Source organism: Bradyrhizobium sp. USDA 3364 (genome assembly GCF_054056355.1).
In genome coordinates this window covers 5,141,803-5,371,878 of the sequence record NZ_JBSRYG010000002.1, presented here as the reverse complement: position 1 = coordinate 5,371,878, position 230,076 = coordinate 5,141,803, and the positions used below count along the sequence as shown (strand labels likewise).

196 protein-coding genes, 1 tRNA gene and 8 pseudogenes (2 of these 205 cut by a window edge) are annotated in these 230,076 nt (G+C 65.1%); 98 read left to right on the top strand and 107 right to left on the bottom strand.

Features of this window, described 5'->3' with window-relative positions; genetic code table 11:
• Both ACVILL_RS25345 and ACVILL_RS25340 read right to left on the bottom strand, forming a co-directional pair.
• A protein-coding gene (locus ACVILL_RS25345) for an amylo-alpha-1,6-glucosidase (protein WP_456731524.1) crosses the window boundary here: on the bottom strand, window positions 1–1,277 show its 5' portion. Its footprint begins 925 nt before the window's first position; 1,277 of the gene's 2,202 nt are visible here — the first part of the coding sequence; the start codon lies at window positions 1,275–1,277; its stop codon lies beyond the left edge, outside the window.
• 91 nt (window positions 1,278–1,368) lie between these two features.
• Window positions 1,369–3,132: an ABC transporter ATP-binding protein gene (locus tag ACVILL_RS25340; RefSeq protein ID WP_456731523.1), complete on the bottom strand. Its 1,764-nt coding sequence runs from the start codon at window positions 3,130–3,132 to the stop codon at window positions 1,369–1,371.
• Between the two features lie 317 nt (window positions 3,133–3,449).
• Here ACVILL_RS25340 and ACVILL_RS25335 point away from each other — a divergent pair, with 317 nt between their 5' ends.
• The 6 genes from ACVILL_RS25335 to ACVILL_RS25310 all read left to right on the top strand — a co-directional run bounded on the left by ACVILL_RS25335 (window position 3,450) and on the right by ACVILL_RS25310 (window position 9,402).
• Window positions 3,450–4,517 (top strand): glycosyltransferase family 4 protein, encoded by a 1,068-nt coding sequence (locus tag ACVILL_RS25335; protein WP_456731522.1) that lies wholly within the window; start codon window positions 3,450–3,452, stop codon window positions 4,515–4,517.
• A gap of 302 nt (window positions 4,518–4,819) precedes the next feature.
• Window positions 4,820–6,073: an ABC transporter substrate-binding protein gene (locus ACVILL_RS25330; protein ID WP_456731521.1), complete on the top strand. Its 1,254-nt coding sequence runs from the start codon at window positions 4,820–4,822 to the stop codon at window positions 6,071–6,073.
• A gap of 16 nt (window positions 6,074–6,089) precedes the next feature.
• Window positions 6,090–6,959: a branched-chain amino acid ABC transporter permease gene (locus ACVILL_RS25325; protein ID WP_456731520.1), complete on the top strand. Its 870-nt coding sequence runs from the start codon at window positions 6,090–6,092 to the stop codon at window positions 6,957–6,959.
• A complete protein-coding gene (locus tag ACVILL_RS25320) occupies window positions 6,959–7,945 on the top strand; it encodes a branched-chain amino acid ABC transporter permease (RefSeq protein ID WP_456731519.1) in 987 nt (328 codons plus the stop codon). The genes ACVILL_RS25325 and ACVILL_RS25320 overlap by 1 nt, the downstream gene beginning before the upstream one ends.
• Before the next feature lie 10 nt (window positions 7,946–7,955).
• Complete coding sequence (locus ACVILL_RS25315; RefSeq protein WP_456731518.1) at window positions 7,956–8,705, top strand: ABC transporter ATP-binding protein; 750 nt, start codon at window positions 7,956–7,958, stop codon at window positions 8,703–8,705.
• Entirely contained in the window at window positions 8,698–9,402 is a 705-nt protein-coding gene (locus tag ACVILL_RS25310; protein ID WP_456731517.1) for an ABC transporter ATP-binding protein, read from the top strand. Before ACVILL_RS25315 ends, ACVILL_RS25310 begins: the two co-directional genes overlap by 8 nt.
• Before the next feature lie 118 nt (window positions 9,403–9,520).
• On the opposite strand, the gene ACVILL_RS25305 is transcribed toward ACVILL_RS25310, so the two are convergent.
• From ACVILL_RS25305 to ACVILL_RS25290, 4 genes are read right to left on the bottom strand one after another with little or no spacing between them, the layout of a single operon-like run.
• Window positions 9,521–11,464, bottom strand: coding sequence for an alkyl/aryl-sulfatase (locus ACVILL_RS25305; protein ID WP_456731516.1), 1,944 nt, complete (start codon window positions 11,462–11,464; stop codon window positions 9,521–9,523).
• A gap of 42 nt (window positions 11,465–11,506) precedes the next feature.
• Window positions 11,507–13,327 carry a flavin-containing monooxygenase gene (locus ACVILL_RS25300; RefSeq protein WP_456731515.1) on the bottom strand — a complete coding sequence of 607 codons (1,821 nt, stop codon included), beginning with the start codon at window positions 13,325–13,327 and terminating at the stop codon, window positions 11,507–11,509.
• A gap of 45 nt (window positions 13,328–13,372) precedes the next feature.
• Entirely contained in the window at window positions 13,373–13,825 is a 453-nt protein-coding gene (locus ACVILL_RS25295; protein WP_456731514.1) for an acyl-CoA dehydrogenase family protein, read from the bottom strand.
• A 52-nt stretch (window positions 13,826–13,877) separates the two neighbouring features.
• The gene (locus ACVILL_RS25290) at window positions 13,878–14,618 is read right to left on the bottom strand and encodes an acyl-CoA dehydrogenase family protein (RefSeq protein ID WP_456731513.1); all 741 of its coding nucleotides are present in this window, start codon (window positions 14,616–14,618) and stop codon (window positions 13,878–13,880) included.
• Between the two features lie 103 nt (window positions 14,619–14,721).
• Between ACVILL_RS25290 and ACVILL_RS25285 the strand changes: the two genes are divergently transcribed.
• Entirely contained in the window at window positions 14,722–15,510 is a 789-nt protein-coding gene (locus ACVILL_RS25285) for an IclR family transcriptional regulator (protein ID WP_456731512.1), read from the top strand.
• 44 nt (window positions 15,511–15,554) lie between these two features.
• Window positions 15,555–16,535, top strand: coding sequence for a Bug family tripartite tricarboxylate transporter substrate binding protein (locus ACVILL_RS25280; RefSeq protein WP_456731511.1), 981 nt, complete (start codon window positions 15,555–15,557; stop codon window positions 16,533–16,535).
• A gap of 7 nt (window positions 16,536–16,542) precedes the next feature.
• Here the strand turns inward: ACVILL_RS25280 and ACVILL_RS25275 are convergent, their stop codons facing one another.
• The 4 genes from ACVILL_RS25275 to ACVILL_RS25260 form a co-directional block, all read right to left on the bottom strand.
• Entirely contained in the window at window positions 16,543–17,646 is a 1,104-nt protein-coding gene (locus tag ACVILL_RS25275; RefSeq protein ID WP_456731510.1) for an ABC transporter ATP-binding protein, read from the bottom strand.
• 15 nt (window positions 17,647–17,661) lie between these two features.
• Window positions 17,662–18,687: an ABC transporter substrate-binding protein gene (locus tag ACVILL_RS25270; RefSeq protein ID WP_456731509.1), complete on the bottom strand. Its 1,026-nt coding sequence runs from the start codon at window positions 18,685–18,687 to the stop codon at window positions 17,662–17,664.
• 24 nt (window positions 18,688–18,711) lie between these two features.
• Complete coding sequence (locus ACVILL_RS25265; protein ID WP_456731508.1) at window positions 18,712–20,454, bottom strand: ABC transporter permease; 1,743 nt, start codon at window positions 20,452–20,454, stop codon at window positions 18,712–18,714.
• A 453-nt stretch (window positions 20,455–20,907) separates the two neighbouring features.
• A complete protein-coding gene (locus ACVILL_RS25260) occupies window positions 20,908–21,270 on the bottom strand; it encodes a darcynin family protein (protein WP_456731507.1) in 363 nt (120 codons plus the stop codon).
• A gap of 77 nt (window positions 21,271–21,347) precedes the next feature.
• Between ACVILL_RS25260 and ACVILL_RS25255 the strand changes: the two genes are divergently transcribed.
• The 9 genes from ACVILL_RS25255 to soxA all read left to right on the top strand — a co-directional run bounded on the left by ACVILL_RS25255 (window position 21,348) and on the right by soxA (window position 29,639).
• Window positions 21,348–21,971, top strand: coding sequence for a TetR/AcrR family transcriptional regulator (locus ACVILL_RS25255; protein ID WP_456731506.1), 624 nt, complete (start codon window positions 21,348–21,350; stop codon window positions 21,969–21,971).
• A gap of 103 nt (window positions 21,972–22,074) precedes the next feature.
• The gene (locus tag ACVILL_RS25250) at window positions 22,075–23,487 is read left to right on the top strand and encodes an MFS transporter (RefSeq protein WP_456731505.1); all 1,413 of its coding nucleotides are present in this window, start codon (window positions 22,075–22,077) and stop codon (window positions 23,485–23,487) included.
• Window positions 23,488–23,641: 154 nt separating this feature from the next.
• Window positions 23,642–24,091, top strand: a complete 450-nt coding sequence (locus ACVILL_RS25245; protein ID WP_456731504.1) for a (2Fe-2S)-binding protein — start codon at window positions 23,642–23,644, stop codon at window positions 24,089–24,091.
• Window positions 24,092–24,101: 10 nt separating this feature from the next.
• Entirely contained in the window at window positions 24,102–26,300 is a 2,199-nt protein-coding gene (locus ACVILL_RS25240; protein ID WP_456731503.1) for a molybdopterin cofactor-binding domain-containing protein, read from the top strand.
• Window positions 26,301–26,357: 57 nt separating this feature from the next.
• Window positions 26,358–27,629, top strand: coding sequence for an FCSD flavin-binding domain-containing protein (locus ACVILL_RS25235; protein WP_456731502.1), 1,272 nt, complete (start codon window positions 26,358–26,360; stop codon window positions 27,627–27,629).
• Window positions 27,630–27,642: 13 nt separating this feature from the next.
• Entirely contained in the window at window positions 27,643–28,071 is a 429-nt protein-coding gene (gene soxX, locus ACVILL_RS25230; protein ID WP_456734358.1) for a sulfur oxidation c-type cytochrome SoxX, read from the top strand.
• A 13-nt stretch (window positions 28,072–28,084) separates the two neighbouring features.
• Window positions 28,085–28,549, top strand: a complete 465-nt coding sequence (locus ACVILL_RS25225) for a SoxY-related AACIE arm protein (protein ID WP_456731501.1) — start codon at window positions 28,085–28,087, stop codon at window positions 28,547–28,549.
• Entirely contained in the window at window positions 28,549–28,869 is a 321-nt protein-coding gene (soxZ, locus tag ACVILL_RS25220; protein ID WP_050423390.1) for a thiosulfate oxidation carrier complex protein SoxZ, read from the top strand. The genes ACVILL_RS25225 and soxZ overlap by 1 nt, the downstream gene beginning before the upstream one ends.
• Window positions 28,866–29,639, top strand: coding sequence for a sulfur oxidation c-type cytochrome SoxA (gene soxA / locus ACVILL_RS25215; protein WP_456731500.1), 774 nt, complete (start codon window positions 28,866–28,868; stop codon window positions 29,637–29,639). The genes soxZ and soxA overlap by 4 nt, the downstream gene beginning before the upstream one ends.
• A 135-nt stretch (window positions 29,640–29,774) precedes the next feature.
• Here soxA and ACVILL_RS25210 read toward each other — a convergent pair whose 3' ends face one another.
• On the bottom strand, window positions 29,775–30,548 hold the full coding sequence (locus tag ACVILL_RS25210) for a ferredoxin--NADP reductase (RefSeq protein ID WP_456731499.1): 774 nt from the start codon (window positions 30,546–30,548) through the stop codon (window positions 29,775–29,777).
• A gap of 172 nt (window positions 30,549–30,720) precedes the next feature.
• Here ACVILL_RS25210 and ACVILL_RS25205 point away from each other — a divergent pair, with 172 nt between their 5' ends.
• The 3 genes from ACVILL_RS25205 (at window position 30,721) to ACVILL_RS25195 (ending at window position 34,262) form a co-directional block, all read left to right on the top strand.
• Window positions 30,721–31,917, top strand: a complete 1,197-nt coding sequence (locus ACVILL_RS25205) for an amidohydrolase family protein (protein ID WP_456731498.1) — start codon at window positions 30,721–30,723, stop codon at window positions 31,915–31,917.
• Between the two features lie 279 nt (window positions 31,918–32,196).
• Window positions 32,197–33,597, top strand: coding sequence for a selenium-binding protein SBP56-related protein (locus ACVILL_RS25200; RefSeq protein ID WP_456731497.1), 1,401 nt, complete (start codon window positions 32,197–32,199; stop codon window positions 33,595–33,597).
• Window positions 33,598–33,599: 2 nt separating this feature from the next.
• Window positions 33,600–34,262, top strand: a complete 663-nt coding sequence (locus ACVILL_RS25195; protein ID WP_456731496.1) for a hypothetical protein — start codon at window positions 33,600–33,602, stop codon at window positions 34,260–34,262.
• A gap of 51 nt (window positions 34,263–34,313) precedes the next feature.
• Here ACVILL_RS25195 and ACVILL_RS25190 read toward each other — a convergent pair whose 3' ends face one another.
• From ACVILL_RS25190 to ACVILL_RS25155, 8 genes are all read right to left on the bottom strand, one after another.
• Window positions 34,314–34,769: a MarR family winged helix-turn-helix transcriptional regulator gene (locus ACVILL_RS25190; protein WP_016842448.1), complete on the bottom strand. Its 456-nt coding sequence runs from the start codon at window positions 34,767–34,769 to the stop codon at window positions 34,314–34,316.
• 16 nt (window positions 34,770–34,785) lie between these two features.
• The gene (locus tag ACVILL_RS25185) at window positions 34,786–35,490 is read right to left on the bottom strand and encodes an ABC transporter ATP-binding protein (RefSeq protein ID WP_456731495.1); all 705 of its coding nucleotides are present in this window, start codon (window positions 35,488–35,490) and stop codon (window positions 34,786–34,788) included.
• On the bottom strand, window positions 35,487–36,278 hold the full coding sequence (locus ACVILL_RS25180; protein ID WP_456731494.1) for an ABC transporter ATP-binding protein: 792 nt from the start codon (window positions 36,276–36,278) through the stop codon (window positions 35,487–35,489). The genes ACVILL_RS25185 and ACVILL_RS25180 overlap by 4 nt, the downstream gene beginning before the upstream one ends.
• The gene (locus ACVILL_RS25175; protein WP_456731493.1) at window positions 36,275–38,167 is read right to left on the bottom strand and encodes an ABC transporter permease; all 1,893 of its coding nucleotides are present in this window, start codon (window positions 38,165–38,167) and stop codon (window positions 36,275–36,277) included. The genes ACVILL_RS25180 and ACVILL_RS25175 overlap by 4 nt, the downstream gene beginning before the upstream one ends.
• 152 nt (window positions 38,168–38,319) lie before the next feature.
• A complete protein-coding gene (locus ACVILL_RS25170) occupies window positions 38,320–39,534 on the bottom strand; it encodes an ABC transporter substrate-binding protein (RefSeq protein WP_456731492.1) in 1,215 nt (404 codons plus the stop codon).
• Between the two features lie 28 nt (window positions 39,535–39,562).
• Entirely contained in the window at window positions 39,563–40,147 is a 585-nt protein-coding gene (locus tag ACVILL_RS25165; RefSeq protein ID WP_456731491.1) for an amino acid synthesis family protein, read from the bottom strand.
• 16 nt (window positions 40,148–40,163) lie between these two features.
• A complete protein-coding gene (locus tag ACVILL_RS25160; protein WP_456731490.1) occupies window positions 40,164–41,072 on the bottom strand; it encodes a UPF0280 family protein in 909 nt (302 codons plus the stop codon).
• The gene (locus tag ACVILL_RS25155; RefSeq protein WP_456731489.1) at window positions 41,069–42,517 is read right to left on the bottom strand and encodes a 6-hydroxynicotinate reductase; all 1,449 of its coding nucleotides are present in this window, start codon (window positions 42,515–42,517) and stop codon (window positions 41,069–41,071) included. Before ACVILL_RS25155 ends, ACVILL_RS25160 begins: the two co-directional genes overlap by 4 nt.
• A 276-nt stretch (window positions 42,518–42,793) precedes the next feature.
• Between ACVILL_RS25155 and ACVILL_RS25150 the strand changes: the two genes are divergently transcribed.
• The 5 genes from ACVILL_RS25150 (at window position 42,794) to ACVILL_RS25130 (ending at window position 50,284) form a co-directional block, all read left to right on the top strand.
• Window positions 42,794–43,261 (top strand): (2Fe-2S)-binding protein, encoded by a 468-nt coding sequence (locus ACVILL_RS25150; RefSeq protein WP_456731488.1) that lies wholly within the window; start codon window positions 42,794–42,796, stop codon window positions 43,259–43,261.
• A complete protein-coding gene (locus ACVILL_RS25145) occupies window positions 43,261–46,794 on the top strand; it encodes a molybdopterin cofactor-binding domain-containing protein (RefSeq protein ID WP_456731487.1) in 3,534 nt (1,177 codons plus the stop codon). The genes ACVILL_RS25150 and ACVILL_RS25145 overlap by 1 nt, the downstream gene beginning before the upstream one ends.
• 61 nt (window positions 46,795–46,855) lie before the next feature.
• Entirely contained in the window at window positions 46,856–48,160 is a 1,305-nt protein-coding gene (pncB, locus tag ACVILL_RS25140; RefSeq protein ID WP_456731486.1) for a nicotinate phosphoribosyltransferase, read from the top strand.
• Between the two features lie 45 nt (window positions 48,161–48,205).
• Window positions 48,206–49,501 carry an O-acetylhomoserine aminocarboxypropyltransferase gene (locus tag ACVILL_RS25135; protein ID WP_456731485.1) on the top strand — a complete coding sequence of 432 codons (1,296 nt, stop codon included), beginning with the start codon at window positions 48,206–48,208 and terminating at the stop codon, window positions 49,499–49,501.
• 3 nt (window positions 49,502–49,504) lie between these two features.
• Window positions 49,505–50,284, top strand: a complete 780-nt coding sequence (locus tag ACVILL_RS25130; RefSeq protein WP_456731484.1) for an alpha/beta fold hydrolase — start codon at window positions 49,505–49,507, stop codon at window positions 50,282–50,284.
• A 433-nt stretch (window positions 50,285–50,717) separates the two neighbouring features.
• Here the strand turns inward: ACVILL_RS25130 and ACVILL_RS25125 are convergent, their stop codons facing one another.
• Window positions 50,718–51,587, bottom strand: a complete 870-nt coding sequence (locus ACVILL_RS25125; RefSeq protein WP_456731483.1) for a VOC family protein — start codon at window positions 51,585–51,587, stop codon at window positions 50,718–50,720.
• Between the two features lie 962 nt (window positions 51,588–52,549).
• Between ACVILL_RS25125 and ACVILL_RS25120 the strand changes: the two genes are divergently transcribed.
• Both ACVILL_RS25120 and ACVILL_RS25115 read left to right on the top strand, forming a co-directional pair.
• On the top strand, window positions 52,550–54,796 hold the full coding sequence (locus tag ACVILL_RS25120; protein WP_456731482.1) for a TOMM precursor leader peptide-binding protein: 2,247 nt from the start codon (window positions 52,550–52,552) through the stop codon (window positions 54,794–54,796).
• Between the two features lie 93 nt (window positions 54,797–54,889).
• Window positions 54,890–56,266, top strand: a complete 1,377-nt coding sequence (locus ACVILL_RS25115; RefSeq protein WP_456734357.1) for a SagB/ThcOx family dehydrogenase — start codon at window positions 54,890–54,892, stop codon at window positions 56,264–56,266.
• Window positions 56,267–56,521: 255 nt separating this feature from the next.
• Here the strand turns inward: ACVILL_RS25115 and ACVILL_RS25110 are convergent, their stop codons facing one another.
• From ACVILL_RS25110 to ACVILL_RS25095, 4 genes are all read right to left on the bottom strand, one after another.
• Window positions 56,522–57,565: a S1C family serine protease gene (locus ACVILL_RS25110; protein ID WP_456731481.1), complete on the bottom strand. Its 1,044-nt coding sequence runs from the start codon at window positions 57,563–57,565 to the stop codon at window positions 56,522–56,524.
• Between the two features lie 80 nt (window positions 57,566–57,645).
• Window positions 57,646–58,095 (bottom strand): hypothetical protein, encoded by a 450-nt coding sequence (locus tag ACVILL_RS25105; protein ID WP_456731480.1) that lies wholly within the window; start codon window positions 58,093–58,095, stop codon window positions 57,646–57,648.
• 17 nt (window positions 58,096–58,112) lie between these two features.
• A complete protein-coding gene (locus ACVILL_RS25100; protein WP_456731479.1) occupies window positions 58,113–59,714 on the bottom strand; it encodes a GMC family oxidoreductase in 1,602 nt (533 codons plus the stop codon).
• Window positions 59,715–59,836: 122 nt separating this feature from the next.
• Window positions 59,837–61,060 carry a cytochrome P450 gene (locus tag ACVILL_RS25095; RefSeq protein ID WP_456731478.1) on the bottom strand — a complete coding sequence of 408 codons (1,224 nt, stop codon included), beginning with the start codon at window positions 61,058–61,060 and terminating at the stop codon, window positions 59,837–59,839.
• Window positions 61,061–61,292: 232 nt separating this feature from the next.
• Between ACVILL_RS25095 and ACVILL_RS25090 the strand changes: the two genes are divergently transcribed.
• Window positions 61,293–62,930, top strand: a complete 1,638-nt coding sequence (locus ACVILL_RS25090; RefSeq protein WP_456731477.1) for a flavin-containing monooxygenase — start codon at window positions 61,293–61,295, stop codon at window positions 62,928–62,930.
• Between the two features lie 199 nt (window positions 62,931–63,129).
• Here the strand turns inward: ACVILL_RS25090 and ACVILL_RS25085 are convergent, their stop codons facing one another.
• The 11 genes from ACVILL_RS25085 to ACVILL_RS25035 form a co-directional block, all read right to left on the bottom strand.
• Window positions 63,130–66,432, bottom strand: coding sequence for a carboxyl transferase domain-containing protein (locus ACVILL_RS25085; protein ID WP_456731476.1), 3,303 nt, complete (start codon window positions 66,430–66,432; stop codon window positions 63,130–63,132).
• A gap of 82 nt (window positions 66,433–66,514) precedes the next feature.
• The gene (locus ACVILL_RS25080) at window positions 66,515–67,399 is read right to left on the bottom strand and encodes an ABC transporter permease (RefSeq protein ID WP_456731475.1); all 885 of its coding nucleotides are present in this window, start codon (window positions 67,397–67,399) and stop codon (window positions 66,515–66,517) included.
• Window positions 67,396–68,352: an ABC transporter permease gene (locus tag ACVILL_RS25075; RefSeq protein ID WP_456731474.1), complete on the bottom strand. Its 957-nt coding sequence runs from the start codon at window positions 68,350–68,352 to the stop codon at window positions 67,396–67,398. Before ACVILL_RS25075 ends, ACVILL_RS25080 begins: the two co-directional genes overlap by 4 nt.
• Window positions 68,353–68,454: 102 nt before the next feature.
• Complete coding sequence (locus tag ACVILL_RS25070; RefSeq protein ID WP_456731473.1) at window positions 68,455–70,071, bottom strand: ABC transporter substrate-binding protein; 1,617 nt, start codon at window positions 70,069–70,071, stop codon at window positions 68,455–68,457.
• Window positions 70,072–70,074: 3 nt separating this feature from the next.
• Window positions 70,075–71,079 (bottom strand): ABC transporter ATP-binding protein, encoded by a 1,005-nt coding sequence (locus ACVILL_RS25065; RefSeq protein ID WP_456731472.1) that lies wholly within the window; start codon window positions 71,077–71,079, stop codon window positions 70,075–70,077.
• The gene (locus ACVILL_RS25060) at window positions 71,076–72,152 is read right to left on the bottom strand and encodes an ABC transporter ATP-binding protein (protein ID WP_456731471.1); all 1,077 of its coding nucleotides are present in this window, start codon (window positions 72,150–72,152) and stop codon (window positions 71,076–71,078) included. Before ACVILL_RS25060 ends, ACVILL_RS25065 begins: the two co-directional genes overlap by 4 nt.
• Window positions 72,152–74,575: a CaiB/BaiF CoA transferase family protein gene (locus tag ACVILL_RS25055; RefSeq protein WP_456731470.1), complete on the bottom strand. Its 2,424-nt coding sequence runs from the start codon at window positions 74,573–74,575 to the stop codon at window positions 72,152–72,154. The genes ACVILL_RS25060 and ACVILL_RS25055 overlap by 1 nt, the downstream gene beginning before the upstream one ends.
• 175 nt (window positions 74,576–74,750) lie before the next feature.
• On the bottom strand, window positions 74,751–76,187 hold the full coding sequence (locus tag ACVILL_RS25050; protein ID WP_456731469.1) for an amidohydrolase family protein: 1,437 nt from the start codon (window positions 76,185–76,187) through the stop codon (window positions 74,751–74,753).
• A gap of 102 nt (window positions 76,188–76,289) precedes the next feature.
• Window positions 76,290–77,315: an ABC transporter substrate-binding protein gene (locus tag ACVILL_RS25045; protein WP_456731468.1), complete on the bottom strand. Its 1,026-nt coding sequence runs from the start codon at window positions 77,313–77,315 to the stop codon at window positions 76,290–76,292.
• A 44-nt stretch (window positions 77,316–77,359) separates the two neighbouring features.
• Entirely contained in the window at window positions 77,360–78,136 is a 777-nt protein-coding gene (locus ACVILL_RS25040) for an ABC transporter permease (protein ID WP_456731467.1), read from the bottom strand.
• A 2-nt stretch (window positions 78,137–78,138) separates the two neighbouring features.
• On the bottom strand, window positions 78,139–78,993 hold the full coding sequence (locus ACVILL_RS25035) for an ABC transporter ATP-binding protein (protein WP_456731466.1): 855 nt from the start codon (window positions 78,991–78,993) through the stop codon (window positions 78,139–78,141).
• On the opposite strand from ACVILL_RS25035, the gene ACVILL_RS25030 reads away from it, so the two are divergent.
• The gene (locus tag ACVILL_RS25030) at window positions 78,992–79,153 is read left to right on the top strand and encodes a hypothetical protein (protein ID WP_456731465.1); all 162 of its coding nucleotides are present in this window, start codon (window positions 78,992–78,994) and stop codon (window positions 79,151–79,153) included. The genes ACVILL_RS25035 and ACVILL_RS25030 overlap by 2 nt on opposite strands.
• Window positions 79,154–79,195: 42 nt before the next feature.
• The gene (locus ACVILL_RS25025; RefSeq protein WP_456731464.1) at window positions 79,196–79,954 is read left to right on the top strand and encodes a GntR family transcriptional regulator; all 759 of its coding nucleotides are present in this window, start codon (window positions 79,196–79,198) and stop codon (window positions 79,952–79,954) included.
• A gap of 130 nt (window positions 79,955–80,084) precedes the next feature.
• Here the strand turns inward: ACVILL_RS25025 and ACVILL_RS25020 are convergent, their stop codons facing one another.
• Window positions 80,085–80,504, bottom strand: a complete 420-nt coding sequence (locus ACVILL_RS25020) for a nuclear transport factor 2 family protein (protein WP_456731463.1) — start codon at window positions 80,502–80,504, stop codon at window positions 80,085–80,087.
• 155 nt (window positions 80,505–80,659) lie between these two features.
• Here ACVILL_RS25020 and ACVILL_RS25015 point away from each other — a divergent pair, with 155 nt between their 5' ends.
• On the top strand, window positions 80,660–81,895 hold the full coding sequence (locus ACVILL_RS25015) for an amidohydrolase family protein (RefSeq protein ID WP_456731462.1): 1,236 nt from the start codon (window positions 80,660–80,662) through the stop codon (window positions 81,893–81,895).
• A gap of 258 nt (window positions 81,896–82,153) precedes the next feature.
• The gene (locus tag ACVILL_RS25010) at window positions 82,154–83,368 is read left to right on the top strand and encodes a mandelate racemase/muconate lactonizing enzyme family protein (RefSeq protein WP_456731461.1); all 1,215 of its coding nucleotides are present in this window, start codon (window positions 82,154–82,156) and stop codon (window positions 83,366–83,368) included.
• Between the two features lie 177 nt (window positions 83,369–83,545).
• Here the strand turns inward: ACVILL_RS25010 and ACVILL_RS25005 are convergent, their stop codons facing one another.
• From ACVILL_RS25005 to ACVILL_RS24995, 3 genes are all read right to left on the bottom strand, one after another.
• A complete protein-coding gene (locus tag ACVILL_RS25005) occupies window positions 83,546–84,778 on the bottom strand; it encodes an ABC transporter substrate-binding protein (RefSeq protein WP_456734356.1) in 1,233 nt (410 codons plus the stop codon).
• A gap of 102 nt (window positions 84,779–84,880) precedes the next feature.
• Window positions 84,881–86,920, bottom strand: a complete 2,040-nt coding sequence (locus ACVILL_RS25000) for a hydantoinase/oxoprolinase family protein (RefSeq protein ID WP_456731460.1) — start codon at window positions 86,918–86,920, stop codon at window positions 84,881–84,883.
• Window positions 86,901–88,580, bottom strand: a complete 1,680-nt coding sequence (locus ACVILL_RS24995; protein ID WP_456731459.1) for a hydantoinase B/oxoprolinase family protein — start codon at window positions 88,578–88,580, stop codon at window positions 86,901–86,903. The genes ACVILL_RS25000 and ACVILL_RS24995 overlap by 20 nt, the downstream gene beginning before the upstream one ends.
• Before the next feature lie 272 nt (window positions 88,581–88,852).
• Here ACVILL_RS24995 and ACVILL_RS24990 point away from each other — a divergent pair, with 272 nt between their 5' ends.
• The 4 genes from ACVILL_RS24990 to ACVILL_RS24975 are packed head-to-tail and all read left to right on the top strand — an operon-like array spanning window position 88,853 to window position 92,144.
• Window positions 88,853–89,368 carry a DUF305 domain-containing protein gene (locus ACVILL_RS24990; RefSeq protein ID WP_456731458.1) on the top strand — a complete coding sequence of 172 codons (516 nt, stop codon included), beginning with the start codon at window positions 88,853–88,855 and terminating at the stop codon, window positions 89,366–89,368.
• A gap of 12 nt (window positions 89,369–89,380) precedes the next feature.
• On the top strand, window positions 89,381–90,850 hold the full coding sequence (locus ACVILL_RS24985) for a YncE family protein (protein WP_456731457.1): 1,470 nt from the start codon (window positions 89,381–89,383) through the stop codon (window positions 90,848–90,850).
• Window positions 90,847–91,377, top strand: a complete 531-nt coding sequence (locus tag ACVILL_RS24980) for an RNA polymerase sigma factor (protein WP_456731456.1) — start codon at window positions 90,847–90,849, stop codon at window positions 91,375–91,377. The genes ACVILL_RS24985 and ACVILL_RS24980 overlap by 4 nt, the downstream gene beginning before the upstream one ends.
• Window positions 91,374–92,144: an anti-sigma factor family protein gene (locus ACVILL_RS24975; protein ID WP_456731455.1), complete on the top strand. Its 771-nt coding sequence runs from the start codon at window positions 91,374–91,376 to the stop codon at window positions 92,142–92,144. The genes ACVILL_RS24980 and ACVILL_RS24975 overlap by 4 nt, the downstream gene beginning before the upstream one ends.
• 12 nt (window positions 92,145–92,156) lie before the next feature.
• Here ACVILL_RS24975 and ACVILL_RS24970 read toward each other — a convergent pair whose 3' ends face one another.
• From ACVILL_RS24970 to ACVILL_RS24935, 8 genes and pseudogenes are all read right to left on the bottom strand, one after another.
• Entirely contained in the window at window positions 92,157–93,401 is a 1,245-nt protein-coding gene (locus ACVILL_RS24970; RefSeq protein WP_456731454.1) for an MFS transporter, read from the bottom strand.
• Between the two features lie 232 nt (window positions 93,402–93,633).
• Window positions 93,634–94,479, bottom strand: coding sequence for a CmcJ/NvfI family oxidoreductase (locus tag ACVILL_RS24965; RefSeq protein WP_456731453.1), 846 nt, complete (start codon window positions 94,477–94,479; stop codon window positions 93,634–93,636).
• A gap of 463 nt (window positions 94,480–94,942) precedes the next feature.
• Window positions 94,943–95,885 (bottom strand): annotated as a pseudogene (locus ACVILL_RS24960) (ABC transporter substrate-binding protein).
• Window positions 95,882–96,977 (bottom strand): annotated as a pseudogene (locus tag ACVILL_RS24955) (LLM class flavin-dependent oxidoreductase). Before ACVILL_RS24955 ends, ACVILL_RS24960 begins: the two co-directional pseudogenes overlap by 4 nt.
• Before the next feature lie 31 nt (window positions 96,978–97,008).
• Entirely contained in the window at window positions 97,009–98,181 is a 1,173-nt protein-coding gene (locus ACVILL_RS24950; protein WP_456731452.1) for an acyl-CoA dehydrogenase family protein, read from the bottom strand.
• The gene (locus ACVILL_RS24945) at window positions 98,175–98,972 is read right to left on the bottom strand and encodes an ABC transporter ATP-binding protein (protein ID WP_456731451.1); all 798 of its coding nucleotides are present in this window, start codon (window positions 98,970–98,972) and stop codon (window positions 98,175–98,177) included. The genes ACVILL_RS24950 and ACVILL_RS24945 overlap by 7 nt, the downstream gene beginning before the upstream one ends.
• Window positions 98,966–99,982, bottom strand: coding sequence for an ABC transporter permease (locus ACVILL_RS24940; RefSeq protein WP_456731450.1), 1,017 nt, complete (start codon window positions 99,980–99,982; stop codon window positions 98,966–98,968). Before ACVILL_RS24940 ends, ACVILL_RS24945 begins: the two co-directional genes overlap by 7 nt.
• A complete protein-coding gene (locus tag ACVILL_RS24935) occupies window positions 99,960–101,054 on the bottom strand; it encodes an ABC transporter substrate-binding protein (RefSeq protein ID WP_456731449.1) in 1,095 nt (364 codons plus the stop codon). Before ACVILL_RS24935 ends, ACVILL_RS24940 begins: the two co-directional genes overlap by 23 nt.
• A 475-nt stretch (window positions 101,055–101,529) precedes the next feature.
• Here ACVILL_RS24935 and ACVILL_RS24930 point away from each other — a divergent pair, with 475 nt between their 5' ends.
• Window positions 101,530–102,516 carry an ABC transporter substrate-binding protein gene (locus ACVILL_RS24930; protein WP_456731448.1) on the top strand — a complete coding sequence of 329 codons (987 nt, stop codon included), beginning with the start codon at window positions 101,530–101,532 and terminating at the stop codon, window positions 102,514–102,516.
• Window positions 102,517–102,822: 306 nt separating this feature from the next.
• Window positions 102,823–103,083 carry a hypothetical protein gene (locus tag ACVILL_RS24925; protein ID WP_456731447.1) on the top strand — a complete coding sequence of 87 codons (261 nt, stop codon included), beginning with the start codon at window positions 102,823–102,825 and terminating at the stop codon, window positions 103,081–103,083.
• A 47-nt stretch (window positions 103,084–103,130) separates the two neighbouring features.
• Here the strand turns inward: ACVILL_RS24925 and ACVILL_RS24920 are convergent, their stop codons facing one another.
• A complete protein-coding gene (locus ACVILL_RS24920) occupies window positions 103,131–104,084 on the bottom strand; it encodes a sulfonate ABC transporter substrate-binding protein (protein WP_456731446.1) in 954 nt (317 codons plus the stop codon).
• A gap of 164 nt (window positions 104,085–104,248) precedes the next feature.
• On the opposite strand from ACVILL_RS24920, the pseudogene ACVILL_RS24915 reads away from it, so the two are divergent.
• Window positions 104,249–104,779, top strand: a pseudogene (locus tag ACVILL_RS24915) (SDR family NAD(P)-dependent oxidoreductase); the annotation flags it as partial.
• A 372-nt stretch (window positions 104,780–105,151) separates the two neighbouring features.
• On the opposite strand, the gene ACVILL_RS24910 reads toward ACVILL_RS24915, so the two are convergent.
• On the bottom strand, window positions 105,152–105,451 hold the full coding sequence (locus ACVILL_RS24910; RefSeq protein WP_021077434.1) for an HU family DNA-binding protein: 300 nt from the start codon (window positions 105,449–105,451) through the stop codon (window positions 105,152–105,154).
• 451 nt (window positions 105,452–105,902) lie between these two features.
• On the opposite strand from ACVILL_RS24910, the gene ACVILL_RS24905 reads away from it, so the two are divergent.
• From ACVILL_RS24905 to ACVILL_RS24890, 4 genes are all read left to right on the top strand, one after another.
• Window positions 105,903–107,516: an ABC transporter substrate-binding protein gene (locus tag ACVILL_RS24905; protein ID WP_456731445.1), complete on the top strand. Its 1,614-nt coding sequence runs from the start codon at window positions 105,903–105,905 to the stop codon at window positions 107,514–107,516.
• Between the two features lie 219 nt (window positions 107,517–107,735).
• On the top strand, window positions 107,736–108,713 hold the full coding sequence (locus ACVILL_RS24900; RefSeq protein WP_456731444.1) for an ABC transporter permease: 978 nt from the start codon (window positions 107,736–107,738) through the stop codon (window positions 108,711–108,713).
• A gap of 2 nt (window positions 108,714–108,715) precedes the next feature.
• A complete protein-coding gene (locus ACVILL_RS24895; RefSeq protein WP_456731443.1) occupies window positions 108,716–109,546 on the top strand; it encodes an ABC transporter permease in 831 nt (276 codons plus the stop codon).
• Window positions 109,543–111,168, top strand: coding sequence for an ABC transporter ATP-binding protein (locus tag ACVILL_RS24890; protein ID WP_456731442.1), 1,626 nt, complete (start codon window positions 109,543–109,545; stop codon window positions 111,166–111,168). The genes ACVILL_RS24895 and ACVILL_RS24890 overlap by 4 nt, the downstream gene beginning before the upstream one ends.
• Before the next feature lie 9 nt (window positions 111,169–111,177).
• Here ACVILL_RS24890 and ACVILL_RS24885 read toward each other — a convergent pair whose 3' ends face one another.
• Window positions 111,178–112,542 carry an NAD(P)/FAD-dependent oxidoreductase gene (locus ACVILL_RS24885; RefSeq protein WP_456734355.1) on the bottom strand — a complete coding sequence of 455 codons (1,365 nt, stop codon included), beginning with the start codon at window positions 112,540–112,542 and terminating at the stop codon, window positions 111,178–111,180.
• A gap of 129 nt (window positions 112,543–112,671) precedes the next feature.
• On the opposite strand from ACVILL_RS24885, the gene ACVILL_RS24880 reads away from it, so the two are divergent.
• The 4 genes from ACVILL_RS24880 to ACVILL_RS24865 all read left to right on the top strand — a co-directional run bounded on the left by ACVILL_RS24880 (window position 112,672) and on the right by ACVILL_RS24865 (window position 116,791).
• The gene (locus ACVILL_RS24880) at window positions 112,672–113,526 is read left to right on the top strand and encodes a VOC family protein (RefSeq protein WP_456731441.1); all 855 of its coding nucleotides are present in this window, start codon (window positions 112,672–112,674) and stop codon (window positions 113,524–113,526) included.
• A 186-nt stretch (window positions 113,527–113,712) separates the two neighbouring features.
• Window positions 113,713–115,035 carry an ABC transporter substrate-binding protein gene (locus ACVILL_RS24875; RefSeq protein ID WP_456731440.1) on the top strand — a complete coding sequence of 441 codons (1,323 nt, stop codon included), beginning with the start codon at window positions 113,713–113,715 and terminating at the stop codon, window positions 115,033–115,035.
• Window positions 115,032–115,970, top strand: coding sequence for a carbohydrate ABC transporter permease (locus ACVILL_RS24870; protein WP_456731439.1), 939 nt, complete (start codon window positions 115,032–115,034; stop codon window positions 115,968–115,970). The genes ACVILL_RS24875 and ACVILL_RS24870 overlap by 4 nt, the downstream gene beginning before the upstream one ends.
• Window positions 115,967–116,791 (top strand): carbohydrate ABC transporter permease, encoded by an 825-nt coding sequence (locus ACVILL_RS24865; RefSeq protein ID WP_456731438.1) that lies wholly within the window; start codon window positions 115,967–115,969, stop codon window positions 116,789–116,791. Before ACVILL_RS24870 ends, ACVILL_RS24865 begins: the two co-directional genes overlap by 4 nt.
• 304 nt (window positions 116,792–117,095) lie before the next feature.
• Here ACVILL_RS24865 and ACVILL_RS24860 read toward each other — a convergent pair whose 3' ends face one another.
• The gene (locus tag ACVILL_RS24860) at window positions 117,096–118,808 is read right to left on the bottom strand and encodes an arylsulfatase (protein WP_456731437.1); all 1,713 of its coding nucleotides are present in this window, start codon (window positions 118,806–118,808) and stop codon (window positions 117,096–117,098) included.
• Window positions 118,809–119,095: 287 nt separating this feature from the next.
• A complete protein-coding gene (locus ACVILL_RS24855; RefSeq protein WP_456731436.1) occupies window positions 119,096–119,773 on the bottom strand; it encodes a cysteine hydrolase family protein in 678 nt (225 codons plus the stop codon).
• 133 nt (window positions 119,774–119,906) lie between these two features.
• On the opposite strand from ACVILL_RS24855, the gene ACVILL_RS24850 reads away from it, so the two are divergent.
• Entirely contained in the window at window positions 119,907–120,920 is a 1,014-nt protein-coding gene (locus ACVILL_RS24850) for a formamidase (RefSeq protein WP_456731435.1), read from the top strand.
• A 14-nt stretch (window positions 120,921–120,934) separates the two neighbouring features.
• Here the strand turns inward: ACVILL_RS24850 and ACVILL_RS24845 are convergent, their stop codons facing one another.
• The gene (locus tag ACVILL_RS24845) at window positions 120,935–121,990 is read right to left on the bottom strand and encodes a YeiH family protein (protein ID WP_456731434.1); all 1,056 of its coding nucleotides are present in this window, start codon (window positions 121,988–121,990) and stop codon (window positions 120,935–120,937) included.
• An 86-nt stretch (window positions 121,991–122,076) separates the two neighbouring features.
• On the opposite strand from ACVILL_RS24845, the gene ACVILL_RS24840 reads away from it, so the two are divergent.
• A complete protein-coding gene (locus ACVILL_RS24840; protein ID WP_456731433.1) occupies window positions 122,077–123,048 on the top strand; it encodes a LysR substrate-binding domain-containing protein in 972 nt (323 codons plus the stop codon).
• Here ACVILL_RS24840 and ACVILL_RS24835 read toward each other — a convergent pair.
• From ACVILL_RS24835 to ACVILL_RS24825, 3 genes are all read right to left on the bottom strand, one after another.
• Window positions 122,996–123,217: a hypothetical protein gene (locus ACVILL_RS24835; RefSeq protein WP_224942950.1), complete on the bottom strand. Its 222-nt coding sequence runs from the start codon at window positions 123,215–123,217 to the stop codon at window positions 122,996–122,998. The two genes, ACVILL_RS24840 and ACVILL_RS24835, sit on opposite strands and share 53 nt — an antisense overlap.
• Window positions 123,218–123,356: 139 nt before the next feature.
• Window positions 123,357–124,595 carry an ATP-binding protein gene (locus tag ACVILL_RS24830; RefSeq protein WP_456731432.1) on the bottom strand — a complete coding sequence of 413 codons (1,239 nt, stop codon included), beginning with the start codon at window positions 124,593–124,595 and terminating at the stop codon, window positions 123,357–123,359.
• 185 nt (window positions 124,596–124,780) lie between these two features.
• On the bottom strand, window positions 124,781–126,040 hold the full coding sequence (locus ACVILL_RS24825) for an allantoate amidohydrolase (protein ID WP_456731431.1): 1,260 nt from the start codon (window positions 126,038–126,040) through the stop codon (window positions 124,781–124,783).
• A 370-nt stretch (window positions 126,041–126,410) separates the two neighbouring features.
• Here ACVILL_RS24825 and ACVILL_RS24820 point away from each other — a divergent pair, with 370 nt between their 5' ends.
• The 5 genes from ACVILL_RS24820 to ACVILL_RS24800 are packed head-to-tail and all read left to right on the top strand — an operon-like array spanning window position 126,411 to window position 131,783.
• The gene (locus ACVILL_RS24820) at window positions 126,411–127,520 is read left to right on the top strand and encodes a BMP family ABC transporter substrate-binding protein (protein WP_456731430.1); all 1,110 of its coding nucleotides are present in this window, start codon (window positions 126,411–126,413) and stop codon (window positions 127,518–127,520) included.
• Entirely contained in the window at window positions 127,517–128,626 is a 1,110-nt protein-coding gene (locus ACVILL_RS24815; RefSeq protein ID WP_456731429.1) for an ABC transporter permease, read from the top strand. Before ACVILL_RS24820 ends, ACVILL_RS24815 begins: the two co-directional genes overlap by 4 nt.
• 1 nt (window position 128,627) lies before the next feature.
• Entirely contained in the window at window positions 128,628–129,554 is a 927-nt protein-coding gene (locus tag ACVILL_RS24810; RefSeq protein WP_018270387.1) for an ABC transporter permease, read from the top strand.
• A 16-nt stretch (window positions 129,555–129,570) separates the two neighbouring features.
• Window positions 129,571–130,254, top strand: coding sequence for a biuret amidohydrolase (gene biuH, locus ACVILL_RS24805; RefSeq protein ID WP_456731428.1), 684 nt, complete (start codon window positions 129,571–129,573; stop codon window positions 130,252–130,254).
• The gene (locus ACVILL_RS24800) at window positions 130,251–131,783 is read left to right on the top strand and encodes an ABC transporter ATP-binding protein (RefSeq protein WP_456731427.1); all 1,533 of its coding nucleotides are present in this window, start codon (window positions 130,251–130,253) and stop codon (window positions 131,781–131,783) included. Before biuH ends, ACVILL_RS24800 begins: the two co-directional genes overlap by 4 nt.
• 74 nt (window positions 131,784–131,857) lie before the next feature.
• On the opposite strand, the gene puuE is transcribed toward ACVILL_RS24800, so the two are convergent.
• Complete coding sequence (gene puuE / locus ACVILL_RS24795; protein ID WP_456731426.1) at window positions 131,858–132,796, bottom strand: allantoinase PuuE; 939 nt, start codon at window positions 132,794–132,796, stop codon at window positions 131,858–131,860.
• A 1-nt stretch (window position 132,797) separates the two neighbouring features.
• Window positions 132,798–133,211: a DUF3830 family protein gene (locus ACVILL_RS24790; protein WP_456731425.1), complete on the bottom strand. Its 414-nt coding sequence runs from the start codon at window positions 133,209–133,211 to the stop codon at window positions 132,798–132,800.
• A gap of 200 nt (window positions 133,212–133,411) precedes the next feature.
• Here ACVILL_RS24790 and ACVILL_RS24785 point away from each other — a divergent pair, with 200 nt between their 5' ends.
• The 3 genes from ACVILL_RS24785 to ACVILL_RS24775 all read left to right on the top strand — a co-directional run bounded on the left by ACVILL_RS24785 (window position 133,412) and on the right by ACVILL_RS24775 (window position 135,712).
• A complete protein-coding gene (locus ACVILL_RS24785; RefSeq protein WP_456731424.1) occupies window positions 133,412–134,146 on the top strand; it encodes an SDR family NAD(P)-dependent oxidoreductase in 735 nt (244 codons plus the stop codon).
• A gap of 203 nt (window positions 134,147–134,349) precedes the next feature.
• Window positions 134,350–135,351, top strand: a complete 1,002-nt coding sequence (gene trpS / locus ACVILL_RS24780; protein ID WP_456731423.1) for a tryptophan--tRNA ligase — start codon at window positions 134,350–134,352, stop codon at window positions 135,349–135,351.
• Window positions 135,352–135,511: 160 nt separating this feature from the next.
• Window positions 135,512–135,712, top strand: a complete 201-nt coding sequence (locus tag ACVILL_RS24775) for a hypothetical protein (protein WP_456731422.1) — start codon at window positions 135,512–135,514, stop codon at window positions 135,710–135,712.
• Between the two features lie 21 nt (window positions 135,713–135,733).
• Here the strand turns inward: ACVILL_RS24775 and ACVILL_RS24770 are convergent.
• The 3 genes and pseudogenes from ACVILL_RS24770 to ACVILL_RS24760 form a co-directional block, all read right to left on the bottom strand.
• A pseudogene (locus ACVILL_RS24770) lies at window positions 135,734–136,604 on the bottom strand (aldose 1-epimerase family protein).
• A gap of 72 nt (window positions 136,605–136,676) precedes the next feature.
• Window positions 136,677–137,444 (bottom strand): enoyl-CoA hydratase-related protein, encoded by a 768-nt coding sequence (locus ACVILL_RS24765; protein WP_456731421.1) that lies wholly within the window; start codon window positions 137,442–137,444, stop codon window positions 136,677–136,679.
• A gap of 125 nt (window positions 137,445–137,569) precedes the next feature.
• Complete coding sequence (locus tag ACVILL_RS24760) at window positions 137,570–138,004, bottom strand: MarR family winged helix-turn-helix transcriptional regulator (RefSeq protein WP_456731420.1); 435 nt, start codon at window positions 138,002–138,004, stop codon at window positions 137,570–137,572.
• Window positions 138,005–138,250: 246 nt separating this feature from the next.
• On the opposite strand from ACVILL_RS24760, the gene ACVILL_RS24755 reads away from it, so the two are divergent.
• Both ACVILL_RS24755 and ACVILL_RS24750 read left to right on the top strand, forming a co-directional pair.
• Complete coding sequence (locus ACVILL_RS24755) at window positions 138,251–139,150, top strand: CHAD domain-containing protein (protein ID WP_456731419.1); 900 nt, start codon at window positions 138,251–138,253, stop codon at window positions 139,148–139,150.
• 117 nt (window positions 139,151–139,267) lie between these two features.
• Window positions 139,268–140,506 (top strand): annotated as a pseudogene (locus ACVILL_RS24750) (SulP family inorganic anion transporter); the annotation flags it as partial.
• 38 nt (window positions 140,507–140,544) lie between these two features.
• Here the strand turns inward: ACVILL_RS24750 and ACVILL_RS24745 are convergent.
• On the bottom strand, window positions 140,545–141,567 hold the full coding sequence (locus ACVILL_RS24745) for a LacI family DNA-binding transcriptional regulator (RefSeq protein ID WP_456731418.1): 1,023 nt from the start codon (window positions 141,565–141,567) through the stop codon (window positions 140,545–140,547).
• Between the two features lie 97 nt (window positions 141,568–141,664).
• On the opposite strand from ACVILL_RS24745, the gene ACVILL_RS24740 reads away from it, so the two are divergent.
• From ACVILL_RS24740 to ACVILL_RS24725, 4 genes are all read left to right on the top strand, one after another.
• On the top strand, window positions 141,665–142,537 hold the full coding sequence (locus ACVILL_RS24740; RefSeq protein ID WP_456731417.1) for a phytanoyl-CoA dioxygenase family protein: 873 nt from the start codon (window positions 141,665–141,667) through the stop codon (window positions 142,535–142,537).
• Between the two features lie 78 nt (window positions 142,538–142,615).
• Complete coding sequence (locus ACVILL_RS24735; protein ID WP_456731416.1) at window positions 142,616–143,959, top strand: MFS transporter; 1,344 nt, start codon at window positions 142,616–142,618, stop codon at window positions 143,957–143,959.
• Between the two features lie 3 nt (window positions 143,960–143,962).
• Entirely contained in the window at window positions 143,963–144,805 is an 843-nt protein-coding gene (locus ACVILL_RS24730; protein ID WP_456731415.1) for a sugar phosphate isomerase/epimerase family protein, read from the top strand.
• A 129-nt stretch (window positions 144,806–144,934) separates the two neighbouring features.
• Window positions 144,935–146,395, top strand: a complete 1,461-nt coding sequence (locus ACVILL_RS24725; RefSeq protein WP_456731414.1) for a hypothetical protein — start codon at window positions 144,935–144,937, stop codon at window positions 146,393–146,395.
• 15 nt (window positions 146,396–146,410) lie between these two features.
• Here ACVILL_RS24725 and ACVILL_RS24720 read toward each other — a convergent pair whose 3' ends face one another.
• Window positions 146,411–147,193, bottom strand: a complete 783-nt coding sequence (locus tag ACVILL_RS24720) for a division plane positioning ATPase MipZ (RefSeq protein WP_456731413.1) — start codon at window positions 147,191–147,193, stop codon at window positions 146,411–146,413.
• On the opposite strand from ACVILL_RS24720, the gene ACVILL_RS24715 reads away from it, so the two are divergent.
• Entirely contained in the window at window positions 147,192–147,416 is a 225-nt protein-coding gene (locus ACVILL_RS24715) for a hypothetical protein (protein WP_456731412.1), read from the top strand. The two genes, ACVILL_RS24720 and ACVILL_RS24715, sit on opposite strands and share 2 nt — an antisense overlap.
• A gap of 95 nt (window positions 147,417–147,511) precedes the next feature.
• Here the strand turns inward: ACVILL_RS24715 and ACVILL_RS24710 are convergent, their stop codons facing one another.
• On the bottom strand, window positions 147,512–148,300 hold the full coding sequence (locus tag ACVILL_RS24710) for a crotonase/enoyl-CoA hydratase family protein (protein WP_456731411.1): 789 nt from the start codon (window positions 148,298–148,300) through the stop codon (window positions 147,512–147,514).
• Between the two features lie 103 nt (window positions 148,301–148,403).
• Between ACVILL_RS24710 and ACVILL_RS24705 the strand changes: the two genes are divergently transcribed.
• The 4 genes and pseudogenes from ACVILL_RS24705 (at window position 148,404) to ACVILL_RS24690 (ending at window position 152,120) form a co-directional block, all read left to right on the top strand.
• Window positions 148,404–148,973, top strand: a complete 570-nt coding sequence (locus ACVILL_RS24705; protein ID WP_456731410.1) for a TetR/AcrR family transcriptional regulator — start codon at window positions 148,404–148,406, stop codon at window positions 148,971–148,973.
• A gap of 96 nt (window positions 148,974–149,069) precedes the next feature.
• Window positions 149,070–149,828 (top strand): SDR family NAD(P)-dependent oxidoreductase, encoded by a 759-nt coding sequence (locus ACVILL_RS24700; RefSeq protein ID WP_456731409.1) that lies wholly within the window; start codon window positions 149,070–149,072, stop codon window positions 149,826–149,828.
• Window positions 149,829–149,939: 111 nt separating this feature from the next.
• A complete protein-coding gene (locus tag ACVILL_RS24695; RefSeq protein WP_456731408.1) occupies window positions 149,940–150,863 on the top strand; it encodes a glutathione S-transferase family protein in 924 nt (307 codons plus the stop codon).
• 221 nt (window positions 150,864–151,084) lie between these two features.
• Window positions 151,085–152,120, top strand: a pseudogene (locus ACVILL_RS24690) (LLM class flavin-dependent oxidoreductase).
• Between the two features lie 84 nt (window positions 152,121–152,204).
• Here ACVILL_RS24690 and ACVILL_RS24685 read toward each other — a convergent pair.
• Both ACVILL_RS24685 and ACVILL_RS24680 read right to left on the bottom strand, forming a co-directional pair.
• Complete coding sequence (locus tag ACVILL_RS24685) at window positions 152,205–153,776, bottom strand: porin (RefSeq protein ID WP_456731407.1); 1,572 nt, start codon at window positions 153,774–153,776, stop codon at window positions 152,205–152,207.
• Window positions 153,777–154,453: 677 nt separating this feature from the next.
• Window positions 154,454–157,555, bottom strand: coding sequence for a DEAD/DEAH box helicase (locus tag ACVILL_RS24680; RefSeq protein WP_456734354.1), 3,102 nt, complete (start codon window positions 157,553–157,555; stop codon window positions 154,454–154,456).
• Between the two features lie 729 nt (window positions 157,556–158,284).
• Here ACVILL_RS24680 and ACVILL_RS24675 point away from each other — a divergent pair.
• The 3 genes from ACVILL_RS24675 to ACVILL_RS24665 all read left to right on the top strand — a co-directional run bounded on the left by ACVILL_RS24675 (window position 158,285) and on the right by ACVILL_RS24665 (window position 160,657).
• The gene (locus ACVILL_RS24675) at window positions 158,285–158,461 is read left to right on the top strand and encodes a hypothetical protein (protein WP_167351852.1); all 177 of its coding nucleotides are present in this window, start codon (window positions 158,285–158,287) and stop codon (window positions 158,459–158,461) included.
• An 8-nt stretch (window positions 158,462–158,469) separates the two neighbouring features.
• A complete protein-coding gene (locus ACVILL_RS24670; RefSeq protein WP_456731406.1) occupies window positions 158,470–158,826 on the top strand; it encodes a hypothetical protein in 357 nt (118 codons plus the stop codon).
• A 1,180-nt stretch (window positions 158,827–160,006) separates the two neighbouring features.
• Window positions 160,007–160,657 (top strand): class I SAM-dependent methyltransferase, encoded by a 651-nt coding sequence (locus ACVILL_RS24665; RefSeq protein WP_456731405.1) that lies wholly within the window; start codon window positions 160,007–160,009, stop codon window positions 160,655–160,657.
• A 229-nt stretch (window positions 160,658–160,886) separates the two neighbouring features.
• Here ACVILL_RS24665 and ACVILL_RS24660 read toward each other — a convergent pair whose 3' ends face one another.
• Window positions 160,887–162,089 (bottom strand): aspartate kinase, encoded by a 1,203-nt coding sequence (locus ACVILL_RS24660; RefSeq protein WP_456731404.1) that lies wholly within the window; start codon window positions 162,087–162,089, stop codon window positions 160,887–160,889.
• A complete protein-coding gene (nagA, locus tag ACVILL_RS24655) occupies window positions 162,090–163,265 on the bottom strand; it encodes an N-acetylglucosamine-6-phosphate deacetylase (RefSeq protein WP_456734353.1) in 1,176 nt (391 codons plus the stop codon).
• A gap of 120 nt (window positions 163,266–163,385) precedes the next feature.
• On the opposite strand from nagA, the gene ACVILL_RS24650 reads away from it, so the two are divergent.
• From ACVILL_RS24650 to ACVILL_RS24640, 3 genes are read left to right on the top strand one after another with little or no spacing between them, the layout of a single operon-like run.
• Window positions 163,386–164,324, top strand: a complete 939-nt coding sequence (locus ACVILL_RS24650) for a BadF/BadG/BcrA/BcrD ATPase family protein (protein ID WP_456731403.1) — start codon at window positions 163,386–163,388, stop codon at window positions 164,322–164,324.
• A 19-nt stretch (window positions 164,325–164,343) separates the two neighbouring features.
• Entirely contained in the window at window positions 164,344–165,300 is a 957-nt protein-coding gene (locus tag ACVILL_RS24645) for an N-acetylmuramic acid 6-phosphate etherase (RefSeq protein WP_456731402.1), read from the top strand.
• An 11-nt stretch (window positions 165,301–165,311) separates the two neighbouring features.
• A complete protein-coding gene (locus ACVILL_RS24640) occupies window positions 165,312–166,310 on the top strand; it encodes an SIS domain-containing protein (protein WP_456731401.1) in 999 nt (332 codons plus the stop codon).
• A gap of 349 nt (window positions 166,311–166,659) precedes the next feature.
• On the opposite strand, the gene dhaK is transcribed toward ACVILL_RS24640, so the two are convergent.
• From dhaK to ACVILL_RS24570, 14 genes are all read right to left on the bottom strand, one after another.
• Window positions 166,660–167,643 carry a dihydroxyacetone kinase subunit DhaK gene (gene dhaK, locus ACVILL_RS24635; protein WP_456731400.1) on the bottom strand — a complete coding sequence of 328 codons (984 nt, stop codon included), beginning with the start codon at window positions 167,641–167,643 and terminating at the stop codon, window positions 166,660–166,662.
• A gap of 36 nt (window positions 167,644–167,679) precedes the next feature.
• The gene (locus ACVILL_RS24630; RefSeq protein WP_456731399.1) at window positions 167,680–168,102 is read right to left on the bottom strand and encodes a hypothetical protein; all 423 of its coding nucleotides are present in this window, start codon (window positions 168,100–168,102) and stop codon (window positions 167,680–167,682) included.
• Window positions 168,095–169,714 carry a phosphoenolpyruvate--protein phosphotransferase gene (gene ptsP, locus ACVILL_RS24625; RefSeq protein WP_456734352.1) on the bottom strand — a complete coding sequence of 540 codons (1,620 nt, stop codon included), beginning with the start codon at window positions 169,712–169,714 and terminating at the stop codon, window positions 168,095–168,097. Before ptsP ends, ACVILL_RS24630 begins: the two co-directional genes overlap by 8 nt.
• Window position 169,715: 1 nt before the next feature.
• Window positions 169,716–170,018, bottom strand: a complete 303-nt coding sequence (locus tag ACVILL_RS24620) for an HPr family phosphocarrier protein (RefSeq protein ID WP_456731398.1) — start codon at window positions 170,016–170,018, stop codon at window positions 169,716–169,718.
• Between the two features lie 30 nt (window positions 170,019–170,048).
• Complete coding sequence (gene dhaM, locus ACVILL_RS24615) at window positions 170,049–170,441, bottom strand: dihydroxyacetone kinase phosphoryl donor subunit DhaM (protein WP_456731397.1); 393 nt, start codon at window positions 170,439–170,441, stop codon at window positions 170,049–170,051.
• Entirely contained in the window at window positions 170,438–171,061 is a 624-nt protein-coding gene (gene dhaL, locus ACVILL_RS24610; RefSeq protein ID WP_456731396.1) for a dihydroxyacetone kinase subunit DhaL, read from the bottom strand. The genes dhaM and dhaL overlap by 4 nt, the downstream gene beginning before the upstream one ends.
• A 21-nt stretch (window positions 171,062–171,082) precedes the next feature.
• On the bottom strand, window positions 171,083–172,108 hold the full coding sequence (locus tag ACVILL_RS24605) for an ABC transporter ATP-binding protein (protein ID WP_456731395.1): 1,026 nt from the start codon (window positions 172,106–172,108) through the stop codon (window positions 171,083–171,085).
• Window positions 172,101–173,198 carry an ABC transporter ATP-binding protein gene (locus tag ACVILL_RS24600; protein ID WP_456731394.1) on the bottom strand — a complete coding sequence of 366 codons (1,098 nt, stop codon included), beginning with the start codon at window positions 173,196–173,198 and terminating at the stop codon, window positions 172,101–172,103. The genes ACVILL_RS24605 and ACVILL_RS24600 overlap by 8 nt, the downstream gene beginning before the upstream one ends.
• 4 nt (window positions 173,199–173,202) lie before the next feature.
• The gene (locus tag ACVILL_RS24595; protein ID WP_456731393.1) at window positions 173,203–173,421 is read right to left on the bottom strand and encodes a hypothetical protein; all 219 of its coding nucleotides are present in this window, start codon (window positions 173,419–173,421) and stop codon (window positions 173,203–173,205) included.
• Entirely contained in the window at window positions 173,418–174,395 is a 978-nt protein-coding gene (locus ACVILL_RS24590; RefSeq protein ID WP_456731392.1) for a carbohydrate ABC transporter permease, read from the bottom strand. The genes ACVILL_RS24595 and ACVILL_RS24590 overlap by 4 nt, the downstream gene beginning before the upstream one ends.
• Window positions 174,392–175,366: a carbohydrate ABC transporter permease gene (locus tag ACVILL_RS24585; RefSeq protein WP_456731391.1), complete on the bottom strand. Its 975-nt coding sequence runs from the start codon at window positions 175,364–175,366 to the stop codon at window positions 174,392–174,394. The genes ACVILL_RS24590 and ACVILL_RS24585 overlap by 4 nt, the downstream gene beginning before the upstream one ends.
• A gap of 70 nt (window positions 175,367–175,436) precedes the next feature.
• Window positions 175,437–176,795 carry an ABC transporter substrate-binding protein gene (locus tag ACVILL_RS24580; RefSeq protein WP_456731390.1) on the bottom strand — a complete coding sequence of 453 codons (1,359 nt, stop codon included), beginning with the start codon at window positions 176,793–176,795 and terminating at the stop codon, window positions 175,437–175,439.
• Window positions 176,796–177,474: 679 nt separating this feature from the next.
• Window positions 177,475–178,023 (bottom strand): hypothetical protein, encoded by a 549-nt coding sequence (locus ACVILL_RS24575; RefSeq protein ID WP_456731389.1) that lies wholly within the window; start codon window positions 178,021–178,023, stop codon window positions 177,475–177,477.
• A gap of 348 nt (window positions 178,024–178,371) precedes the next feature.
• Window positions 178,372–178,446: transfer RNA gene (locus ACVILL_RS24570), tRNA-Gln, on the bottom strand.
• A gap of 235 nt (window positions 178,447–178,681) precedes the next feature.
• Here ACVILL_RS24570 and ACVILL_RS24565 point away from each other — a divergent pair.
• On the top strand, window positions 178,682–180,460 hold the full coding sequence (locus tag ACVILL_RS24565) for an acyl-CoA dehydrogenase (protein WP_456731388.1): 1,779 nt from the start codon (window positions 178,682–178,684) through the stop codon (window positions 180,458–180,460).
• Between the two features lie 188 nt (window positions 180,461–180,648).
• On the opposite strand, the gene ACVILL_RS24560 is transcribed toward ACVILL_RS24565, so the two are convergent.
• Window positions 180,649–181,623, bottom strand: coding sequence for a helix-turn-helix domain-containing protein (locus ACVILL_RS24560; RefSeq protein ID WP_456731387.1), 975 nt, complete (start codon window positions 181,621–181,623; stop codon window positions 180,649–180,651).
• 57 nt (window positions 181,624–181,680) lie between these two features.
• Entirely contained in the window at window positions 181,681–182,679 is a 999-nt protein-coding gene (locus ACVILL_RS24555) for a helix-turn-helix domain-containing protein (protein ID WP_456731386.1), read from the bottom strand.
• A gap of 483 nt (window positions 182,680–183,162) precedes the next feature.
• Here ACVILL_RS24555 and ACVILL_RS24550 point away from each other — a divergent pair, with 483 nt between their 5' ends.
• Window positions 183,163–183,726, top strand: coding sequence for a DinB family protein (locus tag ACVILL_RS24550; protein ID WP_456731385.1), 564 nt, complete (start codon window positions 183,163–183,165; stop codon window positions 183,724–183,726).
• A 117-nt stretch (window positions 183,727–183,843) separates the two neighbouring features.
• Window positions 183,844–184,572 (top strand): alpha/beta fold hydrolase, encoded by a 729-nt coding sequence (locus ACVILL_RS24545; RefSeq protein ID WP_456731384.1) that lies wholly within the window; start codon window positions 183,844–183,846, stop codon window positions 184,570–184,572.
• On the opposite strand, the gene paoC is transcribed toward ACVILL_RS24545, so the two are convergent.
• Genes paoC through paoA form a run of 3 tightly spaced genes read right to left on the bottom strand, consistent with a single transcriptional unit; the run spans window position 184,569 to window position 188,365 of the window.
• Window positions 184,569–186,770: an aldehyde oxidoreductase molybdenum-binding subunit PaoC gene (gene paoC / locus ACVILL_RS24540; protein WP_456731383.1), complete on the bottom strand. Its 2,202-nt coding sequence runs from the start codon at window positions 186,768–186,770 to the stop codon at window positions 184,569–184,571. The genes ACVILL_RS24545 and paoC overlap by 4 nt on opposite strands.
• A gap of 3 nt (window positions 186,771–186,773) precedes the next feature.
• Window positions 186,774–187,724 carry an FAD binding domain-containing protein gene (locus ACVILL_RS24535; protein WP_456731382.1) on the bottom strand — a complete coding sequence of 317 codons (951 nt, stop codon included), beginning with the start codon at window positions 187,722–187,724 and terminating at the stop codon, window positions 186,774–186,776.
• A complete protein-coding gene (gene paoA, locus ACVILL_RS24530; RefSeq protein ID WP_456731381.1) occupies window positions 187,721–188,365 on the bottom strand; it encodes an aldehyde dehydrogenase iron-sulfur subunit PaoA in 645 nt (214 codons plus the stop codon). Before paoA ends, ACVILL_RS24535 begins: the two co-directional genes overlap by 4 nt.
• Window positions 188,366–188,702: 337 nt before the next feature.
• On the opposite strand from paoA, the gene ACVILL_RS24525 reads away from it, so the two are divergent.
• From ACVILL_RS24525 to ACVILL_RS24490, 8 genes are all read left to right on the top strand, one after another.
• Window positions 188,703–189,464, top strand: coding sequence for an enoyl-CoA hydratase-related protein (locus ACVILL_RS24525; protein WP_456731380.1), 762 nt, complete (start codon window positions 188,703–188,705; stop codon window positions 189,462–189,464).
• An 80-nt stretch (window positions 189,465–189,544) separates the two neighbouring features.
• Entirely contained in the window at window positions 189,545–191,215 is a 1,671-nt protein-coding gene (locus ACVILL_RS24520) for a bifunctional metallophosphatase/5'-nucleotidase (protein WP_456731379.1), read from the top strand.
• A gap of 378 nt (window positions 191,216–191,593) precedes the next feature.
• On the top strand, window positions 191,594–192,520 hold the full coding sequence (locus ACVILL_RS24515; protein ID WP_456731378.1) for a histone deacetylase family protein: 927 nt from the start codon (window positions 191,594–191,596) through the stop codon (window positions 192,518–192,520).
• Window positions 192,521–192,648: 128 nt separating this feature from the next.
• On the top strand, window positions 192,649–192,900 hold the full coding sequence (locus tag ACVILL_RS24510) for an exodeoxyribonuclease VII small subunit (protein WP_076862768.1): 252 nt from the start codon (window positions 192,649–192,651) through the stop codon (window positions 192,898–192,900).
• A 544-nt stretch (window positions 192,901–193,444) separates the two neighbouring features.
• Window positions 193,445–195,373: a 1-deoxy-D-xylulose-5-phosphate synthase gene (dxs, locus tag ACVILL_RS24505; RefSeq protein ID WP_456731377.1), complete on the top strand. Its 1,929-nt coding sequence runs from the start codon at window positions 193,445–193,447 to the stop codon at window positions 195,371–195,373.
• A gap of 98 nt (window positions 195,374–195,471) precedes the next feature.
• Entirely contained in the window at window positions 195,472–196,035 is a 564-nt protein-coding gene (locus ACVILL_RS24500; RefSeq protein WP_456731376.1) for a nucleoside 2-deoxyribosyltransferase, read from the top strand.
• On the top strand, window positions 196,032–196,805 hold the full coding sequence (locus tag ACVILL_RS24495; RefSeq protein ID WP_456731375.1) for a TlyA family RNA methyltransferase: 774 nt from the start codon (window positions 196,032–196,034) through the stop codon (window positions 196,803–196,805). Before ACVILL_RS24500 ends, ACVILL_RS24495 begins: the two co-directional genes overlap by 4 nt.
• A complete protein-coding gene (locus ACVILL_RS24490) occupies window positions 196,798–198,039 on the top strand; it encodes a class I SAM-dependent RNA methyltransferase (RefSeq protein ID WP_456731374.1) in 1,242 nt (413 codons plus the stop codon). The genes ACVILL_RS24495 and ACVILL_RS24490 overlap by 8 nt, the downstream gene beginning before the upstream one ends.
• Here ACVILL_RS24490 and ACVILL_RS24485 read toward each other — a convergent pair.
• Together ACVILL_RS24485 and ACVILL_RS24480 are read right to left on the bottom strand one after the other, a co-directional pair.
• Window positions 198,036–198,425 carry a hypothetical protein gene (locus ACVILL_RS24485; protein ID WP_456731373.1) on the bottom strand — a complete coding sequence of 130 codons (390 nt, stop codon included), beginning with the start codon at window positions 198,423–198,425 and terminating at the stop codon, window positions 198,036–198,038. The genes ACVILL_RS24490 and ACVILL_RS24485 overlap by 4 nt on opposite strands.
• A gap of 98 nt (window positions 198,426–198,523) precedes the next feature.
• On the bottom strand, window positions 198,524–199,375 hold the full coding sequence (locus tag ACVILL_RS24480) for a DUF1194 domain-containing protein (RefSeq protein WP_456731372.1): 852 nt from the start codon (window positions 199,373–199,375) through the stop codon (window positions 198,524–198,526).
• Between the two features lie 244 nt (window positions 199,376–199,619).
• On the opposite strand from ACVILL_RS24480, the gene clpS reads away from it, so the two are divergent.
• On the top strand, window positions 199,620–199,925 hold the full coding sequence (gene clpS, locus ACVILL_RS24475) for an ATP-dependent Clp protease adapter ClpS (protein ID WP_456731371.1): 306 nt from the start codon (window positions 199,620–199,622) through the stop codon (window positions 199,923–199,925).
• A 189-nt stretch (window positions 199,926–200,114) separates the two neighbouring features.
• Window positions 200,115–200,780: a hypothetical protein gene (locus ACVILL_RS24470; protein ID WP_456731370.1), complete on the top strand. Its 666-nt coding sequence runs from the start codon at window positions 200,115–200,117 to the stop codon at window positions 200,778–200,780.
• On the opposite strand, the gene ACVILL_RS24465 is transcribed toward ACVILL_RS24470, so the two are convergent.
• From ACVILL_RS24465 to ACVILL_RS24450, 4 genes are all read right to left on the bottom strand, one after another.
• Entirely contained in the window at window positions 200,777–201,664 is an 888-nt protein-coding gene (locus ACVILL_RS24465) for a DMT family transporter (RefSeq protein WP_456731369.1), read from the bottom strand. The genes ACVILL_RS24470 and ACVILL_RS24465 overlap by 4 nt on opposite strands.
• A 12-nt stretch (window positions 201,665–201,676) precedes the next feature.
• A complete protein-coding gene (locus ACVILL_RS24460) occupies window positions 201,677–202,870 on the bottom strand; it encodes an adenylate/guanylate cyclase domain-containing protein (RefSeq protein ID WP_456731368.1) in 1,194 nt (397 codons plus the stop codon).
• Between the two features lie 50 nt (window positions 202,871–202,920).
• Window positions 202,921–204,009 (bottom strand): chorismate synthase, encoded by a 1,089-nt coding sequence (gene aroC / locus ACVILL_RS24455; protein ID WP_456731367.1) that lies wholly within the window; start codon window positions 204,007–204,009, stop codon window positions 202,921–202,923.
• Between the two features lie 153 nt (window positions 204,010–204,162).
• Window positions 204,163–204,762, bottom strand: coding sequence for a histidine phosphatase family protein (locus ACVILL_RS24450; RefSeq protein ID WP_456731366.1), 600 nt, complete (start codon window positions 204,760–204,762; stop codon window positions 204,163–204,165).
• Between the two features lie 231 nt (window positions 204,763–204,993).
• On the opposite strand from ACVILL_RS24450, the gene ACVILL_RS24445 reads away from it, so the two are divergent.
• Window positions 204,994–205,482 (top strand): sigma-70 family RNA polymerase sigma factor, encoded by a 489-nt coding sequence (locus ACVILL_RS24445; protein ID WP_456731365.1) that lies wholly within the window; start codon window positions 204,994–204,996, stop codon window positions 205,480–205,482.
• A 67-nt stretch (window positions 205,483–205,549) separates the two neighbouring features.
• Window positions 205,550–206,314 carry an anti-sigma factor family protein gene (locus ACVILL_RS24440; protein WP_456731364.1) on the top strand — a complete coding sequence of 255 codons (765 nt, stop codon included), beginning with the start codon at window positions 205,550–205,552 and terminating at the stop codon, window positions 206,312–206,314.
• A gap of 387 nt (window positions 206,315–206,701) precedes the next feature.
• Here the strand turns inward: ACVILL_RS24440 and ACVILL_RS24435 are convergent, their stop codons facing one another.
• Both ACVILL_RS24435 and ACVILL_RS24430 read right to left on the bottom strand, forming a co-directional pair.
• Entirely contained in the window at window positions 206,702–207,664 is a 963-nt protein-coding gene (locus tag ACVILL_RS24435) for a DnaJ C-terminal domain-containing protein (RefSeq protein ID WP_456731363.1), read from the bottom strand.
• Between the two features lie 127 nt (window positions 207,665–207,791).
• Window positions 207,792–208,202 (bottom strand): RT0821/Lpp0805 family surface protein, encoded by a 411-nt coding sequence (locus ACVILL_RS24430; RefSeq protein WP_456731362.1) that lies wholly within the window; start codon window positions 208,200–208,202, stop codon window positions 207,792–207,794.
• Window positions 208,203–208,307: 105 nt separating this feature from the next.
• On the opposite strand from ACVILL_RS24430, the gene pdxH reads away from it, so the two are divergent.
• Entirely contained in the window at window positions 208,308–208,949 is a 642-nt protein-coding gene (gene pdxH / locus ACVILL_RS24425) for a pyridoxamine 5'-phosphate oxidase (protein WP_456731361.1), read from the top strand.
• A gap of 148 nt (window positions 208,950–209,097) precedes the next feature.
• Window positions 209,098–209,850, top strand: coding sequence for an SDR family NAD(P)-dependent oxidoreductase (locus ACVILL_RS24420; protein ID WP_353699412.1), 753 nt, complete (start codon window positions 209,098–209,100; stop codon window positions 209,848–209,850).
• Between the two features lie 135 nt (window positions 209,851–209,985).
• Here the strand turns inward: ACVILL_RS24420 and ACVILL_RS24415 are convergent, their stop codons facing one another.
• From ACVILL_RS24415 to ACVILL_RS24405, 3 genes and pseudogenes are all read right to left on the bottom strand, one after another.
• The gene (locus tag ACVILL_RS24415) at window positions 209,986–210,210 is read right to left on the bottom strand and encodes a hypothetical protein (RefSeq protein WP_229198541.1); all 225 of its coding nucleotides are present in this window, start codon (window positions 210,208–210,210) and stop codon (window positions 209,986–209,988) included.
• 140 nt (window positions 210,211–210,350) lie between these two features.
• Window positions 210,351–211,329, bottom strand: a pseudogene (locus ACVILL_RS24410) (magnesium transporter CorA family protein).
• Window positions 211,330–211,406: 77 nt separating this feature from the next.
• Window positions 211,407–211,613, bottom strand: a complete 207-nt coding sequence (locus ACVILL_RS24405) for a hypothetical protein (RefSeq protein WP_456731360.1) — start codon at window positions 211,611–211,613, stop codon at window positions 211,407–211,409.
• 66 nt (window positions 211,614–211,679) lie between these two features.
• Between ACVILL_RS24405 and ACVILL_RS24400 the strand changes: the two genes are divergently transcribed.
• A complete protein-coding gene (locus tag ACVILL_RS24400) occupies window positions 211,680–212,357 on the top strand; it encodes a L,D-transpeptidase (protein WP_456731359.1) in 678 nt (225 codons plus the stop codon).
• Window positions 212,358–212,380: 23 nt separating this feature from the next.
• Here ACVILL_RS24400 and ACVILL_RS24395 read toward each other — a convergent pair whose 3' ends face one another.
• Entirely contained in the window at window positions 212,381–213,640 is a 1,260-nt protein-coding gene (locus ACVILL_RS24395; RefSeq protein WP_456731358.1) for an extensin family protein, read from the bottom strand.
• Between the two features lie 76 nt (window positions 213,641–213,716).
• Here ACVILL_RS24395 and ACVILL_RS24390 point away from each other — a divergent pair, with 76 nt between their 5' ends.
• The gene (locus tag ACVILL_RS24390) at window positions 213,717–215,345 is read left to right on the top strand and encodes a fatty-acid--CoA ligase (RefSeq protein WP_456731357.1); all 1,629 of its coding nucleotides are present in this window, start codon (window positions 213,717–213,719) and stop codon (window positions 215,343–215,345) included.
• A gap of 241 nt (window positions 215,346–215,586) precedes the next feature.
• Window positions 215,587–216,444 carry a DUF1499 domain-containing protein gene (locus ACVILL_RS24385; RefSeq protein WP_456731356.1) on the top strand — a complete coding sequence of 286 codons (858 nt, stop codon included), beginning with the start codon at window positions 215,587–215,589 and terminating at the stop codon, window positions 216,442–216,444.
• Between the two features lie 129 nt (window positions 216,445–216,573).
• Here the strand turns inward: ACVILL_RS24385 and ACVILL_RS24380 are convergent, their stop codons facing one another.
• The 3 genes from ACVILL_RS24380 to ribB all read right to left on the bottom strand — a co-directional run bounded on the left by ACVILL_RS24380 (window position 216,574) and on the right by ribB (window position 220,021).
• On the bottom strand, window positions 216,574–217,491 hold the full coding sequence (locus ACVILL_RS24380) for an MBL fold metallo-hydrolase (RefSeq protein ID WP_456731355.1): 918 nt from the start codon (window positions 217,489–217,491) through the stop codon (window positions 216,574–216,576).
• A gap of 108 nt (window positions 217,492–217,599) precedes the next feature.
• Window positions 217,600–218,814, bottom strand: a complete 1,215-nt coding sequence (locus ACVILL_RS24375; RefSeq protein ID WP_456731354.1) for an acyl-CoA dehydrogenase — start codon at window positions 218,812–218,814, stop codon at window positions 217,600–217,602.
• 130 nt (window positions 218,815–218,944) lie between these two features.
• Window positions 218,945–220,021 (bottom strand): 3,4-dihydroxy-2-butanone-4-phosphate synthase, encoded by a 1,077-nt coding sequence (ribB, locus tag ACVILL_RS24370; protein WP_456731353.1) that lies wholly within the window; start codon window positions 220,019–220,021, stop codon window positions 218,945–218,947.
• A 234-nt stretch (window positions 220,022–220,255) separates the two neighbouring features.
• On the opposite strand from ribB, the pseudogene ACVILL_RS24365 reads away from it, so the two are divergent.
• Window positions 220,256–221,368: pseudogene (locus tag ACVILL_RS24365) on the top strand (integrase core domain-containing protein); the annotation flags it as partial.
• A gap of 188 nt (window positions 221,369–221,556) precedes the next feature.
• On the opposite strand, the gene ACVILL_RS24360 reads toward ACVILL_RS24365, so the two are convergent.
• Window positions 221,557–223,290: a cation:proton antiporter domain-containing protein gene (locus tag ACVILL_RS24360; RefSeq protein WP_456731352.1), complete on the bottom strand. Its 1,734-nt coding sequence runs from the start codon at window positions 223,288–223,290 to the stop codon at window positions 221,557–221,559.
• Between the two features lie 59 nt (window positions 223,291–223,349).
• Here ACVILL_RS24360 and ACVILL_RS24355 point away from each other — a divergent pair, with 59 nt between their 5' ends.
• Window positions 223,350–223,892, top strand: coding sequence for a DUF3124 domain-containing protein (locus ACVILL_RS24355; RefSeq protein ID WP_456731351.1), 543 nt, complete (start codon window positions 223,350–223,352; stop codon window positions 223,890–223,892).
• 56 nt (window positions 223,893–223,948) lie between these two features.
• Window positions 223,949–225,187, top strand: coding sequence for an aminotransferase-like domain-containing protein (locus ACVILL_RS24350; protein WP_456731350.1), 1,239 nt, complete (start codon window positions 223,949–223,951; stop codon window positions 225,185–225,187).
• Window positions 225,188–225,200: 13 nt separating this feature from the next.
• Here ACVILL_RS24350 and ACVILL_RS24345 read toward each other — a convergent pair whose 3' ends face one another.
• Complete coding sequence (locus ACVILL_RS24345) at window positions 225,201–226,481, bottom strand: amidohydrolase family protein (RefSeq protein ID WP_456731349.1); 1,281 nt, start codon at window positions 226,479–226,481, stop codon at window positions 225,201–225,203.
• A 160-nt stretch (window positions 226,482–226,641) separates the two neighbouring features.
• Between ACVILL_RS24345 and ACVILL_RS24340 the strand changes: the two genes are divergently transcribed.
• Window positions 226,642–226,860: a hypothetical protein gene (locus ACVILL_RS24340; protein ID WP_050423087.1), complete on the top strand. Its 219-nt coding sequence runs from the start codon at window positions 226,642–226,644 to the stop codon at window positions 226,858–226,860.
• A 107-nt stretch (window positions 226,861–226,967) separates the two neighbouring features.
• Here ACVILL_RS24340 and ACVILL_RS24335 read toward each other — a convergent pair whose 3' ends face one another.
• The 3 genes from ACVILL_RS24335 to ACVILL_RS24325 all read right to left on the bottom strand — a co-directional run.
• Window positions 226,968–227,786 carry an aldo/keto reductase gene (locus tag ACVILL_RS24335; protein ID WP_456731348.1) on the bottom strand — a complete coding sequence of 273 codons (819 nt, stop codon included), beginning with the start codon at window positions 227,784–227,786 and terminating at the stop codon, window positions 226,968–226,970.
• A 168-nt stretch (window positions 227,787–227,954) separates the two neighbouring features.
• Window positions 227,955–229,535, bottom strand: coding sequence for an alkaline phosphatase D family protein (locus ACVILL_RS24330; RefSeq protein ID WP_456731347.1), 1,581 nt, complete (start codon window positions 229,533–229,535; stop codon window positions 227,955–227,957).
• A gap of 458 nt (window positions 229,536–229,993) precedes the next feature.
• Window positions 229,994–230,076 carry the 3' end of a hypothetical protein gene (locus tag ACVILL_RS24325; RefSeq protein ID WP_456731346.1) on the bottom strand. Its footprint extends 301 nt past the window's final position, so the window shows 83 of its 384 coding nt (coding positions 302–384); its start codon lies off the right edge, out of view; the stop codon is at window positions 229,994–229,996.

The following is a 230,076-nucleotide window of genomic DNA, read 5'->3' as shown; positions in this document are numbered from 1 at the left end:
AAACCGTCGCGGTCGGGATCGCCCGGGCCGTCGATCCATTGCAATCCGGCCTCGACCGCGGGCCACAGCTCGCGCAGCGTCTCGATGTCGCCGGTGCGCTCCAGATAGAGCCCGGCGAGCAGCACGAACAGCGGGGTCGAATCGACGCTGCCGTAATAATGCGCGAACGGCACCTCGCGGAGCGCTGCCATCTCGCCGCCGCGCATCTCGTGCAGGATCTTGCCCGGCGCGGCATCGGCCAGCGGATCGACCGCCTTGGCCTGGAACAGAGCAAGCCGCTTCAGCACGCCCTTGGCGATCCGCGGATCGACCCACAGCATCTGCAACGCGGTGATCAGCCCGTCGCGGCCGAATGTCGTCGAGTACCAGGGAATGCCGGCATAGGGGTAACGGCCCTGCGGCGTCTCGGTCATCAGCATGTTGAGGTCGGCCATCGCCTGGCACAGCACCTCGTTGAAGATGTTGTTCGAGGTCTCGATAGTGGCTGCGCCGGCCGACGAATTCCGCATCTCGCGGCGATGCGCCAGCAGCCCGCGGAAGAACGGCACCGGCTTCTGCATGATCGGCTTGTTGCAGGAGACCGCGACGAACAGCGACGTCACCTGCGCCGGCTCGAGGTCGAAATGGTAGGTCGCCGCGTTGACCGACAGCCGCGTCGGCCGCGGATCGAAATGCAGTGCGGTGATCCGCGCCTGCTCGTCGAGACCGCAATATTCCAGCACGACGTCGGTCGGGCCCAATAGCTTGCTCGAGCCGATGCCGCGCCGCGGCCGGCGCTCGCCGCGCACCTCGAACAGATCGGCGAAATCATTGTCGAACAGCAGCGTGAGATCGAAGCTCGCGGCATGATCGCCGTGGTTCTGCAGGCCGATGCGCTGATAGGCCGTGCCGCGCCACAGGAAGATCGAGCGCACGATGTGCAGCGTATCCTTCTGCAGCGTCAGGCGGCCGTCGCGATAGACATCGGAATTGGTGAGATCGACCGTCAGTGCCGAATTGTCGTCGCGCATGTTGGAGCCGAGCAGCAGCGGCTGCACGTCCTCCAGCACCATTTCCAGCCGCGCCAGGTAGCGCGTGTCGGCGTTGAACAGGCCGTCCGGCCCGCCGGCCGAGGCGCCGATATCGCCATGGCTGTCGAGCACGATGAAGGTGTCGTCATGCTTGAGCGAGCGCCGCGGCCGGGCCGCGGGCCCGGTCATCGGAATGTAGAACGGCGATTCGGCGACGTGCTCAGTGATGCGAGCAGTGATGATCTGCGTAACGACGTCAGCTGCCATCTGAACCTCTGGCGACCTTGCCTAGCTCAAATCTCGACTCTCGGCCCGAACAAACGCACCGGAACGCAATAACACGCTTGATGACGCGGGGTCAGGCCGCGCTGGTGGAGAGGCGGCCCATTTCGCGCGCCACGAGGTCGCGGTAGGGGCCCCTTCCCTTCACCAGGATATCGGGCGGACCGTCCTCGACGATCCGGCCGCCCTGCAGCACGACCACGCGGTCGAAGCTGCGCAGCGTCGCAAGGCGATGCGCGATCGCCACCACCGTACGCCCGCGCATCAGCCGGGACAACGCCTCGCGGATCGCCTCCTCGGATTCCGCATCGAGCGCCGCGGTGGCCTCGTCGAGCAGCAGGATCGGCGCGTCCTTCAGGAACGCGCGCGCGATCGCAATGCGCTGGCGCTGGCCGCCGGAGACCTTGACGCCGCGATCGCCGACAATGGTGTTCATGCCCTCGGGCAAGGTTTCGATGAAGTCGCAGCGCGCAGCGATCGCCGCCCGCAGCACCTCGTCGTCGGTGGCGTCCGGCCGGCCGTAGCGGATGTTCTCCAGGATCGAGCGGTGGAACAGCGAGATATCCTGCGGAACCACCGAGATCGCCGCACGCAGGCTCTGCTGGGTGACGCGCGAGATGTCCTGGCCGTCGACCGTGATGTTGCCCTGCTCGACGTCGTAGAAGCGCTGCAGAAGGGTAAACAGTGTTGACTTGCCGCCGCCGGACTGGCCGACCAGGCCGACCCGCTGGCCAGGCTGGATGCGCAGGCTGAAGCGCTCGAACACCTGCAAGCCACCGGGGTAGCGGAACGAGACATTGTTGAAGGCGATCGCCGCGCCGCTCTTCACCAGCGCTTCGGCTTCCGGATGGTCCTTCAGTTCGTGAGGCTGCAGCAGTGTCGCCAGCGCCTCGGTGAGCCGGGCGACATGCTGGGTGACGTCGACCAGCGCAACGGCGAGATCGCGGGTAGCAGAAAGGATCGAGATGCCGAGCGTACAGACCAGCACGACGTCGCCGGTGGTCGCCGCGCCCTGCTGCCAGAGGCTGAGGGCCCAGGCCAGCATCGCGATCGTCAGGAGCACGGTCACGCCGGCGTGAATGAAACGGAGCTTTTCGAGATAGCGCAGGGAACGGCCGCGGGCGACGAGTTCCCGGTTGACGGTCGCGTCGAAGCGTTCGTGCTCGTAGCCGAGGCCGCAGAACGCGCGCACGAGCGGCAGGTTGTTGATCACGTCGACCATTTCGCCGTCCACGGCGGCCGCCCGGTTGGCGAAATCGTCATGCAGCGGCCGGCCGGCGGCGGCTATGCGGAACATGGCCACCACCATGGTTCCCGCGATCAGGATCAGCACTGCTGACATTGTCACGCTGACGGTTCCAACCAGGGCGATCGCCGCGAAGGTGGCGATGCATGGCGGCAACACGTTCCATACGAACATGTTCTCGACCGTGAACACCGCGTTCGACGTGGCCGTGATCCGGCTGGTCAGCATGCCCGGCAGCCGGTCCGTGAAATAACTCGGCGCATGACCGGTGAGATGGCGGAACATGTCGCGGCGAAGGTCGCCGGTGACGCTGACAAAGGTGTAACTCGCGGTCCAGCTCGCGATCCGCCACAGGAAGTTGTCGGCCGCGATCAGCGACATGAGCAGAGCGAATGCCAGCCATACGCCATTCGCAGCTGACGGTCCGGCTGACAAGGCGTCGACCAGATTCTTGACGCCATATTGCGTGCCCACCGAGCAGGCAACCGCGGCAACAACGGCCGACAAGATCACAATGTGCGACGGAAGCCGCCGGCGGAGATAGCGCAGCACGAAGGGAAAGGGGCGGTGCGCATATCCTGACAGATGATCCATGACGTCCTGCAAAACCTGTTGAAGGTGAACGAGAAAATTTTAGTCGAAGCTCTCGTGCACGATGACGTGAAGGGCGGCGGTGGGATTCCTCGGTGCAGCCATTACTGCGCAACAATTTTGCAACGCTGGCGTCGGCAAAAGCGTGTTGGAGCGTGATGGCATCACCAAGACCACAGTGTGATGGAAGAAAGAAGCGGCAGATCTCCCACCCATAAGGAACCTCGCACGTGCGAGAACGTTCCCGTCTTCGGCATGTTGATGCCATCAGAGGGCTGAGGGTCTGACTTTTACTCACCTTACAAACAGGAGACGGAGAGATGCGCATCGCGCAGGTTGCCCCGCTGACAGAGGCTGTTCCCCCGAAGCTCTACGGCGGCACCGAACGGGTCGTGCACTGGCTGACCGAAGAACTTGTAACACTTGGACATGACGTAACGTTGTTCGCCAGCGGCGATTCACAGACCTCCGCGAAGCTCGATGCAACCTGGCCGAAGGCACTGCGCCTCGATGGCTCCGTCCGCGATCCCAATGCGCTGCATATGGTGATGCTGGAACGCGTTCGGCAGAAGGCCGACGACGAGGAGTTCGATTTCCTGCACTGTCATCTCGACTATTATCCATGGTCACTGTTCGCGCGGCAGCCGACGCCGTTCGTCACCACGCTGCACGGACGGCTCGACCTGCCGGAGCACCAGCCGGTCTTCGACACCTTCTCCAAGATTCCGGTGATCTCGATCTCCAATGCACAGCGCCGGCCGGTGCCGCAGGCGAACTGGGTGCGCACCATCCATCACGGCCTGCCGGAGAATTTGCTGACGCCGCAACCGGCCAAGCAATCCTATCTCGCCGTGCTCGGGCGCATCGCGCCGGAGAAAGGCGTCGATCGCGCGATCAAGATCGCAACCCGCTGCGGCATTCCGCTGAAGATCGCAGCCAAGGTCGACCGCGCCGACCAGGAATATTACGATGAGTTGATCAAGCCGCTGATCACCAGCAATCCGCTGGTCGAGTTCATCGGCGAGATCAGCGACCGCGAGAAGCCGGATTTTCTCAGCGGCGCGATCGGGCTCCTGGTTCCGATCGATTGGCCGGAGCCGTTCGGCCTTGTGATGATCGAAGCGATGGCCTGCGGCACGCCTGTCATCGCCTATAACCGCGGCTCGGTGCCCGAGATCATCGAGCATGGCCTGACCGGCTTCATCGTCGAGGACGAGATCAGCGCGGTCTCCTCCGTCGGCCGGCTCGCGACGCTCAATCGCGACGCGATCCGCCAGCGGTTCGAGACCCGCTTCACCGCGCGGCGGATGGCGCTCGACTATCTGGCCGCCTATCGCAGCCTGATGGAAGCCGAGCCGCGCTTCAAGCTGGTAGCGAGCGCGGAGTAGCCGTTGCAGCGGCCGATCGAATGATCCGGCGGGCCGGCCGGCGCTATCAGTGCCGGTCCGTCGGGTCATTCGATTGTCAATAATACCGTCATCTCCGGCGGCAACACCCACGCAGCGAAGCTGCTCACATGCGCGCGTCGCGCGATTGCTGCGACGCACCCGTCGTCACACGTTTCCCCGTGAGCGCGGCCGATATCGCCTTTGCGATTGGCTAATTACGTGCTCTTATGCGCCGCACTTGAGCAAAAAATAATAAGCGAGCGGGCGGAGCAACCGTGCCGTGGTCGCGCAGGGGGAACGCCATGACAGGGGATCGCAAGCCATCGGCCATTAATAATGCCGCGCCGATCAAAGCCTCACAGAAAGAGCTGAACCGCCGCAAATTCCTGGTCAAAGCCGGCGGCGCGCTCGCGGCGGGTGCGTTCGGCGCCGTCCCGCTGCGCGGCTGGGCTGCCGATCCGATCAACATCGGCGCGCTCTATCCGACCACCGGCAGCATGGCGCAGATCGGCACCGGCTGTGTGGCCGCGGCGAAGCTCGCGGTCGACATGGTCAACGAGGCCGGCGGCATCAAATCGCTCGGCGGCGCCAAGCTCAACCTCATCGTCTCCGACGTGCAGAGCGACACCACGGTGACGCGCACCGAGACCGACCGTCTGATCACCGGCAACAAGCTGTCGGCGATTCATGGCTGCTATGCCAGCGCGCTGACCTTGATCGCGAGCGAGGTCTGCGAGCGCGCCAGGGTTCCGATCATCACGGGATCGAGCTCCGACCAGCTCAACAAAGGACGCAGCTACACCTTCACGCCGTTCGCGCGCGCTTCGCAATTCGCCAAGGCGCAGTTGCAGATGGCGAAGCTGGTCAGCGAACAGGCCAAGATCGCCGTCATCTTCGAGAACACCGCGTTCGGCACCTCGACCTCGAACGGGCTGAAGGAGCTCGCGCCCGGCGAAGGCGTCGAGATCGTGATGTTCGAGCCCTACTCGGCCGGCTTCACCGACGCGAGCCCGCTGATCAACAAGGTCAAGGCTTCCGGCGCCAACACGCTGTTCTCGCTGTCCTATCTCAACGACCTCATCCTGATCGTGCGCACGGTGAAGCAGGTCGGGCTCAACATCGCGATCAATGGCGGCTCGGGCGGCTTCGTGATGCCGGACTTCTACAAGAATGTCGGCAAGGCGGCCGAGGGCCTGCAGGGCGTCGCGCACTGGAACCATGACGTCAACGACGATGCGCAGAAGGTCAACGCCGAGTTCAAGAAGCGCACCGGCGAATTCGCGTTCGAATACGCCGGCGGCCTGGTGGCGCAGACCTTCATGCTGGCCGACGCGTTGGAACGCGCCGCCTCCGCCGATCCCAAGAAGGTGCGCGAAGCGCTGTCGACGCTCGACGTCTCCTCGGGCTATGCGGCGATGGCGCCGGGCGGCAAGGTGAAGTTCGGCCCCGACGGCAAGAACGTCTATGGCCGCCCGGTCGGCGTGCAGTGGCAGAACGCCGACCTCGCCAGCATCTTCCCCAAGGAAGACGCCCGCGCCCCGCTGATGAAGACCTGAACCACGGTCGCATCGCATGTGGGAGACACTGGCCCAGGCCGTGATCAACGGCCTGCTCATCGGCGGCATCTACGCGCTCGTCAGCATCGGCGTCACGCTGATCTTCGGCGTGGTCAAGATCGTCAATTTCGCCCAGGGCGAGTTCGTGATGATCGGGATGTACATCTCGTTCTTCCTCGCCACCCAGTTCGGCATCGATCCGCTGATCTCGCTGGTGGTCTCGATGCCGGTGCTGTTCGTGGCCGGCGTCCTGATCCAGCACTTCCTGATCCGCAGGGTGCTCGGCCCGAACGACATGCCGCAGATCTTCCTGACCTTCGCGCTGTCGCTGTTGCTGCTCAATCTCTCGCTGATGCTGTTCAGCGCCAATTACCGCACCGTCCACACCTCCTATTCCGATGAGGCGTGGCACGTCGGCGGGCTGTACATCCCGGTGGCCAAACTGATCGCCTTTGCGGTCGCGATGGCGCTGAGCGGGCTGCTTTGGATATTCCTGCACACCACCGATCTCGGCCGCGCCATGCGCGCGGCGTCGCAGAACCGCGATGTCGCGATGCTGATGGGGATCAATCCGAACCGCGTGTTCGCGGTCGCGTTCGGCACCGCGCTGGCGCTGGCGGGCGCCGCCGGCTCGCTCTTGATGCCGTTCTATTCGGCCTATCCGTTCGTCGGCCAGGTGTTCGTGCTGATGGCGTTCGTCGCCGTCGTGATGGGCACGCTCGGCAACGTGATGGGCGCGCTCGTCGCGAGCCTGATGATGGGCATCGCGGAATCGCTCGGCATCCAGTTCGTCGGCGCCGATTCCGGCCTGATCGTGGTGTTCGCGCTGCTGCTGTTGACGCTCGCCTTCAGGCCGAGCGGCCTTGGTACCAGGAGGGGCCGCTGATGCAGACATCAACCAATATGAAACGGCTGTGGCTCGCGATCGGGGCCGTGGTGATGCTCGCTCTGCCCCAGCTCGTCACCTCGTCGTTCGCGATCGACATCTTCATCCGCATCCTCTTGTTCTCCTTCATCGGCGTCGCCTGGAACCTGATGGGCGGCTATGCCAAGCAGCTCTCGCTCGGCCACGCCGCCTATTTCGGGCTCGGCGCCTACACCTCGACCATCATGCAGGTGAACTACGGCATCTCGCCCTGGATCGGGATGATCGCGGGCGGCGTGGTGGCGATGCTCGCGAGCCTGCCGATCGGCTGGCTCTGCTTCCGCCTGCGCGGCCCCTATTTCACCATCGCGACGATCGCGACCGCCCAGGTGCTGATGCTGATCTTCCTCAAGTTCCGCGATTTCGCCTGGGGCGCCGAAGGCACCACGATCCCGAACCTCGGCAGCGCGCCGCTGATGATGCAGTTCGAGGAGAAGTCGTCGTATTACTACGTCGTGCTCGGGCTGCTCGTCGTCGGACTGTGGATCACGCATCTCATCGAGAAATCCTGGATCGGCTACTATCTTGTCGCGATCGGCGAGGACGAGGACGCGGCCGAGGCGATCGGCGTCAACGCGCCGAAGATCAAGCGCGACATCTACATGATCAGCGCGTTCCTGACCGCGCTCGCCGGCACCTTCTACACCCAGTACATCTACTTCATCGATCCCGCGACCGCGTTCAGCTTCAACGTCTCGATCGAGGCGGCGCTGGTGTCGATCGTCGGCGGCATCGGCACGCTGTGGGGCCCGGTGATCGGCACCGTGCTGCTCGAGACCACGTCGGCGCTGCTGCAGAGCTGGCTCGGCAGCTCGGTGGGCGGCATCCAGCTCACGGTCTACAGCCTGATCCTGATGGCCGTGATCCTGTGGCGGCCGACCGGGCTGATCGGGTTCGCGACCGACCTCTATCACCGCTATGCCCGGCGCAAGCCGGCGCGCGCCTGAGGTCGTCGCGATGGCAGAAGCACTGGTCATCAAGGGTCTCAGCAAGCGCTTCGGCGGCCTGCGCGCCGTGCAGGACGTCAGCTTCACGGTGCAGGAGAACGAGACGGTCGCGCTGATCGGGCCGAATGGCGCCGGCAAGACCACGAGCTTTCATTTGATCACGGGATTTCATCGCCCGGATTCCGGCTCGGTGCTCGCCTTCGGCCACGAGGTCGTCGGGCTCAAGCCGCACGACGTCTGCGCCCTCGGCATGGCCCGCACCTTCCAGGTGGCAAAACCGTTCGGCGCGATGACGGTGCTGGCCAATGTGATGACCGGCGCCTTCCTGCGCGACCGGCACGTCGCCGCCGCCCGCAGCAAGGCGCTGGAGGCGATCGAGTTCGTCGGCCTCGGCGCCAAGGAGCAGACCCCGGCGAAAGATCTCACCACGATCGACCAGCGCCGGCTGGAGATGGCCCGCGCGCTGGCGACGCAGCCGAAGATCCTGCTGCTCGACGAGGTGATGGCCGGGCTCAACCCGGCCGAGATCGACCAGGCGGTTGCGCTGGTGAAAAAGCTCTCGGCGAGCGGCCTGACGATCGTGATCGTCGAGCATGTGATGCGCGCGATCATGGCGGTGGCCCGTCACATCGTGGTGCTCGACCACGGCCAGAAGATCGCCGAGGGCGCGCCGAAGGAGATTGTGGAGAACCCCGAAGTGATCCGCGCCTATCTCGGCTCCTACGTGCATCCGCCGGCCCAGGGAGACGCCCATGCTTGAGCTCTCCGGCGTCAGCGCCAGCTACGGCTCGGTCCCTGCGATCACCGATGTCAGCATCTCCATTAGCGAGGGCGAAGCGGTCGGCCTGCTGGGCGCCAACGGCGCCGGCAAGAGCACGACGCTGCGCGCAGTCTCCGGGCTCGTCAAGCTGTCCGCGGGCAAGGTCACGTTCGACGGCGTCGACCTCGCCATGCTGCCGCCCTACCGGATCCCCGAGCTCGGCGTCGCGCATGTCCCGGAAGGCCGCCAGGTGTTCCCGGAAATGACGGTGCAGGAGAATCTCGAGATCGGCGCCTATGTGCCGAAGGCCAAGGCGGATCGCGCGCGCACCATGGAGCTGGTCTACAGCATCTTCCCGCGGCTCGCGGACCGCAGGAAGCAGCTTGCCGGCACCATGAGCGGCGGCGAGCAGCAGATGGTCGCGGTCGGCCGCGGCCTGATGCTCAAACCCCGCCTGCTGATGCTGGACGAGCCTTCGCTCGGCCTCGCCCCCGTGATGACCGACGTGACCTTCGAGAAGATCGGCGAGATCCACAAGATGGGCACCGCGATCCTCCTGGTCGAGCAGAATGTCAGCCGCGCGCTCTCGCTGGTGCAGCGCGCCTATGTGCTGGAAAGCGGCAACGTGATCATGCAGGGCACCAGCGCCGAGCTCGCCAACAACAAGCAGGTGCAGGCGGCGTATCTGGGGATATGAGACAACGGCTTGTGGCCTTCGCCGTCATTGCGAGCGAAGCGAAGCAATCCACCTTTCCACTCGGGGAGAGATGGATTGCTTCGTCGCTTCGCTCCTCGCAATGACGGCGGGGAATTGACTACGTCACCAGCGTCCGCTTCGGCTCGACGATTTCCCACATCCGCGGGAATTCATCCATCAGCATCATCAATTCGCCGAGCCGCAGCGGCTCGCCGGAGACCTTGACCTTGCCGGCGCCGACCGCTTCCGGGAACGTGGTCAGCTTGGCGATGACCTCGTCGAGCACGCTGCGCGCCAGCGTGAAGCTGGCGTGCGCATCGGCCGCCTGCGCGCCCTTGACGTAGGTGAGCGCGGAGTTCTCGAGATTGAGCACGAAGCTCTCGCCGGTGTCGGTAAAGCTCCAGTTCAGCACGATGCGCTTGCCTTCGGCCTTGGGGCCGTTGAGACGGATGCCGAGCACGTCCCAGAGCTGCTCGCTGCGCAGCGCAGCCAGCGTCTCGCGCGGCATCGGCGAGCGCGGCGGCGTCTTCGGCATGCCCTGCCGCAACTCCTGGGCGCCGAACAGATAGGCGTTGCGCCAGGTCGAACTTTCGGCGGCGTAGCCGAGCTGCTCGAACGTATCGGCCAGCAGCGCACGAGCCGCCTGGTTGTCAGGCTCGGCGAACACGAGATGGCTGACGGCCTGCGCCACAAACCGGAATTCACCCTTGGCGAAATCGGCCGCTGCCCGTTTCAGGATCGCATCCGCGCCGCCCATATACTCGACATATTTCCTGCCCGCCTCGACCGGCGGCAGTGGATCGAGATTGACCGGATTGGCGTCGTACCAGCCGAGATACTTCTGGTAGATCGCCTTCACATTGTGCCTGATATGGCCGTAATAACCGCGGCCGTGCCAGGCGCCCTCGAGGCTCGCGGGCAGCCGGATCGTCTCGGCAATCTCGGCTGCGTTGAGGCCGTGGTTCATCAGGCGAATGGTCTGGTCGTGCGCGTATTTATAGAGGTCGCGCTGCTCGCGGATCATGGTGTCGATCCGCTCGCGTCCCCACACCGGCCAGTGATGCTGGCCGCACATCGCCTCGGCCTTGCCGCCCCACATCTGCAAGGCCTCGCCGAGATATTTCGACCAGGCCAGAGCGTCGCGCACGTCGGCGCCGCGGAACGGCAGCAGATTGTGGAAATTGTGCGTACAGTTCTCCGCGAGGTTCAGCAGCTTGTAGCGCGGGATGAAGAAGTGCATCTCCGCCGGCGCTTCGCTGTTCGGCGCCATCTGGAATTCGAACTCGACGCCGTCGATCACGCGCTTGTCGCCGGTCGCGATGATCAGATCGGTCGGCCGCAGCAGCGCCACGCCACCCGCCGCCATGGTCTTGCCGAGCCCGCAATCGACATGGCCGCGCACGCCCTTCGCAAGAAACGGCCCGAACTGGTATTGCGCGCGGCGCAGCATCGCCGGCCCCGCGATGATGTTCTCGGAGACCGCGTGCTCCATGAAGAAGTTCGGCGCGATGATCGGCACGCCCGCCGCAAGCATGGCGTGGTCGAGCACGCCGCGGGCGCCGCCCCAATGGTCGGTGTGGGTGTGGGTGAAGATGACGGCGGCAACCGGCCGCTTGCCGCGATGCTGGAAGTACAATTCCATCGCGGCGCGCGCGCCCTCGATCGAGGTCAGGGTGTCGACCACGATGACGCCCTTGTCGCCCTCGATCAGCGTCATGTTGGCGATGTCGAGGCCGCGCACCTGGTAGACGCCCGGCACAACTTCGAACAGGCCATGATGCATGTTGAGCCGCGACTGCCGCCAAAGGCTCGGATCGACGGTCGCCGGCGCCGTCTCCTCGGACAGGAAGCCGTAAGGCTCCAGGCTCCAGACCACCCTGCCCTGGGCCGAGGTGATGCGCGCGTTCTCGATGGTGCCGAGAAAGCCGCGCGCGGCGTCATCGAAATCGCTGGTGTCGGCGAACGGCAGCGCCTTCAGCGTCGCTTCATGCTGTGCGATAACCGGCGCGGACGCCGCCTTCGGGCCTTCGTGCGGCGTGTCGCTTGCGGTTGTCTGGCTCATACTCAGCACTCCTTCGTTAGATCGGTCCCGATCGCGCTTCCTTCAGCGGAATTGCACGCCTTCGAACTGGCCGCTGCGGCGCCACTCCTCGATATATTTGAAGTAAGCCAGCGCGCCCGCCGGATAGCCGACGTTGAGCTTGGCCGCGGGCCCCGGCTCGCGTCCCTCATTGTTGTAGTAGCCGGGCGTGCAGTCGGGGCCGCCGATCATTCGGCCGACCGCGGTCAGCAGCAGTTCGACCCAGCGGTTCTCGGCGTCCTTGCTGACTTCGATTTGCTTGAAGCCATTGGCCTGCGCATGACCGACCATCAGGGCGATGGTGCGCGCTGCTTCGGTCAGATTATGCGGCACGTTGGAGATCAGGTTGGCGCCCTGCGTCGGCTGCACGAAGAACAGGTTCGGGAAGCCGTGCACGTGGATGCCGTGCTTGGTGCGCATGCCGTCGGCCCAATACTGCGACAGCTTGACGCCGTCCCGGCCCGTCACGTCGAAACCCGCCCGGCGCTTGTACTCGGTACCGACCTCGAAGCCAGACGCGTAGATGATGCAGTCGAGCTTGTATTCCTTGCCCGCGACGACGATCCCGTTCTCGGTGATCTCCTCCACGCCCTTGCCGTCGGTATCGACCAGATGGGTGCCAGGGGTGTTGAACGCCTGAAGATAGGCGTCGTGAAAGCAAGGCCGCTTGCAGAGCTGGCCGTACCAGGCCTTGAGGTCCTTCGCCGTCTTGGGATCGCGCACGATGGTGTCGATCCGGTTGCGGATTTCCTCCATCTTCTCGAAGTCGGAATCCTCGAATGCCGCGCGCATGTTTTCCAAGGTCCGCTGCTCGCGCGGCAGCAGCATGACCTTGGCGCGGATCCGCTTCGACAGGTCGGTCCAGCCGTCCTGCACCAGATCTTCCTCGGCCGATCCGCCGGCCTGGTTGGCGGTGAAATTCTCGAGCCAGCGCTGTTGCCAGCCCGGCGTCGCGATATCGGCAAACCAGTCCGGATCGATCGGTCCATTGCCGCGGACGTCGACCGACGACGGCGTGCGCTGGAAGACGTAGAGCTCCTTGCAGGCGCGCGCGAGGTGCGGAATGCATTGCACCGAGGTTGCACCGGTGCCGATGATGCCGACGCGCTTGTCGGCGAGCTTGTCCATCAACGCGCCCGTAGGGCTGCCGCCGGTGTAGTCGTAATCCCAGCGGCTGGTGTGGAACGAGTGGCCCTTGAAGCGCTCGATGCCGGGAATGCCGGGCAGCTTCGGCACGTGCAGCGGGCCGGTGCCGATGCCGGCATATTGCGCGGTGAAGGCATCGCCCCGCGTCGTGCGGATGAGCCAGCGCGATTGCGCGGCATCCCAATCGAGGCTCGTCACCTCGGTGTGAAACAGCGCATTGTCGTAGAGATTGAACTGCCGGCCGATCCGCTGGCAGTGCGCCAGGATCTCCGGCGCATGCGCGTATTTCTCCGACGGCATGTGGCCGGTCTCTTCGAGCAGCGGCATGTAGACCATCGACGCCGTGTCGCATTGCGCGCCGGGATAGCGGTTCCAGTACCAGGTGCCGCCGAAATCGCCGCCCTTCTCGACAATGCGGACATCCTTGATACCGGCCTCGGTCAGCCGCGCCGCGGTGGCAAGCCCGGCGAAGCCGCCGCCGATGAAGGCGAAGCTGACATGGTCGGTCTTCGGCGCGCGCTCCACGACCGGCGTGTAGGGATCCTCGAGATAATGCGCGAGCTGGCCCTTGATCTGGAGATACTGGTCATTGCCGTCGGGACGCAGCCGCTTGTTGCGCTCCTCCTGATATTTCAGGCGCAACCGCTCCTTGTCGATCGCGGCGGGCTTTGCGTCTCGGGCTTGCTCGGTCATCGTCATCGGAAGGCGCCTCGTTCGGGAAATAGGTGGATACTGTAGCGCCGCTCAGGCGGGATGTGCAGCAAGATAGGGCGAGTTGGCGATCGACCAGTCCGGCATCGGCTCCATCCGGAAGATCTGCCGCAGATGCACCTCGTCCGGCCCGTCACCGATCCGCAGCAGACGTCCCCACGCCAGCGCCTGATGGATCGGCGTGTCGTCGGAGCCGCCCATCGCGCCGAACACCTGCATCGCGCGGTCGGCGATCTTCTGCAGCATCGCGGGCACCGCGACCTTGATCAGCGAGACGTCGCGCCAGGCGCCGTGATGGCCGGTCTGGTCGAGCCGCCAGGCACAGCGCCAGGCGAGCAGCCGCGCCTGCTCCAGCTCGACGCGGGCCTCGGCGATCCAGCGCTGCACGGTATCGTACTGGATCACACTGCGCCCGAACGCGCTGCGCTCCGCGGCGCGCGCCATCATCAGCTCGATCAGCAGCTCGCAGAGCCCGATCGAGCGCATACAGTGATGGATGCGCGCCGGGCCGAGCCGAACCTGCGCGACCTTGAAACCCTCACCCTCGGCCGCCGAGCAGGTTCTCCGCCGGCACCCGCACATTGTCGAACACAAGCTCGCCGATCGGCGCCGTGTGATCTTCGCAGCCCATCCAGCGCAGCCGCCGCACCAGCCGCACGCCGGGCGCATCCATCGGCACGATGATCCAGGAATGCCGGCTGGTGCGCTCGGCGCCGGCATCCGTCACGCCCATGACGATCAGGAAGCTGCAGCGCGGATGCGCGGCGCCGGTGATGAACCATTTGCGGCCGTTGATGACGTAGTGATCGCCGTCGCGCGCCATCCGGGTTGCAATGTTGGTGGCATCGGACGAGGCGACATCGGGCTCGGTCATGCCGAACGCGGAGCGCGTCTCGGCGTTGAGCAGCGGCGCCAGCCAGCGCTTCTTCTGCGCCGGCGTCGCGCAGTTCTGCAGCGCAATCATGTTCGGCACATCGGGCGCCTGGCAGTTGAAGACTTCCGGCGCCCAGAACAGCCGGCCCATGATCTCCGCCAGCGGTGCGTAGTCGAGATTGGAGAGCCGCGTGCCCGGCTCGCCGTCGGCAAGCTCGGGCAGGCCGAGATTCCACAGGCCTGCCGCGCGGGCCTTCTGCTGCAGCTCGGCCATGAAGGGCGGCGTGTCGCCGTGCGTACAGACGTGGTCGAGCCAGGCGCGATGACGCGGCAGCACCTCCTTCTCGAAGAAGGCCAGCAGGTCTCGCCGCCAACGCTCCGATCGTTCGGACAGATCGAAATCCATGCCGCCTCCGTCTTTTGGCCGGGAGATAAGCCTATATCGAAACGAATTGCAAATTCCGTTTCGATATATTGACAAACTTGCATATTTGAGATCATTATTTCGTATGGCGGCATTGTCCTCTCTCGAATCCCAGGCGGATCCGTCCTTTGCGACCACCCTGGCGCATGGGCTCGACGTGCTGGCCGCCTTCCGCAACCACACAGGTCCGCTCTCGAATGCCGAGCTTGCCGGGCACACCGGCCTGTCGCGGCCGACCGTCTCGCGCCTGACCTACACGCTGGAGCAACTCGGCTATCTCAGGCGCGACGCCAAGGGCCGCTTCGTGCTCGGGCTCGGCGTGCTTGCGGCCGCCTATCCGGTGCTGTCGTCGCTCAAGGTCCGTCAGCTCGCGCGCCCCCTGATGCGCGACTTCGCCGCCTACACCGGCGGCACGGTGTCGATCGCGATGCCGTTCGGGCTCGACTTCATTTATGTCGAAACGCTGCGCACCACGGACGCGGTGCCGCACGTGCCCGACGTGGGCTTCGTCTCCTCGCTGGCGCCGACCGCAGTCGGGCGCGCGCTGCTGTCGCTGTTCACGATGGAGGAGCGCGACGACTATGTCGCGCGCGTCAAGGCCGAACGCCCCGAGGAGCTCGACTATGTCGAGCGGCGGACACTTCCGGACGTGGAGCTCTGCAACGAGCGCGGCTTTGCGGTCTCGCTCGGCGAATGGCGTCGCGAGATTTTTGGCGTCGCGGCGCCGCTCTATCGCACACCCGCCGGCGATTGCCTGTCGGTCAATTGCGGCATCCCCTCGTTCCGCTTCAGCGCCGAGCAGATCGAGCGCGAATGCGGGCCGCGCATGCTCGGGCTCGCCCGCAGCATCCGCTCGCTGGTGACGAACAACTAGACACGCATCGCAACCGACGATGCGGCACATCTGGGGAGGGAGACATGCGTGGCATCACGACCGCGATCGCCTTGCTCGTGGGCATCGTCGCGGCGCTGGGCGGCAGCGCCGACGCGCAGGCACAGGACAATTATCCGAGCCGGCCGATCCACATCATCGTGCCCTACCCTGCCGGCGGCATCGTCGACATCGTCGCGCGCGCAGTGACCGAGCAGGTCGGCCGCGACTGGAAGCAGACCGTCGTTGTGGAGGCACGGCCCGGCGGCAACAGCAATATCGGCACCGCCGCGGTCGCGCGCAGCGAGCCGGATGGCTACACTTGGGTCGTCACCGGCCCCGCTCTGCTGGTCAACCCCGATCTCTACAAGGATGCCGGCTGGAATGCGGCCAAGGATTTCCGGTGCGTCGGCCTTGCCGTCTGGAATCAGAGTGTGGCGCTGGTGCATCCGTCGATGCCGGTGAAGACCATCGGCGAGTTCGTCGAGCTGGCCCGCAAGCAGCCCGGACAGTTCAACTTCGGCAATCCCGGCACCGGATCGTCGATCGACCTCAGCGCGCAGAAGCTGTTTCAGGTCTCCGGCATCAAGCTGACCAATGTCGGCTACAAGGGCCAGCCGCAGGCCCTGATCGACCTGATGACCAACCTGATGCATTTCGAGATCGTCTCGCTCGAACTCGCGCTGCCGCACATCAAGGCCGGCAGCGTCAAGCCGCTTGCGGTGTTCACCGACAAGCGCGTCCCCGACCTGCCCGACGTTCCAACGATTGCGGAAGCCGGCTTTGCCGAGGCCGCCTACGTGCCTTGGTACGGGATCTACGTGCCGGCCGCGACGCCGGCACCGCTGCTTGAGAAGATCAATGCGGCGATCAACAAGGCGTTGCAGAACCCCGACGTGCAACGCCAGCTGTCGCTCGCCAATATTCCGGGCAAGCCGATGTCGCTCGACGAGCTCGCGGCGCTGATGAAGGCCGATCAGCAAAAACTGACGACGGTGATCAAGACCGCAGGAATGGCACTGCAGTAGTCTCCGGTCAGTCGGGGGATGCCGGTCCGGTGTCGCGATATGCCCACAGGCATTCGCGCGGCAGTGCGACCTGTGCCTCGACGCCGACCTGATGGCGCGCGGCGGTGCCGAGCTCGATCGCTTCCAGCCGCTTGCCGAACAGCTCGATGCCGTAGGCGGTCTGGGTGCCCTGGTAGCGGCGGTCGAGCACCTTTGCCGCAAACGTGTTGGCGCCGTCGGGCCGGCCGATCGCGATGTTCTCCGGCCGCAGTGCGATCCGTACCTTCTCGTCGGGCTTAAGCGTCTGGCAGAGGGCCACCTCGCCTTGCCTGCCGTCGCCGAAATCGACCGTGCCATACTTGCCGTTGCACGCGACGAGCGTTCCCGCGAGCTCATTGGTCGCGCCGGTGAAATTGGCGACGAACAAATCGGCCGGGCGATTGTAGATCACGTCGGGCGTATCCATCTGCAACAGCTTGCCGTCGCGCATGACGCCGATCCGGTCGCCGAGCACGACCGCCTCGGCCTGGTCATGGGTGACATAGAGCGCGGTCATCCCGGTCTGCTTGAGGATGACGCGGAGGTCGTCGCGCAGCCGCAGGCGCAGTTTGGCGTCGAGATTCGACAGCGGCTCGTCGAGCAGCAGCAGTTGCGGCCGGTACACCATGCTGCGCGCCAGCGCGACGCGCTGCATCTGCCCGCCGGACAGCGCCACCACCGGGCGGTCGGCATAGTCTGACAGCCCGACCAGCGCCAGCGCCTCCTCGACCATGCGCGCGGCATCGGCGCGCCCGATCGTCCGGTGCTTCAGCGGATAGATCACATTCTGCCGCACCGTCATGTGCGGCCACACCGCATAGGACTGGAACACCATGCCGAGATTGCGCGAACGCGGCGGCACCAGGATGCCGCGCGCCGGCGACGACACCGTCCGCCCGGAAATGCTGATCTCGCCACCGGTCGGATGCTCGAGCCCGGCGACGCAGCGCAGCGTCGTGGTCTTGCCGCAGCCGGACGGCCCGAGCAGCACCACGATCTCGCCGGCCGGCACGCCAAAGCTGACGCCATCGATCGCCGGGCGGCCGATCGAAAACTGCTTCCTGAGATCGGTGACCTCGAGCGTCGCCGTCATCGCTTGCCTCGCCGCCTATTGCCGGTAACCGAACGTCTTGTCCCAGTCCGCGACCCACGCCGCGTGCAGCTTCACATACTGGTCGAAGTTCGGATACCAGAGCTTGACCACCTTGGGATCGAACCCTTCCGGATATGCCGGCGGCTCCTTCAAGGATGTCAGGTTGCCGAGCTCCTTGATCATGAAGGTCTGTCCTTCCTTCGACAGGCACCAGTTCAGGAACAGCTTGGCCGCGTTCGGATGCGCCGCCGTCTTGGGAATGCCGGTCGCGTAGGGATTGACTGGGGATCCTTCCGGCGGAAAGAAGATCTCGATCGGCGCGCCGTCCTTCTTCTTCTGGTAGATGACGTTGTAGAGCAGCGGCGCGATCGCGATCTCGCCGCGCACCAGCGCATCGGCGGTCGGCGCGCCGGAGGGATAGAGCACCGGATGGGTCGCCGCTTGCTTTGCCCAGTACTCCTCGCCGAGCACCTGGCGCTCGAACATGATTCGCGTCCAGGTGGTGCCGCCGGATTGCGCGAACACCTGTCCGATCAGCTTGTCATATTGCGGCTTGGTCAAATCCATCCAGGACTTCGGCGGATCCTTCACCAGCTCCGTGTTGTAGGCGATCGACCAGGCGATCGTCGCGCGCGGCCACAGCTTCGGCGAGATCAGCGCATGCGGGTCGTAGTCGGCCGCGTTCGGCGGCGCGTAGTCCTGGAACAGATCTTCCAGCGGCTGCATGAGGGCGCGATCGGAATGGTCGACGACGTCGGCGATCAGCTTGCCGGCCGCGGCCTCCGTCTTCACGCGGGTGATGAGCTGGCCGCCGGGTGCGCGGACCATCTCGACCTTGATCGCGGGAAAGCGCTTGTTGAAGGCCTTGATCACCTGCTGTTCGATCTCGGCGAAGTTCGCGGTGTAGTAGACGAGCTTGCCTTCGGACTTGGCCGCCGCGATCAGTTCCGCCGAGCCGAACTCCTGCGTCCATGCCGCGGGGGCCAACGCCAGCGTCGCCACGCTTGCCACCGCCAATATGGTGAAGGTTCGTCTATCCATCGCCAATCCTCCCCTCGTTCATTGTTATCCGGTCCGTGCCACGTTGCGCTGCGCGGACCCGCGCGATAGCCAGTTGGCGCCGCCGATCAGAACCCCGAGCAGCACCGTCTGCACCAGGCTGAAGGCCGCGGTCTTGCCGATATTGCCGCCTTCGTAATAGTCGAGCAGCAAGACCGACATCACCATGGTGTTGCTGGTGTAAAGGAACAGCGACGAGCCGAGCTCGCGGATCGCCAGCACGAACAGCAGCGTCATCGACGCCAGTACGCCCGGCCGCGCCAGCGGCAGCACGATCGTCGTGATGGTGCCGAGCATGCCCCGGCCGCAGACCCAGGCAGCCTCCTCGAGCTCACGATGGATCTGCAGGAACGAGGTCGACAGCGCCTTCACGGTGTCCGGCATGAAGCGCGCGATGAAGGCGAGCGCGAGAATCCAGATCGTGCCGTAGAGCCCGCCGGGCACGCCGATCCAGGCCCAGAGATAGGCGACGCCGACCACCAGCCCGGGGATCGCGACCGGCAAGGTCGAGATCAGGTCGATGGCGCCGCGCCCGGCAACGCGGGTGCGATGGATGGTGTAGCCGATCGCAAAGGCGAGCGCGCCGCCGACGACAGCCGTGATGATGCCGACCTCGACCGCGTTGTAGATCGACCTCATGGTCAGCGGATTGTCGAAGATGCTCTCGAAATGCATCAGCGAGTATTGCCGCATGTCGAACAGGCTGGCGGCGTCGCGGATGAACATGAACTTGCGGAAGGCCGCGACGATCAATGCCAGCGACGGCAGCACCACGACGATGAGGAGATAGACCATCCCGAGCGCGAAGGTCACCCAGCGCCACGGCCCGAGATCGAGGCTGCGCGGCCGGAACGCCTTGCCGGCGACGGTGGTATAGCTGCGCCCGCTGAGCAATTTCTGCTGCAGATAGACCAGCAGCCCGGTGACCGCCATCAGGATGATCGCGACCGCGGCCGCGGTGTTGTAGAGCGGCGGCGACCAGTTGGTGAGCTTGAAGATGTAGGTCGTCAGCACGTTCAGGTTGGTCGGCGCGCCGAGCACGGCCGGGATGCCGTAGATGCCGAGCATCACGATGAACGACAGCAGCATGCCCGAGACGATCGCCGGCATGATCAGCGGGAACGTCACCGTGAACAAAGTGGCGAACGCGCTGGCGCCGGATATTTCCGCGGCCTCCTCCAAGCTCGGGTCCATGTTGCGCAGCGCCGACGAGGTGAACATGTAGACATAGGGCGCGTAATAGATGCCGAACACGAACACCATGCCCCACATCGAATAGAGATCGATGCGCAGGTCGGAGCCCATCCACTTGAACATCGTGTTGATCAGCCCGGTCTTCGGCGAGCCGAGGATGGCCCAGGCCACGCCCGCGACCAGCGGCGGCGCGAACAGCGGCAGGATGCTGGCCGCGGCGATGAAGCCCTTGAACGGCGTGTTGGTGCGAACCACGATCCAGGAAAACAGCAACCCGATCGCGACCGCGATGACGGTGCCGCCGCCGCAGGCGATCAGCGTGTTGAGCAGCGCTTCGCCGACATTCGGATTGGCAAGCACGGCGAGGAAATTGGCGATCGACAGATGGCTCAGGCTGAGACGGATGCCGTCGACCACCGGATTGGTATCGGTGAGTGCGCCGAGCAGCAGCATGAGGACGGGATAGATCACCAGGAAGCTGAGGACCGCCAGCAATGCGGTGACCCAGAGGCCGGTGAATGCGCGGCGCCGGGTTCCCTCACCGGCGCTTCGCATGGCTTCGCTGCGCCGGTCGGCCTGTCCGTGCAATGCGCTCTTCCCTCTTGCGGTCCGATCTGACGTCGGCCCTGCTTGTATACCAAGCGTAGTCGATCGTGACTGTGACGCAAGCTATCCGAAAGTCGCTTGCCGCGTTTCTATGACGCAGCACGGGAACATTCTCGCTCAACACACGCAATCATGACGGGGCAAGTTCTGGCTCAACTGTCGAACAGCTTGTTCGGTGTCATCATCCAGGAAAGCGGGTGATCCAGCATTCCAGAGGCAGCGGTGCGTGAGCCGAGAGGCCGCGGCGTACCGGATCGTCCGGTCGAGCCGGGCGATGACAGCTGAGTGTGGCAAGATTCCCTCCCCACGTCGTCCGGGCCCCCGTGCGCAATCGCGCGCTAGGCCGGGACGACACTGAATATGTGGCGCGCCACGCCGGCCGGAACGATCCGGGCCGGCAATCTAGGCAAGATAATTGCCTTCGAGCGCCGGCATGATGTCCAGCACTTCGAAATAATGATCCCAAAATCTCGTCTCGCGCAGGTGATCGCAGAACCACGCCCAGGCCGAGAGGTCGCGGGTTTCGCAGATCATGACGTCGCTCGCCCTGGTCGAGAAGGCCTCCGGCTCGAACCAGCGCAGCTTCAGCTCGGGACGGCGCCGGAGCAGCGGAATGACCTCCTCGTGCAGGAATGCGAGGCGCTGCTCGGTCTTCAGATCGAGCCAGTGCCGCGTGGTCTTGACCATGACGAAGATATGAAACGTGTGCGGATCGTCCTCGTGTTCGGGAAGCACGGGGGACGAGGTGGTTTGCAGTGTCACCATTGATTGGTTCTCCTTTCGCCTCCATAATGCGAGTAATTGCTCATGTTCTACAACTCGCGTTCCAGGAGCAGTCCGTCATGCCGGCAAAACGGCGCGTAAAGGCCCGGAAACAGCCGCTTCAACAGCGTTCGCGGGAAACCGTGGCGGTCATTCTTGAAGCCGCGGCTCGCGTTTTGGAGTCGCGCGGCCTCGAGGGTTACAACACCAATGCAGTGGCCGAGCGCGGCGGGATCAGCGTCGGCTCGGTCTACCAGTACTTCCCCAACAAGGACGCGCTGACGCTGGCCTTGATCGCCAGGTTCGAGGACGCGCTGCTGGCGAAGGTGCGGGATGCCGTCGCAGCGTCCGAAGGCAAGAGCTTGACCGCGTCGCTCAACCTGATCATTCGCGCCCAACTCGAGGCGCACGCCGAGCGGGCCGGGCTCAACCGCATTCTGGAGACCGAGGAGGATCGCCTGCGCCCGACGTCATCGGGCACGTCAGCGGCCAGCGAATTGAAGGACCTGGTCGCCGCCCTGCTGGCCCGGCATCGTTGTGAGATCGCAAGGCCAGTCGACGATGACGCCATCGAGGATTTGATCGTGATCAGCCGCGCCATGGTCGACCATGCGCTTCAACAGGACCTTTCGCAGGCTGCGGCAAGCCGCCGGGTGCTGCGTGCCGTCGAGGGATATCTGTTCGGGCCACGCCGGGATCTGTAGGCGCCCTTCCGCCAAGGCCGCTTCGCATATGCATCATGCACTGGCGCGGCTGGGGAACGGGATGCCGGCGTAGTACATGGCGATCGCGGAGACATTTTCAGGCATGCTCGAGAAGACCCCGATCACCGGCGCGGCGGCCGCGCCGATCAGCGATGGATTGCCCGACGGGCTGCCTTGGGAACGGCGCCGCTGGGCGGTGGCCGCGATCTTCACGGCGCTGGCGATGGCCTCGCTCGACACCGCGATCGCCAACATCGCGCTGCCCGCGATCGCCACCGATTTGCATGTCAGCCCTGCGGAGGTGGTGTGGGTGGTCAACGTCTATCAGATCGCCCTGGTCGCGACGCTGTTGCCGCTCGGCGCGCTCGGCGAAATCGTCGGCCACCAGCGGATCTATCTCGGTGGCCTCCTGCTGTTCACGTTGGCGTCACTCGGCTGTGCCCTGGCGTGGTCGCTGCCGAGCCTGCTGATCGCGCGCACCTTGCAAGGGCTCGGCGCCAGCGGCCTGATGAGCGTCAACACCGCGCTGGTGCGCTTCGTCTATCCGAGCCGGATGCACGGCCGCGGCTTCGGCCACAATGCGCTGGTCGTCGCGACCGCCTTCACGCTGGGGCCGACCATCGCCTCCGGTATCCTCGCGCTGGGTCCATGGCCCTGGCTGTTTGCCGTCAACATTCCGTTCGGCGTCGTCGCATTGCTGATTGGCATGAAGACGCTGCCGAAAACACCACGCGCCAAACACACCTTCGACTTCGCCGGCGCCGCGCTCGCCTGCGCTTGCCTCGGCCTCTTCATCATCGGCATCGGCAGCGCCGCGCACAAGGCAACGCCTGCGCTCGTGATCGCCGAGCTCGTCGGCGCGCTGTTGTTCGGTTGGATCCTGACCCGCCGGCATGCCGATCATCCGGCGCCGATGCTGCCGATCGACCTGTTCCGCCGGCCGATCTTCGCGTTGTCGGCCGCGACCGCCGTGTGCTCATTTGCTGTGCAGGGCCTCGCCTTCGTGTCGCTGCCGTTCTACTTCGAGGACATTCTGCACCGCTCGCAGGTCGAGACCGGCTTCTTCATGACGCCCTGGCCGCTGGTGGTCGCCTTCATGGCGCCGATCGGCGGCCGGCTGTCGGATCGTTATCCGGCCGGCATCCTCGGCGGCATCGGCATGCTGCTGCTCGGGCTTGGCATGGTGCTGCTCGCGACCCTGCCCGCGGACCCCAGCGTCGCCAACATCGTCTGGCGCACGATGATCTGCGGCATCGGCTTCGGCTTCTTCCAGACCCCGAACATGAAGGCGATCATGTCGAGCGCACCGTCGCATCGCAGCGGCAGCGCCAGCGGCATTGTCGCGACCGCGCGGTTGACCGGGCAGACCACCGGCGCCGCGCTCGCCGCGCTTTGCTTCGCGCTGGCCGACCGCGAGGGTGCGACGGTGGCGCTGGCGCTCGGCGCCGGATTTGCCGCGCTCGGCAGCGTCATGAGCTTCCTTCGTCTGGCCGTCGCTTCGCCGCAAAAGTCATGACAGGCATGTGATGCGCGCAGAGGCGCGACCAAACACCACAGCATCAACTTTCTTCCGCGCTGCAAGCGCATTTTCTTGATTTGAACCGTTCCAGTTTCAAGGCCAACATCGCGCTGAAGTCCGATCGGAGGATCGGGCCATTCAGGGGAAAGCGATGGCAAACCTCAAAATCAACGGCAAGACAATCACTATAGACGTCGAGGACGACACGCCACTGCTGTGGGCGATTCGCGAGAATGTCGGACTGACGGGGACCAAATACGGCTGCGGCATTGCACAATGCGGCGCCTGCACCGTGCATATCGATGGGGTCGCGATGCGCTCCTGCGGCGTGACGGTGAGCGAAGCGGCCGGCAAGGACATCACCACCATCGAGGGTCTCGAGGTCAACGGCGTGATGCACAAGGTGCAGCTCGCCTGGATCGCCAGCGACGTGCCGCAATGCGGCTATTGCCAGAGCGGCATGATCATGGCCGTGGCGGCGCTCTTGAAAGAGAACCCGAAGCCGAACGACAACGACATCAACGACGCCATCACCAATATTTGCCGCTGCGGCACCTTCCAGCAGGTGCGCGAGGCGATTCATGCTGCCGCGAACGCGTGAGGAGGCAGCCATGAATCTGCAAGTCAACCAGCACGTCATGCCGAAGCTCAACCGCCGCGCCTTCGTGATCGGCACCGCAACCGCCGGCGCCGGCCTCGCGCTCGGCCTTGATCTGCCGTTCGGCGGCCCCACCGTGGTGCGCGCAGCCGACGGCGCGCCCGAGGTCAACGCCTGGGTCGTGATCCGGCCCGACGACACGGTGGTGATCCGCATCGCCCGTTCCGAGATGGGCCAGGGCACGCTGACCGGCCTCGCCCAGCTCGTCGCCGAGGAGCTGGAATGCGACTGGTCGAAGGTCACCACCGAATATCCGACGCCCGGCCAGAGCGTCGCCCGCAAGCGCGCCTGGGGCGATTTCTCCACCGGCGGCAGCCGCGGCATCCGCACTTCGCAGGATTATGTCCGCAAGGGCGGCGCCACCGCGCGCATGATGCTGATCCAGGCCGCGGCCAATGAGTGGAAGGTGCCGGCCACCGAGTGCAAGGTCTCCAACGGCGTGATCACCCACACGGCGTCGGGCAAGACCACGACCTACGGCAAGGTGGCGGAAGCCGCCGCCAAGCTCGAGCCGCCGGCCGACGTCAAGCTGAAGGACCCGAAGGACTGGACCATCGCCGGCAAGGGCCTGAAGCGGCTCGACACCGTGGACAAGACCACCGGCAAGATGATCTACGGCATCGACGTCAAGCTGCCGGGCATGCTGAACGCCGCGATCAAGGACTGTCCGGTGTTCGGCGGCAAGGTGAAAAGCTTCGACGAAGCCAAGATCGCCAACATGAAGGGCGTCAAGAAGGTGGTGGCGGTCGGCAACAGCGCGGTTGCCGTCGTCGCCGACACCTGGTGGCACGCCAAGACGGCGCTGGATGCACTGCCGATCGTCTGGGATGAGGGCGACAACGCAAAGGTTTCCAGCGAAACGATCGCGAAGTGGCTAGCCGAAGGTCTCGACAATGCGCAGCCGGCCTATATCGGCAACCAGAACGGCGATGCAAAAGCCGCGATCGCGAGCGCTGCCAAGAAGGTCGAGGCGGTCTACAGCTATCCCTACCAGAACCACGCCACGATGGAGCCGATGAACGCCACCGTGCTCTACACGCCTGACAAATGCGAAGTGTGGTGCGGCACGCAGAATGGCGAGGCGGCGTTCGCGGCGGCACTCGAGGCCTCCGGCCTGCCGGCGGACAAGGTCGACGTGCACAAGCTGATGCTCGGCGGCGGCTTCGGCCGGCGCGGCATGACCGACTATGTCCGGCAGGCGGTGGCGATCGCCAAGCAGATGCCGGGTACGCCGGTCAAGCTGTTGTGGTCGCGCGAAGAGGACATGCAGCACGGCAAGTACCATCCGGTCACGCAGTGCAAGCTGACCGGCGCGTTCGATGCCGACAACAACCTGGTCGCGCTGCACTACCGGCTGTCGGGCCAATCCATCCTGTTCTCGGTGCGTCCCGAAGCGTTGCAGAACGGCATGGACCCCGCCGCATTCCAGGGCGTCGCGCAAGCCGGCGAGGCCGCGATCGGCTATTCGGTGCCGAACCTGCTGGTCGAGCATTCCATGCGCAATCCGCACGTCCCGCCGGGGTTCTGGCGCGGCGTCAACGTCAATCACAACGCGATCTACATGGAATGCTTCATGGACGAGCTGGCGCTGGCCGCAGGCCAGGACCCGCTCGAATTCCGCCGCAAGCTGATGGGCAAGAACCCGAAACATCTCGCGGTGCTCAATGCCGTGGCCGAGAAGATCGGCTGGGGCACGCCGGCGCCGCAGGGCATCTATCGCGGCATCGCGCAGGTGATGGGCTATGGCAGCTATGTTGCCGGCGCCGCCGAGATCTCGGTGACCGACGGCAGCAAGATCAAGGTGCATCGCATCGTCGCCTCCACCGATCCGGGTTACATCGTCAACCCGGCGCAGGTGGAACGGCAGATCGCGGGCTCGTTCGTCTACGGCCTCAGCGCGCTGTTCTACGGCGGCTGCACCGTGAAGGACGGCCGCATCGAGCAGACCAACTTCGACACCTACAACTCGATGCGCATCAACGAAATGCCGAAGGTCGAAGCGGTGATGGTGCCGAGCGGCGGGTTCTGGGGCGGCGTCGGCGAGCCGACCATCGGCGTTGCGGCGCCGGCGGTGCTCAACGCCTATTTCGCGGCGACGGGTAAGCGCATCCGCTCTTTCCCGCTGCGCACCCAGAACATCTCCTTCGCCTGAGCAAACCGGAAGCGGCGGCCCGAGCGGCCGCCGTTTCCTTTTTCCGGATTGTCGTGCATGGCCGTCACGCGTCATCAGACGCGCAGGGATGTGGTCCGTGGCGCCGCTGCCGTCGCAGCGGCCGCACTGGCGCGTCCGGCGCTCGCGCAAGCGGCACCGCGCATCGCGGTGATCGGCGGCGGCTTCGGCGGCGCGGCCTGCGCACGGGCGCTGCGGCGGCTCGATGCAAAGCTTCAGGTCACGCTGATCGAGCCAAACAAGATCTTCACCGCCTGCCCGTTCAGCAACGAGGTGATCGTAGGTCTGCGCGAGCTTCCAGCGCAGCAATTCACCTATGGCAAGGTTGCGGCCGACGGCATCACGGTTGCCGCCCAAGCCGCCACCAAGGTCGATGCGCAGGCGCGCAGCATCGCGCTCGCCGACGGCACGACGCTGTCCTACGACCGGCTGGTGCTCACCCCCGGCATCGACATGCACTTCGACGCTTTGCCCGGCTACGACGAGGCGGCCACGGAGAAAATGCCGCACGCCTGGAGGGCCGGCGAGCAAACGCTGCTGCTGCGCAGGCAGCTCGAGGCGATGGACGATGGCGGCCTCGTCGTGATCGCGGTCCCCGCCGCGCCGCTGCGCTGTCCACCGGCGCCTTACGAGCGCGCCAGCCTGATCGCGCATTATCTGAAGGCCAGGAAACCGAAGTCGAAGATCCTGGTGCTCGACGCCAAGGACAATTACTCGCAGCAGAAGCTGTTCGAGAAGGCCTGGAGCGAGCTCTATCCCGACATGATCGAGCGCATCGCGCTGTCGCAAGGCGGGCGCGTCACGTCGGTCAATCCGGCGACCAACGAGATCGTCACCGACTTCGGCAACTACACCGCCGCGGTCGCCAATGTGATCCCGCCGCAAAGGGCCGGCCGCATCGCCGAGATCGCCGGCGCCGCCGACCACACCGGCTGGTGCCCGATTGATCCGGTGACCTTCGCCTCGAAGCTCGTGCCAAATATCCATGTCATCGGCGACGCCGCGATCGCCGGCGGCATTCCGAAATCCGCCTCCGCCGCGGCGGCGCAAGGCCGGGCCTGCGCGGCGGCGATCGTGAACGCGCTCGCGGGCAAGGCGCCGGACACACCGCGGCTCGACGGCGCCTGCTACAACACGGTCGCGCCCGGCTACGCATTCTCGCTGAAGGGCATCTATCAGCCGAAGGAAGATCAGTATGCCGAGGCCGAGGTGACCACGAGCCCGGTCGACGCGCCGCGCGAGGTGCGCCAGCGCGAGGCCGATCAGGCGCTCGACTGGTTCAAGACCATCACGGGAGAGGCCTTTGGCTAGGCTCACCCTCACAGTGTTCCTCGCCGCTGGACTGATCGCGGCTTGCGGGCCGGCCGGCGCTCAGGAGCTGCGGCCCTACACCGTCGTGGGGGACGCAATTCCGCGGCCGTTGACGGGAACCAAGGGCGACGCCACGCGCGGCCGTGCACTCGTGGTCGAGCGTTCCTCCACTTGCATCCTCTGCCACAGCGGCCCATTTGCCGAGCAGGCGTTCCAAGGCGACCTCGCGCCGAACCTTTCCGGCAGCGGCGCTCGCTGGTCGGAAGGACAATTGCGGCTCCGGCTGGTCGATGCGGCGCATCTCAATGCGGCGACGATCATGCCGTCCTATTATCGCGTCGACGGGCTCACGCGCGTCGGCAATTCATGGCGCGGCAAGCCGATCCTGCCGGCGGAGCAGATCGAGGATATCGTGGCCTATCTGGTGACGTTGCGGAACTAGGACTTATCAATCGATGGCGAATTCAAACCACACCACACGCCGCACAGTACTGGGCCTCGCCGGAGGCGCCGCAGTGATGGTGATCGTTCGCCCTGCCGACGCGACGCCGGCGATGCTGCAAGCCGCGATCCGCAACGTCGTCGGCGAAGCCAATGTACGAACCGGCAAGGTCAAGCTCGACATCCCGCCGCTGGTCGAGAACGGCAACACGGTGCCGATGACGGTCAGCGTGACGAGCCCGATGACGGCGGACGAATATGTGAAGAGCATCCACGTCTTCAACGAGAAGAACCCGCAGCCGAACATCGGCAATTTCTATCTCGGGCCGCACGCCGGCCGCGCCCAGGTCTCGACCCGCATCCGCCTCGCCGACAGCCAGAAGGTCACCGCCATCGCGCGGCTGTCCGACGACACGTTCTGGTCGGCGAGCGCAGACGTCGTGGTGACGCTCGCCGCCTGCACCGAGGAGGCGATCTGATGCCGTCCGCCCTGATCAATGTGCCGAAGAAGGCCAAGCGCGGCGACGTCATCGAGATCAAGACGCTGATGTCGCATATCATGGAGACCGGCTATCGCCACACCGCGTCCGGCAGCGTGGTGCCGCGCGACATCATCACGAGCTTCACCTGCCGCTTCAACGGCACGGAGGTGTTCCGCGCCGACCTGTTTCCGGCGATCGCGGCCAATCCATTCATCACCTTCTTCACGACAGTGACCGAGAGCGGCAAGTTCGAGTTCGAATGGATCGGCGACAAGGGGTTTTCGGAGACCGCACAGGCTTCGATCACGGTCGAATGAAGGTTGCCGTCTGCATCGCGCTGCTGACGGCGATGGCGGGCGCGGCGCTCGCCGCCGAGATTCCGCAAGCCGAACGCCGCTCCGGCTATAGCTTCATGAGCGCGGACACCAAGGCGATGCAGGACGAGGACACTGACAATCCCGGCATGCTCTCGGTGCTCGACGGCGAGACGCTGTGGAAGCGCAAGGCCGGCGCCGCGAACAAGGCCTGCGCCGACTGCCACAATGATGCGCGCGTCAGCATGAAGGGCGTCGCGGCGCATTATCCTGCGTTCGAGAAGACACTGGGAAGGCCGGTCGACCTCGAAGGGCGGATCAACCTCTGCCGTACCAACCACCAGCACGCATCGCCGTTCGCCTATGAGAGCCGCGAGCTCCTGGCACTATCAGCCTATGTCGCGCAGCAATCGCGCGGCACGCCGATCGCGGCCGGCGACGATCCGGAGCTCGCCCCCTTCGTCGAAAAGGGCCACGCGCTGTTCATGCAGCGGCAGGGCCAGCTCAATCTGGCCTGTGCGAATTGCCACGACGACAATTGGGACAAGAAGCTCGCGGGCAGCGCGATCACGCAAGGACAGCCGACCGGCTATCCGCTCTACCGGCTGGAATGGCAGGCGCTCGGATCGTTGCAGCGGCGGCTGCGCGCCTGCATCACCGGCATCCGGGCGCAGGCCTATGATTACGGTTCGCCGGAGCTGGTCGAGCTCGAGCTCTATCTGATGACGAGGGCGCGCGGCATGCCGGTCGAGACGCCGGCGGTGCGGCCTTGATTGCGAATAGCCCCATCCGCGTCAATGCGAGCGCAGCGAAGCAATCCATCTTTCCAACCGCGCGGAGAGATAGATTGCTTCGTCGCTCGCTCCTCGCAATGACGGGGCTGGCAGTCAGTGCAAGGAATACGAAGCTCAGCGCTCGGCGAACGCCTTCTCCACCACGAACTGCGCCGGCTCGCCGTGATTGCCTTCGACGAAGCCGCGGCCGTTCAGCAGCGTGCGGGTGTCGGCAACCAGCGCCGGCGAGCCGCAGATCATGACGCGGTCATGGGCGGCATCGAGCGCCGGCAGGCCGATATCGGTGAACAGCTTGCCCGAGGTGATGAGGTCGGTGATGCGGCCGCGGTTGCGGAACGGGTCGCGCGTCACGGTTGGGTAGTAGATCAGCTGGTCGCGCACCAGCTCGCCGATCAATTCGTCCTGCGGCAGCCTCTCGGTGATCATCTCGCCATAGGCGAGCTCCTTGACCCGGCGGCAGCCGTGCAGCAGCACGACCTTCTCGAAGCGGTCATAGGTCTCGGGATCCTTGATCACGCTGAGGAACGGCGCGAGCCCGGTGCCGGTTCCGATGAGATAAAGATTGCGGCCGTCCTCGAGGTTGTCGATGACGAGCGTCCCGGTGGCCTTGCGGCTGACGATGATCTCGTCGCCTTCCTTGAGGTGCTGGAGGCGCGAGGTCAGCGGGCCGTCCGGAACCTTGATCGAGAAGAATTCCAGCGTGTCCTCGTAGTTGGCGCTGGCGACGCTGTAGGCCCGCAGCAGCGGCTTCTCGCCGACCTTGAGCCCGATCATGGTGAACTCGCCGTTGCGGAAGCGGAACGACGGATTGCGCGTGGTCTTGAAGGAGAACAGCGTGTCGGTCCAGTGATGGACGCTGAGGACGCTTTCCTGGTTGAAATTGCTCATCGCACCAACCCTTGATTTGTGCTGCGGCGGAGGAGGATTTGGACCTCGTTGACCGGCCGGATCGTTTGTATACGATCATTCGTATACAAACGAATAATCCGGCTTGATCGAAAAGTCAAGCCGGGCTCAAATTCCCGGGCAATTCCGGAAAGAAAACAGAAGGAAAACACCCATGGCTCACGACGCGCCCCAGGCCACCGGCCCCAGCAAGCTGGTGATCCGCAATATCGGGCTATTGCTGTCGGGAGCGCTGGAGAAGCCGATCCTGGACGCCGATACCATCGTCGCCGAGAACGGCAAGATCACTGCGATCGGCCGTCTCAAGGACGTCGACACCGAAGACGCCACCACCATCGTCGACGCCATGGGAACGACGGTCGCGCCCGGCCTGATCGACAGCCACGTCCACCCCGTCGCCGGCGACTGGACGCCGCGGCAGAACCAGATCAACTGGATCGACAGCTACCTGCATGGCGGCGTCACCACCATGATCTCCGCCGGCGAGGTGCACATGCCCGGGCGGCCGCGCGACGTGGTCGGGGTGAAGGCGATGGCGATCTTCGCGCAGCGCGCATTCTGGACGCTGCGTCCAGGCGGCGTGAAGGTGCATGCCGGCGCGCCCGTGATCGAATGCGAGATGGTCGAGGACGATTTCAAGGAAATGGCCGCCGCCGGCGTCAAGCTGCTCGGCGAGGTCGGGCTCGGTGGCGTGAAGGACGGGCCGACGGCGCGGAAAATGGTCGGCTGGGCGCGCAAGTACGGCATTCAAAGCACGATCCATACCGGCGGCCCGTCGATCCCGGGCTCGGGCCTGATCGACAAGGACGTGGTGCTGGAGGCCGATACCGACGTGGTCGGTCACATCAATGGCGGCCACACGGCGCTGCCCGACGACCAGATCCGCTGCATCTGCGAGGGCTGCAAGCGCGGGCTCGAGCTCGTGCACAACGGCAATGAGCGTTCGGCGCTGTTCACGCTGCGCACCGCGCGCGAGATGGGCGATCTGCATCGCGTCATCCTCGGCACCGACGCGCCGGCCGGCTCCGGCGTGCAGCCGCTCGGCATTTTGCGGATGGTCTCGCTGTTGTCCTCGCTCGGCGAGCTGCCCGCCGAGCTGGCGTTCTGCCTTGCGACCGGCAACACCGCGCGGATGCGCGAGCTCGATTGCGGCCTGATCGACGTCGGCCGCTCCGCGGATTTCGTGCTGATGGACAAGGCGCAGCATTCGCCGGGCAAGAACATCCTGGAGAGCGTTCAGCTCGGCGATCTTCCGGGCATCGGCATGACTATCATCGACGGCATCGTCCGCACCCAGCGCAGCCGCAACACGCCACCCGCAGGCAAGGTACCGGAGATCGTGGCGAAGTAAGGGGTGCTTCCCTTTCCTCCCCTGGAGGGGAGGATCGGAATTTGCCGAGCGGATCAGCGTCACACGCTTCTTCGCGTTACGCGGTGCGGCGTTTCGCTCGGCTTGGCCCGTACGTTGGGTCAGGAACGTTCCTTCCACCTGTCACCATTGCGGTGTATCCTGACCGTGAGCAAATCTGGCCGGCTGCACTCGCAAGAGGCGTTCTTCGATCCGGAATAGTTCTTGCTGCTGCACGCCGCCGCTGTGTTGGTTCATACCAGGCAATCAGGAGGCAGCACGATGACGATGAGGCCAGATCCCACGTTCCACGCGTCGCCGAGGCTCGCGATGGAGGCGCCTGCGGAGAATTTTGCCTACACCGTGCTGCTCAGTCCGGATGCTTCAAAGCCGGATGCGCTCGCCGTGATCGACGTCAGGCGCGGCTCTCCGAGCTACAGCAAGATCGTCCACACTATCACGATGCCGAACAAGGGCGACGAGTTCCACCATTTCGGCTGGAATGCCTGCTCGTCGGCGCTGTCGCCGCTTGCCGGACACGCCTTCCTCGAGCGTCGCTATCTCATCATCCCCGGCATGCGATCCTCCCGGATCTATATCGTCGACACCAAGCCGGATCCGACGCAGGCGAAGCTGCACAAGATCATCGAGCCCGAGGAGGTCTTCAAGAAGACCGGCTACTCGCGGCCGCACACGATTCACTGCGGACCGGAAGGCATCTATGTCAGCACGCTCGGCGGCAGCGGCAAGGATGGCACCGACGGGCCGCCCGGCATCTTCATCATGGACTGCGAGACCTTCGAGGTCCTCGGCCGCTGGGAGATCGATCGCGGCCCCCAGACCAAGCATTATGACTTCTGGTGGAACCTGCCGCGCGACTACATGGTGAGCAGCGAGTGGGCGTTGCCGCCGCAGTTCGAGAACGGAATCGTGCCGGAGGATCTGCTGTCGAACAAATATGGCCATCGGCTGCATTTCTGGGACTTGCGCGCCCGGCGCAACGTCCAGACCATCGACCTCGGCGCCAACCATCAGATGGCGCTGGAGGTCCGGCCGGCCCACGATCCGGTTCGCGAATACGGCTTTGTCGGCGTCGTGGTCGACACCACCAACCTCGAAGGGTCGATCTGGACCTGGTGGCGCGAGGGCGGCAAGTTTCACATCGAGAAGACGGCAACGATTTCGCCCGAGCCGGCGTCGAAGGACCAGTTGCCGCCGCTGCTGCAGGGATTCGGCGCGGTGCCACCGCTGGTGACCGACATCGACCTGTCGATGGACGACAAGTTTCTCTATGTCGCCTGCTGGGGCACCGGCGAGATGCGTCAATACGATGTCAGCGATCCGCGAAAGCCGAAGCTCGCGGGATCGGTCCGCATCGGCGGCATCGTTCACCGCGCGCCGCACCCGAACGGGCAGGCCTTTGCCGGCGGACCGCAGATGGTCGAGATCAGCCGCGACGGCAAGCGGGTCTATTGGACCAATTCGCTGTATTCGAGCTGGGACGACCAGTTCTATCCGCAAGGCATTCCCGGCGCCGAGGTGATGGCGAATGCAAGCCCGGGCGGAGGCCTCGAGCTGGCGAAGGACTACTTCGTCAGCTTCCCCGACGGCTACCGGGCACACCAGATCCGGCTCGACGGCGGCGACTGCTCGACCGACTCGTTCTGCTATCCGTCGGCCTGAATGTGAGTGCAGCCGACTGGACTCCGGCCTGGCTGTGGCTGGCGGTCATCGCAAGCGGCCTCTATCACGGGCTCAACCCGGGAATGGGCTGGCCGCTCGCCGTGTCCGCCGGATTGATGCAACGGAATTCGCGCGCACTGGTGGCGGCCCTCGGCCCGCTCGCGGTCGGGCACCTGCTCGCGATGCTGGTCGTGCTGCTGCCATTCGCGATGCTGGTCGCCCTCGTCGAATGGCAACGCGCGATCCGAATCGGCGCGAGCTGCGTCGTCATCGGCTTCGGCATCTACCGGCTTGTCGACCAGCGCCATCCGAGGGCCCTGGCGCGGATACCCCCGGCTCAATTGGGGCTGTGGTCGTTCGCCGTGGCGATCGCCCACGGCGCGGCGCTGATGCTGGTGCCGATCTATCTCGGGCTCTGCCAGCTGGCCGATCCCGACAAGGCTCACGCTGCCGCCGGCTCGCTGATCGACGCCAATCTCTCGATGGCCGTATTGGTCTCAGTCGTCCACGCCGGCGCGATGATCGCCGCCGGGGGCTCCCTGGCGTGGCTGGTCTACCGCTATCTCGGCCTCAAATTCGTATCCCGGAGCTGGTTCAACCTAGATAGGGTTTGGGCCATCAGCCTCGTGCTGGTCGGCGCCATCGCGCTGGCGCTTGCGACGTAGTCCGGGCGCGATCCTGTGGCACTCTCTTCATCCTCCCCTGGAGGGGTAAGATCACCGCAATTTCCCGAGCAGCGCGATCAGGGTCTCGCGCTCCTTGGCGTCGAGCGGCGCCAGTGTCTCCCTGGAAATGACAAGCGCATTCGGTGCGGCCTTGTCGGCCATCTGCTGGCCGGCGCGCGTCAGGCTCACCAGCAGCCGGCGACCATCATCGGGATCGGGCGCAGTCTCGGTCAGGCCGCGTGCGGTCAGGCGATCGATCACGCCCTTGATGGTCGCAACGTCCATCGAGGTCAGCCGCCCGAGCTGGTTCTGCGAACAGGCCCCGACCTCCGACAGCTTCGACAGCGCCGCCCACTGCGTCGGCGTCAGGTTGATGCCGATCTCGCGGGCGAAGATCACCGCGTGGCGCTGCGACACCTGGCGCAGGATGAAGCCGATCTGCTCGTCCAGCACGTACCCCGGTTTCGTCGCCTTGACGCTTCGCTTCTGTGCAGCACTCCTCGCCATTGTTTAACCCCGCCCCTTACAGCGACAGATGCGCGTCGCGGATATCCGGACGCGCATCGAGTTCGGCCATGGTGCCGCCGAAGCAGATCCGGCCGCGCTCGATGATGTAGGCGCGATCCGAGATCAGCCGGGCGAAATGCAGATTCTGCTCGGAGACGACGATGCTGACGCCCTCCTTCTTCATCGCCAGGATCGCATCCACCATCTGCTCGACGATCTTCGGCGACAGGCCCTCCGAGGGCTCGTCGAGCAGCACCAGCGACGGATTGCCCATCAGCGTGCGCGCGATGGTCAGCATCTGCTGCTCGCCACCGCTCATCCGCCCGCCGGGCCGGCCGCGCATCTCGCCGAGATTGGGAAACAGCTTGAACAGCTTGTCGCGGTCCCATTGCGGCGCACCCGCCCGCTTCGGCTGGCGGCCGACCTCGAGATTTTCTTCAACCGTGAGGTCGGTGAAGATGCGCCGTTCCTCCGGCACATAGCCGAGCCCGCCGCGCACGATCGCATGCGTCGGCAGATCAGAGACGTCCCTGCCCTCGAACATCACGCGGCCGGAGCGGTTCTCGACCAGGCCGACGATGGAGCGGAACGTGGTCGACTTGCCGGCGCCGTTGCGGCCGAGCAACGCCACCACCTCGCCCTCGCCGACCTCGAGCGCGATGTCGAACAGGATATGCGCCGGGCCGTAGAAGCTGTTGAGGTCCTTCACCGTGAGCTTCATGCCGATGCTCCCTCGCGGTGCCGGGCATCATAGACAAGGCCTTCGCCGAGATAGATCGCCCGCACCTGGGCGTTGCCGCGCACTTCCTCGGGCGAGCCTTCGGCGATCAGGCTGCCGCGGTTCAGCACCAGGATGCGGTCGGCATGCTCGAACACCACGTCCATGTCGTGCTCGGTGAACAGCACGCCGATCGACTGCTCGCGCGCGATCCGCGCCGTCAGCCGCATCAGGTCGACGCGCTCGCGCGGCGCCATGCCGGCGGTCGGCTCGTCCATCAGCAATAGCTTCGGCTGGTTGGCGAGCGCGATCGCCAGCTCCAGACGCTTGACATCGCCATAGGCGAGCTCGCCGCAGGGCCGCTCCGCGTAGGCGCCCATGCCCACCAGGTCGAGCAGCCGCCCGGCCTCGTCGCGGGCGTGACGCGCGGTCGAAGCCCACAGATTGAACAATTGCCCGCCGTGCGAGACCAGCGCGACCTGCACGTTCTCGCGCACCGTCATGGTCGGGAATGTCGCCGCGATCTGGAAGGTGCGGCCGACGCCCATGCGCCAGATCACGCGCGGCTTCTTGCCGGTGGTCTCGGCGCCCAGCACGCGGATGCGGCCGCTATCGGGAATGTTCTGGCCATTGAGCATGTCGAAGCAAGTGCTCTTGCCCGCACCGTTCGGCCCGATCAGCGCCAGGATCTCCCCGGCGCGCAATTCGAACGAGACGCCGCGCACGGCGTGCACGCCGCCATAGGATTTGGTCAGCCCCTCGACCGACAGCAATGTGGGAACCATGCTCATTCGGCGCTCTCGATGCGGGAGGTCAGCAAGGGCGACGACGCCGTTGATGCGGATTTGCGGCGGCGATGCATGAAAGATTCCAATGTGCCGACGATGCCCTTCGGGAAGGCGACCACGATCAGCACGACGAAGGCGCCGAGCACGAGTTTCGACCAATCGGTCTGGCTGACCAGCCAGATGTTGAGCGCCTTGTAGACGATGGCGCCGACCACCGCGCCCGACACCGTCTCGACGCCGCCGAGCAGCACCATGACCAGCGCATCGACCGACAGCGAGATGCCCATGTTGTCGGGGAAGACACTGCCCTTGAGATAGGCGAACAGCGCGCCGGCAAGGCCGGCGACCGTGCCCGCGATCACGAAGGCGGTCCACTGGATGCGCTTGCCGTTGATGCCGATCGCTTCGCTGCGCAGCGGAGAGTCGCGCGTCGCGCGCAGCGCGAAGCCGAAGGGGGAGAACACGATGATGCGCAGGATGACGACCGCGAGCGCGGCGATGCCGAGCGACAACCAGTAGAAATGCGACGGGCTCGCCGCCCAGCTCGAGGGCCAGACGCCGAGAATGCCGTTGTCGCCGCCGGTAACCGACACCCATTGGAACGCGATCGACCACACGATCTGGGCAAAGGCCAAGGTCAGCATCGCGAAATAGACGCCCGAGAGCTGCACCGCGAAGAAGCCGAACACGGCGGCGCCGAGCAGTCCGAGCAGCGGGCCGAGCAGCAGGCAAGCGATCATCGGCAGGCCCGCCATCTTGGCGAGCAGCGCCACGCCATAGGCGCCGAGGCCGAAATAGGCGGCGTGGCCGAACGAGGCGAGCCCGCCGACCGACATCAGGAAGTGCAGGCTGACGGCGAAGATCACGAAGATCGCGATCTCGGAGCCGACGGTGAGCAAATAATTGCCGGCGACGAACGGCAGCGCGGCGGCGACGACGAGCGCGGCGATCGCGGCGAGCCGCTCATTCGTGGTCAGCGGCCGCCACGGATTGACGGTGAGCCCGGGCGTACGCCGCGCCGGCGCCTCCGGCTTGCCGAACAAACCCCACGGACGGACGATCAGCACCACCGCCATCACCAGGAACACCAGGATGATGGAGATCTTCGGGAAGATCAGGATGCCGAAGGCGTTGAGCTCCGAGACGAGAACGGCCGCGACGAACGCGCCGATGATGCTGCCGAGGCCGCCGATCACGACCACGACGAAGACCTCGACGATGACCCGCAGATCCATCGCGTGATTGACCGCGTCGCGCGGAATTTGCAGCGCGCCGCCAAGCGCGGCGAGGAAGACGCCGAGTGCGAACACGCTGGTGAACAGCCATTTCTGATTGACGCCGAGTGCCGCAACCATGTCGCGGTCCTGCGTCGCCGCGCGCACCAGAACGCCCCAGCGGGTGCGCTGGAACAACAGCCAGAGCACACCGAGCACCACCGGCCCGAGCACGATCAGAAACAGATCATAGCTTGGAACATTCTGCCCGAAGAAATCGATCGCGCCCTTGAAGCCCGGCGCGCGGCGGCCGACCAGATCGTCCGGGCCCCAGATCAGCACCACGAGGTCCTCGACCATCAGCGTGAGGCCGAAGGTCGCGAGCAGCTGGAACAGCTCGGGCGAATGGTAGATCCGGCGCAGCAGCACCATCTCGACCAGCACGCCGATCGCAGCAACCGCCAGCGCCGCCACGACGATGCCGCCCCAGAATCCGAACGCGCCCGAGAAGCGCTCGGTCAGCGTGAAGGCGACATAGGCACCGAGCATGTAGAACGCACCATGCGCGAAATTCACAATTCGCGTCACGCCGAAGATGATCGACAGGCCCGAAGCGACCAGGAACAGCGACGCCGCGCTGGCAAGACCGGTCAGGAACTGGACGACGTAAAAGGCCATGGGCAATTCGCTCTAGCGTGAATTTGCGTCAAGGGCCTCATCCTTCGCGACGGCGCTCCGCGCCGCCTCAGGATGAGGTGCAAGACCCTCATGGTGAGGAGCGCGGCGACGCCGCGCGTCCCGAACAATGAGGCCCCACGATGTTCGCGACCTCAATCCTTCGGCCGCAGCTTCTCGATCTCGGCATCGCTCGGCAGATAGTCCGAGCCCTTGCGATAGGCGGTGTCGACCATGATGCCCTTGCCGTCCTTCAGCGCGGTCTTGCCGGTGAAGGCCCCGAGCGTCGACTGGTGATCGATCTTGCGGAAGGTGATCTCACCGAACGGCGAAGGCATCGAGATGCCTTCCGCCGCCGCGATCAGCTTCTCGGGATCGCTCGAGCCCGCCTTGGCGAGGATCGCCGCCGCCGCCTTGATGGTCTGGTAGCCGACGATCGAGCCGAGCCGAGGATAGTCGTTGTACTTGGCCTGGTAGGCCTTCAGGAAGGCGTCGTGCTCCGGCGTCTTGATCGAATACCAGGGATAGCCGGTGACGATCCAGCCCTCCGGCGTCTCGTCCTTCAGCGGATCGAGATATTCCGGCTCGCCGGTCAGGAAGCTCACCACGGTGCGGCCCTTGAACAGGCCGCGGGTGTTGCCTTCGCGCACGAGCTTGACCAGGTCGGCGCCGAAGGTGACGTTGAGGATTGCCTCCGGGTTTGCTGCGGCAGTCGCCTGCACCACCGGGCCGGCGTCGATCTTGCCCTGCGGCGGCCACTGCTCGTCGACCCACTGGATATCGGGCCGCTTTTCCGACATCAGCTTCTTGAACACCGCAACCGCCGACTGGCCGTATTCATAGTTCGGCGCGATCGTCGCCCAGCGTTTTGCGGGAAGTTTCGCGGCTTCTTCCACAAGCATTGCCGCCTGCATGTAGTTCGACGGCCGCAGGCGGAACGTGTAGCGGTTACCCTTCGACCAGGTGATGGCGTCGGTCAGCGGCTCCGCGGCGAGGAAGAACACCTTCTTCTGGTTCGCGAAGTCAGAGACCGCGAGGCCGATGTTGGAAAGGAACGTGCCCGTCAGCATCGCGACGTTCTCGCTCGACACCAACTCGTTCGCCGCGGTCTGCGCATCCGCCGGCTTGCCGCCGTCATCCTTGGAAATGACGACGAGCTTCTTGCCGTTGATGCCGCCGGCCGCATTAATCTCCTCCACCGCAAGCTGCCAGCCCTTGCGATAGGGCTCGGTGAACGCCGGCAGCAAGGAATAGGAGTTGATCTCGCCGATCTTGATTTCGCTCTGCGCCATGGCCTGCGTCGTCATGGCGCCCGTTGCCATGGCCGCGACCGCGATCGCCAATCCCGCCCCTACGAAATAACCACGCATCCCGTCCTCCAGTTCTTCTTCGAAGAGATTATCGCAATCCGTCTTCGCCTTTGATCTCGTCAACCGTCAGCCCGCCGACCCGCGGCAGCGGCCGTCCGCTGTCGGTGACAGCCACCGCGACCATGATCTCGTTGGCCCGCGGCGCGTCGTTGATCTGCACCTCCATGCCGTCGAAATGGCTGCGCACGAAAGCCGCGTCCTTGTGCCCGAGCGGAATGTCCAGCGTGGTCCCGGGACCCGAGCGCTTCTTCGACGACGGGATCAGCGCCGCGCCCTTGGACAGCACCTTCCGCACCGGCGCGCCCATCTTCGGATGCAGGATCGCGGCCGCGTGCTCGAGTTCGCCATTCTCGCCGACGGCGGCGGCCTTGCCGTAGCTGTGCGCCCTGGCGCCGTCGATGCCGAGCGCGGCGACCGCCCGCTTCGACAGCAATTCGCCGAGTTCCTCGCCAATCGCGATCAGCGGCGACAGATCCTCGACATAGCGGCCGGCAAAGGGGTTTTCGATCACGGCAATCGCGGCGGCGCGCCTTGTCGGCGGCGCAATGGTCTTGCCCATCTCCAGATGGGTCTCCTCGACCACGGTGACGATCTTGCGAATGACGGCGCTCATCTTGCCTCGCTCCCGGTCATGCCCGCAGCATGATTTCTGACGTTCGTCTTTGAAACGCGTGCGACGCCGGCGTCCCGTTTCCAGATGCACCGACAAGCCGCGTTTCGCCCAGTAGACGCAATGCCGCGCCCTCGATCAATCCCGACATCAGGAGGTCGCGCGCCCGCGCCGCCCCCGCCTCCAGTGCCTGCTCGATCTCGTGTTCCGCCAGAGGTCCGACATCACGAGTCACCAACCGTACGCCGAGGTCGCTGTCGGGCTGCAATTCAACCGCAGGAAGCCGCAGGATCGCGGGATGATCGGGCAGATCGATCGCATTGGCGATCACCGTCGCCGCGGCATCAGCCTGCGACGCCGTCCGCGCCAGCACGGTGACGGCGTCGGCGATGCCGAGCGAGAAGCTGCGGCCGTGGCGACCGCTGGTCGCGATCCCGCGAACCGGCATGTCGGCATCGATGGTCATGGTGCGCATCACGCCATGGCGGTCCGGCCGGTCCATCAGGCCGACGGTGAACTGTTCGCCACCCGCGAGATGCAGGGCAATGTCGCCGCCATTGTTGACATAGGCGCGGTCGAGCGTCGCGGCGCTCAGCATCGCGCCGAGGATTTCCTCGGCGACTGAGCCCGCGACGGCGGCCATCGGCGTGATGAAACAATCGGCGGCAAACGGCACGACCGCCGCATGCATGCGCCGCGCGACCACACCCTTCAGCACGCACCGCTGCGGATCCGCCGCACTGCGCAGCGCGGCCAGCTCCACGCAGAGCTCGTCCAGCAAGCCGGTGAAGCGCTCGGCCGCAGCCCGATAGGCGGCGCTGACGTCGGCATCCCTGCCCTTGGCTTCGATGACGAGATCAATGGGACCGTCCTGCAAATGCAGCCGCTTGCCGTCAGGAAGAAGCGCGATTTGCGGGAGCCTTCTCATGCGCGCCGCCCGGGAAGATACGGCATCGGCCGGACCTCGGCGCTATCGCGCAGCGACGACAGCGGCCGGACATAGTCCATGTGGCCGCCGAGCGCCGCGTAGTCCGAGAGCTTCATCGTGAACTCGATCGGCGCCACCAGCGCCGGCGTTGGCACATAGCCGAAGGCGCCGGCCGGCATCTGCGTGACATCGACCATGAAGGTGATGCCGCCGCCGGGCCAGACATAAACCGGCGCACCGCCGCTGGTGACCCTTGTGAGCGCGTCCTTGACCGAGCGGGTCAGCCGCACCGGATTGTCGGTGACCCCGGCGCGCAGCGATCCGCCCGCGCCGCCCATGAACAGCACGGTGCACAGCGCCGGCTCGCAATTCTCCTGGATGCGCTCGACAGAGAAGCGGAGATCGGCGGGCATCTCGGTCTCGACCGGCTTCAGCGTCTCGTCGAGCACGTAGTAGGATGCATGCTCGCCGGTCGTCGACACCATCAGCATGGTGAGTCCCGGCCGTGCCTCCTTCGCATTGAAGGGACCGAGGATCGACAGCGGATCGGAGATGTTGGTGCCGCCCCATCCGGTGCCGGGATCGGCGACCTGGAAATAGCGGCCGGGCGTCGAACGGCGCCCCTTCATCTTGATGCCGGTATCGGCAATGTCGAGCAACTTGCCGGCCTGGTGTTCGCTGAGCACGCCGGTGATGTGGTCGTCGACCACCACGACCTCGTCGACTTTGCCATGCCACTGCTTGGCGAACATGCCGATGGTCGCCGAGCCGCAGCCGACCCGCATGCGCTCTTCTGCCACACCATTGACGATCGGCGGCCGGCCCGCCTGCACCACGACGGTGGCGCCGCCATCGATCGTCAGCTCCACCGCCTTGCAGTTGGAGAGATCCATCAGCGTGTCGCAGGTGACGCGGCCTTCCTTCTTGGAGCCGCCGGTCAGATGATGCACGCCGCCGAGCGACAGCATCTGCGAGCCGTATTCGCTGGTCGTGACGTGGCCGACCGCCTCGCCGTCCGCGCGAACAGTCGCGGTCTCCGGACCGAGATAGCGATCGGTGTCGATCTTCACCTTGACGCCGCAATAGGAGAAAATGCCCTCGGTCACCACGGTGACCATGTCGACGCCATCGACCTCCGACGACACGATGAAGGGTGCCGGCTTGTAGTCCGGATAGGTGGTCCCGGCGCCGATCGCGGTGACGAAGAGGTCGGGCTGACGGACGATCTTGCCGTCCCAGTCGCCGCTGACCTGGAACGGAACCAGCTTGCCGCCATGCGAGACGGTGCGCTCCAGCACGACATGCGGATCGACGCGCACCAGCGTGCCGTCGTGATTGGCATAACGGTCGCAGGCGCCGGCCGCGCCCGGCTTGATGTAGCACATCACCGGACAGGCATCGCAGCGGATCTTGTCGCCGGCGGCGACGGTCATTGTGTCAGCCATCGTGACCAAGCCTGGACTTGTGGCGGCGGTCGATCATACTGCCCTTCGGCCTCCCCGCCTATATCGTTCGTATACGAATGATCCTGCGCGCGAGCTTCGGACCTGTCAAGCGGCCTTTGCAATCAAACGCTGCCATTCGCTTGCGCACCCTGTTCATAAAGCGTGCAGGCGCTGCAGCGCGGCATGCCGCCGCTTGCACGTTTGTATACAAACGTTATCCTCCTCCGCGATTTGACGCCGACGTTGCGGCGCAAACATCAGGGGAGAACCGGGGCAATGCGCCTGACCGTGAACGGCAGGAATCATGATGTCGACGCCGCTCCCGACACCGCATTGCTGTACGTGCTGCGCAACGACCTCGCACTGAACGGACCGAAATATGGCTGCGGGCTCGGCGAGTGCGGCGCCTGCGCGGTGCTGATCGACGGCGTCGCGGCGCGCGCCTGCGTGATTCCGATCGAGGGCTGCGCCGGGCGCAGCATCGTCACGCTGGAGGGCCTCGGCTCGCGCGAGCATCCCGATCCCGTGCAGGACGCCTTCATCCGCGAACAGGCCGCGCAGTGCGGCTACTGCCTCAACGGCATGATCATCACAACCAAGGCGCTGCTCACGCGCAATCCCCATCCGTCCGAGCATGAGGTGCTGGAGGCGCTGCGCTACAATCTCTGCCGCTGCGGCGCGCATATCGAGATCATCCGCGCGGCGATGCGCGCCGCCGGCCATGCGCTCGAGGCGCGCGATTGATGGCGGGTCCGGAACAACGCAAACGCGGCTCGCTGTCGGTCGTTCGCCCGGCGGTGCTGGGCGCGGAAGGCGCATTCGAGACCTTCATCACCATCACGGCTGACGGTTCGGTGAACGCCTATAACGGCCACGTCGATCTCGGCACCGGCATCCGCACCGCGCTCGGGCAGATCGTCGCCGAGGAACTTGACGTCTCCTTCGCCCGCGTCGTCGTGATCCTCGGCGACACCGCCGTGGTGCCGAACCAAGGCGCGACGATCGCGAGCGAAACCATCCAGATCACCGCCGTTCCGTTGCGCAAGGCCGCCGCGCAGGCGCGGCATTTTTTGCTCGTGCGCGCGGCCGAGCGGCTGGAGCTGCCAGTCGATGAACTCACGATCGAAGACGGCCTGATCCGCGGTCACGACAACCGCAGCGTCAGCTATGGCGAGCTGATCGCGGACGAGACCATCCGGCTCGAACTCGCCGATGATGTCCCGGTCAAGGAAGTGAGCGCCTATTCCGTCGTCGGCAAGTCGGTGCCGCGCGTCGACCTGCCCGCGAAGGCGACCGGCGAGCTGGTTTACGTCCATGATGTGCGCGTGCCCGGGATGCTGCACGGCCGCGTCGTCCGCCCGCCCTACGCCGGCGTCGATGCCGGCCCGTTCGTCGGCACCAGCCTGATCGCGGTCGATGAAGCCTCGGTACGCGATATTCTCGGCCTGGTCGCGGTGGTGCGGATCGGCGATTTCGTCGGCGTCGTCGCCGAGCGCGAGGAGAACGCGATCAGGGCCGCTGCGCGGCTCAAGGTGACGTGGAAGCCCGGTCCGGCGCTGACCGACCTCTCCGACATCGAGCAGGCGCTGCGCGCCAATCCGTCGACGCCGCGCGAGCTGATCGACAAGGGCGACGTCGATGCCGCGATCAAGGCGGCCGCCAAGCCGATGCATCGGAGCTACCTCTGGCCCTACCAGATGCACGGCTCGATCGGCCCCTCCTGCGCGGTCGCCGACTACAGCGAGGGCGCGATCCGGGTCTGGTCTGGCACCCAGAACCCGCACATCCTGTGCGGCGATCTGGCGCTCCTGATCCAGCGGCCGGAGTCCGAGATCGACGTGATCAGGATGGAGGCCGCCGGCTGCTACGGCCGCAACTGCGCCGACGACGTCTCCGCCGATGCGCTGCTGCTGTCACGCGCGGTCGGCCGCCCGGTGCGGGTGCAGCTCACCCGCGAGCAGGAGCACGCCTGGGAGCCGAAGGGCACCGCGCAGTTGATGGACGTCAATGGCGGGCTCAATGCCGACGGCAGCGTCGCTGCTTACGATTTTGCCACGCGCTATCCGTCGAATGGCGCGCCGACGCTGGCGCTCTTGCTCACCGGACGGATCGCGCCTGAAGCGGCCGTGTCCGAGATGGGCGACCGCACCGCGATCCCGCCCTACGACTACGAGAACATGCGCGTGGTCGCCAACGACATGCCGCCGATCGTGCGCGCGTCGTGGTTTCGCGGCGTCTCAGCGCTGCCGAACACCTTTGCGCATGAATCCTATATCGACGAGCTTGCCGCCGAGGCCGACGTCGACCCGATCGAATACCGGCTGCGCTATTTGAAGGACAAGCGCGCGGTCGACCTCGTCAACGCGGTCGCAGAGCGCGCCGGATGGACGCCGCGCCCGGTGTGGAAAGAGCCCGAGGCGGATGGCGACATCGTGCGCGGCCGCGGCTTTGCCTATGCGGTCTACGTGCACAGCAAGTTTCCCGGCTACGGCGCGGCATGGTCGGCGTGGATCGCCGACGTCGCCGTGAACAAGGCGACCGGCGATGTCAGCGTGACGCGCGTCGTCGCCGGCCAGGACTCCGGCTTGATGATCAATCCCGAGGGTGTCCGGCACCAGATCGAAGGCAACGTGATCCAGTCGGCCAGCCGCGCGCTGATGGAGGAGGTCTCGTTCGAGCGCGGCGCGGTGACGGCGCGGGAATGGGGCGCCTACCCCATCATCAAATTCCCGGAGCTGCCAAAGATCGACGTGCTGATGCTGCCGCGGCAGGACCAGCCGCCGCTCGGCGTCGGCGAGTCCGCCTCGGTGCCGAGTGCGGCCGCGATCGCCAATGCGATCTACGATGCGACCGGCGTCCGCTTCCGCGAGCTGCCGTTCACGCCGGAGCGCATTTTGAAAGGCTTGCGCGGCGAACAGCCTGTCGCGTCCACGCCGCTTCCTCCGCCTGCGCAGGCGGCTGATCTCAACCGATGGCAGAATCCATTTGCGAAGCGCGGCGGCGTGCTCGCCGGCATTGCGGCGCTCTGCGTGGCAGCGATCGGGATCGGCGCGGCCGTGTTGCCCTGGCGCGCGATCGCGCCGATCGCTCGACCCGATGCCTCGGTCTATTCCGCTGCCACGATCGCGCGCGGCAAGGAGCTTGCGGCGCTCGGCGCCTGCGCCGTCTGCCACACCTCGGAGCACGGCGTAGCCAACGCCGGCGGCCGGCCGCTCGAAACGCCGTTCGGCACGATCTACACGACCAACATCACGCCCGACGTCGACACCGGTATCGGCGCCTGGTCCTATCCCGCCTTCGAGCGTGCGATGCGCGAGGGCATTCATCGCGACGGGCGTCATCTCTACCCGGCATTCCCGTACACACATTTCGCCCAAACCACCGATGCCGATCTGCAGGCGCTCTACGCCCATCTGATGGCGCAGGCGCCGGTGCGCGCCGCGACACCGGCCAACGCGCTCGCCTTTCCGTTCAACCTGCGGCCGCTGCTCGCCGGATGGAATGCGCTGTTCCATCAGCCGAACACGTTCCGGCCCGATCCCACGAAATCGGAGATGTGGAATCGCGGCGCCTATCTGATCGAGGGTCTCGGCCATTGCAGCGCCTGCCACTCGCCGCGCAATGCGCTGGGCGCCGAACGGCAGGCGGCCTATCTCGCCGGCGGCTTCGCCGAGGGCTGGGAGGCGCCGGCGCTGACCTCGCTGTCGAAGGCGCCGATCCCGTGGAGCGAGGACGAGCTCTACGCCTATCTGCGCACCGGCGAGTCCCACCTGCACGGCGTCGCCGCGGGGCCGATGGCGCCGGTCGTGCAGGAGCTTGCCGCGGTGCCCGATCAGGACATCCGCGCGATGGCGGTCTACCTCGCCTCGTTCAACGCGACCACCGACCGACAGGCCCATGATGCGCTCGCCGCGAAACTCAAGACCGGCACCGTTGTCACCGCCGCCACCTCGGCGGGCGCCCGGATCTATCAAGGCGCCTGCGCCGTCTGCCATGAGGTCGGCGGGCCGCCGCTGTTCGGCAGCCGGCCGTCGCTGGCGCTCAACAGCAACCTGCACAGCGACATCCCCGACAATCTGATCCAGGTGATCCTGCACGGCATCGCCAGGCCGGCCGTGACCGATCTCGGCTACATGCCGGCCTTCAAGGACAGCATGACCGATGGCCAGGTCACAGAACTCGTCACCTTCCTCCGCAGCCAATTTGCCCCGGACAAGCCGGCCTGGGCCGATGTCACGGCCAGGGTCGGCCGTATACGGCAGACCATAGCGCGCTGACCTGCCATGTTCCGCCCGATACCCACTGGGCGGGCGCCACGGGGCAGGCTAAGGTTCCCGCATGACCGTGACAGATATCGCGACCCGGACCTATAACCACGGCTGGCGGCTCGACCCGATCGTCCGCAGCCTGCTGGACACCGATTTCTACAAGCTGTTGATGCAGCAGATGATCCGGGAATGCTATCCGGACACCCGCACGACCTTTTCGGTGATCAACCGCTCGACCCATATCAAGCTCGCCGAGGTCATCGACGAGGGCGAGCTGCGCGCCCAGCTCGACCACGCCCGCACCATCCGCTTCACCAAGAAGGAACTGATCTGGCTCGCCGGCAACACGTTCTACGGCAAGACCCAGATGTTCTCGCCCGATTTCATCAACTGGCTCTCGACCTTCCGCCTGCCCGAATACGAGCTGCACAAGGTCGACGGCCAGTATGAGCTGCATTTCCACGGGCCGTGGACCCACACCACGATGTGGGAGATCCCGGCGCTCGCGATCCTCAACGAGCTGCGCTCGCGCGCCGCGACCAAGACCTACGGCCGGTTCGCGCTCGACGTGCTCTACGCCCGCGCCAAGGCCAAGCTGTGGACCAAGGTCGAGCGGCTGCGCAAGCTCGACGGCCTGCGGCTGTCCGATTTCGGCACACGCCGCCGCCACGGCTTCCTGTGGCAACGCTGGTGCGTCGAGGCGGTGAAGGAAGGCCTCGGCTCCTCGTTCACCGGAACGTCGAACGTGCTGCTGGCGATGGACAACGACCTCGAAGCGATCGGCACCAATGCGCATGAGCTGCCGATGGTCGCCGCTGCGCTCGCCAATGACGACGAGGCGCTGCGCTGGGCGCCCTATCGCATCCTCGACCAGTGGCGCCACACCTATGGCGGCAACCTCCTGATCGCGCTGCCCGACGCGTTCGGCACCAAGCCGTTCCTGCGCGACGCGCCGGACTGGGTCGCCGACTGGACCGGCTTCCGTCCCGACAGCGCGCCGCCGATCACGGCCGGCGAAGAGATCATCAAGTGGTGGAAGCAGAAGGGCCGCGATCCCAAGGAGAAGCTCCTGGTGTTCTCCGATGCGATGGATGTCGGCTCGATCGAGGAGACATTCCACCACTTCAAGGGCCGGGTGCGCGTCAGCTTCGGCTGGGGCACCAACCTTACCAACGATTTCGTCGGCTGTGCGCCGGACGGCACCGCCGAGCTCGATCCGATCTCGATCGTCTGCAAGGTGACGTCGGTCGACGGCCGTCCCGCCGTGAAACTCTCCGACAATCCGGAGAAGGCGACCGGCATCCCGTCCGAGGTCGAGCGTTATCTGCGCGTGTTCGGCAATGTCGGCCGCGTTCGCACCGCAGTTCACGTCTAGGCTGACGCGAACATTCCTTCCATCGACTGATCCGACGAGTTTCGCATGCCCGCACCCAAGCCGCCTGCCTTCGAAACCCTGAGCCTGCATGCCGGCCAGCGCCCCGATCCCGCGACCGGCGCGCGCGCGGTTCCGATCTACCAGACCACGTCCTACGTGTTCCAGGATGCCGACCACGCCGCGGCGCTGTTCAACCTGGAACGCGCCGGCCACATCTACACCCGCATCTCCAACCCGACGACGGCGGTGCTGGAGGAGCGCATCGCGGCGCTCGAATGCGGCGTCGGCGCGATCTGCACCGCCAGCGGCATGGCCGCGATGCATCTTGCGATCGCAACCCTGCTCAACGCCGGCGACCACATCGTCGCCTCCGCCTCGCTCTATGGCGGCACCATCAATTTGCTCGCGCACACGCTGCCGCGCTTCGGCATCACCACAACCTTCGTGAAGCCGCGCGCGCTGGACGAATTCCGTGCAGCGATCAAGCCGAACACGCGGCTCGTGATCGGCGAGACCATCGGCAATCCCGGCCTCGAGGTGCTGGATATCCCCGCAGTCGCGCAGATCGCGCATGATGCGAAGATTCCGCTGTTGATCGACAACACTTTCGCGACGCCCTATCTCAGCCAGCCGATCGAGCTCGGCGCCGACATCACGATGAACTCGGCGACCAAATGGATGGGCGGCCACGGGATTGCGATCGGCGGCGTCATCGTCGACGGCGGCCGGTTCGACTGGCGCGCCTCCGGCAAATTCCCGCAGCTCACCGAGCCCTATGCCGGCTATCACGGCATCGTCTTCGACGAACAGTTCGGCAAGGCGGCCTTCGTCATGCGCGCCCGCACCGAGGGCCTGCGCGATTTCGGCGCCTGCCTGTCGCCGACCAACGCCTTCCAGCTGTTGCAGGGCATCGAGACGCTCGGCGTCCGCATGGACCGCCATGTCAGCAACACCCACGCGGTGCTGGCCGCCCTCGCCGCGAACAAGGCGGTCGACTGGGTGCTGCATCCGTCGCTGGAGAGCCATCCGGATCACGCGCTGGCGAAGAAGCTGCTGCCGCGCGGCGCCGGCTCGATCATCAGCTTCGGCATCAAGGGCGGCCGCGCCGCCGGCAAGAAGTTCATCGAGTCGTTGAAGCTGATCAGCCATCTCGCCAATGTCGGCGACGCCAAGACGCTGGTGATCCACCCCGCCAGCACCACGCACCAGCAGATGGACGCCGAGCAGCTCAAGGCCGCCGGCATTGGCGAGGAGCTGGTGCGGCTGTCGGTCGGCATCGAAACCGCACAGGATATCATCGACGATCTCGGCCAGGCGCTGCGCGCCTCGCAAAGGACCTGAGCCATGCAGCTTTCAGTGAACGGCGCTGACACCTTCATCGCAACCGGCGGCAAGCCGTTCGATGCGTCGCTGCCGGCCGTCGTGATGATCCACGGCGCCGGCTTCGACTCTTCGACCTGGGCGCTGCACAGCCGCTGGTTCGCGCATCACGGCTATTCGGTGCTGGCGCCCGACCTGCCCGGCCATGGCCGCTCCGCCGGCAAGCCGCTGAAGACGATCGCCGAGATGGCCGACTGGATCGCCGCGCTGATCACGGCGGCCGGCGCATCGAAGGCCCGGCTGATCGGCCACTCAATGGGCTCGCTGATCGCGATCGAGACCTCGGCGCGGCATCCCGACAAGGTCTCCGGCCTCGCGCTGATCGGCACCGCCGCGACCATGACGGTCGGCCCCGATCTGCTGAAGGCCGCCGAAGCCAATGACGTCGCAGCCATCGACATGGTCTCGATCTGGGGCCTCGGCTTCAAGGCCGAGCTCGGCGGCAGCCTCGCGCCGGGACTATGGATGCACCAGGGCGCGCAGCGGGTGCTGCAGGAGGCAAAGCCCGGCGTGCTCTACAACGACCTCAGCGCCTGCAACGCCTACCAGAACGCGCTGACGGCGGCTGCCGCGGTCAAGGTGCCCGCGACCTTCATCCTCGGCGAGCGCGACATGATGACCCCGGCCAAGGCCGGCAAGGCGCTCGCCGCCGCGACGCCGAATGCGCGGACCGTGGTGCTCGCGGGCGCCGGCCACATGATGATGGTCGAGCAGCCCGACGAACTGCTGGCGGCGCTGCGGTAGCGGAGCCTCAGGCTCCTCTCCCTTGTGGGAGAAGGTCGCCAAAGGCGGCCTTCGGCCGCCGTTTTTGAAGAACGCCGATGCTGAGCATCGACTATTCGCAAGTCCGCGCCGGACGAGACGTCTGCGTCCGAAGGTGAGCGCCTCCCAAATATCGAAAACAACCCCATGCAAAGGAGCAGAGCGGCCGCCGGCGCTTGGACAAGCAACTTAACTTGACATGTCGGGCAAATCGGCGATATCTTCTATTATTCCGAAATCCCACGAACGCCCCGGCGCCACCGCAGCAGCGCATGCTTCCGTCGTGATTGCGGCCGAAAATTTCTCACCCACCATGCCACTGCAAGGCCGATCGGATATCTGCCTCAAACGCGGTATCGGCGCGTACCCATTCCGCCTGTCCCGCCTTCAGGCCGCAAGCAGCAAATGCTTCGGCCTAGCGCTTCGTCTTGTGGAGCACCATCCTGCCCTTTGAAGCAATGCCACCCCACCTGGCAGACCAGCCGACTTCCGAGGTGGAGGGGCGTTCGGTGCGGGTCTGATCCCAAGTGCCCTGCAACGCAAACAGGGCGCCCTGGGGATCGGCACATCGAACGATCCAGCAACCATCGGGCAACTCGATCGGACCCTGGAGGACCCGGCCTCCGCCGGCATGAACGCGCTTGGCGGCCGTGCCGATGTCGTCGACATTGAAGTAGTAGAGCCAACAGGGCTGCGACACGCTCGGAAGCTTGGTGAGCATGCCGCCGATCGTCTGTCCGGCCGCCGAAAACAATTCATACACGTCTGCCGGATCGACTCCAGCATGGGCCTTCTGCCAGCCAAGAAGCTCGCCGTAAAATGCAAAGATCCTGTTCCGGTCTTCGGCCAGCAACTCGTGCCAGCCCACGCGCCCGGGCTCGTCCAATCCGCCGGGTTGCGGTGGGCCATATTTCAGTCCCGTGACCAGCGCAAACGTCGCTCCTTGCGGATCGGCGACCACTGAAATTCGGCCGATATTGCTGTCGGTCGGCGATACCAGGACGGCGCCGCCAAGACGGCGGATCTGCGCGGCCTTGGCATCCATGTCATCGACGGCGACATAGCCGACCCATCTCGGCGTTGCACCCAATCGCAGCCCCTCTTCGGGGAGCTCCATGAGACCAACCACCGGCGTGTCGTCTGCAGCAAGCACCGTATAGGCCAGCTCCGGCGTTGACGCATCTTTCGTCGCCCAGCCGACCACCTTGCCATAGAAGGCAGCTGCCGCCCGCATGTCCGTCGTCAGGAGTTCATACCAGGCGAAGCGTCCGGGCTGATCGACCAAGCTAATTTCCCTGTTCAAGCGGGCCGGCAATTGCGCACTGCATCAAACCGCCCGTCGCAATCCGCTCACGGGCGCGGATATTCGGCGCCTTCGATGAAATTGTAGCGATATTGTTCATGAAGATGAATGCAACCCAGCCCCATTACATTTCGCGTACCCCCAAATCTTGCCTGCCTTGTTCGCTCGGCGTAGGATCACGGCTTACGGAGATCGTTCTTCCAACATCGGAGGATGCGGCCATGCAGCGGGCGAAGCAAGCTTCGAAAAAGAAGCGAATGACCAAAGCCGCGATGCCGGCGCTGGGAGTAGCCGGTCTAACCTTTTCGCTGGCGGGAAGTGCGTCGGCTTCGGCTGTACCGACCGGTGACGTTCAACACAGGCCGAGCTTCGCGCCCGGCCAGGTGACCGCGCTCAGCGAGGAAGAACTCGCCGACGTCAACCTCGCCACCTTCCATCTCAATCTCATCGATCATGGAAGCGCCGCGGGCGGTGTGCTGCTCGCGCGGGGATGCGGTGGTTGTCATGGCTGCGGAGGTGCCAGAGGTTGCGGAGGCTGCAGAGGTTGCGGCGGCTGCAGAGCGTGCAGAGGCTGCCGCTGCGGTGTCGGTTGCGGTGGATGTGGCGGCTGCGGCGTTGGTTGGATCGGGGTAGGCGTGCCATTGGTGTCATGCGCAGGGTGCTGTGCATCGTGGGGCCGCTGCCGCTGGTGCTAGGACGCAGCGCTCCCTGACTATGTATCGACACGTCGCGATTTCATCGGCCGGGCCCGCGAACGACCCGGCCATTTTCTTGCTTTCGTTGCAACGTTCGGCGCGCCTGGCCGGTCAGCTTGCCGATGGCGGGCGAGTGTGATCCAACTTATTCGAAGAATGGTCGAGCTCGGCGCACAAGTTGGGCGGGGCAGCGGTTTGTCGTGCGCCGGCAACCGGCAGTGACAGGAACAGGATCGGCGTGCTGACCCGATGACAGTCAATCGCAAGAGCCGCGCCGCGAGGCAGACCCGCAAGGGCGTCTTGCGCTTCGCGCCGAACTTCACCGCCTATGTCATTCCTCCCAATGTGGTCTGTCTCTATTCGGAGAATCGCAAGTTCTTCCTGCACGGCGAACTGTATTGTGCGGTCGCCGCTGCGATCGGAAAAAATGGAAAGGCTGCGCCAGAGATCGTTCGCCAGCTTTCAAAGAGTTTTCCCGCCGACAAGATCGAGGAAGCGATCAGGCGGCTGTTGGAGCGCCAATACGTCGTTGGTGGAGCATCGCACGCGTTCGCAGGCGCCGTTGATGGATATTGGGCGAGCCTTGGCCTGCCGCCCGAGGTGGCGGAACAGAATCTCCGCAATTGTCCCGTGCGGGTGGAATCGATCGATGTCAAAGGCGCCAGAGAACTGAGCACGGCCTTGAGCAAGCTTGGCGTTCAGATCGCCAAGCGGTCGCCGAGGCTCATCATCACGCTGGTGAACGACTATCTCGATCGAGGGCTCGCCGAGCTGAACGGGGTGCGCGTCGCCGATGGGACGCCGTGGCTCCTGGTGCAGCCGTCCGGCGTGATTCCGCTGGTGGGACCTGTGTTCAAGCCGGGCGAGAGCGCCTGCTGGACCTGCCTGTTCGATCGCATGATACGCAATCGGGAGATCAAGGGATTTCTCGACCGCGGACCGGCGCAAGCGGTCGCCGTATCGCCCCTGGTCCACGACACCGTTGGACAGACCGCAGTTCACTTCGCCGCCTTGGAGATCACGAAGGCGATTGCCTCGGGTTTTCGCACCGACCTGCGCGATCACATTGCAAGCTTCGACCTGACTGGTGCCGTCATCGCCAAGCACTATGTCGCGAAACGCCCGCAATGTCCGACTTGCGGCAGCAAGAAGCTGCAGAGCGCGCGCCGGGCCGCAACCCCGATCGAGCTTGCCGAGGGCAGAAAGCTCATAGCCACCAGCGGCGGATACCGCACCGTGACGTCGCGAACCACCGTCGCGCGGTTCCGCAAACACGTCAGTCCGCTGACCGGCGTCGTTTCGCGGCTCGAGCGGATCGAGGCCGATCTGCCGATGAATACGAATTTTTTCGCCTACCACAATTTCTCCGCGCCGGCCTGGAACGTTGATCAGCTCAGATCCGGACTGAGCGGCGGCAGCTTCGGCAAGGGTTCCACAGCCGAGCAGGGCGAGGCCAGCGCGCTGATGGAGGCGATCGAGCGCTATTCGGGCATTTTCCAGGGTGACGAGATCAGGACGAACCGCCGCTTTGCCGATTTCGCTCCCGGTGACGCTCTTCTTCCCAACGACGTCCAGCTTTTCAGCGACACGCAGTTTCAGAACAGGCATGCCCCGCAGCCGGACGATTCACACCCGGTCCCCGAGCCGTTCGATCCCTCGACAAAAACCGAGTGGTCGCCGGTCTGGTCGTTACGCGACAAGCGCTTCAAATATCTTCCGACCGGCCTGCTTTATTTTTTCTATGGCGGCTTCCACACGGATTCCAACGGATGCGCGGCCGGCAACACCCGTGAGGAAGCCATCGTTCAAGGCTTCCTCGAACTGGTCGAACGCGATGCCTACGCCATCTGGTGGTACAATCGGCTGCAGCGCGCCGAGGTCGACCTCACGCAATTCGACGATTCCTATGTGCGCGATCTGCAAGCCCAGCTTGCCGATGCGGGGCGCAGGCTTTGGGTGCTGGACATCACCAGCGATCTCGGCATTCCCTCCTACGTGGCGATCACGCACTGGATGCAGAACGGGCACGAAAATATCGAGTTCGGCTCCGGCTCGCATTTCGATCGCCGCATAGCCCTGCTGCGTTCCCTCACGGAGCTGACCCAGTTCATGTCGATTGGCATGATGGGCGGCGGAAGCGGCGAGAAGCCGACGCTCGACGGCGTTACGTCGCTGCGACTTGACGATTATCCCTTCCTGATCCCCAGCGACAATCCGATCGTCCCGCCGGCACCGGGCCTCAAGGTTCACGACAATACGAGCGACCAGGTCAATGCCTGCATCGAGATTGCCACCGGTGCCGGACATGATTTCCTCGTGCTCGACCAGACGCGGCCCGACGTCGAAGTCCCCGTCGTCCGGGTGCTCGTTCCGGGCTTGCGGCATTTCTATCGCCGCTTCGCGCCCGGCCGGCTTTACGATGTTCCGGTGAAGCTTGGATTATTGGACCGCCCACGACTGGAAAGCGAACTCACTCCGTTCCTCCCACACACCTGAAGGTTGGCCTCCGTGCGCGTGTTCCGGAAAAAGCCGACCAGGAAGATCGCAACAGTCATCGCCGCCCGATTGAACGGTCGGTTTTCCCTTCACATGCAGGCGGACGGAAGCATCGCCGCTGCCCTCGGCCACTATACGGTCAACCTAGGACAATTCAGCACGGCGGCGATCGACCGTGCGGGACATCTCGCCTCCGGCCTGCCGCTCGCCTCCTTTGCCGGCAAAAGCGCCCTCGCGAGGCAGGTTCATGCCCTGGTGCTGCGACTGGCGCGGCACGGGCTTCTCGAATATCGCCTCGCCTCTCCGCGCGAAGAGCAGGACCTGGTGGTCATCGAGCCGCAGGTCGCCGAATACTGGCCGCAACCTGCAAAGCTGGGGAACGGTGATATCATCGTGTTGTCGCGCTTCGCCTATCTGCGCCGGCGCGGCAACGAGATGGTACTGGAATCGCCGCGCGCCGGGGCACTGTTCCGGATTTGCGACCCGGCCATCGCTGCCACCCTCGCGGCGCTGTCGCAGCCCCGGAAGATCAGCAAGCTTCGCCGCCACGCGACCTCCTTGAACCTCGATCTGCTCGGATTGCTGCTCGACAGCCAGATGCTGATCAAGCTCAATGCGAAAGACGGCGACGGCCTTCGGGTGAATGAGGGCGACGGCAATCTCGTTCTCTGGGATTTCCACGATCTGATGTTTCACACGCGGAGCACGGAGGGCCGGCATACCGATCCAGTTGGCGGCGCGTTCACCCATGCGGGCGTCGTTCCACCGCTGCCTGCGATACGTCCGCGTTGGCCAGGCGAGAAGATCGCCCTCGCCAAGCTCTCCACGCCGGAGCCGATCTCGCCCTTCGCGAAGCTGTTGCGTGAACGCCATTCGATACGGGATTTCGACGACCAGCACCCGGTCACGCTCGCCGAACTCGCACAGTTTCTCGACACCACCGCCCGCGTGCTGTCGGAATGGAAGAACGGCGCGAATTTTGACGGTGGTCCTGAAGTCACCTACAGCGCAAGACCTTATCCGTCGGCGGGCAGCGCTTACGAACTGGAATTGTACCTGGCGGTCTCGAACTGCGCGGGGCTTGCGCGCGGATTTTACCACTACGATGCGGGTGGTCACGCACTGGTCGCGATCGGCGCTTCCGCCCAGCAGCTCCAGGCGCTCTCGACGGCGGCCGAGTTTGCCATGGACGCGCCCGGCCCGCCGCAGGTCCTGATCACGATCGCCGCGCGGTTTGGGCGGGTGTCCTGGAAATACAGCTCAATCGCATATTCGCTGATCCTGAAGGATGTCGGCATCATGATCCAGACATTCTATCTGGCGGCGACCGATATGGGCCTTGGCGGCTGCGCCATCGGCACGACCAACATCGATCTGTTTGCGAAAATCACCGGGCTCGAATTTCATGTCGAGAGTGCGGTCGGTCAATTTGCACTCGGACGCGGCAAGACACCGCTGGCCGCAAGCTAGAGGGCCAGCCCAGTCGGTCCATACGGATCGCGTAGCCAAGAACGTTACGAGCACGACCACGCAGGCGGTCGGAGAGAATTTCCACGCGGCTGCTGGCGGCGCTACGGTAATATCCTCGCGCTCAACGCTCACCCCTATCCTGAGGAGCGCGGAACGCGCGTCTCGAAGGATGAGGCCACAGTCAAGGCCTCATGGTTCGAGACGCCGCTGCGCGGCTCCTCACCATGAGGGTCTGATATCAGCGCGTGCCCCTCACTACTTCGCAGGCTTGCGCTCGATCGGGTGGATGTCGATCGCGCGCAGGCGGCCGAGGCGGAGCACGTCCATCGACAGCGTGCGGTCGATCCGGCTGTGATCGAGCGCGCGGATCAGGTCGTCGACGCCGTTGATCTCGATGCCGTCGAGCCGGATCACGACGTCGCCCGGCAACAGGCTCGCCCGCGCAGCCGGACTGTCCGGCTCGATCTGCATCAGCAATGCACCCATCTTGTTCTCGACGCCGGCGAGCACCGCATGCCGCCGCGGCACCGGCGCGGTCTGGCCGGCCACGCCGATATAGGCGCGGCGGACATAGCCGTGGCGGATGATCTCCGACAGCACGAACTGCGCGGTGTTGCTGGCGACCGCAAAACAGATGCCCTGCGCGCCGTTGATGATCGCGGTGTTGATCCCGATCACCTCGCCCTTCGACGACACCAGCGGCCCGCCGGAATTGCCGGGGTTGAGCGCGGCATCGGTCTGGATCACGTCCTCGATGGTCCGCCCGCTGACCGAGCGGATCGAGCGCCCGAGCGCCGACACCACGCCGGCGGTGACCGTCGATTCGAAGCCGAGCGGATTGCCGATCGCGACCACGAGCTGGCCGCGCCGCAGCGTCTTGGAGTTGCCGAGCGAGGCGTAAGGCAGATCGCGCGCGCCATCGGCGCGCAGCAGCGCGAGATCGGTGTCGGGATCGACGCCGAGCACATGCGCGTCGGTGACGAAGCCCTCGGTGTCGCGCAGCCGGATCTCCTTCGACGATCCGACCACATGGCTGTTGGTCAAGACGAACCCGTCGGGCGAGATCACGATGCCCGAGCCGAGCCCGCCACGCTCGCGCGCATTGCGGACCTTCGGCCCGGTCTCGACGCGGACCACGGCGGGGCCGACGCGGTCGGTGACGTCGATCACGGCATTGGAATAGGCATCCAGCAGAGCCCGGTCGTCGACTTGGCCATCGACCGGGGCATCGACTTGGGCAGCATCATCCGTTCGCGGTGACGGCGTGTCACCGGCGGTATCTGAGGTAAAATCCAGCATGGCGAGAGTCCTTTGGTCTCCTCAGATGGTGACCGGCTCCCGCCGCCGCAAGTGGTTACGCCTGGCCCCTGCCCGGCTGGCTAGGTCGCCCGCCGCAACGTTCCGCCGCGCGCTTTGACCGGATCGAGCAGCGACCAGTCGCCGGCCGGCAGCACGTGGCCCTTCGGGAATGGCGCGCGCAGCTCGAGCCCGAGCGAGCGCAGCACGCGATCGTCGCGGTAGTAGCATTGCAGCACCACGCGGACGAGCGTGGCCGCAGCAGCGCCGCCGCGGGCGCGAAACTCCTGCGCCACCGCATCGCGCCTGGCCTCGTCGAGCTCGGGCAGCGGTTGGCCTGCAAGATCAGCCAGATGATCCAGCGCCTGCGCGACCAGCGCGGTGTCGCGGCCGAGCGTTGCCAGCATGTCGGCCTGGATCGCCGCATCGTCCGCACCCGGCACCTTGTATTCGTCACTGGCGGGAACGATCATCGCGGCGACGATGCGGAGATCGGCGCGCTGGGCTGTGGTCAGTTCTTTTACATCGGACATGTCGGTCTCTGGCGCTCTCAGTCGAACAGATTGGCGAGGCGCTGCTTCATCTGGTCGGCGATGTAGAGCGCGAGGGCCTGGATGGTGGAGGTCGGGTTCACGCCGCCCGAGGTGACGAAGATGCTGCCGTCGACGATGAACAGGTTCTTCACGTCGTGCGAGCGGCCCCATTCGTTGACCACGGAGCGCGCGGGATCGGTGCCCATCCGCGCGGTGCCGAGCAGATGCCAGCCGCCCCACGGGATCGGATCGTTGATGCAGATGTCGGTGGCGCCGGCGGCCTCCAGAACCTCCCGGCCGCGCGCCAGCCCATGGTCCATCATCTTCCGGCTGTTGGCTGAGATCGTGTAGTCGATCTTCGGCGCGGGAATGCCGTGGCCGTCCTTCAGGACCGGATCGAGCGTGACGCGGTTGTGCTCCTCCGGCAGATCCTCGCAGATTGCCGATACCGCCAGGCGATGACCGTTGAGCTTGCGGAACACGCGGTGATGCTCCTTGCCCCAGGGCAGCATGCCCTTCTGCTCGCTCGCGACCGCCTCGAACACCGGGCCGGCGCCGCGGCCGAACTGGATGCCGTAGCCGCGGACGAAGCCGCGCGACAGATCCGTGTCGTAGAACTCCTTGCTCCACAGGCAGGTCGGCGGCGCGCGGTTGCTGTCGGTCGGCTCCTTCACGAAGCCGTAGATCTGCGCATAGGGATGGAACATCAAATTCTTGCCGACCAGGCCGGACGAATTGGCGAGGCCGTTCGGGAATTTTCCGGACACCGAATTGAGCAGCAGCCGCGGCGTGCCGACGCCGTTGCAGGCGATGATGACGACCTCGGCCGGCTGGAACTGCTCGACGCCGTCCTTGTCGTAATAGACGACGCCGGACGCCATGCCCTGCTCATTGGTCAGGATCTCGCGCACCCGGCAATGGGTCTTGAGCTCGACGCCGGCGCGGATCGCGTGCGGCCAATAGGTGATGTCGGTCGAGGCCTTGGCGCCCTGCGCGCAGGCCGGCGTGCAGTGGCCGAGATTGATGCAGCGCGCCCTGCCCTCATAGTCCATCGTCGCGACCGTGGTGTCCGACGGCCACCAGTGCCAGCCGAGCTTGTTCAGGGCATTGCCGAGCAGCGGGCCTGACAGCCCGAGCGGCTGCGGCGGCATCGGCGGATGCGACAGCGGCGACAGCGGATCGCCCGACAGGCCCGAGACGCCCATCATGCGATCGTTCTCCTCGAAGAACGGCGTCAGCGCGTCGTAATCGATCGGCCAGTCGTCGGCGACGCCGTCGAGCGTCTTCACCTTGAAGTCCGAGGGATGCAGCCGCGGCCAGTGCGCGGTGTACATCACGGTCGAGCCGCCGACGGCGTTGAAGTTGACCACCTTGATCGGCGAATTGTCGTCATTGATCGGGTAATCCTCGGGCCGGCGTCGCACATTGGGGCTCGACGACCACTCGCCGTAGAACTTCGCCTCCCAATCGCGCCCGGTGCTCGGATATTCGGCAGGATTCATCCAGCCGCCCTGATCGAGGCAGAGGATGTGCATCTTGGTGTCGGCCAGGCTCCAGGCAACCGCGGCGCCGGAGGCGCCGGCGCCGATGATCAGGACGTCAACGGGATCGTTCTTCATTCTTGTTCCTTGGAGTCTCTATTTCCGTCATTGCGAGCGAAGCGAAGCAATCCATTCTGTCCCCACCCGGCGAGATGGATTGCTTCGTCGCTTCGCTCCTCGCAATGACGGGGTGATGCGGCCTAATTGACGATTCTCACCGGCAAGCTTCGTATACCGCGGATGAAATTGGAATAGAGCCTTTGCGGCGGACCCATGATCTCAAAACGCAGATCACGCGCCAGAACCTCTTCCCAGAGGATGCGCAATTGCTGCTCGGCGAGGCGGTCGCCGACGCAGCGGTGGATGCCGGCCCCGAACGCCAGGTGCTGACGCGGCTTGGCGCGATCGATGATGAATTCGTCGGGGCGCTCGATCTTGTCCTCGTCGCGGTTGCCGGAGATGTACCACATCACGACCTTGTCGCCCTTCTTGATATGGCGCCCGGCGAGCTCGATATCGTTGCGCGCGGTGCGGCGCATGTGCAGCACCGGCGTGTGGTAGCGGATGGTCTCGGACACCAGGTTCGGGATCAGCTCCGGCCGCCCGCGCACCAGCTCGAACTGCTCGGGATTCTCGCACAGCGCCATCAGCCCGGCGGACATCGAATTGCGCGTGGTGTCGTTGCCGCCGACGATCAGGAGCCCGATCGTGCCGATGAACTCGCGCGGCTCCAGATTCCGCGTCGCGTCCGAATGTGCCAGCATCGAGATCAGGTCGAAGGTCCGCGGCGCGTCGACCCGCGCGTCCCATAGCTTGCGGAAATATTCTCCCATCCTGACCAGTTCGGCGGTGCGTTCGGCCTCGGAATGCACCACCGCGTCTGATGACTCGACGTTGGCGATCGCGACATCCGACCACCAGGTCAGCTTGGCGCGGTCCTCCGAAGGGAAATCGAACAGCGTCGCCAGCATCATGTTGGTGAGGTCGACCGAGACCCGCTCGGCCCAGTCGAAAGTCTCGTTGCGCGGCAGCGCATCGAGCACGGTCGAGGTGCGCTTACGGATCAAGGCATCGAAATTGGCGAGGTTCGACGGCGCCACGATCGGCGCCACCGTGCGGCGCTGCGCGGTATGGCCGGGCGGGTCCATGCGGATGAAGCTCGGTCGCTCCTGCCCCTTCGGCTGGTCAGCGACCTGGATACCGCCGAGCTCGGAGGCTGACGAATAGTTCTGGTGATCGAGCTCGACCGCAAAGATGTCGTCGTAGCGCGTCACCGACCAGTACGGGCCATAGGCCGATGCCTCGCAATAATGCACGGGATCGTCGCGACGGAGCTGCGCGAACAGCGGACGCCAGATATCGTCCTGATAAAGCCGGGGATTGCTGACGTCCGTTGACGTCGGCCTGCGCCGCGCCTCTCCCATCGCTTCACTCCCACAGGTTCCGTCGCCGCTTGGCGGGCGATCGTTGGGTCAAGCCGACGATAGAGGGAATCCCGCGGCCGAGTAAAGCCACGGGGCGGACAGTCCGCCGTGCGGAATGCGCGCAGCCGGGCTACCCGGCAAATCCCGATAGCTGCTCCGCTCTTCGATGTTTGTCGGCGGCAACGGGACCGGCTAGCCTTGCGGCAATAAACCGATCAGGGAGCAACGACAGGTGGCCGCATCGCGCCAGGACCATGCCCCGTCGCAGACGGCTGCGCTGGACTACGACGTCATCATCATCGGCGCCGGCCTGTCCGGCATGTACCAGCTCTACCGGCTGCGCGAGTTGGGCCTATCAGCGCGCGTGTTCGAGGCCGGTACCGGCGTCGGCGGCACCTGGTACTGGAACCGGTATCCCGGCGCGCGCTTTGATTCCGAAAGCTATTCCTACGGCTACTCGTTTTCCAAGGAGCTGCTCGAGGAATGGGAATGGTCGGAGCATTTCGCCGGCCAGCCCGAGACCCTGCGCTACTGCAACTATGTCGCCGACAAGTTCGATCTGCGCCGCGACATCCAGTTCGAGAGCCGCGTCACGTCAGCGATCTACCAGGACGAGACACGGAGCTGGCAGATCACGCTCGAGAGCGGCGCGCAGCATACGTGCCGCTTCCTGATCACCGCGATCGGCCCGCTGTCGACCCCAACCCTGCCGCGCGTCGAGGGCCTCGACGATTTCAGGGGTCAATCGTTTCACACCGCTCGCTGGCCGAAAGAGAAAGTGGATTTCACCGGCAAGCGCGTCGCCGTGATCGGCACCGGCGCCACCGGCATCCAGACCATCCAGACCATCGCCGGCGAGGTCGGCCACCTCACCGTGTTCCAGCGCACAGCCAACTGGGCGGCGCCGCTGCACAACGGCAAGATCGACTCCGAAACCCAGGCCAAGATCAAGGCCGGCTATCCCGAGATTTTCGCGCGCTGCAAGGAGACCTTCGCCTGCTTCGTGCATACGCCCGATCCGCGCGGCGCGTTCGAGGTGAGCAACGAAGAGCGCGAGGCGTTCTACGAGAAGCTCTATGGCGAGCGCGGCTTCGGCATCTGGCAGGGCAATTTTAGGGACATCCTGATCGACCGCGCGGCGAATGCCACGATCAGCGATTTCGTCGCGCGCAAGATCCGCGCGCGCGTCAAGGACCAGGCGGTGGCCGAGAAGCTGATCCCGAAGAACCACGGCTTTGGCACCCGGCGGTTGCCGCTCGAGACCTTCTATTACGAGGTCTACAACCGCGACAATGTCGAGCTGGTCGACATCAAGGATAAGCCGATCGAGCGGATCACGCCCGAGGGCATCCGCACCAGCGATAAGGACCACGCCTTCGACATCATCATCTACGCCACCGGCTTCGATGCCATCACCGGCAGCTTCGACAAGATCGATATCTGTGGCGCCGGTGGCGCGCGGCTGAAGGAGAAGTGGACGCACGGCCCGGAGACCTATCTCGGGTTGATGGTCGACGGCTTCCCCAACATGATGATGCTGATGGGCCCGCACACCGCGCTCGGCAACATCCCGCGCAGCATCGAATACAGCGTCGACTGGGTCACCGGCCTGCTCCGCTTCGCGCAGGAAAAAGGCCTGACCTTCCTCGACGCTACGCCCGAAGGCACCGCCGGCTGGACCGATCACGTCAAGACGCTCGGCGTCGGCCTGCTCTCCAACGAGGTCGATTCCTGGATGACCGGCATCAACCGCAACGTCGAGGGCAAGCAGACCCGCATCGTCGCCCGCTACAGCGGCAGCGCGCCGGCATATCGTGAGAGATGCGACGCGGTGGCGGCGAAGGGGTATGTGGAGTTGCGGTTGGGCTGACTGTGTCAGTGACGCGAGGCACTCGCCCCATTCACCGCCGTCGTCCCGGCGAAAGCCGGGACCCATACGCCGCGGCGGAAGTTGATGATGGGATCGGTCGTTCCAGCATCGCGCAACAAGCGGCATTTGTGGTTATGGGTCCCGGCCTTCGCCGGGACGACACCGAGCTTGTTGCGCGAGTTATATACCCTACGCAGCCCTACCACGCGTCAATACACGGCCGCTTGCGGTGTGTCCGCGGCTCTACCTTCGGCACCGAGCGGAGACCGGCCATGATCCAGTGCCTGGTGTCGGCGGGATCGATCACCTCGTCGATCTCCAGCACCGAGGCAATCGAGACGGCCTTGCCGTTGGCGTAGAGCTCGGCGACCTTGGTCTGGAAATACTTCTCGCGCTCGACGGGGTCCTCGATCGCTTCCATCTCCTTGCGGAAGCCGAGCCGGACATAGCCCTCCAGGCCCATGCCGCCGAATTCGCCGGTCGGCCACGCCACCGTGAAGAACGAGGCATGGAAGCCGCCGCCGATCATCGATTGCGCGCCGAGGCCGTAACCCTTGCGCAGCACGACGCCGAACAACGGCACCGTGATGCTGGCGCCGGTGACGAACATCCGCGCGACGTGGCGCACGATCGCGGTCTTCTCGGCCTCGGGGCCGACCATGAAGCCCGGCGTATCGCACAGCGAGACGATCGGGATGTCGAACGCGTCGCACAGCTGCATGAAGCGCGCAGCCTTGTCGCCGGCCGCAGCATCGATCGCGCCGCCGAGATGTTTTGGATTGTTGGCGATCAGGCCGAACGGCTTGCCTTCGATGCGGATGAAGGCGGTGATCATGCCGACGCCGAAATCCCTGCGGATCTCCAGCACCGAGCCTTCGTCAGCGATCAGGTCGATCACATTGCGGATGTCATAGACCCGAAGGCGATTCTCCGGGATCGCGCGGCGCAGCAGCCGCTGGTCCGGCGCCTTCCAGTCCGCAACCGCGCCCTGGAAATAGGACAAATATTTCTGCGCGACCGTCGTCGCCTCAGCCTCGTCCTCGACCAGGATGTCGATCACGCCGTTGGGCGACTGGAACGAGACAGGGCCGACCTCGGCCGGATGATAAACGCCGAGCCCGCCGCCCTCGATCATCGCCGGACCGCCCATGCCGATCGAGGCATTTTTAGTCGCGATGATGACGTCGCAGACGCCGAGCATCGCGGCGTTGCCGGCGAAGCAATAGCCGGAGACCACGCCGACCACCGGCACGAGACCGGAGAGCTTTGCGAACTGCACGAAGGACGGCCCGTCGAGGCCGGTCATGCCGAGCCGGTCGGTATCGCCGGGTCGGCCGCCGCCACCCTCGGCATAGAACACCAGCGGAAGCCGCCACTGCTCGGTCAGCGAGAGCATGCGGTCGATCTTCTTGTGGTTCATGTGGCCTTGGGTGCCGGCGAGCACGGTGTAGTCGTAGGAGATCACCATGCAGCGCGCGCCGTCGGGGCCGAAGTCTTTCGCGTTGACGGTGGCGACGCCGGCGATGAGACCGTCGGCCGGCGTGTTCTTGATCAGGTCCTCGACCTTGCGGCGGCGGCGTTGCGCGGCGATCGCGAGCGAGCCGTATTCGACGAACGAACCCTCATCGACAAGCTGCGCAATGTTCTCGCGCGCAGTGCGCTGGTTGGTCTTGCGGCGCCGCTCGACCGAGGCCGGGCGGTTCTCATCCAGCGTGATCGCCCTGCGCGCGATCAGCTCGGCGAGATCAGGGCGGATGTGATTGAGATCGATCGCGGCCTCTTCCGCCGCGGTATGGCCGTCGACCTCGGCGGGCTCCAGGAACAGGATCGGCTCGCCATGCATCAGGGTGACGCCGATGCCGCCCGCGATCCTGGTCACCCGGCCGCCGTGTGGTGCGGTGACGAGATGCTCCATCTTCATCGATTCCAGCACCGCGATCTGCTGGCCGGGACGGACCAGATCGCCCTCCGCGACCTCGATCGCCACGATCGTGCCCTGCAACGGCGCCGGCACCGGGAGCGAGCCTTCGGGGGCTGCTTCGGCGGTGACGGGTTTGGTCGTGGCCGTCTCGTTCACCTCGACCAGCGGCGCGGCGAGATCCTTGGCGGCGCCGACCAGCGCCGCGACATGGCTGTCGATGAAGCCAGTGCTGATCTTGTTCCGGCTAAAACTCTGATGCGCCAGGATCGCGCCGAGGAACGGGATGTTGGTGGCGACGCCGCCGATCCGGAATTCGCGCAAGGTGCGCGACGCCTTGTGCACCACATCGGTCCACTTCGAACTCGGCGAATGCACGATGACCTTTGCCAGCAGCGAGTCGAAGGCGGCGCTGGTCCGGTAGCCGGAATAGCCGAACGTATCGACGCGGACGCCGGGGCCGGACGGCAGGTCGAACACACTGAGCGTGCCGCCGGTCGGCTTGGTCATCCCCCTCTCGTCCATCACCTCCATGTTGACGCGGAGCTGCATCGCATAGCCGCGCGGCAGCGGCACCGCGGCCTGTGCGAGGCCAAGCGAAGCCAGCGTGGCGCCGGCGGCGACCGCGAGCTGCGATCGCACGAGATCGATGCCAAGCACCGCCTCGGTGACGGTATGCTCGACCTGAAGCCGCGGATTGGCCTCGATGAAGGCAAACGCGCCCTCGCCCTCGCCGGCCTCGTCATCGACCAGGAATTCGAACGTGCCGAGATTGTCATAGCGCGCGGCGGTCGCGAGCTGCTTGGCCGCCTCGATGATGCGCGCACGCAAGCTCTCACTGAGCGATGGGCTCGGCGCCACCTCGATGAGCTTCTGGTTGCGGCGCTGGATGGTGCATTCGCGCTCCCAGAGATGGCTGATCGCGCCGTGGCGGTCGCCGATGATCTGCACCTCGATATGGCGCGCCTTGCGGATCAGGCGCTCGACATAGACCGCATCGCTGCCGAACGCCGCCTTGGCCTCGGACTGGCAGCGCGCATAGGCCTCATCGAGTTTCGCCGCCTCCTCCACCACGCGCATGCCGCGGCCACCGCCGCCGGCAATCGCCTTGATCATCACGGCGGCATTGGCGCCGAGCGAGGCGAAGAAGGCCTTTGCCTCGTCGAGCGAGGTCGCGCCCGAAGTGCCGGCGATGATCGGCACGCCGCATTTTTTCGCCAGCGCCTTGGCCTTGGCCTTGTCGCCGAACAGATCGAGCGCCTCCGGCGACGGCCCGACGAATGTGATCTTCTCCTCGGCGCAGCGCCGCGCGAGCCCGGTGTTCTCGCTGAGGAAGCCATAGCCCGGGTGCAGCGCGTCGCAGCCCGCTTCCTTGGCCGCCGCGATCACCCCCTCGATGTCGAGATACGCCCGCGCGCCGCGACCGGGGACCTCGCGCGCCTCGTCGGCCGAGCGGACATGGAGCGAAGCGGCATCATCGGCCGGATAGATCGCGACCGTGGCAAGGCCGCTTTCGCTGGCGGCACGGGCAATGCGGATCGCGATCTCACCGCGGTTGGCAATCAGCAATTTCTTGAAGGACATGATGGTTCCGTGAGTTGCTTACCTCGCCCCGCTTGCGGGGAGAGGTGAAAGGACGCGCGCGGCCATGGGACGTGATCATGCTCTAACGATCCTTCATGGTCGGATCGAGCACAACACGCAAGGATTCCCCCAGCGCGTTGAACGCCAGGGAGACGACGAGAATGGCAAGGCCCGGCGCGTACATCTGCTCGGGGGCGATTTCCATATATTGATAGGCGCGCGCCAGCATGGCGCCCCAGCTCGGGTCCGGCGGCTGGATCCCGAGGCCGAGGAACGACAGGCTGGCTTCGGCCAGCAGCGCCGCGGCGAGCAGCAAGGTCACCTGCACGATGACCGGCTGCAGCGTGTTCGGCAGCACGTGGCGCCACAGCACATGCCAGGTCGGCGCGCCAAAGCCTCTGGACGCATCGACATAGAGCTCCTGCCGCACGATCAGGGTGCGGGCGCGGACGATGCGCGCCAGCGCCGGAAACATCGTGATGCCGACCGCGATCATGCCGTTGGTGAGCCCGATGCCGAGCGCGCCGGTGACCGCGATCGCCAGCACGATGGCCGGGAACGACAGGAAGGTGTCGATGATGCGGCTGATGATGTCGTCGATCCAGCCGCCGAAATAGCCGGCGACAAGGCCGACCGGGAGCCCGATCAGGACCGCGACGCCGACCGCGAGCAGGCTGGCGTACACAGTCGCCGGCGCGCCGTAGATCAGGCGCGAGAAGATGTCGCGGCCGAGATCGTCGGTGCCGAGCAGATGCAGCGGCCCCGGCGGCGCCAGCATGTTGTTGACGTCCTGCGCCGTCGGCGCATAGGGCGCGATCCAGGGTGCGCCGATGGCGACGACAACGAGCACCACGAGCACCAGGATCGACAGCGCCGCGCGCAGATCGCCGGCGAGCCAGCGCGCGAACCGCCGCAGCCGGGTCGGCCGGGCCGGTGCCTTGAGGGATGCGAGCGCCGTGTCGGTCATTGCTCGATCCTCGGATCGACCGCCGCACACAACAAATCGGTGATCAGGTTCACCGCGATCACGACCACCACCATGGTGAAGACGACGCCCTGCACGATCGGGAAATCGCGCTGGATCGCGCCGCGCACGATCAGGCTGCCGAGGCCGGGAATGGCGAACACCGCCTCGATCACGACGGTCGCCGCCAGCATGCGGTTGACCAGCAGGCTGATGATCGTGAGCAGGTTGACGCTGACATTCTTCAGCCCGTGCTGCCAAAGGATGCGGGACAGCGAGAGGCCCTTGGCATGCAGCGTGCGGACATATTGCGACGACAGCACCTCCAGCAGCGCGCCGCGCAGCTGGCGCGCGACCTCGGCCATGCCATAGGCCGCGATCGCAATGGCAGGCAGCAGCGCGTGCCGGATCGCATCGATCGGCGAGGCGCTGAAGGATTTCGCGCCGGTCGCCGGCAGCCAGTTCAGCTTCAGCGAGAATTCCGCAACCAAAATCATCGCGAGCCAGAAGCCGGGGACCGCGACGCCGAGCGAGGCGATCATGCTGATCAGCTTGTCGACCCAGCCGTTCGGCTTGATCGCGGCCATCACGCCCATCGGGATTCCGGTGACGAGCGCCAGCACCAGCGCGATCACGACGATCAGCAGCGTGTTCGGGAAGGCGCGGCCGATTGAATCAGCGACCTTCTCGCCGGTCAGAAGCGATTGCGAGAGATCGCCCTGCGCGACATGACCGAGCCAGGCGCCATATTGCACCAGGAACGGCCGGTCGAGGCCGTAGATCTGCCTGATCTCGGTGATCCGCGCATCGGTGGCGTTGTCGCCGGCAAGCGTGACCGCGATGTCGCCGGGCACCAGCTTGAGCAGCGCGAACACCATGAAGGTCGCGAGCAGGATCACCGGCAGCGCCTGCACCAGGCGGCTGCCGATGACCTTGACCGGTGACCGTCGCGCCATCGCTAAAGCACGATGAGATTATGATGGAACATCATCGTGCTTTAACTCCTTTTTTGAGCATGATCGTTTTCGGAAAACCGCTTTGCACTTTTCCGGATCATGCTAGCTCTCGATCCAGACGTCGTCGTATTTCGGCTTGCCGAGCAGGTTCGGCCGATAGCCCTGTACCTTCTTGTTCATGGCGACCAGTTCGAACTGGAACGCCAGCGGCACCACGAAGGCGTTTTCCATCACCAGCTTCTGCACGGTGGAGAAGGCCTTGCGCCGGACCTCGATATCTTCAGACGCGCGCGACGCCTTGATTGCAGCTTCAAGCTCCGGTGGCACCGGTGCGCGGCCGCCATTGTAATAGGCGTCCTTGGTGAACATCAGCGAATAGGTCAGGCTCGGGTCGGGCCGCCCGGTCCATGCGGCGAGCAGGCCGGAGCCCTTCTTCTCCGGACCGAAGAACGACGCCGAGGCTTCCGCGATCGGCGCATTGACGAAGCGCACATTCATGCCGGCCTTGCGGAACTGCTCGATCAGAATCTCTTCGCGCTGCACCGAATCCTGGTCGGAATAGCCGCCGATCTCGATCTGGGTGCCCTCCTTGAAGCCGGCTTCCGCAAGCAGCTTGCGGGCTCTGTCGGGATCATAAGGATAGAGCTTGGCGACCTCGGCGTCATAGGCCCAGTGCGACTTCGGCAGGTTCATGTAGGCCGGCTCGGCGAGCCCCGCGAGCGCGGCCTTGACGAAGGACTCGCGATCGATCGCGAAGTTAAGCGCCTGGCGGACCTTGACGTTGTCGAACGGCGGCTTCGCCCAGTTCAGGAATATCTGGAACACATAGAGCGTCGGGCCATGCACGACCTTCACGCTCGGGGCGCGCTCGATGATCATCTTCTGCCGCGGCGGCAATTGATAGATCAGGTCGTTCTGCCCGGCAGTGACCGAGCGGGCGCCGGTGGTGAGTTCGGGAATGATCGAGAACTCGATGCCGTCGGGATAGGGCCGGTTCGGCTTCCAGTATTTCTCGTTGCGCTTGACCACGATCTTCTCGCCGTCGGCCCAGCTCACGAAGGCGTAAGCGCCGGCGCCGACCGGCTTGCGGGTGACGGCGCCGCCCTCGGCGGCCTTGAGCGCGGTCGGCGACACCATCATGCCGGCGCGGTCGGAGAGGATGCCGGGCAGCGCGGTATCCGGCGTCTTCAGCTTCAACGTGACCTGCTGCGGACCGGTGACCTCGACCGAGTCAACCGACAGCAGGTCGGCCTTGATGTTCGACTTCGCATCGCCACGGTTGCGATCGAGATTGAACCTGACGGCCTCGGCATCGAGCGGCGTGCCATCATGGAAAGTGACGCCGGCGCGGAGGTTGAGCACCAGCGTGGTCGGATCGTTGAACTTCCAGCTCTCGGCGAGGCCCGGCTTCGGCTTCAGCGTCTCGAAGTCCCACTCGGTCAGGGTGTCGTACATCGTGAACAGGAAGGCGTGATCGGAGCCGGCACCGCCGGTCGCCGGATCGAGGCTCGACGGATTGGCCGGCGCGGAGATGCGCAAGGTGCCGCCCTTCTTCGGCGTGCCTTCCGCGAACGCGCGGCCGCCGAGCGTAGTGCCGGCCAGCGCAGCCGAGATCAACGCCAAGGCCTCGCGTCGTGTCGTCATCGTCATGGCGTGAATCTCCAGTTTGGTTTGGAGCATGATCTTGTCGGAAAACCGCTTCACACTTTTCCGGATCATGCTCTATCTCGGCGAAAAATTCGGGCGGTCGGCGAAATGGCAGGCCACCCAGTGATCGGGCTTCAGCTCGCGCCACTCCGGCACGCGATCGGTGCAGAGCGGCTGCGCATGCGGGCAGCGGGTGCGGAAGCGGCAGCCCGACGGCGGATCGATCGGGCTCGGCACCTCGCCCTGCAGCACGATGCGGCTCTCCTGCCGCATCGATGATGGCAGCGGCCGCGGCTCGGCCGACAGCAGCGCGATGGTGTAGGGATGCAGCGGCCGCTCGGCGACCTCTTCGGTCGGTCCGAGCTCGACGAACTGGCCGAGATACATCACCGCGACGCGCTCGCTGATATGCGAGACCACGGCGAGATCATGGGTGATGAAGACATAGGTCAAGCCGAGATCGCGCTGCAGGTCGGCGAACAGGTTGAGCACGTCGCCGCGGATCGACATGTCGAGCGCGGCCACCACCTCGTCGCAGACGATCAGTTTGGGCTTGAGCGTCAGCGCACGGGCAATCACCACGCGCTGCTTCTGGCCGCCGGAGAGCTGATGCGGATAGCGCTCGCCGAATTCCTGCGGCAGCCCGACGCGCTCCAGCGCCTCCCGCGCCAGCCGCTCGCGCTCGGCGCTGTTGCCGATGCGTGCAAGCTCCAGCGGCTCCAGCACCGATGCCAGAATGGTCATGCGCGGGTTCAGCGCAGCGTTCGGATCCTGGAAGATGATCTGGTAGTCGCGGCGATGGTTCTGGAATTCCCGGCGCGACAGTGCCGTCGGGTCGATGCCGTCATGCAGGATGGCGCCGGCGCTGGGATCGAGCAGGAACACCAGCGCGCGGCCGATCGTGGTCTTGCCCGAACCGGACTCGCCGATGATGCCAAAGGTCTCGCCGCGGCGGACGTCGAAATTGACGCCGTCGACCGCCTTCACGGTGGCGCGCCGGTCCGAGGTCTGGAAGCGGACCTGGAGGTCGCGCACGGAAACGATGGCGTCGCGGCGCGGCTCGGCGGCGGCTGCGGTCATTGGGTCGCGACCTTCACGGCAGCCGGCGCGCCGGGCGGATGCAGCGCGCCCGGCAGGTTGAGCTCGGCAAAGCGATGACAGCGCACCCTGCGGCCGCCGCCGGCATCCTGCAATGTCTGCTCGGCCTCGCAGCCCTTGGCCGCATGCGCGCAGCGGGCGCGGAAGCGGCAGCCGGCCGGCATCTCCGCGATCGACGGCACCCGGCCCGGGATCGACGGCAGCCGGCCGTGGCGCGGGCTCAGATGCGGCAACGAGCGTAAAAGCCCCGACGTATAGGGATGCAGCGGCCGCACCAGCGCCTCGTCGACGGTGGCATCCTCGATCACCTCGCCGGCATACATCGTGATCATCCGCGTGCAGGTCTCCGCGACGACGCCGAGATCGTGGGTGATCAGCATCAGCGCGGTCTTCGAGGTCTCGCTGATGTCGCGCAGCAGTTCGAGGATCTGCGCCTGCACCGTGACGTCGAGCGCGGTGGTCGGCTCGTCCGCGATCAGGAGCTGCGGCCCGCAGATCAGGCTCGCCGCGATCATCACGCGCTGACGCATGCCGCCGGAGAGCTGGTGCGGATAATCGTCGATCCGCCGCTCCGGCGAGGCGATGCCGACGCGGCGGAGCATTTCCAGCGTCTTGGCGCGCGCCTCCTCCTGGCCGATATTGGTGTGGACGCGCAGCGTCTCGGCGATCTGGTGGCCGACGGTGAATACCGGGTCGAGCGCGCTCATCGGCTCCTGGAAGATCATCGCGATCCGCTTGCCCCTGATCGCCCGCATCTGCCGCGCGCTGCAGGAGGCGAGATCGACGCCGTCGAACATGATCTTGCCGTCGAGCCCGGCGAAATTGCCCGGCAAGAGCCGCAGGATCGACAGGCCGGTGATGGTCTTGCCGCAGCCGCTCTCACCGACAATGCCGACGCGCTCGCCGGGCGCGACGTCGAAGTCGATCCGCCGCGTCGCCTGCCAGACGCCTTGCGCTGTCTTGAAGCGGATGCCGAGCCCGCGCACGGACAGCAGCGGTCGCGCGCCGTCGCGCGCACCCTCCGCCCTGCGCTGTGCCGGTGGGCCTGCTCCCATCAGCCCGCCGCCCGCTTCTTCTCTTTCACCAGCTGCTCCTCCATCAGCATCTCGGTGCCGATGATGCCCTCGCGCGTGAGTTCATCGAGCTCGGCGTCGGAGACGCCGAGCATGCCACCGAGGATCTCGCGGTTATGCTCGCCGAGCGTCGGCGGCACCGAGCGGATCGCGAACGGCGCATCGCCCTCGCGGAACGGCATCGACGGCTGCGGATGTTGTCCGATGAAGGCGCGGTCGACTTGCTGGATGAAGCCGCGGGCGTGGAGCTGCGGGTCCTTCAGAAGGTCGATCGGCAGCCGCGCAACGCCGGATGCAACGCCGGCGGATTGCAGCGCGGCCATCGCCGCATCGGCATCGTGCGCCGAAGTCCAGGCCGTGATCGCGGCCTCGATCTCAGCCTCGATGGCGCGGCGGCCCGCGGCCGTCCCGAGCTTTTCGTCCGATGCCCAATCCTCGCGGCCGAGCAGCCGCGCGAGCTTCGGCCACATCGCGTCGTCGGACACCGCGACCACGATCCAGTTGTCGTCACCGTTGCAGCGAAAGCAGCCGTGCGGCACGAAATCCGGATGGCGGTTGCCATATTTGACCGGCGGCTTGCCGCCGATCGAATGCGCGACGATCCAGGGCGCTGCGAACGGCATCATGCATTCGATCTGCGCAAGATCGATGAACTGGCCCTGCCCCGTCAGCTTGGCGTGGATCAGCGCGGTCAGCACCGCGGCAGCGCCATTGAGGCCGCCGACGGCATCGCCGAACGCGGTGTGGCTCATGACCGGCGGGCCGCCCGCATCGCCGACCACGCTCGGCAGGCCGGAGCCCTGCTCCAGCGTCGAGCCATAAGCGCGGCAGTCGCGATGCACACTGCCGGCGCCGAACGCCGACATCGACATCATCACGAGCTTTGGATTGATCTTGCTCAGCACCTCGTAACCGAGACCGAGCTTGGGCAGCACCTCGACCGAATAGTTGTCGACCACGAGGTCGGCATCGGCGAGCAGGCGCTTCGCCAGCGCGAGCCCCTTCGGCCGGGTCAGGTCGAGCGTGATGCCGCGCTTGTTGCGGTTCATGATGCAGTAGCGCACCGACTTCTCGTACATCTGCTCCAGCACATAGGCCGGACGCCGGTCGACGCCGCGCCACCAGTCCGGATATTGCGTCGCCTCGATCTTGATGACGTCGGCGCCGAGATCAGCGAGTGTGCGGGTGCAGATCGGCCCGGCCCAGCCCATCGAGAAGTCGACGACGCGGATGCCTTCGAGCGGCAAGCGATTGGTTGCGGCCGGCTTCGGCACCGGCGCACGCGGCACGGTCACTGACGCGGCCTGCTGCTCGCCGATACCGGGCACGCGGCCACCCCGCAGCGGCGGCGTTGCCGTCAGCCGCTGCATCGTGCCAGCGGAAGAGCCGGTCTCGTCACCGATGGTGATCGGGACGATGGCACCGCGGGCGCGCTTCTCCTCATCGGCGATGAGATCCGCTACCTCCGGCACCGGCACGATCGGGATCTTGCGCTTGAGGCCCTCGGCAAACCATTCCTGCGCGGTGCGCTGCTTCAGCTTCGGCAGGATCTTGCCTTCGATCTCGGCGACATGGCGCAGCCGGTCGACGCCCATGAACAGCGTCGGATCGTCGCGCAGATCATTCAGCCCGAGCATCTCGCAGAACGCGCGCCATTGCGCCGGGGTCACCGTGGTGACGCCGAGCCAGCCTTGCCTGGTCTCGTAGATGCCGACCGGAAAGGTCGGCCAGAACCGGTTGACGCCGATCCGGCGCATGATGTCGCCGCGCTGGAACGCCTCGAACATGATGTATTCGGTGACCGCGATGCTGGCCTCCAACAGGCTGAGATGGTTTTGGCGCCCGCGCCCGTCCTGCATGCGCCCGAGCACCGACGAGGCGGCCGCGATGAAGCCCCACAGCCCGCCGAGAATACCGGTCTGGAAATCCGGCGCGTGCATCGGCGGTCCCTGCTCGGGACCGACCAGCTTCACGAGCCCGGTCAGCGCGCGGATCGTGGAGTCGGTCGCGGCGAAATCGGCATAGGGACCGCGATCGCCGAACCAGGCGAGGTCGAGATGGATCAGGCCCGGATTGTCGCGCTTGATCGCATCGACATCGACGTCGGGACAATCCGCCGCAGCGATGCCGCGCCCATCGAGCAGGATGTCGCAGCCCGCGATCAGCTCATGCAGGCGCGACGCATCGCGTTGATCGAGGACGACGCTCGATTTGTTGAAATTGAGAAACGCAAACCAGGCGCTGTGCCCCTGCGGCGTCAGCGGCGCGGTGCGGCGAAGCGGATCGCCCGCCGGCGGTTCGACCTTCTGCACGTCGGCGCCGAAATCGGCAAACAGCCGCGCGCAATAGCTCGTCGCCGCAGCACTTCCGATCTCGACAATCCGCAGATGCGACAACGCGCCCATCAGGCTTCCTCGCCAACCACATGACCAGCCAGTGACCGCGACTGATCCAGTTTTTTGTTGGGGTGAACTTGAAGCCGCGCCGACTGTGTGATGCAAGTGGAATTTTCTTCCGCTTGACGGAATTAGTCAGAGGTCGACTGCGCTTGGCGGTCGGCGCGAAGCGACGATTGTGCAGCTAATTGCAGGTGAGCTGCGTTTCGAACCAGTGTTGCAGCTGATGCGACAATCGCGGCCATGCGCGCAAGACATGCGCGTATGAGGTTACGCTTGCGCGATGGATGCCGTGCAGTTCCTGCTCGATGGCGGGAAGATCAACACCGAGGCACCGGCCGGTCTTCGCGACGGTGCGACCATCGACCACAAGCTCCTCGACCAGCGACGCATTGCCGCGCGCGAACAGCAGGTCGAGCGGATCGGCATCCAGAATCTGATTGCGCTCGAGCCGGTCGAGATCGATGCGCGCCAAATCGGCCGGCGCACCGACAGTGAGTTCGCCCGTTCCCGGCGCGCCGGTGGCGCGGCGGCCATTGCGGATCGCGAGCGTGAAAAACTCCTGCGCCGTCCACGTGCGTTTGAAGCCGAGCCCGCCGTGCATCATCTGCACCAGCCGCATCTCGCGCAGCACGTCGTCGTCTTCGTCGAGCGCCAGGCCGTCGACGCCGACGGCAATCGCGCAGCCGCAGCCATGCGCCGCGGCGATCGGCGCCAGCCCGGAGCGCAGATGCAGATTGGAGGAGAAATTGGTGACGATGCGCGCGCCTGACGCTGCGATCATCTCGAGCTCATCGGGCCGAGCGTGGATGCAATGCGCGAGCGTCAGCCGCTCCGACAGGAAACCGATATCGCTGAGATAGCGGACGATGCCGCCGGGAAAATGCTGATCCGCCCAGGCGCGCTGATAGATCGTCTCGAGCAGATGCATGTGGATGCGGCGGCCGGTCAGCGCGGAATTTTCCGCAACCGCCTCCAGCAGCGACTTCGAGCACCACTGCACCCCGGCAGGCCCAAGCTGCACGTCGACCTTCGGCCCGCAGATCGCCGCGGCGATCGCGTCGGTCAGTTCGATGTAGGCTTTTGGCGACATCGGGGTGCGAACGAACAGTTCCTCGATCGTCTTGCGGTCGTCGCCGGCGAGACCGGACAGTACCGGTTCGCTGTCGCCATAGACGATCGGATTCTGGTCGCGCACCGCGATGGCAAAGGCGATGCGGATGCCGACATCGGCGGCAGCGCGGCCAATCGCCTTGGCCTCCTCGACCAGCGGCATGGTGCCGCTCGGGCGAGTGTAGTGCACCATCATCGCCGCACAGCCGGCCTGCGCCGCGCGCGCCAGCGCCGAGGCGGCGGTGAGATATGGGTCGACCGGCGTGCCCACCACCGTGCGCAGAATCCAGCTCTCCAAGGGCATGCCGACCGCGCCGAAGCTCGACGCCCGCGGGCGGGCGTGGTCGTGGGCGTTGATAAAGGCAGGAACAATGAGGGAGCGCGGGCCGGTCGCTGGGGTTACCGCGTTCGAGATATCGGTGATGATGCCGCCGTCGTGATGGAGCACGACGTTGTCGCGGATGTTGAGGTCGGGCCCGCAAAACAGACGAGTGGCTGTGACGTCCATCGCAACGTCCTCCGCCGTCATTGCGAGGAACGAAGCGACGAAGCAATCCATCTATCCCCATGCCGAGGAATGGATTGCTTCGCTTCGCTCGCAATGACGGATTCAATTCGCCGAATACACCAACTCCCGCTCCGCCCGCGGCGGCAGGAAATCACGCGAAAACACTTCGGCCGGAGTCGGCGCGCGGGCAAGCTGGTAGCCTTCGACGATGATGCCGATGGCGCGGGCCATGCGGTCGTCCTTGACGTCGCCGACGCCGATCTCCTTCATCTCCGGCGAGACGATCAGCTTCTCGAACGAATATTGCAGCCGGCGCTTCTCGACGTCGACATTGATCAGGTTGTCGTAGTTCAGCGCGGCCTTCATGCCGGCGTTCTGGTCCTTGGCGACCGCGATCGCGCCCTTGTTGATGGCGCGGACGAGGCCGGCGACCGCCTTCGGGTTCGCGGCGATCAGCTTGCGCGACACCATCACGCCGTTGGAATAGAGATCGAGGCCATAGTCGCCGAACGAGAACCATTTGAAGTCCTTGTCGGGGTCCTGACGGTTCAGGACGAGATTGAAATAGCTCGTGATGTTGAACACCAGCGCGGCATCGATGTCGCCCTTGATCAGCATCGGCTCCTGCAGGTTCGGCGCCATGTTGGAGATCTTGATCTTCTCGCCGTCGAGCCCGTTCTTGTGCACGAACACCGGCAGCAGCCGCGTGGTCGGCGTACCCTGCGCGCCGCCGAGCGTGTGGCCCTCGAAATCCTTGATCGACTTGATGCCGCTCGAGTTCTTGGCGACGATCGCGAACGGCGGCTGGTTCCACATCATGTAGACCATGACCGGCGCATCCTGCGGCTTGGTCGCGGCGTTCTGGATGATCGCGTTGACGTCGCCGAATCCGGCGTCATAGGCGCCCGACATGATACGGGTCACCGTTGCACCCGAGCCCTCGCCCTGGTCGATCACGACGTTGAGGCCCTCTTCCTTGAAGTAGCCGTGGTCCTTGGCGTAGAAGAACGCGGCGTCCGAGCCCTGCGTCTTCCAGCCCAGCGTGAACTTGATGGTGGTTTCCTCGGCGCGCGCGGATCCCGCGACCAGGGCCAATCCCAGCAGTGCGGCGCTTACTCTTCTCAGCATCGAGATCTCCTTAAGCTTCATTGCTTGACGGTTGACGAAGTCCCTCAGGTGGCGATGACGTTGTCCTTGCGCGTCGCCCAGCCCGTCACCTGGCCCTCGATCAGCGAGAACAGCACGTAGAGCGCGACGCCGAGACCGGCGAGCACGAACAAGCCGGCGAACACCAGCGGCACGTTGAAATTGGACGACGCGGTCATCATGACGTTGCCGATGCCGCGGTTCGAGGCGACGGTCTCCGACAGCACCGCGCCGACGAAGGCGTAGGAGACCGCGACCTTCAGCGAGGCGAAGAAGAACGGCATCGTCCTGGGCAGGCCGACATTCCAGAGGATGTCGAACTTGCTGGCGCCGAGCGCCTTCAGCACATCCTCGAGCTCGGGCTCGGTGGTGGCGAGGCCGGTCGCAATGTTGACGACGATCGGAAAGAAGCAGATCGACAGCGAGGTCAGCACCGCCGGCACCGTGCCGGAGCCGAACCACAGCACGAAGATCGGCACCACCGCGACCTTCGGGATCGACGAGAATCCGACCAGCAGCGGATAGCAGGTGTCGTAGGCGGTTTTTGACACGCCGATCACGGCGCCGAGCGCGACACCAAGCGCCACGCCGAGCACGAAGCCGATCATGGTGGTGACCAGCGTCTGCACGATATGCGGCCAGAGGATCGGAAATTTCTCGATCAATGTGACGAAGATCTGCGACGGCCGCGGCAGCACGAGATCCGACATCCCCGTCATCAGGCAGAACAGCTCCCAGGCGACGAAGAACAGCACGATCAGCGCCACGGACCAGGCCTTCTGCCTGACATCTGACACCGACATGGTCAGGCTCCCTCTCGCGCAGCGGTGCGCGCGTCGACGATGAAGGCGCGGAGCTTCTGGTTGAGCGCCACGAAATCCGGCTCGAAGGTCATCGCCACCGTGCGCGGGCGGGCGAAGTCGACCCTGGAGTCATCGAGGATGCGGCCGGGTCGCGCGCTCATCACGCAGATGCGGCTGGCGAGAAATCCGGCCTCGCGGAGATCGTGGGTCACCAGCAGCACGGTCGCCTTGTGGGTCATCCAAAGGGCTTGCAGGATTCCCCACAGCTCCTCGCGGGTGAACTGGTCGAGCGCGCCGAACGGCTCGTCGAGCAGCAGCATGCGCGGCTCGTGGATCAGCGCGCGGCACAGATTGGCGCGCTGGAGCATGCCGCCGGAAAGCTGCCAGGGATAGCGGCCGCCAAAGCCCTTAAGCCCGACCTGCTCGAGCAGCGCATTGGCCTTGTCGCGGAACTCGGTCTTGCGCAGCTTGCGGAACTGCGAGCGGAACGGCTCGACGATCTTCAGCGGCAGCATGATGTTCTTTTCGATCGTCATCCACGGCAGCATGGTCGGGTTCTGGAACGCCATGCCGACCCGCATCGCACGCGCCGCGACCTCGCGGCCGCCGACGATGACGACGCCCGTGGTCGGCCGCGCCAGGCCACTGACCAGCCGCAGGATGGTGGACTTGCCGCAGCCGGACGGCCCGACCAGCGCCACGAACTCGCCGTCGGCGATCCGCAGCGTGGTTTTCGACAGAGCCGGCACGGCGCGGGCGCCGCGGCCGAAGGTGACGGAGGCTTCCGACAGCTCGATCGCGGTCGGCGCGGACCCGGCGGCCATCGGCTCGCCGGCAAATTCGGAATTTGGTTGCATGCGCATCACGAGCAAAGTGCATGCAAGCTGGATGCCAGCCGATGGCTCGTTGAAAATCAAGGGGATCGCGAAATCGGCGGGCGCCGAACCGGATTTTATTTGGGCAATCCACGGCCCAAACTGCATGCAATTCGGGCGCTCGATTGCTTTTCCGCTATGATAGAGAGGTCATCGGAGCACCTTTGGAGAGGGATTCGCGGCAATGGCGGGACGCGCCGACACCAGCAAGACGGCTGAATCGTCCGACAAGGTCAGCGTGATCTGCCGCGCGCTGCGGCGGGCGATCATCGAGCAGGCGCTGGAGCCCGGCGCGAAACTGCCCGAGGATTCGCTCGGCGAGCGGTTCGGCGTCAGCCGCACCATCGCGCGGCACGCGCTCGGGCAACTCGCCGCAGAAGGCCTCGTCGAGCTGCGCCGCAACCGCATCGCTGTGGTGGCGACGCCGAGCTGGCAGGAGGCGCGCGATGCCTTCGACATCCGCATCGAGCTCGAGCGGCTGGTGGTGCGGCAGCTCGCCGGCAAGCTGACCAAGCCGCAGATCGCCGAGCTCACCGCCCATGTCGACGCCGAGGATCGCGCCCGCGACGGCGCCGATGCGGTGTCGATCCGGCTCGCCACCGAATTCCACATCCTGCTCGCCCATATGACGAACAGCCCGATCCTGGTGCGCTATGTCAGCGAGGTCGCCTATCGCTGCTGCCTGACCCTGTCGCTGTACAGCCGCCCGCATTCATCGGAATGCGCGATCAACGAGCACCGCGCGATCATCGCCGCGCTGGTGAAGGGCGACGTCGACAAGGTGATGGGGCTGATGCACAGCCACCTGGATTCGGTCGCGACCCGCGCGCTGGTCGCGCCAAGCCCCCAGCGCGGCCGGGACCTCTTGGATATTCTGGCGCCCTATGCCGACGAGGCGAGCGGCGAAAAGGTGGTGAAGCTGCCGAAGGCGGCGCGGCGGTAGCAGTGGCCGCTAATCTATACCCGTCATCCTGAGGAGCGCGCAGCGCGTCTCGAAGGATCGACGGCCACCAGCCGGGCCGTTCATCCTTCGAGGCTCGCAAGGGCTCGCACCTTGGATGACGGAGAGACAATTATCCCTCAATCCCACGCTGCACCAAGATCCGCTCGGCGCTGTCGTTCCAGACGTCCATCTTGACGATCTGCCCGCCCTTCACGACGAAACGGTCGACATAGCGGTTGCCTTCGAACGGCGTGCCGTCGATCCATTCGCCGTACAGCGTGCCGATACTGTAGACCACGGTCTCGCCGGCGCCGGGACAGACGTCGAAACGGTCCATCCGCTTCTTCACCCAGCGATAGCGCTTGGCGTTGAAGCCGGTCGGGCCGCGCGGATGGTCGAATTCGCGCCCGCCGGTGAAGGTGATCACCGTGCCCGGCTTCATAAAGGCCGCCGCCGCATCGGGATCGGGGATCATCGACGCCGTCAGATAAGCCTCGACGATTTCGGCGTCGGACAGTGGACGGGCATCGGCTTTGGCGGTGACGGACATGGCGGAGCCTCCAGGGATCATCAGGACTCTACAATCTGACCTCCGAAGTATATGCACATTTTTTGAACAATTTGGCAGGCAACCTGCACACAATCTGGTGCTGCCGGTTCCCTGCCCTTCCGCTAGGTTGAGACCATCCTGATGCGTCTTCCCCGATGATCGCGAAACCTGCCTTCGACCTGGTCTTCCGTAATGCCCTGACGCGCGGCTCCCCCGCCGCGGTCGATATCGGCGTCGCCGACGGCAGGATCGCCGCGATCGCGCCGCAGCTTTCCTGCGAGGCCATAGAGATCGACCTCGGCGGGCGGCTGGCGCTGCCCGGCTTCGTCGACACCCATATCCATCTTGACAAGGCCTGCCTGCTCGGCCGCTGCGGCCATGATCACAGCGGCGTCGCGGAGGCGATCCGCGCGGTGGCGGCGATGAAGCGCGACTTCACGGTCGAGGATGTTTATGCGCGCGGCGCCAAGGTCATCGAGCGCGCGATCGCCGCGGGCACCACGCGGATGCGCACCCATGTCGAGATCGACCCGCGGATCGGGCTGCGTGGGTTCGAGGCGGTCAAGGCCTTGAAGCGCGATTATGCCTGGGCGCTCGAGCTCGCGCTTTGTGTCTTCCCGCAGGAGGGCCTGACCAACGATCCCGGCACCGACGAGCTTTTGGTCGCCGCGCTCAACGACGGCGCCGAGGCGATCGGCGGCTGTCCCTATGTCGACAGCGACCCGAACGCGCAGATCGCGCGCATCTTCGATCTCGCGCAGGCGTTCGACATCGATGTCGACCTCCATCTCGATTTCGATCTCGATCCCTCCTGGTGGCATATGGAGGAGGTCTGCCGCCAGACCGAACGGCGCAACTATCACGGCCGTGTCGCGATCGGGCACGCGACCAAACTTTCCGCGCTGCCGCCTGATCGCCTGAAGGCGGCGAGCGCGCGCCTCGCCGCGGCCGGCGTCGCGGTCACGGTGCTGCCCGCGACCGACCTCTATCTGATGGGGCGCGATGCGACCCATAACGCGCCGCGTGGACTAACGGCCGCGCACCGGCTGGGCGCCGATGGCGTGCTGTGCTCGGTCGCGACCAACAATGTGCAGAACCCGTTCACGCCGTTCGGCGATGCATCGCTGCTGCGGATGGCGAACCTCTACGCCAACGCCGCGCATGCCGGGATCGGCGAGTTCGACGCCTGCCTCGATCTCGTCACCGACCTGCCGGCGCGGCTGATGAACCTGCGCGACTACGGCATCGCGGTCGGCAATCCCGCCGACATCGTCGTGCTCGACACCGACAGCGGAACCAATGCGATCGCCGAACTGCCGGACGTGCTGGTGGGATTCAGGCGCGGCCGCAAGACGTTCGAACGTCCGCGGCCGACGCTGTTCCGGCCATAGACCGAACACTCCCTCCCCGTCATCCTGAGGAGCCGCGAAGCGGCGTCTCGAAGGGTCGACGGCCACCAGCGGGGCCGTGCATCCTTCGAGACACGCGTTCCGCGCTCCTCAGGATGACGGAGTGAGTAGCAACGCGCGCAGCGATATGTGACACAGCAACAACCTGGGCGCATTGTCGCCTTGCCCCAGCGCGAATTGACGCGTCCACCGATCCGTTGTTGAACTTCGTCAACATCAACAAGAACCGGGCGGGAAACCATGAGCAAATCAACCACGATCAAAAGCGTCGAGACGCTCGCCTGCGATGCCGGCTGGCGGAATTATCATTTCGTCAAGGTGACGACCACGAACGGGCTGGTCGGCTGGAGCGAATATGACGAAGGATTCGGCGCACCCGGCGTGACCGCGGCGATCGATCGGTTGTCGGCGCGGGTGGTCGGCAAGAACGCGTTCGAGCACGAGCGGATCTATGTCGAGCTGTTTGCCGCAACGCGCCCCGCCGCCGGCGGCGTGGTGGCGCTGGCATTGGGCGCGATCGAGAACGCGCTGCTCGACGTCAAGGCCAAGGCGCTCGGCGTGCCCTGCTACGACCTGCTCGGCGGCAAGATCCGCGACCGCGTGCGGGTCTACTGGTCGCATTGCGCGACCTGGCGCATCAACCATCCCGACTGGTACGAGCCGGCGATATCAGATCTCGACGGCGTCAAGGCGATCGGCGCCGAGGTGCGCGAGAAGAAATTCACGGCGATGAAGACCAACATCTTCGTCTACACCGACGGCAAGCCGATGGGCTGGCGTCCCGGCTTCGGCTCGCCGTTCCAGCCCGAGATCAATGTCGATCGCACCGTGCTGCGCAATCTCTGCATGCATCTGGAGGCGATCCGCGACGGCGCGGGGCCGGATGTCGATCTGCTGCTCGACCTCAATTTCAACGCCAAGACCGAGGGCTATCTGAAGATCCTGCGCGCCATCGAGAAGATGGACATGTTCTGGGTCGAGATCGACACCTTCAACCCGCAGGCGCTCGGCTACATCCGCCGCCAGAGCCCGCACCCGATCTCGTCCTGCGAGACGCTGCTCGGCCTGCGCGAATTCCTGCCCTACTTCACCGAACAGGCGATGGACGTCGCGATCATCGACACGCCGTGGAACGGGGTGTGGCAGTCGATGAAGATCGCCGCGGCCGCCGAACATTTCGAGGTCAACGTCGCGCCGCATAATTTCTACGGCCATCTCTGCACCATGATGAACGCGCATTTCTGCGCGGCGGTACCGAACCTGCGCATCATGGAAACCGACATCGACCGGCTGGCCTGGGACCACGAGCTGTTCACCCACGTGCCTGAATTCGTCGACGGCCATCTCGTGATCCCGGATCGCCCGGGCTGGGGCACCGAGCCGAACGAGGAAGGCCTGCGCGTGCATCCGCCGAAGAACAAGGGCGGGCTGTTGAATTACGGGCTGAAGAAGTAGGTCTCTCCACGCCGTCGTCCCGGCCTAGTGCGCAATTGCGCATGGGAGCCGGGACCCATAACCACCGCTGCGTGGTGTGAAAGGGATCATTGCCCCAGCGGAGCAAACCAATATTCAGTTGGGGTAATGGGTCCCGGCCTTCGCCGGGACGACGCTTCCTCAATCACCGCGCGCCGCTCAATTATCCTCCCGCACCGCCGTGAACGCGCTGTCGATCACGTCGCCGATCGGCTGCCAAGCGTTGCCGTCGAACTGCACCAGCCGCATCTGCTTGATCGGGCGGAAATCCTTCGGTCCGGTATTGATGACGATCCCCGGCAGCGCGATCGGGCTCTGGTAGTTCTTCAGTGAGGCCGCCTGCCGCATGATGTTCTCGCGCGACAAATCGTCGCCGCACTGGCGCAGCACCTGCATCAGCGTGTCGGCCGCGGCGTAGCCGAACACGGCGTAGATGTCGTCCTTGTCGCCGTCGGGATAATATTTGTCCATGAAGGCGAGCCACGCCTTGATCTGCGGGTCGTTCTTCCAGGAGGCATCGTCGGCGTCCTTCAGGAACGAAGTCGAGACCACGCCGAGCGAGTTCTGCAGGCCCGCCGGCCGCAACGCGCTGGCGATCGAGGCCGAGGCGTTGTCGAGGATGAACACCGGATGCCAGTCGAGCTCGGCGGCGGCGCGGATCGCGCGCGCCGCGATCGCCGGCGCGCCGTCGAACACCAGAATGTCGGCGCCGGAATTCTTCAGGATGCCGATCTGGTTCTGGATCGCGGTCTCCGATGCGTCGAAGGCGAGATCGGCAACGATCATGCCCGCGGTGTCGCCGAGCCCCTCCTGCAATCCCCTGAACAGGTCGCGGCCGAACTGGTCGTTCTGCCAGAGCACCGCGATCTTGCGCGAGGGATAAGCGGCCTGGATGTAGTTGGCGTAGATCCGTCCCTCGGCGCGGAAGGTCGGCTGCCAGCCCATCGACCAGGGGAATCTTTGGGGCTGCGCCCACTCCTCGTCGCCGGAGGCGACGAACAGCTGCGGGACCTTGTTCTCGTTGAGGTATTTTCGAACGGCGAGGTTGCTCGGCGTGCCGAACGAGCCGAACATCACGAGGACATCCTGCTTCTCGACGAGATCGCGGGTCTGCTCCATCGCGGTCTTCGGATTGGAGCTGTCATCGACCGAGATGAACTTGACCTTGCGGCCGTTGATGCCGCCGTGGTCGTTGACCATCTCGAAATAGGCCGCTTCGGCCCGCCCGATGGTGGCGAACGCGGCGAGCGGCCCGGTGTAAGGCATGACGTTGCCGATGCGGATTTCGCTGCCGGCCGCCGTCGGCGCCTGCTGCGCGCATAACGGCGCCGCCGCGAGAACAGCTGCGAGAGATATCGAAAGCGCAGTTTGTCTTTTTGTTTGCATCAACATCGCCACAAACGCCGGCACGCAACCGGCGCTCCTCCCGAGCGACCCGACCTTATCGTCCAAGCCAATACCGGGAAAATGAAATGTTGATGGCGGAGGCGGACCTCAGCGCAATGTCATGTCGAGCCAGCCCAGCGGGTTGACCGCGACACGGTCGCCGTCATCGACCAGAACGGTGGTGGTTTCGGCCTCGATAATAGCGGGACCCGCGAGCGAATGGCCCGGTTTGAGATCGTCGAGCGCATAGACCGGCACCTCGCGCCAGCCGCCGAGCCAGGCCTGCCGCCTGCCGCGCGGCGCGCAGGATGCAGCCGAGCCGGCCTTTCCGGCATCGCTGCTGCCGGGCGCGACCTTGCCGACCGCGGCAACGCGCGCATTGACGAACACCACCTCCTGCCCGCGCGAGGCATAGGTGTAGAGCTCCTCGTGGCGGCGATGGAAGCGATCCTCGATCTGCGCCACGAGGTCGGCGGCGCCGAGATCGAGGTCGCCGAGCGGCACGTCGATCTCGAACACCTGCTCGCCATAACGCATCTCGGCCGAGCGCTCGATCGCGATGTCGCCCTTGAACCACTCGCGCAGCCGGCCGGCCGCCTGCGCTTCCAGCGCGGCGAACAGCGCACGGACTTCGCCGGCGGAAATCCGGCCCGTGCCGTAATGGGTGCGGCTGACCTCGTAGCGCAGATCGCTGGTCAGCATGCCCCAGGCCGACAGCACGGAGGCCACCGTCGGCACGATGATGCGCTTGATCTCGAGCTCGCGCGCGACCTCGGCGGCGTGCATGCCGGCGGCGCCGCCAAAGCTGAGCAGCGCGAATTTGCGCGGATCGACGCCGCGGCGCAAGGTCATCAGGCGGATGCCGTCGGCCATCTTCAGATTGATCATCTTGTAGATGCCGGCGGCCGCCTCGATCCGCGACAGTTCGAGCGCCTGCGCGATCTGGTCCACCGCAGCCTCCGACGCCGCGCGATCGAGCGGCCGCGCGCCGCCCATGAAGGCGGCAGCATCGAGATAGCCGAGCACGACGTTGGCGTCGGTCACGGTGGCCGCCGTTCCGCCATTGCCGTAGCAGGCCGGGCCCGGCACCGAGCCCGCGCTCTCCGGTCCCACCCGCAACGTGCGGCTGCCGTCGACGCTGGCAATCGAGCCGCCGCCGGCGGCGATGCTGGCGATGTCGAGGCTGCGCAGCGCAATGCGCTGGCCGGCCAGCATACCATCGGCCGACAGCGAGGCCTGGCCGTCAGCGATCAAGGAAATGTCGGTCGAGGTGCCGCCCATGTCGAACGGCACGAGGTCGGGAATGGCGAGCATCTCGGCGCAGCGGCGGCTGCCGGAGATGCCACCGGCCGGTCCCGATAGCACGGTGCCCGCGGCAAGCCGCGAGGCTTCCTCGACCGGCGCCATGCCGCCATGCGACAGCACGACGAACAGCGAGCCTTTGAAGCCGGCCTCATGCAGGCTGCGCTCCAGATTGGTCAGATAGCGCCGCACGGTCGGCGCGACATAGGCGTTCACGATGGTGGTCGAGACGCGCTCGTATTCCTTGATCTGCGGCAGCACGTCGCTGGAGCGCGACACGCTGACATCGGGCAGCTCCTTGGCCAGCCGTTCGACCGCGGCGAGCTCATGCGCCGGGTTGAGATAGGCGTGCAGGAAGCAGACTGCGACCGAGTTCGCACCCGATCGTTTCACCTCGGCGATGACATCGCCGAGCGCTGCGGCATCGAGTGCGATTGCCGCGCTGCCGTCGGCCGTCAACCGCTCGCGCACGCCGAAGCGGCGTTCGCGCGGCACCAGCGGCTCGGGCGGCGGCGTGCGCAGGTCGTAGCGATCCGGCTTCAGTCCCTCGCGCATCTCGACGACATCGCGATGGCCCTCGGTGGTCAGCAGCGCGACCCTGGCGCCCTTGCGTTCGAGCAGCGCATTGGTCGCAACCGTGGTGCCGTGCACCAGGCGATCGGTCGCAGCGAGCATCGCCGCGCGGGTGACGCCAAGGCGGCGCGCCAGCTCTTCCAGTCCGGCCATGACGCCGATCGACTGATCGGCCGGCGTGGACGGTGATTTCGCGAAAACGGTGCGCCCGGTTTTGTCAGTTGCAACCAGGTCGGTGTAGGTGCCGCCGACGTCAACCCCGATCGTATACATCGCTGCCCTGTAACGCCTTCGAAACCAGACCCTGCGCGGCGTCGCGCGCCCGCGCCTCCGCCGAGCGCTTCTCAGGCGGTCCCCAGCCGCCGCCACCGGACGAGCGGATCTCGAGGCAATCGCCGGGACGCAGCTCGATGCCGACCTCTTTTGTCCTGAGCACGCGCGGCGCGCGGCCTTCCGACAAGAGGCGATAGTGATGCGGCTCGCCGTCCTTGCCGCCGAGCATGCCGCAGGGGCCGTGCCGCGCGCCGTCGCCGGCGGTGTTGCCCTTGGCCGGCTTCTGCGTCTCCAGCACCATGTCGAGCGCGACGCCGAGGCCGCCGCGATGCTGGCCGTCGCCACCGGAGTCGGGGCGGAATTCATGCTGGCGGAAATGCAGGGGGAAGCGCACCTCGGCGACCTCGATGCTGCCGAATTTGAGACCGCCGACCGAGTGCCATTCGCCGATCGACGAATAGCCGTCGCCGCCGGGCGATGCGCCGCCGCCGGGCCGCGCCTGGAACATGTGCCAGATGAAGTTGCGCCCGTTGCGCGGATCCTCGCCCTGGATCGCGATCCGGAAGCGCCTGCCCCAGCCGCCCATCACGCGATCCGGACAGGATGCCGACATCGCCTTGATGATGGCTTCCACGATCTCGTTGGAGGGATGGCTGGTGCACAAGGTCACGGGACGGCCGGGATCGGCCCACACGATGGTGCCCTGCTTCGCCACCACCTTGAGCGGCCGCAGCGCGCCGGTGTTCTTCGGGATATCGGCGTCGATCAGATAGGCGAACGCCATCGCGACCGCCGCCTGCATGTTGGCATGCGAGGAGTTGACAAAGCTGGTCGACTGCGGATCGGAGCCGGTGAGATCGACCTCGATGTCGCTGCCTTTCTTGGTCACCTTGGCGGCGATCTTGATGTCGGTGCGGCCATGGCCGTCGTCGTCGAGCAGCGCTTCGCCGTAGAATACGCCGTCCTTCCAGGAGGACACCACAGCGCGGGTCTGCTGCTCGGTCGCATCAAGGATCGCTTCGATCGCAGCTTCCACCGTCTCCGCGCCGAACTCGCTGAACAGTTTTGCAACCCGGCGCTCGCCGAGATGCGCGGCGCCCAGCATCGCGGCGAGGTCGCCACGGAATTCGCGGGGGTTGCGGATGTTCAAGGCCAGCAAGTCGAGCAGATCCTCGCGCGGCTTGCCGGACTCATAGAGCTTGATCGGCGGAATGCGGATGCCTTCCTGATAGATTTCGGTCGCGGCCGGATTGTAGGCGCCATGGGTGGCGCCGCCGATGTCGCTCTGATGCGCGCGCACGATGGTCCAGAGCAGCCGCTTGCCGCCGTCGAACACCGGCACGAACGCGGTCAGGTCAGGCAGATGGCTGCCGCCCTGATAGGGATCGTTGAGCAGGATGACGTCGCCGGGCGCGACATCCTTGAAGCGTTCCTCGACCGCCAGCGTCGCCCACGGCAAGGCGCCGACATGCACCGGGATGTGGTCGGCCTGCGCGATCAGGCGCCCGCTGGTGTCGCAGATCGCCAGCGAGAAATCGCGGCTGGAATTGAGGATTTGCGAATAGGAAGTGCGAAGCATGGCTTCGCCCATCTCCTTCACGATCGACGACAGGCGGTGCTGGACGACGGAGCGGGTGATCGGATCGATCTTGGCGGACATCTTTGCCTTGTTGGCGCAGGAGGTTGCGCTGATTGGTGATTTTGGACCGGACGGCGGGAACGTCGGGGTCCATCCTATAGCCAGAGCTGTTGTGACCGCAAACCGGCGCTCCCTTTGCCCTGGAATATTCCGTCGATCAGCAAGTCGTGATCGGCAAGGATTCTTCGTTTCCACACGGAATAGAAGTCGCGCCATTGCGTCCCACCCATGCAAGCCGACTGCATTCTGAGCGGAATGGCCTCTGTGGACCGACCGCCGGCCGGATCGCAGCGATGCTCTCCGACAAACCCTGGGGTGAACCGATGATCCTGCGATACCTCAAACCCGGCCTCGGCGCCGCGCTGCTCGGCGCGCGCGTCCTGGTTGCCCTTGCCGCCTCTCCGGTTGTGCTCGCGCACGAGGCCCATCAGCCGGCCCAGAACGCGCCGACGGCGCAGTCGGCCGAAGAGAGCGCATTCCTCGCCGAGAACGACGCCGCGATGACCAAGATGATGAACGACATGGCCGCCAGGCCGAGCGGCGACATCGATCGCGATTTCGTCGCGATGATGATGCCGCACCACCAGGGCGCGATCGACATGGCCGTGATCGAGCTCCGCTACGGCAAGAACGAGCAGCTCCGCCGCATCGCGCAGGAGATCATCGTCGAGCAGCAGCAGGAGATTGACGCGATGAAACTCGCGATCGGCGAGCCGGTGACGGCATCCGCGCCGGCGCCGACGCAAACCGCTCCGGCGGCACCGACCACGCACGACCACATGAACATGTCTCACGAGATGAAGAAGTAGGAGCGCGACACGATGAACCGCCAATTCCTGAAGATCCTGCTGGCCACGACCGTGGTCGCGATGTCGACCTCCGCCTTCGCCGGCCAGGCGCCCGGCGCCGCCGCAGCGCCGGATGTTCCGGTCAGCCATCACGATCGGGTCTATGCGGCCGAGCAGTTCTCGAACACCGTGTCGGTCACCGATCCCGTCGACAACAGGCTGCTCGGCGTGATCCGGCTCGGCGATCCGCAGCCCGGCAATTTCAGCCCGCTCTACAAGGGACAGGTGCTTGTCCATGGCATGGGCTATTCGCCCGATCACCACACCCTCGCCGTGGTCTCGATCGGCTCCAACTCGGTAACTTTCATCGACACCACGACCAACGCGGTCAAGCACGTCACCTACGTCGGACGTTCGCCGCACGAGGCCTTCTTCACACCGGACGGCAAGGAGGTCTGGGTCACCGTGCGCGGCGAGAACTACATCTCCGTCATCGACGCGCAGAGCTTCAAGGAAACCACGCGGATCGAGGTGCCGCCCGGACCTGGCATGCAGATATTCTCGCCCGACGGCAAATACGGCTACATCTGCTCGTCGTTCAATCCGGAAACCGACGTGGTCTCGGTGGCCGATCACCAGATCGTCGCCAAGGTGAAGCAGGAAAGCCCGTTCTGCCCGAACATCGCAGCCTCGCCCGATGGCGAGCAGGTGTGGTTCACACTGAAGGATACCGGCAAGACCCAGGTGTTCAACGCCAAGCCGCCGTTCAATCCGATCAAGACCATCGACACCGGTCCGATCACCAACCATGTCAACTTCGCCAGGACGGCGAAGGGCACCTTCGCTTATGTGACGATCGGCGGCACCAACCAGGTCAAGGTGTTCCGCACCGACGACTTCTCGCAAGTCGCGAGCATTCCGGTCGGCAATCTCCCGCACGGCGTCTGGCCGTCCGGTGACGGCACCCGGATCTATGTCGGCCTGGAGAATGCCGACGCGCTCGCCGCGATCGACACCGCGACCAACAAGGTGATCGCCAACATCCCGATCGGCCAGGCGCCGCAGGCGATCGCCTATGTGCCGGAGGCTGCGCCGAATCCCGATGATCGCCACAACCTGCAGGCCCTCGGCGTTGCCGGCCAGGTCGCCCATCTCGCGCTCGCGCCAAAGAAGGAGGTCAAGGGTGACAACAAGGGCGACAAACCGCCGACCAGCGTCTCGCTGTTCGACCAGGGACTGATCCAGGTGCTGCAGGCCTCCGTCACAGGCCTCGAGCCGAAGCAGCATTACGTGCTGGCGCTGGCCGACAAGGCCGACGGGACCGGCACGGCACAACCGCTCGCCGCCTTCATGACCAACCCGGCAGGCTCCGCGATCGTCAATGCGTCTGGCCCGATCCGGCAGATCGTGCAAAGCTCGGCCAAGGCCGAACGCCGCTATCTGGTGATTGCCCCCGGTGAGCCGTCGAAGTTCGGCGCGGCCGTGCAGGTCCAGACACCATGAGCGACATGCTGCACCAGATCGAGCCGGTCATTCCAGCGCTGCGCCGCTACGCGCGCTCGCTGGTCCGCAACCGCGCGACCGCCGACGATCTGGTGCAGGACTGCCTGGAGCGCGCCGTCACTCACTGGCACCAGCGGCGCGACACCGGCAGCCCAAAGTCATGGCTGTTCGCCATCCTGCACAACCTTGCCGTCAACCAGTTCCGCAGCGCGTCCGCACGCATCCGGCACGTCGCCATCGACGAGGCGGGCGAACACGAGATCGGACAAAATGCCGAGCAGGAACAGAAACTGATGTATCAGGATGTGCTCGGGAAACTCGCCAGGCTTCCCGACGAGCAGCGATCGGTGCTGCTGCTCATCGCCGTTGAAGATTTGAGCTATGCGGAAGCCGCCAAGGTACTCGGCATCCCCATCGGCACCGTGATGTCGCGCCTGTCGCGGGCGCGCGAGAGATTGCAGCAGGAACTCGAGAATCCCGCCGACAACCAGCAGAGGAACGTCGTGCAATTGCGGAGCAAGCCATGAGCGGTCGTCCCATCTCCGAAGACGATCTGCACGCCTATGTCGACCATGCGCTCGAACCGGAACGGAAAGCCGAGGTCGCCGCCTATCTGGAGAGTCATCCGGATGTGGCAAAGCGCGTTGCTGCGTTTTCCGATCAGCGCAGCCTGCTACGCTCGGCACTTGCACCGATTGCCGAAGAGCCGCTGCCGCCGCAGCTCAATCTGTCCAGGATCATCGAGAGCAAGCGCCTCCGCTCGACTGCATCGTCGTTCCGCTGGGCGATCGCGGCGATGCTGATGCTCGCGATCGGCGGTGTCGGCGGCTGGTCGATCCGTAGCGCGACCGAGGCGCCGGCGGGCGGCCTTGCCGCGCTCGCCCAGGAAGCAAGCGATTCCTATCACGTGTACGCCTCCGATCACACCCGGCCGGTCGAGCTGCGCGACAGCACCGAGCTCGCGGCGTGGGTGTCCAGCCGATTGCGCCAACCGGTCAAGCTGCCTGATCTCAGCAAGTCGGGATACCGCTTCATGGGCGGACGCGTGGTGCCGACCGCACACGGCCCCGCGGCCATGTTCATGTATGACGATGATCACGGCGAGCGGCTCGTCGTGCTCACCAGGCCGATGACGACCGACCAGAACGCGCCGATGGCACCGCATTCGGGCCGCGACTTCACCGGCTTTTCCTGGGCCGATGGCGGATTGGGCTATAGCCTCGTGGGACCGGGCGCGGCCGAGCAGCTGCGACCGCTTGCCAACGAGATCCGCAAGCAGGCGCAGACGATCTGACGCAGAAGCGCGCTAAGGCTTGGTGTAGGCCCAGAACAGCACGGTGCCGATCACCAGCGCACCGGCGATGAACAGCAGCACCGCGGGCAATCCGAACAGCGCCGCGACGCCGGCGGTGCTCGATTGCAGCAGCGCCGCGCCGAGGAAGAAGGCAAGGTTGACCGACGACAGCGCCTTGCCGGTGTTCTGGGCATCGACCAGCTGCCGCGTCATGCCGTAGATCAACGGCTGCGCCGAGGTCGCAAGCCCGATCAGGATCAGCAGCACCAGGTCATATTGCGACGGCATCACGGCAACGCCGAGCAGGTTCGAGACCGGGAAATGCGGCGCGCCGGCCGCCATCAGCACCAGCAGCAACGCGGCGATAGCGTGGGTCGCCGCCACCATGGTGCGGCGGTGCCCGAACCTGCGATCGAAGGCGCCGATGCAGGCCGGACCGACGATCATCGCCAGCGTGAACAGGCCGAGCACATTGCCCGCCTCGATGCGGCTCAACCCCTTCACATCCATCAGCCACGGCCCGCCCCACAGGCCGCGCAAGGTCAGCGACGCGCCGAGCGACACCAGCGACAGCGCGATCAATCCGCGCAGGCCGCGCGACAGGCCAAGCCGCAGCACCTCGGCCATCTGGTGCAGCGGCGAGGAGTCATCCGCATGCGCGGCCGGCTGCCGCGGCACCAGCGCGAACACCGCGATCAGCACCGCAATACCGAAGCCGGCCGAGACCCAGAAGCCGGCGCGCCAGCCGAACTGATCGACCACGAAGGCCAGCGGGCTTGCCGACAGCAGCATGCCGATATTGCCGATCGAGAGGATCAGGCCGGACCACAGGCCGAACTTCGCCGCCGACATCTGCTTGGCGGCCAGCGTCATCGGGCACATCAGCATGCCCGAGGTGGCGACACCCAGCATCAATTGCCCGAGCACGAAGCTCGCGGGGCCTGTCGCAAGCGCCGAGACCAGCGTTCCGACCACGGTACCGGCGAGCAGGCTCAGCGACACCGGCCGCACGCCGAAACGATCCATCGCGGCGCCAACAGGTATTTGCGAGGCGGCAAAAGAGAAATGATAGATCGAGGTGAGGCTCGCCAGCGCTTGCGGCGAGGTGCCGAAGTCGCGCGCCATCAGGTCGAGGCTGATCGCCGGAATCGTCCGCAACAATGTCGACAGCATGTGGCCCGAGGCCAATGCCAGAAGTGCAAGAACCAGGGCACGGAACCCGATCCCCGCCTCTTCCTTCGTCACCACGCCGTCCATGAATCGCCTATTCCCCGAGCATTGTGGGAAGGGGCGTAACATTATTGGGCTGACGGTGCCAACTTTCGCGGCACACCTGCCTTCGCCGTCATGGTCGGGCATAGCCGTCCGAAGGACGTGTCGCTTCCGCTCGCTTGCGCCCGGCCATCCACGTCTTGCTTCACGCAGGGCCGCAGACGTGAATGCCCGGGACGAGCCCGGGCATGACGAGTTCGCTGAGATTTCGTCGCCCTTACTGTTTATGGAACACCAGCGTCCGCAGCTCGATGCTCTCGCGCGGCGCGGCGTCGGCGGGCGTGGTCGGATCGATGAACGCCGTGTGCGGCCCGAACCGCGTGCGGCCGTCGGTTGCCGAGTCGTAGCATTTCAGCAGGATCGCCTCGTCCGGCGTCATCTCGGGAATGTAGAACCAGCGATGGTTCGGGTTGTACTTCACCGAATAAGTCTCGCCGCTGCGGTTCGGATAGATCAGGTCGGAGGCAACGAGATCCTCCGGCGCGATCGTGGTACCGTCGGCCATCGCCAGCGGTGAATCGCGCAACGGCCCGCGGATCGGGCGCCAAAGGTTGATCACCTGGACGCGGCCCTTGACCAGTTCGTTGGCCTCATCGGGCAGGTGCTCGAACACCCGGTTGTGTCCGGAGATCGCGGTCTGATCGACATGGACGCGGGTCGCGGGCTGGCGCGGTCCACCACCGCGAATGTCGGCCGCACCTTCGACGCGCTTGCGCACGGTGTGATCGAAGATGAAGACGCGATCCGCCTTCAGCGTCGCCTTCAGGAAGGCCTCGACGGCCGGGTAGTAGACGTTGCGGACTTCGTTGTCGTCGTAATAGTCCTTGACGCTGGTCGGATGCTTGACCAGCGCAAAGCCCTCGCGGTCGAGCGAGAAACTGTCCGCGATCAGGCGCCCGTCGAAGATCGGAACGTTGTGGGGTTCAGGCAGCGCGGTGGATTTGGGTTCGCCGGGCGGCGGATCGAAAGCGTAGGTCCGCGGCTTGCCCGGCGTCGGCGCGAGATAGTTCAGTTCAGCGGTCACAAACGGCAGCGACTCGATGCGAGTTTGTTGAAGGCCCATGGTGATCTCCCGGACTCGATTGTTCGTCCCCTTGATCTTGGCGGCGCCGGAGGGTGTGGCAAGGCCGCGGCGAAAATAGCAACGTTGCTGTTCTCTCCGGCATCGAACGGGAAAATTCCTTCCGGTGACATCATCGCAAAGTGGATGGTTATTCCGCGGTCAATCGAACAGGCTCGCTCGCGGCTTACCCCTCTCCCCACCCTCCCCCGACGCAAGTCGGGCCTGGCCGACTTGCGCAGATTTGCAATGCGCAACCGGGGTACACCCCGGTTGCGTGGGGGAGGGAGCCCGACCAACGTGCTCACCTCACGAACGCAAGGATCCTACGCGAGCCGCACCGATGTGAGGGAGGCACGGACGGCACGGTTCCCTCCCCCCTTGCGGGGGAGGGTTAGGGAGAGGGGTGCCACACGGCACGCTCTCTCAACATGCGCGGCGCAAGCACCAGAGGTCGGGCGTTCACTCAAAGCCCCGCGCCCTTCTCCACCGCCGCGCCAAACGACCGGTCGACGATGTCGGCGGCGTTGATCTTGTGCCGGATCAGGCCCCAGCGGTCGTAGAGATCGATGGTCTTCTGCTCGTCGGCGACCACGCTGTCGTCGATTGGCGCGATGCGGATCCTGGCCCGGGTCAGCCAGTTCCGCGGCACGGCGGGCGGGATGTTCATCAGCCTGCCCCAGGTCGCAGCGTAGCCCTCGACATTGGTCTGCGACCAGGCACGCGCGGCGGCAAGCCGGCGCACGAAATCCTCGAGCTCGGCGCGCTTGGCCTTGATCGCATCCGGCGTCGCAACCTGGAAGCCGAGGCCGGGTGTGATGCCGTCGGCCGTGATGACGCGGCGCGATTTGAACAGCACCTCTTCCTGACTGACATACGGCTCCCAGGTCGACCAGGCATCGACCGCGCCCTTGCGTGTAGGCGACCTTCGCGTCCGACGGCGCGAGGAACACGATCTGCACGTCGCTGGCCTGCCAGCCCTTCGACTCCAGCGCCGCCAGGATCAGCTGGTGGCCGATCGAGCCGCGGCCGGTTGCGATCTTCTTGCCGCGCAGATCGTCAAAACTCCTGATCGCGGAATTTTCCGGCACCACGACCGCAAGCCCGTCGCGCGATTGCCGCACGGCCGCGATCGCCTTGACCGGAATCTTGGCGGCGGCCGCGAACGTGAACGGCGCGTCGCCGACCAGGCCGGTGTCGATCGCGCCCGCCCCAAGTGCCTCCAGCAGCGGCGCCGCCGCGGCGAACTCCTTCCACTCGATCTTGTAGGGAACATCCTTGAGTACGCCGGCCGCTTCCATCACCGCCTGCGAATTGCCCTTCTGGTCGCCGACGCGCAGCGTGGTCTGCGCGGCGGCGACGTCGATGGCGGCGAGCGCAAGCGCCGCCGCGACAATGAGACGGATCATTCGGCGGCGATCCCGCGCTGCTGGTCGCGCGCCTCGATCAGCTTGCGGGTCAGCGGGATCAGCGCGCGGCCGTAGTCGATCGCATCGACCAGCGGATCGAAACCGCGGATCAGGAAGTGGCTGACGCCGAGATCGTAGTAATCAGCGAACACCTCCGCGACCTGCTCCGGCGTGCCGACCAGCGCCGTGGTGTTGCTGTTGGCGCCGGTGAGTTTTGCAATTTCAGTCCACAGCCGCTTGTCGATGCGCGTGCCCTGATCGGCGAGCGCCAACAGCCGCTTGGCACCGTCGGTCGCGTGATTGGGCCGGCGGTAGCCGGTCTGGTCCTGCAAGGCAGTGGCGCGCTCGAGGATTGCTTCCGCCTTCGCCCACGCCTTCTCCTCGGTGTCGGCCAGGATCGGCCGCACCGACAGGCTGAAGCGCGGCGTCGGCCGGCCGTGCCTGGCCGCAGCCGCGCGCACCCGCGCGGTGACGTCGCGCACCTGCGCATAGGATTCACCCCCACAGCGCGAAGGTGTCGGCGTGCTTGCCCGCGACCTCGACCGCGGCGTCCGAGCCGCCGCCGACGAAGGTGTAGATGCCGCCCTTTTGCAACGGCTTCACCTGCGAGAAGCCGTTCTCGACGTTGTAATACTTGCCGCTGTAGTTGAACGGCTTCTCGCTGGTCCATTCCAGCCGCACCACGTCGAGGAATTCGCTGGTGCGGGCGTAGCGCTCGTCCTTGTCGTCGAGCGTGTTGCCGTCCTGGCGCAGCTCGATCGCGTTGCCGCCGGTGATGACGTGGAGCGAGACGCGGCCGCCATAGAACTGGTCCAGCGTTGCCAGTTGTCGCGCCAGCAGCGTCGGCGCGGTGAAGCCCGGCCGCTGCGCGATCATCACCTTCAGCGATTTCGTGATGGTCAAAACATGCTGCGCGACCTGCAGCGCATCCGGCGTGGTTGAATGGAACGCGAGCAGCGCGCGGTCGAAGCCGGCGAGCTCATGCGCCTTGGCGACGGTCTCGATATAGGGCGGATCGAGCACCGGGCCTGATCGAACGATGGTCTCGGAGGCATTGTTGTTGGTGATGAAGCCGATGAACTCGACCGGCATGGCGGGAACTCCGTTGTTGTTGGCTGTTTTTTCAGACGCCCAGCGCGAGGCGCCCGGCGGAGACACGGGTGGCATCGTCTTGCGGGGTATGGACGCGGCCGCACAGCACGTCGCGATAATGCCGCTCCAGGGGATTGGTTCGCGACAGGCCGTGATTGCTGGTCAGCGACAAGGCATCCTCCACCACTGCTGCGGCGTTATTGGTCACCGTCAGCTTGATGATGTTAGACTCGATCGCCGAGAGCTGGAAGCCGTTATCGAAGTCGGCGGCAGAGCTGTCGATCAGGCGAGCATTGACCGCAAGCCGCGCCTCGATACCGCCGACGACCTCCTGCATCCGTGGCAATGTCGCGAGCGGCGCGCCCAGATTGGCTGGCACCCGTTCCCTCAGGAATTTGACCAGCCAGTCGCGTGCGGCCCGGGCGATGCCGTCATAGATCGCGGCGACGAAGATCGCGTGCACGGTTGCCTGGGTCACGTCAGGAGCCTTCCAGTCGTCCGGCCTGCGCACGTCGATCTCGTAGTCCAGCGGAAACACGACGTCGTCGAAGACCACGGTGTGGCTGCCGCTGGCGCGCAGGCCGAGATGATCCCAGGTCTCCTCGATCCGCGTTCCCGGCAGACCGGCGGGAACCAGAAATAATCCGACACGGGTTTCCGGCTCGTCGGTCTTGGCCCAGACCGAATACCATTTCAGGATCGGCGCACCGGTCGAGTAGATCTTGCGGCCCGTCAGCCGCCAGCCAGTCTCGGTGCGGCGCGCCGTGGTCGCCGGCAGGCCGCCGCGCGCGGGCGAGCCGAGCTCGGGCTCGACACGCAACGCGTTGATCAGCGCCACGCCTTCGACCGTCTCCCTGGCGAGCTTACGCGACAGCCGCGCCGGCCAGCGGGTGCTGCGTGCCATCACCAGATGCTGGATGTAGTGCATCGACAGCACCAGCGCGGTCGACGGATCGGCCTTGCCGATGATGCCGAGCACGCGCGTGGCATCGTGGGCGCCCGCCCCGCCGCCACCGAGCGCAGCAGGTACGGCCAGCGCCAGCAATCCCTCGCGCGACAGATCGGCGAAATTCTCGAACGGAAAGCTGGCGTCGCGATCATGCGCGGGCGCACGCGCCGCAAATGTTTCGGCGAGCCGCAACGCGCGCGCGATGTGCTCGGGCACGTCTCCCGGCGGTAGCTCCCTCGCCGCTGATGTCACCATGTCGCCTCCAGTCCGAGCAGACCGAGGATCTGCTTGCGCAGCTCCGCAAGATAAGGATCGCCGCGATGCCGCGGATATGGCCGTCCGACCGCGATGTCGGCCTTGATCCGCGCCGGCCGGTCGGACAGCACGATGACGCGGTTGGCGAGCACCAGGGCTTCCTCGACATCATGTGTGACCAGCAGCGTGGTAAAGCCCTTGCGCTGCCACAGCGCCACGAGCTCGGACTGCATCGCGATCCGCGTCAACGAGTCGAGCTTGCCGAGCGGCTCGTCGAGCACGAGGATCTTCGGATCGTTGACCAGCGCGCGCGCCAGCGCCACACGCTGCGCCATGCCGCCGGAAAGCTGGTGCGGATAGGCGCTGCGGAACGAGGACAGGCCGACCAGCTCGATCACGGCATCGACCCGATGCCGCTGCGTCTTCAGAATGCCCTGCGCCTCCAGCCCGAGCGCGACATTGTCCCACACCGTGCGCCAGGGAAACAGCGTCGGATCCTGGAACACGACGACGCGCGACGGATGCGGGCCACTGATGCGGACTTCATCCTCGCGCAGCGACCCGGAGCGCGGCTTCTCCAGCCCCGCGACCAACCGCAGCAGGGTCGACTTGCCGCAGCCGGACGGGCCGAGCAGCGCGACGAACTCGCCCGGCGCAATCGAGAGATTCACATTGTCGAGCACCGGCAGGACGGCGCCGTCGATATCGAAGGCGTGGCTGACGCCTTCGATGTCGAGCTCGGCGCCCACGGCGGGATAGGTGATCGCCTCGGCGGCGGACTGCACTACCATTTCACGACGCCCTTCTGCCAGACCAGCAGGCGATCGCGGGTGCGGAACAGCAGCGTGATCGCGCCGGAGCAGAGCAGCGACATCACGATCAGCGCCGCATACATATTGGCATAGGCCGCCCAGCCCTGCGCCCATTGCAGGTACCAGCCGAGCCCGGCCTTGACGCCGATCATCTCGGCGACCACCAGCACGGCGAAGGACGAGCCGAGCCCCATGAACAGGCCGACGAACACATGCGGCAGCGCTGCGGGGATCGCGACCTTCAGCACCAGGAAGGACGGCTTGGCGCCGAGCGTGCGCGCGACGTCGTAATAGGCACTGCTCACGCTCGCCACGCCCGACCATGTCAGGACCGTCACGGGGAAGCCGGTGGCCAGCGCGATCAGGAAGGTCGAGGCGCTCCAGCTCGACGGAAAGGTGAAGAAGGCGATCGGCAGCCAGGCGGTGGCCGGCAGCGGACCGATGAAGCGCAGCACCGGGTGCACCCAATAGCCGATCCTCTGCGACCAGCCGATCGAGACACCGGTGATGAAACCGATCGTCGCGCCGATGATATAGCCGCCGATCTGCAGCTTGATCGAGGCGAACACGCTGTCGAGCAGCTTCGGCAGATCGTCGGTATAGACTTCCAGGATCGCCTGCGGCGGCGGGAAGAACGGCAGCGGCAGCCAGGCAAGTTTCGCGGTGGCGACTTCCCACAGCGTCACGAACGCGCCGAATGCCACCAGCCACGGCGCGCGCTTGCGCAATGCCCGGCCGGCGCCGCCGAGATAGTCCGCGCCGAGCGTGCCGAACAGGATGAAGGCGGCGATGACGATGGCGCCGATGCCGAGTGACCCGGTCCGCGACCAGTCGCCGACATCGGGCCAATAGAGGCATGACAGCCCAAAGGCAGCCCAGGCGAGGCTTGCCGCTAGCCCGACGCCGTAGCTGCCGGAGAGGTCCGCGAACGTGACCGCGGCGCGCGGCGCGGCCGCGGTTGTCGCGTCAGACACTGAATACGTCGACATAGATCCGCTCCGCGAATTTGGCAGTATCCGTGCTCTGCTTGAACACCTGCACCGATTTCAGGTCGTCGGCGTAGCTCTTCAGCTCGCGCTTCAGCACCTCGCCGGTCGGATGATGGTGATGGGTGTGGTAGCGCGCCATCGCCTCGAGATCGGCGAGGCTCGCCGCCTTCGGTGCATAGGGCTGGAACGATTTCGCCGCCTTGTCCGGGTTCTGCGAGGTGAACATCGCGGCATCGAGCAGCGCCTGCGTGATGGCGCGCGCGACGTGGGGCTCTTCGCGGACCAGACTGCCGCGGAGACCGACGATGCAGCAGCTCTTGTCGCGGTATTCGCCGTCGAGGTTGGAGGCGACCTCCTTGTATTGCGCATCCTTCAGCCAGAGATAGGCCAGCGGGTCCGACGACAGGAAGGCCTGCACCTCGCCCTTCGCGACCGCGACATTGAGCAGATTGCCGGGATAGGCGCGCCAGTCGACATCCCTGACCGGGTCGATGCCGAGCTTGGAGAGCTGGATCGAGAAGAAGTTCTTGTCCGGACCCGCGAGGTCGCCGACCGCGACGATCTTGCCTTTGAGGTCGGCAAGCTTGTCGACGCCGGAATTGGTGCGGGTCAGCACCCGCATGCAGCCGCCATGGGTGCCGGCGGCGATCTTGACGTCGAAGCCCTGCTCCAAGGGCTTCAGCCAGCGCAGCGCCATGCCGAGCCCGGCGTCGCTCTTGCCGGTTGCGATCGCCTCCAGCAGTTGGTCGGTCGAGCCTGAATAGTTGACGAGCTCGACGTCGAGGTTCTGCTTCTGGAAGAAGCCATGGTCGATCGCGACCGGCAGCGGCGCGAGGCAGACCGCGCCGGCGTTCCAGGACAGTTTCAGCTTGCGTGGGCTACCTGCCAGCGACGGCGCGTCGGAGGCGGTCTTGCAGATCGGGAATTCGGAGAAGTCGATCGCCGGCGGGATCGCGCGCGGCGCGAAGGCCTGTGCGCCATAGGCGCCGAGCGGTGCGGCAAACGCCGCGGCGGCGCCCGCACGCAGCAATGTGCGGCGATCGATCACCGTCTTCTTGTGGTCGACAGACATTATCACTCCTGCATTTCGGCAAGGCTCCGCCCCGCACGCAAAACGTCTCCGTCCGCGTGCCCCGTCGTTCGAAGCTCATGGTTCTAGAAAAAAGCGGATCTCTCCGGCGCTATTGCACTCAAGCAACGCGCAAATGATGCGGCGCGGCAGGTTCACCGTCAATGAAATGGAATTTCGAATGTTATCGGCGCGGCAGCTGATCTCTCCACGATCGCATCGCGCGACGATGAAAGGATTTTTGCCGATGCCGCGACGCAGGCGCGCAACGTCGCGGCATCGATTGCACCAAATTTGAGCCAATACAGATCGCTTGCGCGATGTCTTCTACGCGATGCAGCTCGGCGAGATCATCCTTGCTGCGCGCAGGCGGATTTCAGTTTTCCGTTTCGTTGACGGCGAACGGCTTGCTCATAGACTTGAGCGAACGCTGCCGCGCCTTCCGCCGGGCAGCGAATGAATCAGAAAGAAAATCCAGATGCGCAAACTCGCCCGCTCGGGCCCTCCCTACACTCTCACCCGCCGCACCGCGGCCGCGCTGATCACGGCGGTGATCACGCTGTCGACATCGGCGGCGGCGTTCGCGGCTGATGCCATCGTGCTGCGGGTCGGCGACCAGAAGGGCGGCAACCGCTCGCTGCTCGAGATTTCCGGCTTCGCCAAGGACCTGCCCTACAAGATCGAATGGTCGGAATTCCCGGCCGCGGCGCCGATCCTCGAGGCGCTCAATGCCGGCGCGCTCGATGTCGGCTACACCGGTGACCTCGCCTTCCTGTCGGTCTATGCCGCGGGCGCACCGATCAAGGCGATCGGCGGCACGCGCGCCGATCCGAAGACGCAGGCGATCCTGGTGCGCGCGGATTCGCCGATCAAGACCGCGGCCGACCTGAAGGGCAAGCGGCTGGCCGGCACCCGCGGCGGCTGGGGCCAGTTCCTGATCGACGCGACACTGGAGAAGACCGGCAACAGGATCGAGGACGCGACCTTCGCGCCGCTCGGCCCGGTCGACGCCAAGATCGCGCTCGTCGCCGGCTCGATCGACGGCTGGGCGGTGTGGGAGCCCTACGTCTCCTTTGCGACGCTGAAGGACAAGGCGCGCATCGTCGCCGACGGCGAAGGGCTGACGCCGACCGTCACCTTCATCGTCGCTTCCGACAACGCGATCGCGACCAAGCGCGCCGCGGTGCAGGACCTGGTGCAGCGGCTGAACAAGGCGCGGCTGTGGTCGCTCGACCATCTCGCCGAATACGCCAGGAGCACGGCCGAGCTGACCAAGCTGCCGGAGGACGTGCTGCTCGCCGCCTACACCGCGCAGAAGACGAGCCCGATCGCGATCGACGATGCCGTGGTGAAGGAGGTGCAGGCAGCCTCCGACCGCGCCACCCGCTACGGCATCCTCGGCAAGACGCTGGATGTCAGCAAGGCGGTCGACCGCAGCTTTACCGCCGGCGCGAGCTTGAACTAGCGGCGGTTCTTCACCTCCCCTTGCAAAGGGGAGGTCGGTTTGCGCAGCAAACCGGGTGGGGATCGGCTCTCTCCGCGAACGCGAGCGCCCGTGGAGAGCAACCCCCACCCCGCCCTCCCCCTTTCCGGGCGAGGAAGACAGGCAGTGTGCTCACCTGATGCACAAAACGGAGACCTCGGATGTCCGGCCCGCTCCATCTCGCACTGATCGTCACAGCGCATCTGGCCTGCATGATGCTGCTGGTGATGCTTTCAGCCTAGACCCGACCGACCACGCATCATGGCCAGCGGAGGACGATCGGTATTCGTGATCGAAACGCGCCACGATGCGGCGTTCGCGTTGGAGGCGGCGAGCCTTGCGCACGCAACGGAGTTGCTGCAGACCTCGTGGCTCGCCGCGGCCCTCGACGATTTTCATCGCCGGCAACCTCACCTGTCGCAACGCTGCGCACCCTGGCGGATCCGCGAGGCAACCGCGGCGGAGGCCGCGCTGTTTCGCGATCTCGCAGACGAGTTCGCCGACGGTTCCAATCGATTTCTGGTTGCCGAGTTGCCCGACGAATTCTAGCAACGTTGCCGCTCGGGAGCGCACCAAGCAACGACGAACGAAGCCTCTCACTCCGTCTTCCATTCGGCATCGAACACATTGATCGCCTTCGGGATCAGCTTGAGGCGGGTGAAGACGTCCGCGATCTTCTGCTGCTCTGCCAGCACCGCGGAGTCGACGCGCCGGGCGCCGAGTTCGGCGCGGTTGACCGAGCGTTCGATGATATCGGCAGGAAGGCTGATCTTCGGGCTGAGCTCGGCCGCGTACCGCTTGCGATTGTCCCTGATCCAGACATCGATCTCGTCGATCGCGGTCAGCACGGTGGTCAACACCTTGGGGTTTTCCTCCGCGATCGGCCGGGACGCAATGTAGAAGGAGACATTGGCTGCGAGGCCGGTCGCGTCTGCGATGCTGCGCGCGCCGAGGCCGATCTCTGCCGCGGCATAGTAGGGATCCCAGATCACCCAGGCGTCGACCGCACCGCGTTCGAACGCCGCACCCGCGTCCGCGGGCGCAAGATAGACCGGCTCGATGTCCTGGTAGGTCAGGCCATTGGCCTCCAGCGCGCGCACCAGGAAGTAATTGACGTTCGACCCCTTGTTCAGCGCGACACGCTTCTTGCGAAGATCAGAGATCGTCTTGATCGGGCTGTCCTTTGCAACAATGATCGCCTCGTTTCGCGGCGACGCAGGCTCGTAGCCGGCATAGACGATGTTGGCGCCGGCGGCCTGCGCGAAGATCGGCGGCGCCTCGCCCACGGGCCCGAAATCAGCCGCGCCGATATTCAGGGATTCGAGCAGCTGCGGTCCGGCCTGGAATTCGTTCCAGCTCACGGTCCAGCCGAGCGGCGCCAGCTTCTGCTCGAGGATGCCACGCTCCTTGAGGAAGATCAGATTGCCGCCGCCCTTCTGGAACGCGATGCGAAACACCTTGTCTCTCGCCTGCGCCGACGGAAGCGCTGTCCAACCAAAGAGAAAGCCGGCCATCGCCAGCGCAACACTTCGACCCAACCAGTTTCGCATGCTCGCTTTCCCCCTCGAAAGTCAGTATTGGAGTGGGAAGCGTGTTTGATTTTGCCGGTCGCGACAATTTCAAAGATGGACGATTTCCGGTTCAAGCCTTTCACGCAGCATCGGCGCGGCAGAATTTCTTTGGCGCCGCCCGCAACGACAACAGGGAGTGCAACATGCAACTATCGATGAAAGACCGCGTCGCGGTGGTCACCGGCGGCAGCAAGGGCATCGGGATCGCGGTGGCGCGGCGGTTTGCGGAATCCGGCGCCAAGGTCGCGATCCTCGCCCGCGGCGCCGCCGACCTCGCGGCGGCGCGCGAGGCGCTCGCCAAGGACGGCCTCGCGGTGCGCGATTACGTCTGCGACGTCGCGAAGGCCGCCGACATCACCAAGGCCCACGACCAGATCATAGCGGACCTCGGCAAGATCGACGTGCTGGTCAACAACGCCGGTACGGCGCGCACGCTGGCCTTCGAGGGCATCAGCGACGAGGCCTGGCAGGAGGACCTCGACCTGAAACTGTTCGCCGCGATCCGCTTCAGCCGGCTGGTCTGGCCGGGCATGAAGCAGCGCAAATGGGGCCGCATCATCAACGTGCTCAACACGTTTGCGAAGGCGCCGGCCGGCAATTCCGCGCCGACCTCGGTGTCGCGCGCCGCCGGCATGGCGCTGACCAAGGTGATGGCCAATGAAGGCGGCGAGCACAACATCCTGGTGAATGCGCTCCTGGTCGGCCTGATCATGAGCGATCAATGGGTCAAGCGACATGCCGCCCAGGCGCCGGACACGGATTTCGGGGAATTCGCCAAGGGCCCTTGCCAAGGGGACGCCGCTCGGCCGCATCGGCACGGCGGAGGAGTTCGCCAACCTCGCCTGCTTCCTGGCCTCGGAGCAAGGCTCCTACATCACCGGCACCGCGATCAATGTCGATGGTGGCCGGTCGCCGGTTGTCTAGAGCCCCGATTCTGGTTCGACCAGAACCGAAGCTCCAGATTTCTTGCTTTGGCAGGCAGCAACCCAGGGCAGGAAGCGACGGCTCAAAAGCAAAAGGCCTCCGTCACCGGAGGCCTTTTCGTCTTAAACCGCGTCCTTGGCGGCCTTGACCGGCCGAGCGCGGACGATCTTCCGGGCCGGCTTGGCCTTGAACATCATCTCTTCGCCGGTGAAGGGGTTGGTGCCCTTGCGCGCCTTGGTCGCAGGCTTCTTGACCACAACGAACTTCGCGAAGCCGGGGACGAGGAACACCCCGGCCTTCTTCAGCTCCTTGTGGCCGACATCGACGAGCGAGTCCAAAACGTTCTTGACGTCGCGCTTGGAGAGTTCGGTGGTGGTCGCGATCTTCTCGATCACTTGCGACTTCGACAGTTGGGTAGCCATGGTTGCTCCATTGATTCTGGAGTGGGCACGATATGGCGGAAAACGCCGAGAAAAACAGTGTTTTCTGCACTCCCCACCACAATATCGCTGTGGACAGCCCCCGAATCAGGGATTTTTCCAGTGTTTTTTCCAGTCAAGGCGCTTCCGACCCCTAAAATTACAGGCTTTGCGCGGCTTCGGGGCTCCCGAAACGGCACCTCGAGAGAATCACTTCCCGCTTTTTGCGCCGCCAGCGCGCGACAATGTGGCGCGCAATCCGGGTTGCGGTGCTGCGGCACGCCACTTCAGGTTTCGGAAACGATCCTCCAAAAGACCGAGGCATTAGAAAATGACTCGGGTTCGACTCGGGTTCCCATTCCATCGTAACATCGCAAGGGGTGCCACGACCGACCCGCTGGCCGCCCCGATCCAAGCCTTTATGTAAGCCCTGATCAGTTCTGGAGACCCGCGTATGGATTTGAGCCGCCTCGAGATCAACCGCCGAACGGCCCTTCTGACCTCGGCCGCGATTGCGGCCAATGTCATCAATCCGATGCGGGCCTTCGCGCAGGAGACCCCGCGCAAGGGCGGCGTGTTCAACGTCCATTACGGCGCCGAGCAGCGCCAGCTCAACCCCAGCATCCAGGCCTCGACCGGCGTCTACATCATCGGCGGCAAGATCCAGGAGAACCTGGTCGACCTCGACGCCAACGGCCAGCCGGTCGGCGTGCTCGCCGAGAGCTGGGAGGCTGCGCCTGACGGCAAGACCGTCACCTTCAAGCTGCGCAAGGGCGTCACCTGGCACGACGGCAAGCCGTTCACCTCGGAGGACGTCGCCTTCACCGCGATGAACATGTGGAAGAAGATCCTCAATTACGGATCGACACTGCAGCTGTTCCTCACCTCGGTCGATACGCCTGATCCGCAGACCGCGATCTTCCGCTACGAGCGGCCGATGCCGCTGAACCTGCTGCTGCGGGCCCTGCCCGACCTCGGCTATGTCTCCGCCAAGCATCTCTATGAGAGCGGCGACATCCGCCAGAACCCGACCAATCTGGCGCCGGTCGGCACCGGCCCGTTCAAATTCGTCAAATATGAGCGCGGGCAATACATCATCGCCGACCGCAACCCGAACTACTGGCGGCCGAATGCGCCCTATCTCGACCGTATCGTCTGGAAGGTGATCACCGACCGCGCCGCCGCGGCCGCGCAGATGGAGGCCGGCGAGCTGCACTACAGCCCGTTCTCCGGGCTGACGATCTCGGACATGGCGCGGCTCGGCAAGGACAAGCGCTTCATCGTCTCGACCAAGGGCAATGAAGGCAACGCCCGCACCAACACCATCGAGTTCAACTTCCGCCGCAAGGAACTGTCCGACATCCGGGTCCGCCGCGCCATCGCGCATGCGATCAACGTGCCGTTTTTCATCGAGAATTTCCTCGGCGATTTCGCCAAGCTCGGCACCGGCCCGATCCCCTCGACCTCGACCGACTTCTATCCCGGGCCGAACACGCCGCAATACCCTTACGACAAGGCCAAGGCGATCGCGCTGCTCGACGAGGCCGGCTTCAAGGCCACAGGCGGCAGCCGCTTCTCGCTGAGGCTGCTGCCGGCGCCGTGGGGCGAGGACATCTCGCTATGGTCGACCTTCATCCAGCAGTCGCTGGGCGAAGTCGGCATCCAGGTCGACATCGTCCGCAACGACGGTGGCGGCTTCCTCAAGCAGGTCTATGACGACCACGCCTTCGATCTCGCCACCGGCTGGCACCAGTATCGCAACGATCCCGCGGTCTCGACCACGGTGTGGTACCGCTCCGGCCAGCCCAAGGGCGCGCCGTGGACCAACCAGTGGGGCTGGGAGGACAAGACCGTCGATGCCACCATCGACAACGCCGCGACCGAAGTCGATCCGGTCAAGCGCAAGGCGCTCTATGCCGATTTCGTCAAGGAGGTGAACACCGAGCTGCCGGTCTGGATGCCGATCGAGCAGATCTTCGTCACCGTGATCACGGCCAAGGCGCGCAACCACTCCAACACCCCGCGCTGGGGCTCGACGAGTTGGCACGATCTCTGGCTTTCGGCCTGAGCTGCGGCTCACCCCTCATGGTGAGGAGCGCGCAGCGCGTCTCGAACCATGAGGCCCGGCCGGTGGCCTCATCCTTTGAGACGCTTGCTGCGCAAGCTCCTCAGGATGAGGAGATACTGGTCGCCAAGCGGACCGTGCAATATCGCTTATGACGAATAGATCGAAATGGCGCGACGAAAAATCGTCGCGCTCCACCCCCATATCAGCCAAAATAGCGGCATGCGTATCCTGAGCCTTGCGGGGCGGCGGCTCGCCGCCTCGATTCCGACCTTGTTCCTGATCCTGATCGGCGTGTTCCTGCTGTTGCAGCTCGCGCCGGGCGACACCGTCGATGCGCTGATGGCGCAGATGGGCGGCGGCGATGCCGCGACCGCCGAGGCGCTGCGCAAGTTCTACGGGCTCGACCTCTCGGTTCCCGCGCAGCTCGGCAACTATCTGTGGCACCTGGTGCGGCTCGACCTCGGCTTCTCCTCGATCTACGGCAAGCCGGTGGCGACCGTGATCCTGGAACGGCTGCCGCCGACCATTCTCTTGATGACCGCGTCACTGTCGTTCGCGTTCTTCTTTGGCCTCCTGTTCGGCGTGATCGCCTCGCGCGGCGTCAACCGCTGGCCGGACACGCTGATCTCGACCCTTGGCCTGATCTTCTACGCCACCCCCTCGTTCTGGTTCGGGCTGATGGCGATCGTGGTGTTCTCGGTCTATCTGCAATGGCTGCCGCCGGGCGGCTTCGAGGACATCGGCACCGTCCAGACCGGGATCTGGCGCGTGCTCGACATCGCCGCGCATCTGGTGCTGCCGACGCTGACGCTCGGGCTGATCTTCCTTGCGATTTATCTGCGCATCATGCGCGCCTCGATGCTGGAGGTCTTGAACCTCGATTTCGTCCGCACCGCCCGCGCCAAGGGGCTGGACGAGACCCACGTCATCACCCGCCACGTGCTGCGCAACGCACTGCTGCCGATGGTGACGCTGATTGGACTACAGGCCGGAACCATGCTCGGCGGCTCGGTTGTGGTCGAGAGCGTGTTCTCGCTGCCCGGCCTCGGCCGCCTCGCCTATGAGTCGGTGGTGCAGCGCGACCTCAACACTCTGCTCGGCATCGTGTTCGTGTCGGCGCTGCTGGTCATACTCGTGAACTTCGTCGTCGACCTGCTCTACGCGCGGCTCGATCGGCGCATCGCGGCGGAGGGCTGACGATGGACGCAATGAAACGCTATTTCCGCAGCCCGGCCGCGGTGATCGGCCTGATCCTGCTGCTGCTCGTGATCGCGATGGCGATCAGCGCCGGCTTCCTCTACCCGCGCGATCCGCTCGCTCTGGCCGGCCGGCCACTGGTCTGGCCGTTCACCAACCCGCGCTTCCTGCTCGGCACCGATAATTCCGGCCGCGACATCGCCGCGCAGATCTTCTACGGCGCGCGGATCTCGCTGCTGATCGGCGGGGTCGCCACCGTGATCGCGATCCTGATCGGCATCCTGGTCGGCGCCTTCGCCGGCTATTACGGCGGCTGGGTCGATAATGTGCTGATGCGGATCACCGAGGCGTTCCAGACGCTGCCGAACTTCGTGCTGCTGCTGGTGCTGGTCGCAGTGTTCGGCTCGACCCTGACCACGGTGACCATCGCGGTCGGCGTGGTGTCGTGGCCGGCGCCGGCGCGGCTGACCCGCGCCGAGTTCCTGTCGCTGCGCAACCGCGAATTCGTGCAGGCCGGCAAGACGCTCGGCATGAAGGACGTCCAGTTGATCCTCGGCGAGATCCTGCCCAACGCGCTGCCGCCGGTGATCGTCTATGCCAGCGTGGTGATGGCGGTCGCGATCCTCTTGGAAAGCGCGCTCGCGTTCCTGAGGCTGTCCGATCCCAACGTCGCCTCCTGGGGCAATTTGATCGGGCTCGGACGCGACGTGCTGCGGGTGCAATGGTACGTCTCGGCGATCCCCGGCATCGCAATCCTGATCACCGTGCTCGCGGTGTCGCTGGTCGGCCAGGGCCTCAACGACGCGCTCAATCCGAGGCTGAAGAGCCGATGAGCGAGACGGTCCTTTCCCTCGACGGGCTGACCGTGCGCCTGCCCAAGGGCGCCGACCGGCCGCATGCGCTGTCCGACGTGTCGTTGTCGGTCGCGTCGAACGAGATCCTCTGCGTGGTCGGCGAGTCCGGCTCCGGCAAATCGATGATGGCCAACGCCATCATGCGGCTGCTGCCGAACGAGGTGACGATCGAGCGCGGCCGGATGATGTTCGACGGCCGCGACCTCTGCGCCGCCGATCAGGCTGAGATGCGCGAGGTGCGCGGCGCCGGGATCGCGATGATCTTCCAAGAGCCGATGACGGCGCTCAATCCGCTGCGCACCATCGGCGACCAGATCGGCGAGATGTTCGCGATCCACACCGGCCTCTCGAAGGCGGAGATCAATGCGCGGGTGCTGGCCCTGCTCGAGGACGTCCGCATTCCCGATCCCAGGGCGGCCGCAAAGGCCTATCCGCACGAGCTGTCCGGCGGCCAGCGCCAGCGCGCCATGATCGCGATGGCGCTCGCGCTCGACCCGAAGCTCCTGATCGCGGACGAGCCGACCACAGCGCTCGACGTCACGACCCAGGCGCAGATCCTGAAGCTGATCCGCGATTTGCAGCAGCGCAAGAAGACCGCGGTGCTGTTCATCACCCATGATTTCGGCGTCGTCGCCGAGATCGCCGACCGCGTCGTGGTGATGCAGCACGGCGCGATCGTCGAGCAGGGCTCGGCCGACGCGGTGCTGAACGATCCGCAGCATGCCTACACCAGGCAGCTGATCGCAGCCGTGCCGCCGCTGACGGCGCCGCCGCCACGTATCTTGTCCGGCAAGGACATCCTGACCGTCGACGGGATTTCAAAAACCTACCGCACCGGCGGCTTCCTCGGCCGCGGCGCGCGGGTCACCGAGGCGGTCAAGAACGTCTCGCTGCGCCTGCCGCGCGGCGCGACGCTCGGCATCGTCGGCGAGTCCGGTTCGGGCAAATCGACGCTGGCGCGCTGCATCGTGCGGTTGATCGATCCCGACCGCGGCTCGATCGTGCTCGACGGCAAGGACTGGGCGAAGCTCGGCCGCGACGAGATCAGGCGCGAGACCCGTCACATCCAGATGGTGTTCCAGGATCCCTTCGCCTCGCTCAATCCGCGCCGCAAGGCGGCCGACCTGGTGGCGCAGGGACCGATCGTGCACGGCACCGACCGCGCCACTGCCATTGCAGACGCGCGAAAACTGTTCGAGCTGGTCGGCCTCGACCCATCCGCCGGCGATCGCTACCCGCACGAATTCTCCGGCGGCCAGCGGCAGCGCATCGGGCTGGCACGGGCACTGGCCCTGCAGCCCGACGTGCTGGTCGCCGACGAGCCTGTCTCGGCGCTCGACGTCTCGGTGCAGGCGCAGGTCTTGAAGCTGCTCGCCGGACTGCGCCAGCAGCTCGGCCTCTCCATCATCTTCATCACCCACGATCTGCGCGTCGCCGCCCAGATCTGCGATCTCGTCGCCGTCATGAAGGATGGCGCCGTGGTCGAGCAAGGGCTGACCGCCGAGGTGTTCGGCAAGCCGCAGCATCCCTATACGCAGGCGCTGCTGTCGGCGATCCCCGGCGGCGACTTCACGCGCAAGCGCGATGCCTTGATCGCCTGATCAAGGCATCTATGACCGGCGCGAGGCGAGGAGATGCTCGGCCCAGCGCAGCAGTTCGAAGCGATCGCCCCTGACCAGTTCCTGGGCATCGCGGCGCCGGTAGAGCACCAGCATCCAGGGCGCGAGCTTGCGCAGCAATCCGTGCGCCATGTACTGCACCGGCTCGGTGAATGGCAGCGCCAGTTCGCTTTCCGGCACGCCCTGCACCGCTTTCGCCAATTCGCGGCCGAGCGGGATCGTCAGCGCGACGGCGCGGCCGTTGCATCCGGTCCAGCCATAGGCGTTCGGTCCGAGCTTGTGCATGCGGGGCAGGAAATCCGCGGTCATCCCGACATAGCCGTTCCAGACATAGTCAAAGGAGACGTCGCCGATCTGCGGCCACAAGCGCTGCAACCGCTCGGTCACCTGCGCCTTCAGCCGCCCGGTCTTGTCGCCGGGGCCGAGCACCGCGCCGCCGGTGACGAGGCGGTTGCGGGCGTCGTAGCGCGCAAAATACAGCTCGCCATGGGTGTCCGACATCGCCTGCCGGCCGGGGATGATGGTCTTGCGCACATTGTCCGACAGTGGCTGCGTCGCCATCTGCCAGGACAGCACCGGCATCACCTCGGTCGCGATCTCAGGCACCAGCGATTTCGCAAACTCGCCGCTATAGGCATTGGTCGCGACAACCAGCGCACGGCCGGAAATTTCGCCCTTCTCGGTCTTCACCACCCAGCGATCGCCGCGGCGCTCGAAGGCGAGCGCAGGCGAACGGGCATAGATCCGCCCACCGAGACCGAGCACGGTGCGCGCAAGGCCCCGCGCCAGCGCCAGCGGATTGACGTGACCGCCGGTCCGGTTCCAGAAGCCGCCATACCACGCATCCGAGCCGAGCATCTCCCTGGTCTGGTCGCGCGACAGCAACTCGACCGGCGCGCCGAATTTCGACCATTGCTGCACCCGCCGCTCCGCGATCTTGATCCGGCCGGGCGAATGCACCGGCTGCACCCAACCGGCCTGCTCCTGCTCGGCCTCGATGTTGTAGCGCCTGACGACGTCGAACAGCATGGCGGCGCTGTCGCGCAGCATCGCGACGAAGCGCTCGCCGGCCGCGCCGTGCCTCTTGATGATGTCGTCGGGATCAGGACGCGACAGCGTCGGGATCACCTGCCCGTTGTTGCGCCCCGAGGCGCCCCAGCCCGGCTCGGCGGCCTCGACGATCGCGACGTCGACATTGGCCTCGCGCAGATGCAGCGCGGTCGACAGGCCCGTGAAGCCGCCGCCGATGATGACGACATCGGCCTGTTGCGCACCGGTCAGTTCGGGGCAATCAGGGCCTGACGGCGTCACCGCGGCCCAGAGCGAGTTGGGCCAGCGCACGGCATTGCTGCTCATCATGATCCTTTCTTGCGGGTGCCCGGCCATTCTGGTTAGCTTTAAAGCATGATCCGGAAAAGTGCGTAGCGGTTTTCCGAAAAGATCACGCTCAAGCAAGGTCTCTTATTCCAGCCGGGAAGACAACACGTGGCACTCAAGAACGTCATCGGAATCGATCACGCCGTGGTCATGGTGAAGGACCTCGACAAGGCCGCCGAGAATTACAAACGGCTCGGCTTCACCGTATCGCCGCGCGGCACCCACAGCGCGCATATGGGGTCGGGCAACTACACCATCATGTTCGACCCCGACTACATGGAATTGCTCGGCGTGCTGACGCCGACAGAACATAATGCGCCGGCGCGCGCCTTCCTGGAGAAGCGCGGCGAAGGCATCGAACGGATCGCGTTCACCGCGGTGGATTCCGCCGCCGGCGCCGAGGAGATCCGCGCGCGCGGCTATGCGCCGATCGGGCCGACCGATTTCGAACGCCCGGTGACGCTGCCTGATGGCACGGTCTCCGCGGCGAAATTCCGCACCTTCCAGTGGCCGACCGCGGAAGCGCCCGGCGGCGTCCGCATCTTCGCCTGCCAGCACAAGACCCGCGAGACGGTGTGGATCCCCGAACTGATGGCGCACGCCAATGGGGCAAAACGTCTCAAGCAGGTGTTGATCGTCTCGCCCGATCCCGCAACCGATGCTGCTCATCTGTCCAGGATGATCGACATCGCGGTCAGGAACGATCCTGACGGTGCCGTTACGGTGCCGTCCGGCGGCGACCGCGCCGACTTCGTGTTCCTGACCAGGGAGCAGCTCGGCAAGCGCTATGGCGGCGTGTCGCTGGATGGCCTGTCCGAGCGCGGCGGCGCCGGCCTCGTGATTGCAGCCGATCTTGCCTTAACCGAGAAGGCCCTCGGCGCAACCGGCGTGAAGAGCAGTGGCGGCATCACCGTGCCGCCGGCTGCGGCCAACGGCACCCTGCTCGCCTTCGTCAAGGCGTAGCGCCCCAAGCTTGCGCGGCGCTGCATCATGCGGCGCCGCAGCTCGAGCATCGATGCGATTTTTGATCGCATCAATGCTGTTCCTGCATCGGTCGATGCGTGCTCCGTCCGCAAAACCGCTGTTCACTTTTCCGGATCATGCTCTAGTATCTCTCCCAAACAAGAAAATCGTCCTGGGGAGAGCAACATGTCGCATCACCTGATCTCGCGCCGGCAGATGCTGGCGGGCACGGCCGCTGCTGGTGCGGTCGGATTGACCGGATTTCCGGCTCGCGCCGAGGTCAACTGGAAGAAATATTCCGGCACCACGCTCGAGGTCAGCCTCGCCAAGGGACCGCGCGGCGACAATCTGCAAAAATACATCAAGGAATTCACCGAGCTCACCGGCATCAGGGTCGAATCGGAGCAGGTCCCCGAGCAGCAGCAGCGGCAGAAATGCGTGATCGAGCTGTCCTCGGGCAGACCGAGCTTCGACGTCGTGCACCTCAGCTATCACGTGCAGAAGCGGCAATTCGAGAAGGCCGGCTGGCTCGCCGACATGTCGCCCTATCTGAAGGATCCGAGCATGACGCTGCCGGACCTCGTCGAGAGCGACTTCTCCGCGGCCGGCCTGCAATATGCGCGCAACGACAAGGGCCAGATGCTGTCGCTGCCGTGGTCGGTCGACTATTTCATCCTCTACTACAACAAGGAGCTGTTCCAGAAGAAGGGCGTCGAGGTCCCGAAGACGCTGGACGAGATGGTGGTCGCCGCCGAGAAGCTGACCGACCCGAAGGAAGGCATCTACGGCTTCGTGGGCCGCGGCCTGCGCAACGCCAACATGGCGATGTGGACCAACTTCTATCTGAACTATGGCGGCGAATTCCTCGATGCGAAGGGCAACATCCTGACCGACGGCCCCGAGGCGGTCGAGGCCACCAAGCTCTATCAGCGGCTGCTGACGAAATGCGCGCCGCCCGGCGTCGCCGGCTTCAACTGGATGGAGTCGATGGCCTCCTTCACGCAAGGCCGGTCGGCGATGTGGATCGACGCCGACGGCTGGGCGCCGCCGCTGGAAGACCTCGCCGCCTCGCGCGTCGTCGGCAAGGTCGGCTACACGCTGGTGCCGGCCGGCCCGAAGGGTAAGTTCTCGTCGACCTATGGCGACGGCGTCGGCATCGCGGCGGCGAGCAAGAACAAGGAAGCCGCCTATCTGCTGTGCCAATGGGTGGTCTCGCGCGGCCAGGGCGCGCGCCTGCTGCAAGCCGGCGGCGGCGTGCCGTTCCGCAACTCGATCGTCGACGACGCCGAGGTCGCCAAGGGCGTGAAGACCAAGGAATGGCTGCAGTCTGTGGTCGACTCGGCCAAGATCTCCAAGCTCGGCCTGCCCGTCATCATCCCGGTCGCCGAATTCCGCGACATCGTCGGCGCGGCGCTGACCGCGACGCTGTCGGGCGCCGATCCCGCCGCCGAGCTGAAGAAGGCGCACGAGCAGTTCCGCCCCATCCTGGAGCGTAGCGAAAAAGCGTGAGCGTGGTGACACAGAGTGAGCCGGCGATGGCCGAGCAGGCCGCGCCGGCGCGTGAATGGCGTCCGCCGTCGTATTGGCCGTTCGTGATCCCGGCGCTCGTCGTGGTGCTGGCGGTGATCGTCTTTCCGTGGGTGTTCACGATCTGGATGAGCCTGCAGGAATGGAAGGTCGGCTCGCCGACCGTCTTCGTCGGGCTTGCCAACTATTTGCGGCTGCCGACCGATCCGCGCTTCGTCGAGGCGGTCGGGCACACGCTGTCCTACACGGCGCTGTCGGTGCTGCTGCCGCTGGTGTTCGGCACGCTGGCGGCGGTGGTGTTTCACCAGAAATTCGCCGCGCGCGGCTTCCTGCGCGGCATCTTCATCATGCCGATGATGGCGACGCCCGTCGCGATCGCGCTGGTGTGGACCATGATGTTCCACCCGCAGCTCGGCGTGCTGAACTACCTGCTCTCGCTGGTCGGCCTGCCGCCGCAGCTCTGGGTGTTCAACCCGGCGACGGTGATCCCGTCGCTGGTGCTGGTCGAGACCTGGCAGTGGACGCCGCTGGTGATGCTGATCGTGCTCGGCGGCCTCGCCGCTATCCCGACCGAGCCCTATGAGAGCGCGCAGATCGACGGCGCCAATTTCTGGCAGGTGTTCCGCTTCATCACGCTGCCGCTGATCATGCCGTTCCTGTTCATCGCCGGCATGATCCGCATGATCGACGCGGTGAAGAGTTTCGACATCATCTTCGCGATCACCCAGGGCGGGCCGGGCTCGGCGTCGGAAACCATCAACGTCTATCTCTACAGCGTCGCCTTCGTCTATTACGACCTCGGCTACGGCTCGGCGATCGCGGTGGTGTTCTTCCTGCTGATCGTGGCGCTCGCGGCGCTGCTGCTTTACTTGCGCAAGCGCCTGCTGTGGACGTCCGAGCTCGGGAGCGAGGCATGAACCCGCGCTATATCCTCGGCAGGATCGGGCTGTGGCTGTCGGTGTTCGTCATCGTCTCGCCGGCGATCCTGTTCTTCCTCTGGATGGCCTCGCTGTCGCTGAAATTCGAGATCGACAACGCCTCCTATCCGCCGGTGTTCTTCCCGGAGCATATCGCCTGGAAGAACTATGCCGACGTGTTCGCCTCGAACCGCTTCCTGACCTATTTCACCAACAGCCTTGTCGTCACCGGTTGCGCCACGGCGCTTGCGATGCTCGTCGGCGTGCCCGCCGGCTACGGCATTGCGCGGATGGCCGCGCATAAATCGGCGATCGTGATCCTGATCGCGCGCATCACGCCGGGCCTGTCGTACCTGATCCCGCTGTTCCTGCTATTCCAGTGGCTCGGCCTGCTCGGCACGCTGGTGCCGCAGATCATCATCCACCTCGTGGTCACGGTGCCGATCGTAATCTGGATCATGATCGGCTATTTCGAGACCACGCCGCTGGAGCTGGAGGAAGCCGCGCTGATCGACGGCGCCACGCGCTGGCAGGTGTTCCGCCACGTCGCGCTGCCGATCGCCAGGCCCGGGCTCGCGGTCGCCTTCATCCTCGCGGTGATCTTCTCCTGGAACAACTTCGTGTTCGGCATCGTGCTGGCCGGGCGCGAAACCCGCACGCTGCCGGTCGCGGTCTACAACATGATCTCATTCGACCAGCTGAGCTGGGGCCCGCTCGCCGCGGCGGCGCTGATCGTGACTGCGCCGGTGCTACTGCTGACCGTGATAGCGCAGCGGCAGATCGTGGCCGGGCTTACGGCAGGTGCGGTGAAAGGCGGCTAGCTAGGGCGCGTACCCGTAAATCCGCCCGCCGAATGACGCCTGTATTACCGTCAGAAGCGAACGAAAGAGGCGCGCTTGGTCGTGTCGGCTCATGTCGGCTAAGGAGAACTGCAGACATCCCGGGGGCAACCGATGAGGTCCGCTGGCGGCATAAGCCGGCATGCTACGTTTCAATGAACGGGTAGCGAATGGTTTCTTCACATTCATCCCTCAAGTCGCGTTTGAATCGCACGATGAGAAAGGGAGCGCCTCTCCCACGCGCTCCCCTTCCGCTTGATCCAACTCGGGCTTCTAGTCGATATGACTACTGACCCGGACGGTTCTTGATCGCCTCTTCGATCTTCTTCTTTACCGAATCCAGATTGAAGGAAGCCGGGTCTTGCATCGGCGGGTATTCGATCCCCGTTTGAGCCAGCTTCCCGACATACTGCTGAACCAGGACGAACCGCCAGAACTCTCGGGCGAAGAAGTCGTTTCCGTAGCCGAACGCGCCCGTGTTGGACGATTCACCGCGAATGAACGGCGTTCTCTCAAACGGATCCTGCCGGATGTTGACCAATGAAGGCATGTCGGTCGTGGTTTTCTCGCCCGGCCAGCCCCAAGGCTGTTGATAAAACTGAAACTTGAAGTTGTCGACGCGGACGGCGCCAAGCTGCGCACCACCGAAGTAGAATATCTCATGGCGCTTGGAAGGGCCTGTTCCGGTGAGCAAATCCATCTGATTGTAGCCGTCCAGATGATTCTTGTAGGTCCGATCGCCGAGCTGTACGCCCTTCAGCAGTTGCTCACCGATATTGGGATTGCCTGCCGCGGCCATCAAGGTGGGAAACCAATCCAGTCCGGAGATGATTTGGTTCTCGACGGTCCCCGGTTTGATGCGGCCCGGCCAACGAATGATGCACGGCACGCGGAAGCCGCCTTCGCCAACGGTGCCCTTGGTGTTCTTGAAGGGTGTCATGCCGCCATCCGGCCAAGTGAACACCTCCGCGCCGTTGTCCGTGGTGAAGATGACGATGGTGTTGTTGGCTTCACCCATGTCATCGAGCTTCTTGAGCAAGGCGCCGACGCTGTCATCGAGCTGCGCCATGCCCGCTTCTTCGAGACCGTAGTTGGTCTCGCTGTTCTGCATGGCGCCGTACTTCTTCGCGAGGAAGGTCCAAACATGCATGCGAGTCGTGTTGTGCCAGACGAAGAACGGTTTGCCGTCCCGCTTGGCCTTGTCCATAAAGTCGCTGGAGGACTTGACCAGCACCTCGTCGAAGGTCGTCATGTCGTACTTGGCCTTCAGGAACGGCAAGTCGTGCATGTTCGGTACGTTCGACATGTCCGCGAACGGCGGCAGAGGACCCTCATCGATGATCCTCTGCTTTCCGACTTTACCCCAACGCGGCATCTCGGTCGCGTCGTCGGTCTCGGTCGCGAAGCTATGGATCAAGCTGCGCGGGCCATGCGCGTTGTAATAGTCTTGATTGACGGGAAATGAATACCAGTATGGATCAGACATCGCGTCAAGGTGGTACAGATATCCGAAGAATTCGTCGAAGCCGTGCAGGGTCGGCAGGTATTTGTTCAGATCACCGAGATGGTTTTTGCCAAACTGACCTGTGGCATAGCCCTGCGCCTTCAGTGCAGTGGCCAGCGTCGCCGCCTGTGCAGGGATGCCGACGTCCGCTCCAGCCTGGCCAACGGTCGTCAGTCCAGTGCGAATTGGAAGCTCGCCGGTTATGAAGTTTGCTCGGCCGGCTGTGCAACTTGCCTCGGCGTAATAGTCCGTGAACATCATGCCTTCGGACGCCAGCTTGTCGAGGTTCGGCGTCTTGCCCGACATAATGCCGCGATGGTACGCGCCGATATTGAACCATCCGACATCGTCCCCCATGATGACGAGGATGTTCGGCTTTCGGCCCGTTGATCCCGCTTGCTGTGCTAGCGCCGTCGGGATCGAGGCGGGTGTGCTAAGAGCCGAGGCAGCGGCGAGTGCTGTACAGCCGAGCAGTATCTTGCGGCGGTCGGGCATTACGGGCCTGATTTCGTTGCCATTTTGGTGACTACTAGGCATTGTTGGGCTCCCATTTTACGACGCATCCGTGGCTGGCGTGGCTGGCCGAGCCCATCAATGCGCGGTGCGGAAGCCGGCTATTGATCCAGATCAAGCAATGTCCGCTTCGGGGTCAGAGGCGATTTCGCTGACGTCGGGTCGCATGTCTGCTTCGTCCCTGAAAGCCGGCGTCACGGAGTTATGAGTACGACGCGAGAGGCAACGCGCCTTATTCGTTCGCGGCCGCAGCCTGATCTCATTTCGCTCTAGGCAGCGAGCGCCTCCAGCACCGCGGCAGACTCGGCGACCCAACCAAAAATGCCGCCTTGGGCCTTAATCATCTTCAGGCCCATCTCGTGGAATTCCGGGAAGTAGGACGCGCAACCATCGGAGATCACGATGCAGCGATAGCCGCGGTCATTGGCCTCGCGCACCGTGGTGTTGACGCAGACTTCGGTGGTGACGCCGCAGACCAGCAGATTCTCGATGCCGCATTTCTGCAGGATGTCACTGAGCTCGGTGGCGTAGAACGCGCCCTTGCCGGGCTTGTCGATCACGATCTCGCTGTCGAGCGGATAGAGCTCGGGGATGATGTCGTGCCCCGCCTCACCGCGGATCAGGATCCGTCCCATCGGACCGGGATCGCCGATCCGCAAGGACGGCGCACCGCGCTCGAGCTTCGCCGGCGGTGCGTCGGAGAGATCGGGCAGATGGCCCTCGCGGGTATGGACCACGAGCAGCCCGGCGTCGCGCACCGCCTCGAGCACCGCGGCGATCGGCTGCACCGCGCGGGCAAGCCGGCTGACGTCGTTGCCGAGCGTTTCGCCGAACCCGCCGGGCTCCATGAAATCGCGCTGCATGTCGATGATGACGAGCGCGGTCTTGCTCCAGTCGAGCGTGATCGGCTCCGGCTCCGCCGCGATTGTGCCGCTTGAATTCGCCATGACTCACGCCTTGAATGCGAGAAGACCCGCGCCTGGTTAAGCAAACCGCATGCCATGGTGCAACTATCGTGCTGGCATGATCGTTGCTAGCCGAAAGCAGGACCCAAGCGTCTCAAACAAGCGGGAGGACAGCATGAATGGACTTGGCGGTCTCAACAAGTCACCGAACGGCGTGGTGATCGGACTGGTGCAGTTGCAACTGCCCGTGGTCGCGACCAAGGCCGATCTGGCGCGGCAGACCGAGCGCATCGTCTGGATGGTCGGCAAGGCGCGGCGCAATCTCGCCACCATGGACCTGGTCGTGTTCCCCGAATATTCGCTGCACGGCCTCTCGATGGATACCAATCCGGAGATCATGTGCCGGCTCGACGGGCCTGAAGTCGCAGCCTTCAAGCAGGCCTGCATCGACAACCGGATCTGGGGCTGCTTCTCCATCATGGAGTTCAACCCGCACGGCAATCCCTACAATTCAGGGCTGATCATCGACGAGCAGGGCGAGATCAAACTCTATTACCGCAAATTCCATCCCTGGATTCCGGTCGAACCGTGGGAGCCGGGCGATGTCGGCATTCCCGTGATCGACGGGCCGAAGGGCGCCAAGATCGCGCTGATCATCTGCCACGACGGCATGTTCCCGGAAATGGCGCGCGAATGCGCGTACAAGGGCGCGGAGATCATGATCCGCACCGCAGGCTATACCGCGCCGATCCGCGACAGCTGGCGCTTCACCAACCAGGCCAATGCATTCCAGAACCTGATGGTGACTGCCAATGTCTGCATGTGCGGCTCGGACGGGTCGTTCGACTCGATGGGCGAAGGCATGATCGTCAATTTCGACGGCAGCGTCATCGCACACGGGACCACGGGACGCGCCGACGAGATCATCACCGCCGAGGTGCGGCCCGACCTCGTGCGCGAGGCGCGGATCAACTGGGGCGTCGAGAACAACATCTATCAGCTTTGGCATCGCGGCTATGTCGCGGTGAAAGGCGGCGCGATGGATTGCCCCTACACGTTCATGCAGGACATGGTGTGCGGCCGGTTCCGCCTGCCCTGGGAAGATCAGGTCAAGGTCACCGACGGCACGTCCTGCGGATTTCCTGCACCGACACGGATGTTCGGCAAGACTGCGAAGGCTGCCGAGTAGCCAGCCGGCTGTCGCTACCTGAAGAAGTGCACGAGGCAGATGCTGAGGGCCAGCAGCAGCAGCAGCGACAGCGTGACCGCGGCCGTCACCCGGCCGCCGACGGTCGAGAGCACGCGCACGTCGACGCCGAGCCCGAGCGCGGCCATCGAGACCACGGTGAGGATCGCCGCCGTCTTGGTCACCGGCGCGATCGCGATATCTGGCACGAGCTGGAACGAGCGCAGCGCGGCCAGCACCAGGAAGCCGATGATGAACCAGGGCACCAGCTTGAACGGGCTGATCGGCGTCGCCTTCGTGGCGCCCTCCTTCCGCCGCCGCGCCACCAACAGCGAGAGGCCGACCACGATCGGGCCCAGCATCAGCACCCGCACCAGCTTCACCAGCGTGCCGATCTGGGTCGAGACGATGCCGGCCGGCACCGTCGCCGCCAGCACCTGCGGCACCGCATAGACCGTGAGACCGGCGAGGATGCCGTATTGCGTCGCCGTCAGCTTCAGGAGCGGGATCAGCAGCGGCAGGCCGAGCACCATCAGCACACCGAGAATGGCGGTGAACGAGATCGACGAGGCGATGTCGTCGCCATCGGCCTCGATCACGGGCGCAACCGCCGCGATCGCCGAGTTGCCGCAGATCGAGTTGCCGCAGGCGATCAGGATCGCGAGCTTGGTCTTGAGCCCCAGCATCCGGCTGAGGCCAAAGCTCACCCCCAGCATGATCACGACGGTCACGGCGATGGCGCCGATCAGGAGCCCGCCCGACGCCACGATCGCGGCAAAGCTGATGGAGGCGCCGAGCAGCATCACCGCGACCTCGAGCAGCTGCTTGGCGCTGAAGGCGATGCCCGAGCGCCAGCGCGCCGAGGGCTCCCAGGCGGTGCGCACCGCCATCCCGAGCAGGATCGCGACAACGAGGGCCTCGATATAGGGATGGTCGAAAACCCGCTCCTCGGCGGCCTGGATGCCGAGCGAGATGACGGTCACCACCCCGCAGAGCAGAATGCCGGGAATCAGCAGGAAAATGCGCTTCAGCGCCCCCTGCCTCTCGCCCTGGTCTTGTTGTTGTTCCGGCACAAAATCCTCTTTTCGGAGAAGATTTTATGCGCCAGGACGTGCCTCTTGGCTAATATCTTTTCGAACTGCCCCGATAGAGAGAAGTTATGTCCCTCAACCTGCATCTGCTCCGCCTGTTCGCGGCCGTGGCGAGGACCGGAAGTTTCTCCCGTGCCGCCGACCTGCTGCACATCAGCCAGCCGGCGATCTCCAAGGGGGTGCGGGATTTCGAGCTGCAGGTCGGCTGCCGGCTGCTCGACCGCACCCCGAAGGGGGTCCGGCCGACCCGGGAGGGCGCGGCGCTGGCGCGGCATGCCGAGACGCTGTTCGCGGCCGAGCGCGCCGCGGAGGACGAGTTGCAGGCGCTGCGCAACCTCGACAGCGGCTCGCTGCGCATCGGCGCCAGCACGACGATCGCGACCTACATGATCCCGGAATATCTCGGCGTGTTCCACCGCGCCTTTCCCGGCATCGATCTGCACGTCGTGAGCGCCAACACCAGCGATATCGCCGCGCTGATGCTGGGACACGAGATCGAAATCGCGCTGGTCGAGGGGCCGGTCGAGGACGAGAACCTGACCAGCGATGCCTGGCGCACCGATTTGATGGCGCTGATCGCGGCCCCGGATCACCACTTCGCGGCTGCCGCGGGCCCGATCGACCTCCGCCTGCTCAACGACGAGATCCTGATCGTGCGCGAGCCCGGCTCAGGTACCCGCGAGGTGGTGGCGCAGGCGCTCGCCACCCACCGCGTCGAGCCGCAGCGCACGCTTGAGATAGGCAGCACCGAGGCGATCAAGCAGGCGGTGGCGTCAGGCGTCGGCGTCGCCATCGTGTCGATCGCGGCGATCGACGATCAGGTGAAGCTCGGAAAGCTCAAGGTGATCCCGATCAAGGGCGTCCATATCGAGCGTACGCTCTGGCAATTGAAATCGTCCGGCCGGCTCGACGTGCCGGCGGCGGTCGCATTCGAGGGAATCATTCGGGAGAAGCGGGCCGCGAAGGCGACACCGCTGGCATCAGCGGCTAGAGCGCGGCGAATAGACCCTGCGCCCAGGCAACGGCATGCTCGAAGCTGAATACGCCGGGCTCGAAATAGACCGCGCGCGCCAGGACGATGCCGACCACCAGCACCCAGAACACGCTGGTGCCCGCGGTCTTCAGCCATTTCGACACGCCCTCGCTTGCGGCCGAAGAATCGACCGCGGGGACCGGCTCACCGAAGGGATCGAATGCGGATTGGCTCATCGTCGTGACCATCAGGGAATACGGTAACAATGTCGCGACGACGGGGGCAGAAGCAAGGGTCGTGGAATGCCTTTTGCGCCGGTTGCTTGGAAGGACGTTTCCCGCCCTCGCAGCCGGGGAGTATTTCCTTCTCGACGCCTCAATGATCGGTCGCGCGCTGCGGCGCCACGCGCGGCAGCGTGATCCGAACGCTGGTCCCCGTGCCCGGGGCGCTGTCGAGATGGAGCTCTCCGCCCAGCCGGTTCGTCACGATGTTATGAACGATGTGGAGGCCGAGCCCGATACGTCCAGTGTCGCGGCGGGTGGTGAAGAACGGATCGAAAGCTTGCCGCAGCACGTCGCCGCTCATCCCGCAGCCGTCGTCGGCGAACAGGACCTCCACCTGGTCCGCGCCCGAGGCCCGCAGCCGGATCGTGATGGTGCCGCCCTTGCCGTCCGGAAATGCATGCGCGACCGAATTGATGAACAGGTTGGTCAACACCTGGCCGTAGGGGCCGGGATAGCTGTTCATCGCAAGACCGGGCGGGCAATCAACTTCGAGCGCCAGATTGTTCTTCGGCAAAGCCGGACGCAGGTTCGAGAGCGCCTGCTCGGTCGCCTCGCCGAGATCGAACTGGCTGCGGTCGAAATAGCTGCGATCGACGGCCACCTGCTTGAACGATTGCACCAGATCCGCTGCGCGCTGGAGGTTGCCGACCAAAAGCGACGACGCGCTTTCGACGACCTCGACGAAATCGCTCAGACTGGAGCGCTTCAGCTTGCCGCGCGCCGCCTCGGCGGCGAAGTCGGCGCATTTCTGCTCCAGCACCGAGGCGACGGTGAGGCTGGTGCCGATCGGGCTGTTGATCTCGTGCGCGACGCCGGCCACCAGCCGGCCCAGCGCCGCGAGCTTTTCCGCCTCGATCAGCGACGCCTGGGTCTCCTGCAGATGGTGCAAGGCCTTCTCGGCCGCGTCGCGCGCGGCGCGGATCTCGCGCTCGCTGCGCTTGCGATCGGTGATCTCCTCAGCCGCTACGTTGACGCCGACGATGCTGCCGTTCGGTTCGCGCTGCGGATGCCAATGTGTGATCCAGCAGCGCTCGTCATTATGGCCGGGGCGCTGACCATACACCTCCACGCCGGTCACGGGCTGCCCGGTCTCCATGATCGAGCGCACGATATCTTCGACCGCCGTTGCCAGCGCGGGCACGCAATCATGCACGGTCCGTCCGAGATGGCCTTCGACCGAAATGCCGCAGATCTCGGTGAGCCGCTGGTTGATCTGAAGGTAACGGCAATCGGGCGAGAGATAGGCAAGACCGATCGGTGCAGTGTCATAGATCAGCTGCAGCGCCGGTTGTTTTGGGAACTGAACGTCGTGGACGACGGACGACCTCATGTCCTTTCCCCCCGTTGAGGCCAAGTTTAGCTGTTCATGATGTTCCCGCAATAGGGGCAACTGAGCGAGCAACGCCGGTCAGGGCTGTCCGGATTCGGCACGGACCGGCGACGGCAGATCCAGGGCGCCTGCGGCGTGCTGACGCACGCCTAGCTCCTCAGCGTCGGCCGCCAGGCGCGGCAGCTTCAGATATGCACTGTATCGTGCGGTCGGAAATGCTCGATGAAGCGCAGCAGCACCCGCGCGCCGGTGTCGGCGTCGGCGAGCTCGACATGCTCGGCCGGATTGTGGCTGATTCCGCCGCGGCAGCGCACGAAGATCATGCCGATATCGGCGACATCGACCATCGCCATGCCGTCATGCCCCGCCCCGCTCGGCAGCTCGAACACGGCATGGCCCTCGGCGGCGACCGCCGCGGCGATCTGCGTCTTGAGCCACGGCGCGCAGGGCACGCTGCGGTTTTCATGGGTGACGTCGATCTGCAAGGCGAGCTCGCGGCGCGCTGCGATCGCCTCGACCTGCCGGACGATGTCAGCGACGGCGCGCTTGCGATGGGTGTCGCTCTGCGAGCGGATGTCCATGGTGAAGGACACCCTGCCCGGGATCACGTTGGTGGCGCCGGGCATCGCGTTGATATAGCCGACGGTGCCGACGAGGCCGGCTTCGTCGCTTCGGCAGAACTGCTCGATCGCGACGATGCATTCGGCAGCGCCCGCCAGCGCATCGCGCCGCAACGGCATCGGCACGGTGCCGGCATGGCCGGCCATGCCTGTCAGATTGGCGGCGAGCCGGGTCGCGCCCGAGATCGCGGTGACGACGCCGACCGGCAGCCGCTTCTCCTCGAGCACGGGCCCCTGCTCGATATGCAGCTCGACATAGCCAAGCAGCTCGCGGCGGGCGCGCGCCGCCTTGCCGATCTGAGCGGGATCGAGCCCGAAGGCGATCAGCGCATCGCGCATCGATGTGTCGGCGTGATCGCGCGTGGTGAGCACGCTCGCGTCGAACGTGCCGGCCACCGCGCGGCTGCCGAGCAAGGTCGAGGCGAAGCGCACGCCCTCCTCGTCCGCGAAGCCCACGATCTCGATCGCAAACGGCAGCCGCTTGCCGCGCCGGTTCAGATCGGCGACGCAGGCGATCGCGGTGATGACGCCGAGCGGGCCGTCCCACCGGCCGGCGTCGCGCACGGTATCGTAATGCGAGCCGAGCATCAGCGCCGGCAGGCCCGGCCGCTCGCCCTCGTAGCGGCCGCAGACATTGCCGATCGCGTCGAGATGCGCGCTCATGCCGGCCTCCCGCATCCAGGACAGGATGAGATCGGCCGCCTTGCGGTGCTCGTCGGTGAGGAAGATGCGCGCCAAGTGCTCCGGCGTCTCGGAGATCGCCGCGAGCTGATCAATCCGCGCCACGATCTCGTCGCCAAGGGAGGACGGATTGTTCCCACTCATGCTGTCTCCCCTCGATCCAACCCGGCGTCGCAGCCGCTTCACTCGTAGCAGGCTCGATCCGATTCACCAGCCGGCAAATGGCGCCTCGGGCGCCGCCCCGACCGCGCTCGCGTCAGCCGCCCGGCGGTTAGCGGTTGCTTAACGGCATTGCATACAACGACGAACAATCGCTTACAAAATAGGCAAGTCGACCTTCATTGACTGCCAGGCCTCCTGATGGTGATCACCGTTTCCATTCATATTCAATCACTTACGGATCCATGATCGCCAAACGTGCTCTGGCACGAAGCTTGCGACACTCCGTCAAGCTCCGCCTTCAGGCGGCGGCGACAGGGACAGGCGGGCCGGACCCGCCCCGAGGGAGCAGGCGATGGATTTTGGCAGGATTTCAAGACGGCATCTATTGCAGGGAAGCGCGGCACTGGCGCTCGGCAGCACGCTCGGCATTCGCGGTGCGGTGGCGGCGGAAACCACGGTCGGCTTCATCTATGTCGGGTCGCGCGACGACTACGGCTACAACCAGGCCCACGCGCAGGGCGCGGCGGCAGTGAAGAAGCTGCCCGGCATCAAGGTGGTCGAGGAAGAGAAGGTGCCGGAGACCGATGCGGTCGAGAAGACCATCGAGTCCATGATCAATCTCGACGGCGCCACGCTGCTGTTTCCGACCTCGTTCGGCTACTACAACCCGCACGTCGTCAAGATGGCGACGAAGTTTCCCAAGCTGCACTTCGAGCACTGCGGCGGGCTGTGGACCGACAAGGACCCGAAGAACGCCGGCAGCTATTTCGGTTACATCGACGAGGCGCAATACATCTCCGGCATCGTCGCCGGCTACTCGAGCAAGAGCGGCAAGCTCGGCTTCGTCGCCGCCAAGCCGATCCCGCAGGTGCTGCGCAACATCAACGCGTTCACGCTCGGCGCCCGGCTCGCCAATCCGAAGGCGACCACGCAGGTGATCTTCACCGGCGATTGGTCGATGCCGGTCAAGGAGGCCGAGGCGACCAACAGCCTGATCGACCAGGGCGTCGACGTGCTGACCTGCCATGTCGACGGACCGAAGACGATGGTCGAGAACGCCGCGCGCCGCGGCGCTTTCGTGTGCGGCTATCACGTCAACCAGTCGCCGCTGGCGCCGAAGGCCTATCTCACCGGCGCCGAGTGGAATTGGGAGGCGCTCTATCCGAAATTCGTCAAGATGATCACCGCGGGTGAAGCGATCCCGAACTTCTATCGCGGCGGCCTGAAGGAAGAGATCGTCAAGGTCTCGCCCTATGGCGAGATGGTATCAGTGGAGGCGCGCAGGCACGCCGACGACGTCAAGGCCAAGTTCATGGCCGGTGAGTACGCGATCTTCAAGGGCCCGATCACCGACAACAAGGGCAAGACGATGATCGCCGGCGGCACCGATCGCGGCCAGCAGGATCCCGAGCTCGAGAAGATGGACTACCTGGTCGAGGGCGTGATCGGAGCCACCGCGTGACGACCGAGACGGCGGATTCGGTGGAGGCGGCCGGCGTTGCTCCGGCCGCCGATCCCGGTTTCCTCCAGCGCTACGGCGCGAGCATCGAATACATCCTGATCCCCGCTGCTGCGCTGGTCGGCGCGCTCGCGGTGTTCGGCGGCTTTGTCGCGCTCTACGGCAAGAACCCGCTCGACCTCTATTTCTACATGTATTACGGCGCGTTCGGCACCTGGTTCTCCTGGCAGAACACGCTGACCCGCGCCGCACCCTTGATCCTGACTGCGCTGTGCACGGCGCTGCCGGCACAGCTCGGCATGGTGATCATCGGCGGCGAAGGCGCGCTCCTGATCGGCGCGCTGTCGGCGACCGCGGCAGCGCTGGCGCTGCAAGGCACGGCACCGATCGTGGTGCAGATCGCGATGGTGATCGCCGGCATGATCGGCGGCGGACTCTGGATCACGCTGTCGGGCGGCCTGCGGCAATATCGCGGGGTCAACGAGACGATCTCGAGCCTGCTGCTGGTCTATATCGCGCTCGCGATCCTGAACCATCTGGTCGAGGGGCCGATGCGCGATCCGGCGAGCCTCAACAAGCCGTCGACGCGCGAGATCGGCGCCGCCAACATGATCGGCACCATTCCCGGCACCGACGTGCATTGGGGCCTGGTGTTCGGCCTGGTCGCGGCTGTCGCCGCCTACATCCTGATCTATCACACCACCTTCGGCTTCGCCGCGCGTGTCGCCGGCGGCAACATCCGCGCCGCCAAGATCGTGGGGCTTTCCGTCGGCAAGCTGATCCTGACCGTCTGTTTCCTCGCCGGCAGCAGCGCCGGGCTCGCCGGCATGATCGAGGTCGCGGCCGTGCAGGGCCGCACCAACGCCAACCTCGCGGCGGGCTACGGCTTCACCGGCATCCTGGTCGCGTTCCTGGCGCGGCAGAATCCGCTCGCGATCATTCCGGTGGCGATCCTGCTCGGCGGCATCTCGGCCTCCGGCGGCCTGCTGCAGCGACGGCTCGGCCTGCCCGATGCGTCCGTGCTGGTGCTGCAAGGCATCATCTTCGTGTTCGTGCTGGCGAGCGACGCGCTCTACGGACGGATCGACTTCCTGAAGGGAAAGGCCTGACATGGCGGATGCATCGCTCGGGCTCTGGACCGTTCCGCTCGCCGTGTTCGGGGGCGCCATCCGCGTCTCGACGCCGTTCTTGTTCGTCAGCCTCGGCGAATGCATCACCGAGCGGAGCGGCCGCATCAATCTCGGTCTCGAAGGCACGCTGGTGATGGGCGCGATGAGCGCCTACGGCATCTCCTATCTCTCCGGCTCGCCATGGCTCGGCGTGCTCGCGGCCGGGATCACCGGGGCGTTGTTCGGCGCGCTGCATGCCGGAATCTGCTCGCTGCCGCGGGTCAACGACATCGCGGTCGGCATCGCGCTGATGCTGCTCGGCACTGGTTTGGCCTTCTTTCTCGGCAAGCCGCTGATCGAGCCGACCGCGGCACGGTTGCCGGCGATCGATTTCGGCTGGTGGAGCGACATCCCGCAGGTCCGCGCGGCGCTCCGCATCAACGTGTTGTTCCTGATCGGCGTCGCGATCGCCCCGCTGCTCTATTGGGCCTTCAGGACCACGCGCTGGGGGCTGTTGATCCGCACCGCCGGCGAAAGCGCGGACGCTGCGCGCGCGATGGGCCATTCCGTGCTGCTGATCCGGTTGCGCGCCACCATGGTCGGCGGCTTCCTCGCCGGCATCGGCGGCTCGTTCTTGTCGCTGTTCTATCCCGGCAGCTGGAACGAAGGCCTCTCCTCCGGACAGGGCATCACGGCGGTGGCGCTGGTGATCTTCGCGCGCTGGGACCCGATGCTGTGCCTGTGGGCCTCGCTCGCCTTCGGCGGCGCCGCAGCGCTCGGGCCCGCGCTGCAATCGGTGGGCATCACCTCCGGCTATCATTTGTTCAACGCCGCGCCCTACATCCTGACCTTGGCGATCATGATCATCACCTGCTCGCCGAAGCGCACGCTGACCGGCGCGCCCGCCGAATTGTCCATCACCCGATAGCCTGCGAGATCGTTCCATGCCCGAGCGCTTCATCAAGTCCGAGCCCTACGCCTGGCCCTACAATGGCGACCTGCGGCCAGAGAATACCGCGCTCATCATCATCGACATGCAGACCGATTTCTGCGGCGTCGGCGGCTACGTCGACAAGATGGGCTACGACCTGTCGCTGACCCGCGCGCCGATCGAGCCGATCAGGAAGCTGCTCGCTGTGATGCGCGCGCAGGGTTTCCACATCATCCACACCCGCGAAGGCCACCGCCCTGATCTCGCCGACCTGCCCGCCAACAAGCGCTGGCGCTCGCGCCAGATCGGCGCCGGCATCGGCGATCCCGGCCCCTGTGGCCGCATCCTGGTGCGCGGCGAACCGGGCTGGGAGATCATTCCCGACCTCGCGCCGCTGCCGGGCGAACCCATCATCGACAAGCCCGGCAAGGGCTCGTTCTGCGCCACCGATCTCGAGCTGATGCTGCGGCTGCGCGGCATCGAGAACATCGTGCTATCAGGCATCACCACCGATGTCTGCGTCCACACCACGATGCGCGAGGCCAACGACCGCGGCTTCGAATGCGTGCTGGTCGAGGATTGCTGCGGCGCCACCGACAAGGGCAATCACGACCACGCACTGAAGATGATCAAGATGCAGGGCGGCGTGTTTGGCGCGGTGGCGAAATCGGCCGACCTGATCGGGGCGCTGTCGTGATCATCGGCGAGCCGCCCGCCCCCTCAGGCGCGTTCGGCGTCGACGCCATCGCGATGACCATGCGGTTCGGCGATTTCACAGCGCTCGACAATGTCGAGCTCAAGGTGCGCCCCGGCTCGTTCCATGCTTTGCTCGGCGAGAACGGCGCCGGCAAGAGCACGCTCGTGAAATGCATCATGGGCTATTACCACGCCACCGAAGGCGACATCCTGGTCGGCGGCCGCCAGCAAGCGATCGCCAACCCGAAGGATGCGCACACGCTCGGACTCGGCATGGTCTACCAGCACTTTACCCTCGTGCCGGCGATGACGGTGGCCGAAAACCTGGTATTGGCACGCGACGATGTGCCGGCCGTGGTTGATTGGCGCAAGGAAAAGAAGAAGTTGGAGGCTTTCCTGGCGCGGATGCCATTCAAGGTGCCGCTCGACGCAAAGGTCTCGGACATCTCGGCCGGCGAACGGCAGAAATGCGAGATCCTCAAGCAGCTCTATCTGAAACGCCGCTTCCTCATCCTCGACGAGCCGACCTCGGTGCTGACACCTGCCGAAGCCGACGAGGTGCTCGGCATGCTGCGCGCCATGGTGGTCGCGGGCGAGCTCACCATCCTGATGATCACGCACAAATTCCGCGAGGTGATGGCGTTTGCCGACGAGGTGACGATCCTGCGCCGCGGCAAGCTCGCCGGCGCCGGCCGGGTCGCCGACGTCACGCCCGACGAGATGGCCCGCACCATGATCGGCGCCGAACAGCTGACGGTGCAGCCGCCGCGGACTGGCGAGACCGGCGCACCCCGGCTCGAACTCGACAAGCTTACCGCGCTAGATGATGCCGGCGCGATCGCCGTGCACGGTGTTTCGCTGACGGTGAAGAGCGGCGAGATCGTCGGCATCGCCGGCGTCTCCGGCAATGGCCAGCGCCAACTGGTCGAGGTGCTGGCGGGCCAGCGCGAAGCCGAGAGCGGCGTGATCCGTGTCCAGGGTGAGGCTTATGCTGCGAGCCGCGAGGAGATGCGCCGCCACAGGATGTCGCTGCTGCCGGAGGAGCCGCTGAAGAACGCCTGCGTCGGCGGCATGAGCGTCGCCGACAACATCGCGTTCCGTGAATTCGACCGCGCCCCGTTCGCGCGCGGCGGCTGGTGGCTGAACCGCTCGGCCTTCCGCAACGATGCCGAGCGCAAGATCAACCGCTACAAGATCAAGACCCGCACGCCGGAGACACCGATCGCGGCGCTGTCGGGCGGCAATGTGCAGCGCGCGGTGCTGGCGCGCGAGCTCTCGGGCGACGTCGAGGTGCTGATTGCCGCCAATCCGTGCTTCGGGCTCGACTTCGCGGCGGTGGCGCAGATCCATGCCGAGATCATGGCCGCACGCAACCGCGGCGCGGCGGTGCTGCTGGTCAGCGAAGACCTCGACGAACTGCTGGAGCTGTCGGACCGGCTGGTCGTGATGTTCCACGGCGCGTTCGTCCACGAGGCCCGCGCCAGCGAGGCCGACCTCACCGAGATCGGCCGGCACATGGCCGGGCATTGACCACGACGGGACAGCCCCCCTCGCCCCCACCCTTCGCGGGGCGAGGCGAAGAGGCAGTTGCCGCTAGCGATCGCCTACCCGATCTCGAACGCCTGTTCGGCGAGATGCTTCAGATTGGCGTGCCAGTGCTCGGCGATCTGAAGCCGCGTCGGCACCCAGACGTGCTCGTGCTTCCCGATGTAATCGAGGAAGCGCATCAGCGCGGCGGCGCGGCCGGGACGGCCGACCACACGGCAATGCAGGCCGACCGACATCATCTTGGGTGACGTCGCGCCCTCGGCATAGAGCACGTCGAAACTGTCCTTCAGATAGGTGTAGAACTCGTCGCCGCCGCCAAAGCCCTGCGCGTTGATGAAGCGCATGTCGTTGGCATCGAGCGTGTAGGGGATCACGAGATGCGGCTCGGTGCCGGCAGCCTTGATCCAGTACGGCAGATCGTCGGCATAGGAGTCGCAGAGATAGCGCAGGCCGCCGGCCTCCATCAGAAGCCGCAGCGTGTTGATCGAGGAACGGCCGGTGTACCAGCCGAGGGGGCGCGCGCCGGTCGCCTCGGTATGGACGGCAATGGCGCGCGCGATCTCCTCGCGCTCCTCGTCCTCCGACATGTCCTTGTGCTCGACCCAGCGCAGGCTGTGGCTCGCGATATCCCAGCTCGCCTCCCGCATCGCGGCGACGACATCCGGATTGCGCTTCAGTGCCATCGCGACGCCGAACACGGTCGTTGGCAGCTTCCGTTCGGTGAAGATCCGCCACAGCCGCCAGAAGCCGGCGCGCGAGCCGTATTCGAACATGGTTTCGATATTGGCGTGACGCCGGCCGGCCCAGGGCTGCGCGCCGAGCACGTCGGACAGAAACGCTTCCGAGGCGCGATCTCCGTGCAGGATGTTGTTCTCGCCGCCCTCCTCGAAATTGACCACGAACTGCACCGCAATGCGCGCAGCATCGGGCCATTTCGGATCGGGCGGCGTGCGGCCGTAGCCGCGGAGATCGCGCGGATAGCGGGCCTCGGTCAAATCAGATTTCCTCGAAACGGATATTCTGCGCGCCCTTCCACAGCACGGTCTTGCCGAAGGCGGTGAGGTTCTCCAGCCCCGAGGTCAGCGTGATGAAATGATTGCCGGCGAGCTGGCCCATCTTGCTGGCGAAATGCACGCCGCCATAGGCGAGCAGGATCTCGGTCTCGCTGATGCCGCCGGGATAAAGGATGATCTGGCCCGGCGCCGGATAGCTGGTGTGGTTCTCGTAGGAGACGCCGAAATCGAGATCGCCGAGCGGCATCCAGACGCCCTCGCCGCTCCAGCGCACGTGGATCGCCTGGCTCTCGAAAGGCATCGCCTCGCGGAAGGCGGCGACCGTCTTCGGCGCGAGTTGCTCCTCGAAACGGGCGTCAAACGTGAACTCGCCGGCGCGGACAATCAGTTTGCTCATCGAACTCTCGTGGCTGGTCTGGAAGGATTGACGCCCCAACCATTGCCGCCGGCCCGCGCCGGACGCAAGGCCGATTCCGGCCCGAAATGCTGGTTTTTTGCCGCAATGGCGTCCACCGCAACGCAGATTTGAGCAAGGTTGCGTTGCGCCCCGCCCTTCCCTTTGCGAGCCTGCCAAGACACGTCAGACAGGGTGACCAGATGACAACGAACAGTTTGCACGGACATGTGGCGCTGGTGACCGGCGGATCGCGCGGCATTGGTGCCGCGATCGTCAAGATGCTGGCGGACGCCGGCGCTGCCGTCGCGATCAATTACCGCGAACGCGCGGCCGAGGCGGAGACGCTGGCGAAGGGCATCGTCGCCGCCGGCGGCCGCGCCGTCGCGATCGCCGCCGACGTCTCGGAAGCCGCCGCCGTGACCGGCCTGGTCGAGCGCGCCAAATCCGAGCTCGGCCCGCTCGACATCCTCGTCAACAATGCCGGGATCGCGATCGTCAGGGGTGTCGACGACCTCACCGAAGAGGATTTCGACCGCACCATCACGGTCAATCTCAAATCCGCGTTCCTCTGCACGCAGGCGGTGCTGCCGATGATGCGTACCCGCAAATGGGGCCGCATCGTCAACATCTCCTCCGGTGCTGCGCGCGGCGCCGGCTCGATCGGGCCGCACTACAACGCATCCAAGGCAGCCATGGAGGGCATGACCCGCGGCTATGCCGCACGGCTGGTCAAGGAAGGCATCACGGTGAATGCCGTTGCGCCGTCACTGATCGAGACGGACATGATGAAGGGACAGAGCGAACTGGTCAGCCGGATCCCGGTCGGCCGTTTCGGCACCGCCGAGGAAGTCGCGCAGGCCGTGATGCTCTTGGTCAACAATCCCTACATGACCGGCCAGACCATCGCGATGAGCGGCGGCATGGCGTTCAACTGAAGCCGGGGCATCTTGACCGCACAGCTCGATTGCCTTACGGGTCAGGCCATGAACCGCTTGATCCTCGTCGCCAATTTCTGGTGGCTCGCCGACTGACAGGCGGGCCGAACGCGTTCATGCATCTTCGGGGCCGCCGCATTGGGCGGCCTTTTTCACGTCATCAGCCCGCATGCGGCGTCCCATTCAACCGAATGGAGACACCCATGTCCAAACCCATCATCCTCACCGGCGACCGCACCACCGGGCCGCTGCATCTCGGCCACTACGCCGGCTCGCTGCGAAGCCGCCTGAAATTTCAGGACAGCCACACGCAATTCCTGCTGCTCGCCGACATGCAGGCGCTGACCGACAATGCCCATGACATCGGCAAGGTGCGCAGCAACGTCGTCGAGGTTGCGCTGGACTATCTTGCCGTCGGGATCGATCCCGGGCGAACATCGATCTGCCTGCAATCGCAGCTTCCGGCGCTGGCGGAACTGTCGATGCTGTATCTCAACCTCGTCACCGTCGCCCGGCTGGAGCGCAATCCCACCATCAAGGACGAGATCCGTGCGCGCGGTTTCGGACGCGACATCCCGGCGGGCTTCCTGTGCTACCCGGTGGCACAGGCCGCCGACATCACCGCGTTTCGGGCGACCGTCGTCCCGGTCGGCGAGGACCAGGCGCCGCTGATCGAGCAGACCAACGAGATCATCAGGCGCGTCAACGCGCTCGCGGGCCGTCCGCTGCTGCCGGAAGCCGAAGCGATCATTCCGCGCGCGGGGCGGCTGCCCGGCGTCGACGGACGCGCGAAGATGAGCAAGTCCGCCGGCAACGCGATCCCGCTTTCGGCATTACCCGATGATATCTCGGCCGCAGTGCGCGCGATGTTCACCGATCCCGGTCATCTGCGCGTCGCCGATCCCGGCGAGGTCGAAGGCAATGTCGTCTTCACCTATCTCGACGCGTTCGACGACGATCACCTCGCCGTCGAGGAGCTGAAGGCACGCTATCGGCGCGGCGGACTTGGCGACGCCACCGTCAAACGGCGGCTGGAAGACATTCTGCAAGCGCTGATCGCGCCGATCCGGACACGGCGCGCCGAGCTCGCCGACAATCGCGATCACGTCGTGGACGTGATCAGGCGTGGAACCCGGAAGGCACGGGAGATCACGGATCGCACGAAGCACGATGTCACGGAGGGGCTGGGCTTGTTCCAGCTCTGACCACCCTGTCATCAAACCATGGCGGGAACTGTGCTTGCCTGCGGCAGTTGTCCATTTTGAGCATGATCTCCGCGCAAATGCCTTTGGCGTTCGTCGCGAGGGAAAACCGCTTCGCACTTTTCCGGATCATGCTGTGGCGAAACCGGATTTGGAGCTTGTCGTGATCGATCCGAAAACGCTTCTCGAACGCGCCGCGCAGCTGGCCGATCAGGCCAAGGGCGAGGAGGACGCCGGCATCCGCGAGCGGTTGCTGCGGATGGCCGAGCACTATCGCGACCTCGCCGCGCATGAGGCCTGGGCGCACGAAAATCCGCCATCAGTGGGCGCGCTCACCGGTGCGCTCGGCGGTCGCGCGCATTGAGCTGATCGCGACAGCAGATCGTCAGCTGACGCGAATGCGATAGCTGAGCGACCGGCGTACGCCCGGGGCGAGATGCATCAGGCCGGGCTTGCCGGCGAACTCGCCGTCGAAATCCTCGGGGCTGGCAAAGCCGTGCCACGGCTCGATGCAGAGGAAGGGCGGGTCGCCGGGCTTCGACCAGATGCCGAGTTCGCGGAAGCCGCGCCACGACACTTCGATCGCAGGCCCTTGCGCGGCAGCAAAGCGAACCGACGTGCTCGCGACTTGATCGAGGATCATGGCGTCGTCGTCGAACAATCGCTCCGACAATTCGAGCACCCTGTCTTTGATCCGAGTGGGCTCGGCTTGCGGCCGCATCAATCCACCGCTGAGCCGCCGGATCGGCCCCGGCTCATCCTTCTCGAAGGTCAGCGTGTAGGCTTCTTTGGGCAATCCCGGCAGCAACGGCCAGTTGAAGGCGGGGTGCCCCCCGAGGGAGGCCGGCAGCATCTCATCACCGCTGTTGATGACCTCGAAGCCGACGTCAAGATTGGCGCCTTCGACGGCGTAGGTGACCTCGAGCCTGAACGCGAACGGATAGCGTGCCCGGGTTTCCGCATCGTCCGTCAGCGCGAGCTTGCATGATCGCGGGCCCTGCTCCACCCAGGCAAAGCGGCGGTCGCGTGCAAAGCCGTGCTTGCGTCATCGGATAGGTCTTGCCATTGTGGCGCAGCGTATCGTTCTTCAATCGGCCGACGATCGGGAACAGCAGCGGTGCATGGCGCGGCCATTGCGGGCCGGCCTGCCACAGCAGTTCCGCCCCCTCGGCATTCCTGAGCGACGACAATTCGCCGCCCTCGGCCTTGATAGTCGCGGCGATTCCATCGCCGCGCAGCGTGTGACTGTCGCTCATGCCTCGCCTCGCCGGGTTGCGCCGTGCCGTGACACGAATGTTCGATGCCGGCGAGGCCGTCAAGCCCCGAGCCTACCCGGAGATCCCGGAGAAATCAGGCTGCCGCCGTTCGGCGAAGGCCGCAAACGCTTCGCGCGCTTCCGCGCTCATCAATCGCTCCTGGAAGATTTCGCCCTCGCGCGCCATTTGCGCGCTGATCCTTGCGGGATCGCGCATCAGCGCCTTGGTGTGCTGGAGCGAGCCGAACGGCCGCTTCGCCAGTGCATCCGCCGCCGCGCGCGCCTTGGCGCGGAGATCCGCGAGCGGCACCACCGCATTGGCGAGGCCGATCGAGACCGCCGTCTCCGCCTCCATCGGCTCGCCGAGCGCGAACATCGCATAGGCGCGCGCATAGCCGATCCGCTGCGGCAGCAGATAGGTCGATGCCGCCTCCGGCACCAGCGCCAGATTGACGAACGGCGTGATCAGCCGTGCGGTCGGCGCGAGGTAGACGAGGTCGCAATGCAGCAGCATGGTGGTGCCGATGCCGACCGCATTGCCCTGCACGGCGGCAACCAGCGGCCGCGTCGCCTTGGCAAGAGCGGCGAGAAAGCGCGTCACGTGACGCTCGCCCTGCACCCCGCGCGACACCGCGGCAAAATCGGCGAGATCATTGCCTGCGGTAAAGCTGTCGCCGTTGCCCTGGAGCAGCACGGCGCGGATCGCCGGGTCGCCCTCCGCGCGTTCGAGCGCGTCGGCCATCGCGCCATACATCGCGTTGGTGATCGCATTCTTCTTGTCCGGACGCGCCATCGTCACGGTGAGCACGCCACCGTCCAGCGTTACGACCACTTCACTCATGTCTCACTCCTTTGACTTCGCTGAAAGCGCTCTAACTGGTCCTTTGATTTGAGCATGATCTCCGCGAAAGCGCCTTTGGCGTTTGCCGCGAGGGAAAACCGCTTCGCACTTTTCCGGATCATACTCTAGCCGTCCTTGTCCTTCGGAAACTTCTCTTGCAGGCTGATCAGCCAGCGCGACACCACGTCGATCTCGGCTTCCGAGAATCCGTCCATCAGGCGGTTGTTGATCACCCTGGTCCGCGTCGCGGCGCGCTTGCCGAGCTCCTGCCCCGCCGCGGTCAGATAGAGCCGCTGGCTGCGCCCGTCCTCGCCATCGCGCCGGCGCTTCACGAAGCCCGCACGCTCCATCCGGTCGGCGAGCCCGGACATCGCCGACGGCACGATGTCGAGCGCCTGCGAGACGTCGCCGATCAGCGCGCCGTCATTGCGCCCGAGAAAGAACAGCACGCCGGCCTGGGCCGATGTCAGATCGTGCGCGGCCGTCTCCTGATCGATGGCGCGCTGCAACCGCCGACAGGCCACGGTCAGAAGGAAGATCAGCCGGTGTTCCGCTTTCATGCCGCGACTATATATTTCGTATGCGAAACATCAAGATAATTCGCACGCGAAATATCCGGCGATCCGGCGGAGCGAACCCCGCAGATTGACCGGAATGAGCCGCCGGTTGCGACATTTTGATCGCGTCGCCGGATCGTTGCACTGGGGCGCAGCAGAAAACCCTTGATCGATATCGATCAAACGGGAAATCTTTCCGCCCGGGAGCCGCCGGTTGCATCGCGACTCCGGCGGGGTCACGAGAGTGTCATGACGTCAGCGGCAAGTCCGGACAGGGAGCGCGTTGTCCGCCCGAAGCGGCCGCGCCATCTCAGCGAGGCCATGCGCTGTGAGACCGCGTTTCGCCTGATCCTGTCCGAATGCCTCGAGGAAGTCTCGACCAACCACGACGCCATGAGCTCCGGCGATCCCGCCGCGCTCCACCAGACCCGCATTGCACTGACGCGGCTGAAGGCCGCGATCGCCTTCTACGGCCCGATGGTGGCGGACAGCGAATGGACGCGACTGAAATCCGAGCTGAAATGGCTGCGTGCCCATCTCGGCGCAGCGCGCGATCTCGACGTCGCGATCGAGAACAGCAAAGGCCTGCCCGAAGAGCGCATGCTCCAGACCGCGCGAGCCGACGCGTTCGAGGCGCTCAGGGAGGCGTTGCAAAGCGACCGCTACTGGCAATGGTTCGACGGCATGTGGGACTGGGTCGGCAGCGGTCCCTGGACCACACGGCAGAACCGCCGCGCCGCGCAACGGCGGGCCGTGCCGGTCGCGGTCTTTCACGCGCGCCGGCTGGCGCGATGGCATGGAAAACTGTGTCAGAAGAGCCGCGGACTGCAGGGCATGGGCAAGAACAAGCGCCACCGGGTCCGCCTCGCCAGCAAGCGGCTGCGCTACGCCATTGAGTTCTCGGAAGGCGGATTGCCCGCCGACGTCTACGCATCGTGGCGGACCGTGCTGAAGCATCTGCGCAAGGGCCAACAGCTGCTCGGCGAATTGAACGATGACGAGGTCCGCCGCGAGCTGTTCGAAAGTGCCGATGCGCTCGCGCAGCGCGCCCGCGAGCGCAAGGCCAAGCATCAGCGTGTGCATGCGCAGAAGCGCAAAAGCCGGCTGCTGCGCCGCGCCGCGGCCGTCTATCGGAAGATCGCCGAATGAACGCAGCCCCCCGTCCCCCGCCTGCGGCGCTCTCACCCGCAGCAACAAACCCAAGCACGTCCTTCGCACACAGCGACCTCGCTGGTTTTCTTCATCCGCTTCCTTGTGGTTATCCCCATGCCTGACGGCTCCTCTACGGCCCACCTCTATCGTCCCAAGCTCCTCACGACGCTGACCGAAGGTTACGGCCTCAGCGCCTTCCGGCACGACGTGATGGCAGGACTGACAGTGGCGGTGGTGGCGCTGCCGCTATCGATGGCGATCGCGGTGGCCTCCGGCGTGACGCCGGAGCGCGGGCTGTTCACCGCCATCGTCGGCGGCTTCCTGGTCTCCGCACTGGGCGGCAGCCGCTTCCAGATCGGCGGCCCGGCCGGCGCCTTCATCGTGCTCGTCGCGGCAACCACCGCGAAGTTCGGCGTCGAGGGCCTGATGCTCACCGTGCTGGTGTCCGGCTTGATGCTGACGCTGATCGGCGCGTCCGGACTTGGCTCGCTGATCCGCTACATCCCGCATCCCGTCACCGTCGGCTTCACCTGCGGAATTGCGGTCACCATCCTGGCCAGCCAGCTGCGCGATCTCGGCGGGCTGACGCTTGCAGGTCACGAGCCCGGGCCGTTCCTGCCGAAGCTCGCGGCGCTGGGCCACGCGCTGCCGACCCTGAACTGGTCCGCGCTCGTGGTCGGCGCCGGCTCGGCGGCCGTGATCTTCGCGCTGCGCGCCTGGCGGCCGAACTGGCCGGCGATGCTGATCGCGATTGCGATCGCCTCGATCGCGGCGCTGCTGCTGCACCTGCCGATCGAGACCATCGGCAGCCGGTTCGGCGAAATTCCGCGCGGCCTGCCGGTGCCGCACCTGCCGGCATTCTCGTGGGACCTGCTGCTGCAGATCCTGCCGGCGTCGCTCTCCTTTACGCTGCTCGGCGGCGTAGAGAGCCTGCTCTCGGCCAAGGTCGCCGACGGCATGACCGGCCGCAAGCACCGCTCCAACATGGAGCTGGTGGCGCAGGGCATCGCCAACGTCGCCTCCGCCCTGTTCGGCGGCATCAGCGTCACCGGCACGATCGCGCGGACCGCGACCAACATCCGGGCGGGCGCACGCAGCCCGCTGTCCGGCATGCTGCACGCGGCGTTCCTGCTCTCGTTCATGATCGTGGCCGCACCGCTTGCGAGCTATATCCCGCTGTCGGCGCTGGCCGGCGTCCTCGTCGTCGTGTGCTGGTACATGGCGGAGAAGGAAGCGTTCGTGCAGCTGATCACGAACTGGCGCGCCGCCGTGGTGCTGCTTCCGACCTTCGGCCTGACCGTTTTCGAGGACCTGACGTTCGGCATCATCACCGGCTGCGTGATCGCCGCGCTGTCGGCCGGCGTCGAACGATGGCGGCGGCCGGGCAAAAACTAGCCGCTGTCGCGCAGCACCAGCTCGAAGCCGAGATCGATCCGGCGCTCGCCGCCGCGCTCCAGCGTCAATGTCGCCGCGGTGCGGCCGATGGCATCGCCATGCACGCTGATCGTGCTCAGCGTCGGCGAGATCAGCCGGCCCATTTCGAGATCGCCGAGGCCGATCACCGCGACCGGCTGCGCCGATGCAGGCCCGTCGCGCAGCAGCCCGGCCTTGCGCAGCCCGGACATGAAACCGATCGCGTGCGCATCGTTGGCGGCGAAGACCGCGTCGACGCCAGGCAGGCGTGCATGTGCCGCCACGCTGCCGGAGTCCTTGCGGTCCAGGATCAATCTTCGCGGCTCGGCGAGGCCGCTTGTCAGCGCCTCGTCCCTGTAGCCGAGCCAGCGGCGCGTGCCGCGCGGATCGTCGCCGCCGATGAAGGCGAGCTGCCTGCGTCCCTGCGCGACCAGATGCTTCGCGACGGCAACCCCGGCCTTGTAATTGTCGAAGCCCGCGACCGCGTCGATCGGGCTGGCCGGCAAATCCCAGGTCTCGACGATCGGGATGCGCGCATTGCGCAGCAGGCGGCTGCCGTCTTCGGTCGCCGGCGAGCCGACCATGATGATCGCCTCGGGCCGCCGCGACAGCAGTGCCGCCAGCATGCGGTCCTCGCGCGCGGGATCGTAGCGCGACTGCGCCAGGATCACGGAGAAGCCGAGCGGCTCGAGCTTGTCGGACAGGCCCTGCACCGTGTCGGCGAAAATCGAGTTGGCGATGGTCGGCACCAGCACGCCGACCGAATTGGTGCGCGCGCTGGCCAGCGCGCCCGCCACCAGGTTCGGGATGTAGCCGAGATCGCGCATCGCCTGCTCGACCCGCGCCCGGGTCTCCGGGGCGACCAGGTCGGGCATCCGCACCACCCGGCTTACCGTGATCGAGGAGACGCCGGCGCGCTTGGCCACCTCTGACAGGGTGGGCGCGGCACCGGCCGGGCCGGTGTTCGAGACGGTCCTAGGGTCGGTCAGATCGGAGCTCATGGGCGGAGCCTGCACGATTCCGGGTTGCCAAGCCATTATGTCAGCGCTAGCATCAGGTCATGTTAGCGCTAACATGGAACAAAAAGGGAGAGACGGAATGATTTCGGACGAGCAGGCTCAAGCCTATAAGCGCGACGGGGTGATCGTGGTCCCCGAGGTGCTCAACCAGGAGACCCTCGCCAAAGTGCGCACGGTGCTGGCGGAGTTGGTCGCCGGTGCGGCCAGTGTGACCGAGCACACCGACGTCTACGACCTCGAGCCGGGCCATACGCCGGAGACCCCGCGCGTCCGCCGCATCAAGGCACCGCACAAGGTGCACCCGATCTTCGACGAGATCGTCCGCAGCCCGGCCGTGATCTCGATCCTGACCAAGCTGATCGGCCCCGCGCTTCGCCTGCACGGCTCCAAGCTCAACATGAAGTCGGCGCAATACGGCTCGCCGGTCGAGTGGCATCAGGACTGGGCGTTCTATCCGCACACCAATGACGACATCCTCGCGATCGGCGTGCTGCTCGACGATTGCGACATCGAGAACGGCCCGATGCTGGTGACGCCGGGCTCGCACACCGGCGACACGATGTGGGATCATCACGGCGACGACGGCCACTTCGCCGGCCTGATCGATCCGGACCGGATCCAGGACGACATCAAGCGTGCGGTGCCCTGCATAGGCAAGGCCGGCAGCATGTCGTTCCATCACGTGCGCGCGCTGCACGGCTCGGCGACCAACACGTCGAACCGGCCGCGCAACCTGCTGCTCTATGAAGTGGCCGCCAGCGACGCCTGGCCGCTGATGGGCGTCAAGGACTTCGACGAGTTCAACAGCCGCCTGCTGGCGGGTCCGCCGGTGGTCGCACCGCGGCTCACCGACGTGCCGGTGCGGATGCCGCTGCCGCCGGCGAAACGGCAGGGATCGATCTACGAGACCCAATCGGCGTCGAAGAAATCCTACTTCACGCGCGCCGCCTGAAGACGACGACAATGCCCGCGGCCACGCCGCGGGCATTGCTGCATTCAATACATAAAAACAGACACAACGGGGAAACGAATGACCAAGATGGCAAACGGCGCCAATAAATCACGCCTGCGTGTGATTCTTGCAGCCAGCATCGGCTCCGCGCTCGAATGGTACGACTTCTTCCTCTACGGCACCGCCGCCGCGCTGGTGTTCGGCGAACTGTTCTTTCCAAAGAGCGATCCTGTCGTCGGCACGCTGCTGTCGTTCCTGACCTTCGGTGTCGGCTTCGTGGTGCGGCCGTTCGGCGGCCTGCTGTTCGGCATCCTCGGCGACCGCTATGGCCGCAAGCCGGTGCTGGTCGCCACGCTCCTGATGATCGGCATCGGTACCACCGCGATCGGCCTGCTGCCGACCTATGGGCAGATCGGGATCTGGGCGCCGGTGCTGCTGGTCGCGATGCGCGTCATCCAGGGCCTCGGCGCCGGTGCCGAATACGGCGGCGCCGTGATCTATCTGGTTGAAAATGCGCCGCCGAAGCATCGCGGCTTCTGGGGCGGCTTCGCGCCGCTCGGCGTCTCCGTCGGCAATCTGCTCGCCGCCGGCGCCTTCGCGCTGGTGACGATGCTGCCGCGCGAGGATCTGATGAGCTGGGGTTGGCGCCTGCCGTTCCTGGCGAGCTTCCTCTTGATCGTCGTCGGCATCTTCGTCCGCATGCGCATCACCGAGACGCCGGTCTATACCGAGGCAGTGGTGGCGCGCGGCAAGGTCGAGAGCAATCCGGCGATGGAGGCACTGCGCCAGCACCCGCGCAATTTCTTCGTCGTGCTCGGCGCGCGGATGGCCGAGAACGGGCTCGGCTACTTTTTCCCGGTGTTCGGCCTGAGCTACGTGATCACGACGCTTGGCGTGCCGAAGGCGGAGGCGCTCAGCGCCTTGATGCTGGCCTTCACGATCGAGCTGTTCGCCATCCTCGGCTTTGCGGCCTTGTCGGACCGGATCGGACGGCGGCCGGTCTACATGTTCGGCGCGCTCGCCGGCGTGGCGCTCGCCTTCCCGTTCTTCTGGATGGTCGGCACCAAGGAATGGATCATGATCGCGCTCGCCTTCATCCTGGCGCGCGCCGTCGTGACCGCGGCGATGTTCGGGCCGCAGGCGGCGTATTTCGCCGAGCTGTTCCCGCCGCAGCGCCGCTTCGCAGGTTTTGCCTTCGCGCGCGAACTCGGCTCGCTGCTGTCGGGCGGTCCGGCGCCGTTCGTTGCCACCGCGCTGGTGGCGGCTTACGGCACCTGGTGGCCGGTGGCGTGCTACGCGATGTTCCTGTCGGCCTGCACCGTGCTTGCGATCTGGATCGGGCCCGAGACCTATCAGGAGAACATCGCCGCCGACGAGAGCGAACAGGCCGAGCTGCCCACCGCGGTCCCGGCGCGGGCCTGAACGGTGGCGCAGCAACTGCGCGTCCTGCAGTCGCTCTGGGCGATGGAGCGGCGGCTGGCCGATGAGGATGAATGGCCGCTGCAAACCCAGCTCGCGATGATCCGCGATGCCGGGTTTGACGGCGCCGGCGTGCGCTTCATCGACCCCGCCTTTGCGCGCGAGGTGACGATCTTCCTTCGCGCGCATGGCATGACCTGGCAGGCGCAATGCTACCCGAAGGGCGTCGACGATCTGAAGCCGGCGCTCGCGCTGGTCGCCGAGCTCGGCGCCGATCATGTCAACCTCCAGCCGGACATTCGACCGCGCCGGCTCGCGGACTGCATTCCCCTGCTCGAAGGCTGGCGGCGGCTTGCCACCGAGGCCGGCGTCGCCGTGCATGTCGAGACCCATCGCGACCGGATGACGACCGATCTGTTCTTCATGCTCGACCTGCTCGACTGCTTTCCGGATCTGCGGCTGACGGCCGATCTCTCGCACTATCTGGTCGGCCGCGAATTCGCCTGGCCAGTCGATGACGCCAACCACGCGATGATGCATCGCGTCCTCGACCATGCCTGGGGCATCCACGGCCGCATCGCGAGCCGCGAGCAGGTGCAGATCTCGCTCGGCTTCCCGCAGCACCAGGGCTGGGTGTCGCTGTTCATGGATTGGTGGGACTACGGCATCCGCTCCTGGCGGAAGCGCGCCGGGCCCGATGCGACCCTGACCTTCCTGTGCGAGCTCGGTCCCCCGCCCTATGCCATCACCGGGCCCGACGGCAGGGAATTGTCCGACCGCTGGCAGGACGCGCTGGTCATGAAGGACATGATCCGCGCGCTGTGGGATCGTATCGCGAACGAGCCGTAGAAGATGCTCCCGCGTTGATTCAAACAAGCCACAGCGGCATTCTGAAGCGAAATGCAATTCAGAACGCCGCGAGGATTCGTGCGCAACCGCCATCGGTCCGATCCGCTTCGACGCCTCACGAACGTCGCCGTGCCGGTCGTTGCCGCCCTCCTTTGCACGAGGGCGATCGCGGCGGAACGGACGCTCGATGTCGCAGCCATGCCGCGCGTCGCGACCATCGACCCGCGCTTCCAGTCCTACAACATCGAAATGGTCGAGGTGACCGGCGGGCGATTCTGGAAGCCTTATGCCGCCACCACACGAACGGGCGCGAACGCGGAACGCTTCGCAGCGCGCGCGCCGATCGATCTGCACGACGGCAGGTTACGCACGCTCGCAGCAGCCCTCTCGCCTGCGTATCTGCGGGTGAGTGGCACCTGGGCCAACAGCACGTTCTTTGCGGGTTCCGAGACGCCACCGGCCGCACCGCCGGCCGGCTTCAAGGGCGTGCTGACGCGACAGCAATGGCGAGATGTGATCGACTTCTCGCACGCCGTTGGCGCTGCCATCGTCACGTCCTTTGCGATCAGCGCCGGCACGCGCGACGCGTCGGGACAATGGAGTGCCGAACAGGCCAAGCAGCTTCTCGCCTTCACGCAATCGGCAGGCGGCCGGGTCGCCGCAGCCGAGTTCATGAACGAGCCCGATCTGCCGGCGATCGGCGGCGCACCGGACCACTACGATGCCGCGGCGTACGACCGGGACTTTGCCGCGTTTCGTGCCTTCATGAAGAACAGCGCGCCCGACGTGACGATCCTCGGCCCGGGAACGATCGGCACCGGTGCCGATGCTCGAGCCCGCTTCGCCGTATCGGCGGCCGGCGTCGACGCGGTCTCCTACCATCACTACGGCGCCCTCTCTGCCCGATGCGGCGGCGATCGTACGGCGAAGCGGGCATTATCGGACCAATGGCTGGCGCGAACCGGCAAGACACTCACCTTCTACCGGTCGCTGCGCGACCGGCTTGCACCGGGCAAGCCGATCTGGCTGACCGAGACCGCGGAGACCGCATGCGGCGGCAACCGCTGGGCCGCAACCTTTACCGATACGTTCCGCTATCTCGATCAACTCGGACGGCTGGCCAAGGCCGGCGTTCAGGTCGTCATGCACAACACGCTCGCGGCGAGCGACTATGGGCTGCTAGACGAGCGCACCCATCTGCCTCGGCCGAACTACTGGGCCGCGCTGCTGTGGCGGCGGTTGATGGGAACCACCGTGCTCGACGCCGGCGTTCGCCGCCAGACCGGTTTCCACGTCTATGCGCACTGCGCGCGTGACATGCCCGGCGGCATAGCCCTGCTCGTCATCAACAATGATCGGCGGACGCAACGCAAGTTGACGCTGGCAGCCGCCGCGCAACGCTACACATTGGCGAGCGCCAAGCCCGCCGACGGCACCGTTCAGCTCAATGGCAGCACGCTCGCGCTCGGGGCTTCCGACCAGATCCCGGCCCTAACGGGTGATGCAGCTGCGGCAGGAGCGATCGTCTTTGCTCCCGCAACGATCACGTTCCTGACCGTTGCCAACGCCGGCAACGCCAATTGCCGGTAGCGAAGCGAGGTCGCCTTACGCCGCGTCGCGGCTGGCGTCGGAGGCTTCCGCCGGGCGCACCAGATGGCCAAGCATGATCGCGGTCATCAGCCGCTCCATCTCGAGCCATGCGGTGACATGCGACATGGTCGGCCGGCCGCCGAGTGCGAGCTGATTGACGTCGTCGACCGCCGTCAGACCACGCGGATAGAATTCGCGGAAGATCACCCGCTCGGCCAAGCCATCGACCAGGCGGAAATTCAGCGTCTTCGACAATTCGTGGAGCGCCTCGCCGACCAGGCGCTTGTTGCGCGAACCGAGCGTCGACAGACGGTTGCGAAGCACCACCCATTCGAACGCCGGCTGATCGTGTTCGCTACGCTCGCGTCGCGCCTCCTCCACCATCTTCGAATAGTGGCTGATGCCGGTCACCTTGAAGTCGTTCGGATGGACGGTGCCGAGCACGTCGAAATCGATGAAGCTGTCGTTGAGCGGCGTGATCAGCGTATTCGCCAGCGAATGCGTGAACGTCGTGAGGTACGTATCGTGGCCGGGGCAATCGATGACGACGAAGTCGTGCGACCGGCCGAGCCGCTCGACGATCTCGGCGAGCGCGCTGCGCCCGAGCGTCTCGACCTCGCTGCTCCTGCCGCTCACCGTCTCGAAGCACATATGCGTCGGTACGCCGAGCTCAAGCGAGGTCTCCCGCTCCCAGTCACGCCGGTTCTCGACGTAGTGCGTCAGCGACTTCTGCTTGTTGTCGAGATCGATGGTCGCGACACGCTGACCCGCCTTGATCAGTGCGATGGCGACGTGCATGGCAATCGTCGACTTGCCAGAGCCGCCCTTGTTGTTTCCTACAACGATTACTCGTGCGTTTGTCATGGGAATCCCTAATGGACGCTTGAGTCAAAGCAGGACGAAATGGAATTTAATGAATGGCTCGAATCTCCCTGATTCGACGAATCTCGACAAGAGTCGTCGCAACATTGTCGTGATCGAAATTCAGCGGGTTGCGACAACATTGTCACAACCGCGCTGAGTGCACGTATCGTGAACGCAATGCACGTTTCAGGGACTAGCGCCCCGGGGACCAGCGTCCCGAAGACCAGCGCACCGGAGACTAGCGCCCCGGGACTAGCGGCCCTGAAACACTGCCGCGCGGCGTTCCACGAACGACTTGATGCCCTCGGCGGCATCTGATGTGTTGAGCACGCGTTCGCGGATCTCTGGGATGATCGCAATCGCCGCCTGCTCGCCGGCTTCGATGAACTTGCGGCCCGCCTCTTTGGTGACCTGGATTCCAAGCGGCGCATTGCGCGCGATGATCTCAGCAAGCGCCATCGCGCGCTCGATCTGCTGACCGGCCGGCACGACCTCCTGCACGAGACCGATCCGATGCGCCTCGGCCGCGGAGAACTCGTCGCACAGCAACAGGTGGTACATCGCATCGCCCCACCCGACGCGGCTGATGTAGCGGAAATGCGCGCCCGCCAATGGCGCGATGCCGCGCTTGGCTTCCATCTGACAGAAGCGGCTGTCGTCCGCGGCAATAACGATATCGCCGGCCAGCATCATCTCGATGCCGACGGTGAACACGATGCCCTGCACCGCAGTGACGATCGGCTTCCGGCATCGCTTCGACAGTCCGAACGGATCGACGTTGCCCTCGGGCAGTGGCTTGCGCGATGCCGTCGGGCCGAAGAATTTCGGCATGTCGAGACCCGCGGTGAAACTGCCGCCGGCGGCGCAGAGCACGCCGACCCAGAGACCATCATCATTGTCGAGCAGCGTCAGCGCGTCGGACAGCTCGGCCATCATCTCCGGACTGAACGCGTTCTTCTTCGCGGGATTGTCGATGATGATCTTCAGGATGCGGTCGTGCCGCTCGTGGCGGACCCGCCCTTCGCTCGCGCTGCCGGACATCTGTTCCTCCCTGCTTTGTGACTGACAAATTTTCTGGATGATACTTGTCATCCAGATGAATGATGGTCATAATCCAGATGGAGAGTCAAACAGGGGCTATGCAATGGGCCATTCCCAGGCCGACAAGGCCAGGAGCCGTGAGCGCATTCTGAACGAGGCGGCGACGCAGATCCGCGACAAGGGGCTGGAGGCGCTCAGCATCGGCGGCCTGATGCAGCAGGTGAAGCTGACCCATGGCGGCTTCTACGGGCACTTCGCCTCGCGCTCCGACCTGATCGCCGCGGCGTTGCAACAGGCGCTGACCGCGGGCGAAGCGTCGGCGCACGCCGCGCGCGATCCCGACAAGCCGGTCAGCATCAACGCGCTGGTGCGCAGCTATCTCAGCCGCACCCATCGCGACCAGCCGAAATCGGGCTGCGCGATCGGCGCGCTGATCTCGGATGTCGGCCGCGCCGACGCGCAGTGCCGCGCGGTGATGGAGCCGCACATCGAATCCTTCATCGCCAAGGTCGCCGAGACGTTCGGCGACGATGACGATAGCAACGCAATCCTGGCGGTGAGCGCGATGGTCGGCGCGCTCGCGATCTCGCGCGTGCTCACCGACCAGAGGCGGTCCGACGCCGTTCTGCGCACGGTGCGCGACGGCATCGTCGCGATGGCGTCCGGTGAATGATTTCGCCCGCGCCGCGGGCACCTTGTTTGTTTGAGCATGATCTTTTCGGAAAACCGGTTTCCACTTTTCCGGATCATGCTCTTGACGGAGCGAGCGATGAACGACCGATCCACCCTCGAGCCGACCGCCGTGCAGGGCAGCGTGCTGATATCAGGCGTCGGCGCATCCAACGGCCTTGGCGCCGCGATCGCACGACGCTTTGCGGCCGGCGGCTATCCCGTCGCGATCGCCGGGCGCAATGTCGAGAAACTCGCCGCAACCGCCGCCGAACTCGCCGCCGATGGCGCCAGGGTCACGCATGTGGTCGGTGATGCCTCCATCGCAGCCGACGTTGCGCGCTTCGTCGAGGCTGCGCAGAAGCTCGCACCGCTCGCGATGGCCGTGCACAATGCGGGCTCCAACCGGCCGGCGCCGTTCCTCAAGGTCAGCGAGCAGCGCTTCGAGGAGCACTGGCGCGAGCACGCGCTCGGCGGCTTCCAGCTGGCGCAGGCCGCAATCCCCGCGCTGCTTGCGCGCGGCGGCGGCACGCTGGTGTTCACCGGCGCCAGCGGCTCGCTGCGCGGCAAGGCCAACTACTCGCCCTTCGCCGCCGCCAAGGCCGCGCTCCGCGCACTGGCGCAAAGCGTGGCGCGGGAATTCGGGCCGCAGGGCATTCATGTCGGTCACGTCGTGGTCGACGGCGGCATCGGGGGCGATCGCCTGCTGAGCCTGCGTCCGCAACTGAAGGACGAACGCGGGCCGGATGGCCTGCTCAACATCGCCGCCATCGCCGACGCCTATTGGGTGCTGCACCACCAGCATCGCAGCGCCTGGACGCTGGAGCTCGATCTGCGGCCGTGGGCGGAGGCGTTCTGAGCGCCCCGCACTGCGGTCCTTCGCCCGGGAATATCGGTTGCGATCCGCCGGAATCTTGTCAGGCTAGGCGACAAGGTCTGTCGAGAACGCACCCTACCCCGGGAGAGGATCATGTCGCAGCCCACGCCGATCCTGCATCATTTCGATCAGTCGCCGTTCTCCGAGAAGATCCGCATCATCTTCGGATTCAAGAAGCTCGCCTGGAACTCGGTGCGGATTTCCCGGATCATGCCGCGGCCGGACCTGATGCCGATGACCGGCGGCTATCGCCGCACGCCGACGATGCAGATCGGCGCGGACATCTATTGCGACACTCAGATCATCATCCGCGAGCTGGAGCGGCGCTATCCGACACCGACGCTGTTTCCCGCAGGCCATGCCGGCATGCCCTGGGCGCTCGGCATGTGGACCGACCGGCCGTTCTTCCAGAACACGGTGAACCTGGTGTTCGGCTTCATCGGCGACAAGGTGCCGCGGGATTTCATCGAGGATCGCGAGAGACTGCGCGGCGGCAAGTTCGACGTCGCCGCCATGACCGCGGCACTGCCGCAGATGCGCGACCAGTTCCGCGCCCATGTCGACTGGATCGAAGCGCAACTCGGCGACAACAGGCCGTGGCTGCTCGGCGAGTTCAGCCTCGCCGATGTCAGCGCCTATATGAACGTGTGGTACGCGCGGCAGAGCCTCGCCACGATGGACGAGATCATGAAGCCCATGCCGCGCGCCGCTGCCTGGGAGGAGCGCGTCCGCGCCATCGGCCACGGCACGCGCACCGAGATGTCGTCCGCCGACGCGCTCGAGATCGCAGCGAAGGCGCAGCCGGAATCGCCTGTGTTCGGCGACCCCACGGATCCGAACGGGCGCAAGCCCGGCGACATCGTCGCCGTGATGCCGGACGACTACGGCAAGATCCCGGTCCGCGGCGAGATCGTGTCGCTGTCGGCGCAGCACATCGCGATCCGCCGGTCCGACGAACGCGCGGGCGAGGTCGTGGTGCATTTCCCGCGCGCCGGCTTCCTGGTCCTTCCGGGCTGATTCCCGCGGGCTCGGCCACCGGCCGCACAACCGCGGCCTGGAAACGCTGGGTTTCGCGGCGTGACCTTGTCGGGCCGCGAACAGGCCATACCTTCCCATCTCCAACCCAAGGCTCCACAGCGCAGGCTTGCGGACATCTCCGCAGCAACACGACCTCTCGGCCTGCGTGCGATGGGTGGCCCGTGGCGGATACTCCGCTGCGCCGACAACTGGACTATGTGATGACGACCTCTCTCGAATTCGGGCTCGACACATTCGGCGACGTCACCAAGGACGCCGCCGGCGCGCCGTTGCCCCACGCCCAGGTGATCCGCAACGTCGTCGACGAGGCGGTGCTGGCCGATCAGCTCGGGATCGATTTCATCGGGCTCGGCGAGCATCACCGGGCCGACTTTGCGATCTCCTCGCCCGAGACCGTGCTGGCTGCGATCGCGGCCCGTACCAACACCATCCGTCTCGGGTCGGCGGTGACCGTGCTGAGCTCGGACGATCCGATTCGCGTCTTCCAGCGCTTCGCAACCGTCGATGCGGTCTCCAACGGCCGCGCCGAGGTGATCCTCGGCCGTGGCTCCTTCACCGAGTCGTTCCCGCTGTTCGGCTTCGACCTGCGGCAATACAACGAGCTGTTCGAGGAGAAGCTCGACCTGTTCACCGAGCTGTTGAAGCAGGAGCCGGTGAACTGGGAAGGCAAGCTGCGGCCGCCGCTCAAGGGCCACTCGGTCTACCCGCCGGTCGAGCACGGCCGGCTGAAGACCTGGATCGGCGTCGGCGGCAGCCCCGAATCGGTGGTGCGCGCGGCGCATTACGACCTGCCACTGATGCTCGCCATCATCGGCGGCGATCCCAAGCGCTTTGCGCCCTATGTCGACCTGCACCAGCGCGCCTACCAGCAGTTCGGCCGCGAACCGAAGCCGATCGGCGTGCATTCGCCGGGCTATGTCGCCGAGACCGACGCGCGGGCCCGCGAGGAGCTATGGCCGGACTACAAGGTCATGCGCGACCGGATCGGCAAGGAGCGCGGCTGGCCCGCCGATGAGCCGCGACGAGTTCGTCTCCGAGGTCGAGCACGGCTCGCTCTATGTCGGCGCCCCGGAAACCGTTGCGCGCAAGATCGCGGCGACCGTGAAGGCGCTCGGCGCGGCGCGCTTCCAGCTGAAATACTCGGCCGGCCCGCTGCCGCACGAGAAGCTGATGAAGAGCATCGAGCTCTACGGCAGCACGGTGGTGCCGATGGTGCGCGACATGCTCGCCGCGTAGGGCGGCAGCGGCAGCATCACAAAGCAAAACCCCCGGCGTTTTGGCGCCGGGGGCTCTGTTAGATCCTGATCAGATCAACCGGTCTTACCAGTTGCGCTGAGCGCGGAGGAGCAGCATGTAGGTGTTCTGATCCTTCAGCTCGTAGATTGCGCCCGGCTTGCCGATCGTCGGACTGCCCGGGAAAGCGACCGTACCGGCAAAGCTCTGATCCAGACGGGTGTAGGTGAAGTCGGCCGAGAAGGTCAGGTTCTTCACCGGGGTCCACTGGGTCTGCGTGCCGATCTGCGCAATGTTGTAGTCGGGGTTGCAGGACGTCAGAGCTGCACCAGCACCGAAGAAGTTGCTGAGCGAGCCGCCGACACCGTTGCCAGCCGGACCGCAGATGTAGCCCTTGGCGGTGCTGTTGTAGTTAACCTGGGCCCAGGCGCCGTAGATGCTGGTGTTCCAGTTCGGGTTCCAGTTGTGCACGTATGCACCACGGAAGCCGTAGGTCGTGATCAGCTGCTGCTGACCGCCAGTCACGAAAATCGAGTCCGGCGCGATGCCGAAGCCGATGCTCTGATAGGCACCCGGAACGTTGGTTCCGCCGAAGATGGTGTTGCCACCAGCCGAACCGGCGAGGTCCTGGATGTTATAGCGGGTCGCACCGTTGGTGTAGACACCCTGCAAGTTGATGGTGTCGCCAGGTCCGGTCGGGATGTTCTTGATCGACAAGGCCAGCGATCCAGCCCAGCCCCACTTGTCGTCCGGATGACCGGTCAACTCAGTGCCGCCGTAGTAGGCCACGTGGTTATCATGCGCGGCGAACGATGCCTGGAACAGACCCCAAGCCTGATCGACGCGCAGCATCGCGACGAGATCCGGAGCGATCGTGCCAGCGTAGTCGCTGATGCCGAACACGTTGGTGTTGCCGGGAACGCCGAAGGTGACGGGCGCACCGAGGTTGACTACGCCAGCCTGATAGTAGGCCGACTGGTCTTGAGCCGACAGAGACAGCGATACGCCGTTGCCGAACTGCGCGGTGTAGGTGAACTGGTTCACACCAGTGATCGTACCGCCGCCGCCGACGAGACCGTCGTAGCTGTTGCCCGGGTAGTTGGCCCACGGAGCCGAGAACTGCGAGACCGCCTTACCGATGGTGAAGCCGGCGAACTGGATGAAGGCGTAGTAGACGCCGACCGTACCGCCAGCGACAGCGCCAGAGTTGGCGTTGTTCGGAGCCGAAACCGCGCCGATCGGCGAATAAATGGTCGCGCCGTTGCCCTGACCAGCGTAGCTGTCCGAGGTCCAGGAGAAGGTCGCATCGAAGAAGGTGCGGACCACGCCGTACTCGGTCGCGGTGCGCGTATCGATGTTCAGGTCTTCACGCGAACGCCAGGTGTAGCCGTTGGTGAAGCGGTTGTTCGCACCACCAGCACCCGAGGTGTTGCCGGTGTGGTCCGAGTTGGTGTTCGCCAGAACGTCGGCGCGCAGGTAGCCGCCCAGCTTGATACAAGTGTCGGTGCCCGGGATGTAGTAGAAACCGGGACCATACAGGGAGCAAACCTTCACGTACTCGACCGCTTTGGCCTTGACGGGAAGATCGGCCGCCTGAGCTCCGCCGACCGCGACGAGAGCCGCCGCCGAGCCGAGGATAAGGCTCTTAACCATCTTCATGTTAAACCTCCAAGTTGCTCTATCTCAGGGAAGGTTCCGGATCCGCCGGGTAAAACACCCTCAGGTTGGTTCCCTTTGTCCCTCAAAATCCCCGCCTAGTCGCTTCGCGCCTTCGGACACACCCGCATGAACGCGAGGGACTTAAGCGAACCACCTAAAACGGGACGACCTTGGGATGCCCCCCTCCGTCGCAGTTCCATATGAGACAGAAGGCCCCCGATCACGCAACAAAAGACCGCTGGGTTTGGGAGAAGTTGCGGCTGTTTTCGGGCAAATGTTGCACAAATATCACGGGCATTTGAACTGCGGCGTTTCGACAAGCCGCTGAAAGATAACGAGAATATTTCAGATCACGCTGGCGGGCGTAACTTTGGGCAACACCGGACGGAACGCAACCCAAAGCGCGTAGTCCTACGGATAAAACGAAAGTCGGAGCCGGCTTCGGCGCTGCTGATTCCGGCTCCCGGGCGCCGGATTCCGGTGCAAAAACACCGCTATCTGAGCAACATAGCCCGCCTTGGATACCGCCGACTCGCGCCTGGAAGGGGGCATTCCGATGGCTCGGAGCAGGCCGGAAGACGGCGGGCGAACCGCCACGTATGTGGAGTAACGAGGCTACATGTCAGGGAGATGTCAGCGCATATCGTCGCTGCGGAGCCGCCGGAACAACGTCACACTCACTCGTCCAGGATATCCAGGAGATCGTCGATCCGCTCGAAGGGCGGCTCGTGGGTGTTGTCTGAGTAGAATACCCGATCGCCGTCGCGCTCGAGCGATCGTGCTCTCGATTTGGGCAACCTCCCGGGGAGGAACGTCGCCGCGACGGCCTCCGGCCCGACGTCGAGTCTCACGATGCCGCGCCGCTTGCAATCGATCCTGAGTCGGGCCGCCGCGAAGAAATCGCGCGCCGCCGGCGGCAGCCTGCCGAAGCGGCGAGAGGTCTCCTCCTCCAGATCTTCCAGATCGTCTTCGCTGCGGCACCTGGCGGCGCGGCCATAGATTTCAAGCCGCATCGACTCTGACTGCACGTAGCTCCTGGGCAGCAGATCCTCGAGTGGAAGATTGAGATCGGGCACCCACAGATCGGCCGCCCGATCGTTGCTCCTCTCCGAGGCCTGCTTGAGCAGGTGGCTGTAGAGCACCGGTCCGAAAACCTGCACATGGCCGGATTGCCGCTCGGACAGTAGATCCCCTGCGCCTCGGAGGTCCAGATCACGCTCGCTGATAGCGAAGCCGGCGCCCGGCCTGCTGAACTCCTCCAGAACGGCGAGACGCTTGCCGGACTGCTCCGAGCTCGATTCCGTCAGCATGTAGGCGAAGGCGCGCGTGCCGCCGCGTCCGACCCGGCCTCTCAACTGGTGGAGTTGTGCCAGACCGAACTTTTCCGGCCAGCAGACCACGATGGTGTTGGCGCGGGGAATGTCGAGGCCGCTCTCGACGATGTTGGTCGCCAGCAGAACGTCCGCCTCGCCTTCGACAAAGCTCATCATCCGGTCGTCGAGTTCGTCGGCAGGCAGCCTGCCGTGCAGGCAGACGACGCGGAGCTCCGGGGCCACCGCCTGCACGCGCGCCAGCAGCGGGTCGAGATCCTGGATCCGCGGACAGATCAGGAAGCTTTGCCCGTGGCGTCGCTGCTCGCGCAGCAATGCAGCGGCAATGGCTGCGTCCGACAGCGGCGCGATCTTGGTCACCACCGGCAGCCGGTGAACCGGCGGCGAAGCGATCACGCTGAGATCCCTGAAGCCCGCGAGACCCGCCGCAAGCGTGCGCGGGATCGGCGTGGCGCTCATCCAGAGCGTATGGACGCCCTTGGCCAGGCCCGAGAGCTTCGCCTTTTCCGCCGCCCCGAAGTGCTGCTCCTCGTCGACGATGACCAGGCTCAGCTTGGCGAACTTCACGTCCTTCGCCGCGATCGCCTGCGTGCCGACCACGATCTTCATCTTGCCGCTGCGCAGGCCCTCCTTGGTCTCCCTCGTCTCCTGGGCCGAGGTCGCGCGCGACAGGCTTCCGACCTCGATGCCGAGCGGCGCAAACCGCTTGCGGAACGTCGCGACGTGCTGCCTTGCCAGCACCGTCGTCGGCACGACGATCGCAACCTGCTTGCCCGACAGCGCGACGGCGGCCGCCGCACGCAAGGCAACCTCGGTCTTGCCGAATCCGACGTCGCCGCAGACCACGCGATCCATCGGATGGCCCGACGCGAGATCATCCAGCACGTCGCGGATCGCCCTCGCCTGGTCGACCGTCGTGAAATATGGAAAGCGCGCGACGAAACGCTCGTATGCCGGACCGGGAGCTACCAGCCTGGGCGCGCGCCGGCGGCGTCGCTGCGCGATGTGCTTGGCAAGCGCCTTGGCGGCAGCCTGGATCTCCTGCTCCGCCTTGGTGCGCCGCGCCCACCATGTACTGCCATCGGCCCTGTCCAGCGTCAGCCTGCCGGGTTCCGCCGCATACGGCCAGATCAACGCAAGGTCGGCGGGCGGGACGAGCACGGCATCATCGCCGGCAAATGCCAGCCTGACCATCTCGCGTGACGATCCTTTCCCCATGTCGAAGGCCTGCAAGCCGTCGAGCACGGCGAGCCCGCGCTGCAAATGCACGACCGCCGCGCCGCGCTCCGGCACGTCTGGATGGTCGAACGCCGCACTCCAGGCTTTCGCCATCGGCTGCGGATGATGAGCCCTGCTGCCGAGCACGTCGGTCGCCGTCACCACGACAAGCGGCTTGCGGCCTGCCCCGATGAAGCCGGTGTCGAAATCGGCCAGCAAGGCCGCTTCGCCTCTTCCCCTCGCCGCCGCGTCCCAGTCGGCGAAGCGCTCCGCCTTGATCCCGCTCATGCGCTCCATCGCGCGCAGGTCGTCCTCCACCGCCGCGACGAAGAGCAGCCGCGATCCGGCGCGCTCGGTGTCAGCGACGAAGGCGCGCAGGGCCTTCCGCGACGAGGCGACTTTCGAGAAATCAGGCGTCGCGGTGAAAGCCGCCTTGCGCGGCAGCACGCTCATCTGTTTGGTCAGCCGCTTCCACTCAGCGGACCCGAAATACTCGCGCTCCGCCTCTCTGCGGCCGGCCGCCTCCTTGATCGTGTTCAGCCAGCTGTCGGCGTGGCCCGACACGCCTGCGTCCGCAATCCAGCGGGCGCGCTGACAATAGTCCGGCAGCGCCGCACGCTGGGCCCGCTTGCCTCCCAGTGCGATCTGTTCGGACATCGGATCGATCAGCAGTTCCTGCGTGTCGAAGACGACGTCGTGTTCGTCCGGATCGACGCCTGCGATCCTGCGGATTACGCCGCCGGAATGCTCGATCCTGAACGGCCCAAGCGCGCCGGCGGGAAACACCTCGAACGTCATGCCGTGGAACAGGACGCTGCCGGGAAAATCCGCCTCTTCGTCGAGATCGTATCCGAGCGCTTCCAGACGCTCCTTGAGGTCCTGCTCGGCATAGGGCGCGCCGACCTTCAGGCTGATGCTGTGGCGCGCCCAGCTCGTGGGCAACGGCAACCGCTCCATGATCGCCTCCGCCGTCGACACCAGAAAGACCGGCTTCCTGCTCTTGGCGAGACGCCGCAACACCGAGCTGCGCCGGCCGGCGATCTCGCGCGACGGCTCCAGCCCGTCAAACGGCAAGGTATTCAGCCGCGGGAACACCAGTACGTCGAGCGAAGCATCGAGCGAATGGAGCGCGCTGCCCAAGCGCTCCGCCCGGTTCTCGCTTTCCGCCAGGAAGACGATGCCGTCGCGGCCGGACTTCTTCCATTGCTCGAGGAGATGCAGCGCCAGCATGCCGAGCGGCGAGGAAGATGAAATCCCGGAACGCGCCGATGCCTTGCTTTGCTTCTTCGCGCCAACTTTGGCGCGGGCCTTCTTGGTATTCGCCACGTCAAATCCGTCGTCATTTCGTGAGTACGCTCGCCCTTTGACATGCGTCTCGGAGCGACTCGGGGCCTGCCGGCCGCCGGCATGGAAACCAAAGCGGCACGGATTTCCAGACAGAAGGCCCGATCCTGCCCCGAAATGCCGGCAAGGGCCGATCGGGAAAAATCGATTCTTCTATCGAAATCAACAGCTTGTTTGCTGGCTGGGGAGGGATCGAACCTCCGAATGGCGGAATCAAAACCTGCTTGATCATTCAACGATTTCAAGCCGTGTTTGGAAAAATTGGCCGAATTCGCCTCCAGTCGTATCAACTGCTTTACAGGCATTTCCAAATAAGGAAGCATCTCTCCTAGCGAGATCGGGTCAGACTGCACGTGGCTGCTCGCGCGGGCGAGCGTCACCGTTAGCCCGTTGGTACGTCCGAGGGAGGGGGCTACCTACGTTTCCTCCAACCGCTATCCGCCGAGTTTATGGTGCCCGTGGTCTAGCGAGGGAGCGCCTGGTGCCGCGCGGCCCAATTTCCCAATCCGCCGCCCTCAATTGAAATAAAATTTGATGGGATAAGTCCAAAAGACGACTTGATCCTTCATCCTTCTTTGATCTCGCGTTCCTCCATCGTCGAATGGGTAAGAAGTGATGACCGATCAACAACTTGCTCTTCAGGCCGTCAGCGAGGCCCAACGCATACTGAATGAATACCTTCAACCCCGCCCCCACGACAATGAGCGCATTCTCGACAGGTTGGTGGAGGTTCTTGAGCGGCCCGATCTGGTCGTTGCTGTGAGCCGATTGCAGCAACGAAGTAGTCTCTGAGTGCTCAGATGACGAAACAATTTCCATTGATTCTTTTGGCAGCCTGCATCACTTCGTCTCTACTAGTTGGAATGCCAAGCACTCAGGCGAAGCAACAATGCAACGCCGCGATGCCACCAAATCCGCGCGAGTATTGGTCTTGGCGCCTCATCGACGGACGAAAATGCTGGTACGTAGGCAGGTCCATGCTCTCAAAATCATTGCTGGAGTGGCCTGCGCGGGTTTCGACGCAGGCGCGTCCCACTGAAGCGCTTGCAAGCGCCCTCATAGAAAAGCCGAGCGATCCGATTGGTTCAGAAGAATGGACGTCGACTCGCCAGGACACTTTCGATGCCCTGTGGCGCACCAGGGTTGAACAGCGGTAGACGGTTGACCTTTGCATTAGGCCGGACCACGTTGCCTCATTGCCATGGCCTGCCTTAGCATTGCGCCAAGCGGGTAGAGCCGAAGTTCTACGCAGATGTCGAGTACCGGGACATCACGTTGGAGGGGCTGCTGCGACGCGATTCGACATGCGCGCGGGACGGGCAGCATCTCCATCTCGATGGTGGACCGCCTGAGCAATGGCAGGACGAACGATCATGGCAGCACCCAGGTTCAAGCCGAACCGTCGGGGACAACCATCGTCCGGAACAGCTTCCGGCCACCGTGCAACCGGATCACGTCTCAAGGCGTGAAATCGGCCTCCTACGTCACGGCGATCTCCGGGCAAAGCTCGAAAACGGTCCTTTGGGGGCGGTATCCCTAGCGCAACGAGCGGCGCTTCACACGCACGCCGCAAAAAATGCGTCGGGCTCGAAAAAATACCGTCCCGGCGGCGTCCTGCTACTGTGCCCCTGAGATCCCCAGCGGGCGACGATCTGGCAGATGTAGCACCGCGGATTTGTTGAACTGGTGCACACTCTGCATCCCGTAAGACCACGGTGCCGTGCAGCGCCTCAGCGCTGCATGCCCAAAGGATGATTGCCTCGAGCGCCACCCGCGACCTGCAGTTGCGGCGGGTCTGGGGAGTTCAACGAGGATATTCAAACAGAAGCAGAGTTGGGAGCGCACGTTTCGGCTGAGAAGCCACCACGGCGGCTCAAAGGGATTTCTTGCCGTACTGTTCTGGCTATGAAGCAGTCTGTTCAGCTCCTGTGGCGATGGCCGATCTCCATCACGCTGCCGGCGGCTGGCGGGCTGCTATCGTTATGATGGTGCATGGTACCCCAACGTGATGCACGGCCGTCAGCGCGGCCATAGTGCTGATCTGACCCCGTATGGGCCTTCTGCGTCGGCATCTACGCGCCGATCGAAATTTAGAATTTTTCGGATGTGACACTTTTGCTAATGCCGGTAGTTGGTGCGTAGGCGTGAGACCTACCCAGGATAGAGGTCGACCCAAGGTAGATGTAACGTGCAGAGTGCAGCTTCACGTGTTAAAGAGGAGCCGTGCCACTGTGGGGATTTCGATCAAGGCCTTGAGGGTCGGAACGCCAGCAAAGGAGTCGCGACTTCGATCCGAGCACGTCGTGATAGACCAGCCGTTAGCTGACGAGGTATTTCATGGTTACAGATGGGCTTCCCGAGAATCCGTATCTCTATTTCGGTAATCTCGGTAAAACAGAGCCGCAGTACAAGATCCCTAATTTCGTCGGTCTTTGTCTCATTCCTCGACATGAACGAGAGATCAAGCACGATCTGAACGATCCGCTTCCGGTGCCCGATAATTCAATAAGAAAGATCCAGGCGCAGGATGTGATGGAGCACATCCCGAAAGATCGTGTTCCAAGTCTTTTGGATGAGGTCTATCGCACATTGGAGCCGGGCGGCGTTTTCCGCCTCAGCGTGCCGGACTATCGTAGTCCTCTCCTTAAGGCACGGACTGTATATGATCATAAAGGGAACGTGCTCGCTGACTTGATGATGGGTGGAAAAGTCGAATATGACGCCAAAAACGCAGCCTACAAAGCGGCATTCGTGACCGATGGTTCTGCCCATCTATGGTTTCCAACCTACGAGCAGGTGCTAGACCTGATCTTGCGATCCGAGATCAGGAAATCTTCGGAAATCACCTTCCACCACTATTGTGTGGACGATGACACTTCGGTGACGAATTCGTTTCCCGAGAACGAAATGTTCGTTTTCAGGTGCCCTCCTAGAGATATGAGAGCCAGTGGTAAGCCTATTTCGATCATTGTTGATTTTGTCAAATGAAGCTGGAGGTGTCACAGGTTCAAAGTTTTCCTCGAAATCTGCTGGATTTTGCGCGCGACTGTCGTGCTGTGTGAGAGGAGCGAGGCTCCCCGGTCAGAGGTACCTTTCGCAATGCCTCAGAAATAACTTCAGTCGGATCACATGTTGCTAAGGACCGTTGTGCAGTGGACTCCGCGCCTAACGGAATCAAGTCTCCCAGATCGCGAGAGCGATCATTGGCTTCTCGAAGCTATGTTTGCTGAACGAGCGAATGCAACGCCTTGACCGCGGGCTCCCGCTTCTCCAAAGGGACAAACAAACTGACCGAATGCGGCGACAACACGTAGCTGTCGGGGACAATCCCGTGATGTCCGAGAACCTGCAACGCCCTGAACGGCAATTCCGATGGGACACCACCGAAGCAGGTGAGACTCACCGAGCATGAAGCCTCGCGCTGCTTGCGCAGATCCCTAGCGTGGTCCAGCGTGCGCAATAGGGCGTCGAGCCACTCCGTATCGTAGGCCACGGTCATGCTGGTTTTTCCTGCGGCGAAGTGCGATGCAAGGAGCTGCGGCCAGACCAGGCTGTTTTGCTTGAGATGCTGCGCGAGTTTCTCGAATCCTTGATTGAGATCCCCGGAATCGATTTCCACATGCTCAATGCGAGCTATCGAGTTGACGGCCAAAACTTTCCCGTTTTCCATGCCTAAAACCTCTTTCATCACTTGCGTGCTGTGCTCGACGCCACCCCACTGCTTGAGGACCAGAGGCACATCCTGACTTTGCGCCAGCTCTACGCTGCGAAAATGCAGGATTCTTGCTCCCCAGAAGCACATCTCCGACAGGGATGCGAAGTCCACGTGCCGCAGGGGCCTTGCATTCGGCACGATGCGCGGATCGGCCGAACAAATTCCGTCGACGTCCTTGATGATTTCACAGCGTTCGGCTTTCAGCGCAGCGGCCATCGCGACGGCCGTGGTGTCGCTGCCGCCACGGCCGAGCGTGGTGATTTCCCTGGTCGCCGGGTTCACGCCCTGAAATCCCGCCAGCACCACAACGCGTCCGCGATCAAGTTCCTCAAGCACGCGAATGGGCCGTACATCCAGAATGCGTGCGGAGGAATGGGAGTCGTCGGTCATCACGCCGGCCTGGCTGCCAGTGAAACTGATCGCCGGCACGCCGAGATCGGAAAGCGCCATGCTCATCAGGGACATGCTGATTCGCTCACCAGTCGTGAGCAGCATATCGAGCTCGCGGCGATTGGGTGTCGGGCTGACCTGATGGGCCATCTGGATCAACTGGTCGGTGGTTTTGCCCATGGCGGAGACGATCGCCACGACACGATGACCGCGGCCGTACAGATCGGCGAGACTGCGCGCAACCGCGAGAATCTTCGCCGGTGTTTCAAGGCAGACACCACCATATTTCTGCACGACGATGGGCTGGTTGCGCATCTAACCTCGCTCGGAAGTCTTGTTCGCCTCGCCCATCGAACCGACACCGCCTATCCATGTGCCGACGACCTCAAAGTTTGGATTAAAGGCGACAAGATCCGCGCGGTATCCGGGCGCGATCCGTCCAAGCTCGGACCCAAGGCCCAGAAATGCCGCGGGCGTCCGGGAAGCCATGATAAGAGCATCGACAAGGGAGATTCCGATGAGCGCAACCGCGTTGCGAACCGCCTCGATCATGGTGAGGTGAGCGCCCGCGAGCGTGCCATCCCGGTCAGTCAGGCGATTGTCGTGCAACGTGATCTCCCTTCCCTGGAGCAGGAACCGCCGGTCGTTCGTGCCCGCCAATGGCATGGCATCGGTAACCAGCATCAATCGATCGCGTCCCTTGCAGCGCAAGGCTACACGCAAGCCGGCGCGGTCAACGTGGATGCCGTCGCAGATGATCCCTGCAAACAATCGGTCATCTCCCAGCGCGGCGCCCACCAAGCCCGGCTCTCGGGCGTTCAACTGCGACATGGCATTGAACAGATGGGTCACCCCCGAGACACCGCGATCGACCGCCTTGCCGATTTCGGCTGCGGTGGCGTCGCTGTGGCCGGCCGCGAGACGCAATCCGGCGCCGATCAATTCATCGATCATGGACGCGGGCACGCATTCCGGGGCCAAGGTCACCATGGAGCGACCGCGGTCCCCGAAGCTTTTGATGGCGGCGAGATCGCGCCGATCGGGCACGCGTATCTCGGCTTCCGGATGAATGCCCTTGCGAGACCTGTTGAGGGCCGGACCTTCCAGATGAAAGCCGAGCACGCCAGGAATTTCGAGGCACGCGTGAGCTGCTACAGCCAATCGTTCGATGACCTCGCTTCGATCGGTGATGAGGGTTGGCAAACAGCCCGTGGTGCCAGCCTTGCGGTGCGCCTCGACGATGCGGCGAACGCCGGCCTCCGTTGGCTGGTCGTTGAGAAGAACGCCGCCGCCTCCGTTCATCTGAACATCGACGAATCCGGGTGCAAGGATCGCATCTCGGGGAAGGTGGATCGAGGCGCGCGCCTCCTCGGTAATGCCTTCGATCCGCCCCTGCGAGATCCTGACCAACCCCGGCCCGCGCATGTCGGCACCATCAAAGATGTGCTGCGCAGCAATCGAGAGACCCACGGAAGACCCAGCTTGGCCCATAAGTGCTGATCCGAGAATGGCAATCACGGACTCGTGAGGCGAGTCCCGTGCTGTACTGGTCCTTTATATGTACACAACGGGCTTCGGGGACCCGGAGCTAAATCCTCGCGTTAACTTCTCATGGAAACAAAAGGTACCACCTATCTCGGCATCGATGGCGGCGGAACCCGCTGCCGCGCCCGGATCGAGGACGAAAACGGCAGGGTGCTTGGTGAGGCGAGCTCGGGGCCTGCCACGACCCGGATTGGCTTCGACAAGGCCTGGCGGTCCATCATGGAGGCCACCGAAGCGGCGGCCGCGCAGTCCGAACTGACGCACGAGGATTTCGCGCGGATGCACGCCGGAATTAGCCTCGCCGGCATTGGTCGCCGGGGCGCGAAAGCGGCGCTCAAAGAGATCCCGCATCCCTTTGCGTCCGTTATTTTCATCAGCGATGGCCTAGCTGCCTGTCTCGGCGCCCATAGCGGCGCGGACGGGGCCATCGTGGTGGCCGGCACGGGCTCGGTGGGTGTCGGCCTGATTGGCGGCCGCGAGATCCGTATCGCCGGTTACGGCTTCCCAGTTTCGGACGAAGGCAGCGGCGCCGACATTGGCCTGCAGGTCGTTCGACTGGCGCTGCGGGCCGCGGACCGCCGCAGCGAGCTGACACCATTGCTTGCAGAGGTGCTGGGCGCGTTCGATCAAGATCCTTATCAGGCCGTGGCGTGGTCTGAAGAAGCCAGGGCCACCGACTACGCCGCGTTCGCGCCGACCGTGATGCGGCACGCCAATCAGGGCGATCCGGTCGGCCGTCGCATTGTCGAACGCGCGGCCGATGCCATTGGCGATCTGCTTGATCTGTTCCTGGCTAAAGGAATTGACCGGCTCGCGCTGGTGGGCGGGCTCGCGGATGCGATTACGCCCTGGCTAACGCCTGATCTGCGCGCCCGCCTGAGGCGTCCTGACGCCGACGCAGCGGCCGGTGCGCTGCTTGTGGCGCGAGGGCACCTCGACCTGCCCGAGCTGGACTCGCCCAAGAGAGAAACTGACCATGAACAGGCTTCGAAGTTCCGCGTTTGATGGCGCTTGGATCACCAATATGGCCACCGAAGAAGTCGATCCCAGATTTGCCGACCTTGATGCATGGTCGCTGAGGTCAGCGATGGAAGCGATGTGGGAGGGCCAGCTTGCGGCGGTCGCCGCGATCGGCCATGGCCTTCCCGCGATCACTGCGGCAGCCGAAGCGGCCAAGACGGCGCTGGGCGATCGCGGTCGCATCGTATATGTCGGCGCCGGCACGTCAGGCCGCGTGGCTGTCCAGGACGGCGCCGAATTGACGCCGACCTTCGCCTGGCCCCGCGAGCGCGTCCGCTTCGTCGTTGCCGGCGGTGACAGCGCGTTCGTCACCAGCATCGAGGGCGCGGAGGACGATGTCGATGATGCGGTTACGCAGATCAACGCCGCACGGCTCACGCCGCACGATGTGGTGATTGCGGTAGCCGCCAGCGGCACAACGCCGTTCACGGTCGCGGCGCTGGAGCGGGCAGGGTCTTTCGATGCAGTGACGATTGGTGTCGCCAACAATCCCGGCACCGCACTGCTGGCATTGGCAAAGTTTCCGATCCTCGTCGAGACCGGCCGCGAGCTGATCGCCGGCTCCACGCGGATGAAGGCGGGCACCGCGCAGAAGGTCGTGCTCAACCTTATCTCCTCAGGAATCATGCTGCGCCTTGGTCGGGTATATCGCGGCATGATGGTGAACATGCCGCCGACCAACGCCAAGCTGAAGCGGCGCGCCGAGGCCATGGTCGCGCAAATCGCACGCTGTAATCCGTCGCACGCGGCACGCTCGCTCGGGCAGGCCGAGGGAGACATCAAGATTGCAGTCCTTCTGGCGCTCGGTGTCGACAGGGTTGACGCGGAGACCGTCCTGAAGAACTGCGACGGCAACCTTCGGCAAGTGTTTGTCGAGCTCGCCAGGAATCGTGACTCGCATCGTGACCGACTCCCAAAGGGAGCGGCGGGACGCGGCCGAGGCGGAGTGGTTGAGCCGTGACGACATCCGCGATGGCGAGCGAAATCGGGGAAAGCGCGGATGTTGTCGCTAACATTGTTCGCAGCCGACCCGCCACGCGCGACATCGCGCAGCGGATTGGGATTGGCTCCGCCCCTTTGTGCGTCGTGTGTGGTCGGGGAAGCTCCGGGCATGCCGGGGTTTTCTTGAGATATCTTGTTGAGACGCGGCTTCGCCTTCCCGTTTCAGCAAGTGCTCCCTCGGTGATCACGGCATTTTGCACACCCTTGATGCTGCGCGATGCGCTGTTCATCGTGATCTCGCAATCCGGGCGCAGCCCGGATCTCGTCGCCGCGACCAAGTCGGCACGAGCCTCGGGCGCGCGCACGATTGCCATCGTCAATGCGACGTCGTCGCCGGTGGCTGACGAAGCGGAATTCGTCGTTCCGATCGAAGCCGGCCAAGAACACTCCGTAGCGGCGACGAAGACCGTGATCGGCTCGATGGCCGCCAGTGCCGGACTGGTTGCCGAGCTGGCGCAAGATCGTGCGCTGCGGTCAGCCCTCGACCGGCTGCCCGAGCGCCTGCACCGCGCGCTGGCGCTCGACTGGTCGGAGATTGCCGACGATCTCGTCAAGGCATCAGCTGTGTTTGTGGCGGCTCGGGGCCTGGGCCTGGGCTCGGCGAGGGAGATCGCGCTCAAGCTTTCGGAAATCATGCGCCTCCCCTCCATCGGACTGAGCGCCGCCGAGCTGCAGCATGGGCCACGTGCCGCGCTATCGTCGCGCACGCCAGTTGTCATGATGCGTGTGATGGATGAAACGGCGGCCACGGTGGACGCACTGGCAGAGGAATTGCGCGAGCAAAAGATCGCGCTGCATCTCTGCGGCGGACCGCATGGCTCGCTGCCTTGGTTGGTCGAGGATGACCCCGCCACCGACCCGATCACCATGCTCGTTCCGGCCTACCGGATGATCGAGCAGGCGGCATGCGCGCGCGGATTTGACCCGGATCGTCCCCCTCGCCTGAGCAAGGTTACCGAGACGTTTTGACTGATCGCTGGCTGGCGACCAAAGCAGGAGCGACATCATCGTCAAAGCGCAACAAACGCGAGCAGAAGCGACCGAATGGGCGGCAAAGGCGACCAAGCTGATCGCTATTCTGCCGCTCATAACGGTCTGGTTGCGGGTTCGAGTCCTGCCGGGCCCACCAATAAATCAATGGCTCGGCACTCGCGATCGCCGGAGATCCTGTCTACTCCGCGCAAAAAAGATGCCGCGCCCGAAGGACACGGCAAGTTTCAGGGAGGGTAAATCGGCAGACTCCCGGTGCATGCCTGAGACCCCGGCCCATCGTCGGTCGGGGCGCAATCTGAAAATCAGCGGCCGTTCACCGCGGTGGTCACCATTTCAATGCGGCCGTACGCACGGGATGATCCCAGAGCGCTGTGGACTCGCTGTCGAGCAGGCTCACGGTGAGCGAGCAGCCCGCCATGTCCAGCGATGTGACGTAGCTGCCGACCAGCGAACGGGCGATGCGCAGGCCCTGCTCCTCGAGCATCCGGCGCGCCGCGTTGTACATCAGATAGAGCTCGATTGTCGGCGTGCCGCCGAAGCCGTTGACGAGCAGCAGCGCCTCGGTACCGGTGCGCGCGCCAAGGTCATCGGCGATCGCGTTGATCATCTCGGCGGCGATTGCGTCGGCCTGCGCGAGCTTGACGCGGCGGCGGCCAGGCTCGCCGTGAATGCCGACCCCCATCTCCATCTCGTCTTCGGCAAGTGCAAAGGTCGGCGTGCCCGCAGCCGGCACGGTGCAGCTGGTCAGCGCAACGCCCATCGAGCGCGTCTGTGCGTTGATGCGCTCGCCGAGCGCCGCGCAGGAGGTGAGATCGGCGCCTCTCTCGGCGGCGGCGCCGACGATCTTCTCGACAATCAACGTGCCGGCGACGCCGCGCCGCCCGGTACTGTAGGTAGACTTCTCGACCGCGACATCGTCATCGGTCACGATGGTGGCGATCCGACCCTCGGCGATCTCGGCTGCCATCTCGAAGTTCATGCGGTCGCCGGCATAGTTCTTGACAATGAACAGGACGCCGGCATCGCCCGCGACCGCCTGTGCGGCCTCGACGATCTGGTCCGGCGTCGGCGAAGTGAACACCTGGCCGGGACAGGCGGCATCCAGCATGCCGTAGCCGACGAAGCCCGCATGCAGCGGCTCATGCCCGCTACCGCCCCCCGACAACAGCGCGACTTTCTTCGAGTTCAGTTCGCGGCGACGGACGAATTTCCGCTCAGCGCCGAGCATGACTAGGTCGGCATGCGCGGCGGCAAAGCCGTCGAGGCTCTCCGCGAGCATGTTATCAACCGAATTGATGAACTTCTTCATTGTGTCCTCCCGCTTCGTCCGTTTGGCGCTTCTCGCCTATTTTTCCCGCATGATGGCAATCAGTCGCCGCGTGAACTCCTGGAGCAGCGTGTCGAGCTCGGCGTTGCGCTTGGCGCTGCCGAGGTCCGGCAGATGCAGCGTCAGCATCCGCTCGTGCGAGCCTTCGCTCAACCGGCCGACGCGGCGCGGATGTGCGCGCGCATAGGCGCGCAGGAAGGCTGCCTTCGCCTGTGGCGGAAAGTGGCAGACATCGAAGATCGTGTTGAGATGCTGCACCGGTATCGGCACCGGATATGCGGGATTGCTGATCTGGCTGACGAAGCTGCGGTTCTTGCCCATGGCATGGGCCAGCCGAAGCCGCATGCCGGAGGGACGGCTCTCCAGCACCTCCTTGAAGATGCGCTTGTAGACTGCCACCGCGCCGGCTTCGGGCGCGTCATCGGCCGCCGTGTCAGCCAAGGCCGCCTCCGCTGCTCAGCCGGTCGATGGTCTGCTTGATCTGCGCGAGCGCCGATGCATTGACGGAGAGTTCGCGCAGGCCACAATTCAGCAGGGCGGGCAGGCAGCGCGGATCACCCGCCATGTCGCCGCAGAGGCTGACGCTGATGGCGGCGCGGCGCCCATGCTCCGCAGTCCGCGCGATCAGTTCAAGTACTGCCGGATGCAGCGGATCCATCAGGGGCGCGAGAGCTCCGTTGGAACGGTCGCAGGCCAGCACATATTGCGCGAGATCGTTCGAGCCGATCGAGAAAAAGGACGTCTTGAAGCTCGCGATTGCCAGGGCCGCCGCCGGAACCTCGACCATGATTCCAAGTTCGGGCAGCATCGCGGCAATGCCGTCCGCCTGCAAGCGCTGCACGACATCTGCGAACAGCTTCCGCCCCGCCTCGAGCTCGTCCGCCGAGGTGACCATCGGGAACATGACCTTGAGATTGCCGCGCACCGCGGCCCGCGCCAGCGCGCGGAGCTGAACCGCAAAGATCTCGGGCCGAGCGAGGCACAGGCGCAGGCCGCGCACCCCGAGGAACGGATTGGCTTCGCCGTCCACCGTGAAGCCCGGCACCGGCTTGTCGCCGCCCGCGTCAAACGTCCGAATGGTGACCGGTCGCCGGTCTGCCCAACGCAACACCGCATCGTAAGCCTGAAACTGCGTCTCCTCGTCAGGCAAGCCACCACGCTCCGTCAGCAGGAACTCGGTGCGCATCAGGCCGATGCCGTCGGCATATTGCGCGTCGGCATGCTCGAGATCCTCAACGCGCTGGATATTGATGAAGAGCTTGATCCGCTCGCCGCGCCAGGAGGCTGTCGGCCGCCGCAGGATCGCGCGCGCGGATGCCCTGCTCTTGAGATGGCTGTCGCGCCGCTTCTCGAAAGTACGGACTTGTTCGGCATTGGGATCGAGCTCCAGCGTCGCGCCTTCGCCGTCGAGCAACGCCATGGTGCCGAAATCTGGAATTGAACCGAGCTGCACCACCATCGGGATGCCGCGCGCGCGCGCCAGCATCGCGACATGGCTGGTCGGGCTGCCGCGCAACAGCGCCAGGCCACCGCCGCCGGACCAGTCGATCTCGAGGAATCGCGACGGCGGCAAATCGTCGGCGCAGACCACGCCCCCGTTCGGGATCCTCAGCGGCTGCCCCTGGTCGCCACGCAGAATGTGGACCACGCGGTCGCGCAAATCCGCAAGATCGGAGGAACGCGCTTTCAGATAGTCGTCCGGTGCGGAATCGTAGTCGGCGATATGCGCGTCGAGCGTCGAGCGCCATGCGATATCGGCCGGACGTCCCTCGCCGACCGACGCAAAGATCGCCTCGATCAAATCCTCGTCCTCCAGCAGCGCAACTTGGAATTCGAGAATCTGCGCAGCTTCACCGCCAGCGCTGGCGGCAAGATCGGCGATCTGCCCACTCGCGACGTCGATCGCATTGCGCAAGGCCAGCGCCTCCTCGACCAGTGTGCCGGCCACGCGCTCGCCGGCCGCGCCCGCATCGACACGGACAAACGGGCCATGGGCAAAGCCGATCGAGGCGGTCCTGCCGCGGTACGCCAGACCTGCAGCGCCGCCCTGCATGCTATGGTGCTCCATCCGGAAAATCGCCTGCGATCAGATCGACCAGCGCCGCGACCGCGGCCTCGGCATCGCTACCGGAGGCCTTGATCTCGATCGTGCTGCCATGTGCCGCGCGCATTGCCATGATCTTGGCCACGCTCTTGGCATTGATCCATTCCGGCGCGCCCGCGACACGCACGGAGATCTGAGCCTGGAACTTCTTCGCGAGCTTGGTCAGCTTGACCGCGGGGCGCGCGTGCATGCCAACTGCATGCACCAGCTGCACATTGCCGGCGAAAATCTGTCCGTCCGCTCTATCAAGCATGCTCATCATCCATTAATCGCGTCGCCGATCTCAATCGGCAGAGAGTTCCTCGGCCACGGCTCTGACCTGGGTCAGCGAGCTGCCGCCCGCAGCCTCGGTCGCCGCCATGACGGCGCCCTCGACGATCGGCGCGTTGCAGACGACAACGAGATCACGCCTCGCCGGCTCCAGCATTTCGACCGCCATTTCGCTGTTCGTCTCGGCGCCGCCGAGGTCGACAAGCACAGCAACGCCTTTCGACGACCAGGCATCGTTGATGGCATCGATGATCAGCGGCACGCTGGTGCCGAGACCACCATCGGGATTGCCGCCGCAGAAGGCGACCTTGACCTCGCTGCCGACCATCTGCCGCACCATGTCCGCGGTTCCCTTGGCGATATCCCGGGAATGCGAGACGATCACGATCCCTACGGTATCGGTCATTGCCGCGCCTCCAGGCCAGCGCACACAGCGTGCAGCAGAACGCAGCTCGATCGTGCCCCGGGATCGACATGACCGACGCTGCGCGCACCGAGGAACGACGCCCGGCCCTTGGTGGCTTGCATCGGCACTGTGCGGTCGACCGCTTCAGCTGCGGTGATGCGCACCCGCGCGATCAGATCGGGCTGGCCGGCGCCCGCTTTCAGTGTCTCCAGCACCGGAACGAGCACATCGAGCATCGTCTTCTCGCCGGCCTGCGAGTGACCGCGCGCGCTCACCGCGTCCACTCCGCTACCGAACACGTCGGCGAGATCGTCAGGCAGGTGTTTGTCTCGCGACAGCGCTTCGCCCGCGGCGAGAAAGAAACTGCCATAAAGCGGGCCGGAGGCGCCGCCGACCGTCATGACAAGGGTCTTGCCGATCGCCTTGAATGCCTCGTTGAGCGGCTGCTCCGAGATGGCATCGAGCTTGCCGAGCACGGCTTCGAAGCCGCGCTTCATGTTGGTCCCGTGGTCGCCGTCGCCGATCGCCTGGTCCAGGCTCGTGAGCTCCGGCGCGCTGGCGATGACCTGCTCGGCGGCCGCCTTGAGCAGCGACTTGAATGTCTCCGGTTGCACAGACATCTATCTGAACCTCTCGCTCCCCTATTGAACCATCGAGCCGATGCGTTGCCCCGCACGGTCGAAACACAGCGGACGCAGCAGTTGCAATTCAACCTCCTGGCCGGCCCGCAGCGGTTGATGCGGATCCGCCAGCGTCACCAGCGTTTCGCCCTTATAGTCGAGGTGAACGTGATTCTGCTCGCCGAGATGCTCGACGCGATGCACCCGACCGACCATCTGCCCGCCGTTGCGCGCGGCGATCTGAAGGTGCTCGGTGCGGATGCCGACCGTCTCCGTTTCCGGCGGTATCGCCACATCGGACAGCAGCCGTGCGGGCAGGAAGTTGATCTGGGGCGTCCCGAGCCGCGATGCGACGTAGCTGCTGGATGGATTTTCGTAGACCTCCCTCGGCGTGCCGAGCTGAAGCAGCCGACCGTCCCTGATCACGCCGATCCTTGACGCCATCGTCATGGCTTCGACCTGATCGTGGGTCACATAAAGGATGGTCGCGCCGAGCTCAAGCTGGATCCGTTTCAATTCGAGGCGAAGCTCTGCGCGAAGCTTTGCATCCAGCGACGACAGTGGCTCGTCCATCAGATAGATCGAGGGGTCGCGCACCAGCGCGCGTCCGATCGCGACCCGCTGCATCTCACCTCCCGACAGGCGAGTGGCGCGATTATTCAGCTTGCTGGCGATATGCAGGAGCTCCGCGGTCTGCTCGACACGCTTGCGGATCTGTGGCTCCGGCACGCGCCGCGCCGGAGAGCGCAGCGGGAACGCGAGGTTGTCATAGACCGACAGATGCGGATACAGCGAATATTGCTGGAACACGAATGCGATGTCCCGTGAACCCGGCGGATCATGCGTCACGTCGTGGCCGCCGATCATGACCGAACCAGCGTCGGGCCTCTCGAGCCCGGTGATCAGCCGCAGCGTCGTGGTCTTGCCGGCACCGCTCGGCCCGAGCAGGACGAGGAACTCACCGTCGTTCACCGTCAGTGAGAGGTCGAGCACCGCCTCTACCGCGCCGAAGCGCTTGCTGATATTGCGCAAACTGACGTCAACCATTGCGCCCTCCCTCCTCGCCGGCGGTCCTGATTGCAAGGCCGCTGCCGGCATCGAACAGTGAGAGCCGAACGGAGTTGAATTCGAGGCCGACGGTCTCTCCGATCCGCACCGAGGCGCTCGACGGCAGCCGCGCCGCGACCCGTCCATAGGCCGTGTCGATTGTGACGATCTGCGTCGTGCCGAGATATTCCGCGCCAAACACCTCGCCACGAACGGATCCGGCGTCGCTGAAGCGAATATGCTCCGGACGAATCCCGAGGGCCAGCGCGACGCTGGAGCGGTCCTCGCGGATCTCGGGCACCACGAGCCTGGTGTCATGAAAATTGATCGCCCGGTCACCAGATCGCAGGCCGCCCTCGAAGCGCAGGAAGTTCATCGGCGGCGAGCCGATGAAGTCCGCGACGAACATGCTGGCAGGCCGGTCGTAAACCTCCTGCGGCGTGCCGATCTGTTCCACGAGCCCCTTGTTCATGATCGCGATCCGGTCGGCCATCGACATCGCTTCGAGTTGATCGTGGGTGACATAAACCGTGGTCGCCTTGATGCGATCGTGCAAGTCGCGCAGCTCGCCGCACATCAGATGACGAAACTCGGCGTCGAGCGCGCCCAGCGGCTCGTCCATCAGGAAGGCCTTCGGGCGCCGCACCATGGCTCGGCCGAGCGCGACACGCTGGCGGTCACCGCCCGAGAGCTTCGATGTCTTACTCGACAGCAGATGCTCGATCCGCAGCATCCGCGCGGTCTCCTGCACCCGCTCACGAATCTCGTGCCGCGCCATGCCCTGGCACTTCAGCGGGAAGCCGATATTCCGCCCGACATCCATATGCGGATAGAGCGCGAACAGCTGGAACACGAACGCGATATCGCGGGCGGCGGCACGGTGGAACGTGACATCCTCCCCGTCGAGCAGGATCTTGCCCTCGGTCGGCAGCTCGAGGCCGGCGATCATGCGTAAGGTGGTGGTCTTGCCGCAGCCGGAAGGGCCGAGCAACGCGAAGAAAGTGCCGTCGTCGATGGTGAAGGTCGACCCTTCCACCGCGGTGAACTGATCGAACGACTTGCGAAGATTTTCGATGCGAATCTGAGCCATGTCCCTATTCCGGAAAGTGGCTGACGACGACGAAGCCTACCGTGCCGGCCAGAATCGTCACGAATGAGTAGCTGTAGAGATCGATCGAGAAGGGCTGCACCAGCATGAAGATGCCGCCCCCGATCAGGGTCATCGCAACGGCCTCCCAGCGCCGGCGACTGAAGAAGCGGTGCAATGTCCGCTTGGTTCCGTTGGCCCGCCTGGCAACAGCAGAGTTGCTCATTTGCGCACGGCTCCGAAGGTGATGCCGCGCAACAGATGCTTGCGCAACAGCACGGTGAACATGACGATCGGGACGACGAACAGCGTGGTCGCGGCGGCAACCGCCGGCCAGTCCTGCCCGCCCTCACCGATGATGAACGGGATGAAGGGCGGCATGGTCTGCGCCTCGCCGCTGGTTAGCAGAACCGCGAAGGCGTATTCATTCCAGGAGAAGATCAGGCAGAAGATCGCGGTCGCCGCAATTCCGGTGACGGCCTGCGGCAGCACCACCTTGCGCAACGCCTGCAGTCGCGTATAGCCGTCGATGAGGGCCGCCTCTTCGTACTCGCGTGGGATCTCGTCGATGAACCCCTTGAGTAGCCAGACCGCGAGCGAGACGTTCACCGCGGTATAGAGCAGGATCATTCCGAGCCTGGTGTCGGTCAAGTTGAGCTGCCGGTACATCAGATAAATCGGGATCGCGACCGCGACCGGCGGCATCATCCGCGTCGACAGAATGAAGAACAAGAGATCGTCGGCCAACGGAATGCGGAAGCGCGAGAAGGCGTAGGCCGCGAGCGTACCGAGGAAGACGGCGAGGAAAGTCGAACCGAACCCGATGATCAGCGAGTTGACGAAGCGCGGAACGACTTTGGACGGCCCGGCAGTGACCATGTCACGCTTGCGGACCAGCTTGTCATACCAGGTCTCCGGGGGCGGCAACTTGGCGATGAAGTCAGGTGTCTGGCGGGTGCGCACCGTGAACAGGTTGACATAACCTTCGAGCGTCGGCTCGAAGATCACCTTGGGCGGATAGGCGATGGCATCGCTTTGCGACTTGAAGGCGGTGGCGACGATCCAGAGCAGCGGCAGGATCGTGATCAACGCATAGAGGATGACGAGAGCACCAGCGAATGCCCTGGTGCGCGGCGAGGCCTCGACGATCGAGTGTGCGCTGGATCTGGCCAGGACAGATTTGGCTACGGCAGCGGTCATCGTTGCTTCACCTTGTTGAGCGCTTTGACGTAGATGTTGGCGGCCCCGAACACGGCCACGAACAGGATGATGGCGAGCGCGGAGGAATAGCCGGTGCGCCACTTCTCGAATGCCGCGCGCTTCAGTGTGATCGACACGAGCTCGGTGGTCGATCCCGGCCCTCCCGACGTCAGCAGGTTGACCATGTCGAACATCTTGAAGTTCTCGATCGCGCGAAACAGCACCGCCAGCATCAGGAACGGCACCGTCATCGGCAGCGTAATCGACCAGAACTGCCGCCAGGCCGAGGCACGATCGACTTCGGCTGCCTCGTAGATGTAATCCGGGATCGAGCGCAGCCCCGCGAGACAGATCAGCATCACGTAGGGCGCCCACATCCAGGTGTCGACGAGCACGATGGTCCATGGCGCGAGCGCGACCTGCCCTGTCATGCTGAAAGAGCTCGGCGGCACACCGGTGAACAAGCTGATCAGATAGTTGAACGGGCCGATCTGCGGCTGCAACAGCAGCGTCCAGAAATTGCCGACGACCGCCGGCGACAGCATCATCGGCAGAAGGATGATCGTGGTCCAGAAACTGTGGCCGCGGAATTGACGGTTGATCAGGAGCGCGAGCCCAAAGCCGACCACGACCTGCAAGGCGACCGAGCAGATCACGAATTGCGCGGTGGTCTGGAGCCGGAACCAGACGTCCTCGTCGTTGAGTATGTCGTTGAAATTGTCGAGCCCGACAAACCGCAGCGGCAGATAGGACATGCTGAGGTTGAGGCTGGTGAAGGACAGCCGGATCATCCAGACCAGCGGGAAGATGTTGATCGCAAGCAGCAGCGCAATCGTCGGCGCGACGAACAGCCATGCGATGGTCCGGTCGGACAGACCATGGACGCGGCGCGCGGCGCGGGATTTGGCGGGCTCGCTCACGCCCGGGATGGTAGCATGCTCGGGTTGCAGGATCGTCGTCATCTTGTCCATCGGCTGGGCTGGTTCAGCTTCCCCGAGGCTGACCTCGGGGAAGCCGGTTCAGTTGGGCGCGGCGTTCGGGCTATTGCGAGGCGACTTGCTTGCCCTGTTCCTTGAACACCTTGGTCCAGTCCTTGACCAGGAGATCGAGCGCCTGCTGCGCGGTACCCTTGTCGGCGACGACGTAGTCGTGCACCCGCTTCTGCATATCAAGCAGCAGCTGGGCGTAGGACGGCTCGGCCCAGAAGTCCTTGACGATGCCCATCGACTCCAGGAATTGCGGCGCGAACGCCGCGCTCTTCGGGAAGTCCGGCGCGTCGACCACCGCCTTGAGCGCCGAGTAGCCGCCGATCTGCCACCATTTCTGCTGCACGGCGGGCTGCGCGAACCACTTGATGTAGGCGAGCGCGTCGTCCTTGCGGTCGGAGGTCGCAACCACCGAGATGCCCTGTCCGCCGAGCTGGGTGAAGTGCCCGTTCGGGCCGGCCGGATTGACGAAGAAGCCTATCTTGTCGCCGCCGACATTCGGATCCTTGTAGAGGCCGGGGAAGAAGGCGAACCAGTTCATTTGCATCGCCACCTGGCCCGACTTGAAGGCATCGAGCCCTTCCTGCATGTAGGCGTTGGTCATGCCCGGCGCGGTGCAGCACTTGTAGAGTTCTTTGTAGAACTCGAGCCCCTTGGCCGCCTCGGCGGAATTGACGATGCCTTGCATCTGGTACGGCTTCTTCGGATTGTCGTAACTGAAGCCGTAATTGTAGAGCACGTTGGTCACGCCCATCGTGATGCCTTCGGAGCCGCGCTCGGTGAAGATGTAGGCGCCATAGACCTTCTTGCCGTCGATCTCGCGGCCCTGGAAGAACTCCGCGATCTGCTTCAACTCGTCATAGGTTTTCGGCGGCACCAGATCACGACCGTACTTGGCCTTGAAAGCCGACTGAATGTCGGGCCGCGAGAACCAGTCCTTGCGATAGGTCCAGCCCACGGCGTCGGCCATCGCCGGCAGCGCCCAGTAGTTCGCCGAATTCTTCGGCCACTGCGAATAGCCGACAACGGTCGCCGGGACGAAGTCGTCCATCGAGATGTGCTCTTTGTCGAAGAAATCGTTGAGCTTGACGTACCACTTGTTCTCGGCGGCGCCGCCGATCCACTGGCTGTCGCCGATGATCAGGTCGCAGAGCTTGCCGTGCGAGTTGAGCTCGTTGAGGAAGCGATCCGCGTAGCTCGTCCAGGGGACAAACTCGTACTTCATCTCGATGCCGGATTGTTTGGTGAAATCCTTACCGAGTTCGACCAGCGCGTTGGCCGGATCCCATGCCGCCCAGCACAGCGTGAGCTGCTTACCCTGCGCCGCAGCTTCGCCTCCGCCAAATATCCCCAGCAGCGCCGCCCCGAGAACCGTGGTGGCCGCTGAGCTTCTCAGCCAATTGAATGTCCGCATATCCGTTTCCTCTCTCGTTGAAGCGTCCAACCCGCTCAGCGCGCCCTGCCGGAGCGACGCCAAGACCCTGAAACCGAGTTTGAGGAGCGATGAGTGAAGGACGAGACGGACCGCTGCCGGAGACGGCTCCGGCATGGCTTGGGCTCCTCCTGCACATCGGCGCTCGATGCGCGATGTTTAGTTTTTTGTATTACTAAACGTAGTACTAAATTTTTTTGGCCCGTCAAGCCGGTTCTCGCGACCTTGGCGAAAATATTCCCGACGCTAGCACGCGCAAGCGTCGATGTTCGCAATGCAACAAATTGCCCAAGGATTGTAGCGAATGCGGCGAACAACGATTGCCGATCTGGTCCGGCGGACGCATTTCGGCCCGTCCCGATAACAGGAAAGCCAGAAGGTTAGCCACAGCCGGCATGTTTAGTATGCTACTTTACTGAACGTTCAACAAAGCGATTGAGCGCGCGAACAGCCTCGGCCTGGACTGGCGTGCTCAGCAAATGACCTCCCCGCAAGCGGCGGGATAGCACGAAAATGATCGGCTTGACCTAGCAGCGGCTCGTCATACCGAGGCAACGCGGCCAGCCTGATCTGGGTGGAAGATGCAGCAACTTTGCTTTGCTTGCAGTTGAGCGATTGCTGCGCGCCAACGCGGCGATCGCATCGGCGGCCGGCCGATCAATCAGTTGGCCCGCTTGGGGCGGACAAGCTCTACGATGCCTTCGTCAAGGGCGGAAAAGGCAACCGGCTGCGAACCGCTGAGAAGCTGGTCGTGCTGTGCCGCAAGGCATGGCGTGTCGTGCACCGCCTGCATCCTGCCGAATTTCCGTCGGACGTTCCAAACCCCTGGCTGGGCGTCACGATGGCAACGCGGGTCAAGCTGGTCAAACACGCCGTCACGCGAGAGCAGACCTACAAATTCGCTCACGGTTGCATCGAGCGCGGCGAGCCGGAGTGCGGTGCTGCCGCGGCGATCTGTTTCGAGTGGCTGCAACGCCCAGAAGATGTGATTGCCGGACATATCAAATGGACCGGTTTCAGGAACGGGCCAAGACCGACGATCCGGATCGAGCACCGTAAGACCGGCGCCGTGATTGACCATCCTTTGGAAGAACGGCTGGCCGGTGGCGAGGTCGTCAAATTCTACGAGGGAAGCCGAGGCGGTCCTGGCGAAACTAGCCCGTCGTGGCGTGCCCATAATCCTGCGAGAAGTCGAGGAAGGCGTGTCCAAGCCCTACTCGTTCTCTGGCATGCAAAAGATTGTCCAGCGCATGAGGAAGGAAATCGGCCAGCCCAAAGAGTTCACCCTCGACGCTTCCCGGCACGGGGGCATGACCGAGCTTGAAGAGGGCGAACTCACCGAGGGCCAAGGTCGGGCCCTATCTGCGCACCGCACCGGGAAAGCTATGCCGGGTATGCCAAACGGACCGAGGCGCGGATGTTGTCGGCGCCCCGGAAGCGGCACGCCGACGTGCTTGCGAACCAAGCGGCAACAGACGTTCAGAATGCGGCTGCTAGCGCCGTTCAGAACGACAGATCGGAACAAACTAAAATCACATGAATTATCAATGCGTTAAGTTGGCTGGGGCGGGAGGGATCGAACCTCCGAATGGCGGAATCAAAATCCGCTGCCTTACCGCTTGGCTACGCCCCAACGTGCCGATCGAGGGCCACGTCGGTCTATAGGGTGAGTCCCGCCATTTCAACAGGGCGGCGAGCGAAAACGCAGGAAAGCCGCAGGGTGATGCCGCCGCGCCCGTGATGGCGGGCCGCCTGATGCCGCAACGCCTTGGTGGCCGAAACAGACCGCGCGATGTCCGTTCGGACTGTTGAGAGGCCGCCGGTTTCATGGGATGACAATTTGCAAACGCCTCGTCGGGAGTAACGCCATGACCTACCGTGCACCGATCAACGATATCCTGCTGTCCCTCAATCACGGTGCGGGGCTCGCTGCCGCCGTGGAGGCCGGCCACTACGGCGACTTCGAGGGCGACATCACCGCTGCGGTCCTGGAAGAAGCCGGCAAGTTCGCCTCCGATGTGCTGGCGCCGCTGAACAAGGTCGGCGACGAGCACGGCATCAAGCTCGACAACGGCAAGGTGACGACCGCGCCGGGCTGGCCCGACGCCTATCAGCGCTGGACAGCGGCGGGATGGAACGCGGTGTCGGGCCCGGAAGCGTTCGGCGGCCAGGGCCTGCCGCTCGCGATCAACGCCGCCTGCACCGAGATCTGGAGCGCGTCGAACGTCGCCTTCGGCCTGTGCCCCTTGCTGACGCTGTCGGCGATCGAGGCGCTCGAAGCCCATGGCAGCGCGGAGCTGAAGAAGATCTATCTCGAGAAGCTCGTCACCGGCGAATGGACCGGCACGATGCAGCTCACCGAGCCCAATGCCGGCTCCGACGTCGGCGCGCTGCGCACCCGCGCCGAACGCGCCGATGACGGCACCTACCGCCTCAAGGGCACCAAGATCTTCATCACCTATGGCGAGCACGACATGACCGACAACATCGTGCATTTCGTGCTCGCACGCTTGCCCGATGCGCCCGCGGGCACCAAGGGAATCTCGCTTTTCCTGGTGCCGAAATTCCTGGTCAATGCCGACGGCTCGCTCGGCGCGCGCAACGACATCCATGCCAGCGGCGTCGAGCACAAGCTCGGCATGCACGCCTCGCCGACCTGCACCATGACGATGGGCGACAAGGGCGGCGCGATCGGTTTTCTGATCGGCGAGGAAAACGCCGGCATGCGCTGCATGTTCACGATGATGAACCAGGCCCGCCTCGGCGTCGGCCTCGAAGGCGTCGGCATCGCCGACCGCGCCTATCAGCAGGCGTTGGCCTATGCGCAGGAACGCCGCCAGGGCAAGGCTATCGGCCACAAGGGCGACGGCATGGATCCGATCATCGTGCACCCCGACGTCAAGCGCATGCTGATGCAGATGCGCAGCATGACGGCGGCGGCGCGCACGATCTGCTACGCCACCGCGGTCGCGCTCGACGTCTCGGTGCGCGCCAAGGACGCCAAGGTGCGCGCTGACGCCGCCGCGCGCGGCGCGCTGTTGACCCCGATCGCGAAAGCGTTCTCCACCGATGTCGGCAACGAGGTTTCCTATCTCGGCGTGCAAGTCCATGGCGGCATGGGCTTCATCGAGGAGACCGGCGCCGCGCAGCACTATCGCGATGCCCGCATCACCTCGATCTATGAGGGCACCAACGGCATCCAGTCGATCGACCTCGTCACCCGCAAGCTCGGCGCCAATGGCGGCGCCTCAGTGTGGGCGCTGCTCGACGAGATCAATGCGACCATTAAGCAGGTCGAGATCTCCAACGATCCGGCGTTCGGCACCACCGGCGCCAAGTTGCGCGACGCCCACGCCGCGCTGGAGCGCGCCAGCAAATGGCTGCTCGAGCGGCTGGCCGCCGCGCCGAACGAGGCGCTCGCCGGCGCGACGCCATACCTACGGCTGTTCGGCGCCACGCTCGGCGGCTGCATGCTCGCCGGCGAGGCGCTGGCCGCGAAGGCCAATGGCGAGGCCGAGCCGCAGCGCTACGTCGCACTGGCGCGCTTCTTCGCCGAGAACATCGCCGTGCAGGCACCGTCGCTGGAGAAGACGGTGACGGAAAGCGCCGAGGCGGTCACCGGCGCAGACGCGGTGCTGGCGGGGTAATTGCCCGGCGTTCTCTCGGCCACACGTCGCACCACATTCACAGCCGTCGTCCCTGCGAAAGAAAGCAGGGACGACACCGGATTTGTCGAACGGCCGGTGGGCACACGCTCGCATTCTCGCGACATGATCTGTCCGAGCTTTGCATTGTCCCTCGGAGGAAGGGCGTCGACGTCGATCGTGCCAATCGCTCAGACCGGCAGATCGCCTCGTTGCAGCGCACGGCCAAGGGCGAGCGTGGCGCTGGGGTTTTCTCCGAACAGATCCCGGTAGTCCTTTGCCAGGCGCCCCATATCCCCGGGTATTCCCCACTTCTGCGCTGCAAGAGCTACCGTCGCGGCGTTGCTCGAAAGCAATTCCCGTCTGATCCTGTGCAGCCGCAGCCGGCGAACATGGTGATGCGGCGTGTCCCCCAGGGTCTCCGAGAACGCGCGAAACAGCGTGCGCGGCGACGTCTGCGTGGCGCTCGCGACGTCATCGACCGAGATCGCCGTGGACAGATGCCTTCTGATGTAGTCGCGGGCTTTCCGGACGATCATCGCTTGCCCGACGGGACGAACGCGGCCGCCGCCCCTATCGGGCAGGCGCGCATAGTGACTGACCAGCGTGCGCAGCATCCGCCTGCCAATTTCGAGCCGCTTGTCCCTGATGTCGCCGGAGGCGTGAAGGCTTTCGACCTGCTCGCTCAACGCGGCGAGCGCATCGGGCTCGATCGGTTCGGCGTGAAGACCGGTCCGCCTTATCAGGCTACGATTGATGACGAGCCCTTCCTGCTCGGCTTCCCGCTGCAATTGTTTTGCCGTCAGGGTTGCGGTGACATAGAGCGACGTGCCGTTGAACAGGACATCGCATTTGCCGCCCGGCAGGATGACGACGACGTCGCCGTCCATCACGTGGCTGAGCCAGAACAGCGAGCCGGTTCCGATCCTGAGGCCGACGCCAAGCGTCATCGCATCACCGGAAATCGCGCCGGTGACGAGGGCATGGCCGTGGATCAGGCCGCTGCTGAAGACAATGCCGTCCCGCGCCGCAAATGCGAGGCTGCCGTGAACCCGGCCGGCCGGCAGCTGGATCGCCTCAAGCTCGGCGTCGAACACCGCGTTCCTGAGATCATCGACACTGCTGATGTCGAAGCGATGCCACGTTTCGAGTGCGACAGCCGACAAATCCCAGCTCCTGGATCGACTTCGTCGTCGAGGATAGGGAGATGGCCGCGCCGATTGCTACGCCGTTCGTGCCAATCTTCGCGGAACCGCGGTTCGCAACGCCGCGACGGTCTCGCTCGGCTTTTCGCCGAACAGCTCGCGATACCAGCCTGACATCCGGCCCAGCTCGCTGATGCCCCAGTGATTGGCGACAAGCGCGATCGTGCAGGCTTTCTCGGCGTCGCTCGCCAGATCGTGCCGGATACGATGCAGCCGCAACCGCCGCACGTAGCTTTGCGGCGTATCGTCGAGAACATCCGCAAATGCCCGAAACAGCGTGCGTCGCGACGCGTAGGAGGCGGCGGCGAGCTCCGCGATCGAGATCGGTTCGGACAGACGGTCGTAAATGTAGGCACGCGCCCGCTCGACGATCTTGCTGTGCAGATCGCGTTGGCGTCCCCTGTTGACCTGGCGCGGCGGACGCGCCAGGTGCGCGATGAGCGCCGACAACAGGCGTTTGGCGAGGTGAGCGTGGTGGCCGCCTCCGCCGTGATGAACGGACTGGAAGGCGCGCTCGAATTCCGCCAGCGCAGCCGGTGCAAGACAGACCGGGTGGATGCCTGTCCCACCCAGACGGCTGTCCAGAACGAGCTCCTGCTTCGCGGCCTCTTCCGCCAGCTTCTCCGCCGACAGCGTGACCGCGGCATAGAGCGATCCCGGCGTGTAGAGCGCGTCGTGCTCGTCGCCCGGCAGGAAAACACCGACGCTGCCCGTCTTGATTTCGTTCAGCCAGTGGCGCGCACCGCTTCCGATCCTCAAGGCAACGCCGGTGGTGATCCGGTCCTGCGACAGCGGCCCGAACAGGGAGACCCGCCCCTCGATCAATCCGCTGCTGCAGACGATCCCATCGTCGTCGCTGAACGCGAGACCGCCCGACAAGTGCCCGGCGGACATCTGGGTTGCCTCGAGGCCGGCGCCCCGCACCGCATCACTCAGATCCTCGATGCTCGATATCGGAACGCACGACCAGACGCCGGGTGGGTGCATGGCGGGAGGGTGCACGGCGGGCGGATGCACGTCGGCAGGTTGAACTGTCTGCATCTCGACACGTCTTTCTCTTGGAGCGAAAACAGCTCCTGGGAGCGAAAAGACTTCAAGTTAAGCGTGCAGCGATAGCTATGGCCGACCATAGCGCGGTCAGCTTGGCAGGGTCCATGCGGTTCAATCGAGAATTGAGTACGACCATATGCCGCATCCACGGCCGCATTATCCAAGGCCAATTCCGAAGCCACTTCCACGGCCGCGAGCCGCGTCGCCTCTGCGATAACCTAAGACTAAAATTTGAAGTAGATGTAACAGCGCACAATCGCTCACCGCTGAGGACCAGGCCCGCCAGCGGTGACCCGATCAACGCACTATCTGAGATGGTGTTCCTGGCGCAGTCCGATCGACCACGGGTTGATCCCGTGGATCGGCCGGATTGACGACCACGAGCTGGAACGCGGGTCGACCGGCTGGCGGTCGAGCCCGCCTGAAACAGTCAATTCAGTGAGGACCGATATGCCGGCGAGCCTCGTTCAGACCTTTCGTGCCTTTGCCTACAACAATACCTGGGCCAATCATCGCCTGCTCACCGCCTGCGCCGGGCTCAGCCAGACGGAGTTCGCCGCGGCGCGGACCGGGTTCTTCCCGAGCCTGCAGGCGACGCTGAACCACATCCATGTCATCGATCTCTTCTACGTCGACGCGCTCGAAGGCGGCCGGCTCGGGCCGAAGGCGTGGGCGAATGAAGTGCCCTACCCGTCGGTCGCAGCGCTGAAAGCTGCGCAGCGCGCGATCGACCAGCGGCTGATCGCTCACTGCGATGCGCTGACGCCCGAGCGGCTCGATGACGTGGTCAAGGTCAATCGCGACACCTCCGTGCAGACCGAGCGGCGCGACCGCCTGCTGATGCATCTGTTCCAGCACCAGATCCATCATCGCGGCCAGGCGCATGCGATGCTGTCCGAAACCACGGTGAAGCCGCCGCAGCTCGACGAATTCTTCGCCGCCGGCGAAGCGCCGCTCCGCGCCGCCGAGTTCAATGAACTCGGCTGGAGCGAAGCCACCGTGTGGGGCGGTTGAAAACGTGAGGTTCCACCCGCTACCGGGTCGATGTGGGCTGGTTCCTGAGGCGCAATGAGGTCTTGAATCCCGGCCGCTGCGCGCCACCTCTCGGTGATATCTGGGGAACTCGTAAGAATGCCATTCGCCAACCATCGCGGCCAACGCATCCATTACACCGTGGAGGGGTCCGGGCCGCTGATCGTGCTGCAACACGGCCTGCTGCTCGATGCCGCGAGCTGGAAGCAATGCGGCGTGGTCGACGCGCTTGCCGATCGCTTTCGCGTGGTCTGCGTCGATTCGCTCGGACATGGCTTGAGCGACAAGCCCGACGATCCCGCGCTCTACAACCAAGCGCAGCGCGCCGGTGACATCGTCTCCGTGATCGACGATCTCGGCGGCGAGCGCGCGCATGTGGTGGGACATTCGATGGGCGGCTGGGTCGCGGTCGGCGTCGCCCGGTTCTTCCCGACGCGGCTGGCGTCGCTGGCGATCGGCGGCTGGGACTTTCTCACCGGGCTGCCCCGCGGCAATGCCGGGCCGCTGACCTACGGCGCGTTCATTACCTTCGCCCGCCGCACCGTGCCGGAGCTCGCCGAATGGGTGACGCCCGATCTCGAAGGCGGCGTGCGCGCCTGCTTCAATGCGCTGGGCCAGGTCGACGGCGCCAAGGACGCGGTGCTGTCCTCGCGGGTGCCGGTGCTGCTCTGGAACGGGCAGGACGACGGTCCGCACGCGCCGATGCAGCGCTTCGCCGCGGAGAACGGCCTGGACGCGATGTCTGTCCCCGGCGACCATCTCGGCGCGCTGCTGCAGCATGGCGCCGCGATCGGCCGGGGCATCGGCTCGTTTGTCGGCCGCGGCTAGACCGGCATCCCCGCGAGCAGCTTGTCGAGCGTGATCGGATAGTCGCGCACCCGCACGCCGGTCGCGTTGGTGACCGCATTGGCGACCGCGGCTGCGACGCCGCAGATGCCGAGCTCGGCAACGCCCTTGGCCTTCATCGGCGAGGACATCGGATCGGTCTCGTCGAGGAAGATCATGTCCTGGTGCGGAATGTCGGCATGGACCGGCACCTCGTACGCCGCGAGGTCGTGCGTGACGAACAGGCCGTGACGCTTGTCGACCACCAGGTCCTCCATCAGCGCCGCGCCGACACCCATTGTCATCGCGCCGATCACCTGGCTGCGCGCCGCCTTCGGATTGAGGATGCGGCCGGCCGCGCACACCGCAAGCATCCGCCGCACCCGAATTTCCGCCGTATCGGCATCGACGCCGACCTCGACGAAATGCGCGCCGAAGGTCGATTGCTGATAGGTCTTGGCGAGATCGCCGTACTCGATGGCGTCTTCCGCGATGAGGCCGTCGCTCCCCGCAGCCTGCGCCAACGGCACGCTGCGATTGCCGGCGCGAACCACGCCGTCTGAGAATTCCGCTTCGTCGGAGTTGAAGCCGAGCTTCTGTGCGATGGCCTCGCGCAACTTGACGCAGGCCGCATAGACGCCGGCGGTCGAATTGTTGCCGCCCCACTGCCCGCCAGAGCCGCAGGACACCGGAAAGTCGGAATCGCCGAGCCGAACCGAGACCTTGTCGAGCGGCACGCCCATCATCTCGGCCGCGGTCTGCGCGATGATGGTGTAGGAGCCGGTGCCGATGTCGGTCATGTCGGTCTCGACCGTCACGTGTCCCTCCGCATCGAGACGCACGCGCGCCGCCGATTTGGTCACGAGATTGTTGCGGAACGCGGCGGCAACGCCCATGCCGATCAGCCAGCGTCCGTCGCGGACCTGGCGGGGCTTCGGATTGCGCTTGCTCCAGTCGAACCGCGCAGCGCCCTCGTTCAGGCATTGCACGAGCTGACGCTGCGAAAAGTGCCGCTGCGGATGCTCGGGATCGACCTCGGTGTCATTCTCGATCCGCAGCGCGACCGGATCCATGCCGAGCTTCTCGGCCAGTTCGTCGATCGCGATCTCGAGCGCCATCATGCCGGAGGCCTCGCCGGGCGCGCGCATCGCGTTGCCCTCGGGCAGATCGAGTGCCGCGAGCCGCGTTGCCGTCATCCGGTTGGCGCCGGCATAGAGCAGCCGCGTCTGGCTCACCGCCATCTCGGGCTCGCCGTCGCTGACATTGCCGGACCAGCTTTCGTGACCGATCGCGGTGATCTTGCCGTCGCGCTCGGAACCGACGCGGATACGCTGGATCGTCGCCGGACGGTGCGTCGTGTTGTTGAACATCAGCGGGCGTTGCAGCGCCACCTTGACCGGACGGCCCGCCGCGCGGGCACCGAGTGCTGCGAGCAACACGTCGGCGCGCAGGAACAGCTTGCCGCCGAAGCCGCCGCCGATATAGGGAGACACCAGACGAACGTTCTCCCTGGGAATCCCAAGCGTCTTGGCCATGTCCTCCGCGCCCCAGGCGATCATCTGGTTGGAGGTCCAGACCGTGAGCTTGTCGCCATCCCAGGCCGCGATCGACGCGTGGGGCTCCATCATGGCATGGCCCTGATCGGGCGTGGTGTAGGTGGCATCGAGCTGCACGGGCGCCGCGGCAAAGGCGGCGGCGAAATCGCCGACGGCGGTGTCGGCCGGGCCACCGAACGACGGATTCGGTGTGATGGCCTTGTCGCGTCCGGCGGCAAGATCGAACCGGCCGTCGCCCTTCGCGTAGTCGATGCGGACCAGCTGTGCCGCTGCGCGAGCCTGCTCGAAGGTGCCGGCGACGACGACGGCGACCGCCTGGTGGTAATGCGCGATCTCGGGCCCGCCGAGCAGCGGCGCCGCGTTGCGTTCGCCCTTGCCGAGCTTGCCGGCGTTCTCGGCCGTGACGATAGCGAGCACGCCGGGCGCCTCCTTCGCCGCCTCAAGATCGATCGCCGCGATCCGGCCTTTGCCGATGGCCGATCCGATCACGTAGCCATAGGCCTGGTTGGCCACGACGTCGTGCCGTTCATAGGCGTAAGGCGCGGTGCCGGTGGTCTTCAGCGGTCCTTCGATCCGGCTGGTCGGATGGCCGATCACCTTGAGCTGGTCGATCGGATTGAAGGTCGCGGGATGTTCAAAACGCATGATCTAGGCCCTCGCCTCGCGCAGCACCGCTGCCAGCGTTCGCTCGGCGAGCGGCAGCTTGTACGCATTGTCCTTGGTCGGCTTTGCATCGGCGAGCAGCCGCGCGGTGACCGCCCTGGCGCCGCGGGGCAATTCCGCCTCCGCCGCCTCGACCCGCCACGGCTTGTGCGCGACGCCGCCGAGCGCGACGCGGCCGGTGCCGTCGCCCTGCACGATCGCGGCGACCGAGACCAGCGCGAACGCATAGGAGGCGCGATCGCGCACCTTGCGATAGGCCTGCGTGCCGCCGACGGGTTTCGGCAGCGCCACCGCGGTGATCAATTCACCGGGTTGCAGCGTGGTTTCGATCTCCGGACTGTCGCCGGGCAGACGATGCAAATCGGCGATCGGGATGCTGCGCGTGGCGCCGTCCGGCCGCACCGTCTCGACCACGGCATCGAGCGCGCGCATCGCCACCGCCATGTCGCTCGGATGGGTCGCGATGCAGGCCTCGCTCGCACCGACCACCGCATGCTGGCGGCTGAAGCCGCCGATCGCGGCGCAGCCGCTGCCGGGCTTGCGCTTGTTGCAGGGCAGATTGGTGTCGTAGAAGTAAGGACAGCGCGTCCGCTGCAGCAGGTTGCCGGCGGTCGTCGCCTTGTTGCGCAACTGGCCGGAGGCGCCGGCGAGCAGCGCACGCGACAGCACGCCATAGTCGCGCCGCACGCGGGCGTCCGCCGCCAGATCGGTGTTGCGCACCAGCGCGCCGACCCGCAAGCCCCCATCGGCGGTCTGCTCGATCCGGTCGAGCGCGAGGCCGCTGACGTCGATCAGATGCGCCGGCGTCTCGATCTCGAGCTTCATCAGGTCGAGCAGATTGGTGCCGCCGGCGATGAATTTCGCGTTCGCAGTGCCGGCGGCGGCAGCGGCCGCGGCGCCCGGCGACGTGGCGCGCTCATAGCTGAATGCTCTCATGCACTCCTCCCGGCGACCTCGCTGATCGCCTCGGCGATGTTGGAATAGGCGCCGCAGCGGCAGATGTTGCCGCTCATGCGCTCGCGGAGTTCGGCATTGGTCAATCGCACCGGCGCGTTGAGATCGGCCGTGACATGGCTCGGGATGCCGGCCTTGACCTCGGCCAGCATGGCGACCGCCGAGCAGATCTGGCCCGGCGTGCAATAGCCGCATTGATAGCCATCATGCTCGACGAACGCCGCCTGCAGCGGATGCAGCGCGTCCGGCGTGCCGAGCCCTTCGATCGTCGTGATCTCATTGCCCTGGTGCATCACCGCAAGCGTCAGGCAGGAATTGATCCGCCGGCCGTCGACGATCACGGTGCATGCACCGCATTGACCGTGGTCGCAGCCCTTCTTGGTGCCGGTCAGATGCAGATGCTCGCGCAGGGCATCGAGCAGCGTGGTCCGGGTATCGAGCTCGAGCTGATGGGTTTCACCGTTCACGTCAAAGGAGATTCGTGTCATCACGGGCGCTCCGGTCGGGGCGGATTGGGCGGCGGCCGCAGGCCGCGGCGTCGCGACCGACGACGCCGCAAGCGAGGCGGCTCCCACAATCAACAGATGGCGCCGGGATAGTTCCAAACGTCCGGAGATCTGCATGCCGCTCTCCTCTCGCATCTCACGCCGCGCCCGCCGGAACCCGGCGGCTCCGCACGCGCCTGCCCGGTCCATCGAGTGAATGCCCCGGGCTGCGGAATGTTTCTCGCGGTCGCCTGAACTCCTCGCGAGCGCTGCGCCCTCATGGCGCGGGTCGCACCGCGCGGTGCCTGGCGGCTGGGAATGGCAAATCCGGTTAACGGCCCTGCGCCGCGCTCATGCTCGCCAAGGGGGAAAAGCGATCCAGAATGCCCCGGAACCCTTGGGGCTTGCACCGGATCATGTAGGATAGCGTCACGACTCCACCGGCGACGAAGCCGGCCGACCCTGGGACCGCTTGATGACCGCGCATGTCATAGTGACCGACGAAGCCGCCACGCGCGTGATCCGGCTGCGCAGGCCTGAAAAGAAGAACGCGATCACCCAGGAGATGTTTCGCGCCATCAGCGACGCGATCGACAAAGCGCAGAACAACCCGAAGGTCCGCTGCCTGATCATCACCGGCGGCTCCGGCGTGTTCACCGCCGGCAACGACATCGAGGACCTGCTCGAACAGGGCACCTCGACCAGCGAGACGCCGCCCGCCTCCGACCTGGTCAAGCTGCTGTATTCACTGGCCCACAATGTGAAGCCGATCATCGCCGCCGTCGACGGCGTCGCGATGGGCATCGGCACCACGATGCTGTTTCACTGCGACTATGTGCTGGCGAGCAAGACCGCGCTGTTCTCGACGCCGTTCTCCAATTTCGGCCTGGTGCCGGAAGGCGCCTCCAGCCTGTTGATGCCGCGCATGATGGGCCAGCAGCGCGCCTTCGCGATGCTGGTGATGGGCCGCACCATGTCGGCCGACGACGCCCGCGTCGCCGGCTTCGTCAACACCGTGGTGGCGCCGGGACATGCCGAGGTCGAGGCGCACAAGGTGGCGCGCGAGATCTGCGCGCTGCCGGCCGAGGCGGTGGCGATCTCCCGCCGCCTGATCCGGCTGCCTCCGGAGGACGTCACCCGCCGCATCGAGCAGGAGAACCATCTGTTCAGCGAGCGCATGCGTTCCAACGAGGCGATCGCCGCCTTCAAGGCCTTCATGGCGCGCACGAAGGATTGAAGCGAAGCATCGGGTTTGAAACGAAGCGTCGCAAAATTGTAGTGGCGTCGCGCCATGATCGTGTGCTCCATGGACAGGTCATGAGACAGCTTCGCCTTACGCATCTCGCCGCGCTCTGCGCGCTTGGCCTCGCCGCAGCAAGTCCCTGCCTGGCGCAGAGCGCCGCGCCGGTCGACTTGCGCATTCTCGCGATCAACGATTTCCACGGCTATCTGCGGCCGCCGCCGGGCGGCATCCGCATCACCGATCCCGCTGACGCAACCAAGAAGGTCATGGTGCCCGCCGGCGGCGCCGAGCGGGTCGCCACTGTCATCAAGCAGCTGCGCGAGGGACACAAGAACAACATCTTCGTCGCGGCTGGCGACCTGATCGGCGCGAGCCCGTTTTTGTCGGCGATGTTCCACGACGAGCCGACCATCGAGTCGCTCTCGATGATGGGGCTGGCGATCTCATCGGTCGGCAACCACGAATTCGACGAGGGCAAGGACGAATTGCGGCGGATGCAGAACGGCGGCTGCCACCCGGTCGACAAGTGCCAGGGGCCGCATCCCTTCACCGGCGCGAAATTCCGCTATCTCGCCGCCTCCACGATCGACAAGGCGACCGGCAAGCCGGTGTTTCCACCCTACGAGATCAGGGAGTTCGACGGCGTTCCGGTGGCCTTCATCGGGCTGACGCTGAAGAACACGCCGAACCTGGTGTCGCCGGCCGGCGTCGCGAGCCTCGACTTCCGCGACGAAGCCGAGACCGTCAACGCACTGATCCCCGAGTTGAAGGCAAAGGGCGTCGAGGCGATCGTGGTGCTGATCCACGAAGGCGGCTTTCCGACCGGCGATTACAATGAGTGTCCGGGGATTTCCGGTCCGATCGTCGACATCGTCAAGAAGCTCGACAAGGCGGTCGACGTCGTGATCTCCGGTCACACCCACCAGGCCTATGTCTGCGAGATCGACGGACGGCTGGTCACCTCGGGCGACAAATACGGCACGCTGGTCACCGCGATCGATCTCAAGCTCGATCCGAAGAGCCATGACGTGATCAGCGCCAAGGCCGACAACACCATCGTGCGGATCGCCGGCACGGCCAAGGATCTCGAGCAGACCGCGCTGCTGGAAGCCTATGACCGGCTGGCCGCGCCGATCGCCAACCGCGCGGCGGGCTCGGTCACCGAGACATTGTCGCGGACGCCCGGCGAGACCGGCGAAAGCGTGCTCGGCGATATCGTGGCCGACGCGCAGCTGCTCGCGACCAGCTCGGAGCCGAATGGCGGCGCCGTGATCGCCTTCACCAATCCCGGCGGCGTTCGCACCGACATCACCGGGCGCGAGGACGGCGCGGTCACCTATGCCGACATCTTCGCCAGCCAGCCGTTCCGCAACCAGCTGGTGACGATGACGCTGACCGGCAAGCAGCTCAAGGACGCGCTGGAGCAGCAATGGGCCGACCCGAAACGGCCGCGCGCGCTGCAGGTTTCGAAGGGCTTTGCCTATGCGTGGGATGCGAGCAAGGGTGACGGCGCGCGCATCATCGCCGCGCGGATGTCGCTCGACGGCAAGCCGATCGACCCGGCCGCAAGCTACCGCGTCACCGTCAACAACTATCTCGCCGAGGGCGGCGACGGCTTCACGGTGTTCAAGGCAGGCACGGCGCAGCAATTCGGAATCTACGACGTCGATGCGCTCTATGCCTACTTCAAGGCCAACAGCCCGGTCGGCCCGACCGCCGGAAGGCGGATCGAGCGGATCAATTGAGTGAAGTACGGGCTTGGAACACATATCCATCCGCGTCATTGCGAGGAGCTCGCGACAAAATCGCAAAGCAATTTTGCGCTGAAGCGACGAAGCAATCCATGCTTCCGCATGCTCGGTGACAATGGATTGCTTCGCGGAGCCTGTCATCGGGCGCGCATTCGCGCGACCCGTTGGGTCGCAATGACGGGGGAAGAGCCGGGACTTCTCTAGCGGCCGCCGTCCCGAAAAGGTGAGAACAGGGTCGGAGCGAGGCCTTTCCGGTGGGCCGGTAACCGCCTACACTAGGGACTGTTCGCGCATGATCCTGTTCGGAAAACCGCTGCGCATGTTTCCGGATCATGAGTCCTCGTACGCGCATCCATTGCGCCGGGAATTTGCATGACACTGCTTCTCACGCACTCCGCCTGCCTCAACCATTTGACTCCTCCCGGACATCCCGAACGCCCTGACCGGCTGCGCGCGGTCGACGAGGTGCTGGCAGAGGATCGCTTCAAGGCGCTGGTGCGCGACCTCGCGCCGGAAGGCGACCTCGACACCGTGCTGCTCTGCCATGGCGAGCATTATGTCGGCGAGTTGCGCCACATCGCGCCGACCTCGGGCATGATCTATATCGACGGCGACACCTCGATGTCGCCGGGCACCTGGGAAGCCGTGATGCGCGGCGTCGGCGGCGCGGTGGCCGCGGCCGATGCGGTGATGGAGGGCAAGCACCAGAACGCCTTCGTCGCCGTGCGCCCGCCCGGGCATCACGCCGAGAAGTCGACGCCGATGGGCTTCTGCTTCTTCGACAATGCCGCGATCGCCGCGCGCCACGCGCAGCGCAAATACGGCATCAAGCGCGCTGCGATCATCGATTTCGACGTCCATCACGGCAACGGCACGCAGGATATCTTCTGGGCCGATCCGACCGTGATGTATTGCTCGACGCATCAGATGCCGCTGTTCCCCGGCACCGGCGCTTCGGGCGAGCGCGGCGAGCACGACACCGTCGTCAACGCCCCGCTGGCGCCCGGCGACGGCGGCGCCAAGTTCCGTTCCGCCTTCGAGAACCTGATCCTGCCGCAGCTCGAGAAGTTTTCCCCAGAACTCGTCGTCATCTCGGCGGGCTTCGACGCGCATCACCGCGATCCGCTGGCCTCGATCAACCTGACCGGCGAGGATTTCGGCTGGGTCACGCGCAAGCTGATGGATCTCGCCGACAAGAGCGCCGGCGGCCGCGTCGTCTCCGTCCTGGAGGGCGGCTACGATCTGCAGGGCCTGAAAGAGTCGGTGGCATCTCACGTCACCGCATTGATGGGCGCCTGAATCCCCGCCACAATACCCCCGCAAAAATTCGATTGATTCTGCGCCGGGGCGAGCATGGCCTGCGACAGGTCATGTTTGGACGACAAGATCAGGTTGCGATCTGATCCACGCAATCGGGAACGCAAAGAATGGCCGAAAACACTCAAGCCGACGTCAAGAAGCTGACCTTTGAACGCGCGATCGAGGAACTCGAATCGATCGTCAAGCGGCTCGAGGACGGCAAGGTCCCGCTTGAGGAATCGGTCGCGATCTACGAACGCGGCGAGGCGCTGAAGCGCCGATGCGAGGAATTGCTGCGCCAGGCCGAGGCCCGCGTCGACAAGATCACGACCGACGCCTCGGGCCAGCCGAACGGCACCGAGCCGCTGGACGTGCAGTAGGGCCGCCGACCACCTCGATCATGCGACACGATGTCCGCCACCGCGGGCATTTGTTGCTGCGTATTTCCATTGATCCATCACGCCGCGGGGTGCCAGCGGCGACCGGGTGCGGCTGCGAATCGGGCCGATCCGGGCCGGCCGACTGCCACTAAAATAGCCAAATTGGAACCCGCCTCCGACCCCAACCATTGAAAAGTCTAGGTTTTTCGAGAGAGCGCATAGGAACCCTGCGCCGCCTATCGGGTTGGCTTTGGTTACGGCTTTGGTGTAATGCTTCCAGTTCTATGGGCATTTGAAGGTGGCGCGCAGCCCGAATTTTCGGGCGGCATCCATCTCAAATGGTTCGACAAAACTGAACCGGGACGGGTGAAGAGCGACCAAGGTGATGCGTATCACGTGGTCCAATCCGGAGTGAATCTAGGCTTACAACCAGGCACGGTCTGCCGGGGCGGCACCCGATGTCTGGCATTCGCTGCGCGATGTGCGCGCCAACCCATCTCGCGTCGGGCGATTCGTTCCGACAGGCAAAAATTGGAAATTCGCTGTGACCACATTTAGTAAAACGCCGCTTCTCGACACTATTCACACGCCGGATGACCTGCGCAAGCTGAAGGTCGAGCAGGTGCAGCAAGTTGCCGACGAGCTCCGCCAGGAAACCATCGATGCCGTGTCGGTGACCGGCGGCCACTTCGGCGCCGGCCTCGGCGTAGTCGAACTGACCACCGCCATCCACTACATCTTCGACACCCCGCGCGACCGCCTGATCTGGGACGTCGGCCACCAGGCCTATCCGCACAAGATCCTGACCGGACGCCGCGACCGCATCCGCACGCTGCGCACCGGCGGCGGCCTGTCCGGTTTCACCAAGCGCACCGAGAGCGACTACGATCCGTTCGGCGCCGCGCACTCCTCCACCTCGATTTCGGCCGGCCTCGGCATGGCCGTGGCGCGCGATCTCTCCGGCGGCAAGAACAACGTTATCGCCGTGATCGGTGACGGCGCGATGTCGGCGGGCATGGCCTATGAAGCCATGAACAACGCCGGCGCGATGAACTCGCGCCTGATCGTGATCCTCAACGACAACGACATGTCGATCGCGCCGCCGGTCGGCGCGATGAGCGCTTATCTGTCGCGCCTCTACTCCGGCAAGACCTACCGCTCGCTGCGCGAGGCCGCCAAGCAGATCAACAAGCGCCTGCCGAAGATCCTCGCCAACCGCGCCAACCGCGTCGAGGAATACTCCCGCGGCTTCATGATGGACGGCGGCACGCTGTTCGAGGAACTCGGCTTCTATTATGTCGGCCCGATCGACGGTCACAATCTCGACCATCTGCTGCCGGTGCTGAAGAACGTCCGCGACATGGAGACCGGGCCGATCCTGGTCCACGTCGTGACGCAGAAGGGCAAGGGCTACGGCCCGGCCGAGGCTTCCGCCGACAAGTACCACGCCGTCGTCAAGTTCGACGTCGCGACCGGCACCCAGGCCAAGGCCAAGCCGAATGCGCCGGCCTACCAGAACGTGTTCGGCCAGAGCCTCGTCAAGGAAGCCGAGAAGGACGACAAGATCGTCGCCATCACCGCGGCGATGCCGTCGGGCACCGGCGTCGACCTCTTCAACAAGGCGTTCCCGGACCGCACCTTCGACGTCGGCATCGCCGAACAGCACGCCGTGACCTTCGCAGCCGGCCTCGCCACCGAAGGCTACAAGCCGTTCTGCGCGATCTACTCGACCTTCCTGCAGCGCGGCTATGACCAGGTGGTCCACGACGTCGCGATCCAGAGCCTGCCGGTCCGCTTCGCGATCGACCGCGCCGGCCTGGTCGGCGCCGACGGCGCGACCCATGCAGGCTCGTTCGACAACGCCTATCTCGGCTGTCTGCCGAACATGGTGATCATGGCCGCCGCCGACGAGGCGGAAATGGTCCACATGGTGGCGACCCAGGTCGCGATCAACGATCGTCCGAGCGCGCTGCGCTATCCGCGCGGCGAAGGCCGTGGCGTCGAGATGCCGGAAGTCGGCGTTGCCCTGCCGATCGGCAAGGGCCGCATCATCCGCGAGGGCAAGCAGGTCGCCCTGCTCTCGTTCGGCACCCGCCTCGCCGAGTGCGAGAAGGCGGCCGACGAGCTGGCCGCCCACGGCCTCTCCGCCACGATCGCCGATGCGCGCTTCATGAAGCCGCTCGACGAGGAGATGATCATGAAGCTCGCCCGCGACCACGAGATCCTGATCACGATCGAGGAAGGCTCGATCGGCGGCTTCGGCTCGCATGTCATGCAGTTCCTGTCTGACAATGCGATGCTCGACAGCGGCATGCTCAAGTTCCGCTCGATGATCCTGCCCGACGTGTTCCTCGATCACGACACGCCGGCGGCGATGTATGCCCGCGCGGGTCTCGACGCCAAGAGCATCGTTGCCAAGGTGTTCGAAACCCTCGGCAAGGATTACAAGACCGAGACCGTCAAGCTCGCCTAGAGCCTTTTCCGTTCCGATTGAATCGGAACGGAGCTCCGGCCGCTTCGCTTGAAAACGCTCTCATTGTTCCGGGCGGCGCATCGGGCGCCGGCAAGTCCATGAAAATCTATCTGGCAGGTCCTGACGTGTTCCTGCCGGATGCCGTGGAGATCGGCCGCCGCAAGGTGGAGGTGTGCGCCTATCACGGGCTGACCGGGCTGTATCCGCTCGACAACAGCATCGATCCCGCCGCCGCCGGTGCCTCGCTCACCATCTTCAAAAGCAACGAGGCGATGATGGAGTCTGCGGACGCCATCATCGCCAATTTGACGCCGTTTCGCGGCCCCAGTGCCGACGCAGGCACCGTCTACGAACTCGGCTACATGGCGGGGCGCGGCAGACTGTGCCTCGCCTATTCGAACGATCCCACGTCCTACGCCAATCGCGTGGCACGGCTGCAGCAGGTCGCACCGGCATCCGACGGACGCCTGATCGACGCGGAGGGGCTGACGGTGGAAGAGTTTGGATTGCCGGACAATCTGATGATGATGCACGCGCTCGATCTGCACGGCAGCCCGCTGGTGACGCCGCGCGAGCCAGCGGCCGACCTGTGGCACGACCTGACCTCGTTCGAGGCCTGCGTGCGGCTGGCCGCCGCGCGGCGCTGGCAGGCCGCCAAGTGAGCAAGCGAGTGACCAAGGCGGGCGACAACGACAACGACGCCTCCGCCGGCAAGCGGATCGACGTGCTGCTGGTCGAGCGCGGCCTGTTCGAGAGCCGGGCGCGGGCGCGCGCCGCAATCGACGCCGGCCTTGTCACCGCCGACGGCAAGCAGATCGCAAAGGCGTCCGAGATCGTCGCACCGGGAGCCGTACTCTTGGCCGAGCCGGCGCATCCCTATGTCTCGCGCGGCGGCGTCAAGCTCGCCGGCGCACTCGAGCATTATCCGATCGACGTCGAGGGCCATGTCTGCCTCGATGTCGGCGCCTCGACCGGCGGCTTCACCGAGGTGCTGCTCGCCAACGGCGCGAGCCTGGTGTTTGCGATCGATGTCGGCCGCGGCCAGCTGCATCCCTCGCTGCAGGGGCATCCGAAGATCGTCTCCATGGAGGAGACCGACATCCGGAATTTCGAGGGCAAGCGCCTGCCGGCGCGGCCCGACATCGTCGTGATCGACGTCAGCTTCATCTCGCTGAAGCTTGTGCTGCCGGTGGCGCTGTCGCTGGCGGCAGCCCCGATGCATCTCTTGGCGCTGATCAAGCCGCAATTCGAGGCGGCGCGCAAACACTCCAAGCGGGGTGTCATCCGCAACGCGATGGTGCACCAGGAGATCTGCGACGACATGACGGCGTTTGCCGCCTCGCTCGGCTGCACCGACATTCAGGTGTTCCCGTCATCGATATCGGGCGGCGACGGCAATATCGAATTCTTCCTCGGCGCGCGCCGTGGCTGAAGTCCTCACCATCGACCATGTCGGCCATCGCGGCGACGGCGTCGCGATCGACCGATCACAGTCGATCTTCGTGCCCTATACGCTGGCCGGTGAAACCGTCGAGGTCGACGACGTTCCCGGCAATCATCCCGACCGGCGACGGCTGCTGCGGGTCACGCAGCCAAGCGCCGAGCGCATCGCGCCGTTCTGTCCGCATTTCGGCGTCTGCGGCGGCTGCGCGATCCAGCACTGGAATGATGAGGGGTACCGCGCCTGGAAGCGCAACATCGTGGTCGAGACGCTGGCGCAGGCGAAAATCGCGGCCGAGGTCGCGCCGCTGGTCGACGCCCATGGCACCGGCCGCCGCCGCATCACGCTGCACGGACGTCTGGGCACCCATGAGATCCTCAAGGTCGGCTTCGCCGCGGCAGGTTCGCACGACATCGTCCCGGTCGACCGCTGCCCGATCCTGGATCCCGCGCTCGACGGCGCGCTCGAGGCGGCCTGGGCCACGGCCGAGCCGCTGATCTCAATCGGCAAACCGCTCGACATCCAGGTGACTGCGACCCTCAACGGCCTCGACATCGACGTGCGCGGCTCCGGCGCGCTGCCGACCAGCCTGATCACCACCCTCTCGCGCGTCGCGGAGAAGCACCGGGTGGCGCGGCTGACCCGGCACGGCGAGCTGGTGGTGATGCGCGGCTCGCCCGACATTGCGATCGGAAAAGCGAAGGTCGTGCTGCCGCCGGGCTCGTTCCTGCAGGCGACCGTCAAGGGCGAGGAGACGCTTGCGGCGCTGGTGCGCGCGCAGTGCGGACGCGCCAAGCACATCGCCGACCTGTTTTGCGGCGTCGGCCCGTTCGCGCTTCGCCTCGCCGAGAAGGCGCGGATCGCGGCCTTCGACAGCGACGCGGGTGCGGTCACGGCGTTGCAGAAGGCCGCGCAGGCGACGCCGGGGCTGAAGCCGCTCAAGGCCGAAGCGCGCGACCTGTTCCGCCGCCCCTTGATGCCGCAGGAATTGCGCGACTATGACGCCGTGGTGTTCGATCCGCCGCGGCAGGGCGCGCTGGCGCAGGTCACGCAGCTGGCGGCGAGCAAGGTGCCGGTGGTCGTCGCGGTGTCCTGCAACGCCGCAACGTTTGCGCGCGATGCAAAGATCCTGATCGACGGCGGCTACAGGAGCGCCGAGGTCACGCCGGTCGACCAGTTCCGCCACACCCCGCATGTCGAGCTGGTGGCGCGGTTCGCGCGCTAGAGCATGATCCGGAAAAGTGGAAACCGGTTTTCCGAAAAGATCATGCTCCAACAAAGAGATGAGATCGTAATGCGTTTCCGTGGAAACGCATTACGATCTAAAGACATCGCCGCGACTTTCACAGCGCGCAGTGTCCTCGCTATAATCCGCGGCGCTTTCAATGGGAAATCCGGTTCAGCATCGAGAATGCCGGGCTCGCGCTGCCGCGCGGCGACGCCACGCACATCGCCGGCTGCGCCTATCGCGCGCTGGCCTGCATCGCGCAGGTGCTGTTTGCGCTGAATGGGCAGTATCTGATCAACGAGAAAGGCGCGCTGGCGCAGGCGGCGGATTTTCCGGTGACGGTTCGCGACCTCGCCGGGCGCGTCGCCGAGGTCTGGCGGCATATCGGAGCCACCGAGCACGCGGCCGCATTGCGGACGCTGCGGATGCTGGAGAGTGAGTTACGGGAGATATCGGCAGACCTGCAAGACGGGTAGATGAGCTATCGCCCCCAGCGGTCCTGCCAGATCTTCTCGCCGATCATGCAATTGACCCGCGGTTCCTTCTCGGCGGTGCGCACGACCGGGCGCTCGGGGGTGCGGCCGGCGACTTCGAGCAGCAGCTTGGTGCGGATCGCCTCCTTGAACTTTTCGCGATCCTTGATCGTCACCACGAAGGAGCCGGGACCGCCGATCACGCAGTCTTCGTAGTAGTAGTCGAGATTCTCGATATCCATCGTCGAGTAGGACGGCTCCTTCACCATGATCGGCAGGCCGTTGATGACGATGCCCTTGTCGAGCGCCGCATCGCGCGCCGGCGTGATCGGCGTGCCGTTGTTGTTGGGGCCGTCGCCGGAAATATCGATCACGCGGCGCAGGCCGCGATGCGGATTCTCGTCGAACATCGGGATCGCGAAATAGATCGCGCCGGAGATCGAGGTGCGCGAGGCGCGGCGCACCGGCGTCTTCATGATCTCGGCCGAGACCGCATCGGCGGATTCAGGGCCGTCGATCACCCGCCAGGGAATGATGATCTTCTGATCGTTGGAGGCGGCCCATTCGAAATAGGTGATCGAGATCTTGCCGTTCGGGCCGGCCTTCAGCGCCTGCAGGAAATCCTTGGAGACGATCGCCTGCGCATAGCCCTCGCGTTGGATCGCGAGCTCGTCCATGTCCATCGAATAGGAGACGTCGACCGCGATGATCAACTCGATGTCGACGCTCGGTGTGGATTCCTTTTCGGCGACGCGATTGCCGGGCTGAGTTCCCGGGCCGGGCGCGGCAACACCGGCCACATCGCCGCTGGCCAGCATGCCCGCGACAAGCACCGCTCCGATCGAGACATACCAGCGCATTGCGGCCCTCCCGTCGTGTGCTGTCATGGTGACACGCAAATCAGGCGGCGAAAAGCGCAGATATCATCTGTCCTTCACATTCGAGTTAGAGGCCTGCAAACCAGTCGCTCTTGCAGGTGAGAACTCACCGCCTCGGATGCGGCAACACGCGCCGTGCCGTTGCCGCAATGACGCCGTGCAAATCGAACGGTTCCAAGGCGCGGCGGAAGACGGTATTCTTACGGAGCAATCGCGAGGGAGTGCGATGCCCGATACCGTCGTCAAGCCGAGAACCAGCACGAAGACCAAGGTCGAGCGGCCACGCCTGCACAAGGTGATCCTGGTCAACGACGACTACACGCCGCGCGAATTCGTCGTCACCGTGCTGAAGGGCGAATTCCGTATGACCGACGACCAGGCCTACAAGGTGATGCTGACCGCGCATCAGCGCGGCGTCTGCGTCGTCGCCGTCTTCACCAGGGACGTCGCCGAGACCAAGGCGACGCGCGCCACCGATGCCGGCCGCGCCAAGGGCTACCCGCTGCTATTCACCACCGAGCCCGAGGAATAGCATGCCAGCGCCAGATTGCCGCAGGCCTTGCCGCGCATTTTATCGATCGCAGCCACCGCTGCTTTAGGGATCGCATGGCACGTACGCGGCATGTCCGTCGCACTGCGCCAACAACTTTCTCTGCGGAAAACCCGACCGGAAACCTCGTTCGGTCCGTTCCGCCCCCTGCCCGCTTTGCCGTGGCTCGTCATGGCGACGGCGATACGGATCGTCGGCTTCGGCAAGCCCGGCCTGATTGTGCCCGCGCTGGTGCTGGCCGACGTCTGCGTGCTGCTCGCCTTCTTTGCGACGGCACGGGGTTCGATCCGGGCTGCCGGGGGCCAATCATCGCTCGGCGAATTGACGCTGGCCGAGCAGATCAGGCTGTCCCTGTCGATCCTGTGGCGGATCGTGCTTGTGATCATCATCGCGACACTCGCCACCGCCGCGATCGGCTTCGCCTCGTTTGCGCCGCACCTGCTATGGGGCCTCGACGGCATGGCGTTCGATCAGGGCGCCGATCTCGGCCGGTTCTGGAGTGCTGCGATCGCGGCCCTGGTGCTGATGATCATCGTCAACGCGGAGGGCAATGGCGGCCGCGTCGCGCTGTTTGCCGCCGTCAGGGACCTTGGCCGGCACGCGCTGTGGCTTGGCGCCGCGGTGCTCGTGCTCGGCGCGATCAACGTTGCGCTCGGTTACGGGCAGCAGCTTGTGCGCACCGCGATCTGGCAATTCTGGCAGACATCGATGGTGGGCCAGCCGGTCAAGAACCTGGTCTACGTCGTCTTCATCTTCAGCTTCGCGATGCTGAGGCTGTGGATCACGCTGTCGATCCTGACCTTCGGCCTAAAGCAGTCTTACGCGCGCGGCAGCTAGCGTTCCGCCGGCCGCGCGAATTGCGCGCGCTGGCTGACCACGATGTCGGCGACGACCGCCCCCATCACCAGCGCGCCGCCGATCAGGGCGCGCAGTGACGGCACCTCGGCAAACGCCAGCCAGACCCAGAACGGCATTAGCGGCGTTTCGAGCGTGGCGATCAGCGACGCCTGCGCCGACGGCAGCAATCTGGAGCCGACGGTGAACAAGGTGAGCCCGAGCCCCACTTGGCATGCCCCGAACAGCGCGAGCACGCCGAGATCGGCGCCGCTGACCGCGCCGATCGCCTGCCCGAGCGGCAGGCTGATGACGCTGCCAAGAAAGTTCGAGAGCGCCGCGGCCGCGATCATCGGCGTGCCCCTGTGCCGGCGGATCACCACCGTCATCAGCGAAATCGCCAGCACCATCACGCAGGCAAGGCCGATGCCCCGGTAATCCATGCTGCCGCCGGCGCCGCTGACGGTGATAGCCACACCCGCCAGCGCGACCAGGCTCGCCAGCAACGTGCCGGGCCGCGCCCGCTCGCTGAGCCAAAGCCAAGCGATCGCGGCCGCCGCAAACGGCTGCATCGCGATGATCACGGCGACATTGGCGACGCTGGTCAGTTGCAGCGCCGGAATGAACGTCACCATGCCGAAGGTCGAGAGCGCCGCCACCAGCCAGCCGCTCGGCGGCATCATCACGAGATCGCGCATGCCGCGACGGCCCTGCATGGCGACCAGGAACAGCGCGATCGCGCCGCCGCCGAACAGCCCGCGCCAGAACAGGATGGTCCAGGAATCGAAGTGCAGCAGCCGGGTGAAGAACGGTGCGGTGCTCCAGGCCGCCGCAGCCGCCACGACCAGCGCAATCCCCTTGCGGTGCTGCGCGTCCGTGTCAGTCACGTCGCACCGATGCTAGCTCGCAGCTGCGACCGGCGCCTCGTCGAACAGGCCGTAGACCCGTTCGGCCTTGGCAAACCCCGCGATCGGAAACTCGCCGAGATCGCTCCAGCCGCCGTCATGGATGCCGGCGAAGCGCTCGGAGGCGACGACCGTGCGGCCGAGACGGCCGGCGATCTTCTCCAGCCGCGCGGCGAGATTGACCGCCGGACCGATGCAGGTGAAGTCGAGCCGGTTGCCGCCGCCGATATTGCCGTAGAGTACGCGCCCGAGATGCAGCGCGACGCCGAAGCGGAAGCGTTCGACAGCATCGCCATTGGGGAATTGCAGCGCCTCTACCCCGGCGCGCGATGCCCGCGCCGCCTCCAGCACCCGCGCGCAGACCTGCACCTCGTCGCCAAGATATTCGTCGACCGGGAACACCGCGAGCAGGCCGTCGCCCATGAATTTGAGCACCTCGCCGCCATGGTCGCGGATCGCGGTGACCTGGCAATCGAAATAGAGGTTCAGGATCTCCACCACGGTCTCGGCCGGCAAGCGGTCCGACAGCGCGGTGAAGCCGCGCAGGTCCGACAGCCAGATCGCGGCATCCATCGTATCGGCGTGACCGCGCCGGATCTGGCCGCCCATGATACGTTCGCCAGCACGGTTGCCGACATAGGTGTCGAGCAGCAGCGTGGCCGTGCGACGCAGCGTGATGATCTCGATGTACCGTGCCAGCGGCACGGTGATCGAGCGGATCGCATCCAGCTGCTCGTCAGTGAAGCCGCCCGGCTGCCTGGTGGTCCAGCTCGAGGCATTGACGAGGCCGTCGGTATAGACCAGAGGCACGGCAATATAATCGGTGACGCCCTCCGCCTGCAGGTCCACGACGATCGGAAAGCGCTTGCTGGCGGGGTCGTCGAGCCGCGCACGCACTTCAACGCCCTGCTTGAAGACGATCGAAAGCGGACTGACCGCATATTCCGGCGTGTCCAGGATATTGTGATCGACGGTCCCGGTTTCGACCTCGGCGCCGGGCTTCCAGAAGAAATGCCGGCCGTAGATCTCGGGATGCAGCGTCCGCACGAAGACGCCGATGCGCCACAACGGGAGGCCGGCCCGCACCAGGCGTTCGCAGCATTCGGCCATCATCTGCGGCGGGGTCGGCGCCGACCGCGCGCCGCCGATCATCCATTCGATGATGTCCCGAAGCTCCGACGCGTTCATGGCATTCCCCAGGCGAGCACCCGATCCGGTGACCACCACTATATAGGGGATCAGCGCCCGGTCTGCCCGCGGTCGCGCAGAAAATGATCGGCCAACACGCAGGCCATCATGGCCTCGCCGACCGGCACCGCCCGGATGCCGACGCAGGGGTCGTGGCGGCCCTTGGTCAGGATGTCGGTATCGGCGCCCTTGCGGTCGACGGTGCGGCGCGTGGTCAGGATCGAGGAGGTCGGCTTGACGGCAAAGCGTACCACAACCGGCTGGCCGGTCGAGATGCCGCCCAGCACACCGCCTGCATGGTTGGACAGGAAACGCGTCCCGTTGTTGCCGGTCCGCATCTCGTCGGCATTCTCTTCGCCCGACAGTTCGGCGGCGCCGAAGCCGGCACCGATCTCGACGCCCTTGACCGCATTGATGCTCATCATCGCCGCCGCCAGATCACTGTCGAGTTTTGCGTAGATCGGCGCGCCGAGTCCGGCCGGCACGCCCTCGGCGACAACCTCGATGACGGCGCCGATCGAGGAGCCGCTCTTCCGGATGCCGTCGAGATAGCTTTCGAAGAACGCCGCCTTGTCCTTGTCGGGACAGAAGAACGGGTTGTTGGCGATCTCGTCCCAGTCCCACTTCTCGCGGTCGATCTTGTGCGGGCCCATCTGCACCAGCGCGCCGCGCACCTTCACTTCGGGCAGCACCTTGCGCGCGATCGCGCCGGCCGCGACGCGGGTCGCGGTCTCGCGCGCCGACGAGCGCCCGCCGCCGCGATAGTCGCGCAGGCCGTATTTCGCCTCATAGGTGAAGTCGGCGTGGCCGGGACGGTACTTGTCCTTGATCTCGGAATAATCCTTCGAACGCTGGTCGGTGTTCTCGATCAGCAGCGCGATCGGCGTGCCGGTTGTGACCTGCACCCCGCTTTCCGGATGCGCCATCACGCCGGACAGGATCTTCACCGCGTCCGGCTCCTGGCGCTGGGTGGTGAAGCGCGACTGGCCGGGCCGGCGGCGGTCGAGATCGTGCTGGATCTCCTCCACCGTCAGGGGGATCATCGGCGGGCAGCCGTCCACCACGCAGCCGATCGCGACCCCATGGCTCTCGCCGAAGGTCGTGACGCGGAACATATGGCCGAAAGTATTGAAGGACATGGCGTGTCGTAACGCGGGCGGGCTGCGGGGTCAAACTTCAAGCCAGTCATTCCGGGGCGATGCGAAGCATCGAGCCGCAATTCGCAATTGCGAATTGTGGAATCTCGAGATTCCGGGCTCGGTGCTGCGGACCGCCCCGGAATGACGGAGTGCTTAACTATACGTCTGCAGGCCCGCGGCGCTGAACACGTAGACCGCGCCCTGCTCGATCGTGAGGTCGGCGGCCGAGGCCGGGGTCTCGAAGCCAAGCGCCACCATCAGCGCCCGCGCCGTGCCGCCATGGGCGACGACGACGGTGTCCGACGTCACCGAATGGTACCAGTCGGTCATCCGCGCCTGCACGTCGACATAGCTCTCGCCGCCCTCCGGCGACACCGTCCATTTCTCGGCGAGGCGCCGGGCATAGACGGCGGGGTCGGAAGCCTGCGCCTGCGCCAGGGTCGAGCCCTCCCACGTCCCATAGCCGATCTCGCGCAGCCGCGCGTCAAGGCCGTAGTCGTCCGGCGCAAGGCAGAGCTCGGCGCGCACCAGCTCCATGGTCGCGCGCGCTCGGATCAGCGGGCTTGCGACGAACGGCAGCGTCGTCTTGTCACGGCCGTCGAGCGCCAGCAGACCGGCGAGGACGCGGCCGGCATGCGCCGCCTGCGCGCGGCCGCGCTCGTTGAGAGCGATGTCCTGCACGCCCTGCAGCCGGCCTTCGGCGTTCCACGGGGTTTCGCCGTGGCGGATGTAGTAGATCGTCGGCACCGGCATTCCCGTAACGGCTGGTCCCTGCTGAGCGAGATCACGGGCGCCTGATATCAAGGCTTCCACGCTTCGAATTTTTCGGCTCGGAGGTACACCAGCGCTTTGGCCCGCGACAAGCCCAAATCGGCCGCAGCTGAGGCGGTATGCGTGCAGGTGGATGCAACCGGAATAGCCACGGCGCTAGGGTGTTATGCTTGATAAGGCGGCTAGCGCCGGGACCATCGAAGACTGGGATGCATGACCGCGTTTCGTCAAAGTGTCGAAGCCATGATTCCGGCGCTCCGCCGCTATGCGCGCGCGCTGGTGCGTGACACGGATATCGCCGACGATCTGGTGCAGGACACGCTGGTGCGGGCGCTGCGCTCGGAACGGTTGTTTCTCGGCGGCGACGTCAGGAGCTGGCTCTATACGATCCTGACCAATCTGAACAAGAACCGGCGGCGTTCGCTGGCGCGGCGGCCGACCTTCATGCCGCTGCTCGACAACAATGCCGACGCCAGCGGCACCGAGGCCGAGGGACGCGACATCGAGCGCGCGCTGTCGACGCTGGTCGAGGAGCAACGCTCGGTGCTGCTGCTCGTGATGCTGGAGGGCATGAGCTACCGGGAGGTCGCCGACATCCAGGGCGTGCCGATCGGCACCGTGATGTCCCGCCTCGCCCGCGCGCGCGCCCATGTGCGGGCATCGATCGAGGGCCAGCGCCCGGCGTTGCGGCGGGTGAAATGATAATCTGCACGACCACAGGCATTACGCATGAGCTATTTTCGAACAAGATTTGGCAGAGACGACTGATATGACCGACCCGAACATCCCCGTCACCGAAGACGAGCTGCACGCTTACGTCGACAACGAGCTGCCGGCCGAACGCCGTGGCGATGTCGAGGCGTGGCTCGCCACGCATCCCGACGACGCGGCCCGGGTGCAGTCATGGCGCGCGATGGCCGAGATGCTGCATGCGCGCTACGACACCGTGCTGGACGAGGCGGTGCCGAAGCGGCTCGAGCTCGAGCGGCTTGTTCGCCAGCCGCGCCGCTGGATCTATGGTGCGGTGGCAGCAACGCTGGTGGCCTTCATGGCCGGGGGCGGCGTCGGCTGGATGGCGCGCGGCGCCACGGCTACGCCGTCGACCTTTCAGAGCTTCACGCTCGATGCGCTCGATGCGCACCGCCTCTACGTGGTCGAGGTCCGCCATCCGGTCGAGGTGCCCGGCAGCGAGCGCGACCATCTGCAGCAATGGCTGACCAAGCGCTGCGGCTGGGATGTCCGCGCGCCGGAGCTCACCGGGCTGAAGCTGGTCGGCGGCCGCCTGTTGCCGGGGCCGAGCGGGCCGGCGTCGTTCCTGATGTATGAGAGCACGTCCGGCGAGCGCTTCACGGTCTACACCGCCAAGGCGAAGACCGAGGTGACCCAGATGCGTTATGCCGCGCAGGGCAGCGACGGCGCGCTGTTCTGGGCCGATCGCGGCGTCGCCTATGTCGTCAGCGGCGGCACCGACCGCACGCGCCTGACCCAGGTCGCGCAAGCCGTCTACGATCAGATGGAGAAGAGCGGCGGCTGATCTCCCGTAATTTTACGGAAGATCGCGCCGCGGGATTGTGCCGTTTCGAGTAAGTGAATCCGGCCTCACCCGGCGTCCCAATTCCGACATTGAAAACTTCGATTCGCGTCATCGACGCGTCTCATTATCGCACCGGATGCTCACGCGAAGATGATCTGCGCCCGATCCGCCGATCGGCGCACGCGGCCTCGATTGGGGTTTTGTGTACCGCGCTGGTCCCCCTCTCGAGGCCGCACTCTCTTTCCGCCATCCGGTCTGCACGCCGCAGATCCGGAGTTCGGACGGCCGGTCATCCTTTGACGCGCTCACGGCGCGGCGTCTACCCCGATAGAGTCCGGGGTAGTTGCAGTTTCGCGTCTTCGCGTCTCTGGGGCGCGCTCTCGGCGGTCAGCCGAGATCGCTTCGCGGATTATAGGGGTTACGCTCCCGCCACGTCTGCATCAATGCCTCAAGCTCGGCATCGTTCCCGTCGGGGAGGATGATGCGGGTCGTGACATAGAGGTCGCCGACGGCGCCCGGCTTCGACAGCCCCTTGCCCTTGAGGCGGAAGGTACGGCCGCTCGAGGTGTTCTTCGGGATCGACAGTTCGACCGCGCTGCCGAGCGTCGGCACGCGGACCTTGCCGCCCAGCACGGCCTCGTAGAGGGTGATGGGCAGATCGATCCGGAGATCGTTGCCGTCGACCTTGAAGAACGGATGCGGCGCGATCGAGATCGTGATCAGGAGGTCGCCGGGCGGATGGCCTTGCGCGGTCTCGCCCTGCCCTTTCAGCCGGATCTGCTGGCCCGCGGCGACGCCGGGCGGAATCTTGACGTTGAGCTCGCGGCCGGTCGGCAGGCGGACGCGCTTGTCGCCGCCCCTGACCGATTCCTCCAGCGACACAGTCATGGCGACCGAAAGATCGAGGTCGACGCCGACCCCGCCGCCGTCGAATTCAAACGGGCTGGCGCGCCCGGCGCGGGCGCCACCGCCGCCACGCGCGGCGTTGCCGAACATGCTGTTGAGGATGTCCTCGAAGCTGCCGCCGCCCATGCCGCCGCTGGGGCCGGAGCGGAAGCTGTACTCGAAGCCACCCGGGCCGGCCCGGCCGCCGGCGCTGCCGCCGCCGGGGAAGCCCTGGAAACGCGGCTTGCCGTCGGCATCGATCTCGCCGCGGTCGAACTGCTTGCGCTTGTCCTCATCGCCGACGATCTCGTTGGCCGAATTGATCTCCGCAAAGCGGGCGGCCGCCTTCGGGTCGTTCTTGTTGTTGTCCGGGTGATGCTTCTTGGCGAGCTTGCGATAGGCGCTCTTGATCGTCGCAGCGCTGGCGCTCCGCTGCACCCCCAAGACCTCATAGGGGTCGCGCATCCGTCACGTCTCCTTCACGGGAAAAAGTCAGTCCTGACTGGGAACCCATCCGGGCCCACCTTGCCTCTCATCTGGGGGCTCAGTGGCATTTTTGCAACTCGGCCGGTACCAGCTTCTGCCGGAACTCTCAGGACTTTCTCCAAGGCTTCAAACTATGAATTTCCCAGCGTCCCTGTCCAGCCTTGCAGGCGGCCCCCTGCAGCCAGCTCTCGGTGGCTCCGTTGACGTAGCTGGCGAGGAAATCCCGGCACGTCTTGCCGTCCTCGCCGGCGTAGGATTGGGCCAGCGGCGTCACCGAGCCGCGCGCGCCGGTCTCGGGGTTTTCCCAGGGCTGGCTGGAATCCTTGTCGCCCTTGGTCAGCACGTCGGAGGCGGCGTTGCGGGCGAAGGCGAGATCGCTGTCGGTCGGCACCAATGCGTTGATCCGGGTCGGGCTGAGCGAGCCCGTCACATCCCTGTCGTCCATCCTGGCGAAGGCATCGGTGCGCGACAGGCTGCAGCCGCTTGCGCCGACGCCGATCAGGACCAATGTCACCACCGCGCCCGCGGGGTGGATCGCCGATAGGCCAACGCGCCCCCATGCCCTATATAGGGCCAGTAGCGCGTTCTCGGACGCGGGCGGATGCAAATCGGGACTCCTGACATGACCGACACGACCTCCATCAAACACCCGACACCGTTAACATCGGGTGATTTCACTGCGGCGGAGGAGCCGTTCGCCCTGTTCGCGGAATGGTTTGCGGAGGCGGTGAAGTCCGAGCCGAACGATCCGAACGCGATGGCGCTCGCAACGGTCGATGCCGACGGACTGCCCGACGTGCGGATGGTGCTGATGAAGGGCTTCGATGCCGACGGCTTCGTATTCTACAGCCACACAGCAAGCGCCAAGGGCCGCGAATTGGCCGCAAATCCTAAGGCCGCTTTACTCTTCCACTGGAAATCGCTGCGCCGTCAGGTTCGCATCCGCGGACCGGTGACGCCGGTGACGGATGCCGAGGCCGACGCCTATTTCGCCACTAGGCCGAAGCAGGCGCAGATCGGCGCCTGGGCCAGCAAGCAGTCGCAGCCGCTGGAGAGCCGCTTCGCCTTCGAGCAGGCGATCGCCAAGGTCGGCGCGAAATACGTCATCGGCGAGGTGCCGCGTCCGCCGGGCTGGAGCGGCTGGCGGATCACGCCGCAGCGCCTCGAATTCTGGCACGACCGCCCGTTCCGCCTGCACGACCGCATCGAATTCCGCCGCGATAGCGCCGGCAGCGCCTGGTCGAAGGTGCGGCTCTATCCCTGAAAAATGGCGACCGTCACGGCCGGGTGAAACTGCGAAGCGCGTCTTCGTGTAAGATGACCCCGGCCGTCGACGTCTTGATCCCCAAATCGTTCGAAGACGTGGATGCCCGGCACGCCGCCGCGCATGGCGAAAACGAAAGAAACCGTCGATGACCCGCCCATCCAATGCGCCGCGGCGCACGCTGCTCCTGACCGGCGCGAGCCGCGGCATCGGCCATGCCACCGCGATCCGGTTCTCGTCCGCCGGTTGGCGCGTCATCACGCTCTCGCGGCATGCGTTTCCCGAGGTCTGCCCCTGGGGTGCCGGGCCGGAAGACCACATCGAGGTCGATCTCGGCAGCCATGACGACACCGTGCGTGCGATCTCGGAGATCCGCAGGCGGCTGGATAACGACGAACTGCACGCGCTGGTCAACAATGCCGCGATCTCGCCGAAGGCAGTGGGCGGCGGCCGGCTCGGCACCATGGACACCGACATCGAGACCTGGACCCACGTCTTCCACGTCAACTTCTTCGCACCGATCATGATCGCGCGCGGCCTGATCGAGGAGCTGAAGCACGCCAAGGGCGCGGTGGTGAACGTCACCTCGATCGCGGGCTCCCGCGTGCATCCGTTCGCGGGCGCTGCCTATGCCACGTCGAAGGCGGCACTTGCGGCGCTGACGCGCGAGATGGCATCGGACTTCGGCCGCGTCGGCGTTCGCGTCAACGCGATCGCGCCGGGCGAGATCGATACCTCGATCCTGTCGCCGGGCACCGAGAAGATCGTCGACCAGCAGATCCCGATGCACCGCCTCGGCACCCCGGACGAGGTCGCCAAGATCATCTACGTGCTGTGCACCGAAACCAGTTCCTACGTGAATGGCGCCGAGATCCACATCAATGGTGGCCAGCACGTCTGAGCTTTGGCTTGGATGTGACTTCGGGGGAGAGAGGTTCGAGGCGATCCCGGCCGCCGCCGCGGCCGTACTCTCGGGATTGCTTCGATGGCAGGCGTAACGACGCAAACGAGGCTTCTGCCTCCGAGGCTTCAGCCTCTAGTCGGCGTAAAACCGGCGTGACTTCTTCTTCTCAGGCTGCCGCAGCGCGACGTCATTCAACGCGCTGGAGCATTCGTCTTCGTCCTCGCCATCAAGCAGCGCAGCGTCACAGTAGCGGCAAAGTCTCGGCGAGATCGCCTGCACCTTGCCTGCTGCGCGGTCCTGTTGATAGCGCGCAAAGTCGATGACGTTACGCCGTGGCGTTATGATCTTCTCAACCATTGCTGTCCTCCGGCTTCGAGGCGGGCGTTATCGCAGACAAGTTTCGCCCAAACGTTCAGCGCAACGCTCAAATTTTAGCAGAGGAAATAAGGCAGTTGCCCGAATCCCAAAATGCGACGCGTGCCTCGAAAAAACAGACCTTACAGCCACTTCTTCCACTTGAAGATCCAGTACGGAACAAACAGCCGCGATCAGCATCATCACCAGCGCCAGCGGATAGCCGTGCACCCATTCGAGTTCCGGCATCACCTTGAAATTCATGCCGTAGATCGACGCAATCAGCGTAGGCGGCATCAGCACCACGGCCATGACCGAGAACAGCTTGATGATGTTGTTCTGTTCCAGGTTGACCACGCCGAGCATGGCGTCGAGCACGAACGTGATCTTGCTGGAGAGATAGGAGGCGTGATCCGTCAGTGAGGCCACGTCACGCTGCATGGTCTTGAGCTGCTCGCGCATGTCCTTGGACCATTTCACGCCTTCCACGATCGCGGAGAGGAAGGTGACGAGGCGTCCGATCGAGACCAGGCTTTCACGCACCTTGGAGGTGAGGTCGCCCTTGCGGCCGATCGCGATCAGGATCTGCGAGTATTGCTTGGCATGGCCGTGGCGCTCGCTCTCCGGCTCGAAGATGTCGTGGGACACCTGGTCGATATCGGCCCCGCAACGCTCCAGGAGGTCGGCGCAACGGTCGATCACGGCGTCCAGCAGTTCCATCAGCACCTGCTCGCCGGTGATGGAGGGAGCACAGGCGCGGGCCAGCTTGTTCTCGACCAGCGCGAACGGCTTCGGCAGGTCGTAGCGCACTGTAACCAGACGATGGCTGGTCAGGATGAAGGTGACCGCCGTGGTGCGCGGCATGTCGGTGTCGGACTGGCACATCAGCGTCGCGGTCATGTAGCGCGCGCTGTTCTCGATATAGAGGCGGCTGGAGATCTCGATCTCCTGCATGTCTTCCCGGGTCGGAACCGCGATCCCCGCCAGCTTCTCGACGGCCCGGTCCTCCTCCACGGTCGGATTCACCAGATCAACCCAGACAGCGCCCTCGGGCAGCGCGTTGAGGTCGGTTGCGGCGGCCTTCTTGAGGGAAAACTCGGACGGAACGAACACCGACAGCATCACGAACTCCACGAAACAGGGGCTGGCAGGACCCGCCGACTTAGCGCGATTCTGGGTGGCGCTTCATGACCGGGGCATTAACCGAGCGTCCACATTTGTGGCAGCCAGGTGGCGATGAAGGTGCGGCGACGCGGCTTCGACTCGGTGACCGTTGCCTGTTTGCACAAAAACCGGCCCCACGCCAGAACAGTTGCGGCAAAAAAGCCACAGATAACGTCCCGCGATGCGGGAAAGCCATCTAAAGTCTGGGAAGAACGGCAGGTTTCAGCAATAATGCCACTCATGGAATCGTGGCGTTTGGGGCGTAATGTTGGCGCTTTCGGGCGCGGATTTTCGATTGGAATGTAATCATGTCGTCGCTCAAAGTTACCCTCGGGATCCTGACCGCGGGCCTGATGTTGTCGGGCTGCATGCAGGCCACGACCTACGAGGCAACCAATACCGCAGCTTTCAAGCCACGTGACAAGGAACTCCTGGCCAAGACCACCTATGTCAAGACCCCGGTCGCCGAACCGTTCCGCCGCGCGATCGTCGAGTATCACCGCAAGGAATCCCCCGGTTCCATCGTGGTCGATTCCGACAACCACTACCTCTATTACGTGCTGAACGACGGCAAGGCGATCCGCTACGGCATCACCGTCGGCGAGGAAGCCATGGCCTGGTCCGGCATTGCCAAGGTCGGCAGCATGACCGAATGGCCGGCCTGGCATCCGACGCCCGGCGAAATCTCGCGCCTCGGCGTTCCGACCTTCGTGGCACCCGGCCCGGACAATCCGATGGGCTCGCGCGCGATGTATCTCTACTCCGGCGGCAAAGACACGCTGTTCCGCATCCACGGCACCAACCAGCCGGAATACATCGGTTCGTCGATCTCCTCGGGCTGCATCCGCATGACCAACGAGGACGTCATCGACCTCTACAACCGCGTCAAGCTCGGCACCATCGTCGTGGTGCTGGAGCCGAAGCATGGCGACTCGCCCTACAAGCCGCAGATGGCCCTGCAGGGCGGCGGCAACGTCCCCTACTGATCCTGATCACGTCGCAATCGCGATCAAAGGCGCCGGCTTTGCCGGCGCTTTTTTGTTGGCTGCGGTTTGCTCTGAACGCTGTTGTCGGGTGCGGCCGCATCGTGTGACTGCGCTGCGTCCGGCTTGCCGTCGCCAGCCTTGTCATGATCCGCCTTGCCATGTTGCGCCTTGCCATGTTCCGCGTTGGGGGCATCGGCCTTGCCGCCCTCGGATTTGGCGGCGACCTCGCGCGGCGGGGCCTCTTCGGGGCGCCCGGCCGGCATGAGCGGCGCGACCTGCGGCAGCGGGTCGTACACGTTCCACTGGCAGATCCGGTAATTGCTGCGACGCTCGATCAGGTCGAGATGGACATGGTCCTCGTGGTACCAGTCCGAGCCCGGGCCGAGCACGGTGGAGAATCGGGCGCAGGCCGAATGCAGCACGGTCTCGCGCAAGCTCCGCGGCACGCTGCGGTCGGTCAGCGAGATCGATTTGCCGTTGGCGAAACCGAAGGCGCGCACGTCGAGCGCATTGGCGCGGCCATGCTCGGACAGTTGCGCGCCAGCGACGCGATTGCGGCCGCGGCACTCGAACGAGTCGACATTGTCGAGGTTGCTGATCCCGCCCCCGAGGTTCAGCGCCAGCGGCGCGATATCGGTGCGGATCCAGTCCGCGACCGCAGCCGCCATCTTGCAGCGAAGGATTGCCGCGGGCTTGACCGCGACCTTGCGCTTGTCGCGCAGCACGATGGCCTCGAGCCGCACCAGATCCTCACCGCCACAGCCTCCGGCGCCGTGGATATCGGGAATGCTCGGTGCGATCGCGATCTCCTCGGTAAGCGCCTGCCGGCAGGCCGAGAGCTGCGGCTTGGGCGGCTCGGCCGGCTTGGCTGCTTCGGCAGGCTTGTCGGTAGGCTTGGCCGTCTCGCCGGGCCTCGCAGCCTCGGCAGGCGCGGCCGGAGGCTGCGTCTTGGCCGCGGGTGGCTCGGGCTCTTTAGCCGGCGGCGCCTCTGCTGCCGGCGGCACCTCTCGTGCTGGCGGTGCCTCGATTGCTGGCGGCGCCTCGGCCGGGCGCGGCTTCGGCAGCGGCACAGCCGAGCGGCGAACCGCCTTGTGCGCCCTGTGCGGCCGGATGCCGAACAAATCATCCCACGGAAAGCTCGGCACGCCGCGGGCAGCCTGCGCGGGCCAGGCTTGCATGCCAAGGCAAAGCAACGCCGCGGCAGCGGTAACCATTGCCGCGCCCCCGCGACGAAACGCGCCAACAGGCCATTTTCGGCTTGCTTTCTCCGCGCTACAGTTCATGTCAGTTCCATGATTTTACTGTCGGCCGTCCAAGATGCCGGCAGATCATGCGTGAGGATCGAGGAGGGATTTGCGTATGCTTGGTTTGATGCAAGATTGGCCCTTGCTGTGCCACAAGATTATTGAGCACGCCGCCAAATATCACGGCACGCAGGAAGTCGTGACGCGGTCGGTCGAAGGTCCGATTCATCGCACCACCTACGCCCAGATTCATGCCCGCGCTCTGAAGGTCTCGCAGAGCCTGGAGCGCGACGGCATCAAACTCGGCGACCGCGTCGCCACTATCGCCTGGAACACCTGGCGCCACCTCGAGGTCTGGTACGGCATCATGGGGATCGGCGCGATCTGCCATACGGTTAATCCACGGCTGTTTCCGGAACAGATCGCCTGGATCGTCAACCACGCCCAGGACCGCATCGTCATCACCGACCTCACCTTCGTTCCGGTGCTGGAGAAGATCGCGAGCCAGTTGCCGAGCGTCGAGCGCTACGTGGTGCTGACCGACAAGGCGCACATGCCGCAGACCACGCTGAAGAACGCGGTCGCCTATGAGGACTGGATCGCGGCATCCGACGGCAAGTTCGAGTGGAAGACCTTCGACGAGAACACCGCGGCGGCGATGTGCTACACCTCCGGCACGACAGGCGATCCCAAGGGTGTACTCTATTCGCACCGCTCCAACGTGTTGCACGCGCTGATGGCCAACTCGAAGGACGCGCTCGGCACCTCCGCCTCGGACACAATGCTTCCGGTGGTCCCGTTGTTCCATGCCAACAGCTGGGGCATCGCGTTCTCCGCACCGTCGATGGGCACCAAGCTCGTGATGCCGGGCCCGAAGCTCGACGGCGCGTCCGTCTACGAACTGCTGTCGACCGAGAAGGTCACCCATACCGCGGGTGTTCCGACGGTGTGGCTGATGCTGCTGCAATACATGGCCGCCAACAGCGTCACGCTGCCGGATCTGCAGATGGTGATCTGCGGGGGGTCGGCGATGCCGCGTTCGATGATCAAGGCGTTCCTCGACATGGGCAGCCAGGTGCGCCACGCCTGGGGCATGACCGAGATGAGCCCGCTCGGCACGCTGGCGACGGTGAAGCCGCCGTTCACCGAACTCACCGGCGAGGAGCGGCTCGATATCCTGCAGACCCAGGGTTACCCGCCGTTCGGCGTTGAGATGAAGATCACCGACGATGCCGGCAAGGAGCTGCCGTGGGACGGCAAGACCTTCGGCCGTCTCAAGGTCTCCGGCCCCGCGATCGCCAAGGCCTATTTCCGCGTCGATGCCAACATCCTCGACGATGCCGGCTATTTCGACACCGGCGACGTCTCGACGATGGACGAGCACGGCTACATGCGGATCACCGACCGCTCCAAGGACGTGATCAAGTCCGGCGGCGAATGGATCTCCTCGATCGATCTCGAGAACCTCGCGGTCGGCCATCCGGCGGTGGCGGAAGCCGCCGTGATCGGCGTCCATCACCCCAAATGGGACGAACGGCCGCTCCTGATCGTGCAGCTCAAGCAGGGCGAGAACGCCACGCGCGAGGACATCCTGAAGTTCATGGACGGCAAGATCGCCAAATGGTGGATGCCGGATGACGTCGCCTTCGTCGACGGCATTCCCCACACCGCGACCGGCAAGATCCTGAAAACGGCGCTGCGCGACCAGTTCAAGGACTACACCTTCCCGACCGCGGCGGCGTGACGCTTCACCCTCTCCCCCTGTGGGAGAGGGCGCTCGCAAAGCGAGCGCGGGTGAGGGGTTCTCTCCGCGGAGACAGCCCCCTCATCCGTCGCGGACTGCGTCCGCGCCACCTTCTCCCGCAAGGGGAGAAGGGAAGAAGGCACCCAAATCCCTTGAATTCGCCGCAGGTCCGTGGTCTCACACGACCAGTAGCGGCGGCTGAGGTCGCCCGGGGACATCTCAACCGGTAGATTTTTCGACGATGGCGCGCAGGTTTTCCGCTCCCTACCAGCAGGAGCCCGTGTCCGGTCTCGCCACCTGGTCGCGCAACCTCGCCATCTTTTCCGTCGTCGCGGTGGTGGTCTCGATCCTCATCGTCCGCTTCGGGTTCCTCGAGGTCAAACCGGCGCTGGCGACATTCTTCGGCGCGCTGGGCCTGGCCGGCCTATCGATCCTGCTCGGCCTCGCCGCGTTCGCCGCGATCTGGCAGAACGGCACCCGCGGCATGGGCCGGATCCTGCTCGCGCTCCTGATCGACGCTGCGATCCTCGCCTACCCGGCCTATCTCATCTACCAGTACCGCAAGCTGCCGCGGATCTACGACGTCACGACCGACGCGATCGACCCGCCGAAATTCGAGGCGCTGGCGCGGCTGCGCACCGGTGAAGGCACCAACCCGGCCGCCTATGCCGGCCTCTATTCGGCCGAGAAGCAGCGCGCGGCCTACCCCGATATCGAAACCGTCGAGCTCGAGGTCCCGGTCGACCGGGCCTATGAGATGACCTTGCGGCTGGTGAACCGGCGCAAATGGCTCGTCATTGACGCGCGCGCGCCGCAGCCACCGCGCCGGATCGGCCGCATCGAGGCGGTCGCGCGCACGCCGATCATGGGCTTGCGCGAGGACGTCTCGATCCGGGTCACGCCCGACGACGAGGATTCGCGCGTCGATATCCGCTCGGCGTCGCGCTATTTCGACACCGATCTCGGCAGCAACGCCGCGCGGGTCAAGAAGCTGATCGAGGACCTCAACGCCGCCGCCGAAAACGACAATTCCAAGCCGGCGAAGAAGGCGGCCCCGGTCGCGCCCAAGGCGCCGCCGGCGAAGACGGTGAAGAAGTAGCTCGTCATTCCGGGGGCGCGCGCAGCGCAAACCTGGAATCCATTTCGCCGCAAAGCTTGTGGCCCGGTGGATTCCGGGTTCGTGCTTCGCACTCCCCCAAGTGCGCAATTGCGCACCTGGGAATGACGGCTAGGCCATCCTGTACGTGCCGCCGATCACCGGATCGCCGTCGGTCGCCACGACGCCGCGCGCGACCAGATCCTCCAGATGCGCCAGCACCGAATAGCCGGCAGCTCCGGCAAGCCGCGGATCGAGCCCGATATAGATCGCCCGCACCATGGTCGGGATATCGGCCTCGCCCTTGCCGAGGCGATGCAGGATCGAGGCCTCGCGGGCCCGGCGATGCCGCGCCAGGAAGCGAACATAGCGCGGGCCCTCCGGAATCTCCGGGCCGTGGCCGGAGAAATAGAGCTGCTCGGGCCGCTGCTCCAGCCGCTCCAGCGAGGCCATGTAATCGATCATCGAACCGTCGGGCGGCGCCACGATCGAGGTCGACCAGCCCATCACGTGGTCGCCGACGAAATTGATGCTGCGCTCGGCCCAGGCGAACGCCAGATGGTTGGCGGTGTGGCCAGGGGTGGCGACCGCCTCCAGCGCGAAGCCCGCGCCCTCGATGACATCGCCGTGCTTGACCTCGATGTCGGGCCGGAAATCGCGGTCGGCTCCGGATTCCGGATTGTGCTTCTCGCTCTCGAAGCGCGGGCGCGAGGCGCGGTGCGGCCCCTCGGCATAAACGGGTGCCCCGGTCGCAGCCTTGATCCGCGGCGTGTTCGGCGAATGGTCGCGATGGGTATGGGTGACCAGGATGTGGGTCACGGTCTCGCCGTTGACCGCTTCGAGCAGCGCCCTGGCGTGCGCCTCGTCGTCGGGACCGGGATCGATGATCGCGACCTTGCCCTGCCCCACGATGTAGCTGACCGTGCCGGTGAAGGTGAACGGGCTCGGATTGTTGCAGAGCACGCGGCGGACGCCGGGGCGGACCTGCTCGACCACGCCGGGCTTCAGCGGAAAATCGCGGTTGAACGGGATGTCGTCGTTGTCGGCCATTTGGATTTCACTCCGACGTCATTCCGGGGCGGCCCGACAGGGCCGAACCCGGAACCTCGAGATTCCGGGTTCGCGCTCACGCGCGCCCCGGAATGGCTGTGAGAGGATTTACGAGAACGCCTGGATGCCGGTGATCGCGCGGCCGAGGATCAGCGCGTGGACGTCGTGCGTGCCCTCATAGGTGTTCACCGTCTCGAGGTTCGCGGCATGGCGCATCACGTGATACTCGATCTGGATGCCGTTGCCGCCGTGCATGTCGCGCGCCATGCGGGCGATGTCGAGCGACTTGCCGCAATTGTTGCGCTTGACGATCGAGATCATCTCGGGTGCCATCTTGCCCTCGTCCATCAGGCGGCCGACGCGCAACGAGGCCTGCAGGCCGAGCGCGATCTCGGTCTCCATGTCGGCGAGCTTCTTCTGCACCAGCTGGGTGGCGGCGAGCGGCCGGTTGAACTGCTTGCGGTCGAGCGTGTACTGCCGCGCCCGGTGCATGCAGTCCTCGGCGGCGCCGAGTGCACCCCAGGAGATGCCGTAACGGGCGCGGTTAAGGCAGCCGAACGGGCCCTTGAGGCCGGAGACGTTGGGCAGCAGCGCGCTTTCCGGCACCACCACATTGTCGAGCACGATCTCGCCGGTGATCGAGGCACGCAGCGAGAGCTTGCCGCCGACCTTCGGCGCCGACAGGCCCTTCATGCCCTTCTCGAGGATGAAGCCGCGGATCTGGTTGTCATGCGCGGCGGACTTGGCCCACACCACGAACACGTCGGCGATCGGCGCGTTCGAGATCCACATCTTGGCGCCGTTCAGCTTGTAGCCGTCGGCGACCTTCTCGGCGCGGGTCTTCATGCCGCCGGGATCGGAACCGGCGTCGGGCTCGGTCAGGCCGAAACAGCCGACCCATTCGCCGGTCGCGAGCTTGGGCAGATATTTCTTGCGCTGGTTCTCGTCGCCATAGGCGTAGATCGGATACATCACCAGCGACGACTGCACCGAGTTCATCGAGCGATAACCGCTGTCGACGCGCTCGATCTCGCGCGCGACGAGGCCATAGGCCACGTAGCTCGCGTTGGCGCAGCCATACTCCTCGGGCAGCGTCACGCCGATCAGGCCGAGCTCACCCATCTCGTTGAAGATCTCGCGATCGGTCTTCTCTTCCAGATAGGCCTTGGTGACCCGCGGCAACAGCTTGTCCTGCGCATAGGCTCGCGCCGTGTCGCGGATCAGACGCTCGTCTTCGGTGAGCTGGTCGTCGAGCAGGAACGGATCATCCCACTGGAAGCTGGCGGCAGCCGGCTTGTCCTTGGACTGGGGGCGCACGCTCATGAAACATCCTTTCGCATCGTCACTCGGAAATTGGCGGATAAATTAAAGCGCTATGCTGCGAAGCGCAATTGAATTGGGCGTAGGCCATGACCGGGGCGATGCGCGCGCATCGCGACCGGAATGACCCGCGTCAGCCGTCGAACTTCTCGTTCGACACGATCTCGATGCCGAAACCGGACAAACCCTTGTAGTCGTGCACCGACGAGGTGAGGTGCCGGATCGAGGTGATGCCGAGATCGCGCAGGATCTGCGCGCCGACGCCGACTTCGCGCCACTGCTTGTTGCGATCGGCCTCCGCCGACTTCTGCTCGCTCACCGGCTGGACCGGAACACCGGCGGCGCCGTCGCGCAGATATACCAGCACGCCGCGGCCGGCATCCTTGAAATGCCGCAGCACGGCTTCCATGCGCGCCGGCCCGGTGAAGAGGTCCTTGACGATGTTGGGCTTGTGCAGCCGGGTCAGCACGTCCCGGCCGTCGCCGATGCCGTTGTAGACGAAGGCGGCGTGCATGATCTCGTCGAAAGGCGAGCGATAGGCATAGCCCTGCAGCGGACCGATCGGGCTTTCGGTGGTGAAGGTCGCGACCCGCTCGATCAGCTTCTCGCGCGCCTGCCGATAGGCGATCATATCGGCGATCGTGACGTGCTTGAGCTTGTGGGCGGCGGCGAATTTCGCGACCTGCTCGCCCTTCATCACGGTTCCATCGTCGTTCATCAGCTCGCTGATGACGCCGACCGGCGGCAGGCCCGAGAGCCGGCACAGATCGACCGCGGCCTCGGTATGGCCGGAGCGCAAGAGCACGCCGCCGTCACGCGCGATCAGCGGGAAGATGTGGCCGGGACGCGCGAAATCATTGGCGCCTGCATTGGGATTGGCGAGCGCGCGGCAGCAGGAGGCGCGTTCCTCGGCCGAGATGCCGGTGCCGCCATCGGGCTTGTAGTCGATCGAGACGGTGAAGGCCGTGGTGTGGTTGGACTCGTTGTGCGCCACCATCGGGTCGAGCCGCAGCCGGCGGGCGTCGTCGGTGGTGATCGGCGCGCAGACGATGCCGGAGGTGTGGCGGATGATGAAGGCCATCTTTTCCGCCGTGCAGAACGACGCCGCGACGATCAAATCGCCCTCGCCTTCCCGATCGTCATCGTCGGTGACGACGACGAGTTCACCCTTCGCAAAGGCTTGCAGCACTTCCTGGATCGTATCGGCCATTGTCCTGACATCTCGCTATATGCAGGCAGTGGATTAGCCGGGTTCCGATGTCAGCGCCAGTATCATTATGCAACCCGCCATGCGTCCGGCAGGCACCGACCGGCAGGCATACCAGGCGCTTCACCTCTCCCTTTGGGAGAGATAAGAGAAAGGGTCCTAACCGGCTACATGGGTAACAGAATAGACCGGCGACATGGGTAACAGGTCAACTGATCGGCGAGGAGGGCCTTGCCGATGGGATGGACGGAGACCTGTGCAGTGGAAGAACGGATGCGATTTGTGGTGGCGGTGGAGAAGCACGAGGAATCATTTGCGGCGGTGTGCCGGCGGTTCGGGGTGAGCCGCCGTGTGGGGTACAAATGGCTTACGCGTTTTGAGCAGGAAGGCGCCGGTGGGCTGTTCAACCGGTCGCGGGCTCGGCTGCATCATCCGCAGAGCATAGCCGAGGGGATCGCCGAGCGTTGCCTTGAGGTGCGTCGGGCGCATCCGACCTGGGGGCCGATCAAGGTGCGCGCCTTTCTTGAACGGAAGTCACCGCGGACGGCATGGCCTGCGGCGAGCACGATCGGGGAACTGTTCGACCGCGAAGGACTGACGGTGAAGCGCAAGCTGCGCCGGCGCGGGCCGCCCTCGAACATGCCGTTTGCGACGTGCGCGGCGGCCAATGATGTGTGGTGCATCGACTTCAAGGGCTGGTTCCTGACCGGCGACGGCAAGCGATGCGAGCCGCTGACGATCACCGACGCGTACAGCCGCTATCTGCTGCGCTGCCAGGCTCTGGCGCGCACCGACACGGATCATGTCTGGCCGGTGCTCGATGCGGCGTTCCGCGAGTTTGGGTTGCCGCACTACATGCGTTCGGATAACGGCTCGCCGTTTGCCTCGCGTGGTGCCGGTGGGTTGTCGCGGCTGTCGGTCAACCTGATCAAGGCCGGCGTGACGCCGGAGCGCATTGCGCCGGGCAAACCTCAGCAGAATGGCCGCCATGAGCGGATGCATCTGACGCTGTTGCAGGACACCGCCAATCCGCCGGCTCCCACCATGCGCGAGCAGCTCAAGCGCCTCCGCAACTTCCAGCATCTCTACAATGAGGAGCGTCCGCACCAGTCGCTCGATAACGCTACGCCAGCCGACCGTTACCAGGCCTCCTCACGCCGCTTCGACGGTGTCTTGCGCAAGCCGGAATACGATGACCAGGACGTCCGCTCGGTCCGGCACAACGGAGAGATCAAGTGGCTCGGCAACACGATCTACATCAGCGAAGCGCTGATCGGCGAACCCGTCGGCCTGGCCGAGGATCAGGACGGTTGGATCGTCAGCTATGGCCCGATCGAGCTCGGCACGATCGCTCATCGTGGGGACCAGCTTCGCAAGCCCAAACGAACGACAAAAGGCTGTGGACTTGAGGACAACGCTCCGCGTTGCCCTCAGGGTCCACAGCCTCAACAACAACAGACCTGAACGAAACGAGAATTGTGTTACCCATGTCGTCGGGTTGAAGTGTTACCTAAGTCGCCGGTTGCTCAAAAGTTCGGCTACGGCAGCACCTCGCGCCGATCGGCGAGCTGGGTGTCCAGCTCGGCGCGCTTGTCGTCGAGCAGGCCGGCATCGGCGGCCTCGATCACCGAATAGAGTTCGCCGGCGTCGCTGAGCCGGGTCACCGTCACGTAATTGGCGCCGGCGGCGTAGAGATCGTCGACGCCGGACAGCAGGTCCGCGGTGGCGACGATCTGCGCGTCCGGATTGAGGGCGCGGACGTGGCGCACCAGTTTCTCGTTGTCGGCGCCGACCAGCAGGAAATCCGGCACACTGAGGATGATGATCTCGGCCTTGCCGATCCCGGCATGGACCAGGGTATCGACATTGCTGATGTCGCCGTAGATCACGTGCATGCCGCGGTCGGACAGCGTGCGGAACACCAGCGGATTGAAGTCGATGACGCTGATCTGCTCGAGCAGCGACTGGTTCTGCCGCTCGATCTGGCTGACCAGCGCGCTCGCCGCGCGGAAAAAGCCGAGGATGACGATGCGCCGGATTTCACCATGCCCGCCCTCGTGCCCTGCCTCTCCGTGACCCTGGCCTTCGTGGTCGAGGTCGTGCAGCCCGATCCGCTTCAACGGGCCGATCAGGCCGCGCACGATCTGATCGCTGCGGCCCATCGCGAAGGTCGAGAGCACCGCCAGCACCACGAAGGCGAACGAGGCCGCGCTCGCGGTCTCGGTGGCGATATGGTTGGCGGCGACGCCGGTCTGGATCACCACCAGCGAGAACTCGGAGATCTGCGCCAGGTTGATGGCCGGCAGCAGGCTGGCGCGCAGGCCCTGCTTCATCAAATAGAGCGGCGTGAAGGTCGTGACCAGGCGGCTCGCCACCGTGAAGGCCGCGATCACGAGCGCAAGCCAGATCACCGAGAGACCCGGGATCGGGATCGTCATGCCGAGCGCGACGAAGAACAGCGTGATGAAGAAATCCCGGAGCGTCGTGACCTTGGCGGTGACATCGAGCGCGTAGGGAAAGGTCGAGATCGAGACGCCGGCGACCAGCGAGCCCATCTCGCGCGACAGATGCAGCCGCTCGGCGATCTCGCCGATCAGGAAGCACCAGGCGAGCGCGCCGAGCAGCACGAGCTCGGGCCGGCGCGCGATCTGGTGGAACAGCCGCGGCAGCACGTAACGGCTCAGCACCAGCGCGGTCGCGACCAATGCGGCGACGCGGGCGACCGACAGCAGCACCACGCCGATCTGCAGATTGTCCAGGCTCGGCTGCACCGCCAGGAACAGGATCGCGAAGATGTCCTGCAGCACCAGCACGCCGAGCGTGATGCGGCCCGGCAGCGTATCCAGCTCGCGCTTCTCGTAGAGTACCTTGACGATGATGACGGTCGAGGACAGTGCGCAGGCGACGCAGAGATAGACCGCGTCGAACTTGCCGCCACCGATCGCAAGCCCGATCCCCGCAAAGAACGCCACGCCGATCAGGCAGCCGCCGATCAGCTCGCCGGCGCCGGCAAACAGGATGACCTTGCCGGCGCGGATGATCTTCTTGAGGTCGATCTCCAGCCCGATCATGAACAGCATGAAGATCAGCCCGAGCTCGGAGATGACGCTGATCGACTCCTGGGACTTGACCCAGCCCATGCCGAATGGACCAATGAAAAAGCCGGCGATAAGGTAGGCCAGTATCAGTGGTTGTCGGGAGAAATGGGCGAGCAGCCCGAGCCCCCAGGCAAACAGGATACAGAGCGTGATATCACCGACTAGTTCATGCATGCGTCAAAGACTTCCTGTTGCCGCAACCTAGAGGGCCGGGCGTGAGGATCAACAGAGCAATGTGTCACATCCGCGCAGGCGGCATTTTTCTGGCAGTTCTGCTGTGCCTGCTCACCGTGCGCATGACGGAGGCGCTAGCACAATCCCTCGCAAGTATTGAACAAAATTTTGCGAACTCGCTGACAGCCGTGCCGTCGGAGGGCCTCACCGCAACAGGCGCATTCTACGTGCCGGTGTATTCCAGCGTGTCGATGAGCCAGGGCAAGCTCAGGGCCGATTTCTCGGTGACGCTCAGCGTGCACAACGCCTCCGAGACCAGGCCGCTGGTGCTGAAGCGGATCGCCTATTTCGACACATCAGGCAAGATGGTGGAGAGCTACCTCAAATCGCCGATCGCGCTAAAACCGTTTGCGACCGTCGAGGTCTCGATCGCCACGACCGATACCCGCGGCGGCACCGGCGCGAATTTCGTGGTCGATTGGGCCGCGGCGGGCGAGATCGCGGAACCGGCGGTCGAGGCGTTGATGGTCGGCAGCGTCGGCGCCGGGCACTACGCCTTCATCAGCCAGGGCCGTCCGATCAGGCTGACCGGCAAGAACTGACTCATGGAAGGCCTTCAGAGGCCTTCTCAACGACAACAACACGGAGCGAAACGTCCATGTCCACTTCAGCCCAGTTCGACTTTGCACCATTGCTTCCGGCCGGTCTGCCTGCGCCGGCCGCGCGCTGGACCGGGCTCGCCAAATACAGCTTTGTCGGCGGCAACAACGATCCTGACCAGGTCCCGGTCGATGGGCTCCTGGAGGCGGTCAACGCCGTGCTGAAGCGCGAGGGCAGAAATCTCGCGACCTACAATCTCGCGCACGGGCCGCAGGGCTATCTGCCGTTGCGCCAGTTCCTCACCGAGAAGCTGAAGCGCGACGCCGGGATTGCCTGCACGCCCGACGAGATCATGATCGTCTCCGGCTCGTTGCAGGCGCTCGACCTGGTCAATCAGACGCTGCTCGCCAAGGGCGACACCGTGCTGATCGAGCAGGAGACCTATCAGGGCTCGCTGAACCGGCTGAACCGGCTCGGCGTCAACGCGGTCGGCATTCCCCTCGACGGCGAGGGCATCAGGATCGATGCGCTCGCCGCGGCGCTCGCCGATCACAAGCGGCGCGGTATCACGCCGAAATACATCTACACCATCCCGACCGTGCAGAACCCGACCGGCTCGATCCTCCCAGAGAGCCGCCGCGCCGAGATGCTGAAGCTGTCGAAAGAATACGGCGTGCCGATCTTCGAGGACGATTGCTATGCCGACCTGATCTGGAACGGCGAACGGCCGCCCGCAATCTATGCCATGAGCAAGCATGGCGGCGTCATCCATATCGGTTCATTCTCGAAGTCGATAGCGCCGGCGCTGCGGGTCGGCTTCATCGTCGCGCCCTGGGAGATCATGTCGCGGATGCTGCCGCTGAAGACCGATGCCGGCTCCGGCGCGCTCGAACAGATGGTGCTGTCAGAATATTGCGCGCCGCATTTCTCGACCCACGTGCCGCGGCTGACCAAGGGCCTGCGCGCCAAGCTCGACACGCTGATGGAGGCGCTGAACGAGCAGTTCGGCACTTCGGCTGAATTCGAGGCGCCCAAGGGCGGCATCTTCCTCTGGGTCAAGCTGCCCGACAACGTCGACACGCTGAAACTCTATCAGGCGGCGCTCGCCGCCGGCGTGTCGATCAATCCAGGACCGGAATGGTCGACCAGCAAGGCGCATTCCGGCAGCCGGCTTCGCCTCTGCTTCGCCAGCCCCTCTCACGAGCAGATCCGCGAAGGCGTCGCCGTGCTGGCCGAGGTATGCCGCAAGGAGTTCGGCGTGCCAGCGCGCAGCAGCAATGTGGAGAAGCGCGGCTAGCGGTCCGCGTCCCTCACCGCACCGAAAACGGCGCCTGATAGGGCCGGCCGAACGGCACGCCGTTGACCACCGTCTGCACCGGCTTCAGCTGCAGATTGCCGTCGCGCTTGTTGTTGCGGGTGTCGACGAAGGTGACCGGGCCTTCGACGAGGTCCATGATCGCGACATCACCGGGCGCGCCGCGCTGCAGCGTGCCGATCTTCGGGGTGCGGTTGATGATCCGCGCCGGCACCGAGGTCGCCATCGCCACGACCTGATCCAGCGACGAACCCATCGCCAGGAATTTGCTCATCACGTTCGGCAGGAACGGGATGCCGGGCGAGTTGCCCGAGAAGACATGGATGTCTGATGAGATCGTGTCCGGCGTGCAGCCCGCGGGGATCGCGATCTCGGCCACGGTGAAATCGAAACTGCCGCCGCCGTGGCCGACATCGAACAGCACGCCGCGCTGCTTGGCCGCGAGCGCAGCCGGCAAGAGCTTGCCGTCCTGCACGATGTTGGTGAAAGCGCCGGACATGTTCGGCGCGCCGGAATAGGCGTGGGTCAGGATATCGCCCGGCCGCAGCAGATCGAGGATGTCAGACATCAACTCCCTGGTCTCGACCCCGCCGATATGCACCATCATCCGCGCCGGCCAGCCGCACATCTCGCAGGCCTGGATGCCGCGCTTCAGCGGCTCGATGCCGTGCTTGAAGATGACGTTTTCCGACATCCGCACCTTGACCCCGATCAAGAAGTCGGGGTTCTCGGCGAGCGCCATCGCGCAGGCTTCGACCTGGGCGTTGTCGATGTTGTAGAGCTCGGCCACCGGGAAGGCCGACAAGCCGTTATTGGCGATGTGAACGAAGGCGTAGATGCGCGCCCGCGACTGCGCCACGATGAAGCGCCGCAGCGCCGCGAGGTTGTTGACGCCGGCATCGCCTGCCGAGACCACCGTCGTGGTGCCCTGGAATTGCACCAGCTCGTCGGCGGGAATGCCGATCGCCGATCCATAGGGGTAGACGTGGCAGTGCAGATCGACGAGGCCCGGCATCACGAGCTTGCCCGAGGCGTCGATGGTCTTGCTGGCGCGCGCCGCCGGGATCTCGTCTTCGATCGCCTCGATGAAGCCCCAGCGGATGCCGATGTCGCGCTTGCCGCGCAGCGACTGGCTGGGATCGATCACGTCGCCGCTCTTGATGACGAGATCGAATTTGTCGTCGGGCCCCATCGCCGCAGCGGCCGGCCCTGCGATGACAGCCGCAGCGGCCGATCCCGTACCTTTCAAAAAATCCCGACGTGAAAATTCGCTCACGGCAACGTCCCCCCGAACATTGATTTTGTGGTGCGATGATGCGTCGGACGCGGTGGTTACGCAAGGCCACCTGAACAACCGTTCAGGAAACTCCGCCGGTTCCTGCGGAACGTTTCGATGCCTGCACGGTTTTCCCCTCGCATCATTTGAGGAGGATGAAATGAAAAAGATTGGTTTTGTTCTTGCGGCGATCGGTACGCTTGCAGTGGCCGTTCCGTCGATCGCGAGTGCCGAGACCGTCGTGATCAAGCGCGGCCATCACCATCACTGGGATCGTGGCTGGGGCGCGCGCGCCGAGATGCGCCATGACCGTGGTTGGCATCGCGGCTGGCATCACGACCATGACCGCACGGTCGTGATCCGACGCGATCGCTACTAAGGAATCGATACCGAAGACCTGCAAACACGAAAAGACCGACACAACGGAAAATGGCTCCTTGCGGAGCCATTTTCTTTTTCTTCGTCCGTCTCGGAAGGCGACGCGGCTCAGTCCCACGCCGGGGCAAAGCCCGGATTGACACAGCGCATGTCCTTGCGCAGCGCGGCGATCGCCTTGCGGTCGTCGTCATCGAGCCTGAGCTTCAGCGCGTCGAGATTGGCCTGCTGGCTTTCTGCGCGCGAGGCCTTCGGAATCGCCGCAACGCCGTCCTGGTCGAGCAGCCATTTCAGCGCCACCTGTGCTGCGGTCACATCATGCTTGCTGCCGATCTTCGCCAGCGTCTCGTCGGTGGCGAAACGGCCTTGCGCCAGCGGACAATAGGCCACCAGCGGGATCGACTTCGCGGCGAGATATCTGCGCACCGGCGTCTGGTCCAGCATCGCGTGATATTCGATCTGGTTGCAGGCGATCGGCGCCTTGATGTCCTCGACCACGGTCTTGAGCAGTGCGGTGGTGAAATTGGCGACACCGATCGCGCGGGTGCGGCCCTCTTCCTTCAGCCGCATCAGCGTCTCGAACACGTCGGGCAGCTTCATGCTCCGCGACGGCCAGTGCACCAGATAGAGATCGACGTGATCGAGCCCCAGCTTGTTCAGGCTGACGTCGAACGCCTTGCGGATCGCATCCGGCGCGAGATTCTCGTGCCAGACCTTGGTGGTGACATGCAGGTCCTTGCGCGCGACGTTGGAGGCCGCAATCGCCGCTCCGATCGGCTCCTCATTGCCGTACATCTCGGCGGTGTCGATATGCCGGTAACCGAGCCCGAGCGCACTCTCGACCGCCGCGCGGCAGGCGTCGCCCTGCATGCGGAAAGTGCCGAGGCCGAGCTGCGGCAGGCTGATGCCCTGTGTCTGCAGATTTTCCATGGATCGCTCCTGACGCGTGGGACGCCGATGTCGTCGACGACGTCACGCCAGCAAATCAGCTGAAAGGAATGAAATGGCAGAACTGCCAATAAGCAGTCTGCCCGCAAACTGGCCTTTCGCGCAAGACGCCCGCAAATCAAGATGTCGCGACGGGGTTTAGAGACGACTCTAGATGTGCTGTGCCATGATCTGGCCGGGCCGCGCGTCCGGCCGCGGCTCGATGTCGACCGACCAGAGGTCGTGGTTGTCGACGTCCTTCAGCGTCACTTTCATCACGCCGGTCTTGCCGTCGATGTCGACGCGGCCGAAGAATTGCAGGCCGAAGCACGGCGCGAGGTTGTCGCCCTGCTCGGCCGAGCAGCCCTTCTGGTAGATCGCCTTCGGACCAAAGGTGTTGTCGAGTTCGCCCGGCGACCAGGTGCCGGCATGCAACGGGCCGGAGACGAACTCCCAGAACGGCTCGAACTCCTGGAACACCGCGCGGTTCGGATCATAGTGATGCGCGGCGGTGTAATGCATGTCGGCGGTGAGCCACACCGTGTTGCGGATGCCGGCGCGCTTCATGAAGGACAGCAGATCGGCGATCTCGTGCTCGCGTCGCTCGGGCGGGCCGTCGCCGAGCGCGACCGCATCCAGGCTGACGAGCCCGATCGGCAGGTCGGCCGCGATCACCTTCCAGGTCGCATCCGACGCCACCAGCTCGCGCTTCAGCCAGGCAAGCTGGCTGTCGCCAAGGATGAAGGCCTTGTCCGGATCGCCCTGCTTGTTCCAGTTGGAGTCGCGGTAGGAGCGCATGTCGATGACGAAGACGTCGAGCAGCGGCCCGTAGGGGATCTTGCGATAGACCCGGCCGTCGCGCTCCGGCATCAGCCGCATCGGCATGAATTCATGGAAGGCGCGGCGCGCCCGCGCCACCAGGCGCGAGGTGCCATCCGCATCGTAGCCGGTTGCGTCCGCCGTCCCGATCGGCGACCAGTCGTCGGCCACCTCATGGTCGTCCCACTGCGCGAAGACAGGCACCTCGGCATGGAAAGCGCGGAAGTTCTCGTCGAGCCAGTTGTATTTGTAGTTGCCGCGAAACTCTTCGAGGCTGTGCGCGACGACCGATTTTTCCTCAGTGACGATGTTGCGCCATATCTCGCCGTTCGGGAGTTTCTGCTCCGCCGGCACCGTGCAATCGGCATAGATGTGATCGCCGGAATGGATAAAGAAATCCGGGCGCTCGTTCAGCATGGTGCGGTAGCTGCGCAAGCCGCCGCGCGCGGGGTCGATACCCCAGCCCTGCCCGACGACGTCGCCGGACCAGACGAACGAGATCGAACGGCGGTCGACCGGCGCGGTGCGGAAATGCCCCACCCGGCTTTCGCCTGATATGCCGTCGCGGTCCTCGAAGCTGACACGATAGAACATGTCCTGGCCCGGCAGCAGACCATCAAGCAGCAGCTTGGCGGTGAAGTCGCGCTCGGGCAGCGCGTCGGCGGTCGCGGTGCGCAGGATGGTGGCGAAGCTTTCGACCGCGGCGCATTCGATGCGCATCCGCGCCGCGCGATCGGCGCGGGCCCAGATCACGGCGGAATCGCTTGCGACGTCGCCTGACTGGATGCCCGCGATGGCGGGACGGTCCGCGGCGCGGCTCAGATAGGGTCTTGCCAGCGCACCCAATCCCGCCAGCGCGGCCGTGGACGCCGAGCGCACCAGAAGCTGACGCCGGGTGAGGCCTCGCCCGCTCGCGGAGATCGCTGTCGGCATTCAGTAACCTTCGTCGAATCGCAACGAAGGTTTTGCCCGCGCCGTTTGACTCCGCCCCTACGGTTTCTTGACTCTGCGCCGACAGTTTTGCGACGGCGGGATGACTCGGGAAAGAAGGCCCCTCGAACAACGGCGGCCCGAAAGCCCAACCCGTCATCCTGAGAGCTTGTGAAGCTATTCACCCCGTCATTGCGAGGAGCTCGCGACAAAATTGCAAAGCAATTTTGCGCTGAAGCGACGAAGCAATCCATGCTTCCGCGTATGCCGCGCGATGGATTGCTTCGCTTCGCTCGCAATGACGCGGATAGAGCTGCGCGCCCCATCATCCCCGCGCAAAGGCTTTGCCGTTGTCGCTGGAGGTGCGAGCCTTGCGGCGCACTTGCGCCGCTGGGCGAGCCTCGAAGGATGACGGGTTTGGGATTGGCGCGCATCGAGAGAGTGGAGGCGTCAGCCGCCTCTCACCGCTGCCAGTTGCAGATGCCGCCGGTACGGCACGGCCAGGTCTGGATCCTGACGTCGCGGGCTTCGGCATCGAGCGGGT

Excerpts from the sequence above, each read along its gene's own strand:
- ACVILL_RS24380 (WP_456731355.1), bottom strand. The coding sequence starts at position 217,491 with ATGGCCGACAACGACGACATCCCGTTCAACCGCGATTTTCCGCTGAAG.
- ACVILL_RS24525 (WP_456731380.1), top strand. The coding sequence starts at position 188,703 with ATGACCGCGCATGTCATAGTGACCGACGAAGCCGCCACGCGCGTGATC.
- ACVILL_RS25150 (WP_456731488.1), top strand. The coding sequence starts at position 42,794 with ATGCGCCTGACCGTGAACGGCAGGAATCATGATGTCGACGCCGCTCCC.
- ACVILL_RS24935 (WP_456731449.1), bottom strand. The coding sequence starts at position 101,054 with ATGTCTGTCGACCACAAGAAGACGGTGATCGATCGCCGCACATTGCTG.
- ACVILL_RS24480 (WP_456731372.1), bottom strand. The coding sequence starts at position 199,375 with ATGCGCTGGTATGTCTCGATCGGAGCGGTGCTTGTCGCGGGCATGCTG.
- ACVILL_RS24600 (WP_456731394.1), bottom strand. The coding sequence starts at position 173,198 with ATGGCTCAGATTCGCATCGAAAATCTTCGCAAGTCGTTCGATCAGTTC.
- ACVILL_RS24400 (WP_456731359.1), top strand. The coding sequence starts at position 211,680 with ATGTCGTCGCTCAAAGTTACCCTCGGGATCCTGACCGCGGGCCTGATG.
- ACVILL_RS24645 (WP_456731402.1), top strand. The coding sequence starts at position 164,344 with ATGGCCACCGAAGAAGTCGATCCCAGATTTGCCGACCTTGATGCATGG.
- ACVILL_RS24790 (WP_456731425.1), bottom strand. The coding sequence starts at position 133,211 with ATGAGCAAACTGATTGTCCGCGCCGGCGAGTTCACGTTTGACGCCCGT.
- trpS (WP_456731423.1), top strand. The coding sequence starts at position 134,350 with ATGTCCAAACCCATCATCCTCACCGGCGACCGCACCACCGGGCCGCTG.
- ACVILL_RS25205 (WP_456731498.1), top strand. The coding sequence starts at position 30,721 with ATGGCTCACGACGCGCCCCAGGCCACCGGCCCCAGCAAGCTGGTGATC.
- ribB (WP_456731353.1), bottom strand. The coding sequence starts at position 220,021 with ATGGCCGATACGATCCAGGAAGTGCTGCAAGCCTTTGCGAAGGGTGAA.
- ACVILL_RS24785 (WP_456731424.1), top strand. The coding sequence starts at position 133,412 with ATGACAACGAACAGTTTGCACGGACATGTGGCGCTGGTGACCGGCGGA.
- ACVILL_RS25120 (WP_456731482.1), top strand. The coding sequence starts at position 52,550 with ATGACAGTCAATCGCAAGAGCCGCGCCGCGAGGCAGACCCGCAAGGGC.
- ACVILL_RS25020 (WP_456731463.1), bottom strand. The coding sequence starts at position 80,504 with ATGTCCGTCACCGCCAAAGCCGATGCCCGTCCACTGTCCGACGCCGAA.
- ACVILL_RS25115 (WP_456734357.1), top strand. The coding sequence starts at position 54,890 with ATGCAGGCGGACGGAAGCATCGCCGCTGCCCTCGGCCACTATACGGTC.
- ACVILL_RS25295 (WP_456731514.1), bottom strand. The coding sequence starts at position 13,825 with ATGCGCTCGATCGGGCTCTGCGAGCTGCTGATCGAGCTGATGATGGCG.
- ACVILL_RS25260 (WP_456731507.1), bottom strand. The coding sequence starts at position 21,270 with ATGGTGACACTGCAAACCACCTCGTCCCCCGTGCTTCCCGAACACGAG.
- ACVILL_RS25190 (WP_016842448.1), bottom strand. The coding sequence starts at position 34,769 with ATGGCGAGGAGTGCTGCACAGAAGCGAAGCGTCAAGGCGACGAAACCG.
- ACVILL_RS25340 (WP_456731523.1), bottom strand. The coding sequence starts at position 3,132 with ATGGATCATCTGTCAGGATATGCGCACCGCCCCTTTCCCTTCGTGCTG.
- ACVILL_RS25160 (WP_456731490.1), bottom strand. The coding sequence starts at position 41,072 with ATGAGAAGGCTCCCGCAAATCGCGCTTCTTCCTGACGGCAAGCGGCTG.
- ACVILL_RS25025 (WP_456731464.1), top strand. The coding sequence starts at position 79,196 with ATGGCGGGACGCGCCGACACCAGCAAGACGGCTGAATCGTCCGACAAG.
- ACVILL_RS25175 (WP_456731493.1), bottom strand. The coding sequence starts at position 38,167 with ATGGCCTTTTACGTCGTCCAGTTCCTGACCGGTCTTGCCAGCGCGGCG.
- ACVILL_RS24945 (WP_456731451.1), bottom strand. The coding sequence starts at position 98,972 with ATGGTAGTGCAGTCCGCCGCCGAGGCGATCACCTATCCCGCCGTGGGC.
- ACVILL_RS24850 (WP_456731435.1), top strand. The coding sequence starts at position 119,907 with ATGAATGGACTTGGCGGTCTCAACAAGTCACCGAACGGCGTGGTGATC.
- ACVILL_RS24595 (WP_456731393.1), bottom strand. The coding sequence starts at position 173,421 with ATGAGCAACTCTGCTGTTGCCAGGCGGGCCAACGGAACCAAGCGGACA.
- ACVILL_RS24910 (WP_021077434.1), bottom strand. The coding sequence starts at position 105,451 with ATGGCTACCCAACTGTCGAAGTCGCAAGTGATCGAGAAGATCGCGACC.
- aroC (WP_456731367.1), bottom strand. The coding sequence starts at position 204,009 with ATGTCCTTCAATACTTTCGGCCATATGTTCCGCGTCACGACCTTCGGC.
- ACVILL_RS24995 (WP_456731459.1), bottom strand. The coding sequence starts at position 88,580 with ATGTCCGCCAAGATCGATCCGATCACCCGCTCCGTCGTCCAGCACCGC.
- ACVILL_RS24405 (WP_456731360.1), bottom strand. The coding sequence starts at position 211,613 with ATGAGTGGCATTATTGCTGAAACCTGCCGTTCTTCCCAGACTTTAGAT.
- biuH (WP_456731428.1), top strand. The coding sequence starts at position 129,571 with ATGCCCGAGCGCTTCATCAAGTCCGAGCCCTACGCCTGGCCCTACAAT.
- ACVILL_RS24765 (WP_456731421.1), bottom strand. The coding sequence starts at position 137,444 with ATGAGTGAAGTGGTCGTAACGCTGGACGGTGGCGTGCTCACCGTGACG.
- ACVILL_RS25310 (WP_456731517.1), top strand. The coding sequence starts at position 8,698 with ATGCTTGAGCTCTCCGGCGTCAGCGCCAGCTACGGCTCGGTCCCTGCG.
- ACVILL_RS24930 (WP_456731448.1), top strand. The coding sequence starts at position 101,530 with ATGCGCAAACTCGCCCGCTCGGGCCCTCCCTACACTCTCACCCGCCGC.
- ACVILL_RS24905 (WP_456731445.1), top strand. The coding sequence starts at position 105,903 with ATGGATTTGAGCCGCCTCGAGATCAACCGCCGAACGGCCCTTCTGACC.
- ACVILL_RS24350 (WP_456731350.1), top strand. The coding sequence starts at position 223,949 with ATGTCCACTTCAGCCCAGTTCGACTTTGCACCATTGCTTCCGGCCGGT.
- ACVILL_RS25075 (WP_456731474.1), bottom strand. The coding sequence starts at position 68,352 with ATGGCGCGACGGTCACCGGTCAAGGTCATCGGCAGCCGCCTGGTGCAG.
- ACVILL_RS25010 (WP_456731461.1), top strand. The coding sequence starts at position 82,154 with ATGAGCAAATCAACCACGATCAAAAGCGTCGAGACGCTCGCCTGCGAT.
- ACVILL_RS24340 (WP_050423087.1), top strand. The coding sequence starts at position 226,642 with ATGAAAAAGATTGGTTTTGTTCTTGCGGCGATCGGTACGCTTGCAGTG.
- ACVILL_RS25100 (WP_456731479.1), bottom strand. The coding sequence starts at position 59,714 with ATGAAGAACGATCCCGTTGACGTCCTGATCATCGGCGCCGGCGCCTCC.
- ACVILL_RS24470 (WP_456731370.1), top strand. The coding sequence starts at position 200,115 with ATGGCGACGGCGATACGGATCGTCGGCTTCGGCAAGCCCGGCCTGATT.
- ACVILL_RS24590 (WP_456731392.1), bottom strand. The coding sequence starts at position 174,395 with ATGACCGCTGCCGTAGCCAAATCTGTCCTGGCCAGATCCAGCGCACAC.
- ACVILL_RS25285 (WP_456731512.1), top strand. The coding sequence starts at position 14,722 with ATGGCGGCATTGTCCTCTCTCGAATCCCAGGCGGATCCGTCCTTTGCG.
- ACVILL_RS24520 (WP_456731379.1), top strand. The coding sequence starts at position 189,545 with ATGAGACAGCTTCGCCTTACGCATCTCGCCGCGCTCTGCGCGCTTGGC.
- ACVILL_RS24515 (WP_456731378.1), top strand. The coding sequence starts at position 191,594 with ATGACACTGCTTCTCACGCACTCCGCCTGCCTCAACCATTTGACTCCT.
- ACVILL_RS24970 (WP_456731454.1), bottom strand. The coding sequence starts at position 93,401 with ATGGACGGCGTGGTGACGAAGGAAGAGGCGGGGATCGGGTTCCGTGCC.
- ACVILL_RS25045 (WP_456731468.1), bottom strand. The coding sequence starts at position 77,315 with ATGCTGAGAAGAGTAAGCGCCGCACTGCTGGGATTGGCCCTGGTCGCG.
- ACVILL_RS25130 (WP_456731484.1), top strand. The coding sequence starts at position 49,505 with ATGCAGCTTTCAGTGAACGGCGCTGACACCTTCATCGCAACCGGCGGC.
- ptsP (WP_456734352.1), bottom strand. The coding sequence starts at position 169,714 with ATGCAGGGCGGCGCTGCAGGTCTGGCGTACCGCGGCAGGACCGCCTCG.
- ACVILL_RS24445 (WP_456731365.1), top strand. The coding sequence starts at position 204,994 with ATGACCGCGTTTCGTCAAAGTGTCGAAGCCATGATTCCGGCGCTCCGC.
- paoA (WP_456731381.1), bottom strand. The coding sequence starts at position 188,365 with ATGCAGATCTCCGGACGTTTGGAACTATCCCGGCGCCATCTGTTGATT.
- ACVILL_RS25320 (WP_456731519.1), top strand. The coding sequence starts at position 6,959 with ATGCAGACATCAACCAATATGAAACGGCTGTGGCTCGCGATCGGGGCC.
- ACVILL_RS24375 (WP_456731354.1), bottom strand. The coding sequence starts at position 218,814 with ATGAGCGTGCGCCCCCAGTCCAAGGACAAGCCGGCTGCCGCCAGCTTC.
- ACVILL_RS25110 (WP_456731481.1), bottom strand. The coding sequence starts at position 57,565 with ATGCTGGATTTTACCTCAGATACCGCCGGTGACACGCCGTCACCGCGA.
- ACVILL_RS25280 (WP_456731511.1), top strand. The coding sequence starts at position 15,555 with ATGCGTGGCATCACGACCGCGATCGCCTTGCTCGTGGGCATCGTCGCG.
- ACVILL_RS24810 (WP_018270387.1), top strand. The coding sequence starts at position 128,628 with ATGGCGGATGCATCGCTCGGGCTCTGGACCGTTCCGCTCGCCGTGTTC.
- ACVILL_RS25200 (WP_456731497.1), top strand. The coding sequence starts at position 32,197 with ATGACGATGAGGCCAGATCCCACGTTCCACGCGTCGCCGAGGCTCGCG.
- ACVILL_RS25080 (WP_456731475.1), bottom strand. The coding sequence starts at position 67,399 with ATGACCGACACGGCGCTCGCATCCCTCAAGGCACCGGCCCGGCCGACC.
- ACVILL_RS24650 (WP_456731403.1), top strand. The coding sequence starts at position 163,386 with ATGGAAACAAAAGGTACCACCTATCTCGGCATCGATGGCGGCGGAACC.
- ACVILL_RS24890 (WP_456731442.1), top strand. The coding sequence starts at position 109,543 with ATGAGCGAGACGGTCCTTTCCCTCGACGGGCTGACCGTGCGCCTGCCC.
- ACVILL_RS24485 (WP_456731373.1), bottom strand. The coding sequence starts at position 198,425 with ATGCCGCCAGACCTCGGCGACGCGCCCGGCGAGGTCGCGAACCGTCAC.
- ACVILL_RS25135 (WP_456731485.1), top strand. The coding sequence starts at position 48,206 with ATGCCCGCACCCAAGCCGCCTGCCTTCGAAACCCTGAGCCTGCATGCC.
- ACVILL_RS24745 (WP_456731418.1), bottom strand. The coding sequence starts at position 141,567 with ATGAGCTCCGATCTGACCGACCCTAGGACCGTCTCGAACACCGGCCCG.
- ACVILL_RS25270 (WP_456731509.1), bottom strand. The coding sequence starts at position 18,687 with ATGGATAGACGAACCTTCACCATATTGGCGGTGGCAAGCGTGGCGACG.
- ACVILL_RS25085 (WP_456731476.1), bottom strand. The coding sequence starts at position 66,432 with ATGTCCTTCAAGAAATTGCTGATTGCCAACCGCGGTGAGATCGCGATC.
- ACVILL_RS24640 (WP_456731401.1), top strand. The coding sequence starts at position 165,312 with ATGGCGAGCGAAATCGGGGAAAGCGCGGATGTTGTCGCTAACATTGTT.
- ACVILL_RS24355 (WP_456731351.1), top strand. The coding sequence starts at position 223,350 with ATGTGTCACATCCGCGCAGGCGGCATTTTTCTGGCAGTTCTGCTGTGC.
- ACVILL_RS25325 (WP_456731520.1), top strand. The coding sequence starts at position 6,090 with ATGTGGGAGACACTGGCCCAGGCCGTGATCAACGGCCTGCTCATCGGC.
- ACVILL_RS24735 (WP_456731416.1), top strand. The coding sequence starts at position 142,616 with ATGACCAAGATGGCAAACGGCGCCAATAAATCACGCCTGCGTGTGATT.
- ACVILL_RS24875 (WP_456731440.1), top strand. The coding sequence starts at position 113,713 with ATGTCGCATCACCTGATCTCGCGCCGGCAGATGCTGGCGGGCACGGCC.
- ACVILL_RS25210 (WP_456731499.1), bottom strand. The coding sequence starts at position 30,548 with ATGAGCAATTTCAACCAGGAAAGCGTCCTCAGCGTCCATCACTGGACC.
- ACVILL_RS25095 (WP_456731478.1), bottom strand. The coding sequence starts at position 61,060 with ATGGGAGAGGCGCGGCGCAGGCCGACGTCAACGGACGTCAGCAATCCC.
- ACVILL_RS24395 (WP_456731358.1), bottom strand. The coding sequence starts at position 213,640 with ATGAACTGTAGCGCGGAGAAAGCAAGCCGAAAATGGCCTGTTGGCGCG.
- ACVILL_RS25225 (WP_456731501.1), top strand. The coding sequence starts at position 28,085 with ATGGCGAATTCAAACCACACCACACGCCGCACAGTACTGGGCCTCGCC.
- ACVILL_RS24585 (WP_456731391.1), bottom strand. The coding sequence starts at position 175,366 with ATGGACAAGATGACGACGATCCTGCAACCCGAGCATGCTACCATCCCG.
- ACVILL_RS24820 (WP_456731430.1), top strand. The coding sequence starts at position 126,411 with ATGGATTTTGGCAGGATTTCAAGACGGCATCTATTGCAGGGAAGCGCG.
- ACVILL_RS25330 (WP_456731521.1), top strand. The coding sequence starts at position 4,820 with ATGACAGGGGATCGCAAGCCATCGGCCATTAATAATGCCGCGCCGATC.
- ACVILL_RS25335 (WP_456731522.1), top strand. The coding sequence starts at position 3,450 with ATGCGCATCGCGCAGGTTGCCCCGCTGACAGAGGCTGTTCCCCCGAAG.
- ACVILL_RS24620 (WP_456731398.1), bottom strand. The coding sequence starts at position 170,018 with ATGCTTGATAGAGCGGACGGACAGATTTTCGCCGGCAATGTGCAGCTG.
- ACVILL_RS24660 (WP_456731404.1), bottom strand. The coding sequence starts at position 162,089 with ATGCGCAACCAGCCCATCGTCGTGCAGAAATATGGTGGTGTCTGCCTT.
- clpS (WP_456731371.1), top strand. The coding sequence starts at position 199,620 with ATGCCCGATACCGTCGTCAAGCCGAGAACCAGCACGAAGACCAAGGTC.
- ACVILL_RS24975 (WP_456731455.1), top strand. The coding sequence starts at position 91,374 with ATGAGCGGTCGTCCCATCTCCGAAGACGATCTGCACGCCTATGTCGAC.
- ACVILL_RS25275 (WP_456731510.1), bottom strand. The coding sequence starts at position 17,646 with ATGACGGCGACGCTCGAGGTCACCGATCTCAGGAAGCAGTTTTCGATC.
- ACVILL_RS25040 (WP_456731467.1), bottom strand. The coding sequence starts at position 78,136 with ATGTCGGTGTCAGATGTCAGGCAGAAGGCCTGGTCCGTGGCGCTGATC.
- ACVILL_RS24985 (WP_456731457.1), top strand. The coding sequence starts at position 89,381 with ATGAACCGCCAATTCCTGAAGATCCTGCTGGCCACGACCGTGGTCGCG.
- soxZ (WP_050423390.1), top strand. The coding sequence starts at position 28,549 with ATGCCGTCCGCCCTGATCAATGTGCCGAAGAAGGCCAAGCGCGGCGAC.
- ACVILL_RS25240 (WP_456731503.1), top strand. The coding sequence starts at position 24,102 with ATGAATCTGCAAGTCAACCAGCACGTCATGCCGAAGCTCAACCGCCGC.
- ACVILL_RS24685 (WP_456731407.1), bottom strand. The coding sequence starts at position 153,776 with ATGAAGATGGTTAAGAGCCTTATCCTCGGCTCGGCGGCGGCTCTCGTC.
- ACVILL_RS24950 (WP_456731452.1), bottom strand. The coding sequence starts at position 98,181 with ATGGTGACATCAGCGGCGAGGGAGCTACCGCCGGGAGACGTGCCCGAG.
- ACVILL_RS25255 (WP_456731506.1), top strand. The coding sequence starts at position 21,348 with ATGCCGGCAAAACGGCGCGTAAAGGCCCGGAAACAGCCGCTTCAACAG.
- ACVILL_RS25105 (WP_456731480.1), bottom strand. The coding sequence starts at position 58,095 with ATGTCCGATGTAAAAGAACTGACCACAGCCCAGCGCGCCGATCTCCGC.
- ACVILL_RS25145 (WP_456731487.1), top strand. The coding sequence starts at position 43,261 with ATGGCGGGTCCGGAACAACGCAAACGCGGCTCGCTGTCGGTCGTTCGC.
- ACVILL_RS24450 (WP_456731366.1), bottom strand. The coding sequence starts at position 204,762 with ATGCCGGTGCCGACGATCTACTACATCCGCCACGGCGAAACCCCGTGG.
- ACVILL_RS24440 (WP_456731364.1), top strand. The coding sequence starts at position 205,550 with ATGACCGACCCGAACATCCCCGTCACCGAAGACGAGCTGCACGCTTAC.
- dhaM (WP_456731397.1), bottom strand. The coding sequence starts at position 170,441 with ATGACCGATACCGTAGGGATCGTGATCGTCTCGCATTCCCGGGATATC.
- ACVILL_RS24565 (WP_456731388.1), top strand. The coding sequence starts at position 178,682 with ATGACCTACCGTGCACCGATCAACGATATCCTGCTGTCCCTCAATCAC.
- ACVILL_RS25315 (WP_456731518.1), top strand. The coding sequence starts at position 7,956 with ATGGCAGAAGCACTGGTCATCAAGGGTCTCAGCAAGCGCTTCGGCGGC.
- ACVILL_RS24865 (WP_456731438.1), top strand. The coding sequence starts at position 115,967 with ATGAACCCGCGCTATATCCTCGGCAGGATCGGGCTGTGGCTGTCGGTG.
- ACVILL_RS25235 (WP_456731502.1), top strand. The coding sequence starts at position 26,358 with ATGGCCGTCACGCGTCATCAGACGCGCAGGGATGTGGTCCGTGGCGCC.
- ACVILL_RS25035 (WP_456731466.1), bottom strand. The coding sequence starts at position 78,993 with ATGCAACCAAATTCCGAATTTGCCGGCGAGCCGATGGCCGCCGGGTCC.
- ACVILL_RS25290 (WP_456731513.1), bottom strand. The coding sequence starts at position 14,618 with ATGGATTTCGATCTGTCCGAACGATCGGAGCGTTGGCGGCGAGACCTG.
- ACVILL_RS24510 (WP_076862768.1), top strand. The coding sequence starts at position 192,649 with ATGGCCGAAAACACTCAAGCCGACGTCAAGAAGCTGACCTTTGAACGC.
- ACVILL_RS25185 (WP_456731495.1), bottom strand. The coding sequence starts at position 35,490 with ATGAAGCTCACGGTGAAGGACCTCAACAGCTTCTACGGCCCGGCGCAT.
- ACVILL_RS25030 (WP_456731465.1), top strand. The coding sequence starts at position 78,992 with ATGCGCATCACGAGCAAAGTGCATGCAAGCTGGATGCCAGCCGATGGC.
- ACVILL_RS25065 (WP_456731472.1), bottom strand. The coding sequence starts at position 71,079 with ATGACCGCAGCCGCCGCCGAGCCGCGCCGCGACGCCATCGTTTCCGTG.
- ACVILL_RS24385 (WP_456731356.1), top strand. The coding sequence starts at position 215,587 with ATGGCGCGCAGGTTTTCCGCTCCCTACCAGCAGGAGCCCGTGTCCGGT.
- ACVILL_RS24835 (WP_224942950.1), bottom strand. The coding sequence starts at position 123,217 with ATGAGCCAATCCGCATTCGATCCCTTCGGTGAGCCGGTCCCCGCGGTC.
- ACVILL_RS24840 (WP_456731433.1), top strand. The coding sequence starts at position 122,077 with ATGTCCCTCAACCTGCATCTGCTCCGCCTGTTCGCGGCCGTGGCGAGG.
- ACVILL_RS25300 (WP_456731515.1), bottom strand. The coding sequence starts at position 13,327 with ATGACGATGACCGAGCAAGCCCGAGACGCAAAGCCCGCCGCGATCGAC.
- ACVILL_RS24885 (WP_456734355.1), bottom strand. The coding sequence starts at position 112,542 with ATGAGCAGCAATGCCGTGCGCTGGCCCAACTCGCTCTGGGCCGCGGTG.
- ACVILL_RS24415 (WP_229198541.1), bottom strand. The coding sequence starts at position 210,210 with ATGGTTGAGAAGATCATAACGCCACGGCGTAACGTCATCGACTTTGCG.
- ACVILL_RS24855 (WP_456731436.1), bottom strand. The coding sequence starts at position 119,773 with ATGGCGAATTCAAGCGGCACAATCGCGGCGGAGCCGGAGCCGATCACG.
- ACVILL_RS25250 (WP_456731505.1), top strand. The coding sequence starts at position 22,075 with ATGCTCGAGAAGACCCCGATCACCGGCGCGGCGGCCGCGCCGATCAGC.
- ACVILL_RS24710 (WP_456731411.1), bottom strand. The coding sequence starts at position 148,300 with ATGTCCGGCAGCGCGAGCGAAGGGCGGGTCCGCCACGAGCGGCACGAC.
- ACVILL_RS24675 (WP_167351852.1), top strand. The coding sequence starts at position 158,285 with ATGACCGATCAACAACTTGCTCTTCAGGCCGTCAGCGAGGCCCAACGC.
- ACVILL_RS24580 (WP_456731390.1), bottom strand. The coding sequence starts at position 176,795 with ATGCGGACATTCAATTGGCTGAGAAGCTCAGCGGCCACCACGGTTCTC.
- ACVILL_RS24940 (WP_456731450.1), bottom strand. The coding sequence starts at position 99,982 with ATGTCGACGTATTCAGTGTCTGACGCGACAACCGCGGCCGCGCCGCGC.
- ACVILL_RS24895 (WP_456731443.1), top strand. The coding sequence starts at position 108,716 with ATGGACGCAATGAAACGCTATTTCCGCAGCCCGGCCGCGGTGATCGGC.
- ACVILL_RS25170 (WP_456731492.1), bottom strand. The coding sequence starts at position 39,534 with ATGCGTGGTTATTTCGTAGGGGCGGGATTGGCGATCGCGGTCGCGGCC.
- pdxH (WP_456731361.1), top strand. The coding sequence starts at position 208,308 with ATGACCGACACGACCTCCATCAAACACCCGACACCGTTAACATCGGGT.
- ACVILL_RS25015 (WP_456731462.1), top strand. The coding sequence starts at position 80,660 with ATGATCGCGAAACCTGCCTTCGACCTGGTCTTCCGTAATGCCCTGACG.
- ACVILL_RS24700 (WP_456731409.1), top strand. The coding sequence starts at position 149,070 with ATGAACGACCGATCCACCCTCGAGCCGACCGCCGTGCAGGGCAGCGTG.
- ACVILL_RS24755 (WP_456731419.1), top strand. The coding sequence starts at position 138,251 with ATGACGTCAGCGGCAAGTCCGGACAGGGAGCGCGTTGTCCGCCCGAAG.
- ACVILL_RS24550 (WP_456731385.1), top strand. The coding sequence starts at position 183,163 with ATGCCGGCGAGCCTCGTTCAGACCTTTCGTGCCTTTGCCTACAACAAT.
- ACVILL_RS24460 (WP_456731368.1), bottom strand. The coding sequence starts at position 202,870 with ATGAACGCGTCGGAGCTTCGGGACATCATCGAATGGATGATCGGCGGC.
- ACVILL_RS25070 (WP_456731473.1), bottom strand. The coding sequence starts at position 70,071 with ATGATCCGGAAAAGTGTGAAGCGGTTTTCCGACAAGATCATGCTCCAA.
- ACVILL_RS24760 (WP_456731420.1), bottom strand. The coding sequence starts at position 138,004 with ATGAAAGCGGAACACCGGCTGATCTTCCTTCTGACCGTGGCCTGTCGG.
- ACVILL_RS24900 (WP_456731444.1), top strand. The coding sequence starts at position 107,736 with ATGCGTATCCTGAGCCTTGCGGGGCGGCGGCTCGCCGCCTCGATTCCG.
- ACVILL_RS24705 (WP_456731410.1), top strand. The coding sequence starts at position 148,404 with ATGGGCCATTCCCAGGCCGACAAGGCCAGGAGCCGTGAGCGCATTCTG.
- ACVILL_RS24920 (WP_456731446.1), bottom strand. The coding sequence starts at position 104,084 with ATGCGAAACTGGTTGGGTCGAAGTGTTGCGCTGGCGATGGCCGGCTTT.
- ACVILL_RS25180 (WP_456731494.1), bottom strand. The coding sequence starts at position 36,278 with ATGAGCATGGTTCCCACATTGCTGTCGGTCGAGGGGCTGACCAAATCC.
- ACVILL_RS24420 (WP_353699412.1), top strand. The coding sequence starts at position 209,098 with ATGACCCGCCCATCCAATGCGCCGCGGCGCACGCTGCTCCTGACCGGC.
- ACVILL_RS25005 (WP_456734356.1), bottom strand. The coding sequence starts at position 84,778 with ATGTTGATGCAAACAAAAAGACAAACTGCGCTTTCGATATCTCTCGCA.
- ACVILL_RS24360 (WP_456731352.1), bottom strand. The coding sequence starts at position 223,290 with ATGCATGAACTAGTCGGTGATATCACGCTCTGTATCCTGTTTGCCTGG.
- ACVILL_RS24965 (WP_456731453.1), bottom strand. The coding sequence starts at position 94,479 with ATGGGCCTTCAACAAACTCGCATCGAGTCGCTGCCGTTTGTGACCGCT.
- ACVILL_RS25265 (WP_456731508.1), bottom strand. The coding sequence starts at position 20,454 with ATGCGAAGCGCCGGTGAGGGAACCCGGCGCCGCGCATTCACCGGCCTC.
- ACVILL_RS24335 (WP_456731348.1), bottom strand. The coding sequence starts at position 227,786 with ATGGAAAATCTGCAGACACAGGGCATCAGCCTGCCGCAGCTCGGCCTC.
- ACVILL_RS24720 (WP_456731413.1), bottom strand. The coding sequence starts at position 147,193 with ATGCACGTCGCCATCGCACTGATCAAGGCGGGTCAGCGTGTCGCGACC.
- soxA (WP_456731500.1), top strand. The coding sequence starts at position 28,866 with ATGAAGGTTGCCGTCTGCATCGCGCTGCTGACGGCGATGGCGGGCGCG.
- ACVILL_RS24825 (WP_456731431.1), bottom strand. The coding sequence starts at position 126,040 with ATGAGTGGGAACAATCCGTCCTCCCTTGGCGACGAGATCGTGGCGCGG.
- ACVILL_RS24605 (WP_456731395.1), bottom strand. The coding sequence starts at position 172,108 with ATGGTTGACGTCAGTTTGCGCAATATCAGCAAGCGCTTCGGCGCGGTA.
- pncB (WP_456731486.1), top strand. The coding sequence starts at position 46,856 with ATGACCGTGACAGATATCGCGACCCGGACCTATAACCACGGCTGGCGG.
- dhaK (WP_456731400.1), bottom strand. The coding sequence starts at position 167,643 with ATGAAGAAGTTCATCAATTCGGTTGATAACATGCTCGCGGAGAGCCTC.
- ACVILL_RS25050 (WP_456731469.1), bottom strand. The coding sequence starts at position 76,187 with ATGGACGTCACAGCCACTCGTCTGTTTTGCGGGCCCGACCTCAACATC.
- nagA (WP_456734353.1), bottom strand. The coding sequence starts at position 163,265 with ATGGGCCAAGCTGGGTCTTCCGTGGGTCTCTCGATTGCTGCGCAGCAC.
- ACVILL_RS24715 (WP_456731412.1), top strand. The coding sequence starts at position 147,192 with ATGGCAATCGTCGACTTGCCAGAGCCGCCCTTGTTGTTTCCTACAACG.
- ACVILL_RS24695 (WP_456731408.1), top strand. The coding sequence starts at position 149,940 with ATGTCGCAGCCCACGCCGATCCTGCATCATTTCGATCAGTCGCCGTTC.
- ACVILL_RS24545 (WP_456731384.1), top strand. The coding sequence starts at position 183,844 with ATGCCATTCGCCAACCATCGCGGCCAACGCATCCATTACACCGTGGAG.
- ACVILL_RS25055 (WP_456731470.1), bottom strand. The coding sequence starts at position 74,575 with ATGGGCGCGTTGTCGCATCTGCGGATTGTCGAGATCGGAAGTGCTGCG.
- ACVILL_RS24980 (WP_456731456.1), top strand. The coding sequence starts at position 90,847 with ATGAGCGACATGCTGCACCAGATCGAGCCGGTCATTCCAGCGCTGCGC.
- ACVILL_RS24830 (WP_456731432.1), bottom strand. The coding sequence starts at position 124,595 with ATGAGGTCGTCCGTCGTCCACGACGTTCAGTTCCCAAAACAACCGGCG.
- ACVILL_RS25000 (WP_456731460.1), bottom strand. The coding sequence starts at position 86,920 with ATGTATACGATCGGGGTTGACGTCGGCGGCACCTACACCGACCTGGTT.
- ACVILL_RS25060 (WP_456731471.1), bottom strand. The coding sequence starts at position 72,152 with ATGGGAGCAGGCCCACCGGCACAGCGCAGGGCGGAGGGTGCGCGCGAC.
- ACVILL_RS25165 (WP_456731491.1), bottom strand. The coding sequence starts at position 40,147 with ATGAGCGCCGTCATTCGCAAGATCGTCACCGTGGTCGAGGAGACCCAT.
- paoC (WP_456731383.1), bottom strand. The coding sequence starts at position 186,770 with ATGCGTTTTGAACATCCCGCGACCTTCAATCCGATCGACCAGCTCAAG.
- ACVILL_RS24390 (WP_456731357.1), top strand. The coding sequence starts at position 213,717 with ATGCTTGGTTTGATGCAAGATTGGCCCTTGCTGTGCCACAAGATTATT.
- ACVILL_RS24990 (WP_456731458.1), top strand. The coding sequence starts at position 88,853 with ATGCTCTCCGACAAACCCTGGGGTGAACCGATGATCCTGCGATACCTC.
- ACVILL_RS24435 (WP_456731363.1), bottom strand. The coding sequence starts at position 207,664 with ATGCGCGACCCCTATGAGGTCTTGGGGGTGCAGCGGAGCGCCAGCGCT.
- dhaL (WP_456731396.1), bottom strand. The coding sequence starts at position 171,061 with ATGTCTGTGCAACCGGAGACATTCAAGTCGCTGCTCAAGGCGGCCGCC.
- ACVILL_RS25305 (WP_456731516.1), bottom strand. The coding sequence starts at position 11,464 with ATGAGCCAGACAACCGCAAGCGACACGCCGCACGAAGGCCCGAAGGCG.
- ACVILL_RS24740 (WP_456731417.1), top strand. The coding sequence starts at position 141,665 with ATGATTTCGGACGAGCAGGCTCAAGCCTATAAGCGCGACGGGGTGATC.
- ACVILL_RS24680 (WP_456734354.1), bottom strand. The coding sequence starts at position 157,555 with ATGCTGGCGCTGCATCTCCTCGAGCAATGGAAGAAGTCCGGCCGCGAC.
- ACVILL_RS25245 (WP_456731504.1), top strand. The coding sequence starts at position 23,642 with ATGGCAAACCTCAAAATCAACGGCAAGACAATCACTATAGACGTCGAG.
- ACVILL_RS24500 (WP_456731376.1), top strand. The coding sequence starts at position 195,472 with ATGAAAATCTATCTGGCAGGTCCTGACGTGTTCCTGCCGGATGCCGTG.
- ACVILL_RS24330 (WP_456731347.1), bottom strand. The coding sequence starts at position 229,535 with ATGCCGACAGCGATCTCCGCGAGCGGGCGAGGCCTCACCCGGCGTCAG.
- ACVILL_RS24535 (WP_456731382.1), bottom strand. The coding sequence starts at position 187,724 with ATGAGAGCATTCAGCTATGAGCGCGCCACGTCGCCGGGCGCCGCGGCC.
- ACVILL_RS24860 (WP_456731437.1), bottom strand. The coding sequence starts at position 118,808 with ATGCCCGACCGCCGCAAGATACTGCTCGGCTGTACAGCACTCGCCGCT.
- ACVILL_RS24670 (WP_456731406.1), top strand. The coding sequence starts at position 158,470 with ATGACGAAACAATTTCCATTGATTCTTTTGGCAGCCTGCATCACTTCG.
- ACVILL_RS24665 (WP_456731405.1), top strand. The coding sequence starts at position 160,007 with ATGGTTACAGATGGGCTTCCCGAGAATCCGTATCTCTATTTCGGTAAT.
- ACVILL_RS25155 (WP_456731489.1), bottom strand. The coding sequence starts at position 42,517 with ATGGCTGACACAATGACCGTCGCCGCCGGCGACAAGATCCGCTGCGAT.